The sequence below is a fragment of the Pseudomonas soli genome (genome assembly GCF_021283165.2).
GTDB lineage: Bacteria > Pseudomonadota > Gammaproteobacteria > Pseudomonadales > Pseudomonadaceae > Aquipseudomonas > Aquipseudomonas soli.
This window is the reverse complement of the sequence record NZ_CP128543.1, coordinates 4,810,674-5,039,024: the sequence shown is the minus strand read 5'-3', so window position 1 is coordinate 5,039,024 and position 228,351 is coordinate 4,810,674. Positions and strand designations below refer to the sequence as shown.

Below are 228,351 nucleotides of genomic sequence, written 5' to 3'. Positions count from 1 at the left end.
CGGCCCCGGCGCGCTGTCCGGCGCCAACACCTGGGACAACAACGCCGCCATCGGCTTGAGCTACGCCCTGGACCTGTGGGGCCGCGAGCGCAATGCCAGCGAGCAGGCCGTGGACCAGGCGCACATGAGCGCCGCCGAGGCGCGCCAGGCCCAGCTGGAGCTGGAGAACAACGTGGTGCGCGCCTACATCCAGCTCAGTCTGCATTACGCCCGGCGCGATATCGTGCGGGCGGAGCTTGCGCAGCAGGAGCAGATCGTCGCCCTGGCCAAGCGTCGCCTCGACGGTGGCATCGGTACCCATTTCGAAGTCAGCCAGGCCGAGGTGCCGCTGCCGGAAACCCACCGCCAGATCGATAGCCTCGACGAAGAGATCGCCCTGACTCGCAACCAGCTGGCGGCCCTGGCCGGCAAGGGGCCGGGGGAGGGCGCGAAACTGCAACGCCCGACCCTGACCCTCGCTGCGCCGCTGAAACTGCCCTCGAACCTGCCCGCCGAACTGGTCGGCCAGCGTCCCGACGTGGTCGCCAGCCGCTGGCAGGTGGCGGCCCAGGCCCGTGGCATCGACGTGGCCCATGCCGGGTTCTTCCCCAATGTCGACCTGGTCGGTGGCCTCGGCTTCATGGCCACCGGGGGCGGCCCGCTGGAGTTCCTCACCGGGCGCAAGTTCAACTACAACGTCGGGCCGGCCATCAGCCTGCCGATCTTCGATGGTGGCCGCCTGCGCTCGCAACTGGGCGTGGCCTCGGCGGGCTATGACGTGGCCGTGGCGCGCTACAACCAGACGGTGATCGGCGCGTTGCAGAACATCTCCGACCAACTGATCCGCCGCGAGTCGATGAAGGAGCAGGCGCACTTCGCCGCCGAATCCGTGGCCGCCGCGCAGAAGACCTACGATATCGCCACCGTCGCCTTCCAGCGCGGGCTCACCGATTACCTCAACGTGCTGAACGCCCAGACCCTGCTGTTCCGCCAGCAGCAGGTGCAGCAGCAAGTGCAGGCCGCGCGCCTGGTGGCCCATGCCGAACTGGTCACTGCCCTGGGCGGCGGCCTGGAGGCGGGCAAGGATGTGCCCGATCAACAGCGCCAGGCCGCACCGAAAACACCCGCCACCCTGGCCATCTTCGACACGCCGGACCACGCCGAATGAGCACATCGAGCTTGCCCTTGCGCTGGCTGCAGAGCCTGGAGTGGCGCCGGGGGTTCTTTGCCTGGGCGCGTACCGACGGCGTCACCTGGGTCTATATCTTCAAAGTCCTGGCCGCCGCCTTCATCACCCTGTGGCTGGCCATGCGCCTGGAGCTGCCGCAGCCGCGCACGGCGATGATCACCGTGTTCATCGTCATGCAGCCGCAGAGCGGCCATGTGTTCGCCAAGAGTTTCTACCGGGTGCTCGGCACCCTGGCCGGCTCGGCGATGATGGTCGCGCTGATCGCGATCTTCCCGCAGAACACCGAGCTGTTCCTGCCCAGCCTGGCCCTGTGGGTCGGCCTGTGCTCGGCGGGTGCCATGCGCTATCGGACCTTCCGTGCCTACGGTTTCGTGCTGGCCGGCTACACCGCGGCGATGATCGGCCTGCCGGTGCTGCAGCACCCCGACCAGGCGTTCATGGCGGCGGTGTGGCGGGTGCTGGAGATCGCCCTGGGGATTCTCGTTTCGACCTTCGTCAGCGCCGCGATCCTGCCGCAGTCGGCCAGTGCCGCCATGCGCAACGCCCTGTACCAGCGCTTTGGCGTGTTCGCCGGGGTGGTGGTCGAGGCCCTGCGCGGCGACAGCCAGCGCGACCGTTTCGAGACCAGCAATGTGCGCTTCGTTGCCGAGGCGGTGGGCCTGGAGAGCCTGCGCAACGTCACCGCCTTCGAAGACCCGCACATGCGCCGCCGCTCCGGCCGGCTGGTGCGGATGAACAGCGAATTCATGGCCATCACCACGCGTTTCAACGCCCTGCACCGGTTGCTCGAGCGCCTGCGCGCCCGTGGCCCGCTGCAGATCGTCGGCGCCATCGAGCCCGGGCTGGCCACCCTGGCCGAGCTGCTGCAGCCCTATGTCGGCCGGGCATTGACCGACGCCGACGCCTTGCGCCTGGCCCTGGAGCTGGGCACCTACAAGGAAGGCCTGCAGGCCCAGGTGCGTGGTCTGCGCGCCGAGTATCTGCAGACCAACCCCAGCGAGTCTGACCTGCTCGACTTCCATACCGCCTTCGAGCTGCTGTACCGCTTCGTCGACGAGATGTACAGCTACGCCGAGACCCACGCCTCGCTGGCCGTGCACAAGCACGAACGCGAACAGTGGGACGAACCTTATGTGGCCCAGACCAGCTGGCTGGTATCGCTCGCCGCTGGGGTGCGCGCCTCGGCGGTGCTGTTGCTGCTGGGCAGCTACTGGCTGCTCAGCGACTGGCCCAGCGGTGGCATGATGACCCTGATCGCCACGGTCACCGTGGGCCTTTCGGCGGCATCGCCGAACCCCAAGCGCATGGCGTTCCAGATGGCCTGCGGCACGGCGATCGGTGCCTTCGTCGGTTTCTTCGAGACGTTCTTCGTGTTCCCCTGGATCGACGGTTTCCCGTTGCTGTGCATGGTCCTGGCGCCGGTGTTCGTGCTCGGCGCATTCCTCGCCTCGCGCCCGGCCTATGCCGGTTACGGCCTGGGCTTGCTGGTGTTCTTTGCCATCGGCTCGGTGCCGAACAACCTGACGATCTACGACCCCTACACCTTCATCAACGACTACATCGGCATGGTCATTGGCATGTTCGTCTGCGCCGCAGCCGGGGCGATCATCCTGCCGCCCAACAGCCGCTGGCTGTGGAGCCGCCTGGAGCAGGAGCTGCGTGAGCAGGTGCTGTTCGCCATCGGCGGGCGCCTGCGCGGCCTGGGCTCGGCCTTCGAAAGCCGCACCCGCGACCTGCTGCACCAGGCCTACGGCCTGGCCGCCGGCAAGCCGCAGGTGCAGAGCCAGCTGATGGGCTGGATGTTCACGGTGCTGGAGATCGGCCACGCCATCATCGAGCTGCGCAAGGAGCAGGCCCGCGCCCCGGTGCACCCGGCCTACGCCGAGTCGCAGCCGTGGCGCCAGGCCATCCGCGTCATGGGCCGGGCCCTGGCGCGGTTGTTCCTGCAACCCAGCGCCAGCAACCACGAACGCGCCCTGGTGGCGGTGGACCATGCCATCAGCCGCGTGCAGGCCACCGACGAACCTTTCGCCCGGCACTTCGACACCTCGGTGTTACGTCGGGCGCAGAGCTACCTGCACTTCATCCGTTCCTCCCTGCTCGACCCACAGTCGCCGCTGGCTCCGGCGAAAGGATCGCACGATGCTCCGTGAAACCATGCCCCGCGAGATCGCCTTCCATGGCGTGTACATGCCCACCATGACCTTGATGTTCCTGTTCGCCCTGGGCCTGGCCTGGGGCCTGGACCGGTTCATCGCCAGCCATGATGGCTATCGCTTCTTCTGGCACCCGGCGCTGCTGCGCCTGAGCCTGTTCGTTTGCCTTTTCGGCGCCCTGGCGCTGTCGCTCTACTGGTGAGAATCCTGCAATGAAAAAGTTCTTCAGCCTGATCGCCACCCTCCTGGTGCTGACCGCTGCCGTGGTGATCGGTCGCCAGTTGTGGCTGCACTACATGACCACGCCGTGGACCCGCGACGGCCGGGTGCGCGCCGATATCATCAACGTTGCCGCCGATGTGCCAGGCTATGTGGTGGACGTACCGGTCAAGGACAACCAGCGGGTGAAGAAGGGCGACGTGCTGATCCGCATCGACCCCGAGCACTACCAGTTGGCGGTGGAGCAGGCCAAGGCGCTGGTGGCCTCGCGCAAGGCCACCTGGGAAATGCGCAAGGTCAACGCCAGGCGCCGCGCCGACATGGACAACCTGGTGATCTCGAAAGAGAACCGCGACGACGCCAGCAACATCGCCAGCTCCGCGCTGGCCGACTACCAGCACGCCCAGGCCCAGCTGGCCGCCGCCGAACTGAACCTCAAACGCACGCAGATCGTTGCCACCGTCGATGGCTATGTGACCAACCTGAACATCCACAAGGGCGATTACGCCCGCACCGGCGAGGCAGTGATGGCGGTGGTGGATGAGCAGTCGTTCTGGGTGTACGGCTTCTTCGAGGAAACCAAGCTGCCCCACGTCAAGGTCGGCGATGTCGCCGAGCTGCAGATGATGAGCGGCGAGCGTATCAAAGGGCATGTGGAGAGCATCGCCCGGGGGATCTACGACCGCGACAACCCGCAGAGCCGCGAGCTGATCGCCGATGTGAACCCGACCTTCAACTGGGTGCGCCTGGCGCAGCGGGTGCCGGTGCGGATCCATATCGATGAAGTGCCGGAAGGTTTCCTGCTGGCGGCGGGGACCACCTGTACCGTGGTGGTCAAGCCGAGCGAGGGCTGATCCGAGTACGTCATCGCGGGGCTAAGTCTATCGCGGGGCTTCAGCCAACTTCAGTCGGCACGCCTACCAGAACCGGTATCTGTATCCGATCGATCACCTTGGCGCTGATCGACGGATCGAGCAGCCTGCCTAGCCGTGACAGGTGGCGGTGGCCGATGATGACCAGTTCGCACTCCAGCTCCCGGGCCTTGGCGACGATCGCCTCCACCGGCTGGCCGGCGACCATGCAGCCCAGGCTGTCGAAGCCGGCGTCGCGCAGCATGCTCACGGCGGTGTTCACGGCGTGCTCGGCCTGTTGCTGTTCGTCGCAGGCGGCGGGGTATTCCTCCAACTCATCTTCGGTGTAGGCCGTGCGGTGGTCGTGCACGGCGAAGGTCGAGTCGATGGCCAGCAGCACATGCAGGGTGTGCTCGCCGGGGCGGCAGTAGCGCTGGGCGAGGGTGAGCAGGCTGGCGGCTGCCGGAGAGGCGTCGATGGCGATCAGAACCGGATGGGGCATGGGCAATCCTTTGGAGAATGGATGGCAGTGCTGCGCTCATCGCCAGCAAGTCGCAACGGCGAACCGCGGTGCCCGCAGGGAGATGCGCTGCCTGCAGGCACTGCGGTTCGCCGCCGCGGCTTGCCAACGATGAGGCCACACCATTGTCGGTTCATTGACCTCTACGGATAAATGGTCCCCCACGCACGGCGCCATTGCGTCAGACGCAATCGGCCAACCTGTTACCATCGCGTTTCCCACAGCTGTCACGGAAAACGGCCATGCAACTCCCGGACATGAACCTGCTCGTCGCCCTCGATGTGCTGCTCGACGAAGGCAGCGTGGTCGGTGCCGCCCAGCGCATGAACCTGAGCCCGGCGGCGATGAGCCGGACCCTCGGGCGAATCCGCGAGGCCATGGGCGATCCGATCCTGGTGCGTGCCGGCCGTGGCCTGGTGCCGACACCGCGAGCGTTGGCCCTGCGCGAACAGGTGCATGGCTTGGTGGAGCAGGCTGGCCTGGTGTTTCGCAGCCGCGATGCCGTGGACCTGGCCAACCTCGACCGCGCTTTCAACATCCGCACCAACGACCTGTTCATTGCCCTGTATGGCGCACAGTTGCTGCGCATGATGCTGGCCCAGGCGCCGCGCACGGTGCTGCGTTTCGTGCCCGAGGGCAGTGGCGATGACGATGCGGTGCTGCGCAACGGACAGATCGACCTGATCATCAGCTCGGCCATCGAACTGGGGCCGGAGATCAAGGTGCAGAGCCTGTTCAACACCTATTTCGTCGGCCTGGCCCGTGAGGATCACCCGATCTTCGATGCTCCGATCACCCCCGAGCGTTTTGCTGCCTACCCGCAGATCAGCGTGTCCCGGCGGGGGCGGGCCAACGGGCCGATCGACGTGTCGCTGGCCAACTGCAAGGTGGAGCGGCGAGTGGCGCTGATCACCACCAGCTTCCATTCGGCGATGTTCTCGCTGCCGGATTCGGACCTGATCCTGCCGATACCGGCCAACATCCTCAACAGTGTGCAGCGCTTGAAGCTGCCGTTGCGTTCGTTCGAGATCCCGGTGCCGCTGGAAAAGGTCAACGTGATGCAGGCCTGGCATCCGCGCTTCGACAATGACCCGGCGCACCGCTGGTTGCGGCAGACGCTGAAGGCTTGCGGCAGCATCGATCCTTGATGGGCAATGTTTTGCATTCGATAGCCGGCAAATCAATCTGGATTGCGTCTGACGCAACATAAAGCTGCCAACAAGTCAGTTTTCGTCAGTATTCGACCTTCTTAGACTTCACCCAGCCCTTAAAATGTTGCTGGAGATGTCTATCCATGAGTTCCCTGACCGCGCCTTCCGCCGCGCTGGCCGCCGCCCCTGCGCCGGCCGCCCCCGCGCAGACGGCGTTCGGCCTGCGGGTGGTGGTCGGGCTGTTCGGCGTGTTGCTGGCGGTGCTGTGCGCCGGGCTCAACGAGGCGGTGACCAAGATTTCCCTGAGCGACATCCGTGGCGCCATGGGCATCGGTGCCGACGAAGGCGCCTGGCTGCTGGCGGTTTACAGCGCCGCTTCGGTCTCGGCCATGGCCTTCGCGCCGTGGCTGGCCACCACCTTCTCGCTGCGCCGCTTCACCATGACCGCCGTTGGCGTCTTTGCCGTGCTCGGCCTGATCCAACCCTTCGCCCCCAACCTGCACAGCCTGATGTTGCTGCGTGTGCTGCAGGGCTTCGCCTCGGGCGCCTTGCCGCCGATGCTGATGAGCGTGGCGCTGCGCTTCCTGCCGCCGGGCATCAAGGTCTATGGCTTGGCCTGCTATGCCCTGACCGCCACCTTCGGGCCGAACCTCGGCACGCCGCTGGCTGGCCTGTGGACCGAGTACGTCGGCTGGCAGTGGGCGTTCTGGCAGATCATCCTGCCGTCGCTGCTGGCAATCGCCTGCGTCGGCTGGGGCCTGCCCCAGGATCCGCTGCGCCTGGAGCGCTTCAGGCAACTGGACTGGCGTGGGGTGTTGCTTGGCTTGCCGGCGATCAGTTGCATCGTCCTCGGCCTGTCGCTGGGCGACCGCTGGGGATGGTTTGATTCGCCGCTGATCTGCTGGCTGCTCGGTGGCGGTGTGCTGTTACTGGTGCTGTTCATGTACAACGAGTGGTCCGAGCCATTGCCGTTCTTCCAGTTGCGCATGCTCTCGCGGCGCAACCTGAGCTTCGCCCTGGTGACCCTGGCCGGTGTACTGGTGGTGTTGTCCGGTGTGGGCAGCATTCCTTCGGCGTACCTGGCGCAGATCCAGGGCTACCGCCCGGCGCAGACCAGCCCGCTGATGATGCTGGTGGCCATGCCGCAGCTGCTCGCCCTGCCGCTCACCGCAGCGCTGTGCAACATCCGCGCGGTGGACTGCCGTTGGGTGCTGGCGGCGGGCCTGGCGATGCTGGCGGCATCGTGCGTGGGTAGCAGCCTGCTGACCTCGCAGTGGATTCGCGGCGACTTCTATCCCTTCTACCTGCTGCAGGTGTTCGGCCAGCCGATGGCGGTGCTGCCCCTGCTGATGCTCTCCACCAATGGCATGACCCCGCAGGAAGGCCCGTTCGCCTCCGCCTGGTTCAACACGGTCAAAGGGCTGTCGGCGGTGATCGCCGGCGGCCTGCTCGACGCCCTTGGCACCCTGCGCCGGCATTTTCATTCCAACCACCTGGTCGACAGCCTGGGCAACGCGCCGCTGATCGACGACAACGCCGCTGGCCTGGCCAAGCGCATCCATGAACAGGCCCTGGTGCTGACCTCGGCCGACCTGTACCTGGTGATGGCGGGTATCGCCGTCGCCATGATCTGCCTGATCCCCTTCGTGCCTACCCGGATCTTCCCACCGCGTGCGGTGGCCTGAAGCCGGGGCTGAATTCGAGATAGAAAGATGACCAACAACCGCAAGACGCTCTTCATCGGCTCGGCACTCGCCGTGGCCGTGCTCGCCGCCCTGGTCGGCCCCTGGATGTTCGGCAGCGATCATCGCCAGCGCACCAACGACGCCTACGTGACTGCCGACTACACAGTGGTGGCGCCCAAGGTGGCGGGCTTCATCAAGGAGGTGCTGGTGGAGGACAACCAGCAGGTGAGTGCCGGCCAGTTGCTGGCGACCATCGATCCGCGCGACTACCAGGCCGCGCTCGACGCCGCCCAGGCGCAACTGTTGGTGGCCAGGGCGCAGAGCCTGGATGCCCGCGCCACGCTCGAGCGCCAGGCCTCGTTGATCGCCCAGGCCGAGGCGGCGGTGAGGGCGGCCCAGGCCGAGGCGGCCTTCGCCGACCACGAGGTGACCCGCTACAGCCGCCTGGCCGAGCAGGGCGCCGGCACCGTGCAGAATGCCCAGCAGGCGCGCAGCGGCGTCGACCAGGCCCGTGCGCGGTTGGCCAACAGCCAGGCGGCGCTGCTGGCCACGCGCAAGCAGGTGGACATCCTCAGCGCCCAGGTGGCCAGCGCCGATGGCCAGCTCAAGCGTGCCGAAGCCGGGCTGGAAAAAGCCCGCCTGGACCTGTCCTACACCCGTATCACCGCGCCGGTCGACGGCATGGTCGGCGAGCGCGCCCTGCGCATCGGCGCCTACGTCAATCCGGGGGCGCGGCTGCTGTCGGTGGTGCCGCTGGAGCGCGCCTATATCGTCGGCAACTTCCAGGAGACCCAACTGACCCATGTGCAACCGGGGCAACCGGTCAGTATCAGTGTCGATACCTTCTCCGGCGAACAACTCCACGGCCGTGTCGAGAGCATCGCCCCGGCCACTGGGGTGACCTTCGCCGCCGTGAAGCCGGACAATGCCACCGGCAACTTCACCAAGGTGGTGCAGCGTATTCCGGTGAAGATCGTCTTCGATGACGGCCAGCCGCTGTTGGCGCGCCTGCGCGTGGGCATGTCGGTGGAAGCGACCATCGATACCCACGGCGACACGCTCGCCGGCAAAGAGGTGACTGCGCGATGAGACGCCTGAGCCCTCTGTTGCTGGCCATGCTGCTGGCCGGCTGCACCCTCGGCCCGGACTTCCACCGTCCGGACAGCGAGGCGCCCAAGGACTGGGCCGAGCTGCAAGGCGCTGCCGCGTCCAGCCAGCCGGTGGCCGAACCGCTGGAACTGCGTTGGTGGGACAGCTTCCACGACCCGCGCCTGAGCGCGCTGATCCAGAAGGTCACAGAGCGCAACCTCGACCTGCGCATGGCCAGTGCCCGCCTGCTGCAAAGCCGCGCCCTGCGCAGCAGCGTGGCGGCGGACGAGCTGCCGGCGGTGGACGTGAACGCCGGGTACAGCCGTGCGCGCAACAGCGCCGAGGGGCTGAACGACCCGTCCGGCAAGTCTGGCAAGTCGGCGTACAACCTCTGGCAAGGCGACCTGGTGGCCGGCTGGGAACTGGACCTGTGGGGGCGTGTACGCCGCCAGGTCGAGGCCGCCGACGCGAGCGTCGAGGTGGCGGAGAACGATCGCCGGGGCGTGCTGCTGGCCTTGCTTGCGGAAACCGCCGGCAACTACATCCAGTTGCGTGCCGTGCAGCACACGCTGGACATTACCCAGGACAACCTCAAGGTTGCCCGCCACAGCCTGAAGTTGTCCGAAGGCCGCCAGGCGGAAGGGGTAGCCACCCGCCTCGACGTGGCCCAAGCCAGCGCCCAGGTGGCCTCGATCGAGGCGCGCCTGCCGACCTTGGAAGCCCGTCGCGACGACCTGATCAACGCCCTCGGCCTGCTCGCCGCCGAACCGCCACGCAGCCTGCAGCGTGAGCTGCTGCAAGGCGGCGAGCTGCCCGCGCCGCAGCAGCGTTTCGCCATCGGCGTGCCTTCGGAGCTGGCCGAGCGCCGGCCGGACATTCGCCAGGCCGAGGCCCGCCTGCATGCCGCCACCGCCAGCATCGGCGTGGCCAAGGCGGACTTCTACCCGAGCATCCGCTTGTCCGGGAGTGTCGGTTTCCAGGCCATGCAACTGTCCGATTTCGGTGGTTGGGATTCGCGCCGGTTCGCCTTCGGCCCGCAACTGTCGCTGCCGATCTTCGAGGGCGGGCGGCTCAAGGGCACCCTGGAGCTGCGCGAGGCGCAGCAGCAGGAGGCGGCGCTGAACTACCGCAAGGTGGTGCTCGGTGCCTGGCACGAGATCGACGACGTGCTGCGCCTGTACAACGCCAGCCAGCTGCGCCGTGATCACCTGGCCGAGGCGGTGCGGCAGAACCGCATCGCCCTGGAGACCGCGCAGCGCCAGTATGTGGAAGGGGCGGTGGACTTTCTCAACGTGCTGACGGTGCAGGGTGCGCTGCTGGCCAGCGAAGAGCAGTGGATCGACAGCTCGGCGGCGGTGTCGCAGGCGTTGGTCGGGCTATACAAGGCGCTGGGCGGCGGCTGGCAGGCGTTCGATCAGGTTTGAAAGGCATCGCGGGGCAAGCCAGCTCCCACGATGCCTTGTGTCGTCAGAGCGGTCGCAACAGACCGAAGCGTTTGCGCAGTACCCAATCCAGCAACCTCTGTGGCAGCACCCGGGCCATCAACGGCAGCGCCGTGCTGCCATTGCCGATACGCACCAGCGCCGGCACTGGCGACTTGCGCGTGGCGGCCAGCAGGCGTTGGGCAAACACCGCCGCCGAGGTCGGCCGGTCCTGCGACGCCCGCGCTCGGGCCTGTACCTGTTCGCGCAACGGCCACCATGGGGAATCGCTCGCCAATACCTGCTCGGCCTGTTGCTGGGCATTGCTGGCGAACTGCGAGGCGATCGCCCCCGGCTGCACTTCCATCACCCGGATACCGAACGGCGCCAATTCCAGGCGCAAGGCATCGGTGAGACCGTGCACGGCGGCCTTCGACGCGCAGTACGCGCCGGCGAACGGGGTGACCAGCACGCCCGAGACGCTGCCGATGTTCACCACCAGCCCACGGGAGCGGCGCAGCAGCGGGAACAGCGCGCGGGTTACGCCGACCAGGGCGAAGACGTTGGTTTCGAACTGTTGGCGCATGGCCTCGACACCGCCGTCGAGCAGCGGGCCCATGGCACCGTAGCCGGCGTTGTTGATGAGGATATCGAGGCCGCCGTGGCGGTCTTCCAGCTCGTCGGCAAGGCGGGTCAGTGCCTCGCCGTCATTCACATCCAGTTGCCGTGCGGCAAAGCCGGCGGCGAGCAGGGCGTCGACGTCGTCGGGCTTGCGGGCGGTGGCCCAGACTTCGTGGCCGGCATCGCGAAAGGCGTCGGCCAGGGCGCGGCCGATGCCGCTGGAACAACCGGTGATGAGGACGGTGGGCATGGGGTAGGCCTTAGGTCTGGGAGGGTCGTAATACCTGCCCGGCCCTATCGCTGGCAAGCCAGCTCCCACAGGGATCACCGAAGCCCCTGTGGGAGCTGGCTTGCCAGCGATAGGGCCGGTACAGGCAATGAATCAATTGGCGAATGTACCTTGCAGATGCTCGGCACGAAACTCCAGGGTCTGCGGCCGATACCCCGAGCGCAGCGGCGGCAAGGGCAGGCAGTCGCTCCACTCGACGCCCGGCTGCAATTCGCCGGGACCACGGTAGCGGGGTGCTGCATAGGTATTCTCGGCAAGGTTCACGGTATCGCCGGGGGCATAGGCGGCCACGCGCCAGCGCAGCTCGGTGAGCGGCACCTTGTTGCCGTTCTTCATCCGTACTTGCAGGGCGCGGTCGGCGGGGCACTGGTCGGGGGCATAGCTCAGGCGAATGTCCAGGCGGGCCAGCTGCGAGGCCTCGCGAGTGTCCTGCCAGACCACGCCTAGTGCCACCAGGCCCAGGCCGCACACGGCGGCCAGGGAAATCGGCAAGGCCTTGGCGGGATAGCGCAGCAGCAGGACCAGCCAGGTGAGGATGAGCAGGGCGCCGATGATCATGGGAGTGCAGGCCTTGGTGGCGGGGGTTCGACCATCCTAGCCGCAAATTGGGCAGGCCTCCAAAACGCAATCGCGGGGCAAGACCGCTCCCACGCCGGAAAACTGCGTGGAAGCGAGCTTGCCCCGCGAAGGTGCCCCAGGCTTACTGCGCGATGGTCTTCACCGAAACCCCACGCTCCACCGGCGTGGAAGTTCGCCCATACACATCCTCGAAGCGCTCGATGTCATCCTCGCCCAGGTAGCTGCCGGACTGCACCTCGATGATCTCCAGCGGGATCTTGCCCGGGTTGCGCAGGCGGTGCACCGAGGCGATGGGAATATAGGTGGACTGGTTCTCGGTCAGCAGGAATACGTTCTCGTCGCAGGTCACCTCGGCGGTGCCGGACACCACGATCCAGTGCTCGGCGCGGTGGTGGTGCATCTGCAGCGACAGGCTGGCGCCGGGCTTGACGGTGATGTGCTTGACCTGGAAGCGCCCGCCCATGTCCACCGAGTCGTACGAGCCCCACGGGCGGTAGACCTCGAGGTGATTCTGGGTCTCGGTCCGGCCCTGGGCGTCGAGGGTGTTGACCAGCTGCTTGACGCCTTGGACCTTGTCCTTGTGGGCGATCATCATGGCGTCCTTGGTCTCGACCACCACGATGTTCTCAAGGCCAATCACCGACACCAGCTTGCCATTGCCGTGGATCATGCAGTTGTGGCTGTCCTGCACCACCACGTCGCCCTTGGTGACGTTGCCGTTGTCGTCCTTCTCGTGCACGTCCCACAGCGACGACCAGCAGCCCACGTCGCTCCAGCCGGCCGACAGCGGCACCACGCAGGCGCGCTGGGTCTTCTCCATCACCGCGTAGTCGATGGAGTTGTCCGGGCAGCAGGCGAAGGTGGCTTCGTCGATGCTCAGCACATCGGCGTCTTCGTCGCTGCGCTCCAGGGCCAGCAGGCAGGTGTCGTAGATGTCCGGATCGTGCTTTTTCAGCTCTTCCAGGAAACGGCTGGCGCGGAACAGGAACATGCCGCTGTTCCAGAAGTAGCCGCCGGCGCGGACGAACTCGTTGGCGCGTTTCTCGTCGGGTTTCTCGACGAACTGGGCGACCCGCGCCACGCCCTCGGGCAGCAGCGAATCCTGGCTGGAACGGATGTAGCCGTAGCCAGTCTCGGGCTTGGTCGCCGGCACCCCGAACAGCACCATCTCGCCGCGCTCGGCGGCCACGGTGGCCAGTGCCAGGGCGCGCTGCAGGGCCTTCTGGTCCTCGATCACGTGGTCGGCCGGGAGCACCAGCATCAGCTCGTCACGGCCTTCGTTGACCAGTTTCATCGCGGTGATGGCCACCGCCGGCGCGGTGTTGCGGCCGAACGGCTCCATGAGGATGGCCTGGGTTTCCAGCTTCAGCGCGCCCAGCTGCTCCTGGACGATGAACTTGTGGTCCTTGTTGCAGACCACGATCGGGGTGTCCATGCCATCGAACACCAGGCGTTCGATGGTCTGCTGGAACAGGGTGTGTTCGCCGGTCAGGGCCAGGAACTGCTTGGGGAACTGCTTGCGCGACAGAGGCCACAGACGCGAACCGCTACCACCAGAAAGAATTACCGGGATCATCATGTTTCTCCAATAGTCGTTTAGAGGCAGGGGGATCAGTTGCTAGCCACGGGGCGAGTTACCCACACCGGCGACAGGCTGTTGCCGGAACCGGTGACATACAGCACGGCCGCTTCGCCGCGCTCCAGGGCGACGGGCTTGACGTCGCCGACTTTCTTGTCGCCTGCATACAGGGCAAGGTTGACCTTGACCGGGTTGATTTCACGTTCGCCACGGCCCTTGGCCGCCACTGGCTGGACCACCTCGGTCTTGCCGTCGGCGGTCTTCAGGCTCAGCGACTGGTCGCTGAGGTTCTGCACCCGCACCAGGGCCTTCTGCTTGTTCTTGAATGGTGGCTCCTCGATCAGCTGCGGGTTGCCGCCATTGTTGTTGACCAGGGTGTAGTACTTGTCGGCGGCCAGCTTGACCGGCACGCTCTTGCCACCGACCTGGGCGGTGTAGTCGCCGCCGGGCAGGAAGCTGAAGTCGCTGCTGGCCTGGGCGCCGACCTGCTTGATCTGGGTGTTGCCGACGCTGGCGGCGGTGGGGCTGCTGGCGGCGTTGTACAGGCGCACGAAGGTCGAGCCCTTCGGCGCGCTCGGGCCATAGAGGGCGGCATCGGCGCCAGCGAAGGCCTGCATCGAGGCCAGGGACAGGCCGGCGGCGAGGGTGAGGGCTTTGGCAATGGAAGTCTTGGTGGTCATGTGCGTGTTCCTCTCTATCTTCAGTGGTCCGTCCGGTTGGACGACAGGGCCAGGTTTTCTTCGGATTTGCGGGAGTTCTTCAGCTGTGCGATCCACTGCGGATCGAAGGCGCTGAGGTCGTTCTTCATTGGCAGATACCGTTCAGGGAATTCCCACACCACGACCTGTGGCGGGGCATTTTTGAAAGCGTCGCTTTGCAGGTACTTGAGCATCGGCAGCAACGGCCCGTGGCCGTCTTCGGCGTAGTTGGCGACGTCGCTGCGCAGGGCCTGCTGCAGGGCGCCGAGGAAGTTCCAGTGCGGGTTGGCGCTGTAGCTGGTGCCTACCAGCGCCACCGGGATGCGGCTGTCGTCGAACAGCGCGTCGCCACCCTCGGCGCCCTCGGCCTGCACCGGATGGGTCTTGCGTTGTTGCAGGGTGTCGGGGCTGGGCAGCAGGTTGCTGAACAGCGGATCCAGCGGCAGGAAGTTGGTCAGGTCGCCCTTGTACGGCGCGCTGGCGCCGGCCTCGGTGATGTACGCCTGTGGCTCGCCGGTGAGCAGGTGCTGGCGGTCGACGGCTTCGGCCAGCGATTGCGCGACCACTTCGGCGCCCATCGGCGTCCAATGGGTGTCGGTACGCAGGAACACCTGGCCGCGGGCCTTGGCCTGCTCCAGCGGCGCCAGCAGGTCAGGGGCGAACACATTGGCCTGGCGCGCCTGGGCGTGGAACTGGTTGAACAGGTCGTCGTGCAGGCTGGCCGGTGTCTCTTTGCCGATGTATTCGGAATATAGGCGGGCCTTGGCCGGGACGATCGCCAGCACCAGTTGCACGCCCTGGCGTTGCAGTGTGTCACGCACCCCGCGCACCAGCGCCAGGTTGTCCTGCATTTGTTGCTGCGCGCCGACGGTGGGGTTGAATTCCTCGTCGGTGAACAGCCACTGGTCGCGGCCCAGCACCACGCCAGGGCGGCCTTCGTTGAACAGCTTGAAGTCCAGCGCGGCCCACAGGTTGGTGCCGACTCGCTTGATCGGGAACTGCTCGTCGTAGTGGGTTTCGGCGGCCTTGGCCAGCTTGCCGTCGAGCAGGGTCATCTGCCCGGTGCGGTTGAAGCTTTCCAGCCCGCCGACCGACCATGCGCCCAGCCCGACGAGCAGGCCCATGAACGTCAATGAATAGGTGATGCGAAGTGTCCGGTTCATGATTCAGGCCTCAGAACTGGAAGTACAGGAACGGGGAGTAGCTCTGCGCCGAGAGCTTGAGTACCGAGGCGGCGAACAGCAGCAGGACCAGGGCGCGGGTCATGACCCGGGTCCAGTCCAGGCCCAGGGAACCATCGGCATTGACCTGCACCGGGGTGCGCGGAGCTTGTTTCGGCGCGGCATTGCGGTAGAAGTCGCGCAGGCCGAAGAACGCCAGGGTGAGGTAGGCGACGACCAGCGTCGCGACCTGCAGGCCTGTTAGCTGGGCGCTGTTGATTTCCGACAGCTGCCAGTCGCCGAAGCTGAACATGGCGCCGTACATGCGGGCGGCCACGTGCAGGTTCTCGGCGCGGAAGATTACCCAGCCGACCACCACCAGCAGGAAGGTGAAGGCCCATTTCACCGGGTTGAACCGCTGCGGGTTGGTGTCCAGCCCCAGCGCGCGCTCGATGGCCAGCCACAGGCCGTGCCAGGCGCCCCAGATGATGTAGGTGAAGTTGGCGCCGTGCCACAGCCCGCCCAGCAGCATGGTCAGGAACAAGTTGCGGTAGGTGTTGAAGGTGCCCTTGCGGTTGCCGCCCAGGGTGATGTACAGGTAGTCGCGCAGCCAGGTCGACAGGCTGATGTGCCAGCGCCGCCAGAACTCGGTGATCGACTGGCTGATGTAGGGCTGCTTGAAGTTTTCCATGAAGCGGAAGCCCATCATCAGGCCCAGGCCGATGGCCATGTCGCTATAGCCGGAGAAGTCGAAGTACAGCTGCGCGGTGTAGGCCAGGGCGCCGAGCCAGGCATCACCTGTGGTGGGGTTCTGCAGGGCGAAGCAGTGGTCGGCGACCACCGCCAGGGTGTCGGCGATGAACACCTTCTTGATGAAGCCCTGCATGAAGCGGGTGCAGCCTTCAGAGAACTTGTCCAGGGTATGGGTGCGGTTGTTGAACTGGTCGACCAGGTCCTTGAAGCGCAGCACGGGGCCGGCGATAAGGTGCGGGAAGATCGCCACGAAGGCCGCGAAGTCGATCAGGTTGCGCGTGGCCGGGGTGTCGCCGCGGTACACGTCGATGATGTAGCTGATCGACTCGAAGATGTAGAACGAGATGCCGATCGGCAGCAGCACATGGGTGAGGATGAATGGCTCCAGCCCCATCGAGGTCATGATCGCATTGAGGCTGTCGACGCCGAAGTTGGCGTACTTGAAGTAGCCGAGGATGCACAGGTCGACGCCCACGCCGAGCAACAGCCAGCGCTGCGCGGGCTTGGTGCGCACGCCGGCGGCGCCGACTTTCAGGCCGATCCAGTAGTTCCACAGGGTGACCCCGGCGAACAGGGCGAGGAAGTCCACCCGCCACCAGGCGTAGAAGATGTAGCTGGCAACCAGCAACAGCAGGTTGCGATAGCGATTCCCGCTCACGTAGTACAAGCCGAGGAAAACCGGCAGGAACAGGAACAGGAACACGTTGGACGAGAAGACCATCCCGGTTCTCCTAGTTATGCACAGCACCTGGGGCACAGCGCCCCCCAAACCCCCCACGAAAATGCAGGGGAAACCTATACCTCTGTGGGAGCGGCGGTTCGCCGATGCGACTTGCCCCGCGATGGCGTCAGCAGGGCCAACACCATTGCCCATTCGGGCCTCATCGCGGGGCAAGCCCGCTCCCAACGACTTACTGCTTCATTTCGGCTTTTGGGTCATAGACCCGCGTCACATCGCCACCCAGCCGGAAGCTGTTGAACGGCTGCATGTCATGCTTGCGCTCTAGGGTGTCGCCGACGCACTGGTACAGCGCGCACCACGGCTCGAGCCAGGCGTACTTGCTGTCGATCTTCAGGTCCTTGAGGTCCTGCTTCACGCCGGCGCGGGTGTTGAAATGAACAGGGTCGCGGGCGCCGGCCAGCACGCCTTCGCCAAGCCGTTGCAAGGCGAAGTTGTTTTCCTTGCGCAGGTCCACGCCGTTGGCCTGGGCGAAGCTGGCGATCATCGCCAGCGGCGGCAGGGCGTAGTTGTGGTAGGCCAGGGCGCGTTGCTTGCGCTTGACCTCGTTGGGCAGGAAGCCCTGCTCGTCGACCTGGTTGACGCCGACCTTGTATTCCTTCACCGCCCAGTCGAACAGCTCTTGCTGGTCGGTGGCCACGGCGGTGGCCATCACCGACCAGGCCGCCCAGTAGCTGTGGTTGTTGATCTTCTCCAGCGGCAGGTCGCTCCAGTCGCGCACGGTCTGGCGCGCCAGGCGCACGAACCATTTCTCGATCTGCTCGGCTTCGGCGCGGTGCGCCGCCAGTGGCTGCGAGTTGGAGAACTTCAGGCGCAGCCACGAGCCGCTCATGCTGCCCAGGGCCCATTTGCGCATGGATTTGCCGGTATGGTTGTAATCGGTGGACATCAATGCATCGGCGCGTGCCCAGGTGTCGAGCCAGGTCAGGGCGCAGTCCAGTTGCGCCGGGCGGCCATCGCGCATGTACTGGCCGACCATCTTGCTGACGCCTTTCTCGAGGGTGGTGATGTCCTCGGTGGATTTGCGGAAGGCTTTTTCCGAGGCGACATTGAGCGTCGCCCGGGCCTTGTCCGAACCTTCGTACTTGCTGCGGAACTGCAGCGCGCCGGTATAAGGCTTGGGCGCGGCTTCGCAGCGGAAATTGCCGTCGCCGGTCTTGAGCTTGTCGATGCCCTCGTAGTAACCCTGGGGCGGCACCAGCGCGGCCTGCGCCGCGCCGCCGAACAGGGCGAGGGCGAGCAGGGCGGGTGCGGTCTTGCTGCTTATGGTGGTCATGGTCGCCTCACTGGCCAGCTTGCGCGGTGTGCTGCGCGGGGCTGGCGAAGTTGTTGCGTTTGCAGAGTTTGGCTTCGACTTTCTGCGTACCGCTTTCTGGCCCTTGGACCTCCAGGGCGAGCAGGTTCTGGCCTGCCCAGTCTTCGTCCTCGCGCATCTGGAAGACGAAGCGCCCGTCGGTGTCGGAGGTCTCGGGCTTCTCGATCTTGATGTCCTCGTGGCGGCCGTTGAGGTACCACAGGGTGGCCTGCAGCACCTTCACCGAGGTGTCCTCGAACTTGATGTCGAGCTGGTGGTTGCGGTTGACCAGGTCCTTGATCACGCCGTTCTTGCCGTTGACCATCAGCTCGTTCTTGCCGGGCTTGAGGGTGGCGCTGGCGCTCATCTGTGCCGGGCGGTCGTCACAGCCGTCGTCGAGCAGGCCGAGGATCTGCCGCCAGATGGTTTCCTGGTCGAGGCGGTACAGCGGCGAGAACTCCCACACCAGGATCTTCGGCGGGTTGTTCTGGAACTCCTCGCTGCCCAGGTACTGGATCATCGAGCCTTCCAGGCCGCCGCCGGGGAAGGCGACATTGAGCACATCGGCGCCGATGTACTGCTCGAGGAAGCCCGAGAAGTTGTAGTTCTTGCCGCTGTGGCTGGTGCCCACCAGGGTGATCTGCGCGTTGCCCGAATCGCCGAACAGGTCGTCGCCGCCGGCGGCGCCCTTCGGTTCGGTGGCGAACTGGTCCATGTACTGCACCGCATAGCTCGTGCCGCACAGCTGGCCGGCGACGTTGTGCAGGGTGCCGGTCTTGCCCATGCGCCCGGATTTTTTGGTCTCGAATTCCTTGCGCGGGATGCCTTCGAAAGCCGGCATCTTGTGCACGGTGTCGGCCACGATCTTCGCCGCGCGCTCGGCGCCGTAGGGCGTCCAGTGCTGGTCGCCGCGGAAGTAGAAGTCCTTGCCCTGGTCGGCGGCGGCCAGTTGCTCGTTGGTCAGCGGCGACAGGTCGGGCACGTTGTAGCCCATTTTGCTGAAGCGCTGGAGCATGGCCTGGTAGTTGCGCAGGGCCTTCTGGTAGTCGAAGGCGGCCTTCTCTTCGGGGTTGAGCATGTTGCGGTTCACCAGGCCACGGGTCGGCTGGTACACCACCACCAGCTCGACGCCACGCTTCTTGAACGCGTCGTGCACCTGCTGCAGGCGCTTGTAGCCACCCGGGGTGGTGTCGAACTCGGTGCGCAGGTCCTCACGGGTACGGAACAGCCAGTCGCCCTGGGCTTGCACCAGGGTGGTGAAGTTCTGCTGGTAGCGCGTGGTGTAGCGGCTGGCGTCGTGGGCCTCCGGGCACAGCTGGCAGCACGGTTCGGCGCTGAAGGTCGGTGCCTGGACGTCTTCGGCGCGCACGCCCTGGCTGATGGCCAGGAGGGCGGCGGACAGGCCCAGCAGTTTCATCAGGTGTGGAGTCATGGTCTGGGCTTCCTTAGTCGATCATTTCGGTCTGGCGTTCGACCGGGTCGATCAGCACGGCCTTCTGCTGGCGCACCAGCAGGTCGAGGATTTCGTCCTGGCGTTCGCCGAGCACGCCGTTGAAGCTGATGCCGTTGGCCTTGCGCGGCATCAGCATCGACACCTTGTACAGCTCCACCGACAGCGGCGAATCGATCGACAGCGGACCTGAACCGTTGGCCGCCAGCTCGCCGCCGACCACGATCAGCGACACCTTGGTATCGAACGGGTCGAGGGCAATGTCGCGGTCGGTGTCGGACAGGTCCTTGATGTGGCCGTATACGCCCACCAGGCCGTTGGCCATGGCGACGTTCTCGTACAGGCGGATGTTCACGCTGTTGCGCACGCGGATGCCGTGGCGGCGATTGTTGATCAGCTTGTTGCCCCAGATCAGGTTGTCGCCGCTCTCGTACAGGGTGATGCCGTCGGTGTGGTTGCGGTAGATCTCGTTGTAGGCGATCAGGTTGTTGACGCTGTTACGGTCGATCACCACCCCCGAGAGCTTGTTGTCGTAGCTCTTGTTGTTGATGATCCAGCTGTCGTTGACCTCACGGGAGACGATGATCCCGTGCTTTTTCTTGGTGCCGTACACGGTGTTGCCGGCGATGATCAGGCGGTGCGAGCGGTCGTGGGGGTCGATGCCGTAGACGATGTTGTCGCGGTAGGTGCTGTCCTTGACCACGAAGTCGCTGGTCTCATAGCAGTAGAAGCCGTACCACATGTCGCTGAACTCGGAGCCGATGATCCAGCCGGTGGGTTCCGGGCGGCCCATCTGCTTGGCCATGTTCGGCGTGTACTGCGAGATGCTCACGCCATAGGACTTAGATTTGGCGTAGCCGAAGCTAGCCATCTTGCTGTTGACGATATAGGTCTCGGTGCCGCCCCAGCTGAGCAGGAACGGGCGGAATTCATCGGGCTTGCGGAAGGTCGCCGGGCCATTGGCCTGCTCGCGCCATCCGGTGACCTGGGTGTCGCTGACAAACAGCTTGCCGTCGTTGACGATGAACGAGCCGCCTTCCTCGGACAGGCGCAGCTCCTTGACCTTGCCGTCGATCTCCAGCACGCCCTTGCGCCCGACCACGATCGGCAGGCGCGCCAGGTACACGCCAGGTGCGGTTTCACGCAGGTACTGGCTGGGCACTTTCTTGCTCAGCTCCACCAGGTCGACGTGGCCGTCATCGACGAAGATCGCCTGGGGGATGCCGTGCTGGCGGCGGACCCACTCGGCGCCCTTGTTGTCGCCGCCGATGAACTCCTTGAGGGTGTCCTCCTGGAGCATGCGGCGGACGCTGACCTTGCCCTTGTGCTGGCGGTCGATCTTCTGCTGCACGGCCTGGGCGGTGTAGCCGGACAGGTCGGGCAGCTTGGGCGGGTCCATCTTCAGCGGCTCGATCGGCGCGCTGGAGACGGTATAGGTCTTGGCCTGTTGCAGCCCTTTGGCCATCTCGGGCTCGGCGGCCTGGGCAAGGCCGCCGGCCAGCAGCAGGGCGCTGGCGAGCAGGCTGTGGCGAAGGTTCGGGTGCAGGTTCATGGCTATCCTCTCCCGGCCTCAGTAGCGCCAGATCACGTCGACGAAGGCGCGGTGCATGTACGAGTCGGCCTCTTTGCCGTAGGCGTCTCCCGGCTTGAACACACCGGCGCGCAGGCGCACCAGGGCCGACGGTTCGTTGATCGACTGGCTGATCGAGGCCGGCAGCAGGCCCTGCTTGAAGTACTTGGTCACGACCACGTCCATTTCCTGGCCGAGGTCTTTCTCGCCCTGCACCAGCGGACGGTTGATACCGCCGTCGTCGACCACGGCGTTGATGCCGCTGGACCCGATGTTCTGCTTGCCGTCGACACGCCAGAACTTGTGGTAGATGAAGCTGGCGTCGTAGTCGTCGCGCAGCTGCCAGGAGGCGAACAGGGTGGCCGCCTGCAGGTTGCCCAGTTCGCCGCGGAAGGCTTCACCGAAGCGATGTACGCGCGAGCGGGTGCCAGTGAAGTTGGAGCGGTTGCTCTCAAGGCCGGTCTGCTCGAAGTTGTTCGAGCCGTTGCTGCCACCGCCGCCGCTGCCCCGGGCGTAGGCTGCACCGACCTGCCACTGCGGATCGAGGCGCAGGCGGATGCCAAGATCGGTTGCCCAGGCGTTGACGTCACCGCTTTGCTTGCCGGTGGCGATCTGGTCGTTGCCCACCACCTGGCTGCTGAGCGTATCGCGATCGCCGGTCAGCCAGGTGACGCTGCCCCAGTAGTTGACAGTGTGGTCGTTGCGCCAGTTGTAGGCGTCGCTGTTGGCTTCCAGGCCCAGCCAGGTGAGGTCGCCGGTGCGCGTCTTGTCGAGGGCATCGACGGTTTCGCCGGGGCTCTTCAGGCTGCCGCCGTCATGGCTGTGGTGGGCGCGCAGGCCAACCCAGTGGCCGGGTGTCCATTGCGTGGCGACGTTGCCGTAGACATGGGTGCGGTCCTTGTCTTCGGGGGCCAGTTCGGTGAGGTCGGTGCGGTACTCGCTGAAGCGCTGGGCAACGCCCAAGTCGGCCTTGAGCAGAGTGGTATCGAAGGTCCAGTTCAGCGCTTCGATGTTGGTGTCGCGCCACATGCCATCGTCGCTGCGCAGACGCTGGCGGCCGAAGCGCAGCTGCTCACCTGGGTAGGGGGTCAGGCCGCTGTAGCCGACCCAGAATTCGCGCATGGCCAGGTAGCTCTTGTCCGGCTTGCGGCTGTCGTCGCCGTTGTCGCTGGTGGTGCCGTCGTCGTTCTGGCGCAGGGTGTCGGTTTCGATGATGTCGGTGGCGGCAACTGCCTGGCCCATGGCGAAGGCACTCCAGTTGCCGCGTTCGCCGTACACCCAGGGGCGCAGGTCCAGGCCCAGGCCGTTGACGTCGCCGCCGGAGCGGGTGCCCAGGTCACGGTCGTCCTCGGACTGGCCGGTGATCTTCACGTCGAGGCCGAAGTTCTTCTGCGCGGTTTCCGCCGCCAGGGTCGGCATCGACCACAGCAGGGCGAAGCCCAGGCCGATGCCGGCTTTCACGAAGGGGTTGAGCGTCATAGCGAATCCTCGGCGTCTACGTCTTCTTTCTCGTCCTGCAGCGCTTCGATGGCCAGTGTGCTGTTGGCGCCTTGGGCCATGCTGCCGCGTGCCTGCTTCTCCTGCGCCAGCAGTTGCTGGGCCTGGTTGCGCTGGTCGGGCGTGAGCTGCTGGTCGAGCTGTTGCAGCAGTTCGCTCGACTGTGGAGTCGGGTTGACCTGGGAGAGCTGCGCGAACACCCAGGCATTGGTCGGCGCCGGGCGGATGCCGTGGCCCTCGCTGAACAGCTGGGCCAGGGCGTAGTCGGCGCTGTTCTGGCCACCACGGGCGGCGGCCAGCAGGTGGTCCACGGCCTTTTGCGGCTCGACCTGGCCCAGGTAGCCACGGCGGTACAACTGGCCGAGGTAGTAGTCGGCGCTGACTTCGCCGGCATCGGCGGCAGCCTGCAGGTGTTCCTGGGCCTTCTGCGCATCGGCGGGCACAGTCTTGCCTTCGTAGTAGAGCCGGCCCAGCAGCAATTCGGCGCGGGGCTGTTCTGTCTCGCGGCCTTTGTCGATATAGGTCATCAGCTGGTCGGTGTCGCCCAGTTCGGGGAAGTCATAGAGCAGCTGCGCCAGGCTCACCCAGGACGCCGGGTTGGCCGGTGCGACCTGCTCGAGCAGGTCCTTGGCGGTCTTCTCGTCGGTCTGGCCGAGGCTGCGGTCGGCCAGCACGCGGGCGACGCTGTCGACCCGGGTGGCGGGCACGGCGCCGCGGGCATGGGCGGCCTTGAGCTGCTCCACCAGGGCGGCCTGTTGGTCGGGCTGGGCACGTTTCTGATAGATGGTGGCCAGTTCCACATAGCAGATATCGGTCGTGGTCAGTGCGGCCTTGCAGATCTTTTCCACCTCGCCCAGGTGCTGGTCGTAGGTGCCTTGGGTGCGATACAGCAGCACCTGGGCCAGGCCGGCTTCAGGGTTGCCGGCGGCGCGCCACTGGTCGATCTGCTGCTGGGCGTTGACCTTGGGGAAGCTCTGCGGGTGTTGCAGGTAGAGCATCGCCAGCGGGATCAGGGTATTCGTCTCACCTCGTTGCGCCGCGAGCTTGAGCAGGGTTTCGGCCTCCTCGCGCTCGGCCTGGGTGCTGTCGGGCTTGGCCACCAGCAGGCGGCCGAGGCGCGCCTGGGCACGGGGCGAGGTGGCAGCGGCGGCGCGGTAGGTGGCCTCGGCTTGCTTGAGCTTGGCCGGGTCGCGGGTGCTGACCTGGATGTCCGCGAGGCCGACCTGGGCGTCGCTGTAGCCGAGGTCGGCGAGGGCCTTGTAATTGCGCTCGGCGGTGGCGGTGTCGCCGCGCTTGAGCGCTTCGTTGGCCAGGCGCTGGTCGGGCAGGCCTGCGCAGCCGGCCAGGGTGATGGCGGCGGCCAGGGCGCATGCCCCCAGGCGCAAGCTGTCCCTGTGGGAGCCGGGGTGTCTGCTGGTCATCGGCATGATCCTCTTACAGCCCGCGGGCCACGGCTTTGTCGATCAGCCAGTTCAGCGACGGGCCACGGTCGCTGTTGACCGAGGCCGGGCGGCCGGCGAGTTCGGCCGGCAGGCCGCCGTCGGGCTTGATCTGCACGCGGATGTCGGAGGCCAGGTTGTCGGTGTCCAGGCTCGAGCTGCCGGTGATCCGGCCACTGCGTACTTCATCCTCGCCGGCGATCTGGAAGTTGACCCGGGTGCCCGGCTTCACTTCATCGAACTGGCGGTAGCTGAAGCGCGCCTCGATGGTCGGGGTGCTGGTACGCGGGATCAGCGCGAACACCGGCTGGCCCTTGCTGGCGTACTGGCCGTCATCCACTAGCTGGCGCGAGACCACGCAGTCACACGGGCTGGTGAGGGTGCCGGAGAGTTGCTTGCCGAACAGCTCCTCGACCTTGGCCGGCTCCAGTTGCGAGTCGTCCAGGTGGCCTTTGAGCAGGTCGAGCATGCTGGTATTGAATGTCGCCAGTGGCGCGCCTTTGGCTACGCTGGCACCGTTTTCCACCAGGCTCTGCACGCTGCCATCGCGGGGCATGGTGACATTGGTGGTGGGTACCGCGACCACGCCGGCTTCGGCATGGCTGACGAAGTACAGGCCATACAGCGATTTGGCGACGAAGCCGAACGCCACCAGGCCGACCACGAACACCCCGGCGGTGACGGTGACCGCGCGCAGGCGGCCGAAGGCCGTCAGGCCGGAGCCACCGTCCTTCTGCTTGCGCGCCTTGGTAAAGTTGTCGCGCTGCAGAGTACTGAGTACGTCGCCGGCGCTGATCAACTCGCCGGACAGATGGCTGGTGATGATATGGCGCAGGGTGGCGATGTCGCGCGGCTCCAGGTTCTGGAACTCGGCGCCGGTACGGCCGGTGTCGCGGCTGTTGGTACGTACCAGCAGCTCCACGTCCATCGACAGGCCGAGGTTGTCGACCACGAACTGCAGGCGGCCGCGCAGCACTTCGCCTTCGGCCAGGGGCTTTGGCGCATGGAAGGACAGGCCCCCGGCGGACAGGTCGTCAACCTTCACCTCGTGTGGCTCGCGGTTGCCGTCCAGGTAGCGCAGTTTGGCGGGGATGCGCACCCGGGCATGCTGGCGCTGCGCTTCGGATTCATGCACGACGTTGACGTTCACGGCGGTATTCATGGCGATATTCGTTCCTGTTATCCGATCCGGGGGCTCACACGACCATGAACAGCACGGCGACGAAGACGCTCGCGGCCGAGAAGGTCATGGTCCGCGAGGACCAGGTGTTGAACCATTGTTGAAAACTTGCGAGGTCGCGCTTGAGGGCAGTGGGCTGGCGGGTCCAGGACTGCTTGTCGAGACGGAAGAACACGTAGATCTTCATCACCGCGCCGACGATCTGGTTGTAATAGAGGATCAGCGGGTAGGCGGGGCCGACGTTGTGGCCCGAGCACAGCAGCATGATGGTGAGGATCAGGCGGGTGATGCCGATCCACAGCAGGTACACCAGCAGGAACTGCAGGCCGAACTTGAAGCTGGCGATCACCGCCACGGTCAGGCCCAGCAGGCTGGTCCACATCGACACGCGCTGGTCGAGCAGGACAATGCTGGTGAACAGCCCCAGGCGCTTGAGGCCCAGGCCCAGAGCACGGGAGTTCTGCCGCAGGTTGTTGCCGTACCAGCGGTACATCAGTTTGCGGCTGGCCTTGACGAAGCTCTTTTCCGGCGGGTGCTCGACCGTGTTGATCGCCGCATCCGGCACGTAGAAGGTGTCGTAGCCCAGGCGCATCAGGCTGAACCAGCTGGACTTGTCGTCGCCGGTGAGGAACTTGAAGCGGCCGAGGCGCCAATGCATCAGCGAGTCGCTCTCGACGTCGGCAATGAACTCGGGGTTGGTCACTACGCTGGCGCGGAACATCGACATGCGCCCGGTCATGGTCAGCACGCGCTTGCTCAGGGCCATCGAGCACATGTTGATGTGGCGCTGGGCGAAGCGCAGCTTGTGCCACTCGCTCATGATGTAGCCGCCGCGCACTTCGCAGAACTCGTTGGTGGTCAGGCCACCGACGTTGGGGTAGAGCTTGAACCACGGCACGGTCTTGCGCACCACGCCTTCGGCCAGCACGGTGTCGCCGTCGATCACCGCGACCACGGCGTTTTCGTCCGGGAGCATCCGCGAGATGGCGCGGAAGCCATAGGCCAGGCCGTCGCGCTTGCCGGTGCCGGCGATGCGCACGATGTCCAGGGTGACGTGTCCGGGCGGGTTGTACTTGGCCCACAGGCTCTTGACCAGCAACTCGTCGGACTTCTCCACCAGCGAGCAGACCACCGTGGTGGGGAAGCCACAGTCGATCGCCTCGCGGATCACCGAGCTGTAGACCTGGGCGGTGGTCAGCGCATCGATGCGGAAGCTGGTGACCATCAGGTACACATGCGACGGGTCGGCGGCCTGGCCGAGCTTCTGCACCTTGCGGCGCAGGTACGGGTAGACCAGGTACAGGAAGATCATGCCGCGGATGAAATGGGTGGCGCCCATGGAGTAGCGCCAGATGCCGACTGCGCCGACCAGGAAGATGAAGTGCTTCGACTGCGAATCGAAGATATCGCTGGGCAGGGCCAGGGCGATCAGCATGAGCAGGCTCATGTAGAGCAGCCAGCCGGCGCACTGCAACAGCACTGTCTGGAACTTTTGCATGTTCGGCATCCGTCGAGAATTCGGGGTGGGAAGGGCGGCGCGCTGGGGAGGGACGCGCCGCCCGACCGGGTTTACCAGCAGATGCCTTCGGTGCGGCTGGTGGTGCAGGTCGGCTTGTTCATGAAACCGACCAGGTCGATCACTTGCTTGCCGGCCGGCGCCTGTTGGGCCAGGGCTCGGAATTTCTCGTCACGGTTGCCCAGCACGATGATGTCGGCGTCGTTCACCACCTGCTCGAAGTTGGCGTTGAGCAAGGAGGACACATGCGGAATCTTCGATTCGATGTATTCCTTGTTGGCGCCGTGCACCCGGGCGTATTCGACGTTCTGGTCGTAGATGTCCAGCTGGTAGCCCTTGCCGATCAGGCGCTCGGCCAACTCCACCAGCGGGCTTTCGCGAAGATCGTCGGTACCGGCCTTGAACGACAGACCCAGCAAGGCGACCTTGCGCTTGTCGTGGCTTTCGATAATGTCGAAGGCGTTCTGCACCTGGGATTCGTTGCTGCGCATCAGCGAGTCGAGCAGCGGCGCCTTCACGTCCAGGCTCGAGGCGCGATACGTGAGGGCACGTACGTCCTTGGGCAGGCACGAGCCACCGAAGGCGAAGCCGGGGCGCATGTAGTACTGCGACAGGTTGAGCACCTTGTCCTGGCAGACCACGTCCATCACGTCGCGCCCATCGACCCCGACCGCCTTGGCGATGTTGCCGATCTCGTTGGCGAAGGTGACCTTGGTCGCGTGCCAGACGTTGCAGGTGTACTTGATCATCTCGGCCACTTCGATCGGCTTGCGGATCACCGGGGCATCGAGTTCTTCGTACAGGGCTTGCAGGACGTCGCCGCTGGCGCTGTCCAGCTCGCCGATGACGGTCATCGGTGGGTGGTCGTAGTCCTTGATCGCGGTGCTTTCGCGCAGGAACTCGGGGTTGACCGCCACGCCGAAATCGACACCGGCCTTCTTGCCCGAGCAGTCTTCGAGGATCGGGATTACCACGTTCTTGACGGTACCCGGCAGCACGGTGCTGCGCACCACGATGGTGTGACGGCGGGTGGTGTCGCGCAGCACGTAGCCGATCTCGCGGCACACCGACTCGATGTATTCCAGGCCCAGGTCGCCGTTCTTCTTGCTCGGTGTGCCGACGCAGATCATCGACACGTCGCTGGCGCGGATGGCTTCGGCGAAGTCCGTGGTGCCGCGCAGACGGCCATTGGCGATGCCTTGCTGCAGCAACTCTTCCAGGCCCGGTTCAACGATGGGCGACTTGCCCTGGTTGATCAGGTCGATCTTGGTGCTGGACACGTCCACCCCAATCACGTCATGGCCTCGTGCCGACAGGCAACCGGCACAGACTGCACCCACATAACCCAAACCAAAGATGCTGATACGCATCGCATTCACCTCATGTGTTTATCACGCCAGCCCTTCAGCGAAGAGCCGACCGGGTTGATTGACCAGCAGTTTTCGGGCGCACGGTTCCATGGCGAATTGACACTTCACCGAACGCAGGCATGAATAAATCCGGAGCGCAAAAAGTTCTGCACTCAAAGTTGGCAGTCAAAGGCCAATATTTAAAAGGCGTGCCCTGAAATGCAGCCGTCTTTATTGCAAATCGCCGTTCGCGAATTGCTGTGCTTGTTTTTTCAAGTGGATAAATCCTTTGAAATCAACCACTAGGACGAATTTTAGGGGCGCTTGTCTCCTGCATGGATAATGGCTTCAGGCACTTCCTGTACCGCCGTTGAAGTTCTCGGGCCGGTTAGGGATGGCGGCCCTTTGTCATCTGTAAGTCATTTCTCACGTTCAGCGCTTGAAACTCGTTACGGGTGCTATGAGCCATTGGGCGTAGTAGAAGTTCCTGGGGTGGTTGCCCCACGGTGAAAGATTTCTAAATATTTTTTCAGAGGGAAATACTTTCAATCTGATAGCACGGCGCAGTTTCGTCCCCGTATATAAAGGGTGAAAACGAAGCGCGATGGTTATATGCCAGCATGCGAAAATTTTTTTCAAAATCCGTCAAAAAACTACGAACGGTCTTATGGCGTTTTGCGATAAGGATAATGGGGATGGTTTTTTGGCGTCTGTTATTTGGCGATTTTCAGGCGCAAGCGTGCCCTATTGCGGGGCAGGGGTGGGATGGGGGCGCAAAGCGCCCCCGGGGCCATCAGCCCTCAGCGTGATCGCGCAGGAACACCAGGTGATCTGGCTTCGACTGCTCGGCACTATAGTAGTAGCCCTGCGCATCGAAGCGCTTGAGCTGCTCGGGGTCGTTGACCCGCTCCTGGATCACGAAGCGGCTCATCATCCCGCGGGCTTTCTTGGCATAGAAACTGATGATCTTGTACTGGCCGTTCTTCAGGTCCTTGAAGTCGACGTCGATCACCCGCGCCTTCAGGGCGCTTTTCTTCACCGCGCTGAAGTACTCGTTGCTGGCCAGGTTCAGCAGCACGTCGTCGCCCTGGTCGGCCAGGGCCTGGTTCAGCCACTCGCTGATGCGCGTGCCCCAGAAGGCATACAGGTCCTTGCCGCGGCCGTTGGCCAGCTTTGTGCCCATTTCCAGGCGGTAGGGCTGCATCAGGTCCAGCGGACGCAGCAGGCCGTACAGGCCCGAGAGCATGCGCAGGTGATCCTGGGCATAGCTGAAATCGTCCTCGCCCAGACTTTCGGCATCGAGCCCGGTGTAGACGTCGCCCTTGAACGCCAGTAGCGCCTGCTTGGCGTTGGCCGGGGTGAAATCCGGGGTCCAACTGCCGAAACGCGCGGCATTGAGGCCGGCGAGCTTGTCGGAGAGGTGCATTAGCTCGGCGATTTGCGCCGGCGACAGCTCGCGCAGTTGCACGATCAGCTCCTGGGAATCGTCCAGGTACTGGGGCAAGGTATGGCGTTGGGTCACCGGCGGGGTGTCGTAGTCGAGGGTCTTGGCGGGGGAAATCACCGTCAGCATCGGGTCGGCTCCTGGAATCGTCGGGCGAATTCTACGGGGCTGCTGGCGCAACGCCAAACTATGGCGACGATAGTCATCGAACATCGCCACAGGCAACCGGCGGCTGTCGCGTTATAGTGCGCGCCAAGTCTTCTAGGAGAATGCACATCGTGCGTATCGCGTTTGCCCTGCTAGCCGGGCTCCTGAGCCTTGGCGCGCAGGCGGCCCCGGCCGACTTCGTCAGTTTCGACCGTGAGCGCTGGCCGGAGCAGTTGAACAGCCCGGCTCTGTTCGACGTGGCGTCGCGGGCGGAGATCCTGTCGTTCGCCCGCGTGCTGCACGAAAGCGAGATGCTTGACGAGCCGGCGCTGAAGGCCCGGCTGGGCCTGCGCCAGATCAACCTGACCGTGGTGCGGGCAGTGCGGGCGCGCCTGTGGCAGCGTCTGTGGACAAGCTATCAGCAGGCGCAGCGCAGTTGCGAGCAGGATGCCTCGTTCTGCTACCCGGTGGAATCCATGGCCGATTTGCGTACACAGGCCGCTGTGTTCGCCGAAGATGTCGGCTCGTTCTATACCGAGTGGGTCGAACCCAGCCACCAGTTCCATACCCGTTACCTGGATGAGCAGCTGCGCAAGGCTGCGCTGTTTCCGCAGACCACCAGTGAGGTGGCCAAGCTCTCCGATCGTGAACGCAACGGCGAGGAACTCAATGACCGGATGTTCCTGCTGACCTTCGTCAGCGGTCCCGCTCCCCAGGGCGGTAGCACCGATGCGCTGGCTGACTACCTGCGCCGGCAGAAGCTCGACGGGATTTTCTTCGTGCTTGGCAATCGCCTGCAGCAACGGCGCGACGCCGGCCCGCTGGGCGAGCTGTACGCCGGCCAGTGCGTGGGTATCCAGGGCTGGGAATACCGCTCCCATGCCCAGTGGCAGGATTGGCAGGACTCGCTGCGGCGCAGCCAGGCGCGGGTGCAGGCCGACTTGGCCGAGCAGTATGTACCGCTGTTCCGTCCGCCCTATGGGCAGCGCCGCGCCGATGGCGAAGCGTTCCTGGACAGCCAGCAACTGCGGGTTTCACTGTGGGACATCGACGCCCAGGATGACGGCCCGCTGAGCGCCGAGGCCTCGGCGCAGCGGGTGCTGACGCTGATGCTTTTGTGGCGCAAGGGGGTTATCCAGTTCCGTGACGGCTTGCCCAAGGCCCAGCCGGCGCTGGAGTGGTTGTTGCAGCACACGGCCCAGAGCGGGATCGGTTGGGAAGGCTGTCGGGAGTACGCACGGCTGGAGTAAGCAGGGGCCGAGGGCTCAAGGCACGCGGGCCGCACACTGCGCCTCACGCTGCATCGACTCCAGGTTGCGTTCGATGGTCTCGCAGATCGTGTCCATCGGGATCTGATGCTCGCTGATGCGGAACGGGCTCTGCAGGTCCGTGCCGATCCGCTCGATCGCCAGCAACATGAAGCCGACGACCGTCGAAGCCAGCGGCGTGAACCAGCCCAGCGATTCCACCAGTCCCACCGGCACTATCAGGCAGAACAGCGTGATGAACAGCCGTGGGAAGTACACATAAGGGTAGGGCAGCGGCGTATTGGCGATCCGCTCCATCCCGCCCTGGGCGTTGGACATGTCCACCAGCGTCGATTCCAGACGCGCCAGGCGGATGCTGTCCAGTCGCCCGGCCTGGTATTCCTGGGCCAGCAGCGCCGCCGAACCGCTGAGGATGTCGTTGGCGAAATTGTTGGAGCGATTGCGCCGTTCGAACTCCCCGGGCGGTATGAAGGCCATCAGCTCATCCGGGCATTTCTCGTTCTTGAGGTGGGCGGCCAGGCAGTTCACATAGGCGATATGCCGACGCAGCAAGGTCGCCTTCACCGGGTTCGGCCCCTCAGCCGGGTCGTCGACCAGCGTCAGCACCTGTCGGGCGAAACTGCGTGAACTGTTCACCAGCGCCCCCCACAAGGTGCGCGCCTCCCACCAGCGGTTGTAGGCACTGCTGTTGCGAAAGCTCACCAGCACCACCAGCGCCGAGCCCAGCAGGGTGAGCGGGATCAGCGGCAGGCTGAACTTGCTGTTGAAGAACAGCATGAAGTCGATGGTGACCAGCACGTCCCAGATCAGCAGCCAGAACAGCGACCAGCCGATGTAGCCGAAGGTCTTGACCACCAGGCGGTACTTGCGGGCGAGGAGGGCTTTCACGTTGGGGGAACCTCGAAGCGGGGGATGCAGGTTCCGACGTCGCGGGAGGGGTCAAGGTTCGCTGGGATTCGTCGCAGGGTGTAACGTGGTTTTTCTGATCGGCAGTAAAGAAGAGGCCTACAACAAGCGGTAAAGCTTCCCTCAGGACGATGGTTTAGGCTCGTGACACATTCATCTTGCGAGGTGGTGGAACATGGCCAGTGAACTGACGCCATTCAAGATTGCGGATCTGCTGGATTCCGAGGCAGCGAGTCAGGAGTACCTTTCACAGATACTGGCCGAAGGTGACGCTGATGAAATCATTCGAGCCCAGTCCCATGTCCAGGCCGCGCGTTTGCGCAATACAGAAGGCTAGTTTAGCGAGATCCCCTGTCACTCAGCGCTTAGTGCTGCGCTGTCGCGCAGAGAGCAGAGTCGCAAGCATCGCCAGCGTGGGAGCGGGCTTGCCCCGCGATGGGCTGCAAAACAGTCCCAATCAGGGCTGCACCGCACACTCGTAAACCACCTCAACCTCAGCTCAACACCTGCTTCATCTGTACCAGTGCTACCCGGCTTCCATCCGGTGCCTGTCGCTCCTCGATCCCGAACGGCACAAAGCCCAACTGTGGATAAAGCAGCAACCCTGCGGTGTTGTGATTGAAACACGACACCCAGACCTCCCGCGCAGCGAACTCTTCGCGAGCCAAGTCGATCATGCGCTCCACCAGGTAACGTGCCACGCCCTGACCCCGCGCAGTCGTCGCCACGACCACATTACCCAGCGCGCAGACACCGCCCTTTTCGGCTTTGTAGAAATTGGCGAAGCCAACGATCACGTCATCGGCCTCGATCACTGTCGAACCGCTGCGCTGCTCAATAGCTTCGCTTAGTTGTGTGGGGGTAAGCGGGTAAGTGGCTTTGGGGAACATATAGAAGAGTTCGTCCGCGCTTTGAGGGAAGCTACAGAGCGTGGCGATGTCGGCAGGTTGGACGGGGCGATGGATAAGTGGCACGGGGAATGTTCCGATGGGACCAGAAGCTATTTACCCTGTGCGGCCGGTAACGTGAAGTCAATGCTGTGGCTCTACAGTAAATTGCACTAACTGTGATTTTCTGTGCAGTCAGGAGTGTCGCAAAGGCTTGGCTAGAGGCGGTAATGCAGCTCGAAAGTCATTAACGCGTAGACGGGCGAGCCCACTCCCATAGGGCTTTATCGAGCGTGTGGGAGCGGGCGCAGCCGATTTAGACGGTAGACGTTGGGTCAGGGCTATTCAGTCGAGCCCCATTGGCGACCCAGCTCAACATCATCCATCACCGCCTTGGCCATATCGCTCATCAAGTGCGCACCCCAGCCAAGGTTGGCCTCACCATCAGTGGCTGCGAGCAAAGTCATGCGCTTCACGCAGGCCATGATCGCGGAGGCTTGTTCCATGGCTGACTTTCCGTCCTGCCCCGGTTCGACCCGGAACAGCGGTTGCTCGCCATCGCCATAGCCGAATCCGGTCACGCCGGCAGTCTTGTCGTTCATCGTGTTTTCTCCCTGTTCAGTGCTTGATCTGCAGCTTGCTCAGTGCCAGTTCCACCAGCCCGCGTGCGGCCTCGATTTCGTGCATCGTTGCCATGGACATACCGCGCGCTGTGCTGGTGACCTGGGTAAGGGCGTTCTGGTGGGTGACGGAGAGGGCGCAGAACAGACGTTCCGAGATCTGGATGAGCAGGTCTTCGAGCGAGTGGGCTGTTTCGGGAGAAAGCGGTGGGTCGGGGACAATCTTCAACATGGTGTGATCCTTACTGAAGGGCCGTCACCATTGCTGTCAAACAAGAGGGTGGCAGCGGTACGTGGGTTGACAGACCGGTCAGTAAGGAAACCCGGCGCACCCGAAGGTGCCCCACGTACAGCCGCCATAGATGGCAAAACTGTGCGAGTTAATTACTGGAGCGGCCTGTCAAAGCCGGTCGCTGATTTGGCAGCGACGGGTCGAGACTAGAGGCCGGTCCAGACCATCGCAATGGCTTGAAAGGGGTTAGGAGTATGTTTGGGAAATGGACTACAGGGAATGGGGAAAGTCTTAAAAGACTGGGCGTGAAACGAGCTCGAAGTCGCCAGGCGACGCCTACTCTCATTCAAAGTTCGGCAGAGGATCCACGGTCGCGGAAGCAGGGCGTTGATTTCTTGAGGTCATGACTCGCCAACTCGATGTATCTGATGATTCGCTGGTTGAAATGAGCGTGGTCACTTAGCAGTGCCTTGACGAGCAGGACGATAAGGATAAGCAACACGAGGACTAGGATAGAAATCTTGCCAGCGCCAGAGTTCCAGGATTCGCTTGCCTTGAGTACTTCGATCGAGAGCGGAGCGAGAAAGGTTACAAGTGCGATCAGTACCAGGCTTTGGGACAGGTTCAGGGACTTGGGCGGTGGCGTGCAGATTTTTGCGAACTCTGCCAGCCGAGCGGCTTGAGTGGCGGTCATGCCACTGTCCTGGAGGCGTTGCAGAAAGAGCGCATAGCGAAGAGTGAAGCTGCTTTTCAATGAGGATTGCGATGCGATGGCATGTAGGCGGTACAAGTCCTGATAGTAAGACAGACTGAAGATTTCCCGCGAGAGCCAGAGGGCAGTCATGCACAGTGCAACGCAAACCGCCAAGCCCAGTAGGAGGACGGGGCGGCCATGAAAGTCCGGCGCCTGTGTAAGCAGGACTGTCAGTAGGATGGCGCAAAGCCAGATGGGTAGCTTCTCGAGTCGGAGCGGCTGGGTGAAAAGTGCCTGGAAGTAGCGGGGCCTACTGGCTCGATACGCTTTGAGTACTTCATTCCATTCTTCGAACACTGTGGACTCCTGTCTGTTGATCCATCCTTTGCGTGCTGTCCACCCTCAAGGCGTCAGGCTGGGTGACCACTAAAATCCGGCCATAAAAAAAGCCGACCATTTGGTCGACTTCTTTCTGGATCTTGGTGCCCCGAGGGAGACTCGAACTCCCACTCCTTTCGAAAACGGATTTTGAATCCGCCGCGTCTACCAATTCCGCCATCAGGGCTTGTGGCGCCGCAGTATAGAGAGGTCGCCCAAGGTGGTCAATCGGCTTTCATGGTCAATTTTCACGCATTGGGCTAAACTTCCCGGCCCTGTCGAACCCGAACATCATCATGCGCGTCGCCGATTTTTCCTTCGAACTCCCCGATTCCCTGATCGCCCGCCATCCACTGGCCGAGCGTCATGGCAGCCGCCTGCTGGTGCTCGATGGCCCCAGCGGCGAGCTGGCCCACAAGCAGTTCACCGACCTGCTCGACTACCTGCGCCCCGGCGACCTGATGGTGTTCAACAACACCCGGGTGATCCCGGCGCGGCTGTTCGGCCAGAAAGCCTCCGGCGGCAAGCTGGAAGTGCTGGTCGAGCGCGTGCTCGACAGCCACCGCGTGCTGGCCCATGTGCGTGCCAGCAAGGCGCCTAAGGAAGGCGCGCAGATCCTCATCGACGGTGGCGGCGAGGCCGAGATGGTCGCCCGCCACGATACCTTGTTCGAGCTGCGTTTCAGCGAAGAGGTGCTGCCACTGCTCGAGCGCGTCGGCCATATGCCGCTGCCGCCGTATATCGACCGCCCCGACGAGGGCGCCGACCGCGAGCGCTACCAGACCGTCTACGCTCAGCGCGCCGGCGCCGTGGCCGCACCCACCGCCGGCCTGCACTTCGACGAGGCGCTGCTGGAAAAGATCGCCGCCAAGGGCGTCGAGCGCGCCTTCGTCACCCTGCACGTAGGGGCGGGTACCTTCCAGCCGGTGCGGGTCGACAAGATCGAAGACCACACCATGCATAAAGAGTGGCTCGAAGTGAGCCAGGATGTGGTCGATGCCGTGCAGGCCTGCCGCGCCCGTGGCGGGCGGGTGGTCGCCGTGGGCACCACCAGCGTGCGTTCGCTGGAAAGCGCGGCGCGCGATGGCGAGCTCAAGGCGTTCAGTGGCGACACCGACATCTTCATTTTCCCGGGCCGGCCGTTCCATGTGGTCGATTGCCTGGTCACCAACTTCCACCTGCCGGAGTCCACGCTGCTGATGCTGGTCTCGGCCTTCGCCGGTTACCCCGAGACCATGGCCGCCTATGCGGCGGCGGTCGCGAACGGTTACCGCTTCTTCAGTTACGGTGATGCCATGTTCATCACCCGCAATCCGGCGCCACGCGGCCCAGAGGATCAAGCATGAGTCGCACCTGTCGAATGTCGTTCGAACTGCTGGCCACCGACGGCAAGGCCCGTCGCGGCCGGCTGACCTTCCCCCGTGGCACGGTCGAGACCCCGGCCTTCATGCCGGTGGGCACCTATGGCACGGTCAAGGGCATGCTGCCGCGTGATATCGAGGCCATCGGCGCCGAGATCATCCTTGGCAACACCTTCCACCTGTGGCTGCGCCCGGGTACCGAAGTCATCAAGAAACACAACGGCCTGCACGATTTCATGCAATGGAAGGGCCCTATCCTCACTGATTCCGGTGGCTTCCAGGTGTTCAGCCTGGGCGCCATGCGCAAGATCAAGGAGGAAGGCGTGACCTTCGCATCGCCAGTGGACGGCTCCAAGGTGTTCATGGGGCCGGAAGAGTCCATGCAGGTCCAGCGCGACCTGGGCTCGGACATCGTGATGATCTTTGACGAGTGCACCCCGTACCCGGCCGAGCACGACGTGGCGCGCACCTCGATGGAGCTGTCGCTGCGCTGGGCCCAGCGCTCGAAGAACGCCCATGGCGACAACACCGCGGCGCTGTTCGGCATCGTCCAGGGCGGCATGTACCAGGACCTGCGCATGCGCTCGCTGGAAGCGCTGGTCAACATCGACTTCGATGGCCTGGCCATCGGTGGCCTGTCGGTGGGCGAACCCAAGCACGAGATGATCAAGGTGCTGGACTACCTGCCCGCGCAGATGCCGGCTGACAAACCTCGTTACCTTATGGGGGTAGGCAAGCCGGAAGATCTTGTAGAGGGTGTGCGCCGCGGCGTCGACATGTTCGACTGCGTGATGCCCACGCGCAACGCGCGCAACGGCCATCTGTTCGTCGATACCGGGGTGATCAAGATCCGCAACGCGTTCCATCGCCACGATGAATCGCCGCTGGATCCGACCTGCGATTGCTACACCTGCACCAACTTCTCCCGCGCCTACCTGCACCACCTGGACAAGTGCGGCGAAATGTTGAGCAGCATGCTGAATACCATCCACAACTTGCGCCATTACCAGCGCTTGATGGCCGGTTTACGCGAGGCTATTCAACAGGGTAAATTGGCCGCCTTTGTCGACGCCTTCTACGCCAAGCGCGGGCTTCCCGTTCCGCCTTTGGACTGACTGTTCGCAATCATTATTAGAAAATTCCATTAGGAGAGCCCAATGAGCTTCTTTATCCCCGCCGCCTACGCGGACGCAGCAGCACCCGCCGCCGGCCCAGCCGGTACCGGCTTCGAGTGGATCTTCCTGGTCGGCTTCCTGGTCATCTTCTACCTGATGATCTGGCGCCCGCAGGCCAAGCGTGCCAAAGAGCAGAAGAACCTGCTGAGCAACTTGCAAAAAGGTGACGAAGTTGTCACCAACGGCGGCATCGCCGGCAAGATCGTCAAGGTTGCCGATGACTTCGTGGTCTTGGAAGTGTCCGACAATGTCGAGCTGAAGTTCCAGAAGGGCGCCATTGCCGCGACCCTGCCAAAAGGTACGCTCAAGGCTATCTGAGTTACCGGTTTCATTTTTCCAGTCGGGGCGCGCAAAGCGCCCCGCGTCTTGAACGGGCGGCGTGATGCTGAACAAATACCCTCTGTGGAAATACCTGCTGATCGTGGCTGTACTGGCGGTCGGCTTCATTTATTCCGCACCCAACCTCTATCCGGATGATCCGGCGGTGCAGATCAGCGGCGCCAGTTCCGCCCTGCATGTCAGCCAGGCCGATCTCGATCGCGTCACCAAGGCGCTGACCGATGCCGGCATCACCGTCAAAGGCGGCAACCTGGGCGAGAAGGGCAGTGCGCTGGTGCGCCTGACCAACCAGGAAGACCAGCTGCCGGCCAAGGATGTGGCGCGCAAGGCCCTCGGTGACGACTATGTCGTGGCCCTGAACCTGGCCCAGACCACTCCGCAGTGGCTGCGCAACCTGGGTGCCAGCCCGATGAAGCTCGGCCTGGACCTGTCCGGTGGTGTGCACTTCCTGCTGGAAGTGGACATGGACAAGGCCATGACCGCGCGCATGAAAGTCTACGAAGGCGAGGTCAAGACCTTGCTGCGCAAAGAGCGCGTCCGCTACCGCAGCCTGCCGCAGCAGGACGGCGGGATCATGCTGGGCTTCGCCGACGATGCCACCCGCGAACAGGCGCGCAGCCTGATCCGCAAGAATTTCAGTGATTTCGACCTGACCACCACCGAGCGCAACGAGCTCGCCGTGCTCCGCCTGGCACTGACCCAGGCCAAGATCGCCGAGATCCGCGAATACTCCATCAAGCAGAACCTGACCACCGTTCGCAACCGTGTGAACGAGCTGGGCGTGGCCGAGCCGCTGGTGCAGCGCCAGGGCGCCAACCGCATCGTGGTCGAGCTGCCGGGCGTGCAGGACACTGCCGAAGCCAAGCGTATCCTCGGCAAGACCGCCAACCTGGAGTTCCGCTTCGGTGCCGAGCCAGGCGCGTCCAAGGCCACCACCGAGGTGTTCGAGTTCCGCGAAGGCGGCCGCTCCGCTCCGGTCGAGCGCGGCCTGATCATCACCGGTGACCAGGTCACCGACGCCCAGGCCAGCTTCGACGAGCACGGTCGCCCGCAGGTGAACATTCGCCTCGACGGCCATGGCGGCGAGCTGATGAGCCGCGCCACGCGCAGCAACGTCGGTCGCAGCATGGCGGTGATCTTCATCGAGCAGAAGCCGGTCACCCGCTACCAGAAGCAGGTGGTCGACGGCGTCGAGAAAGAAGTCGCGGTGCAGACCTTCCAGGAAGAGAAGAAAATCATCAGCCTGGCGACCATCCAGTCGCCGCTGGGCAGCCAGTTCCGCATCACCGGCCTGAACGGCCAGGGCGAGTCGTCCGAACTGGCCCTGCTGCTGCGTGCCGGTGGTCTGGCCGCGCCGATGTACTTCGCCGAAGAACGTACCATTGGCCCGAGCCTGGGCGCCGACAACATCACCAAGGGTATCGACGCCTCGCTGTGGGGCATGCTCTTCGTGTCGCTGTTCATCATCGCCATCTATCGTGCCTTCGGCGTGCTGGCGACCATTGCCCTCGCGGGCAACATGGTCCTGCTGCTGGCGTTGATGTCGCTGCTGGGCGCCACCCTGACCCTGCCGGGCATCGCGGGTATCGTGCTGACCATGGGTATGGCGGTGGACGCCAACGTGCTGATCTTCTCGCGTATCCGTGAAGAGATCGCCGCCGGCATGTCGGTGCAGCGCGCCATCCACGAAGGCTTCAACCGGGCCTACTCGGCGATCGTCGACGCCAACCTGACCACCTTGCTGGTCGGCGGCATCCTGTTCGCCATGGGTACCGGCCCGGTCAAGGGCTTCGCGGTCACCATGTCCCTCGGGATTTTCACCTCGATGTTCACCGCCGTCATGGTGACCCGCGCACTGGTCAACCTGACCTGCGGCGGGCGTGACATCAAGAAGCTGTGGGTTTGAGGGAGCTGCGATGAAAACCATCAACTTCATGGGCGTGCGCAATGTCGCGTTCGCCATTACCGTGCTCCTTACCGTGCTGGCGCTGTTCAGCTGGTGGCACAAGGGCCTGAACTTCGGCCTGGACTTCACTGGCGGCACGCTGATCGAGCTCACCTATGAGCGCCCGGCGGACCTGGAGAAGGTGCGTACCGAACTGGTCGGCTCTGGCTTCCACGATGCCGTGGTGCAGAGCTTCGGCGCCACCACCGACCTGCTGGTGCGCATGCCGGGCGATGACCCGCAACTGGGCAACCGCGTGGCCGAGGCGCTGCAGAAGATCGGCGGCGACAACCCGGCCACGGTCAAGCGCGTCGAGTTCGTCGGCCCGCAGGTGGGTGAAGAGCTGCGTGACCAGGGCGGCCTCGGCATGCTTCTGGCCCTGGGCGGCATCCTCATCTACCTGGCGTTCCGCTTCCAGTGGAAGTTCGCTGTGGGCGCGATCATTTCGCTGATCCACGACGTGGTGGTAACCCTGGGTATCCTGTCGTTCTTCCAGATCACCTTTGACCTGACGGTGCTGGCGGCGGTGCTGGCGATCATCGGCTACTCGCTCAACGACACCATCGTCGTGTTCGACCGGGTGCGCGAGAACTTCCGTGTGCTGCGCAAGGCCTCGCTGATCGAGAACATCAACATCTCGACCACCCAGACCCTGCTGCGGACCGTCGCCACCTCGGTGTCGACCTTGCTGGCCATCGCCGCGCTGCTGTTCTTCGGCGGCGACAACCTGTTCGGCTTCTCCCTGGCGCTGTTCATCGGCGTCATGGCGGGTACCTACTCGTCGATCTACATCGCCAACGTGGTGCTGATCTGGCTGAACCTGAGCAGTGAAGACCTGATTCCGCCAGTCAAGAACGAGGGTGTGGACGAACGCCCGTAAGGCTTGGCCCTGCGCCGCCTGGCGTAAAGAAAGGCGCGAGTGTTGAACTCGCGCCTTTTTTTTTGCTCCAAGGCAAGGAGAAGGCGGGCCATATCCCCGCAGGTACGATCAGGAGGTTCACGTGAACAAATCAATGCTGGTGGGTGCGGTTCTGGGTGCTGTCGGTGTGACTGCCGGAGGTGCTGTGGCGACCTACAGCTTGGTGAACAAGGGGCCTGAGTACGCCCAGGTCACCGACGTGCAGCCGATCAAGCAGCAGGTGAAGACGCCGCGTGAAGTCTGCAAGGATGTTACCGTGACGCGTCAGGCGCCGGTCAAGGATCAGCACCAGATCGCCGGCACGGTGGTCGGTGCGCTCGCCGGTGGCCTGCTGGGTAACCAGATCGGCGGCGGTACCGGCAAGAAGATTGCCACCGTGGCCGGCGCGGTTGGTGGTGGCTATGCCGGCAACAAGGTGCAGGAGGGCATGCAGGAGCGTGACACCTACACCACCACGCAAACCCGGTGCAACACGGTCAATGACATCAGTGACAAGGTCGTGGGCTACAACGTGACCTATTCCATTGGTGATCAGGTCGGCAAGGTGAAGATGGATCACGAGCCGGGCTCGACCATCCCGCTGGACAAGAACGGCAAGCTGATCCTGAGTCAGAATCAGCCGGGGCAGTGAAGCTGCGTCAGTGCCAAAACGAAAAAAGCACCTCGAGAGGTGCTTTTTTTGTGCTCGCTGTCGGCGCTTAGCGCTTCATGTGTTCCGGCAGGTGCGGCTGGATGGCAGTCAGCACGGCCTTGAAGCACTTGATGTTGCCCGCGACGATGTGGCCTTTTTCGAGGAATTCGTGGCCACCGTTGAAGTCGCTGACCAGGCCGCCCGCTTCCTGGATCAGCAGCACGCCTGCGGCCATGTCCCACTCGGACAGGCCCGACTCCCAGAAGGCGTCGAAGCGGCCGGCAGCCACGTAGGCCAGGTCCAGGCTGGCGGAGCCGGCGCGGCGGATGCCGGCGGTCTGGCCGGTCAGGGCGCGGAACATGCCCAGGTAGTTGTCCAGGTCGGCCATCTGGTTGTCACGGAACGGGAAGCCGGTACCCAGCAGGGCGCCTTCCAGGCTGGTGCGCGAGCTGACGCGCAGTCGACGGCCATTGATCTGGGCGCCACGGCCGCGGCTGGCGGTGAATTCTTCCTGGCGAACCGGGTCGACGATCACGGCGTGCTCGAGGCGGCCACGGTATTTGCAGGCGATGCTGACAGCGAAGTGCGGCACGCCACGCAGGAAGTTGGTGGTGCCGTCCAGCGGATCGATGATCCACAGGTAGTCCTTGCCTTCTTCGCCGGTGCCGGCGTGCAGGCCAGTTTCTTCGCCCTGGATGGAGTGGTTCGGGTAGGCCTTGCGCAGGGCCTCGACGATGACCTTCTCGGCGGCGCGATCAACCTCGGACACGTAGTCCTTGGCCTGCTTTTCGTCGACTTTGATGCTGTCCAGGCGTTCGATGGAGCGGAAAATCAGTTCACTGGCGCTGCGAGCGGCGCGCAGGGCGATATTCAGCATAGGCTGCATGGGAAGGTCACCTGGAGATGTTAAAGAGGAAAGCCGGCCATTCTAGCAGAAATCTTTGACGACAGAAGTGTCACATTTGCTTTCATGGCGTTACGCTGGTCGGTTCTGTAAGATCGAACGCTCCTTTTTCTGCATCCGAGAGCACGACACCTTGCTGCAAAATATTCGTGTTGTCCTGGTCAATACCAGCCACCCCGGCAACATCGGCGGCGCTGCGCGTGCCATGAAGAACATGGGCTTGTCGCGCCTGGTGCTGGTGCAACCGAAAGAATTCCCGGCCGCCGATGCCTCGGCGCGCGCCTCGGGTGCCGACGATGTGCTGGCCGGCGCCCAGGTGGTCGACAGCCTCGAGCAGGCACTGGTCGGCTGCAGCCTGGTCATGGGCACCAGCGCCCGCGAGCGCAGCATCCCCTGGCCGCTGATCGGCCCCCGTGAGTGCGGCACCAAGGCGGTGGAGCACGCCCTGGGCGGTGAGGAAATCGCCCTGGTGTTCGGTCGCGAGCACGCCGGCCTGACCAACGAAGAACTGCAGCGATGTCACTTCCACGTGCACATTCCCTCCAATCCCGACTTCAGCTCGCTGAATCTGGCCGCCGCAGTCCAGGTGCTCGCCTACGAGGTGCGCATGGCCTCGTTGGCGGTGCAGGACACGGCGCCAAAGGTCGAGAAGGCGGACGCCAATGAGTTGGCGACCATGGACGAAATGGAGCTGTTCTATGACCACCTGGAAAAGACCCTGGTGGACATCGGCTTCCTCGACCCTGCCAAGCCCAAGCACCTGATGCCGCGCATGCGCCGGCTGTATGGGCGCAGCTCGGTCGAGCGTACGGAAATGAGCATTTTGCGCGGCATCCTCACCGAGACCCAGAAAGTCGTCCGGGGCGAGCCGCATAAACGGAAGGACTGAACGATGTTCGAGCGTCTGCGTGAAGATATTCAAAGTGTTTTCCATCGTGACCCGGCGGCGCGCAATGCCTTCGAGGTGCTGACCTGCTACCCGGGCATGCACGCCATCTGGCTGCACCGCCTGGGCAATGCCCTGTGGAAGCGCGATTTCAAATGGCTGGCGCGCCTGGTGTCGAACTTCGGCCGCTGGCTGACCGGCATCGAGATCCACCCGGGTGCGACCATCGGCCGGCGCTTCTTCATCGACCACGGCATGGGCATCGTCATTGGCGAAACCGCCGAGATCGGCGACGACGTGACCCTCTACCAGGGTGTCACCCTTGGCGGCACCAGCTGGAACAAGGGCAAGCGCCACCCGACCCTGGAAAACGGCGTCGTGGTCGGTGCCGGGGCCAAGGTCCTGGGCCCGTTCACCGTTGGTGCCGGGGCCAAGATCGGCTCCAACGCCGTGGTCACCAAGGCGGTGCCCGCCGGCGCCACGGCGGTGGGCATCCCGGGACGGATCATTGTCAAGACCGAGGATGACGCCGTCGAGGCCAAGCGCAAGGCCATGGCCGAGAAGATCGGCTTCGACGCCTATGGCGTCAGTGGCGACATGCCGGACCCGGTGGCGCGCGCCATCGGCCAGATGCTCGACCATCTGCAGGCCGTCGACGAGCGCCTGGAGGGCATGTGTGGCGCGTTGACCCGGATGGGCAGTGACTACTGCGCCAAGGAGCTGCCGGCGCTGCCCGACGACGACTTCGCCGAAGCCTGCGTCGAGCTGAAGCAGGGCGACACTCGGTCGCATTGATTGCGCCGGCCCGATACAAGGGGCGTGTGCTTGCGCCCCTTGTCTGCTACACTCGCGGCCGCCTCCCGCATGCATACCCGACTAAAGCACTAGGTCTTATAGTTGACTTAAATGCTCGGGAATCGCATACTCGCACACATCCTGTAACTCCCGTGGTACCCATACGCCATGCGACTGACTACCAAAGGCCGATACGCCGTGACCGCCATGCTTGACCTGGCGTTGCACGCGCAGCAGGGGCCGGTGTCTTTGGCCGATATTTCCGAGCGCCAGGGCATTTCCCTCTCTTATCTGGAACAGCTGTTCGCCAAGCTGCGCCGCAGCAGCCTGGTATCCAGCGTTCGCGGCCCAGGCGGCGGCTACCAGCTGTCGCGAGGCATGGAAACCATCCAGGTGGCCCAGGTCATCGACGCGGTCAACGAATCGGTCGATGCCACCCGTTGCCAGGGCCTGGGGGATTGCCACGCCGGTGATACCTGCCTGACTCACCACCTGTGGTGTGACCTGAGCCAGCAGATCCATGAATTCCTCAGTGGCATCAGCCTGGCCGACCTCGTCATGCGCCGTGAGGTGCAGGAAGTCGCCCAGCGCCAGGACCTGCGCCGCGTCGCGGGCCGAACCGCCCAGCTGGACAAGATTGAGACGTCCGCCGTCGACTGAAAATTCAGCGACGAGCGACGCCACCGCCTGATAGGAGATACTCAATGAAGTTGCCGATCTACCTCGATTACTCCGCGACCACGCCGGTCGATCCCCGTGTCGCCCAGAAGATGGCCGAGTGCCTGCTGGTTGACGGGAACTTCGGTAACCCGGCCTCGCGCTCCCACGTGTTCGGCTGGAAGGCTGAGGAAGCAGTCGAGAACGGCCGCCGCCAGGTCGCCGAGCTGATCAACGCCGACCCGCGCGAGATCGTCTGGACCAGCGGTGCCACCGAGTCCGACAACCTCGCTCTCAAAGGCGTGGCGCACTTCTATCAGACCAAGGGCAAGCACATCATCACCTCCAAGATCGAGCACAAGGCGGTCCTGGATACCGCTCGCCAGCTCGAGCGCGAAGGTTTCGAGGTTACCTACCTCGAGCCAGGTGAAGACGGCATCGTCACCCCGGCGATGGTCGAAGCTGTCCTGCGCGACGACACCATCTTGGTCTCGCTGATGCACGTGAACAACGAAGTCGGCTCGATCAACGACATCGCCGCCATCGGTGAACTGACCCGTTCGCGCGGCGTGCTGTTCCACGTCGACGCTGCACAGTCGGCCGGCAAGGTCGAGATCGACGTGCAAAAGCTGAAAGTCGACCTGATGTCGTTCTCGGCGCACAAGGTCTACGGCCCGAAAGGCATCGGCGCGCTGTACGTCAGCCGCAAGCCGCGTGTGCGCCTGGAAGCCATCATCCACGGTGGTGGGCATGAGCGCGGCATGCGTTCGGGCACCCTGCCGACCCACCAGATCGTCGGCATGGGCGAAGCCTTCGCCATCGCCAAGCAGGAAATGGCCGCTGAAAACGTGCGCATCAAGGCCCTGAGCGACCGCTTCTTCAAGCAGGTCTCGGACCTCGAAGAGCTGTACGTGAACGGCAGCCAGACCCAGCGCGTGCCGCACAACCTGAACCTGAGCTTCAACTACGTCGAAGGCGAGTCGCTGCTGATGTCGCTCAAGGACATCGCTGTTTCGTCCGGTTCGGCCTGCACCTCCGCTTCGCTCGAGCCGTCCTACGTCCTGCGCGCCCTGGGCCGCAACGACGAGCTGGCGCACAGCTCGATCCGCTTCTCCTTCGGTCGCTTCACCACCGAGGAAGAAGTCGACTACGCCGCGCAGAAAGTCTGCGAAGCCGTCAACAAACTGCGTGAGCTGTCGCCCCTTTGGGATATGTACAAAGACGGCGTCGACATCTCCAAGATCGAGTGGGCCGCCCACTAAGCAGTCGCCGGCAAGAGCGGCTCCCTGATGAGGAAGGAATTGCACCATGGCATACAGTGAAAAGGTCATCGACCACTACGAAAACCCGCGCAACGTCGGCAAGATGAACGCCGACGATCCGGATGTCGGTACCGGCATGGTCGGCGCCCCGGCCTGCGGTGACGTGATGCGCCTGCAGATCAAGGTCAACGAGCAGGGCGTCATCGAAGACGCCAAGTTCAAGACCTACGGTTGCGGTTCGGCCATCGCCTCCAGCTCCCTCGCCACCGAGTGGATGAAGGGCAAGACCCTGGACGAGGCCGAGACCATCAAGAACACCCAGCTGGCTGAAGAGCTGGCATTGCCGCCGGTCAAGATCCACTGCTCCGTGCTCGCCGAAGATGCCATCAAGGCCGCTGTTCGCGACTACAAGCAGAAGAAAGGCTTGGTCTGAGTCGACTGCGAGGTAAGGAGTTCCGATGGCTATCAGCATGACAGAAGCCGCCGCCAACCACATTCGCCGCTCCCTCGACGGGCGCGGCAAGGGTGAGGGCATTCGCCTGGGCGTGCGCACCACCGGCTGCTCGGGCCTGGCCTACGTGCTGGAGTTCGTCGACGAGCTCGCCGCCGAAGACCAGGTGTTCGAGAACCACGGCGTGAAGGTCATCATCGACCCGAAAAGCCTGGTGTACCTCGACGGCACCGAGCTGGACTTCGTCAAGGAAGGGTTGAACGAAGGTTTCAAGTTCAACAACCCCAACGTGCGCGGTGAGTGTGGCTGCGGCGAAAGCTTCAACGTTTGAGGCTGGCCGTGGGTACTCTTTGCCATTTCGCCCTGTTCGACCTGCAACCGGCTTTCCGCCTGGACCTCGACAAACTGGCCGTTCGCTATCGCGAGTTGGCCCGTGAGGTCCACCCCGACCGCTTCGCCGACGCTTCCGAGCGTGAGCAGCGTGTCGCCCTGGAAAAGTCCGCGGCGCTGAACGACGCCTACCAGACCTTGCGCAGCGCGCCGCGTCGCGCCCGTTACCTGCTGGCCATCGGTGGCCACGAAGTGCCCCAGGAAGTCACGGTGCATGACCCGGACTTCCTGCTGCAGCAGATGCAGTGGCGCGAAGAGCTCGAAGAGTTGCGGGACGAAGCCGACCTTGACGGTGTCGGTGTGTTCAAGAAGCGCCTCAAGGGTGCCCAGGACGCACTGAACAATGACTTCGCCGACTGTTGGGACGATGCAGCCCAGCGCGACAAGGCCGAGCGCCTGATGCGCCGCATGCAGTTCCTCGACAAGCTCGCCCAAGAAGTGCGCCAACTCGAAGAGCGCCTCGACGATTAACCCCGGCGTCACCCGTGATGACGCCTAAGGTACTCAGATAAGCATGGCCCTACTGCAGATCGCCGAACCCGGTCAGAGCCCTCAACCGCACCAGCGCCGCCTGGCGGTGGGCATCGACCTGGGCACCACCAACTCTCTCGTCGCCGCCGTGCGCAGCGGGCGCAGCGAGCCGCTGCCCGATGACCAGGGCCAGGTGATCCTGCCCTCGGCCGTGCGTTATCTCGAAGGCCGCAGCGAAGTAGGCCAGGCTGCCCGTGATGCCGCCTCCAGCGACCCGCTGAACACCATCCTGTCGGTCAAGCGCCTGATGGGGCGCGGCCTGGCCGACGTCAAACAATTGGGCGAGCAACTGCCGTACCGCTTCGTCGGTGGCGAGTCGCACATGCCGTTCATCGACACCGTCCAGGGCCCGAAGAGCCCGGTGGAAGTGTCGGCCGATATTCTCAAGGTACTGCGCCATCGCGCCGAGCAAACCCTCGGCGGCGAACTGGTGGGTGCGGTGATCACCGTGCCGGCATACTTCGACGATGCCCAGCGCCAGGCAACCAAGGATGCCGCCAAACTGGCCGGCCTCAACGTCCTGCGCCTGCTCAACGAGCCTACCGCGGCGGCCGTGGCCTATGGCCTGGACCAGAATGCCGAAGGCCTGGTGGCGATCTACGACCTGGGCGGCGGTACCTTCGATATTTCCATCCTGCGCCTGACCGGCGGTGTCTTCGAGGTGCTGGCCACCGGTGGCGATACCGCCCTGGGCGGCGATGACTTCGACCACGCCATCGCTGGCTGGATCATCGAGCAGGCGGGGCTGTCCTCCGACCTCGACCCAGCCACTCAGCGCCAGCTGCTGCAGGCTGCCTGCGCAGCCAAGGAAGCCCTGACCGACGCCGACGTGGTCGGTGTCAGCCACGGCGCCTGGCAGGGCGAGCTGAGCCGGGCGGCTTTCGACGCCATGATCGAGCCATTGGTCGCCCGCAGCCTCAAGGCCTGCCGTCGTGCCGTGCGTGACAGCGGCGTCGAGCTCGAAGAAGTCGGCGCGGTGGTCATGGTCGGCGGTTCGACCCGAGTGCCACGCGTGCGCGAGGCGGTCGGCGCACTGTTTGGCCGTACCCCGCTGACCTCGATCGACCCCGACCAGGTGGTGGCCATCGGAGCCGCGATCCAGGCCGACACCCTGGCCGGCAATCGTCGCGAAGGTGGCGAGCTGTTGCTGCTGGACGTCATTCCGCTGTCGCTCGGCCTCGAGACCATGGGCGGGCTGATGGAGAAGGTGATCCCGCGCAACACCACCATCCCGGTGGCCCGCGCCCAGGAGTTCACCACTTACAAGGATGGCCAGTCGGCCATGATGATCCACGTCCTGCAGGGTGAGCGCGAGCTGATCAGCGATTGCCGCTCGCTGGCACGCTTCGAGCTGCGCGGCATCCCGGCGATGGTGGCCGGTGCGGCGAAGATCCGCGTGACCTTCCAGGTCGACGCCGACGGCCTGCTCAGCGTCGCGGCCCGCGAGCTGGGCTCGGGCGTGGAATCGAGCATCCAGGTCAAGCCATCCTATGGCCTGACCGACGGCGAGATCGCCCGCATGCTCAAGGATTCGTTCGAGCATGCCGGCTCCGACAAGCACGCGCGCCAGTTGCGCGAGCACCAGGTCGACGCCGAGCGCCTGCTCGAAGCGGTGCAGGGCGCCCTGGACGCCGATGGCGAACGCCTGCTCAGCAGTGACGAGCGCGAAGCGATCGAATTCCAGATGCAGGAACTACGTGATTTGCTGAGCGGCACCGATGGCGCCGCCATCGAGCAACAGACCAAGCGTCTGTCGCAGGTGACCGATGCATTTGCCGCCCGTCGCCTTGATTCGACGGTCAAAGCCGCACTGGCCGGGCGCAACCTGAATGAGATCGAGGAGTAATCGATGCCGCTGGTGACATTCCTGCCGCATGAGAAGTTCTGCCCCGAAGGGCTGACCGTGGAAGTGCCGTCCGGGACCAATATCCTGGAGCTGGCCCACGACCATCACATCGAGATGGAAAGCGCCTGCGGTGGCGTCAAGGCCTGCACCACCTGCCATTGCATCATCCGCAAGGGCTTCGACTCCCTTGAGGAGGCCGATGAGCTGGAGGAAGACATGCTGGACAAGGCCTGGGGCCTGGAGGCGCAGTCGCGCCTGGGTTGCCAGGTGGTCGTCGGCGAAGAGGACCTCACCATCGAGATCCCCAAATACTCGCTCAACCACGCCGCAGAAGCGCCGCACTGAGGTTTTGTACATGAGTCTGAAATGGGTTGATGTACTTGAGATCGCCATCCAGCTTGCGGAAAGCAAGCCTGAGGTCGATCCTCATTACGTGAATTTCGTCGATCTGCGCGCCTGGGTGATGGCGCTGCCTGAATTCGATGACGATCCGTCGCGTTGCGGTGAGAAGGTTCTCGAGGCCATCCAGGCGGCCTGGATCGACGAAGCCGACTGAACGCACGCTGCAGGTTAGGCAATCCCCTGGAACCCGCGTATAATTCGCGGGTTTAATTTTTCGCAACACTCAATATTCTGGAGTTTTCCATGGCTGTTCAACGTACTTTCTCCATCATCAAGCCTGACGCAGTTGCCAAGAACGTCATTGGCGAGATCACCACTCGCTTCGAGAAAGCCGGCCTGCGCGTCGTCGCTTCGAAAATGAAGCAGCTGTCCAAAGCCGAAGCCGAAGGCTTCTACGCTGAGCACAAAGAGCGCGGCTTCTTCGGTGACCTGGTTGCCTTCATGACTTCGGGCCCTGTTGTTGTGCAGGTTCTGGAAGGCGAAAACGCCATTCTGGCCAACCGTGAGCTGATGGGCGCCACCAACCCTAAAGAAGCTGCTGCCGGCACCATCCGTGCTGACTTCGCCGAGTCGATCGACGCCAACGCCGTTCACGGTTCGGACTCCGAAGCTGCCGCTGCTCGCGAAATCGCTTACTTCTTCGCTGCTACCGAGGTAACCACTCGCTAAGCGAAGGCTTACGAGTGAGGGTGAATCCATGACGACATCGACTGACAAGATCAACCTGCTGGGGCTGACCCTGGCGGAAATGGAACAGTTCTTCGACTCAATCGGGGAGAAGCGCTTCCGTGCCGGTCAGGTGATGAAATGGATTCACCATTATGGTGTCGATGATTTCGCCGCCATGACGAACGTCGGCAAGGTCTTGCGCGAAAAGCTCGAGGCCGTTGCCGAGATTCGGGGCCCGGAAGTGGTCAGCGAAGATATTTCCGCCGACGGTACCCGCAAGTGGGTGGTCCGCGTTGCCTCTGGCAGCTGCGTCGAGACCGTCTACATCCCCACCGACGATCGCGGCACCCTCTGCGTGTCGTCGCAAGCCGGCTGCGCCCTGGACTGCAGTTTCTGCTCCACCGGCAAGCAAGGCTTCAACAGCAACCTCACCGCCGCCGAAGTGATAGGCCAGGTGTGGCTTGCCAACAAATCCTTCGGGACCGTCCCGGCCAAGATCGACCGCGCGATTACCAACGTGGTCATGATGGGCATGGGCGAACCCCTGCTGAATTTCGACAATGTCATCGCCGCCATGAAGATCATGATGGAAGATCTGGGCTATGGCATTTCCAAGCGTCGCGTGACCCTGTCCACCTCGGGCGTGGTACCGATGATCGACGAGCTGGCCAAGCACATCGACGTGTCCCTGGCCCTGTCGCTGCACGCGCCGAACGACGAGCTGCGTAACAAGCTGGTGCCGATCAACAAGAAGTACCCGCTGAAGATGCTGCTGGATTCGTGCATGGGCTACATGTCCACCCTCGGCGGCAAGCGCGTGCTGACCATCGAGTACACCCTGCTCAAGGACGTCAACGACCAGCCCGAGCACGCCGCGCAGATGATCGAGCTGCTGCGTGATGTGCCGTGCAAGATCAACCTGATCCCGTTCAACCCGTTCCCGCACTCCGGCTACGAGCGGCCGAGCAACAATGCCATCCGCCGCTTCCAGGACCTGCTGCATCACGGCGGCTTCAACGTGACCACGCGCACCACCCGCGGTGATGACATCGACGCCGCGTGCGGTCAGCTGGTGGGCCAGGTCAACGACCGGACCCGGCGTAGCGAGCGCTACATCGCCGTACGTCAGCTGGCTGCCGACGAGCCGCAAGACAGCGCCGTGCGCCCCTGACGAGCCACTGCCCCATGAGCCTGCGCACCGCGCTGTCGATCCTGACGCTTTCGCTGCTGGCCGGCTGCGTGTCCGGCGGCGCGGGTGATCCCCTGGGCAACCGCCAGGGGCGCGAAGCGGCCCGGCAGGCCTATGTGCAGTTGGGCCTAGGGTATTTGCAACAAGGTTTGACCGAACGCGCCAAGGTTCCCTTGGCCAAGGCCCTGGCCCTCGATGCCCGTGACGCCGACGCCCATGCCGCGCTCGCCCTGGTATTCCAGGCCGAGGATGAGCCCGCCCTGGCCGGCGAGCATTTCGAAAAAGCCCTGGCCATCCGCCCGGATGACACGCGAATCCGCAACAACTACGGCGGTTTCCTATATGCTCAGGGCCATTTCGACGAAGCCCACGCGATGTTCCTCCAGGCTGCCGCCGATACCCTGTATCCTGAGCGTTCGCGCGTCTACGAGAACCTCGGGCTCACCGCCTTGAAGCGCGGGCAGGGCGCTCAGGCCCGCGAATATCTGGAAAAGGCCCTTCGGCTCAATCAGCGGCAACCGAAGGCTTTGCTCGAAATGGCTGAGTTGTCCTACGAAAACAGGCATTATGTGCCGGCCCGGAATTACTACGATCGATTCAGCCAGCTGAGCGACCAGAATGCCCGCAGCCTGCTGCTGGGCCATCGCCTGGCACTTGCCCTTGACGAGCAGGGCACCGCAGCCCGCTTGGGCCAGCAATTACAACGACTTTATCCCGGTACGCCGGAATATCAGCAATACCTGTCGGAGCAACGATGAAAGCCGCGCACACTGAAGTAGCAGCAGCGACTCGCCAGAACCCCGGTGACGTCTTGCGCCAGGCCCGCGAAAACCGCGATTGGAGCCAGGCTGAGGTCGCTCGCAAGCTCAACCTCACGGTATCTTCGCTGAACAACCTGGAAAACGGCGCCTTCGACAAGCTGCCCGGGCATACCTTCGCCCGTGGCTACATCCGCGCCTATGCCAAGCTGATGGACATGGACCAGGCGCCCCTGGTCGAGGCCTTCGACCAGATCACCGGGACCCACGCCAAAGGCAGTGAGGTGCATGCTCTCGGCCGCATCGAAGAGCCGGTGCGCCTGTCGCACAACATCCTGCGCGTGGTCAGCCTGTTGCTGCTGGTCGCCGTGGTCGGCGGTGGTTTCTTCTGGTGGCAGGACCAGAGCAGCCTGCGCGGCAAGGACCTGGCCAAGATCGCCCTGGAGCACGTCGAGGTCGAGAGCGCCGACGGCACCACGCAGATTCACCCGCTGGACGAACCGGAAGACCAGGCCGTGAGCGAGGGCCAGCAGGCCGAAGGCCAGGCCCTGCCGCTGGAACCGAGCAGTGCCGAGCAGGCGCCGGTCGCTGAGGCCCAGGCGCCAGTCGTCTCCGTTGCGCCTGCCACGCCAGCCACCAGCGCCGCGCCGACTGCCGCCGCGCCTGTGGCACCGGTTGTCGCGCCAGCCGCCCCTGCCGTGGCCACCCCCGCCGTGCCTGCCGCCACCGCGCCAGCCGCCGCCGCTGCGGTCGCACCGACTGCACCCGCTGAAGCCGCACCGGCCCCGGCCGGCAGCGCCAAGGTTCATATCCAATTCACCGCCGATTGCTGGACCCAGGTCACCGACGGCAACGGCAAGGTGCTGTTCAGCGCCATCAAGCGCAAGGGCGACAGCCTGGAACTGACCGGCAAGCCACCGTTCGCGGTGCGCCTGGGCTTCGCCCGCGGCGCCCAGGTGAGCTACAACGGCCAGGCGGTCGATGTCGCCCCGTTCACCAGTGGCGAAACCGCTCGCCTGAAGTTGGGACAGTAATTCATGCACGGCGAATCTCCGATCAAACGTCGCGAATCCCGCAAGATCTGGGTCGGCAATGTGCCGGTGGGTGGTGATGCGCCCATCGCGGTGCAGAGCATGACCAACACCGACACCAACGATGTCGCGGCCACCGTGGCGCAGATCCAGCGCCTGGTCGATGCCGGCGTGGACATCGTCCGTGTCTCGGTGCCGGACATGGACGCAGCCGAAGCCTTCGGCAAAATCAAGAAACTGGTCAGCGTGCCGCTGGTCGCCGACATTCACTTCGACTACAAGATCGCTCTGCGCGTGGCCGAGCTGGGTGTCGACTGCCTGCGCATCAACCCTGGCAACATTGGCCGTGAAGACCGTGTGCGCGCCGTGGTCGATGCCGCCCGCGACCGTGGTATCCCGATCCGCATCGGCGTCAACGCCGGCTCCCTGGAAAAGGACCTGCAGAAGAAGTACGGCGAGCCGACCCCGGCGGCGCTGGTCGAATCGGCCCTGCGTCACGTCGAGCACCTCGACCGCCTGGATTTCCAGGACTTCAAGGTCAGCGTCAAGGCCTCCGACGTGTTCATGGCCGTCGAAGCCTATCGCCTGTTGGCCAGGCAGATCATCCAGCCGCTGCACCTGGGCATCACCGAAGCCGGTGGCCTGCGCTCGGGGACGGTGAAATCCGCCGTCGGCCTAGGTATGCTGCTGGCCGAAGGCATCGGTGACACCATCCGCATTTCCCTGGCCGCCGATCCGGTCGAGGAAGTGAAGGTCGGCTACGACATCCTCAAGTCGCTGCACCTGCGTTCCCGTGGCATCAACTTCATCGCCTGCCCGAGCTGCTCGCGGCAGAACTTCGATGTGGTCAAGACCATGAACGAACTGGAAGGGCGCCTGGAGGACCTGCTGGTGCCGCTGGACGTGGCGGTGATCGGTTGCGTGGTCAACGGCCCGGGCGAAGCCAAGGAATCGCACGTGGGCTTGACCGGCGGCACGCCGAACCTGGTGTACATCGACGGCAAGCCATCGCAGAAGCTGAACAACGACAACCTGGTCGACGAGCTGGAAAAGCTCATTCGCCAGAAAGCGGCCGAGAAGGCCGAGGCCGACGCGGCGCTGATCGCCCGCGGCTGAGACACAGATTCGTAAGGACTATTCGTGAGCAAATCGCTGCAAGCCATCCGTGGCATGAACGACATCCTGCCCGACCAGTCGCCGCTGTGGCGCTACTTCGAGGGCACCGTGGCTGGCTTGCTGGACAGCTACGGCTACAGCCAGATCCGCACGCCGATTGTCGAGTTCACCGAGCTGTTCAAGCGCTCGATCGGTGAAGTCACCGATATCGTCGAGAAGGAGATGTACACCTTCCAGGATAACAAGGACTCGCTTACCTTGCGCCCGGAAGGCACCGCCGCTTGCGTGCGCGCAGTGCTCGAACACGGCATCATCGGTAATGGCCAGGTGCAGAAGCTCTGGTACGTGGGCCCGATGTTCCGCCACGAGCGCCCGCAACTGGGACGCTACCGGCAGTTCCACCAGATCGGTGTCGAGGTGTTCAACCTGGCCGGCCCGGATATCGACGCCGAACTGATCATGCTCACCTGGCGCCTCTGGGCGTTGCTGGGTATCCAGGACGCAGTGACCCTGGAGCTCAACAGCCTTGGCACCAGCGAAGCCCGCGGGCGTTATCGCGATGCACTGGTGGAGTTCCTGTCCCAGCGCATTGATCAGCTGGACGAAGACAGCCAGCGCCGCCTGAAGAGCAATCCGCTGCGTATCCTCGACAGCAAGAACGCAGGCACCCAGGCCGCCCTGGTGGGCGCGCCGAAGCTCGAAGAGTACCTGGACGAAGAGTCCCGCGTGCATTTCGAGGGTGTGAAGGCGCGTCTTGACGCTGCTGGCATCCCGTTCGTGATCAATACCAAGCTGGTACGCGGCCTGGACTACTACAGCAAGACCGTATTCGAGTGGGTTACCGACAAGCTCGGTGCCCAAGGCACGGTCTGCGCCGGCGGGCGTTACGACGGCTTGGTCGAGCAGATGGGCGGCAAGCCGACCGCTGGCGTTGGCTTTGCCATGGGTATCGAGCGCCTGCTGCTGCTGATCGAAACCCTCGGCCAGGTGCCTGAGTCGATCAGCCGTACCATCGACGTCTACCTGTGCGCCTTTGGGGAGCAGGCCGAGCTTGCCGGGCTGAAGATCAGCGAGCAGCTGCGTGATCGTCTGCCGAACCTGCGCCTGGCGGTCAACGCCGGTGGCGGCAACTTCAAGAACCAGTTCAAGAAGGCCGACAAGAGCGGCGCGCTGTTCGCCCTGATCCTCGGCGACGACGAGCTGGCCAAGCAAGAGATTGGCGTGAAGCCCCTGCGTGGCCAGGGCGAACAACAGAACATTGCCTGGGATGCGCTTGCTGCGCACCTGGAAACCGCGATCGCCCAGGCGTGATGCGGTCCGACAACGAATAGGCGAATAGGAGTATTGGGGTGTCGAGTACCGATGATGAAGGCCTGGCAGCGGCCAAGGACTGGTGGAACCGCAACGGCAAGCCACTGCTGACCGGCGCCCTGCTGGCCGGTGTGGTGGTGATGGGCTGGCAGACCTGGCACAAGTACCAGGCCAACCAGTCCCAAGGCGCTTCGGCGCTGTACCAGGCCCTGCTGGAAACCTCGCTGACGCCGGATGGCAAGCCTGACGCGAGCAAGGTGGCGGAGCTTTCCGGCAAGCTCAAGAGCGAGTTCGGCGGCACTGCCTACGCCCAGTACGGCAGCCTGTTCGTCGCCAAGGTGGCGGTCGAGAGCGGCAAGCTGGACGACGCGGCGAGCGAACTCAAGAGCGTGATGGACAAGCCGGCTGACGCCACCCTGAGCGAGATTTCGCGCCAGCGCCTGGCCCGTGTGCTCGCGGCCCAGGACAAGGCCGAGGACGCCCTCAAGCTGCTCGACGGCGACACCGACAAGGCCTTCCTGGCCAGCCGTGAAGAACTCAAGGGCGACCTGCTGGTGCAGCTGGGCCGCGCCGACGACGCGCACGGCGCCTACGAAAAAGCCAAGGCCGCGCTGTCCGACGACGCCGCGATCGGTGGCCTGCAACTGAAGCTGGATGACCTGGCCAAAGGGGACGCCTGAAGTGAAGGGTTGGAAACAAGCAGCAGTGCTCACCCTCGCCGTCCTGGCGGCGGGTTGCAGCAGCAACAGCAAGAAGGAACTGCCCCCGGCCGAGCTGACCAAGTTCACCGAGGAAGTGGTACTGAAGAAGCAGTGGAGCCGTTCGATCGGTGACGGCCAGGGTGAGACCTACAACACCCTGGTGCCGGCCATCGAGAACGACCGCATCTACGCTTCCGACGTCAACGGCGAAGTCTTCGCGCTGAACCGCATCACCGGTGACGTGGTGTGGAAGAAGGACCTCGAGCTGCCGGTTTCCGGCGCCGTGGGCGTGGGCTATGGCCTGGTCATGCTGGGTACCCTGAAGGGCGAGGTCATTGCCCTGGACTCCAGCACCGGCGAGGAGCGCTGGCGCTCGCGCGTCTCCAGCGAAGTGCTGGCACCGCCCGCCAACAATGGTGACGTGGTGGTGGTGCAGACCCAGGACGACCGCCTGGTCGGCTTCGACGCCGCCACGGGTGACCGTCGCTGGATCTACGAGAACAGCCCGGCCGTACTGACCCTGCGCGGTACCGGTGCGCCGGTGGTGACCAACCGCCTGGCCGTTGCCGGCCTGTCCACCGGCAAGGTGGTGGCGGTCGACATCAGCAACGGCGTGCCAGTGTGGGAAAGCCGCGTGGCTGTGCCGCAGGGCCGTTCCGAGCTGGACCGCGTGGTAGACATCGACGGCGGCCTGCTGCTGTCCGGTGGCACCCTGTACGTCAGCACCTACCAGGGCCGCGTCGCCGGCCTGGACCTGGAAAGCGGCCGAGTGCTGTGGCAGCGCGATGCCTCCAGCTACGTGGGTGTCGCCCAGGGCTTCGGCAACGTCTATGTCAGCGAAGCGTCGGGCACCGTGCAGAGCGTCGACGAGCGTTCTTCCAGCTCGCTGTGGAGCAACGACTCCATGGCCCGCCGTCAGCTGTCGGCGCCGGAAGTTTTCTCCAGCTATGTGGCCGTCGGTGACTTCGAGGGTTACCTGCACCTGCTCAGCCAGGTCGATGGCCGTTTCGTCGGCCGTGAGCGTATCGACAGCGATGGCCTGCGCGCCCGCCCACTGGTGGTCGGCGACACCATCTATGTCTTCGGCAACAGCGGCAAACTCGAGGCACTGACCATCCGCTGAAGCTATGCTTGGGCCCGTTCGCGGGCTCAGGTTGCGGCGTAGGAAACGCCGCCCGAACTCCGGCCGCTGCCTTGCAGCGGCCTTTGCATTTTCAAGAATTCAAGAGTGGAGAGCCGCATGGTTCCCGTAATCGCCCTGGTGGGCCGCCCCAACGTCGGCAAATCCACCATGTTCAACCGCCTGACCAAGACCCGCGATGCCATCGTCGGTGACCTGTCGGGCCTGACCCGTGACCGCCAGTATGGTGATGCCAGCTGGCAGGGTCGTTCCTACATCCTGATCGACACCGGCGGTATCACCGGTGACGAGGTGGGCATGGACGAGAAGATGGCCGAGCAGTCGCTGATGGCCATCGAGGAAGCCGACTACGTGCTGTTCCTGGTTGATGCCCGGGCCGGCATGACCGCCGCCGACCAGATGATCGCCGATCACCTGCGCAAGCGGAACAAGGAAGCGATCCTGGTCGCCAACAAGATCGACAACATCGATCCCGATATCGCCCGCGCCGAGTTCTCGCCGCTGGGCATGGGCAACGCCATCCCGGTGGCGGGCTCCCAGGGCCGCGGCATCAACGCCCTGATGGAGTCTCTGCTCGGCCATATTCCCCGTGATCCCGAGGAAGAAGCCCTCGACGAGGATGTCGCCGAAGGCGAAGAAGCCACGCGCATCCCCGGCCCGAGCGAGAAAGACGGTATCAAGATCGCCATCATCGGCCGCCCCAACGTTGGCAAGTCGACCCTGGTCAACCGCATGCTCGGCGAAGAGCGCGTAGTGGTGTACGACCAGCCGGGCACCACCCGCGACAGTATCTACATTCCGTTCGAGCGTGATGGCGAGAAGTACACCTTCATCGACACCGCCGGTGTGCGCAAGCGCGGCAAGATCCACGAGGAAGTCGAAAAGTTCTCGGTGGTGAAGACCCTGCAGGCGATCAAGGACGCCAACGTGGTGATCTTCGTCATGGACGCCCGCGAAGGCGTGGTCGACCACGACCTCAACCTGCTGGGCTTCGCCCTCGACGCCGGCCGCGCCGTGGTCATCGCCCTGAACAAGTGGGACGGCATGGAGCCGGGCGAGCGCGACTACGTGAAGACTGAGCTGGAGCGCCGGCTGTTCTTCGTCGACTTCGCCGACATCCACTTCATCTCGGCGCTGCACGGCACCGGCGTGGGCCATCTGTACAAGTCGGTGCAGGCCGCGTTCAAGTCGGCGGTCACCCGCTGGCCGACCAGCCGCCTCACGCAGATCCTCGAAGACGCCATCAGCGTGCACCAGCCGCCGTTGGTCAACGGCCGCCGCATCAAGCTGCGCTATGCCCACCTCGGTGGCGCCAACCCGCCGCTGATCGTGATCCACGGCAACCAGACCGACAAGATCCCCAACTCCTACTCGCGTTACCTGGAGAACACCTACCGCCGGGTGCTCAAGCTGGTCGGCACGCCGATCCGTATCGAGTACAAGGGTGGTGACAACCCGTTCGAGGGCAAGAAGAACACCCTCACCGATCGCCAGGTCAACAAGAAGCGCCGCCTGATGTCGCACCACAAGAAGGCCGAGAAGAAGCGCCGCGACAAGCGCTGATTCCGTGCTGGCTTCATCGCCGGCTAGCCGGCTCCCACAGCGTAAGCACAAGCCACAATACCTGTGGGAGCCGGCTTGCCGGCGATAGGGCTCTTTGATCCACCGCAATCCCCCTATTGTTTCAACCTTTTTCCTGACCGCTCGTTCCGCTATGCTCGGATCCACCCCCGTGCCGGACAAACCCCAGGAAAGAGGGCTCCATGATCCGCAGCAAACTGCCGAACGTCGGCACGACCATCTTCACCACCATGTCGCAACTGGCCATGCAGACCGGTGCGCTCAATCTGTCTCAGGGCTTCCCTGACTTCAACGGCCCCCAGGCCCTGCTCGATGCCGTTGGCCGCCACGTGGCCGCCGGGCATAACCAGTATTCGCCGATGACTGGCCTGCCAGCCCTGCGCCAGCAGGTTGCGGCCAAGATCGCCCGGCTGTATGGCGTGGCAGTGGATGCCGACCAGGAAGTGACCATCACCCCCGGCGCCACCGAGGCGATCTTCTGCGCGATCCAGGCGGTGATCCACCCCGGTGACGAGGTGATCGTCTTCGACCCCAGCTACGACAGCTACGAGCCGTCGGTGGAACTGGCCGGTGGCCGCTGCGTGCATGTGCCGCTGCGCGACGGCAGCTTCAGCATCGACTGGCAGAAGTTCAGCGATGCGTTGAGCCCGCGCACGCGCATGGTCATCCTCAATTCGCCGCACAACCCCAGCGGCGCGTTGATCAACCGCGACGACCTGGACCAGCTGGCCGCGTTGATCGGCAACCGCGATATCTACCTGGTCAGCGACGAAGTCTACGAGCACCTGATCTACGACGGTGTGCGCCACGCCAGCGTGCTGGCCCACGCGCAGTTGTACAGCAAAGCCTTCGTCATCAGCTCGTTCGGCAAGACCTACCACGTCACCGGCTGGAAAACCGGCTACGTGGTCGCGCCACCGGCCCTCAGCGCCGAATTGCGCAAGGTGCACCAGTACGTCAACTTCTGCGGCGTCACGCCCTTGCAGTGCGCGTTGGCCGACTTCATGGCCGAGCACCCTGAGCACATCGACGAACTGCCGGCCTTCTACCAGGCCAAGCGCGACCTGTTCTGCGATTTACTGCAGGCCTCGCGTTTCACCTTCACCCGCACCCCGGGCACCTATTTCCAACTGGTGGACTATTCGCAGATTCGCCCCGACCTGAACGATGTCGACATGGCGCTGTGGCTGACCCGTGAGCATGGCGTGGCCAGCATCCCGGTGTCGGTGTTCTACCAGCAACCCATCCCCGAGCAACGCCTGGTACGCCTGTGCTTTGCCAAACGCGAGGAGACGCTGCGCCAGGCAGCGGAAAGACTATGCGCGATTTGAGCCAACTGCCGAACCTGAAAATCGCCCTGGTGCAGACCACCCTGGCCTGGCACGACCGGGAGGCGAACTACGCGCACTTCGAGGAACTGATCACCCAGGCCGGTGAGGTGGACCTGGTGGTCCTGCCGGAAATGTTCACCACCGGGTTTTCGATGGAGTCCGAAAGCCTGGCCGAGCCGGAAAACGGCCCGACCTACAAATGGCTCAAGGCCCAGGCGAAGAAAGCCAGCGCGGTGATCACCGGCAGCGTGATCATCCAGGCCGCCGACGGCAGCCACCGCAACCGCCTCCTGTGGGCGCGGCCCGATGGCGAGATCCTGCACTACGACAAGCGCCACCTGTTCCGCATGGCCGGTGAGCACAAGCACTACACCCCGGGCGAGCGCCAGGTGCAGTTCGAGCTCAAGGGCTGGCGGATTCGCCCGCTGATCTGCTACGACCTGCGTTTCCCGGTGTGGAGCCGCGATGCCCAGGACACCGACCTGCTGCTGTACACCGCCAACTGGCCGGCGGCGCGGCGCCTGCACTGGAACCGGCTGCTGCCGGCACGGGGCATCGAGAACCTGTGCTTCGTGGCAGCGGTGAACCGGGTCGGCACCGATGGCAAGGGCTTCGCCTACTCCGGCGACAGCCAGGTGCTGGACTTCCAGGGTGAGAGCCTGCTCAGCGCGGGCGAGGCCGACGGGGTGTTCACCGTGGTGCTGCGGGCGGCGGAGCTGGCCGCGTATCGGGCGCGGTTCCCGGCCAACATGGATGCCGATACCTTCGAATTGCATTGACCCCATCGCAGGGCAAGTCGGGACGGCGCCCCGACTTGCCCTGATGCTTTATTCAGTCAGTACACATCCCGCCGATAGCGCCCATCCTCGATCAGCTGCTGCACCCGCACCTCACCAAGCATGCCCTGCAGCGCTGCATCAACGCCGGCAGCCATGCCGTGCAAACTGCCGCAGACATACACGCAAGCACCGTCATCGACCCAGCGCTTGAACTCGGCGGCCTGCTGCAACAGCACGTCCTGCACGTAGATCTTCTCTGCCTGGTCCCGTGAGAAAGCCAGGTCCAGCCGTTGCAGGTCGCCGCTTGCCACCCAGCCTTGCAGTTCCTCACCGCACAGCAGGTCGTGCGCCTGGTTTCGCTCACCGAACAGCAGCCAGTTGCGCTGCTCGCCCGCAGCGATGCGCGCCTTGAGCAGGCTGCGCAGGCCAGCCAGGCCGGTGCCGTTACCGATCAGCACCAGGGGGACCGATTCGCCGGGCAGGTGGAAGCCGCTGTTGCGACGCAGGCGTGCGCTGACGCTGCCATCGAGTGGCAGGTACTCGGTCAGCCAGCCGGAACCCAGGCCCAGGCTGCCATCGGTGTGACGCTCCTGGCGCACGATCAGCTCCAGCGCGCCGTCGCTGGCGATGGATGCAATCGAGTATTCGCGGGCGGCCAGCGGGATCAGGGCATCGACCAGCGCCTGGGCATGCAGGCCCACCAGGTGTTCGCGGCCGACCGGTAGCTGGCGGCTGGCCAGGGCCTGCGCCAGGCTTTCCTGCAGGCCGTCGAGTTGCACCGGGCAACGAGGGTCGAGGCCCAGGCCTGCCAGGAAGGCATCGACACGGGGCTGGCCATTGCGCGGCAGGATCTCGATCAGGTCGCCTGCTTCCCAGGTTGCGGGCATTTGCGCCTGCAGGCCCAGCAGGTAGACCGGCGCGCCCTGGCTGCCCGGGTTGAGCAGTTCACGGCGCAGCAGGCGCCAGTTGCCGAAGCTCGGTGGTTGCCAGGCAGCGACCGGAAGAGTGCCGGTCAGTTGCGTCAGTTCCTGTTGCCACAGCGCAAGCGCGGCAGGGTCGGCATTGTCCACTTCCACCGGGCTGAAGGCGCAGGTGGCGCCGCGCTCGCCGAGCCAGGCCTGGAGGCGGCGGGCGAAGCCGCAGAAGTGCGGGTACTGGCGGTCACCCAGGGCGAGCAGGGCGTAGTCCAGGTGCTCCAGCGCCCACGGCTGGCCGAGGACCTTGCGCTCGAAGCCGCGGGCACTGTCCGGGGCTTCACCGTCGCCGAAAGTGCTGACCACGAACAGTACGCGGTTGGCATTGCGTAATTGGGCTTCGCCCAGCTCGGCCAGCGGACGGACCTGCACCGGCAAGCCGGCAGCTTGTAGCTGGCCGGCGCTCTGCCAGGCCAGCTGTTCGGCGAAACCGCTCTGGCTGGCGAAACCGATCAGCCAGCTGTCGCCGGCGTTGCCCTGATCACCCACCGCGCCACGGGCGGCGCGTACCTGGCGTTTCTTGCGGCGGCGGTCGAGGTACAGCAACCAGCCGGTGACGAAGAACAGCGGCATGGTCAGGCTGGCGAGGGTGACGATGATGCGCCCGGGCAGGCCGAAGTACTCGCCGACGTGCAGGGCATAGACGCTTTGCAGCAGTTGCGCCTTGAACGACTTGTCGGCATAGCGTTCGTGACGCTTGACCTGACCGCTGGCCGGGTCGAGGGTCAGGGTGTTGAAGGCCCGCTCGTGCTCGGCGCCCCGCAGCAGGTAGAACAGCGTCGCGGGCTGGCCGCCGGCCGGCGGCAGGCGCAGGTTGTAGGTGGCCAGGTCCGGGCCTGCGGCTGCCTTGAGGTTGGCCCAGATGGCGTCATAGTCCACCACCCGAGGCGGGGCGTTCTTGTCCACTTTGGGCGGGCCATGACGACCGCCACGGCCTTCGCCGCGTTTCTGCTCGCCCGCCGCAGGCTGGTCGGCCAGCAGGCGGTTGAGGCCCGCGCGGTACCACTCGTAGGACCAGAACAGCCCGGTAAGGGCGAACAGCAGGTAGAACAGCAGGCACCAAGTGCCGAACACCGCGTGCAGGTCCCAGTTGAAGGCGCGGCCTTTCTTTGCCCAGTCGAGGGTCAGCCAGGTCCGCCAGTTCAGGGCCTTGCGCGGCCAGCGCAGGTACAGCCCGGAGAGGCAGAAGAAGATCAGCATCAGGGTGCAGGCGCCGGTGATCTGCCGGCCGGTGTCGCCCATGGCCAGGAACCGGTGCAGGTTGAGCATGAGGTTGAAAAAGCCAAGGCCTGCGACTTCACCCTTGAGCTCGCCGGTGTATGGGTCGGCGTAGCGCAGCGCGCCACGGCGCTCGCCGGGGGCCGGGGTGAAGAAGATCCGCGCCGCGTTGCCGTCGCGGGTATCGACCCAGAGCATGGAGACCTGGTCGCCTTGCGCGGCCTCGACCCGACGCACCAGCTCGGCCGGCGGCAGCACGCCTTCCTGGCGTACCTCGACCTTGAGCACCTCGGCGTTGAACGCGCGCAGCAGTTCTTCCTGGAATGACCAGATCGCGCCGGTGATGCCCATCAGCGCCAGAACCAGGCCGGCGGTGATGCCAAGCAACCAGTGCAATTGGAACAGCGTCTTCTTCACCACATCGATCACCTTGTCTTGCCGCCAGCAACTGCGCGGCGTGCATTATGCCTTGATACGCAAAAGCCCCGTTCAATCGATTGAACGGGGCCCGGGGTGCGGCTTTTAGAAGTGGACGCTGGTGGTCAGCAATGCCGTGCGTCCCGCTGCCTGGTTGGCGAAGTGGGTGGAGTAGGCCTTGTCGTAGTAGACCTCGTTGGTGAGGTTCTGCACGTTCAACTGCAGGTCGATGTTCTTGGTCAGCTTGTAGGCCGCCATGGCGTCGTAGCGCACGTAGCTGTCGACCATGGTGGTGTTGGCCACGCTGCCGTAGACGTCGTCGACATAGAAGGCGCCGCCACCGACTGTCAACCTGGGCGTCAGCTGGTAGGTGGTCCACAGGCTGGCGCTGTTGTTCGGCGTGTTGGGCAGCTGGTTGCCGTCGTTGGCCTTGCCCAGCGGGCCACCGTCGATCTGGCGGGCCTGCATGTAGGTGTAGCCGGCGAACACCTGCCACTTGTCGGTCAGCTTGCCGCTGGCCGACAGCTCGATGCCTTGCACGCGGGTTTCACCGACGTTCTCGTAGGTGTTGGTGTTGACCTGGACCCGGGCGTTTTCCTTCTCGGTGCGGAACAGCGCCGCTGCCAGGGACAGGCGCTGGTCGAGCAGGTCCCACTTGGTGCCGAGCTCGTAGTTGGTGGTTTCTTCCGGCTCCATGTCACTGCCCAGCAGGTTGCCGGAGCGGTCGGTGGTGTTGCCCAGCGGGTTGCCTTCGGTACCTTCGCCGAGCATGGCGCCAGGCGGCGTGGCCGAGGTGGCATAGGACACATAGATGCTGCCGTTGTCGGCTGGCTTCCACACCAGGCCCAGCTGGCCGGTGATGAACTCGCTGGTGTCCTGGCCCTTGGCGGGCACGCCCTTGGCGCTCACCGCGGTGCTGCCGTCGGCATTGTAGCCACGGTAGTCGGTGTCGAAGTGGTCATAGCGCAGGCCCATGTTGAGCAGCCACTGCGGGGTCAGCTCCAGGGTGTCGAACACGTAGAGTGCGCGGGTCTTGCTGCTGGTCTTGGTGCCGGCGTAGTTGCGCGCGACGGTGCCGACCCAGGCATCGTCCGGGTTCGGGTTGTCCAGCGAGGTGCAGCTGCCGCCGCTGCCCGGCCCGGTGCAGGTGAGCTTGCTGTTGGGAGTGACAGTGTAGCTCTGGCGGTCGGACTCTTCCTTGGTGAACTCGACGCCGGTGGAGAAGCTGTTCTTCAGGCCGCCCAGGTAGAACTCGCCGAACAGGTCGGTCTGGTTGGTGGTGGTGGCGGTGTTGCCCACACGGGTGTTGGCGCGACGCCAGACGCCGTTGTTGTTGACGTTGCCGGCGCTGTCGTCAGGCTGGGTCAGCACATAGTCCTGCATGCTGTTGCCGTGGCGCAGGGTGTTCTTGATGGTCAGCGTGTCGGACAGGTCGTGCTCGATGGCGAAGGTCGCGATATCGACACGGGTCTTGCGGAAGTCGCGGCCGGTCAAGCCGTAGAAGTTGTCGCTGTCGCCGCCGTCCACCGGTTTGTCCGGATGGGCAGAGGTGCGTGCGGTGCTGCCAGCCCGTGGCACGCTGTAGGGGATGCCCGAATCCGGCAGGTCGTCGCTTTCCAGGTGGTAGTAGTCGAGATTGACGCGGGTCGGCGTGCCCAGGCCGAACGCCAGCGACGGGGCGATGCCCCAGCGGTCGTAGTTGACCTTGTCGCGGCCGGCGACGTTGCTCTCGTGGGTCATCAGGTTCAGGCGCCCGGCGACGCTGTCGCTGAACTGGTAGTTGCCGTCGAAGGTGTAACGCTGGGTCTGGTCGCTGCCCCAGGTCCAGGCGCCGTCCAGCGAGTTGCCCAGGTGCGCGCGCTTGCTCACCAGGTTGATGGTGCCGCCGGCTGCACCGCGGCCACCAATGGCCGAGTTCGGCCCCTTGGCCACTTCGACAGACTCGATGGCGAAGATTTCGCGGGTCTGGGCGCCGGTGTCACGCACGCCGTCCAGGTAGGTGTCGCCCTGGGCGTCGAAGCCGCGGATGAAGGGGCGATCGCCCTGCGGGTTGCCGCCTTCGCCGGCGCCGAAAGTGATCCCGGGCACAGTGCGCAGGGCGTCCTGCAGGGACATGGCGTTGGTGTCCTTGATCACCTGCTGGGGAATTACCGTGATCGAGCGCGGCGTGTCCACCAATGGCGCGGTGTACTTCTGCGACGAGGCCTTGTCGACCCTGTACTCGGTGCTTGCCTGTTCGGCCTTGCCATTGACGCTGGTGGCGTCGAGGGTGATGGCGTTGCTGGCGGCCGGGTCGGCGGCATAGGCCGAGGTGGCGGTGATCGCCATGCCGATGGCGGAGGCGAGCAGACGTGGTGAACTCACAGCAGATGGCACGTGACGCATTGTTGTAGACCTTCCCCAAGGTATGAAGGCCGCGGATGTTAATGTAAGCGAATGTAAGGAACAATTGAGAAGCGTTACCATTCGCCGGGAATTTACATTCTTTACAATTTGGCCTTACGGTTTTAACGGTCTCGTGCGTCTTGCCCTGGTGAAAGGGGGGTGAAAGGGGCTTGTGGTGAGTAAAAGGTAATCAATATCATTGACGCCCCTAACGCTCTCGGTGCCGTCGCCATGCTGCTTCACATCCCAGGCCTGTTCGAGGCCGACGAAATCCTGCGCATTCGCGAGGCCCTGGAGCAGGCCGACTGGGCCGACGGCAAGATCACTGCCGGTTATCAGTCGGCCAAGGCCAAGCACAACCTGCAGTTGCCCGAGGGCCATGCGCTGGCCAAGGAGATCGGCAGTGCGTTGATCGAGCGGCTGTGGCGCAACCCGTTGTTCATGTCCGCGGCGCTGCCGCACAAGGTGTACCCGCCGCTGATCAACTGCTATCGCGAGGGCGGCAGCTTCGACTTCCATATCGACAATGCCCTGCGCCAGCCCAAGGGCAGCCCGGAGCGCGTGCGTACCGACCTGTCCTCGACGCTGTTTCTCAGCGACCCGGACAGCTACGACGGCGGCGAACTGGTGATCCAGGACACCTACGGCGTGCGCCAGGTCAAGCTGGCCGCCGGCGACCTGGTGCTGTACCCCGGCACCAGCCTGCACAAGGTCAACCCGGTCACCCGCGGGGCGCGCTATGCGGCATTCTTCTGGACCCAGAGCCTGGTGCGCGAGGACAGCCAGCGCACCTTGCTGTTCGAGATGGACAATGCCATCCGCCAGCTCGGCGCCGATGTGCCGGAGCACCCGTCGCTGCTGCAACTGACGGGCACCTACCACAACCTGCTGCGCCGCTGGGCCGAGGTCTGAGCCGTGTCTTATCAATTGCGCCGTGAGGAAGTGGTGGATGTCGCCGGGCTGAAGGCGATGCTCGAGCACAGCCCGGGGCAGGCCGCGCAGGCGATCCTCACGGCGGCGGGGCAGGGGGCGGTCGAGGCGCAGCTGTTGCTCGGGCAGATCCTGCTCGATGGGCGCGGTATCGAAGAGGATGCCACCGTGGCCCGCCGTTGGTTCGCCATTGCCGCCCAGGGCGGCAGCGCCATGGCCCACAACATGCTTGGCCGTTGCCTCGAGCACGGCTGGGGGGGCGAGGTGGATCTCGCCCAGGCAGCCATTCACTATGCCCGGGCGGCCGACGCCGGGCTGGACTGGGGGATGTACAACCTGGCCAACCTGTTGGCCACCGGTCGTGGGGTGGCCGCCAACCAGTCCCAGGCGTTGATGTGCTACGAGAAAGCCGCGCAGTTGGGGCATGCCAAGTCGATGAACCTGTATGGGCGGTATCTGGAGCAGGGCATTGCCACCGCCGCGAGCCCGGTGCGGGCCATGCGCTGGTACCGGCGTTCTGCCGAGGCGGGGGATTTCCGCGGGATGTTCAGCCTGGCGCTGGTGCTGGTCGAGCGGGGGCAGATAGCCGAGGCCGGGCCTTGGCTGGACCGGGCCAGGGTCGAGGGCAGCCTGAATTTCCTGCGCAGTGCGCTGGTGACGTTGCAGGGGGCGGGGCCGGTCTTGATGGCTTTTGCGGCGCGTTATGCCGAAGAGATCGAACAGCGTGGTACTTGAGTATGTCTGTTCCGGTCATATCGTGGGGCAAGCCCGCTTCCACGGGTATTCACGACGGGCGTGGGCTTGCCCCGCGATAGAATTGAAAACGGGGCCTTGCGGCCCCGTTGTGCATTACAGGTAGTAAGCCTTCAGCGGCGGGAAACCGTTGAACTCCACCGCGCTGTAGCTGGTGGTGTAGGCACCGGTGGACAGCCAGTACAGGCGGTCGCCGATGGCCAGGTTCAGCGGCAGGCCATACTTGTAGTTCTCGTACATGATGTCGGCGCTGTCGCAGGTCGGGCCGGCGATCACCACTTCCTCGGCCTCGCCTTTCTTCTCGGTCCAGATCGGGAACTTGATCGCCTCGTCCATGGTTTCGATCAGGCCGGAGAACTTGCCCACGTCGGTGTAGATCCAGCGCTCGACGGCAGTGCGCGACTTGCGTGCCACCAGCACCACTTCACTGACCAGGATGCCGGCGTTGGCGATCAGCGAACGGCCAGGCTCGAGGATGATTTCCGGCAGGTCGTCGCCGAAGTCTTCCTTGAGGAAGCGGATGATCTCTTCGGCGTAGGTCTCGAGGCTGTTGGTGCGGGTGATGTAGTTGGCCGGGAAGCCGCCGCCCATGTTGATCAGCTTCAGCTCGATGCCGTCTTCTTCCTTCAGGCGCTCGAAAATCACCTTGACCTTGGCGATGGCCGCGTCCCACACGCTGATATCGCGCTGTTGCGAGCCGACGTGGAAGGAGATGCCGTAAGGCACCAGGCCCAGGTCGCGGGCGAGGATCAGCAGGTCCATGGCCATGTCGGTCTGGCAGCCGAACTTGCGCGATAGTGGCCAGTCGGCGGTGGTGGAGCCTTCGGTGAGAATACGCACATAGACTTTAGAGCCCGGCGCGGCCTTGGCGATGTTGCGCAGGTCGGCCTCGGAGTCGGTGGCGTACAGGCGCACGCCTTTCTCGTAGAAGTAGCGGATGTCCTTGGACTTCTTGATGGTATTGCCGTAGCTGATACGGTCCGCGCTGACGCCGCGGCCGAGCACCTTGTCCAGTTCATAGATCGAGGCGATGTCGAAGCTCGAGCCCTTTTCCTTCAGCAGGTCGATGATCTCGACCGCAGGGTTGGCCTTGACCGCGTAGTAGACCTTGGCGAATTCGAACCCGGCGCGCAGGTCGTCATAGGCCTGGCTGATCATCTGGGTATCGATGAGAACGAACGGGGTTTCCTGCTTGTCGGCGAACGCCTTCATTTTCTGGAAGGTGTCACGCGCAAAGTAGTCTTCGACCTGGATCGACATGCTCAGGGGCTCCATGGGCAAACTGAAAAGATAAGTGGCAGCAACTGAACGTCCTCCGTATCCCCACTTTGGTTCGCCTACTTCCCAAGGCATGTCGCCGAAAGCAAAAAGGTCAGTCGTGCCGGAAAAGGCGGATGACCTTGCTGTCTCGTCGTCAGTACTTGAGCCGGATGGATCGTTTCCAGCATGGACGTTCGGCGCGCACTTTAGGACGTGAAAACGGCAATATCAACAGGCAATCCCGGGGTGCTCGTCGCCTGTCGCGGAGCTGCTGCTGTGATAACCGACTGATGTGCGCCCGGTAGGTTCCTGAAAAGGCCACCAGCGTAAAAAATTGTGGAATAGGTGGCGATCTGGCCGCGATCGGCTGACAGCTTCATTCTTTGCATGATGGCTCTGGTTTCGCTGCGAAAGGGCGGAGGAAACCCTGGGTGACCGTTTGTCGGGGTTTGAGGCAGAGCGGCGAATGGTTACGGAGTGTTCAAATTTATGGCCACATGCTCAGCCCGGTTTTTACCGCAAAATTAGCCATAAATTTTTTGTTACGCAGAGCCCGTCGTGGCCATTGGTCGTGCAAGGGACATGTCGATTGCCGTCCTTGATGAGAAACATTACTATTCGCGACCTCATCTGCCTCCCTGACGACCCCGACCGTGTCCGGACCCAAAGGCTTCCTCGACCATTACCAAGAGCTGATCGGCACCTGGACGCGCAAACTGCGCAGTCGACAGCAGGCCGAGGACCTCACCCACGATGCCTTTGTGCGGGTGCTGGAAAACCCGCGCGAGCAGGTCGAACAGCCACGCGCCTATCTGCACCAGACCGCCCGTAACATCGCCGTCGACGGCTTTCGCCGCGAGGACCGGCGCCAGGCCCTGGAGCTTGAGACCTTCGCAGGGGGCATGGCCGCAGGGGACGACCCGGAAGCGTATGTACATGCCCTGGAACTGGCCGACAGCGTCGAGCGTGCGCTGGCCGAGCTGCCGCTGAATTGCCGCAGGGTGTTCATCTGGCAGAAGCTCGAAGGCCTGACCCAGGCCGAAATTGCCGAGCGCATGGGTTTGACCAAGAACATGGTCGAAAAGTATATGATCCGCACGCTCCGACATCTGCGTGAGCACCTGGATGTGTCGGCCAGATGAGTCAGGAGACCCCTTCGATGAAACAGCACGCGCCCGATCCCGTGGGCGAGCAGGCGGCCAGCTGGTTCGCCCGCGCCCAGGACGCGCCGCACGACAATGCCGTGCAGGCGGCGTTGCAGGCGTGGCTGGCGCAGCACCCCTCAAATCGGCAAGAGTACGAGCGCGTGGCGCAACTGTGGCGCGCCGCCGACTTCATTCCGCGTCAACGCCTCGAAGCGCTGTGCCAGCCCGAGCCGGTACGTCAGTTGCCGCGCCGCCGCCTGCTGCGCCAGGCATTGGCGGCCGGCGTGGCGGTGGTCGCGCTGGGGCTGGGCTGGACAGGTTGGCAGTATCAACAGCTCAACCATAAGGACACGTTGACTACGGCCCTGGGCGAGCGGCGTCAGGTCGAACTGCCGGACGGTTCACGGCTGGAGCTCAACAGTGCCACCCAGGTGCAGGTGATGTTCTCTGCGGGGCAGCGCCATGTGCGCCTGGGCGCGGGCGAGGCGATGTTCATCGTCGCCCATGACAGCGATCGTCCCTTCGTGGTGAGCACTGCCCAGGGCGATGTCACCGTCACCGGCACCCGCTTCGATGTACGCCAGGATCCGAACAGCACCCGCGTGGCGGTGGAGCAAGGTTCGGTGAAGGTACAGGGCGCGGGCGAGTCGCTGGCGCTGCTCACTGCGGGCCAGGGTTCGCATATCGATGCGCAGGGCAAGGTCGCCGCGCCCTATGCCATCGATGCCAACGCGGTGACCGCCTGGCGCCAGGGCAAGCTGGTATTCGACAACGCGCCGCTGAGCGATGTCGTGGCGGAAGTCTCGCGCTACCGTGCCCGGCCACTGCATGTGGCGCCCGGCAAGGCCGCCGCGCTGCGCCTGTCGAGCACCTTCAGCACTGACGACCCGGACGCCCTGTTGCGGGCCTTGCCGAGCATCCTGCCGGTGCGGGTGAAGACCCTTGCGGACGGCTCCAGCGAAATTGTTCTGAAATAGACTCAGGTTTTTTTCCGTTCGTTCGTCTTCCCCGCCAGCTGCAACTGCCAAGCATTTCCATTTGCGTGCGGTTGGCGTTTATCCCGACTCTCAGGACCCATCGAAGACGTGAACAACAATAATTCCCTTCTCCAGCTGCGCCGCCTGGCGCTGGCCCTGGCGGTCAGCGCCGCCGCCGGCAACAGCTACGCCGACAACATCCAGATCCAGGCCCAGCCATTGGCGGGCGCGCTCAAGCAATTGGGCCAGCAGACCAACCTGCAACTGTTCTTCAGTCCCGAGCTGGTGGATGGCAAGCAGGCCCCGGCGGTGTCCGGCAACCTGGCGCCGGAGCAGGCCCTGCAGCAACTGCTGCAAGGCAGCGGGCTGACCTTTGAGCAGTCCGCCGACACCGTGGTGGTCAAGCCGGCCCAGGCCGCTGGCACCCTGACCACCGGTAGCCTGGAGCTGGCGCCCACCGATATCAAGGTGGTCGGGGACTGGCTGGGCGACGCCGAGCAGAGCGTGGTGCAGAATCACCCGGGCGCGCGCACCGTGGTACGCCGTGAAGCGATGGTGGAGAAGGGCACGATGAACGTGCGTGACGCCCTGCGCGGTATCCCGGGCGTGCAGGTGCAGGATTCCAACGGCACCGGTGGCAGCGACCTGTCGCTGAATGTCGGCGTGCGTGGCCTGACGTCGCGCCTGTCGCCGCGTTCGACGGTGTTGATCGATGGCATCCCGGCAGCCTTCGCCCCCTACGGTCAACCACAGTTGTCGATGGCGCCGATCTCCTCGGGCAACCTCGACAGCATCGATGTGGTTCGTGGTGCAGGCTCGGTGCGCTATGGCCCGCAGAACGTCGGTGGGGTGATCAACTTCGTCACCCGGGCGATCCCCGAGAAGGCCAGCGGCGAGCTGTCCACCACCCTCGAGACTTCGCGCGATGGCGGCTGGAAGCACACCGAGTCGGCCTTCGTCGGCGGCACCGCCGACAACGGCATGGGCGTGGCGTTGCTGTATACCGGCGTGAATGGCGATGGCTATCGCGAAAGCAACAACGACAACGATATCGACGATGTGATGCTCAAGACCCACTGGGCTCCGACCGATGTCGATGAGTTCTGGCTCAATTTCCACTACTACGACGGCCGTGCCGACATGCCGGGCGGCCTGACCCAGGCCCAGTACGATCACAACCCGTACCAGTCGGTGCGCGATTACGACTACTTCAGCGGCCGGCGCAAGGACGTGTCGTTCAAGTGGCAGCGGCAGATCGACGACGCCACACAGTTCGAGGTGCTGACCTACTACACCGACAGCTTCCGTGGCAGCGCCATCGCCGCCCGCGACCAGAAGACCCTGTCTTCGTACCCACGCAACTACCACACCTTCGCCATCGAGCCACGCCTGTCGCGGATCTTCTTCGTCGGCCCGACCACCCAGGAAGTCAGCGTCGGCTATCGCTACCTCAAGGAAGCGATGCGCGAACAGTCCACCCGCCTGGCGCTGGTCGACAACGTGCCGACCGTGACCCCGACCTCCGACGGCCATGTGTTCCAGGACCGCAGCGGTGGCACCGAGGCCAGCGCCTACTACATCGACGACAAGATCGACGTCGGCAACTGGACCATCACCCCGGGTATCCGCTTCGAGCACATCAACACCGACTGGCGCGACCGACCGGTGCTGGACGCCAACTACCGCCCGGTGCTGGAGAAGAACCGCAGCATCACCAGCAACGAACCGCTGCCGGCACTTAGCGTGATGTACCACATGTCCGATGCCTGGAAGCTGTTCGCCAACTACGAGACCTCGTTCGGCAGCCTGCAGTACTTCCAGCTGGGCCAGGGCGGCGCCGGCGACAGCACGGCAAATGGCCTGGAGCCGGAGAAGGCGAAGACCTACGAAATTGGCACGCGCTATGACAATGGCAACTGGGCCGGTGAGCTGACAGCCTTCTACATCGACTTCGACGATGAGCTGCAGTACATCAGCAACGATGTCGGCTGGACCAACCTCGGGGCGACCAAGCACCAGGGTATCGAGGCCTCGGCGCGCTACGACCTGTCCGGCCTGGACCCACGACTGCAGGGGCTGTCGCTGAATGCCGGGTACACCTACACCCGTGCCACCTACGAGGGTGAGATCCCCAGCTTCAAGGGCCGTGACCTGCCGTTCTACTCGCGCCAGGTGGCCACCGCCGGTGTGCGCTACGAGGTCAACCGCTGGACCTGGAACCTGGATGCCTACGCCCAGTCGAAGCAGCGCGCGCCGGGCACCGGGATGAACGCCAATGGCAGTTTCAACGGCAACTACATCACCGAGCCAAGCGCCGACGGGCAGTATGGCGATATTCCGGGCTACGTCACCTGGCATGCCCGGGGGGGCTATGCGTTCGGGCCGCAGCTGTCGAACCTGAAGCTGGCCGCCGGGGTGAAGAACCTGTTCGACAAGCAGTATTTCACCCGCTCCAGCGACAACAACGCGGGGATCTATGTGGGTGAGCCGCGCACGTTCTATGTGCAGGCCAGTGTAGGGTTCTGATCCAAGATTGCCGGGGCGCAAAGCGCCCCCCGGCTTTCTATCAGGAGGTCACTGCCTCGGCCGGCGACACGATCGAGGTCTTCGCTCCGCGCGAGCGCCCAGAACTCAGGTACGCCGCAATCGACTCCTGCGTCACCTCGCCCAGGAACACCTGCTCGGCATCCAGCACCGGCAACCACGCCCGGTTGAACTCGTACATGCGCGACAGCAGGATGCGCAGGTGCTCGTCGTGCGCCGCGGTGGCATTGAACGGACGCAGGAAGGCACCGCAGGTTCCTTGCTGGCGGTGCATGTCGCGGCGGCGCACATAGCCCAGCGCCTTGTTCGCGGCGTCTGTCACCACTGCATAACGGCGGTCGTGCTCATCCAGCAGCTCCAGCACCTCGCTCACCGGTGTTTCCGGGCTCAGCGACGGCGCGTTGTCCGCCGCATCCTCGGCGCGCACCAGCAGCAGGCGCTTCAGGGTGCTGTCCTGGCCGACGAAGTTGCTGACGAAATCGTCCACCGGGTGTGCCAGCAGGGTGTCCGGGTGATCCAGTTGCAACAGCTTGCCAGCGCGGAAGATGGCGATCTTGTCGCCCAGCTTGATGGCTTCGTCGATGTCATGGCTGACCATGATCACCGTCTTGTTCAGGGCCCGCTGCATCTCGAAGAACTCGTTCTGGATCATCTCGCGGTTGATCGGGTCGACCGCGCCGAACGGTTCGTCCATCAGCAGCACCGGGGCCTCGGCGGCCAGGGCGCGGATCACGCCGATGCGTTGTTGCTGGCCGCCGGACAGTTCACGCGGGTAGCGTTGCAGGTACTGCTTGGGCTCGAGCTTGATCATGTGCATCAGCTCGCGGGCGCGGTCATGGCATTTCTGCTTGTCCCAGCCGAGCAGGCGCGGCACCACGGTGATGTTCTCCTCGATGGTCATGTTGGGGAACAGGCCGATCTGCTGGATCACGTAGCCGATACGCCGGCGCAGCGTCACCTCGTCCAGGCCGGTGGTGTCCTCGCCATCGATGAACACTTGCCCGGAGGTCGGGGTGATCAGGCGGTTGATCATCTTCAGCGTGGTGCTCTTGCCGCAGCCGGAGGGGCCGAGGAACACGCAGATTTCGCCTTCGTTGACGGTGAGGCTTACCGAGTCGACGGCTTTGACGTCCTTGCCGTTGACGTTGAAGGTCTTGCTGAGGTTCTTCAGTTCGATCATGAGCGCAGTCCTTCTGGAGTCAGGGCACGTTGCAGGGCTTGCAGGAGCAGGTCGGCGATGATCGCCAGCAGGCTGACCAGCACCGCGCCGACCAGCAGCATCGACATGTCGCTGCGGCTGATGGAGGTGAGAATGAGCACGCCCAGGCCGCCGGCACCGATGGTCGCGGCGATGGTCATCACGCCGATGTTCATCACCACGGCGGTGCGCACACCGGCGAGGATCACCGGCACGGCGATGGGCAGCTCGACCATGCGCAGGCGCTGGCCGAAGGTCATGCCGATACCGCGGGCGGCTTCACGAATACCGGGCTCGACGTTGGTCAGGGCCAGGTAGGTGTTGCGCAGGATCGGCAGCAGTGAATAAAGGAACACCGCGGTGATCGCCGGCAGCGGCCCCAGGCCCTGGCCGAACTTCGAGTAGAACGGCAGCAGCAGGCCGAACAGGGCGATGGAGGGGATGGTCAGCAGCACCGTGGCGCTGGCCTGCAGGGGGCCGGCGAACACCGGGAAGCGGGTCATCAGGATGCCCAGCGGCACGCCGACAAGGATCGCCAGGCTTACCGCGATGCCGACCAGCATGATGTGCTGCCAGGTCAGTTGCAGGACCTGTGCCCAGTCGAGGTGGGCGAAGGTGTCGAGCAGGTTCATGGCTGTACCTCGCTGAGTGGGTGCTCACGCAGGAACGCGGCGGCCACCACCGTCGGGCTCTGGTGCTCGACATCGACCTTGGCGTTGAGCTGGCGCATGGTCTCGTCGTCCAGTTGCTCGGCCAGCGGCTTGAGCAGGGTGGCCAGGCGAGGGTGGGCGTCGAGCACGGCCTGGCGCAGTACCGGGGCGGCGGTGTAGTCGGGGAAGTAGTGCTTGTCGTCCTCCAGCAGCTTGAGGTCGAACGCGCTCAAGCGCCCGTCGGTGGTGTAGACCAGGCCGGCGAACACCTGGTTGTTGCGCATGGCGGTGTACACCAGGCCGCCGTCCATCTGGCGGATGTTGCGCCGGTCCAGCGGCAGCTCGTACAGCTCGCGCAGGCCGACCAGGCCATCCGGGCGGTTGGCGAACTCGGTGTCCAGCGCCACCAGGTGGTTGCGGTCGGGCTCGTCACGCAGCACCTGGTTGAGGTCGCTGATCGAGTTGATCTGCGGGTAGGCCTCGGCGACGGCCTTTGGCAGGCCCAGGGCGTAGGTGTTGCTGAACTTCGACGGAGTCAGCCAGACCAGGCCCTTTTTCGCGTCGAGTTCTTTCACTCGCGCATAGGTGGCTGCGGCGTCGGGCATGCGCTCGTCGATATGGTTGTACGAAACCAGCGATACGCCGGTGTATTCCCACATCAGGTCGAGCTGGCCGGTTTCCTGGGCCTGGCGGGCGATATTGCTGCCCAGGCCGGTGGTCACCCGCACATCGAAGCCGTTGGCGCGCAGATACTGGGCGGTGATCTCGGCGAGCACGGTCTGTTCGGTGAACACCCGGGCACCGATGCGCAGCTGTGGTTTTTCCGCTGCCTGGGCAACGCCTGCGCAAAGCAGGGCCGCGCCCAGGAACAAGGCGATGGATTTCTTCATGCTTTGCCTCTTGTTATTGGGCCAGTCCACGTTCCAGCCAGCGCTTGCTGGAGAAACTCACCAACGCATCGAGCGCCAGGGCCAGCAACGCCGTGCAGGCGGCGCCGAGCAGCAGCTGCGGTTGGTTGTTCAGGGCGATGCCGGGGAAGATCAGGCTGCCCAGGCTGTTGGCGCCGATCAGGAACGCCAGCGGCGCGGTGCCCACGTTCAAGGCCAGGGCCACGCGCACGCCGCCGACGATGATCGGCACGGCGTTGGGCAGCTCGACCTGCCACAACTGCTGGCGCGCGGTCATGCCGATGCCGGTGGCGGCTTCCTTGAGCGAGGCGGGGACGTTTTTCAGGCCCTCGTAGGTGTTGCGCACGATGGGCAGGAGGGAGGCGAGGAACAGTGCGAAGATCGCAGGACCTGCGCCGATGCCCAGGATACTCAGGGCAATGGCCAGGACGGCCAGGGGAGGAATGGTGTTGCCAACGTTGAACAGCTGCATGAAGCGCTCGGCCTTGTCGACCCGATGCGGTCGACTCAAGGCAATGCCGGCGGGGATGCCCACGGCCAGCGCCGCCGCCATCGAAGCCAGCACCAGGATCAGGTGCGCTTGCAGGTAGAACCCAAGATCGTCGCGGTAGCGGGCGATCGTGTCGATGCCGATCCAGTGGACCAGCAGGGCCAGGATGACGAGCACGGCGGCCCATCCCAACAGCCCTTTTCCGTAGCGTGCAGCCACAGGCGGACTCCTTTTTTATAGTCGGCGATCACACCCCCGTGCGGCCGGCCATTCCTGGCGGCGGGTGGTGTGCTCGCGAGTAGCAGCCGATGCGCGGCATCAGGCCATGAGCCGAACCCCGTCGGGCTCGTGAAGCAGGTGAAACCAGCCCTGAAGCGAAGCGGCTTGCAGGGGAGTGGACGTCTCCGTGGGCGTAAAGGTTCCCATCTGGGGCGGCATTTGGCCAGTGTTAATCACTGGGCTGTAGGAATTTTCACGCGAAAAAAAAGCGCGGATATTAAGTGGAGGCGTTGAAGTACCTGCTATCGAGGCGTTTGCCGACGCGACGTTGGATGGCCCTGGGCTAGGCGATGTATGCGTGGCTGTCGTGATTCCTCGAATGCCATGTTCGGGCCGCCTTTCGTATCTTCGGTTTTGGCCCGCGCCCCGACTTCAGGTATGATATCGCCCCTTTTTGAATCCCCAGTCAGGCGATTTCCCATGACCAACCAGGCCGCCGAAGTCGCGAAGCGCCGCACTTTCGCAATCATTTCCCACCCCGACGCCGGTAAGACCACCATCACCGAGAAGCTCCTGCTGATGGGCAAGGCCATTGCCGTCGCCGGTACCGTGAAGTCGCGCAAGTCCGACCGCCACGCCACCTCCGACTGGATGGAAATGGAGAAACAGCGCGGCATCTCCATCACCACCTCGGTGATGCAGTTCCCCTACCGCGAGCACATGATCAACCTGCTCGACACACCCGGCCACGAAGACTTCTCGGAAGACACCTACCGCACCCTGACCGCGGTGGACTCGGCGCTGATGGTGCTCGACGGCGGTAAAGGCGTCGAGCCGCGCACTATTGCCCTGATGGATGTGTGCCGCCTGCGCGACACGCCGATCGTCAGCTTCATCAACAAACTCGACCGTGACATCCGCGACCCGATCGAACTGCTCGACGAAATCGAGGCGGTGCTGAAGATCAAGGCCGCGCCGATCACCTGGCCGATCGGTTGCTACCGCGACTTCAAGGGTGTGTATCACCTGGCCGGCGACTACATCATCGTCTACACCCCGGGGCATGGCCACGAGCGCACCGAGGCGAAGATCATCGAGAAGCTCGACTCCGATGAAGCCCGCGCTCACCTGGGTGACGAGTACGACCGCTTCCTCGAACAACTCGAGCTTGTGCAGGGCGCCTGCCACGAGTTCGACCAGGACGCGTTCATCAACGGCCAGCTGACCCCGGTGTTCTTCGGGACCGCATTGGGCAACTTCGGTGTCGACCATGTGCTCGACGCGGTTGTCGACTGGGCGCCGCGCCCACTGGCCCGTGTCGCCCACGAGCGCACCGTGGAACCGGTGGAAGAGAAATTCACCGGCTTCGTGTTCAAGATCCAGGCGAACATGGACCCGAAACACCGTGACCGTATCGCCTTCATGCGCATCTGCTCGGGCAAGTACGAGAAGGGCATGAAGATGCGCCACGTGCGTACTGGCAAGGACGTGCGCATCGGCGATGCCCTGACCTTCTTCTCCTCCGAGCGCGAGCAGCTGGAAGAGGCCTATGCCGGCGACATCATCGGCCTGCACAACCACGGCACCATCCAGATCGGCGACACCTTCACCGAAGGCGAGGCGCTGGGCTTCACCGGCATCCCGCACTTCGCCCCGGAGCTGTTCCGCCGCGTGCGCCTGAAGGACCCGCTGAAATCCAAGCAGCTGCGCCAGGGCCTGCAGCAGCTGGCCGAAGAGGGCGCGACACAGGTGTTCTTCCCCGAGCGCAGCAACGACATCATCCTCGGCGCGGTCGGTGTGCTGCAGTTCGACGTGGTCGCCAGCCGCCTGAAGGAAGAGTACAAGGTCGAGTGCGCCTATGAGCCGATCACCGTCTGGTCGGCGCGCTGGATCAGCTGCGACGACAAGAAGAAGCTCGAGGAATTCCAGAACAAGGCGGTGGAGAACCTGGCCATCGACGGCGGTGGTCACCTGACCTACCTGGCCCCGACCCGGGTCAACCTGGCGCTGATGGAAGAGCGCTGGCCGGATGTGAAGTTCCGCGCGACTCGCGAGCACCACTAAGAGCAGCTACAAGCGTCAAGCTGCGAGTGTCAAGAAGAGGCGGGCCCGGAAAGGCCCGCCTTTTTCTTGTCGCTTGCAGCTTCAAGCTTGTAACTGACGTATGTCAGTTGCCGGCTTTTATGCTGGTCCAGATCCGCGTCCTGATGCGGTCGATCTTCGCCGGCATCGCTTCCAGCGCATACAACTTGCCCATCACGTCGTCACTCGGGTAGATCATCGTGTTGCCCTTCAGCGCCGGGTCCACCAGCGCATCCGCCTGCTGGTTGCCATTGGCGTACTGCACGAAGTTGCTGATGTTGGCCATCACTTCCGGCTGCAACAGGTAGTTCATGTACGTATACCCGGCCTTCTCGTCAGGTGCATCGGCCGGCATGGCCACCATGTCGAACCACATCGGCGCGCCTTCCTTCGGGATCGAGTAGCCCACCTTCACCCCGTTCTTGGCCTCCTCGGCTCGGTTCTTCGCCTGCAGCACGTCGCCTGAGAAACCCACCACCAGGCACACGTCGCCATTGGCCAGGTCGCCGGTGTACTTCGAGGAATGGAAGTAGCTGATATACGGGCGCACCTGCATCAGCAACGCCTTGGCCTTGTCGTAGTCCGCCGGGTTCTGGCTGTGGTGGGGCAGGCCCAGGTAGTGCAGGGCGATCGGCAGCAGCTCGGGGCCGTTGTCCAGCACCGCCACGCCGCAGCTCTTTAGCTTGGCGAGGTATTCGGGCTTGAAGAACAGGTCCCACGAATCGATGGGCGCATTGTCGCCGAGCACCGCTTTGACCTTGTCGATGTTGTAGCCAATGCCGGTGCTGCCCCACAGGTACGGGAAGCCGTACTGGTTGCCCGGGTCGTTGACCTCCAGGGCCTTGAGCAGCACCGGGTTGAGGTTCTTCCAGTTGGGCAGTTGCGACTTGTCCAGCTGCTTCAGGGCCTTGCCCTGGATCTGCCGGGCCATGAAGTGGTTGGAGGGGAATACCACGTCGTAGCCGGAGTTGCCGGTCATCAGCTTGCCGTCGAGGGTCTCGTTGCTGTCGAACACGTCGTAGGTGGGATTGATGCCGGTGGTTTGCTGGAAGTGCTTCAGGGTGTCCGGGGCGATATAGCTCGACCAGTTATAGATCTTCACCGAGTCGGCGGCACTGGCCACGCTGGCGGCCAGCATCAGGGGAGCGAGAAGGAGAGTGCGCATGTCGGGGTTACCTTGCTTTGTCTGTTGTTATCGAAGGCAGGCGATCAGCGGATCAGAAAATGAGGACGTAGGTCTTGCGCACGGTCTCCTGGATATCCCAGGTGCCGAGGCTGTTGGCCGGTAGCATCAGTGCGTCTCCGGCTTCTATGACCAGGGGCTCGCCACCGTCGGGGGTGAAGGTGCAGCGGCCCTTGATGAAATGGCAGAACTCCTGCTGCATGATCTGCCGCCGCCAGCGCCCCGGGGTGCATTCCCAGATACCGGTCTCGACGCCGTCGTTGCGTTCGACGCAGGTGACCGAAGTCACTGCGACCGGCTCGCCGAGGGGCATGGCGACCGGGGTGCTGCTGTCCAGGATGGCGCTGTCGGTGTGCTTGAACTGGGTGATGCTCATGACCAGTGGATCCTGTGTGGTGGTGAGGGGAAGTCAGTGCATGAAGCCTTCCATGAAGTCGGCCAGCCCACTGGCCAGGCGTCGCCGCCAGGGCGCGCTGGCGGGGTTGGCGAGGGTCCGGTCCTCGTGGACGAAACTCTGGATGATCGCGTTGTAGCCCAGCCAGCGGCACGGCTCGGGTGGCCAGCTGGCCAGGCTCGACAGCGGGCGGTTGTCGTGCACCCAGGGCTGCGCGGTCAGTTCGTTGTGCTGACCGAGGATCAGCGCGGCCAGGGTGCGTCCACCGAGGTTGGTGGCGCCGACACCCTCGCCGCCATAACCGCCGGCCAGGGCGATGCCGCGCTGGCGGTCGCAGAGCATGTGGGGGCGGAAACGCCGGGCCATGCCGAGGTTGCCGCCCCAGGAGTGGGTGATGCGTACGTGCTTGAGCTGTGGGAACAGTTCGCCGAACAGGTAGCGGCGCAGCTCCACCTCGTCGGTGGTCAGGGTGAAATCCTCGCGCAGACGGCCTCCGAAGCGATAGCCGCCGCGGGCACCGAACACCAGGCGGTTGTCGGCGCTGCGCTGGCCATAGGTGACCTGGCGGCTGTTTTCGCTGAAGGCCTGGCCCTGGCCCAGGCCGATCTGCTCCCAGGTCGACTCCGGCAGCGGCTCGGTGGCCACCAGCAGGCTCTGTACCGGCAGCTGGTGCCGCCCGAGCGGTGGCAGGCTGGCGGCGTAGCCTTCCACGGCCGGCACCACCCAGTGGCTGCGGATGCGTGCCAACGGGGTGCGCACTTCGCCGGTCTGCCAGTCTATGGCTGGGGTGTTCTCGTAGATCGGCACGCCCATGGCCTCGACCGTCCGTGCCAGGCCACGCACCAGCCTGGCCGGTTGAATGGTGGCGACGTGCGGGCTGTAGAGGGCGCCGTAGGGGTTGCTTACCTTCAGCTGGGCATCCAGCTGTTCCGGACGCAGCCAGCGGTAGTCGTCTTCATTCATGCCCTGGCGGTAGAGGTCGTCGAGCCAGGCGCGCAGGTTGCGTTCCTGTTCCGGGTAGCGGGCGGCGCAGTAGAGCACGCCGCCTTTGCGGTAGTCGCAGGCGATGCCTTCGCGCAGCAGCACGTCGTGGACTTCGTCGGGGATGCCTTGCAGCAGGTCGATGCTTTCACGCCGTTGCTGCGGCGAGAGCGTGGCCAGCAGGCGGTCCTCGCCCAGCAGGTTGCCCATCAACCAGCCGCCATTGCGTCCGGAGGCGCCGAAGCCGGCGATGTTGGCCTCGATCACCGCGATGTTCAACTGCGGCGCCTGGCGCTTGAGGTAGTAGGCCGTCCACAGGCCGGTGTAGCCGGCGCCGATGATGCACACGTCGAGATCCAGGTCCTGGCGCAGGGCCGGGCGCGCGCACAACGGCTCGTCGAGCTGGTCCATCCACAGGCTGATCGTGCGCAGGGGTTGCATCGGGTCGGCCTCCACATCCGTTCAAGGTATGTGGACGATCCTAGTGAAGCGCGGGGAGGGCTGTCTTACGTGCGTGCACGCAGGGAAATTTGCTTGAGGTAGGCTTTGGGCGACAGGCCGGTGTGCTCGCGAAAGCACTTGTAGAACGCCGACAGCGAATTGAAACCGGCGTTGAACGCCAGGTCATCGACGGGCGCCGTAGCGCAGCTATTGTCCAACCGGCTCAGCAGGTGCTGCAGGCGGGCCTGGTTGACGTAGCGGTAGAAGCTCTGGCCAAGCACCTGGTTGAGGAGGTAGGAAATCTGGTTGCGGCTGTAGCCGCTTTCGTCGGCGACCTGCTGCAGGTCCAGTTCAGGGTCAAGGTAGGGGCGTTGGGCCTGGAAGTAGTGCTCCAGGTCCTGGGCCATGGTCGACAGCTGGCGTGGCGACAGGCCAAGCCGGCTGGTGGCAGGGCGCGGACCACCGGCGGGCCTGCCCTTGGCATCGCCGCGCACCAGCGTGGCGTATTCGTTGACCTGCCAGATCAGCCCGTCCCTGACCGTGATCGCCTCGCTGGACTGGAACGCCACCAGGCCGTCGCCGCCTTGTACGGTGACCTGGTACTGGATGAACGCGGTGCAGCCATCGACGCGGATGCGGTCGCTGTGGACGATGTCCTCCCCGGCCTCGTGGGGCAGGCTGGCGCGCACGTAGTCGCGCAGCTGGCTGAAACCGAGCACGCGGTTCTGGAAGAAGTCGTGGTACTGGATATCCGGGTGGTACAGGGCCATCACCCCGTCCAGGTCGCGATGCTTCCAGCACAGGTGGTAGCGCATGACGGTGGCGGCGGTGAGCGGGGTCTGCCCAGGGCCGTCGGGGACGGTGGTGATAGACATGCCGTGGATGGTGCCTCGCCGCGTCCCGGTCTGACAAGAACCAGCCCGTATGCACAGGTCGCAGCCAGGGTTGCAGAAGGCCCTGCCGTTTCCGACCCGATCTGGCATTTTGCATGATGTTCAGATGTTGCCTACACGCCAACCGCCTGATTTATAAAGAAGTCATGTTTTGACACAAAGTGGCACAGCCCCTGCACTGCCTTACCCGAGAAAGGACCTCCCCCTCAGATAAAGGCGTCGAATCATGATCACACCTGCCGACTACCCCACCAACGACCCCAATCGCTCCGGTGTTTCCTGGGCCGCGATATTCGCTGGCGCAGCAGCGGCGGCGGCCTTGTCCCTGATCCTGGTGGTACTGGGAACAGGGTTGGGCCTGGCCGCTACCTCGCCTTGGGCCGACGAAGGCGCCAGCGCCAAGGCGCTTGGGATTTCCACCATCATCTGGCTACTGATCACACAGATACTGGCCTCGGGCCTAGGTGGTTACATCGCCGGTCGCCTGCGGATGAAATGGGCCAACCTGCACGGTGATGAAGTGTATTTCCGGGACACTGCACATGGCTTCCTGGCGTGGGCGGTTGCCACGCTCGTGGCGGCCATGCTGGTGCTCGGTACTGCTGGCAACTTGCTGGGCGCCGGCGCCACCGCTGTGTCCGGAGCGGCTACAACTGCCGCTGCGGGCGTGGCTGGCAGCGACAGCCAGGGCAAGGACCCGATGGGCTACTTCGTCGATAGCCTGTTCCGTGCTCAAGGCCCGGTGGCGGTCAGTGACGACGCTGCAAATGGTGTGGCAGCGCGTATTCTGACCCGCTCGCTGGCTCAGGGCGGCACGCTTGCGCCGGAGGACCGGACCTACCTGGCCCAGGTGGTGGCCCAGCGCACTCGCCTGACCCAGCCCGAGGCCGAAGCACGCGTTGATCAGGTCTATGCGCAACTGCAGCAAGCCAAGGTCGAAGCCAAGCAAGCTGCGGATGCTGCGACAAAGGCTGCGGCCTGGACCGCGTTGTGGACCTTCGTCGCCCTGCTTTGCGGCGCCTTCTTCGCCAGCCTGGCGGCACTCTTCGGTGGCCGGCAGCGTGATCGGGTTCAGTGGCTCGAAGCCAGTCAAGCAGACTACAACTTGCGCCACGCCTCCGCACCGATTCGATAACCCGCACAGGAACAAGGAGAAACATCATGCGCTCATTATTGCTGTGGATGCTCGGGGTACCTATTCCGGTGATCATCCTGATTGCACTGTTCATGCACTGAGAAATGAAAACGCCGCCCCCGAAGGGCGGCGTTTTCATTGGCGCATAACGCTACAGGAACTGCTCGGCGTAGTGGCAGGCCACCTGCCGCGTGCTCACTTTGCGCAACGCTGGGACTTCCTTGGCGCATCGTTCGGTGGCATACGGGCAACGTTTGTGGAAGGCACAGCCATCCGGCGGGTTCAACGGATTGGGCAGCTCACCGGCAATGCGGATCTTCGGTTTCAGCGGATCTGGATGGATCGCCGGGGTCGCAGACAACAGCGCCTGTGTATATGGGTGCAGCGGCTTGTCGTAGATGTCCTGCTTGGGCCCCATCTCCGCTGGCCGACCGAGGTACATGACCAGCACCTGGTCCGCCACATGGCGCACCACCGCCAGGTTGTGGGAGATGAATACGTAGGCGGTGTTGAACTCCTTTTGCAGGTCCATGAACAGGTTCAACACCTGGGCCTGGATTGACACGTCCAGCGCCGAGGTCGGCTCGTCGGCCACCAGTACCTTGGGTTGCAGCATCATCGCCCGGGCCAGGGCGATGCGCTGGCGTTGACCGCCAGAGAACATGTGCGGATAACGCTGGTAGTGCTCGGGGCGCAGGCCCACCTGCTCCATCATCTTCTGCACTTTCTCGCGGCGTTCCGCCTTGCTCAGCGAGGTATTGATCAGCAGCGGTTCGGCCAGCTGGTCGCCGATCTTCTGCCGTGGGTTGAGCGAGGCATACGGGCTCTGGAACACCATCTGCACGTCACGGCGCAGCTGTTTGCGCTGGTCCTTGCTGGCGCCCTTTACCTCCTGGCCGGCGATCTGCAGCGAACCGGAGGAAGGCTCCTCGATCAGGGTCAGGGCCCGCGCCAAGGTCGACTTGCCGCAACCGGATTCACCGACCACGGCCAGGGTCTTGCCGGCCTCCAGTTCGAACGACACGCCATTGAGCGCTCGCACCAGCGCTTGGCCCTTGAACAGGCCGCGGGATACTTCGTAGTGGCGGGTCAGCTCACGAGCGGAAAGTACGACGGCCATCACGCCACCTCCTGGTTCAGCGGATAGAAGCAACGCACCAGGCTGTGGGCCTGGGGATCGAGGGGCGGGCGCTGCCGGCGGCAGTTTTCCTGCACATAGGGGCAGCGCGGCGACAGCAGGCAGCCTTGTGGGCGGTCATAGCGGCCGGGGACGATGCCAGGCAGGGTGGCCAGGCGTTCGGCGCCGATGCTGTGCTCGGGAATGGCCGCCAGCAGCGCTTCGCTGTAAGGGTGGGCGGGTACGTCGAACAGCTCGGGCACCTGGCCTACTTCGACTGCTTGCCCTGCGTACATCACACACACGCGCTTGGCGGTTTCGGCGACCACGGCCAGGTCGTGGGTGATCAGAATGAGCGCCATGTTGCGCTCTTTCTGCAGGTTGACCAGCAGCTCCATGATCTGCGCCTGGATGGTTACATCCAGCGCGGTCGTGGGTTCATCGGCGATCAGCAGTTTCGGCTCGCCGGCGATGGCCATGGCGATGGCCACGCGCTGGCTCATGCCGCCGGACAGTTGGTGCGGGTAGGCGTCGAGGCGGCTTTCGGCAGCCGGGATCTCGACCTTCTTCAGCAGTTCCAGGGCGCGCTGGCGCGCAGCCTTGCCCTTGAGGCCGAGGTGCTGGCGCAGCACTTCCTCGATCTGGTAGCCCACGGTGTAGCTGGGGTTGAGCGCGGTCATCGGGTCCTGGAAGACCATCGCGATGTCCTTGCCCACCACCTTGCGGCGCTGGCGGCCGCTGAGCTTGAGCATATTGGTGCCGGCGAAGTCGAGCACGTCCGCGGTGATGCGCCCGGGGGCTTCGATCAGCCCCATCAGCGCCATCATGGTCACCGACTTGCCCGAGCCAGATTCGCCGACGATGGCGAGGATCTCGCCGGCATCCACGCTCAGGTCGAGGCCGTCCACCACAGGCACGGCATTGGCGTCGCCGAAGCGCACGTTCAGGTTGTTGATCTGCAACAGTGACATGGCGATCTCCTCAGGCGGCGTTCTTGAGTTTCGGGTCCAGCGCGTCGCGCAGGCCGTCGCCCATCAGGTTGATTGCCAGCACACTGAGCAAAATGGTCAGGCCGGGCAGGCTAACCACCCACCAGGCGCGTTCGATGTAGTCGCGAGCTGAGGCCAGCATGGTGCCCCACTCGGGGGTTGGCGGCTGCACACCGAGGCCGAGGAAGCCCAGGGCTGCGGCGTCGAGGATCGCCGAGGAGAAGCTCAGGGTAGCCTGCACGATCAGCGGCGCCATGCAGTTGGGCAGCACGGTGACGAACATCAGTCGCGGCAGGCCGGCACCGGCCAGGCGCGCGGCGGTGACGTAGTCACGGTTCAGTTCGCCCATCACCGCGGCGCGGGTCAGGCGCACGTAGGACGGCAGCGAGACGATGGCGATGGCGATCACGGTGTTGATCAGGCCTGGGCCGAGGATGGCGACGATGGCCACGGCCAGCAGCAGCGAGGGCAGGGCCAGCATCACGTCCATCAGACGCATGATCGAGGGGCCGAGGATCTGCGGGAAGAAGCCGGCAAACAGGCCCAGCAGGATACCCGGGATCAGCGACATCACCACCGACGACAGGCCGATCAGCAGCGACAGTCGAGCGCCCTGGATTAGCCGCGAGAGCAGATCGCGGCCCAGCTCATCAGTGCCGAGGATGAATTGCCAGGTACCGCCTTCGAGCCACACTGGCGGCGTGAGCAGGAAGTCGCGGTATTGCTCGCTGGGGTTGTGCGGCGCCACCCAGGGGGCGAACAGGGCGCAGAACACCACCAGGCACATGAACGCCAGGCCGGCCACCGCGCCTTTGTTGCGCGAGAAGGCCTGCCAGAATTCTTTATATGGCGAGGGATAGAGCAAGCTTTGGTCGACCACGCTGGGCGGGGTGACGGATTTTGGAATCGGGCTGGTCATGGCGTAGTCCTCAGCGCTGATGACGGATGCGTGGGTTGGCCAGGCCGTAGAGGATGTCCACGACGAAGTTGACCAGGATCACCAGGCAGGCGATCAACAGGATGCCGTTCTGGACCACGGGGTAGTCACGGGCACCGATGGCTTCGATCAGCCATTTACCGATGCCCGGCCAGGAGAAGATGGTTTCGGTGAGCACGGCGCCGGCCAGCAGCGTGCCGACCTGCAGGCCGAACACAGTGAGTACCGGGATCAGCGCGTTGCGCAGGCCGTGGATGAATACCACGCGCGACGGCGACAGGCCCTTGGCGCGGGCGGTACGGATGTAGTCCTCGCGCAGCACTTCGAGCATCGACGAACGGGTCATGCGGGCGATCACCGCCAGCGGGATGGTGCCCAGCACGATGGCGGGCAGGATCAGGTGCATCAGCGCATCCTTGAACGCGCCTTCCTCGTCGCTGAGCAGGGTGTCGATTAACATGAAGCCGGTTTTCGGCTCGATGTCGTAGAGCAGGTCGATGCGCCCGGAGACCGGCGTCCAGCCCAGGCTCACCGAGAAGAACATGATCAGGATCAGGCCCCACCAGAAGATCGGCATCGAGTAGCCGGCCAGGGAGATGCCCATCACCCCGTGGTCGAACAGCGAGCCGCGCTTGAGCGCGGCGATCACCCCGGCCAGCAGGCCGATGACCCCGGCGAACAGCAGGGCGGCCATGGCCAGCTCCAGGGTTGCCGGGAACAAGGTGAGGAATTCGTTCCATACGCTTTCACGGGTGCGCAGGGATTCGCCCAGGTCGCCCTGGGCGAGCTTGCCGACATAGTCCAGGTACTGGGCCGGCAGTGGCTTGTTCAGGCCCAGGCGCTCCATGGCCTGGGCATGCATTTCGGGGTCCACCCGGCGTTCGCCCATCATCACTTCGACGGGGTCGCCGGGGATCAGGCGTATGAGCGCGAAGGTCAGCAGGGTGATACCGAAGAAGGTCGGAATCAGCAGACCCAGGCGTCGGGCAATAAAACTCAACATTGTCAGGGGTACCTCATCAGCCGGAAACGGCGTGCCGCCGGGGCCTCTTGCACAAGGTCCGGCGGCTGTTGTTGTTCTACTTCACCTGGGTGGTGGCGAAGTTGTTGTTGGTCAGTGGGTTGATCACATAGCCTTCGACGTTCTCGCGCATGGCGGTGAACATCTTCGGGTGGGCCATGCTGATCCACGGTTGGTCTTCATCGTACACCGCCAAGGCCTCGTTATAGAGCCTGGCGCGTTCGTCGTTGTCGATCACTTCGCGGGCGCGGGTGATCAGGTCCTGGAATTTCTGGTTGCACCAGCGTGCATAGTTCTCGCCGCTTTTCACCGCGTCACAGCTGAGCATCGGCGTGAGGAAGTTGTCCGGGTCGCCGTTGTCGCCGGCCCAGCCCGCCGACACCAGGTCGGCCTCGCCCTTCTTGGCGCGACGCAGCATCTCGGCCCATTCCATCACGCGGATGTCGAGCTTGATGCCGATCTTGGCCAGATCCGACTGCAGCATTTCGGCGGACAGGCGCGGGTTGGGGTTGGTCGGGCCACCGCCGTTGCGGGTGAACAAGGTGATCACCGTGCCCTCCGGCACGCCGGCTTCCTTGAGCAGGGCGCGGGCCTTGTCGAGGTCATGGGGTGGGTTCTTGTTGTCGGTGTTGTAGCCGATCATGGTCGGTGGATACGGGTTGACCCCAACCAGGGCGTTGCCCTTGCCGAACAGCTGGTCGACGTGGGTCTGGCGGTCGAAGGCCATGTCGATTGCCTTGCGCACGCGCACATCGCTCAGGTATTTGTGCTGGGTGTTCATCGAGATGTAGCCGGTAACCAATGCTTCGATCTCGGCGACCTTGAGTTTCGGGTCGGTCTTGATACCCGGCACGTCGTCAGGCTTGGGATAGAGGGCAATCTGGCATTCGTTGGCGCGCAGTTTCTGCAGGCGCACGTTGCTGTCGGTGGCGATGGCGAAGATCAGCGCATCGGCAGGTGGCTTGCCACGGAAGTAGTCCGGGTTGGCCTTGTAGCGGACGTTGGCGTCCTTGTTGTAGCGCTGGAACACGAACGGGCCGGTGCCGACCGGCTTGCTGTTGAGGTCGCCGGTCTTGCCGGCCTTGAGCAACTGGTCGCCGTACTCGGCGGAGTAGATCGAGGTGAAGGCCATGGCCAGGTCGCGCAGGAAAGGCGCTTCCGGGCGGGTCAGGGTGATCACCACGGTGTGATCGTTGGTCTTTTCGACCGACTTGAGCAGGTCCTTGAAGGCCATGCTCTCGAAGTAGGGATAGCCGACGCTGGTCTTGTCGTGCCACGGATGGTCTTTCTTCAACTGACGGTTCAAGCTCCACAGCACGTCATCGGCGTTGAAGTCGCGGGTGGGCTTGAAGTAGTCGGTGGTGTGGAACTTGACGCCTTCGCGCAGGTGGAAGGTGTAGACCAGGCCGTCGGGGCTGACGTCCCAGCTGGTGGCCAGGGCCGGTTGGATCTCGGTGGTGCCGGGCTTGAAGTCGACCAGGCGGTTGAAGATGGCCTCGGCCGTGGCATCGGCGGTGACGGCGGTGGTGTACTGGACGATGTCGAAGCCTTCCGGGCTGGCTTCGGTGCACACCACCAGCGGCTTGGCCGCCAGATTCGATGCGGCGCCCAGGATGACGGCTGCCAGGGCAGCACGTAGCGGTAGCAATTTCATGGAACCTCCCTGCAGTGCTAGTTCCAGCGTAGCCGCCACGGCCCGTGGGGAGGCGGGCCGTGGCGCCAACGGTCAGAGGATGTTGAACGGAATGGTGGTGACGACGCGGAACTCGTCGAGACTGCCGTCGCTCTGCGCCTTGCTGGCACGGTGGGCGGTATAGGTGGCGCGGATGGTGGTGTCCTTCAGCATGCCGCTCTGCACCGCGTAGCTGGTGCCGATGCCCCACTCGTAGTGGTTCTCGCCGTCCTGGCCGCGCACGTCATAGGCGGTGCCCTTGTAGTGGGTACCGTCGATATCCCAGCCGCGGGCGTTGTAGACGTTGAACTTCAGGCCCGGCACGCCATACGGCGCCATGTTCAGCACATAGCTGATCTGCAGGGATTTCTCGTTCGGGCCGTTGAAGTCCGACAGCAGGGAGTTGGCCAGGTAGATGCCGTTGGTCTCGTGCAGGTAGTCGAAGTACTCGTTACCGTTGACCTGCTGCCAGGAGGCGGTGAGGGTGTGGGCCTGGTGGGTCAGGCCGAACGACAGGCTGTAGGTGTCGTTGTCGATCTCGCCCATCTTCTTGCTGCCTTCGTCCACGGTCTTGTAGTAGTTAAGACCGGTGGTCAGGCTCAGCACCGCGCTGTCGCCCAGCACGTGGTTGGCGCCGAAGTAGTACTGGTTCCAGAAGTCCTCGACCTTGGTCGCGTAGAGGCTGGTGGTCAGGCTCTTGAGCGGCTGGTAGTTGATGCCGACGGTGCTGGCGCGGTCGGTTTCCCTGCCGTTGCCGTATTCGCTGCGGAACTTGCTCAGGCTCTGCTCGGTACGCGGCGAAACGCGGTCGAAGGTACCCACGTCGAACGACAGGTTCTCGAACTCGGCGCTGTGCAGGAACGCGCCCTGGAAGCTCGATGGCAAGGCACGGTTACCGATGTAGGCGATCATCGGCGTGTCGACCGATTGACGACCGACGGTCAGCGTGGTGTTGGAGATGCGCGCCTTGACATTGCCCAGGCCCATCTTGCTCCACTGGCCGATCGGGTCGCCGTCGCTGTGGGTCAGGGTGCGGTTGTTCGGGCCGGCCACGGCGGCGCGGCCCTGCTCGAGGGCGATGGCATTGTAGGCCGCGGCCTCGACGGCGAAGCCCACGGTACCTTCGGTGAAGCCCGAGCTGTAGTTGAGGATGGTGCCCTGCACCCAGTTGTCGCGGCTGTGGGTGTCGTGGCGGGTGCCGTCGCCCTTGGTGTATTTCCACAGCGGCGCGCGGGTGGCGCGTTCGCGGGCATACCAGTTGCGGGTGCTGCCGGTCAGACTCTGGCCATCGATGAAGCCTTTGGCCTCGGCCTGTTCACTGCTGGACTTGAGCGCGAACGGCACGAAGTCCTGGCTTGCGGGTTCGGCCTGGGCGAGGGCGCAGAAGGCGCCGACGGACAAGGCCAGTGCGGTGGTGGTGGTACGAATCAACATGAAAGCTCCCTGATATTTTTCTAGTTATCACCCGACCTTGTGGGCCGGGCTTGTCACGGTGACGCGGTACTGCAGTGTCTGCCTGGGGGTTGCCAGGCAAATCCGGGCTGCACGCCGTCGCGGGAGTGGGTCGCACTCCCGGCCGGGCGTTGCAGGGTCAATCGATGCTGACGCCGGAGAAAACGTTGCGTCCGAAGGGGCTGACCTTGAAGTCTTTCACGCTGATGCTCAGCGGCTGGTTGACCGTGGAGTGCGCAACCGGGGTAATCGGCACCTGTTGCTTGAGACGTTGCTGGGCTTGTTCGTAGAGGCTGGTGCGCTGGTCGCGGTCGGTGACCTGCTTGGCTTTTTTCACCAGTGCGTCGTATTGCGAATCGCACCACAAGGAGTAGTTATTGCTGCCGATGGCGTCGCAGCTGAACAGGGTGCCGAGCCAGTTGTCCGGATCACCGTTGTCGCCGGTCCAGCCGATCAGGGCGATGTCATGCTCGCCGTTCTTCATGCGCTTGAGGTATTCACCCCATTCGTAGCTGACGATGCGCACCTTGAAGCCGAGCTTGCTCCAGTCGGACTGGAGCATTTCGGCCATGAGCTTGGCGTTGGGGTTGTAGGGGCGTTGTACCGGCATGGCCCACAGGGTGATCTCGGTACCTTCCTTGACCCCGGCCTGCTTCAGCAGTTGCTTGGCCTTTTCCGGGTCGAACGGGGCGTCCTTGATCGATTTGTCGTAGGACCATTGGGTCGGCGGCATGGCGTTGACGGCGGTCTGGCCGGCATCCTGGTAGACCGCCTGGATGATTGCCTGCTTGTTCACTGCCATGTCCATGGCCTGGCGCACCTCAAGCCGGTCGAAGGGTGGGTGCTGGGTGTTGTAGGCGATGTAGCCAAGGTTGAAACCGGGTTGTGTCATCACCTGCAGCTTGCCGTCTGCCTTGAGCGCGGGCAGGTCGGCCGGGCGCGGGTGCAGGGTGATCTGGCATTCGTTGCGGCGCAGCTTCTGGATGCGCACCGAGGGGTCGACGTTGATCGAGAACACCAGGTTGTCGATCTTCACCCGGTCCGGCGCCCAGTATTCCTTGTTGCCCTTGAAGCGGATCTGCGAATCCTTCTGGTAGCGCTGGAACACGAACGGACCGGTGCCGATCGGCTTCTGGTTGATATCGCTGGCCTTGCCGCTGGCCAGCAGGTGGTCGGCGTACTCGGCGGAGAGGATCGAGGCGAAGGCCATGGCGATGTTCTGCAGGAACGCGGCGTCGACCTGGTTGAGGGTGAAGACCACGGTCAGCGGGTCGGTCTTCTCGACCTTGGCGATGTTCTTGTCCAGCCCCATGCTGATGAAGTACGGGAACTCGGTGGGATAGGCCTTGCGGAAGGGGTGATCCTTGTCGAGCATGCGGTTGAAGGTGAACAGCACGTCGTCGGCGTTGAAGTCGCGGCTGGGCTTGAAGTCCTTGTTGCCATGGAACTTCACAGCGGGTCGCAGGTGGAAGGTGTACTTCAGGCCGTCCTCGGACACCTGCCAGTCGGTGGCCAGGCCCGGCTGCACGGCAGTGCCGCCGCGCTCGAACTCGACCAGGCGGTTATAGATCGGTTCGGCGGCGTCGTTGTCGGTGGCCGCGGTGTACTGGGCGGTGTCGAAACCTGCCGGGCTGCCTTCGGAGCAGAACACCAGGTTGTTGGCGAGGCTCGCGGGAGCCTGGCTCAGCAAGCCGAGGGCAAGCAGGGTGGAACTCAGTGTGGTAAGGCGCATGGCAGATCCTTTGTCCGTGTTTTCAGGCCGCGACAGGCAAAACGCGGCTGCTGCATCCCGGTCCTGACGATAGGCGCGCCAGAATGCGGGAACCAGGGTTCGCTACTGATTTGAGGGCGGGAGCGTTCTGGCGAATGCGAGGGAATAACCCTGCGTATCGCCCGATCATGTCACCGCCCCGCCGGCAAACGCCGGCGGGGCGGTCACGACCGTTACTTGTCCACGCTGACCCCGTAGAAGGAGTTCAGGCCGAAGGGGCTGATCTTGAAGTCCTTCACTTTCGCGCTCATGGGCTGATACACGGTGGAGTGGGCGATCGGGGTGATCGGCACCTGCTCCTTGAGGATGTGTTGCGCCTGCTTGTACAGCTCGGTGCGTTTGGCCTGGTCGGGGGTGGCCTTGGCTTGCTTGATCAGGTCGTCGTAGGGCTTGTAGCACCACTTGGAGAAGTTGTTGCCATCCATGGCATCGCAGCCATAGAGCGTGCCCAGCCAGTTGTCCGGGTCACCATTGTCGCCGCTCCAGCCAATCAGCATGGCGCCCTGCTCGCCGCCCTTGGAGCGCTTGATGTACTCGCCCCACTCGTAGCTGACGATCTTGGCCTTGATGCCGACCTTCGCCCAGTCGGACTGGAGCATCTCGGCCATCAGCTTGGCGTTGGGGTTGTACGGACGCTGCACCGGCATGGCCCACAGGGTGATCTCGGTGCCTTCCTTGATGCCGGCTTCCTTGAGCAGCTGCTTCGCCTTTTCAGGGTCGTACTTGGCGTCCTTGATCGTGGTGTCGTAGGACCATTGCGTCGGCGGCATGGCGTTGACCGCCAGCTGGCCGGCGCCTTGATAGACTGACTCGATGATCTGCGGCTTGTTCACCGCCATGTCCAGCGCTTCGCGCACCTTGAGCTGCGACAGTGGGTTGGGTTCGTTGCTGCCCTTGACCTTGTCCATCACGTTGTAGGCGATGTAGCCGAGGTTGAAGCCAGCCTGGTCAGGCATCTTCAGCTTCGGATCCTGTTTGAGCGGTGCGATGTCGGCCGGACGCGGGAACAGGGTGACCTGGCATTCGTTCTTCTTGAGTTTCTGCATGCGCACCGAGGCGTCGGTGCTGATTGCGAAGATCAGGTTGTCGATCTTCACGTCCTCGGGCTTCCAGTAGTCCTTGTTGCCCTTGTAACGGATCTGCGCGTCCTTCTGGTACTTGCTGAACACGAACGGGCCGGTGCCGATGGGCTTCTGGTTGATATCGGCAGCCTTGCCCTGCTTGAGCAACTGGTCGGCGTATTCGGCGGACTGGATCGAGGCGAAGCTCATGGCCAGGTTCTGGATGAACGCGGCGTCGACGTCGTTGAGCGTGAACTTCACAGTGTGCTCGTCGACCTTCTCGACCTTGGCGATGTTCTTGTCCATGCCCATGTCGGTGAAGTAAGGGAACTCGGTGGGGTAGGCCTTGCGGAAGGGGTGGTTCTTGTCGAGCATGCGGTTGAAGGTGAAGAGCACGTCGTCGGCGTTGAATGCACGGGTCGGCTTGAAGTACTCGGTGGTATGGAACTTCACGCCGTCACGCAGATGGAAGGTGTACGTCTTGCCGTCGTCGGAGACTTCCCACTTGGTGGCCAGGCCCGGGATCACTGCGGTGCCGCCACGCTCGAATTGAGTCAGGCGGTTGAACATGGTTTCGGCGGAGGCGTCAAAGTCGGTCCCGGTGGTGTACTGGCCAGGGTCGAAACCGGCCGGGCTGCCTTCGGAGCAGAACACCAGGTTGGTCGCGGCGAGGGCGGATGGAGCGCCGGCTAGCAAGCCTGCACTGACCAGGAACGGGATGACTGCGTGTTTGAGCATGGTGGCCTCATTGTTGTCATTTTTCGAATTGAGGCGGCCTCGTGAGCCGACCTGCGGATACTTATGCAGGGGGTATTCCCAATGCAACACTCAGCAGGATGGTTGACGCCAAAAACGTGGTACTGACGTACATGGATGTCGCATCCATATAACTTTGGCGAATGTTGAACGTTTGCGAGGGGGAAAAGGGCGAAAATTTCAGGATATTTCGCACTTTATATGACAAGCAGACGCACCCGTTTGGTGCGTAGGAAAGGTCTGAAACGGCTGTCCGAGACGGTTTTGACCATCTCGGACATCCAGTCGAGTGGGTCAGGGCACCTGGACTTCGATCAGGCCGTCGGCACTCATGCTAACTTCGCTGGTTCCGGCTTCGATATCCGGTGCCGGCGCGGATTCATCGGCGGCGCCCTTGGCCATCATCGCCATCGGTGCGTTGCGCAGGTAGGGGCGTGGGTAACCGCTGCTGTTGAGGTTCAGGCTGACCACCTTGTAGCCTTTGCCGCCCAGGGCATCGGTGGCCAACTGGGCGCGGGCCTTGAACGCGGCAACGGCATCCTTGAGCAGCTCGTCTTCATTGGACTTGCGTGTGGCCGGGGCAATGGAGAAGTCCATGCCGCCCATCTTCAGGTCTTGCAGCAGGTCACCGGTGAGCTTGGACAGGGCCGGGAAGTCGGCACTTTCCAGGCGCAGTTCGGCGCGCTCGCGCCAGCCGGTGATCTTCTGGCCCTTGGTGTCGTAGATCGGGTAGCTGTTGCGGCTGCCCTGGCTGATCTTCACGTCCTTGACCTGGCGGGCTTGCTGCATGGCCTTGTTCATGGTCTCGGTGATCTCTTTGGCCAGCTTGCCCGGGTCGGTGTTCTGCGCTTCGCTGTACAGCGTCACGACCATCAGGTCGCGTGCCACTTCCTTGCTGACTTCGGCACGCAGCGACACCTGGTTGTAGCGTGGCTCGTCGGCCGCCAGGGCCGGCAGGCTGGCGAGCATGCCGCAGGACAGGGCAACGGCGGCGGCGCCGCGACGGGTAATGTGCATGTGGAGCTCCTTGGCAGGGTAAGGCGTGGATGAGCAGATCCGTTCCACGCATGGCCGATCAGACCGGTGACAGTGTAGAGGGTTCAAAAGTGCCATCATGAATCTATGACAAAGTGTGGCGCTTTGCCGCATCGCTGCAGTGGAGCGCCCGGCTTCGGTATACTCCAGCCGATTTTCCTGGAGCACTCATTGGGAGAGCTCATGCTCGCCGTCGCACATCCGTTGTCTGCCACACGCCAGAACCTGTGGCGCCTGACCTTCATCCGCATCCTCGTCCTGGCGGCCCAGGCGGGCTCGGTAGGCGTGGCCTACTGGACCGAGCTGCTGCCGCTGCCGTGGTTCTCGCTGGCAGTCACGCTGGCCCTGTCGTCGCTGCTGTGCGCGTTCACCGCCCTGCGCCTGCGCCTGTCGCTGCCGGTCACCGAGCTCGAGTACGCCCTGCAGCTGGCCTGCGACCTGCTGATCCACAGTGCCCTGCTTTATTACTCGGGCGGCTCGACCAACCCCTTCGTCTCCTATTACCTGGTGCCATTGGCCATCGCCGCGGTGACCTTGCCGTGGCTCTACTCGCTGGTGCTTTCAGGTATCGCCCTGGTGGCCTACAGCCTGTTGCTGGTGCAGTACTACCCGCTGGAAACGCTGCCGCTGGCGCGTGACACCATGCAGGTCTACGGCATGTGGCTGAGCATCGCCCTGGCCGCAGGGGTGATCACCTTCTTCGCCGCGCGCATGGCCGAGGAGTTGCGCCGTCAGGAGAACCTGCGTGCCGAGCGCCGCGAGGAAAGCCTGCGCGACGAGCAGTTGCTGGCCGTGGCCACCCAGGCCGCTGGCGCCGCCCACGAACTGGGCACGCCGCTGGCGACCATGAGCGTGCTGCTCAACGAAATGCGCCAGGACCACGCCGACCCGCTGTTGCAGGAAGACCTGCAGATCCTTCAGGACCAGGTCAAGCTGTGCAAGGAGACCCTGCAGCAGCTGGTGCGCGCCGCCGAGGCCAACCGGCGCCTGGCGATCGTCGAGCAGGATGTCACCGCCTGGCTCGACGAGGCGCTCAACCGCTGGCACCTGATGCGCCCGGAAGCCAGCTACCGCTTCCAGCGCCTGCGCGATGGCGTGGTGCCGCGGCTGACGCCGCCACCAGACCTGACCCAGGCCCTGCTGAACCTGTTGAACAATGCCGCCGATGCCTGCCCGGACGACCTGGAGGTGCGCCTGGACTGGGACGCCCAGGATATCGTCATCAGCATCCGCGACCATGGCCCCGGCGTACCGCCGGCCATCGCCGAGGCTATCGGCAAACCTTTCATTACCACCAAGGGCAAAGGCTTCGGCCTTGGCCTGTTCTTGAGCAAGGCCAGCGTGACGCGTGCGGGCGGTTCGGTGAAACTCTATAGTCATGAGCAGGGTGGCACCCTGACCGAATTGCGCCTGCCCCATGGCAAGCGAGGAGATGCATGATGAGCGAAGAAAACCAGGTCGAAGGCGAAGAGCTGCCGCACCTGCTGCTGGTGGATGACGACGCCACCTTCACCCGGGTGATGGCCCGGGCGATGTCGCGTCGTGGCTTCCGTGTGAGCACTGCGGGTTCCGCTGAGGAAGGCTTGAAGCTTGCCGAGCAGGACCTGCCCGACTACGCCACGCTGGACCTGAAGATGGAGGGCGACTCGGGGCTGGTCTTGCTACCCAAGCTGCTGGAGCTGGATCCGGAGATGCGCGTGGTGATCCTGACCGGTTACTCGAGCATCGCCACGGCAGTCGAGGCGGTCAAGCGCGGAGCCTGCAACTATTTGTGCAAACCGGCCGACGCCGATGACGTGCTGGCGGCACTGCTATCGGAGCATACCGACCTGGACACGTTGGTGCCAGAGAACCCGATGTCGGTGGATCGCTTGCAGTGGGAGCATATCCAGCGCGTGCTAGCCGAGCACGAGGGCAATATCTCTGCCACGGCGCGGGCGCTGGGCATGCATCGGCGTACCTTGCAGCGCAAGCTGCAAAAGCGTCCAGTCCGACGCTGAAGTCCACTGGGGGCGCTGCGCGCCCCATCGTCGCGGTTCGTCGCCACGACAAGCCGCGACGAAAGGGCCACGTAGTGGCCCCCTGCGTTTTGTCAGGCTTTCCCTCCCGAGCGGTCAACCCGCACCGCAAGCTGTCCTGCTCCCGATGGCGCCTCGAACGCGACCTGCCCACCTGCCGGCACTTTCGCCCGGCCAATCACCTTGCCATCGCGCAGCAACTCCAGCGGCATGCCTTCCATCGACTGGCCCGAAGCCAGTTCCAGTTTGACCTTGATATTCATCGGTGACCTCCTTGTCACGCGTTGCGATCGATATAGAGCGTTGTCTTTGCGTCCAGGCTGGCGATCAGTTCCGGCGAACCGCCGCGGAACTGGCGGAACAGGTTGCGCCCGCGTTGCTTACCGTCCGCAGGCACCTGCACGCTCGGGTGGAACTGGTCGGTGAGCTCGGCATAGCCGCTCCATGGGCCAATGTACGACTCGTTGAGCTGGTCGGTGATGCTGAAGGCATAGCGCACCGCGTTGCCCCGTTGCCAGTTCAGGCCATCGGGCTCACGGCGCTCCCAACCGGTGATCACCGGCGCGGTGGCGGGGGCATCGATGAAGCCGGTGGGCTTGTTCGGCTTGTAGTCCTTGAGCAGCAGGTAGGTGCTCCAGCCCCACCAGTCGCCGATGCGGTTACGGTCGTTGAGGTCGTTGACGTCCTTGCGCCGCAGCACCGCCTTGCCGTCCTGGAGGTACAGCGCGGCGAAGTTGCCGGGTACCAGGTCCTGTTCGGCGGCGCGCAGGTCGGGCGCCAGGCGCAGGGCCGAAAAGTCCTTGGCCTGGGGCGCGCGGCCCTCGGCGAAGGCCTGGAACACTTCATCGACCGAGCGCTGCACGGCGCGCGTCACTTGACGACGGTTGGCCACATCGACGCTGTCGAAGTAGCGCTTGTCGCCGTAGGCGCGCCATTGCTCGCCCTCGGCATTGCGCACGGCCAGGCCGTACTTGCTGTCCTCGTCGTGCATGAAGCGCGAGATCAGCGAGCCGACGTCGCTCGGCGTGACGGTGTCGGCCAGGGCCTTGCGCGGCACCCGCAGGTGGCCGGCGGAGAACAGGTCGGTGAGGAAGTGGTCGGCGAAGGCGTTCATCGCATAGGCCAGTTGCAGGTCGCGCTCGGCGCCGCTGGAGCGGGCTTTCAGCGCCTGCTGCAGGGCGGCGGCGTGGCCGGCCTGGTAGGCCAGCAGCGCCCAGGGGCCGAAGTGGTCCCAGTTGCTGGCGGCCAGTTTCAGGTAGCGGCCCAGGGGGAACAGGTCGGAGGCGAAGCTGCCGCCGCCGGTGATGCGGTTCCAGCGTGCCGACAGGCTGTCGCCCAGTGCATCATAGGCTTCATGGGGCTGCCGGCCGTCCTTGATGGCCTGGTTGGCGGCGCGGATTTCTTCCTGCATGACCGCGAGGATCTGTTCGGCTTCCGCCTTGGCCGCCTGCAGGCGCGCCAGGGAGTCGAAGGCCTGGATGAAGCGCTCGATCCGTTCGGCGTCGGTGCCGCCATCGGCGATCGGGCGCTCGGGCAAGCCATAGAAATCGCCGCCCAGGGCGATCACCTGGCCATAGGTCAGGTTCAGGCCGTTGGGCAGTGGCAGCGGCGACTGATGGGCGGGGATGCCCGGTTGGCCCACCTCGTAGCGCAGCAGGGCGTTGTCGCCGATGGCGGTGTGTTCGGCGCCTTCGAACAAGAGCTCCGGGCCGCGCTGAGCAGCTTTGCCGCCAGCCGACGGTGGCGCAGGGCGGTGATACTTGAGGGTGTGGTGACCGTGCATGACCAGTACCAGATGACTGTCGGGGCCGGGCAGGGCGATACCGTGCTCATCGAACAGCTGGTCGAGGTCAGCGACCACCAGCGTGGCATGGGCCTTCGCGGCCAGAGGTGCAGCGTGCATTCCTGACATGATTTGCTCCTTGCAATGTCTGGACAATCCATTTTTTACTGTATGTATATACAGTAGTGCATATCATATGCAGGAAATTTCCTAGGTCAAGAGCCCTTTGTGCTGGCATCTGGCAGCTGTGGCGGGCGCAAGCCCCCAGCTCTCACGTATGATTGCGCTCCCTAACGGCATTTCCCGGGACCACGTTGCATGCTCGCCCTACTCATCCAGACACTGAACATCACGGCCCCTGTGTTCGCCATGCTGTTCATGGGCGTGCTGCTCAAGCGCATCCGCTTGATCGACGACAACTTCAACCGGGTCGCCTCCAAGCTGGTGTTCAACGTGTGCATGCCGGCGCTGCTGTTCCTCGGCATCTACCACGCCGACCTGGCGTCGGCGGTGAAACCAGGGGTGATGCTCTACTTTGTCGGCGCGACGCTGGCGTGCTTCGGTCTGGCCTGGGGCCTGGCGATCTGGCGCTGCCCGCGGGCTGACCGCGGCATCTACACGCAAGGCGCGTTTCGCGGCAACAACGGCGTGATCGGCCTGGCACTGGCGGCCAGCCTGTATGGCGACTACGGTATATCCCTCGGCGCGGTGCTGGCCGGGTTGGTGATCCTCATGTACAACTCGCTGTCGGCGGTGGTACTGGCGGTGTACAGCCCGGACCTGAAGTCCGACCCGTGGAGCATCTGCAAGAGCATCCTCAGCAACCCGTTGATCCTCAGCGTGCTGGTGGCAACACCCATGGCCTACGGCCAGGTGCCGCTGCCCAACTGGCTGCTGACCTCCGGCGACTACCTGGCGCAGATGACCCTGCCGCTGGCGCTGATCTGCATCGGTGGCACCCTGTCGCTGGCGGCCTTGCGCGACAGTGGCAGGCTGGCCGTCGATGTCAGCCTGGCGAAGATGGTCTGGCTGCCGCTGCTGGGCACCCTGGGTGCCTGGCTGTGCGGGTTCCGTGGTGCCGAGCTGGGCATCCTGTTCCTCTACATCGCCAGCCCCACTGCGGCGGCCAGCTATGTGATGGCGCGGGAGGCCAACGGCAACCATGAACTGGCGGCGTCGATCATCGTGATCACTACACTGATGGCCGCCGTCACCACGAACGTCGGGATTTTCTTCTTGCAATGGGGTGGATGGATCTAGTCCAGTTGCAAGCAAAACCAATAACACTGCCTCACCTAAAGGACACTTCATGCAAGACCAGAGCACGCCCGAGCGCTTGCAGCGCGGGCTGAAGAATCGCCATATCCAGCTGATCGCGCTGGGCGGGGCCATTGGCACCGGGCTGTTCCTGGGCATCGCCCAGACCATCCAGCTGGCCGGCCCGTCGGTGCTGTTGGGCTATGCCATCGCCGGCCTGATGGCCTTCCTGATCATGCGCCAGTTGGGCGAAATGGTGGTCGAGGAGCCGGTCGCCGGCAGTTTCAGCCACTTCGCGCACCAGTACTGGAGCGAGTTCGCCGGTTTCGTCTCGGGCTGGAACTACTGGGTGGTGTACGTGCTGGTCGGCATGGCCGAGCTCACGGCCGTGGGGATCTATGTGCAGTACTGGTGGCCGGACTTCCCGACCTGGGCCACTGCGGCGATTTTCTTCGTGGTGATCAACGCCATCAACCTGACCCAGGTGAAAGTGTATGGCGAAATGGAGTTCTGGTTCGCCCTGGTGAAGGTGGTGGCCATCGTCAGCATGATCGGCTTCGGCGCCTGGCTGCTGGGCAGCGGCCACGGCGGGCCGGATGCCAGCGTCGCCAACCTGTGGCAGTACGGCGGCTTCTTCCCCAATGGCGTCACCGGGCTGATCATGGCCCTGGCGGTTATCATGTTCTCCTTTGGCGGCCTGGAGCTGGTGGGCATCACCGCCGCCGAAGCGGCCAACCCGCGTGAGAGCATCCCGAAGGCGACCAACCAGGTGGTCTATCGCATCCTGATCTTCTACATCGGCGCGCTGGCCGTGCTGTTGTCGTTGTATCCCTGGCAGAAGGTGGTGCAGGGCGGCAGCCCGTTCGTGATGATCTTCCACGAACTGGACAGCGACCTGGTGGCGACCATCCTCAACATCGTGGTGCTGACCGCCGCGCTGTCGGTCTACAACAGCTGCGTGTACGCCAACAGCCGCATGCTGTTCGGCCTGGCCACGCAAGGTGACGCGCCGCGCCAGCTGCTCAAGGTCAGCCGCCGTGGCGTGCCGCTCACCGCGCTGGGCGTGTCGGCCTTTGCCACCGGCCTGTGCGTGCTGATCAACTACCTGATGCCGGGCGAGGCCTTCGGCCTGCTGATGGCCCTGGCGGTATCGGCGCTGGTGATCAACTGGGCGAGCATCAGCATCACCCACCTGAAGTTCCGCAAGGCCAAGCTGGCGGCCGGCATCACGCCGTTCTACAAGAGCCTGTGGCACCCGCTGAGCAACTACCTGTGCCTGGCGTTCATCGTGCTGATCCTGGTGGTGATGTACCTAACCCCGCCAATCCGTATCTCGGTGATGCTGATCCCGGCGTGGATCGCCGTGCTGTGGGTGGCGTTCCGGATGAAGAAGGCACGTCAGGCCTGATCTGCTCCATGTCGGTTTCAGGATCGCAGTGGCGATAACATCGCCACTGCCAACCACGAAACTCGAATTTCTTGCTCTTGCTCTTGCTCTTGCTTCTAAGCGCACGGTAGCCCAGGCGCCGCCGATTGCGACTTCAGGAGGCCGAGTGCAGGGCTTGCGTAGGGAGGCGACGGGCATGGATGCCCGTCGAGCGCCGATCAGGCCATGGATGGCCCGTCGGCGCGTACTCCCGGAGCAAGCCCGGAGCGAGGGAACCCCGGAGCGCAGCGCAGGGGCCGTATGAACGGAGCCGAACGGTTTTGCTTACTTTTCCCAAGAGAAAAGTAAGCCGCCGTAAAGGCGGAAAGGTGACTAAAAGTCGACATCTTCCGGGAATGTGCATGTAAAACTCAAAACAGCCACTTAAAGAACAACACCTCCCGTCCCTTGCACCACCCCCACCAACCCGCTATCGTCAAGCAATTCATCCGATGACTGGACGTAATCCCCCCGTGACCCCGCTCATCAAACGCAGCCTGGTAGAACAAGCCGTAGACCAACTCCGCGAGCGCATCGCCCAGGGCACCTGGTCAGTAGGCCAGCGCTTGCCCACCGAACCGGAGCTGGCCAGCGACCTGGGCATCAGCCGCAACACCGTGCGCGAGGCCATGCGCGTCCTCGCCTTCAGCGGCCTGGTGGAAGTCCGCCAGGGCGACGGCAGCTACCTGCGCACCGCCGTGGACCCACTGCATGCCGTACAGGTGATGTCGCGCTGCGCCGTCGAACACGCCCGCGAAACCCGCCATATCCTGGAAACACAAGCCATCGGCCTGGCCGCGTTGCGCCGCACCGAAGCCGACCTGCAGGCACTGCGCGACGCCCTGCAACACAGCGCGCAGCACTACCACGGCGATGTGGATGCCTATGTCGAATGCGACCTGGTCTTCCACCAGCGCCTGGTGGACGCCGCCCACAACCCCGCCTTGAGCGAGCTGTACCGCTACTTTTCCGGTGTGGTCGGCGCGGCCCTGCAGCACAACATGACGACCGTCCCCCGTTGCCAGGCCGTGTTCGACCTGCACGGGCAGATCCTCGACGCCCTCGAACAACGTGATCCGGAGCGGGCCAAGCACCTGAGCCGGACCCTCATCGAATCCTGACCACGAGAAGGCCATGGCCGAACAACTGACCCGCAACACCGCGCCCCGCGAGGCGGACCTCGAAGAACTGCTGATCGACGCCGAGGCCGACGATGAGCAAGTCCAGCAACAGCCCGTGGTGCTGCGCCGGCCCTGGCTGTTGTTGCTGGGCCTGGTACTGGTGGCGCTGAACCTGCGTCCGGCGCTGTCGAGCATGTCGCCCGTACTCGGGCAGGTGTCCGAAGGGCTGGGGCTCAGCGCATCGCAGGCGGGCCTGCTGACCACCTTGCCGGTGCTGTGCCTGGGGCTGTTCGCGCCGCTGGCGCCGATCCTGGCACGACGCTTCGGCAGCGAACGGGTCATCCTCGGCATCTTGCTGACCCTCGCGCTGGGCATCCTGGTGCGCAGTGCCCTGGGCGCCACCGGCGTGTTCATCGGCAGCCTGATGGCCGGTGCGAGCATCGGCATCATCGGCGTGCTGCTGCCCGGCATCGTCAAACGCGATTTCCCTCAACATGCAGGCACCCTGACCGGCGTCTACACCATGGCGCTGTGCCTGGGCGCGGCAATGGCCGCCGGTGCCACGGTGCCCTTGACCCGCCACTTCGATGACAGCTGGGCGCTGGGGCTGGGCTTCTGGGTGCTACCGGCGCTGCTGGCGATGCTGGTGTGGCTGCCGCAGTCGCGCCAGGGCCATGGCGTGCACAAGGTGGCCTACCGGGTGCAGGGCCTGTGGCGTGATCCGCTGGCATGGCAGGTGACCCTGTACATGGGCCTGCAGTCGTCGCTGGCGTATATCGTGTTCGGCTGGTTGCCGTCGATCCTGATCGGCCGTGGGCTGAGCCCGACCGAGGCGGGGCTGGTGCTGTCCGGCTCGGTGATCGTGCAACTGGTCAGTTCGCTGAGTGCGCCATGGCTGGCGACGCGCGGCAAGGATCAGCGCCTGGCCATCGTGGTGGTGATGCTGGTGACCCTGGGCGGGCTGTTCGGCTGCCTGTACGCGCCACTGGAAGGGCTGTGGGGCTGGGCGATCCTGTTGGGGCTGGGCCAGGGCGGCACCTTTGCCCTGGCGTTGACCTTGATCGTGCTGCGCTCCAAGGACGCCCATGTGGCGGCCAACCTGTCGAGCATGGCCCAGGGCGTGGGCTACACGCTGGCCTCCATGGGGCCGTTCGCGGTGGGGCTGGTGCATGACCTGACCGGGGGCTGGGGCGCGGTTGGCTGGATCTTCGCGGTACTGGGGATCGGCGCCATTGTGTTCGGGTTGGGTGCCGGGCGTGCGTTGCATGTGGGTGTGGTCAGCGAGCGGGTCTGAGAGCTGTCGGCACATGCCTGGGGCTTCGGCACCATTCATGGCGCAAATGGCTGTGGCGCCAAAGCCGGGCGGGGACTATCTTGCGCTTCTCGAGCCCCAGTACGGATAACCGCCAATGAGCGATGCCAACAGCGCCCTGATCACCCGTTTCTACCAGGCCTTCCAGCGCCTGGACGCCGAGGCCATGGTGGCCTGCTACAGCGACGACATCGTTTTCAGCGATCCGGTCTTCGGCACCTTGCGCGGGCAGGATGCCGGGGACATGTGGCGCATGCTCACCCGCCGTGCCAAGGACTTCACCCTGACCTTCGACAGCGTGCGCAGCGACGAGCGCGGTGGCGGCGCGCACTGGGTGGCGACCTATCTGTTCAGCCAGACCGGGCGGGTGGTGGTCAACGATATCCAGGCGCGCTTCGTGATCCGTGACGGCCTGATCTGCCAGCACGACGATACCTTCGACCTGTGGCGCTGGTCGCGGCAGGCCCTGGGCATGCCGGGCGTGCTGCTGGGCTGGTCGCCGATGCTGCAGAACAAGGTGCGCCAACAGGCGTTCAAGGGGCTTCGCGCATTCCAGCAGGCGTGCTGAGGCGTTAAGCTGGCGGCCTTCTTCCGTTGCACCGAACCGAGCCGTGAGCGAAACAGCGCCTTCCCCCGACTGCAAACCCTGGTACGTCTATCTGGTGCGTGCCGCCAATGGCTCGCTGTACTGCGGTATCAGCGACGATCCGCAGCGGCGCTTCATCAAGCACCAGAAAGGGCAGGGCGCGCGGTATTTCAAGACCAGCCCGGCGCAGGCGCTGGTGTATGTGGAGCAGTGGCCGGACAAAGGCGAGGCGCTGCGCCAGGAGCGTTTGGTGAAGAAGCTGCGCAAGGCGGCGAAGGAGGCGTTGGTGGCCTCCTATATTGGTCTCGCCACGGACCCATGACACGTTGCGGCGCCTTGGCCATGCTGTGCGGGCGCCATCGCGGGGCAAGCCCGCTCCCACGTAGCTAGGTACTGCGAAGTCCTGGCGTGGGAGCGGGCTTGCCCCGCGATCTGGCTTAATGCAACGTCGGTGCCTGTGCCGGCACCTGTACCTGGATCAACGCCGCTTCGAGCAGCACACGCAGCGACTCCATCTCATGCATCGACGCCATCATCAGCACGGCGGCCGGCGACTTGGGTTTGAGCTGCACGGCATGATGGGCCACGGTCAAGGCGCACAGGGCGTACTCGGTGGCCTGGATGAGGGTGTCTTCGAGGGAATGAGGGTTGTGGGGTGGATCGGGGACAATCTTCAGCATTGGCTTGGCTCTCTCAGAAGGGCCACCACCAACTGCTGTCAAACAAGTGGGTGGCAGCTATGCGTGGGTTGACAGACCGGTGAGAGAACCTGACCCGGCGCACACGAGGTGCCCCACGCACAACCGCCATAGAGCAAGCCATGCAAAAGGTTCTCAGCGGCCTGTCAAAGCCGATCGCTGAATATGCAGCGACCGCCCGAGACTAGAGGCCAACCCAGACCACCGCAATGGCTTGAAAGGGCTTGGGAGTATGTTTGGGAAATGGACTACAGGGAATGGGGAAAGTCTTATAAATCGAAGATCTTTCCGAGGTTGCCGGGGCTGCGCCGCAGCCCCAGACGATCTCAATCCTTGCGTCGCTTCAACTGGTCGATCAGTTGGGTCGGCAGGCCTTTGATGACCAGCGTCCCGGCTTCTTCGTCATACTCGACCTTCGAGCCGAGCAGGTGCGCCTCGAAGCTGATCGACAGCCCTTCGGCACGCCCGGTGAAGCGGCGGAACTGGTTGAGGGTGCGTTTGTCGGCCGGGATCTCCGGCGACAGCCCATAGTCGCTGTTGCGGATATGGTCGAAGAACGCCTCGGGGCGGTCTTCGTCGATCAGGCTGGAGAGTTCTTCCAGCGTTACCGGCTCGCCCAGCTTGGTCTGGGTGGTGGCGTAGTCGACCAGGGTCTGGGTCTTCTCGCGGGCGGATTCTTCCGGCAGGTCCTCTTTCTCGACGAAGTCGCTGAAGGCCTTGAGCAGGGTGCGGGTCTCGCCCGGGCCGTCCACGCCTTCCTGGCAACCGATGAAATCGCGGAAGTAATCCGAGACTTTCTTGCCGTTCTTGCCCTTGATGAACGAGATGTACTGCTTGGAGTTCTGGTTGTTTTTCCACTCGGACAAGTTGACCCGCGCCGCCAGGTGCAGCTGGCCCAGGTCCAGGTGACGCGAGGGGGTCACGTCGAGCTCGGCGTTAACTGCCACGCCTTCACTGTGATGCAGCAGGGCGATGGCCAGGTATTCGGTCATGCCTTGCTGGTAGTGGGCGAACAGCACGTGGCCGCCGGTGGACAGGTTGGATTCTTCCATCAGCTTCTGCAGGTGCTCGACGGCCACGCGGCTGAAGCTGGCGAAGTCTTTCTCCCCGTCCTGATATTGCTTGAGCCAGCCACTGAACGGGTAGGCGCCGGACTCGCCGTGGAAGAAACCCCAGGCTTTGCCTTGCTTGGCGTTGTAGCTGTCGTTGAGGTCGGCCAGCAGATTTTCGATGGCGTCGGAGGCCGCCAGTTCGCTGTCGCGAGCATGGAGCACGGCGGGGCTGCCATCGGGCTTCTTGTCGATCAGGTGAACGATGCAATGACGGATTGGCATGTAATTCTCGGTGATAGGAGCGGTGAAAAGCCGCGCTGCAAAAGGCGCTCAGTTTAACCCAGGGCGAGGGTGATGCAGTGGCCAGATGTTGGCGTATATGTCGGTTGTTCGTTTTTTGTTCAAATATTTGCGATTTTTCTGAAAGCCCCGAAAAACCTGAACAAAAACGCAGTCGGCAGCGGATATTTATCGATTCCTGTGGTAGCTTTGCGCGGTCTTGCGCCCCTTGGGTGGCGCATTGCTGGCAGATCGCTTGCGCAGTGTCGAACCAAACGCCGATTTGCGTATCTACATACGCGATCGACGCGGCCTCTGGATTGTCCCGGGCTGGCCCGACCACCGACCAAGCACGCTGCACAACTACTGAATTTGATAGGGAAGGAACACCACCATGGCACTGACCAAAGACCAACTGATTGCCGATATCGCTGAAGCCATCGACGCGCCGAAAACCACCGCGCGTAACGCTCTGGAGCAACTGGGCCAGATCGTCGCCGACCAACTGGAAAACGGCGCCGAAATCACTCTGCCAGGCATCGGCAAACTGAAAGTCTCCGAGCGCCCTGCCCGTACTGGCCGCAACCCTTCGACTGGCGCCGCCATCGAAATCGCTGCCAAGAAAGTCGTCAAGTTCGTTCCTGCCAAAGCCCTGAGCGACTCGATCAACAAGTAATTGTTGATTTGACGAAACCGCGCCCGGCTTGCCCGGGCGCGGTTTTTTCATGCCCGGGATTTGCGCAGGGTGCGCCATTGCTGGCGTGCACTCTCGTCGTGGAAACTCCAGGCAACCATGCGGCTCTGCTTCTGCCCCTGGCCCATTTCGACGATGCGCAGGTCCTTCACCCCGGCCTTTTTCAAGGCTGCCTCGATACCCGGCAGGTTGCTGGCCTTGGACACCAGGCTGGTGAACCACAGCACCTGGGCGGCGTACTGCGCGCTTTCGGCGACCAACTGGGCGACGAAGCGGATCTCGCCACCTTCGCACCACAGTTCATTGTTCTGCCCCCCGAAGTTCAGCACCGGCAGCTTGCGCTTGGGGTCCTGCTTGCCGAGGTTCTTCCATTTGCGTTGGCTGCCGCGGGTGGCCTCCTCGCGCGAGGCGTGGAAGGGCGGGTTGCACAGGGTCAGGTCAAAGCGCTCGTCGGCCTGCAGCAGGCCGCTGAGGATGCGCTTGCGATCCGCTTGCAGGCGCAGGCCGATGGCCTTGTCGAGCTTGTTGGCCTGGACGATGGCCTTGGCCGAGGCCAGGGCCACGCTGTCGATGTCGGAGCCTGTGAAGCGCCAGCGGTAGTCGCTGTGCCCGAGCAGGGGGTAGATGCAGTTGGCGCCGACGCCGATATCCAGGGCGTGCACCTGGGCGCCACGGGGGATTTCACCGCCGTTGTCTTCGCCCAGCAGGTCGGCCAGCACATGGATGTAGTCGGCGCGGCCGGGGATCGGCGGGCACAGGTAGTCGGCAGGAATGTCCCAGTGCTGGATGCCGTATTGGGCCTTGAGCAGGGCGCGGTTGAATACCCGAACGGCTTCAGGGTTGGCGAAGTCGATGCTGGGTTTGCCGTAGGGGTTGGTGATGGTGAAGCGGGCCAGGTCCGGATGTGCCTTGATCAGGGCGGGGAAGTCGTAGCGGCCCTGGTGGCGGTTGCGCGGATGCAGGGTGGGTTTCTGGGTCATGGTGGGGTCCTGAAAAAGCATCGCCGGCAAGCCGGCTCCCACAGGATAGTGCAGTACCTGTGGGAGCCGGCTTGCCGGCGATGGGCTGCGAAGCAGCCCCCTATGGCTTCACGTTTGAATTACAGCGCAGCAATCCGCGCATGCTGTTCGGTGAAGTTGGCCAGGGCCTGCTCCGATTCGGCCAGCTTGGCGCGTTCCTTCTCGATCACCGCAGGTGGGGCCTTGTCGACGAAGGCGGCGTTGGACAGCTTGCCGCCGACGCGCTGCACTTCACCCTGCAGGCGCTGGATCTCCTTGCTCAGGCGCGCAAGCTCGGCGTCCTTGTCGATCAGGCCGGCCATCGGCACCAGTACTTGCAGGTCACCCACCAGGGCGGTGGCCGACAGTGGTGCTTCGTCCTGTTCGCCGAGCACGGTGAACGACTCGACCTTGGCCAGCTTCTTGAGCAGCGCTTCGTTTTCCTGCAGGCGACGCTGGTCGTCGGCATTGGCGTTCTTCAGGAACAGCGGCAGCGGCTTGCCCGGGCCGATGTTCATCTCGGCGCGGATGTTGCGCAGGCCGACCATCAGCTCCTTGAGCCACTCGATGTCGCCTTCGGCGGCGGCGTCGATGCGGCTTTCGTTCGCTTCAGGCCATGGCTGCAACATGATGGTCTTGCCGTTGATGCCGGCCAGTGGCGCGATGCGCTGCCAGATCTCTTCGGTGATGAACGGCATGAACGGGTGGGCCAGGCGCAGGGCCACTTCCAGCACGCGTACCAGGGTGCGGCGGGTGCCGCGGGCGCGCTCGACCGGGGCATTCTCGTCCCACAGCACCGGCTTGGACAGCTCCAGGTACCAGTCGCAGTACTGGTTCCAGATGAACTCGTACAGCGCCTGGCTGGCCAGGTCGAAGCGGAACTGCTCGAGCTGGCGGGTCACCTCGGCTTCGGTACGCTGCAGCTGCGAGATGATCCAGCGGTCGGCCAGCGACAGCTCGTAGGCCTCGCCGTTCTGGCCGCAGTCCTCGCCCTTGTCCAGCACGTAGCGGGCGGCGTTCCAGATCTTGTTGCAGAAGTTGCGGTAGCCTTCGACGCGGCCCATGTCGAACTTGATGTCACGACCGGTGGAAGCCAGCGAGCAGAAGGTGAAGCGCAGGGCGTCGGTGCCGTAGCTGGCGATGCCTTCGGGGAACTCGGCCTTGGTCTGCTTGGCGATCTTCTCGGCGAGCTTGGGCTGCATCATGCCGCTGGTGCGTTTTTCCAGCAGGGCGTCGAGGGTGATGCCGTCGACGATGTCCAGCGGGTCGAGGACGTTGCCCTTGGACTTGGACATCTTCTGCCCCTGGCCATCACGCACCAGGCCGTGCACGTAGACGGTCTTGAACGGTACCTGCGGGGTGCCGTCCTCGTTCTTGATCAGGTGCATGGTCAGCATGATCATCCGGGCGACCCAGAAGAAAATGATGTCAAAGCCGGTGACCAGCACGTCGGTGGAGTGGAACTTCTTCAGGAACTCGGTCTGTTCCGGCCAGCCCAGGGTGGAGAAGGTCCACAGGCCCGAGCTGAACCAGGTGTCGAGCACGTCGTCATCCTGGCGCAGTTTCACATCGTTGCCCAGGTTGTGCTTGGCGCGCACTTCGGCCTCGTCGCGGCCGACATAGACCTGGCCGGCCTCGTCGTACCAGGCCGGGATGCGGTGGCCCCACCACAGCTGGCGGCTGATGCACCAGTCCTGGATGTCGCGCATCCACGAGAAGTACATGTTCTCGTATTGCTTGGGCACGAACTGGATGCGGCCGTCTTCGACGGCGGCGATGGCAGGCTCGGCCAGCGGCTTGGTGGAGACGTACCACTGGTCGGTCAGCCATGGCTCGATGACGGTGCCGGAGCGGTCGCCTTTCGGCACCTTCAGGGCGTGGTCGTCGATGCTGACCAGCAGGCCTTGGGCGTCCAGGTCGGCGACCATCTGCTTGCGCGCGACGAAGCGGTCGAGGCCGGCGTACTGGGCCGGCAGCGAGGTGTCGAGCTGCTCGTTGACGCTGCCGTCGAGGTTGAATGCCTGCACCGCGGCCAGCACGGTGGCGTTCTTGTCGAAGATGTTCAGCAGCGGCAGGTTGTGGCGCTTGCCGACTTCGTAGTCGTTGAAATCGTGGGCCGGGGTAATCTTCACGCAGCCGGTGCCGAATTCGGGGTCGCAATAGTCATCGGCGACGATCGGGATCAGACGACCGACCAGCGGCAGTTTGACGAACTTGCCGATCAGGGCCTGGTAGCGCTCGTCATTCGGGTTGACGGCAACGGCGACGTCACCGAGCAGGGTTTCCGGACGGGTGGTGGCGACCACCAGGTGGTCCTTGCCGTCGGCGGTCTTGGCGCCGTCGGCCAGCGGATAGCGCAGGTTCCACAGGTGGCCCTTCTCGTCGTGGTTTTCCACTTCGAGGTCGGAGATTGCCGTGTGCAGCTTGGTGTCCCAGTTGACCAGGCGCTTGCCGCGGTAGATCAGACCGTCTTCATGCAGGCGCACGAAGGCTTCCTTGACCGCCTCGGAGAGACCGTCGTCCATGGTGAAGCGCTCGCGGCTCCAGTCCACCGACGAGCCCAGGCGGCGGATCTGGCGGCTGATGTTGCCGCCCGACTGGTCCTTCCACTCCCAGACCTTCTCCAGGAACTGCTCACGGCCCAGGTCGTGGCGGTTCTGGCCCTTGGCCTCGAGCTGGCGCTCGACCAGCATCTGGGTAGCGATACCGGCGTGGTCGGTGCCCGGCTGCCACAGGGTGTCGCGCCCTTGCATGCGGCGGAAACGGATCAGGGCGTCCATGATCGCGTTGTTGAAACCGTGGCCCATGTGCAGGCTGCCGGTCACGTTCGGCGGCGGGATCATGATGGTGTAGGACTCGCCTGCACCTTGTGGGGCGAAATAGTTCTCGGACTCCCAGGTGTTGTACCAGGAAGTTTCGATGGCGTGCGGCTGGTAGGTCTTATCCATGCGCGGCGGGACCCTTAGGCATTAATTCGGGAAAGCCGGGAAGTATAACCAAGCTGCGCGTTTCAAGACAGGTGTAGCGGGCAAGCCCGCTTGAGGGAGCGGGCTTGCCCCGCGATGCGGACGAAGGGTTACTCGGAACGCTTGAGCAACCGTTCCAGCCGCGCATCGAGGCGGCGCTTGATCTCGGTCTCGATGTGCGGGGTGAAGTCGTTGATCACGTCCTGCATGATCGACTGCGCCGCGGCGCGCAGTTCGGCGTCCAGATGCAGCAGGGTGTCCTGGCGGCGGGTCTGGGCATCCTCTTCGGGTGCCGGAGTCGGTGCCGGCGCTGCGGCGGCGGGCGCTTCGGCGCTCGGCTCGTCGAGCAGCAGGGGGATCTGCTCCACGGTTTCGGTCAGCAGGGGCGGTTGCAGGTCGGCGTCACCCAGCAGCTCGCGGATCGACTCGAGGTCGTCGAGCAGGTGGGCGGAATGGGTCAGGGAGTTCAGCTGCTTGTCCATCGTCGTCAAAGTCGCTGTAAGCGGTGGTCTTGCAGAGCATAGCCCTGTTCGCGGTAGAAACGGAATCGCTCGCGAGCGGCCAGGCGGATGGCCGGCTCCTCGACGACGATTTCGGCGACCCGTTCGAACTGGCCGACAAAGGCCGGAACCTCGCCACCCAGGTTGATCAGCAGGTCACGGTGTTGGCCAGCATCGGCGCCGACACCCAGCGCGACAACGGCGTCGGGGTGCTGTTCGGCATGGTCGTGGGGCAAGAAGGCCTCGCCCTTGAACTGCCACAGGCGCAGGTCAAGTTCGCTGCGCTGCGCCTCGTCCTGGCAGTGCAGGTAGACCCGGTGGCCGAGGCGCCAGGCCTTTTCGCACAGCTTGCAGGCGAAATCCAGGCGCACCGACAGCGAGTCGCTGGGCAGGATGTAGAAATCGACTTTGCTCATGATCGTTAAGTGCCGGCCGGTGGCGCGGGGGCGCCACCGGCTGCGCGCCATCAGGCGCCGGCGCGGTCCAGCAGGTACTGGGTGAGCAGCGGTACCGGGCGGCCCGAGGCGCCCTTGTCCTTGCCGCCGCTGATCCAGGCAGTGCCGGCGATGTCCAGGTGCGCCCAGTGGTAGGCCTTGGCGAAGCGCGACAGGAAGCAGCCGGCGGTGATGGTGCCGGCCTTCGGGCCACCGATGTTGGCGATGTCGGCGAACGGGCTGTCCAGCTGCTCCTGGTACTCATCGAACAGCGGCAGCTGCCAGGCGCGGTCGTCGGCGCGCTTGCCGGCGTCGAGCAGTTGGCCGACCAGGGCGTCGTCATTGCCCATCAGGCCGGAGGTGTGGCTGCCCAGGGCGACGATGCAGGCGCCGGTCAGGGTGGCGATGTCGATCACCGCCTGTGGCTTGAAGCGTTCGGCGTAGGTGAGGGTGTCGCACAGCACCAGGCGGCCTTCGGCGTCGGTGTTGAGGATCTCGACGGTCTGCCCGCTCATGGTGGTGACGATGTCGCCCGGACGGGTGGCGCCGCCGCTCGGCATGTTTTCGGCGCAGGCCAGCAGGCACACCAGGTTGATCGGCAGTTGCAGCTCGAGCACGGCGCGCAGGGTGCCGAACACACTGGCGGCGCCGCACATGTCGTACTTCATCTCGTCCATGCCGGCGCCGGGCTTGAGGCTGATGCCGCCGGTGTCGAAGGTGATGCCCTTGCCGACCAGCACGAACGGTTTTTCGCTCTTCTTGCCGCCCTGGTAGTTGAGCACGATCAGCCGTGGTGGCTGGTCGCTGCCCTGGCCCACGGCGTAGAACGCGCCCATGCCCAGGTCCTTGATCTTCTTCTCGTCCAGCACCTCGACCTTGAGGCCCTTGTGCGCCTTGCCCAGGTCCTTGGCCTGTTCGGCGAGGAAGCTCGGGTGGCAGACGTTCGGCGGCAGGTTGCCCAGGTCGCGGGTGAAGGCCATGCCGGTGGCGATGGCGCTGGCATGCTTGACGGCGCGCTCGGCCTCGGCCTGACCAGCCTTGGCGGTGAGCAGGGTGACTTTCTTCAGGGCGCGCGGTTCGGCCTTCTGGCTCTTGTAGCGGTCGAACACGTAGTTGCCGTCGAGCAGGGTCTCGGCCAGCAGGCGGTACTTGCCGTAGTGGCCATCGCGGCCGGTGACGGCGATGTCGTCCAGGGCCAGCACGGCGTCGCCGCCACCCAGGCCCTTGAGCACGCCGGCGACGCTGGCCACCAGCTTGCGCCAGGCGCGGTCGCCGAGGGCTTCGTCCTTGCCGCTGCCGACCAGCAGCACGCGCTCGGCCTTCAGGCCCGGCAGGCTGTGCAGCAGCAGAGTCTGGCCCGGCTTGCCGGCCAGGTCGCCGCGCTTGAGCAGCGCGCTGATGGCGCCTTCGGTGGCCTGGTCGACGGCCTTGGTGGTGGCGCCGAGCTTGCGGCCTTCACCCACCGGCACGACCAGGGTGGCGGTCTTGACGGATACAGCGGCTACGCTTTTTACAACCAGTTCCATGTCTGGGGTCCCCGAATGATCTGTCAGTTGGCGCTGTCTTGGGCAAGCGCTCGTCAAACCGCCCCGGCAACCTTTGCCGGCCAGCGGAAAAGCTGCCAGTTTGAGCTTGCCGCGACCTTGCTGACAACCCCGTCATGCGCCAAGGTGCGCGGCCAAGTGACAGGCGCCGTCAATCACAGGATAATGCGCGCACTTTTACATGGAGGTTCGCCTTGGCGAACCGGCATTGGTCTTGGCTGTCCGAATCGTTCGTCTGGCTTTGAACCCCTGACAACCCAGGAGTGTCTGGTTTGATCGTCTTTCGTTATCTGTCCCGCGAGGTCCTGGTGACCTTGAGCGCCGTCAGCGCCGTGCTGCTGGTGATCATCATGAGCGGGCGCTTCATCAAGTACCTGGCCCAGGCGGCCCAGGGCATGCTCGACCCGGGCGTGCTGTTCATGATCATGGGGTTCCGCCTGCCGGGCTTCCTGCAACTGATCCTGCCGCTGGGGCTGTTCCTCGGTATCCTGCTTGCCTATGGCCGGTTGTATCTCGAAAGCGAGATGACCGTGCTGTCGGCCACTGGCATGAGCCAGCAGCGCCTGCTTGCCGTGACCATGGTGCCGGCGGCACTGGTCGCCCTGCTGGTGGCCTGGCTGAGCCTGAGCCTGGCCCCCCTGGGGGTTGCCCAGGTGCAGAAGATCATCGCCCAGCAGGATACCCTGACCGAGTTCGACACCCTGGTGCCGGGCCGTTTCCAGACCCTGCGCGATGGCTCGCGGGTGACCTACACCGAGCAGCTGTCCGATGACCGCATCAACCTGGCGGGCGTGTTCATCTCCGAGAAGCGCTTCAACCAGGACAAGACCAAGGACCGCGCGCCTTCGGTGCTGGTCGCCGAGAAAGGCCACCAGGAAGTGCAGGCCGACGGCAACCGCTACCTGGTGTTGCAGAACGGATACCGCTACGACGGCAATCCCGGCCAGGCCGACTACCGTGCGATCAAGTACGACACCTATGGCGTGCTGCTGCCAAAGCCTGAGGTCGCCGAGGAGGTGACCGAGCGCGAGGCCATCCCGACTTCTGACCTGTTCGGGCATCAGGGGCTGCGTGAGCGCGCCGAGCTACAATGGCGCCTGTCGCTGCCGCTGCTGGTGTTCGTGGTCACCCTGCTGGCGGTGCCGCTGTCGCGCGTCAACCCGCGCCAGGGCCGCTTCCTCAAGCTGCTGCCGGCGATTCTCCTGTACATGGCCTATCTGACAATGCTGATTTCCGTGCGTGGCGCCCTGGAGAAGGGCAAGTTGCCTATCTCGCTGGGTATCTGGTGGGTCCATGGCCTGTTCCTGCTGATCGGCCTGGCGCTGATGTACTGGGAGCCGCTGCGTCTGAAGCGTGCCGCTCGCCGTGCGGAGGTGGCCCGTGGTTAAACTGGACCGCTACATCGGCCAGAGCGTGCTGCTGGCCATTCTCGCCGTGCTGGGCATCATCCTCGGCCTGGCCTCGTTGTTCGCCTTCATCGATGAGATGGGCGACCTGAGCGACACTTACACGGTCATGGATGCCAGCAGCTTCGTGCTGCTCACCGCGCCGCGCCGGCTCTACGACATGCTGCCGATGGCGGCGCTGATCGGCTGCCTGATCGGCCTGGGCAGCCTGGCCAGCAGCAGCGAGCTGACCATCATGCGCGCTGCCGGTGTGTCCATCGGGCGCATCGTCTGGGCGGTGATGAAGCCGATGCTGGTGCTGATGCTGGTCGGCCTGCTGATCGGCGAATACGTGGCCCCGGTGACCGAGAACAAGGCCCAGGCCGACCGTTCGCTGGCCCAGGGCGGTGGCGAGGCGCAGAGTTCCAAGCGCGGCATGTGGCACCGCCAGGGCGAGGAGTTCGTGCACATCAACTCGGTGCAGCCCAATGGCCTGCTGCTGGGTGTGACCCGCTACCGCTTCGACAGCGAGCGCAAGATCCAGACCTCCAGCTTCGCCCGCCGGGCGCAGTACGTCGATGGCAAATGGATGCTCAACGATGTGGCCACCACCTACTTCCGCGGTGACCACACCGAAGTGGTCAAGAGCCCAGAAGAGGTGTGGGACGTGTCGGTGACCCCGGAGTTGCTCAACACCGTGGTGCTGGCACCGGAGTCGCTGTCGATCACCGGGCTGTGGGACTACATCCACTACCTTTCCGACCAGGGGCTGAACAACGCCCGCTACTGGCTGGCGTTCTGGACCAAGGTCCTGCAGCCGGTGGTCACCGCGGCGCTGGTGCTGATGGCGATTTCGTTCATCTTCGGCCCGTTGCGTTCGGTCACCCTTGGCCAGCGCGTGTTCACCGGTGTGCTGGTGGGCTTCGTGTTCCGCATCGCCGGGGAACTGCTGGGCCCATCGAGCCAGGTGTTCGGCTTCCCGCCGCTGCTGGCGGTGGTGATTCCGGCCGGCATCTGTGCGCTGGCGGGCTTGTGGTTGATGCGCCGGGCGGGTTGATGGCGCGAGCTGCATAAAGAAGCCGACCCTTGGGTCGGCTTTTTTGCGGGTGCTTTTCGCAGGCCTGATGCCCGCGCAGCTCACTTCTTGCGCTTGGGCAGGCGTACCAGCTGGGTCTCGGAATAGATGTCGTGCCAGCTGCGTTTACGTTTGTCGAACAACGACCAGATGAAACCCAGCCCCAGGCACAGCCACGACGCGATCGACACCACGAAACGCAGCAATGCCTGCCAGAGGCTGATGGCGCTGCCATCGGCGTTCTGCACGCGCATGCCCCATACCTGCATGCCCAGGGTCTGGCCACCGTGGGTCCAGAACTTGGCGAAGAAGCCAAACAGGGCGAACAGCAGGATCGTCGACAGCAGCGGGTCGCCGTCCAAGGCACCGGCCTCGGTCAGCTCGCGCATGCGCGCCTCGCCGATGATCGCCATCTGGATCATCTTGTAGGCGCCGGCAGTCACGATCAGCAGGGCCGTGCACAGCAGGAAGTCGTAGAACATCGCGGCCAGGCGACGGCCCAGGCCGACCGGCGGGAAATCACCCTGGGGGTTGAGCAATGGCTTGGACATGCATGACAGCTCCAGATGGCAAAGGCCCATTCTATGGAATTGCGCGCACAAAAAAGCCCCTGTGCGTCAACACAGGGGCTTTTTATCGGAAGATCAGCCTTCGGCCTGGACTTCGTCAGCCTGCATGCCTTTCTGGCCCTGGACGGCCACGAAGGTCACTTTCTGGCCTTCTTTCAGGCTCTTGAAGCCGTTGCCTTGGATGGCGCGGAAGTGCACGAACAGATCCGGACCGCTTTCTGGGGTGATGAAGCCGTAACCTTTTTCGTCATTGAACCACTTGACGGTACCGTTCTGACGCTCAGCCATTGTCTTATTTCCTATGAAGCTTAAATATTGATGACAGTTTCTTTCACACTTTTTGTAAGTGAAAGACTACTGGGCTGGGTTGCAGGAAAGTAAGAGACGTCGAACGGGTTGTAGCAGATTGCGGCTACTGGCCCAGGTCACGAACTGTTGCGACCCATGCAAACACAGTGCAGTGACTCTACGCCAACTGCCGAGCGAAAAACAAGCCCTTGCGACGGGTGAAAATCAGGCTTTTCCCGATCACCGAACGATTTGTCGGAAACGCCGTGGCGCCTGGCCTGGCGCTATGTTCAGAAGTTATTGGACAGGTTCGAAAACGAATATGTCGAACCCGTCCAATCCACTCATTCAGCCACGGTAGTAACGTTGCGCCACGAAAGGCATTTTGCTGACTTTCATGGCAACTTGCTTGCCGCGCACCATTGCAAACAGTGCAGTGTCCAGGGTGGTGTGTTCGTTATCGACATAGCCCATTGTGACCGGCGCGCCGAGCGTCGGGCCGAAGCCGCCGCTGCACACCTCGCCGACCACCTTGCCTGTCGCGTCGACGATCTGCGCGCCTTCACGCACCGGGGTGCGCTCCTGGGGCAGCAGGCCTACGCGTTTGCGCGCCACGCCGGACTGTTGCTGGGCAAACACGGTGTCGGCACCCGGGAAACCACCGGCCCGTGCGCCGTCGGCACGGCGCACCTTGGAGATGGCCCACAGCAGGCTGGCCTCGATCGGCGTGGTGGTGGTGTCCATGTCGTGGCCGTACAGGCACAGGCCGGCCTCCAGGCGCAGTGAGTCGCGTGCGCCCAGGCCGATTGGCTGTACCTCTGGCTCGGCCAGCAGCCGGCGCGCCAGCGCTTCGGCCTTGTCGGCCGGCACGGAAATCTCGAAACCGTCCTCACCGGTGTAGCCCGAGCGGCTGACATAGCAGTCGGCGCCGAGCAGTTGAACAGGCTGGAACTGCATGAACGTCATCTTCGCCACCGCAGGTGCCAGGCGCTCCAGCACCTTGACCGCCGCCGGGCCTTGCAGCGCCAGCAGGGCGCGTTCCTCGAACAGTGGCTGGATCTCGCAGCGGCTGCCGATGTGCTGGCGCAGGTGGGCCAGGTCCTGCTCCTTGCAGGCGGCGTTGACCACCAGGAACAGGGTGTCGTCACCGAGGTTGGCGACCATCAGGTCGTCGAGGATGCCACCCTCGGCATTGGTGAACATGGCATAGCGCTGCATGCCCACCGGCAGGTCGATGATGTCCACCGGCACCAGGGTTTCCAGGGCCTTGGCGGCGTCGTTGCCGCGCAGGATGATCTGGCCCATGTGCGAAACGTCGAACAGGCCGGCTTGCTCGCGGGTGTGCAGGTGCTCCTTGAGCACGCCCAAGCGGTATTGTACGGGCATGTCGTAGCCGGCGAACGGCACCATGCGCGCGCCCAGTTCCAGGTGCAGGGCGTGCAGCGGGGTCTTGTGCAGTGTTTCGGACATCGGTGACTCCTTGGTTTTTATTCGGGTCAACATTCGATGATGTTGACGGCCAGACCGCCGCGGGCGGTCTCCTTGTATTTGATTTTCATGTCGGCGCCGGTCTGGCGCATGGTGCGGATGACCTTGTCGAGGGAAACGTAGTGCTGCCCGTCGCCGCGCAGGGCCATGCGCACCGCGTTGATCGCCTTCACCGAGCCCATGGCGTTGCGCTCGATGCAGGGCACCTGGACCAGCCCGCCAATGGGGTCGCAGGTCAGGCCCAGGTTGTGTTCCATGCCGATCTCGGCGGCGTTCTCCACCTGTTGCGGAGTACCGCCCATCACTTCGCACAGGGCGCCTGCGGCCATGGAGCAGGCCACGCCGACCTCGCCCTGGCAGCCCACCTCGGCCCCGGAGATCGATGCGTTCTCCTTGTACAGAATGCCGATTGCCGCGGCAGTGAGCAGGAAGCGCACCACCCCGTCCTCGTTGGCGCCGGGCACGAAGCGCATGTAGTAGTGCAGCACCGCGGGGACAATGCCGGCCGCGCCATTGGTCGGTGCCGTGACCACGCGTCCGCCGTAGGCGTTTTCCTCGTTCACCGCCAGGGCGTAGAGGTTGACCCAGTCGAGCACCGACAGCGCATCACGCAGGCTGGCTTCCGGATGCCGGCTGAGCTGGCGGTACAACGCCGGAGCCCGGCGCTTGACCTTCAGCCCGCCAGGCAGGATGCCTTCGTGCCGGCAACCGGCCTCGACGCAGTCCTGCATCACCTGCCAGATGCGCAGCAGGCCGGCACGGGTCTCAGCTTCCGGGCGCCAGGCGGCCTCGTTGGCCAGCATCACCTGGCTGAACGACAGGTGCTGCGCGGTGCAGTGGCCGAGCAGTTCCTTGCCGGTCTTGAAAGGGTAGGGCAGCACGGTGCTGTCCTCGACGATGCGGTCATGGCCGGCCGCATCCTCGTCAACCACGAAACCGCCTCCCACCGAGTAGTACTCGCGGCTACGGATCTGCAGGCCGGCGGCATCGAAGGCGCGGAAGATCATGCCGTTGGGGTGGTAGGCCAGCGGTTTGCGGATCATCGCCAGGTGCTGTTTTTCGACGAAGTCGATGTCGTGTTCGCCGAGCAGGCTGAGCCGACCGCTTTCACGAATGGCTTGCAGACGGGCGGGGATGGCTTCGGTATCGACGCTGTCCGGATGCTCGCCTTCCAGGCCTAGCAACACGGCCTTGTCGCTGCCGTGGCCCTTGCCGGTGGCGCCGAGGGAGCCGTACAGCTCGGCCTTGACCGTGGCCGTGCCGGCCAGCAGGCCATCACGGCGCAAGCCTTCGGCGAAGCGCGCGGCGGCGCGCATCGGCCCGACCGTGTGCGAACTGGAGGGGCCGATGCCGATCTTGAACAGGTCGAAGACGCTCAAAGACATGCTGCTTCCTCCTGATGATGGCCAGTAAGCCCATTGGGGGCTGCTACGCAGCCCATCGCCGGCAAGCCGGCTCCCACAGCTTAGCGCTGAACCTGTGGGAGCCGGCTTGCCGGCGATGGGGCGCGCAGCGGCCCCACCCGATCAGACGTCCTGGTAGCTCTCGATCGACGGGCAGGCGCAGACCAGGTTGCGGTCGCCGAACACGTTGTCGACCCGGCCGACCGGTGGCCAGTACTTGCCTTCCACCAGGCTCGGCAGCGGATACACCGCCTGCTCGCGGCTGTAGCCGTGGGCCCATTCGCCGGCCAGCTCCGCCGCGGTGTGCGGGGCGTTCTTCAGCGGGTTGTCGTCCTTGTCCAGGCTGCCGTTCTCGACCGCGCGAATCTCTTCGCGGATCTGGATCATGGCGTCGCAGAATCGATCCAGTTCCTCTTTCGACTCGCTTTCGGTCGGTTCGATCATCAGCGTGCCGGCCACCGGGAAGGACATGGTCGGGGCGTGGAAGCCGAAGTCGATCAGGCGCTTGGCGACATCGTCGACGCTGATGCCGCTGGTGTCCTTGAGCGGACGCAGGTCGAGGATGCACTCGTGCGCCACCAGGCCGTTGCCGCCGGTGTACAGCACAGGATAGTGCTCTTCCAGGCGACGGGCGATGTAGTTGGCGTTGAGGATCGCCATCTGCGAGGCGCGCTTGAGGCCCGCGCCACCCATCATGCGAATGTACATCCAGGTGATCGGCAGGATGCTGGCGCTGCCGAACGGTGCGGCGCATACCGCGCCCTGGGTGTTTTCCAGCTGGGCATGGCCCGGCAGGAATGGCGCCAGGTGCGCCTTGACGCCGATCGGGCCGACGCCCGGGCCGCCGCCGCCGTGGGGGATGCAGAAGGTCTTGTGCAGGTTCAGGTGCGAGACGTCGCCGCCGAACTTGCCCGGGGCGCACAGGCCGACCATGGCGTTCATGTTGGCGCCGTCGATGTACACCTGGCCGCCGTTGTCGTGGATGATCGCGCAGATCTCGCCGATGGCTTCCTCGAATACGCCGTGGGTGGACGGGTAGGTGATCATGATCGCCGCCAGGCGCTCGCGGTGCTCGATGGCCTTGGCACGCAGGTCGTCGATGTCGACGTTGCCGCGCGCGTCGCAGGCGGTCACTACCACGCGCATGCCGGCCATGTGCGCGGTGGCGGGGTTGGTGCCGTGGGCCGAGGACGGGATCAGGCAGATGTCACGGTGGCTGTCGCCACGGCTGCGGTGGTAGGCGCGGATCGCCAGCAGGCCGGCGTATTCGCCTTGGGAGCCGGCGTTGGGCTGCAGTGACACGGCGTCATAGCCGGTGGCGGCGCAGAGCATGGCTTCCAGCTCGCTGGTCATCTGCAGGTAGCCCTGGCTTTGCGCGGCCGGGGCAAACGGGTGCAGGTTGCCGAACTCGGCCCAGGTCACCGGGATCATTTCGCTGGCGGCGTTGAGCTTCATGGTGCACGAGCCCAGCGGGATCATGGTGCGGTCCAGGGCCAGGTCCTTGTCGGCCAGGCGGCGCAGGTAGCGCATCAGCTCGGTTTCGCTGTGGTAGCGGTTGAACACCGGGTGCTCGAGGATGGCCGACTGGCGCAACAGGCCGGCCGGCAGGCGCACGGCGACGGTGTTGGCCAGGGCGGTGAAGTCAGGGCTGGCCTGGCCGTCGGCGAACAGCTGCCACAGGGCCTCGACATCGGCCTGGGTGCTGGTTTCGTCCAGCGACAGGCCCAGCTGGGCGGCGTCGACCTGGCGCAGGTTGATGCCCTGGACGCGGGCCTTGTCGTGCAGCGCGCTGGTGCTGGCACCGGTGGCCAGGGTGAGGGTGTCGAAGAAATCGCCGGTGACCACCTTGATGCCCAGCTTGGTCAGGCCGGTAGCGAGGATCGCGGTCAGCGCATGGGTGCGCTCGGCAATGCGCTTGAGGCCGGCAGGGCCGTGGTACACGGCGTACATGCTGGCGATATTGGCCAGCAGCACCTGGGCGGTGCAGATGTTGCTGGTAGCCTTCTCGCGGCGGATGTGCTGCTCGCGGGTCTGCATGGCCAGGCGCAGGGCCGGCTTGCCGAAGCGGTCGATCGATACCCCGACCAGACGGCCCGGCATGTCGCGCTTGAAGGCGTCGCGGGTGGCGAAGTAGGCCGCGTGCGGGCCACCGAAGCCCAGCGGCACGCCGAAGCGCTGGGCGCTGCCGATGGCCACGTCGGCGTCGAACTCGCCCGGCGGGGTGAGCAGGGTCAGGGCCAGCAGGTCGGCGGCCACGGCCACCAGGGCACCTGCGCCGTGGAAGCGCTGCACCACCTCGCGGTAGTCGAACACGTCACCGTTGCTGGCCGGGTACTGCAGCAGGGCGCCAAAGAAGGCGCTGACGTCGCCCAGTTCGCGCTCGTCGCCCACCACCACCTCAATGCCCAGCGGTTCGGCGCGGGTGCGCAGCACGTCGAGGGTCTGCGGGTGGCAGTGCACGGAGGCGAAGAAGGCATGGCTGGCCTTGTTCTTCGACAGGCGCTTGCAGAAGGTCATGGCTTCTGCGGCGGCGGTGGCCTCGTCGAGCAGGGAAGCGTTGGCTATCGGCAGGCCGGTGAGGTCGCTGATCAGGGTCTGGAAGTTCAGCAGCGCTTCCAGACGGCCCTGGGAAATCTCCGGCTGGTACGGGGTGTAGGCGGTGTACCAGGCCGGGTTCTCCAGCAGGTTGCGCAGGATCGGCGCCGGGGTGTGGGTGTTGTAGTAGCCCTGGCCTATGTAGCTCTTGAACAGCTGGTTCTTGGCGGCGATGGCTTTCAATGCGGCGAGGGCATCGGCCTCGCTCTGCCCGTCGTGGCTGCCGAGCACGCTGGTGCCCTTGATGCTGTCGGGGATGACGGCGGCGGTCATCGCGTCCAGCGAGTCGAAGCCCAGGGTCGTGAGCATGGCCTGCTCGTCAGCGGCGCGTGGGCCGATGTGGCGGGCAATGAATTCGTTGGCGGTGCCGAGGTTGATGGTCATGGTGATTCCTCAGGCGTCGTCGTTGGCTTTGAGCAGGCGGTCGTAGGCATCCTGGTCGAGCAGGGCATGCACTTCGCTCATGTCGGCGGGCTTGAAGCGGAAGAACCAGCCTTCGCCCAGCGGGTCTTCGTTGACCAGCTCGGGGTTGTCGTTGAGGCCTTCGTTGACCGCGACCACTTCACCGGCCAGTGGCATGTACACGCCGCTGGCGGCCTTGACCGACTCCACGGTGGAGGCTTCGGCGCCCTTGTCGTACTGCTGCAGCTCCGGCAGTTGCACATAGACCACATCACCCAAGGCGTTCTGGGCGTAGGCGGTGATGCCCACGGTGACGCTGCCATCGGCTTCGACGCGCAGCCATTCGTGATCTTCGGTGAAACGCAACTCGCTCATGGGAATTCCTCGGGAAGCAGGGGCGTTGGGCGCGGTAGGCTCCGCGCTCTTAAGGTTGGAATTCCCTTAGCAATAATGCGGCCAGTCTTAAAAATCCTTATAAATCAATTGGTTAGTTTGTTAATGCAATCGATTTGTCATTTTTGTGGAATGAAATCGATACAGGAGAAGGGTGATTCAAAAGCACAGTGGGATCAAACCCTTGTACCCAGGCACCCAGATGGGTGTGTAGCGAATTCTGTACAGTGGAATGATTTTAATACGGCCTGCTTCCGGAGCGGGATTGGGCCGGCGAAGCAGCATCAGGCCTTGTTTGGAATACCGTACTTGCGCAAGCGCTGGGCTATCGCGGTATGCGAGGTTTGCAAGCGCCCCGCCAACTGCCGCGTCGAGGGATAGCTGGCATACAGGCGTTGCAGCAACTCCCGCTCGAAATCCCCCACGGCCTGTTCCAGGCTGGCCACCTCGCCATCCTGCCCGCGGGCCACCGAGGTGCCGGCGATGTCCAGGTCGCCGATGTCCACCACGTTGCTTTCGCAGATAGCCGCGGCGCGGAAGATCACGTTCTGCAACTGCCGCACGTTGCCCGGCCAGGGGTTGCCCAGCAGCGCCGGATGGGTGGCGGGCGCCAGGCGGCAGGGCGGGCGCTGGATCTGGGTGCAGGCCTGCTGCATGAAGTACTGCGCCAAGGACAGGATGTCCTGGCCGCGATCACGCAGGGGCGGAACTTGCAGGTTGAGCACGTTGAGGCGGTAGAACAGGTCTTCGCGGAAGGTGCCCTCGGCGACCATGCGTTCCAGGTCGCGGTGGGTGGCGCTGATGATGCGCACGTCCACCTTCACTTCGCGGTCGCCACCCACGCGGCGGAAGCTGCCGTCGCTGAGAAAACGCAGCAGCTTGGCTTGCAGGTAGGGCGACATCTCGCCGATCTCGTCGAGGAACACCGTGCCCTGGTTGGCCAGCTCCATCAGCCCGGGCTTGCCGCCACGTTGCGCGCCGGTGAAGGCGCCGGGGGCATAGCCGAACAGCTCGCTCTCGGCCAGGCTCTCGGGCAGCGCCGCGCAGTTGAGCGCCAGGAACGGCGCGGCGTGGCGGCTGCTGATGGCGTGGCAGGCGCGGGCCACCAGCTCCTTGCCGGTGCCGGTCTCGCCGTGCACCAGCAGCGGCGCATCGAGGGTGGCCACGCGCAAGGCGCGGGCCTTGAGGGTGCGAATCGCCGGGGAGTCGCCGAGCATGGCGTCGAAGCCTTCGGCGTGGTCGTGGTGCAGGGCCGACAGCCGCTCGCCCATGCGGTTCGGCGGGTACAGCGTCAGCAGGCCGCCGGCGTGGGTGATCGGCGTGGCGTCGAGCAGCAAGCTCTGGCCGTTCAACTGCATTTCGCGCATGGGCAGGTGGAAATTGTTGTCCAGCAGGGCCTGCAGCAGCTCGGGGTCGCCGAACAGTTCGCCCACCGAACGCCCGGCGGACTCACGCCCGCACAGGGCGATCAGCGCAGGGTTGGCCAGCAGCACCTTGCCCGCGCTGTCCACCGCCAGCACCGGGTCGCTCATGGCGGCGAGCAGGGCGTCGAGTTGCAGGTGCCGGCGTTGGCCGGGGAGGATGTCGACCACTTCCACCGATTGCACGCCGCGTACCTCGAACAGCGCGTCGTGCAGCTCTTCGAGCACGGCGGGGCTCAGGGTCGGGGCGTCGATGTAGACGTTCGGCGGGACCATCTCCACGGCATCGAGGTTGAGGTTGCGGGCGCCGAGCAGGGCCAGGACTTCCTGGGTGATGCCGACGCGGTCGATGAAGCTGACGTGGATGCGCATGGGGAGATCGGGGCAGTGGCCAAGCGAGTGCGCCAGTATGCCTTGGGAAGGGCTCTAAACCCAATCGCGGGGCAAGCCCGCTGCCACGAAGCCCCGCGATTGCACTCAGCCCAGATGCTCAGGCTTGATCGAATCACCCGATTTGACATCGAGCTTCTGGCGAATGTCTTCGAACATGTAGTCGTAGAGCTTGTGCGGCGAACCGAGGCTCTCGAATTTCTTCGGCGCTGGCAGGTACGACTGGGCCTTGCGGCTCAACTGCATCAGAAAGCTGGGTAGCACCTGGTCCTTGGCCAGGAAGAACTTCTCATCGACGGCCTTGCCCTCGATGTGGCCATGCATGCGGAACTGGATACCGCGGCCTTCGCTGGGATCCGATACGGCCTCGTAGTCGATGCACAGGTCGTAGCTGTGGTCGTTGGTGTTCAGCGCAGTGCGCTCGATATGCACGTGACCGGGTTGATACTGGGCCATGGCGAGGTCCTCCGGAAGGTTGAAAACGGCCGGTGCCAGGCACCGGCCAACTGCGTTCAACGGTAGCTGATTCCCGGCTTGGCGGTGGAAACGCGGGTACCGGCGGTGCCTTTGACGATGTCCTCGATGTTCTCCAGCGAGCTGATTACCGCGACCTTGCCGGTATTCCGGGCGAAATCGCAGGCAGCCTGCACCTTGGGCCCCATGGAGCCGGCGGCAAAGCCCAGCTTCTCGAGCTCGTCGGGGTGCGCCTGGGCGATGGCTTTTTGTGTCGGCTTGCCGAAATCGATGTACGCAGCGTCGACGTCGGTGGCGATGATCAGCAGGTCGGCATCCAGCTGTTCGGCCAGCAGCGCCGAGCACAGGTCCTTGTCGATCACCGCCTCGATGCCCTTGAGCTTGCGGTTTTCGTCGTACATGGTGGGGATACCGCCGCCGCCGGCGCAGATCACGATGCTGCTTTTTTCCAGCAGCCACTTGATCGGGCGGATCTCGAAGATGCGCTTGGGTTTCGGGCTGGCCACCACCCGGCGGTACTTGTCGCCGTCGGGCTTGACCACCCAGCCCTTGTCCTTGGCCAGGCGTTCGGCTTCGTCCTTGGCGTACACGGGGCCGATGAACTTGGTCGGGTCCTTGAACGCCGGGTCGTTGGCGTCCACTTCAACCTGGGTGAGCAGCGTGGCGAATGGCACCTCGAAGTCCAGCAGGTTGCCCAGTTCCTGCTCGATCATGTAGCCGATCATGCCTTCGGTCTCAGCGCCAAGCACGTCCAGCGGATAGGCTTCATCCGGCTTGTACGACAGCCCCTGCAGCGACAGCAGGCCGACTTGCGGCCCGTTGCCGTGGGCGATGACCAGTTCGTTGCCGGGATGGATCTTGGCGATCTGTTCGGTGGCGGTGCGGATATTGGCACGCTGGTTGTCGGCGGTCATCGGCTCGCCGCGGCGCAACAGGGCGTTGCCGCCCAATGCAACAACGATACGCATGGGGAATGTCCTTTGCGGATTTAGGGTAAGCGCCTCGTTCCTTTGTGGGAGCCGGCTTGCCGGCGATCACTGGCGAAGCCGGTGCCATGCACCGTGTTGCCCGTATCGCCGGCAAGCCGGCTCCCGCAGAGTCAAGGCCGCTGTCAGAGATCAGCCAGGGTCGACACGAGGATCGCCTTGATCGTGTGCATGCGGTTTTCCGCCTGCTCGAAGGCGATGCACGCCGGCGACTCGAACACGTCATCGGTCACTTCGATGCCGTTGGCCAGGTGCGGGTACTGTTCGGCGATCTGCTTGCCGACCTTGGTCTCGGAGTTGTGGAACGCCGGCAGGCAGTGCATGAACTTGGTGCGCGGGTTGCCGGTGGACTTCATCAGCTCCTTGTTCACCTGGTACGGCAGCAGTTGCTGGATACGCTCGCCCCAGGCCTCGACCGGTTCGCCCATTGATACCCATACATCGGTGTGGACAAAGTCGACGCCCTTGACCGCGGCTTTCGGGTCTTCGGTCAGGGTGATGCGCGCGCCGCTTTCTTCTGCGTACTTTTTGCACCGTTCGACCAGGTCGTCATGCGGCCACAGGGCCTTGGGCGCGGCGATGCGCACGTCCATGCCGAGCTTGGCGCCGATCAGCAGCAGCGAGTTGCCCATGTTGTTGCGGGCATCGCCCAGGTAGGCATAGCTGATGTCGTGCAGCGGCTTGTCGCTGTGCTCGCGCATGGTCAGCACGTCGGCGATCATCTGGGTCGGGTGGTATTCGTCGGTGAGGCCGTTGAACACCGGCACGCCAGCGAACTTGGCCAGTTCCTCGACGATCTCCTGCTTGAAGCCGCGATACTCGATGGCGTCGTACATGCGCCCGAGCACGCGGGCGGTGTCCTTCATGCTTTCCTTGTGGCCGATCTGCGAGGAGTTGGGATCGATATAGGTGACGTTAGCGCCCTGGTCGTAGGCGGCGACTTCGAAGGCGCAGCGGGTGCGGGTCGAGGTCTTCTCGAAGATCAGGGCGATGTTGTTACCTTTCAGGTGCTGCTGCTCGGTGCCGGTGTACTTGGCGCGCTTGAGGTCGCGGGACAGGTCAAGCAGGTAACGCAGCTCGCGGGTGGTGTGATGTTCGAGGCTGAGCAGGTTACGGTTGTGGATGTTGAACGCCATGATGATTCTCCTTGAGTTCGGTAATCCCCCGGCCGCCGCTGGGTGAGCACGGCCGGGGTAATGGACGTTTAGTAGTCGATAGGGTCGCGCACGATCGGGCAGGTCATGCAGTGACCGCCGCCGCGGCCCCGGCCCAGTTCGCCGGCGCTGATGGTGATGACCTCGATCCCGGCCTTGCGCAGCAGGGTATTGGTGTAGGTGTTGCGGTCATAGCCGATGACCACGCCGGGCTCCACGGCCACCACGTTGTTGCCGTCATCCCACTGTTCGCGCTCGGCGGCGAAGCTGTTGCCACCGGTCTCGACCACGCGCAGCTTGACCCCTAGGTGCTCGCCGACCACCTCGATGAATGACTTGTTCTCGCGGCGCACGTCCATGCCGTAAGGCTTGCTTTCGTCCGGGCGAATGATGAACGGCACGATCTCTCTCACCACCTCCGGGAAGACCGTGACCAGGTCGCGGTCGCAGAAGCTGAACACGGTGTCCAGGTGCATCGCGGCGCGGGATTTGGGCAGGCCGGCGACGATGACTTTCTCCACCGCGCCTTTGGCGAACAGGCTCTGTGCCAGCTGGCCGATGGCCTGACGCGAGGTGCGCTCGCCCATACCGATGAGCACCACGCCCTTGCCGATCGGCATCACGTCGCCGCCTTCGAGGGTGGCGTTGCCGTGGTCCTTGTCCGGGTCGCCGTACCAGACCTGGAAGTCGGCGTTGGTGAACTCCTTGTGGAACTTGTAGATGGCGGTGGTCAGCAGGGTTTCCTGGCGTCGCGCAGGCCAGTACATCGGGTTGAGCGTCACGCCGCCGTAGATCCAGCAGGTGGTGTCGCGGGTGAACTGGGTGTTTGGCAGCGGCGGCAGGATGAAGCTGGAGTGGCCCAGGTAGTCGTTGTACATCTTGACCACGCTGGCGCCTTCGCTTTCCGGCAGGTCCTGGCCTGCCACGCCGCCGATCAGGAATTCGGCCAGGTGGCGTGGGTCGAGGCCCTCGAGCCAGCTACGCACTTCGTTGGTGAGGCCGACGCCGACGGTGTCGGAGGTGATCTTGCGGTCGAGAATCCACTTCAGCGCTTCAGGTTGCTGGACGATGTCGGTCAGCAGGTTGTGCATCTCCAGGACATCGACGCCGCGCTCACGCATCTTGGTGACGAAGTCGAAGTGGTCGCGCTTGGCCTGGTCGACCCAGATCACATCGTCGAACAGCAGTTCGTCGCAGTTGCTCGGGGTCAGGCGCTTGTGCGCCAGGCCCGGGCTGCAGACCATCACTTTGCGCAGCTTGCCGGCTTCGGAATGAACGCCGTATTTCTGTTTCTCAGTGGACATGGTGAATCCTCCTGTAATGCGAAGACATGGGTTCAGAGCGTCAGGAAGCCGTCATACAGGCCGTAGGCAGCCAACAGGGCGCCCGCGACCACGGCGGCGAAGATCAGTTTTTCCACGCTGGTGAAGATCGGTTGGCCGACCTCGCGCTTGGCCTTGGCGAACAGGATCGCGCCAGGGGCATAGAGCAGAGCCGAGAGCAGCAGGTACTTGACGCCACCGGCGTACAGCAGCCAGATCGCGTAGAGCAGGGCGATGCCGCCGATGATCAGGTCTTTCTTGCGTTCAGCCAGGGCCTGCTCATAGGTTTCATTGCGCCAGGCGAGCAGGAAGGCATAGGCCGCCGACCACAGGTAGGGCACCAGGATCATCGAGGTGGCGAGGTAGATCAGCGACAGGTAGGTGCTGTTGGAGAACAGGGTGATGACCAGGAAGATCTGCACCATGGCGTTGGTCAGCCACAGGGCGTTGGCCGGCACATGGTTGGCGTTCTCGCGGCGCAGGAACTCCGGCATGGTGTGGTCCTTGGCGGCGGCGAACATGATCTCGGCGCACAGCAGCACCCACGACAGCAGCGCCCCCAGCAGCGAGATGATCAGGCCGACGCTGATCAGCACCGCGCCCCAGTGGCCCACCACATGTTCGAGCACGGCGGCCATCGACGGGTTCTGCAGCTTGGCCAGCTCGGGTTGGGTCATCACGCCCAGCGACAGCACGTTGACCAGCACCAGGAACAGCAGCACGGTGATAAAGCCGATGACCGTGGCCTTGCCGACGTCAGAGCGCTTTTCCGCACGAGAAGAGAAGATGCTCGCGCCCTCGATGCCGATGAACACCCACACGGTGACCAGCATCATGTTGCGCACCTGGTTCATCACGCTGCCCAACTCCGGTGTGCCCACGGCCCAGATATCCGCGGTGAACACATCGAGCTTGAACGCGAACAGGCAGATCAGGGCGAACAGGGCCAGCGGCACGACCTTGGCCACGGTGGTGACCAGGTTGATGAACGCGGCTTCCTTGATGCCGCGCAATACCAGGAAATGCACGGCCCACAGCAGGACCGAGGCGCCGATCACCGCCGCCGGGGTATTGCCCTCACCGAAAACCGGGAAGAAGTACCCCAGGGTGCTGAACAGCAGCACGAAATAGCCGACGTTGCCCAGCCAGGCGCTGATCCAGTAGCCCCAGGCTGAGGAAAAGCCCATGTAATCGCCAAAACCAGCCTTGGCGTAGGCGTACACGCCGCCGTCCAGGTCGGGTTTGCGGTTGGCCAGGGTCTGGAATACGAAGGCGAGGGTGAGCATGCCCACCGCGGTGATGGCCCAGCCGATCAGCACCGCGCCGACACCGGCACTGGCGGCCATGTTTTGCGGCAATGAGAAGATCCCGCCGCCGATCATCGAACCCACTACAAGTGCAACAAGCGCACCCAGTTTTAGTTTTCCGGGAGAATCAGACATTTATCGACTCCGTACCAGGAGAAAGTTGACCTCAGAATAAATCTGACGCCTGGATCATTCGCTGACTTAGATCAGTTCATGCCAGCATGAAGGTAAGAAAAAACCTTCATGCGTCTCCTGGAGGATGCCGACAGCTTCGTTGCAGGCCTTGTACGCTGGCACCTCCATGTCCTTCTGGAGCAAACGCTCCGTTTTGCCTGCGAACCATGAAGTTAGTCTCTTTTAGGCTTTTCGCAAATTTTTCACAGTAAATAGCGACGTATTTAGGTGGGGAGTGAGATACTTTGCAATTGTCACTTTTCACCGCCCCGCGCTATAGACAGTCCGGTTATGAGTGCTATAGCTTTAATGGCTCGATTCAATAAGAAACTTGTAACATTCATGTTGCCAAATACGTTTACGCGCACCCGCGCACGAGGAGCCCCATGAGCGAACCGGGACAGAAGCTACGCCTGGGCGCGCTGATCGCGTTGGTGGTCGGTTCGATGATCGGCGGTGGGATCTTCTCGTTGCCGCAAAACATGGCGGCGCGCGCCGATGTCGGCGCAGTGCTGATCGGTTGGGGCATCACCGCGGTGGGCATGCTGGCATTGGCCTTTGTGTTCCAGACCCTGGCCAACCACAAACCTGAGTTGGACTCAGGGGTGTACGCCTATGCCAAGGCCGGTTTTGGCGACTACATGGGCTTTTCTTCGGCCTGGGGCTACTGGATCAGTGCCTGGTTGGGCAACGTTGGCTATTTCGTGCTGCTGTTCAGCACCCTCGGTTTCTACTTCCCGGTGTTCGGCCAAGGTAATACGCCGATGGCCATCGGCTGTGCTTCATTGCTGCTGTGGGCGGTGCACTTCCTGGTGCTGCGTGGCATCAAGGAGGCGGCCTTCATCAACCAGGTGACCACTGTGGCCAAGGTCGTGCCGTTGCTGATATTCATCGTCATCGCGGCTGTCGCCTTTCGCGCCGATATTTTCACCCGCGACATCTGGGGGATGAGCAATCCGCAGTTCGGCAGCGTCCTCGAGCAGGTCCGCAACATGATGCTGGTGACGGTGTTCGTGTTCATCGGCATCGAAGGTGCGAGTGTCTATTCGGGGCGAGCGCTGCGTCGCACCGATGTGGGCAAGGCCACGGTGATCGGCTTTCTCGGCGTGCTGGCGCTGCTGGTGCTGGTCAACGTGTTGTCGCTGGGGGTCATGACCCAGCCGGAACTTGCCGGGTTGCAGAATCCATCGTTGGCGTCGGTGCTGGAGCACATCGTCGGGCCCTGGGGCGCATTACTGATCAGCCTCGGCCTGGCGGTGTCGTTGCTCGGGGCGCTGCTGTCGTGGGCGCTGTTGTGTGCCGAGATCCTCTTCGCCACTGCCCGTGACAAGACCATGCCGCGGTTCCTGGCGCGAGAAAACGCCAACCATGTGCCGGCCAACGCCTTGTGGCTGACCAACGTGATGATTCAGGGCTTTTTGTTGATCACACTGTTCTCCGCCGGTACCTACACCAGCCTGATCTACCTGGCGTCGTCGATGATCCTGGTTCCTTACTTCTGGTCGGCGGCCTATGCGGTGTTGCTGACCGTGCGAGGCGAGAGCTACCAGGGGCAGGCGGGGTTGCGGCGCAAGGACATGCTGGTTGCCGTGATCGCGCTGTCATATGCGGTGTGGTTGCTGTATGCCGGTGGGCTCAAGTACATCCTGCTGTCGGCGTTGCTCTATGCCCCGGGGGTGATCCTGTTCGCCCGGGCCAAGCGCGAGCAGGGGCAGGTGCTGTTCACCGCATGGGAGAAGCTGATTTTCGCGGCGGTGCTGGTGGGCGCCGGGTTGGCGGCGTATGCGCTGTATTCGGGCTTGCTTAGCCTCTGACTGCTCATGTCAGGCGCGATTGAATCAATTTTGCAGTTCGACGCTGCCTTGCGAAACAGGCCGTTCCGGGCGTGACCAGATCCATAGGTTGCCGAGCGCCATGCCGCCGATGGCAAGGAATACGGGCCAGTGGTGCTCGAGGACGATCAGCATGAGGCTTGCGCATAGCAACATGCTGATAGTGGCGCTGATCTTGGCGCGCCGCTGGATCACCTTGCCGTTGCGCCAATTGAAGAGGATCGGGCCGAACAGTCGGTGGTTCTCAAGCCACGCGGACAGCCGCGGCGAGCTGCGGGTAGCGGCCCAGGCGGCGAGGAGGATGAACTCGGTGGTGGGCAGCCCGGGAATGACGATGGCGACCAGGCCAATGCCCAGGCTCACATAGGCCAGGATCGCATACAGCAGGCGGGATACTTTGGAGCGGGCGATTCGGGTCATGGTCTCACTGCAACGGTGCGGCCGCCCGCAGACGGCCGGGTAAAGCGTGTCAGGCCAGCGCCGCGTCGGCGGCATAGGCATGCTTGAGCAGCTCGGTGAAGCGCTCGAAGGCGGCGACCGCGCCACGTTCGGCGGCGGCGTCTTCCTCGGGCGACAGGTCCAGGCTGTCGAGGATGCGGGTGAACTGTTTCCAGCCTTCGGCGCGACCGCCGGCCGGTTCGCCCAGGTGACGGGCACCGAAGGTTTCGGACAGTTCCAGGGCCACGGCGCGCTTGATCAGGAATGCGGCGCCCAGTTTGGAGCCTTCGGAGACGAAGATCCAGCCCAGGGCTTCGCCCAGGCTTGGCTTGCCCAGGGCGCCGGCGAAGGGCGCGGGCACTTCGGTGTCGAGGTCGGCCAGGTCGAGGCGGGCCTGCTCGGCGCGGCAGCGCTCGGCCAGGTCGGGGACGATGGCGATCAGTTGCGGGTCGGTGTACAGCGCCTGCAACTCGGACTGGAACAGGTACTGGGCGACCACGAAGCGGGCGAAGCTCTCGCGGCTGTCGAACGGCTTGTGCGACTTGACCAGGGCGTCCAGCTCGGTGTGCGGGGCATGGGTGACCTGGTTCAGGCGCTGGGAGCGCAGGTTGGCGCGTTCGGTGGAAGGGGCGGTCATGGGGGCATCCTTGGAAAATGGGGCGTCTAGTGACAAGACGAAACAGAAGACGCGGAACAGTAAAAAAACCTCACCTGCGAAGTGAAATCATTCGCACAGGGCTCGATGCAGCGCCGGGCAAGCCCGCTCCCACGCGGGAACTGGGGGAACGAGCTTGTCCGGCGATGGCGATCTCAACCCGTCAGATGTCCCACACCAGGTTGATGGCAAAGTTGCGGCCCGGCATGGTCAGGCGATCGAGATTGGCCGGCTGGGTCACTCCCGCTTCGCCAAGCGCGTCGTAGCCACGTACGTCATCCCACTGCCAGTACTTCTTGTCGGTCAGGTTGTAGAGGCCTGCGTTGACGGTGATGTCGTCGGTCACTTTGTAGTAGCCGGTCAGGTCCAGCACGCCGTAGCCAGGCGTGCGGAACTGCTTGCTGGCGCCATCGGGGGCGAAGAAGGTGGAGTCGTCGACGCGGTCCTTGCGCTTGACCAGGGTCCAGCTCAGCAGCCCCCCATAGTTCTGTTGCTCGTAGCCCAGGCCGAGGACCGCGGTCAGCGGGTTGACGCTGTTCAGTGGCTGACCGTTGTCATCGTTGCGGCCGCGGGCATAGGCCAGCGAGCCTTGGGTGTACAGGCCCTGGGCAGCGCCGAAGTGGTCGAGGTTGAGGCGGCCCTTGAACTCCGCGCCCTTGATGGTGGCGTGCTTGATGTTGTTGGCCTGGAAGGTCGAACCCAGGTTGGCCGACTGCACGGCGTCTTCGTTGATGAAGTCGCGGTACTTGTTATAGAACACCGCGATATCGAAGTTGCCGGCCTCGAAGTTACCGCGCAGGCCGGTTTCGTAGCTCTTGCTCTTCTCTGGCTCGAGGTCCGGGTTGGGTTGGACGCTGTAGCCCAGGGTCGGGTTGTCGAAGCGGCCGAACATGGCCTTGGCGGTCGGGGTACGGAAGCCCTCGGCGTATTGGCCGTACCAGGTGTAGTTGTCGTTGAAGGCATAGGTCACGCCGAATTTTGGCGAAACGCGGTGCCATTTCTTGTCTGCGTCGTCGATGGCCCCAGGCGCTGCACCGTTACCCTGGACCCCGCGCAGGAACTCGCTGGTCATCTGCGGTTCCATGCGGGTGTAGTCGTACCGAGCGCCGGGCAGGAAGGTCCAGTTGTTCCAGCGGATTTCGTCCTGGGCGAACAGGCTGTAGGTGTTGACCGTCGGGTCGGGGAAGTCGCTGACCCGTACCTGGCCGTCGCCGGGGCTATTCTGGCCGATCGCCGTACAGCTGCCGCCGACGTTGAGGCAGGTGCCGGTACCGCTGCGTGAACCGGTGATCTTTTCATGCTTGAGGGTCGTGCCGTAGGTCAGCAGGTGGTCGGTGGCACCCAGGCTGAAAGCCTTGTCCAGCTGGGCGTCGAATACCCACTGGCGGTCCTTGTAGGTGGTCTGGCGATCGCGGAACACCTGGCGGCCACTGGCGAAATACAGCTCGTCGGTGCGTTGGTCGGTCTTGGCGATCTGGTAGTTCAGGCTCCATTTCACGTGGTCGGCGACCAGGCTTTCAAGGCCGAACTCATGGTTGATGCCAAAGCGCTCGCGGGTAACGGTGTCGTCGCCCTGGCGCATCCGATACATGTTCGAGGCGCCGCGGCCCGGAATGAAGGGGCCTCCGACGGCGCTGAGGATGTTCTGGTCGCGGTCGTCCTTGTAGTGCTCGTAGGTGAAGCCGAAGCGGGCATCGTCGGCGTAGTTCCAGCCAAGCTTGGCCAGGACGTTGGTGGTGCGCACGTCCTCCGGGTTGGCCTTGCTGCGGTTCAGGCCGGTGCCGCCGTGTTCGCCATACGATTCGGTTTCATGGCCGTTACGTTGGCTCAGGTGCAGCAGGCCATCGAAATCGCCCTGGCGACCGGCGACGGTAGCCGAGGTCAGCCAGCTTTCGTCGGCCGAGCTGTAGCCGGTCTTCAGACGGGCGCCGACATCCTTGCCCGGCTTGATGATGTCCTCGGGATCGAGGGTGTAGTAACTCACCGCGCCGCCGATGGCGTTGCTGCCGTACAGCACCGAGGCCGGGCCGCGGAGGATCTCGACGCGCTTGACGATTTCCGGGTCGACATAGTTGCGCTGGGTCTGGGCGTAGGGGCCATAGAAGAAACTGTCGGGGATCGACACGCCGTCGACCTGGGTCAGGATACGTTCACCGTCGATGCCGCGAATGTTGTAGCCATTCAGGCCGCTGCGCTGGCCGACGCCACCGACGGAAACACCCGGCTCATAGCGCACCAGTTCCTTGATGTCGTTGACGTTCTGCCGGTCCAGTTGCTCGCGGGTCTTCACGCTGACGGTGCTCGGCACCTGGCTGACGTCCTGGGCGCTGCGGGTGGCGCTGACGGTCACCTGCTGCAGGGCGATGGCGTTGCCGGCGGCCTGGCGTTCCAGCACCACGTTGCCATTGCTGATCTTGCGGTAGCCCAGGCCGGTGCCGCGCAGCAGGCGCTGCAGCGCTGCTTCCGGGGCCAGCGAGCCCTGTACGCCCGGCGAGGCCACGCCGTCGGCCAGCTCGGCACTGAAGCCGACCTGCCAGCCGGTGACCTGGCTGAAGGCATTGATGGCTTCGACCAGCGGTTGCTGGGCGATGGCGAAGCGGTAATCGCCCATGCGCGGGCTACTCGCCTGGGCCGGTTCCACGGCCAGCGCGGGCAGGCTGCAGGCGCCGCTGGCGAGCAAAGCCAAGGTCAACAGGGACAATTGCCCGCGGCGGCGGGAAGAAGAGGACGGGCGGGTTTGACCTGTGGGCATCGAAAGCGCTCCCTGTCGCGCGTGAGTCATAGACAGTGTTTGTTCTCGTTTTCGAACGAGAATCAATCGTATTGGCTATAACGAGACGGGCGAGGTGTGGCGATCGCGTAAAAAAACTTGCAAGGTCAGTTAAGAATTACCACGGCTGGGTATTCATGCAGTTGCGCCGAGGTAATGTGGGCCAGGGCACGCAGCGTTTCCAGCGGCTGGTCGAGGCGATAGTTGCCGGTGACCGCGACCTGCTCCAGGTGCGCGTTGCGGTTGATGATCCAGCCCGGGTAGTAGCGGCGGACCTCCGCGAGCACCTGGCTCAGCGGGCAGTTCTCGAACACCAGGCGGCCTTCGATCCAGGCCAGGTCCTTGCTCATGTCGGGGCGCTGGCGCTGGCCGAAGCCCTTGGGGCCGACGCTGATGCTGTCGCCGGCGCTCAGGCGGATGCGTTGGTCGCTCGCGGCCTGCAGGTCGACATCGCCGCGTTGTACCCGCACCTGGGCCTCGCCATCGAGGTAGCGTACGGCGAAATCGGTGTCGCGCACGCTGGCGCGCAGTGGGCCGGCCTGGACTTCCAGCGGCGGCTGGCTGGTGTTGGACACCTGGAAATACGCCTCGCCCTGCAACAGCCGGGCGACCTTGCGGCCTTCGCGCTCGTCGCTGGCAAAGGCCGAATTGGTGTTGAGCAGCACCTTGGCGCCGTGGTCCAGCTCCAGGCGCTGGCGCTCGCCGACCACGGTCAGATGGTCGGCCTGCAGGCGCACTGGCAGGTTGCCGAACGTGAACAGCCCGACCAGCAGCACCGCGGCGGTGGCCAAAGGTTTCCAGTGGCTGCGCAGGCGCCCGGCAAGCGAGCGCTTGCGCCTTTGCTGCAGTTGCCCGGCCACCTGGCGCAGCGATGCGCCGTTCCACATCGCCTCGGCTTCGACATAGGCCTCGGCGTTTTCCGGCTCGGCGCCCAGCCAGTGCTCGAAAGCGCGGGTGTCGTCTTCGCTGGCGCATTGCAGGCGGATCAACCAGTCCAGCGCCTCTTCGCGGGCACGGGCGCGGGCACGGGCGCGGGCATCAGGCTCGGCGGGTGACGGGCGAGGGGTGGGGTGGTCGGTCACGACGGATCCTTGCATTGGGCATTTTTTGCGCATGATCAGTGCAGACCTTGCCCATGGCAAGGGCTTTGCGCTGACCAGCGGCGAGCGGTCGCGTCACTGGTGACGATCGGCCACGCCCATGCAGATGGCCATGATCAGTTTCAGCTCCTTCTGCACGGTGCTGGCCGAGACGCTCAACTGCTCGGCGATTTCCAGGTAGCTGGCGCCGTGCAGGCGGCTGAGGATGAAGATGCGCTGCTGGCGTTCGCTCAACTGGCCGAGGCTGACGCTCAGGTGCTTGAGCAGTTGCTCGGCGTGGGCGGCATCCTCGCTGCTCGCGGCAGGGGCTGCGACGTTATGCAGGACCTGTTCGGGCACGTCGTCCACCAAGGTGCGCGCTTGCACCCGGCGCGTGCGCAGGTGGTCCAGGGCAAGGTTGCGGGCGGTCTGGAACACGAAGGGTTCCAGGTGCTCGATCGGGCGCTCGCCCAGGGCGCGGGTGACCCGCAGATAGGTTTCCTGCAGCAGGTCCTCGGCAGTGCTGGGGTTGCCCACCATGCGCTGCAGCGTGCGCAGCAGGGTGAGACGCTGGGTGAGGAACACTGAGTTGAACCGGGACTGACTCACGGGGGAACCTGGGCGTTTTTGGATTAATGATAATGCTTATCATCACCGACCAAGGTCAAGCATGGAAATGTCACGAATGAGTAAAGCTTGTGGCAGCAGCCCACTCCCACAAGACTTTACTCTGAAGACCTGACCCTGCCTTAACGCGCGTTGAACAATGCCAGGCAATTGTCCAGCATGCGGTTGGAGAAGCCCCACTCGTTGTCGTACCAGGCCAGCACCTTGAGCATCCGCCCGTTGGCGCGGGTGTGGTTGGCGTCGAAGATCGACGACAGCGGGTTGTGGTTGAAGTCGCACGACACCAGTGGCAGGGCGTTGTAGCCCAATACCCGGGAATGACGGCTGGCCTCGAGGAACAGCTGGTTGACTTCTTCGGCGCTGGTTTCGCGCTGCAGGTTGACGGTGAGGTCGACCAGCGACACGTTGATCACCGGCACCCGTACGGCCATTCCGGTGAGCTTGCCGGCCAGTTCCGGCAGCACCAGGCCCACGGCTTCGGCAGCGCCGGTCTTGCTCGGGATCATCGATTGGGTGGCCGAGCGGGCGCGATACGGATCGCTGTGGTAGACGTCGGTGAGGACCTGATCGTTGGTATAGGCGTGAATGGTGGTCATCAGGCCTTGCTCGATGCCGAACTCGCGGTGCAGCACCTGGGCAATCGGCGCCAGGCAGTTGGTGGTGCACGAGGCGTTGGAGATGATCTGGTGCGAGGCGCGCAGCACATCGTGGTTGACCCCGTAGACCACGGTGGCGTCGACACCCTTGGCCGGGGCGCTGACGATCACCTTGCCGGCCCCGGCGCTCAAGTGCGCCGCGGCCTTGGCGCGTTCGGTGAACAGCCCGGTGCATTCGAATACCACATCGATGGCCAAGGTTTTCCAGGGCAGCTCGGCAGGGTTGCGGATGGCGCTGACGGCGATACGGTCGCCATTGACGGTGAGGCTTTCGTGGTCGGCCTCGACAGTGGCGTCGAAGGTGCCGTGGACGCTGTCGTACTTGAGCAGGTGGGCATTCATCGCGCTGTCGCCCAGGTCGTTGATGGCGACGACCTGCAGGTCCTGGCGGTAGCCCTGCGTGTACAGTGCGCGCAGGACGTTGCGTCCGATGCGGCCGAATCCGTTGATGGCGATGCGTAGGGTCATGGTATTACCTCTGGCAGTCGGGTGAAGCCTGTGGCACAAAGGACAGCTTCACTGAAACGGTTTTGTTGTTGGAATTACAAGATTATTCACCGAGAGATAGAAAACAAGCCTTTTTGCTGGCAGTATTTTGTTTAAACATACAACGAGTGGTTGGGTTGTCCCCTTGTCGAGCGGTGCTGGCGCCTTTTCCTAGAGACTAGGTCGCAATCGTTTGGAGGGAAAATGCCCCAGTAAAGCCGCCCCACAGTTAGCCTGGAGTCCAGTACATGCATCCGCGCATCCTTGAGGTCACCGAACGGCTGATCGCCCGCAGCCGCCGTACCCGTGAACGCTACCTTGAGCTGATCCGTGGGGCGGCCAGTGACGGACCCATGCGCGCCCAGTTGCAGTGCGCCAACTTCGCCCATGGCGTGGCCGGCTGCGGTGGGGACGACAAGCAGACCCTGCGCCTGATGAACGCGGCCAACGTGGCCATCGTCTCGGCCTACAACGACATGCTCTCGGCGCACCAGCCGTACCAGCACTTCCCCGAACAGATCAAACAGGCGCTGCGTGAAGTCGGTTCGGTCGGCCAGTTCGCCGGCGGCGTGCCGGCCATGTGCGACGGCGTCACCCAGGGCGAGCCGGGCATGGAGCTGGCCATCGCCAGCCGCGAGGTGATCGCCATGTCCACCGCCATCGCCCTCTCGCACAACATGTTCGATGGCGCGCTGATGCTGGGCATCTGCGACAAGATCGTCCCCGGGCTGATGATGGGCGCCTTGCGTTTCGGCCACCTGCCGACGATCTTCGTGCCGGGCGGGCCGATGGTCTCGGGCATTTCCAACAAGGAAAAGGCCGATGTGCGCCAGCGCTACGCCGAGGGCAAGGCCACCCGCGAGCAACTGCTCGAATCGGAAATGAAGAGCTACCACGGCCCCGGTACCTGCACTTTCTACGGCACCGCCAACACCAACCAACTGGTGATGGAGGTCATGGGCCTGCACCTGCCGGGCGCCTCGTTCGTCAACCCCTACACGCCGCTGCGCGATGCCCTTACCGCCGAGGCCGCGCGCCAGGTCACGCGCATGACCAAGGCCAGTGGCAGCTTCATGCCCATTGGCGAGATCGTCGACGAAAAGGCCCTGGTCAACTCGATCGTCGCCCTGCACGCCACCGGCGGCTCGACCAACCACACCCTGCATATCCCGGCCATCGCCCAGGCCGCCGGCATCCAGCTGACCTGGCAGGACATGGCCGACCTGTCCGATGTGGTGCCGACGCTGTCCCACGTCTATCCCAACGGCAAGGCCGACATCAACCACTTCCAGGCCTCCGGCGGCATGGCCTTCCTCATTCGCGAGCTGCTCGACGCGGGCCTGCTGCACGAGGACGTCAACACCGTGGCCGGGCACGGCCTGCGCCGCTACACCCAGGAGCCGTTCCTCGAGGATGGCCGCCTGGTCTGGCGCGAGGGGCCGCGGCACAGCCTCGACGAAAGCATCCTGCGCCCGGTGGCGCGGCCGTTCTCCGCCGAGGGCGGGTTGCGGGTGATGGAAGGCAACCTTGGCCGTGGCGTGATGAAGGTTTCCGCCGTGGCGCCCGAGCACCGGGTGGTCGAGGCGCCTGCCCGGGTGTTCCATGACCAGCAGTCGCTGGCCGATGCGTTCAAGGCCGGCGAGCTGGAGCGGGACTTCGTCGCCGTGGTGCGTTTCCAGGGGCCGCGCTGCAACGGCATGCCCGAGCTGCACAAGCTGACGCCTTTCCTCGGCGTGCTGCAGGATCGCGGCTTCAAGGTGGCGCTGGTTACCGACGGGCGCATGTCCGGTGCTTCGGGCAAGATCCCGGCGGCCATCCACGTCTGCCCGGAGGCTTTTGATGGTGGCCCGCTGGCGCGGGTGCGCGATGGTGATATCGTGCGCGTCGATGGTGCCGAAGGCACGCTGCGGATCATGGTCTCGGCCGAGGAACTGGCCGGCCGTGAACTGCCAGCGCCACCCAAGGGTAACGACCTGGGCTGCGGGCGTGAGCTGTTCGGCTTCATGCGTGTGGCGTTCAGTTCCGCCGAGCAAGGCGCGAGCGCCTTCACCTCGGCTCTGGAGAACCTCGAATGAAGGCCTTGCTGGTCGGCGACATCGGTGGCACCAACGCGCGTTTCGCCGTGTGGCGCGACAATGAACTGCAGGCGGTCCAGGTGCTGGCCACCGCCGACTACACCAGCCCCGAACAGGCCATCGAGGCCTACCTGGCCGACCAGGGTATCGCCCGTGGCGGCCTGGCGGCGGTGTGCCTGGCGGTGGCAGGCCCCGTGGACGGCGACGAGTTCCGCTTTACCAACAACCACTGGCGCCTGAGCCGCAGTGCGTTCTGCCAGACGCTGCAGGTCGATCGCCTGTTATTGATCAACGACTTTTCCGCGATGGCGCTGGGCATGACCCGCCTGCGCGCAGGCGAATTTCGTGAAGTCTGCGCAGGTCTCGCCGATCCATCGCGCCCGGCGCTGGTGATCGGCCCCGGCACCGGCCTGGGCGTGGGCAGCCTGCTGCGCCACGGTGAGCATTGGCTGGCACTGCCGGGGGAGGGCGGGCATGTCGACCTGCCGGTGGGCAATGCCCGTGAGGCGGCGATCCACCAGGAAATCCATCGGCAGATCGGCCATGTCAGTGCCGAGACCGTGCTCAGTGGCGGTGGGCTGGTGCGCCTGTACCAGGCCATTTGTGCGCTCGATGGTGCTGCGCCGACGCACAAGACCCCGGCGCAGATCACCGACGCGGCGCTGGCCAACGAGCCACGGGCGCTGGCGGTGGTCGAGCAGTTCTGCCGGTTCCTCGGCCGGGTGGCGGGCAACAATGTGCTCACCCTCGGGGCGCGGGGTGGCGTCTACATTGTCGGTGGCGTGATTCCCCGTTTCGCCGAATTGTTCCTGCGCAGCGGCTTTGCCGCGAGCTTCGCCGACAAGGGCTGCATGAGCGGGTATTTCACCGGGGTGCCGGTGTGGCTGGTGACGGCGGAGTTTTCCGGGTTGCTGGGGGCCGGAGTGGCTTTGCAGCAAGCGCTGGACCTCTAACCGACGGAGCCGCACTGCGGCCCCCCACAGCAGGCATCAAGATCTGCGTTTACAAAAGGACTGACCATTGTGACCACTGCCGGCAAATCGATCCTGATGGTCGACGACGACCAGGACATCCGCGAACTGCTGCAGACCTACCTCGCCCGCTGCGGCCTGCAGGTGCACGCCGAACCTGACGGCCAGGGCTTTCGCCGCGCCCTGGACGCCAACTCCTACGACCTGGTGATCCTCGACGTGATGCTGCCCGACGAAGACGGCTTCAGCCTGTGTCGCTGGGTTCGCCAGCACCCGCGCCAGGCGCGGGTGCCGATCATCATGCTTACCGCCAGTTCCGATGAAGCCGACCGGGTCATCGGCCTGGAGCTGGGCGCCGATGACTACCTCGGCAAACCCTTCAGCCCGCGTGAGTTGCAGGCGCGGATCAAGGCCTTGTTGCGTCGTGCCGATTTCGGCCAGGCGGCGCCGGCCAGTGCGGTGCTGGCCTTCGATGACTGGCGCCTCGACACGATCAGCCACCGTCTGTTCCACCGCGACGGCGAAGAGGTGATCCTCTCCGGCGCCGACTTCGCCCTGCTCAAGCTGTTTCTCGATCACCCGCAGCAGATCCTCGACCGCGACACCATCGGCAACGCCACCCGTGGTCGCGAGCCGATGCCGCTGGACCGTATCGTCGACATGGCGGTCAGCCGCCTGCGCCAGCGCCTGCGCGACACGGAAAAACCACCCCGGCTGATCCGTACCGTGCGCGGCAGCGGCTACCTGCTGGCGGCCAATGTCTGCCCGGCCTGACGAGCGTCGCTGGCGCCTGCTGCCGCGCTCGCTGCTGGGGCGCATGCTGCTGCTTACCTTGCTGGTAGTGTTGCTGGCCCAGGGCCTGTCCAGCGTGATCTGGGTCGCGCAATTGCGCGCCAGCCAGCTGCAGGGCTTGCGCGCCAGCGCCAGCAGCCTCGCGCATTCGATGAGTGCCAGTGTCAGCTACTTCCGTTCGCTGCCGGTGGCCTACCGGCCCATGGTGCTGGACCAGTTGCGCAGCATGGGTGGCACGCGCTTCTTCGTCTCGCTCAACGTCAAGCCGCTGGAAATGCCGGTGTTGCCGATCACCCCGCGCAAGCAGGCGGTGATCGACGTTTTTCAAGAGGTGCTGCACGAGCGCCTTGGCCAGCAGATGGAGATCTCCGTTGAGTTCGTCAGCCCTGACGATCTGCGCATCTTCAACAGCGGCCTGAAACTCGATGAGCTGCCCCGCTCCTGGGCGCACTATTCGCTCACCCTCGAGCCGCTCAACCCGCCGGTACTGGTGACCCAGCTCCGCCTCGGCGAGGGCGAGTGGCTGTACATCGCCTCGCTGTTGCCTGAGCCCTACACCAGCCTCGAGGCCGAACGCCTGCCGCGTCAGCAGATCGGTTTCATTGCCCTGACTACCGTGCTGTTGTTGCTGTTCATCGGCCTGCTGGTGCACTGGCAGAGCCGGCCGCTCAAACGCCTGGCACGGGCGGCGCGGGAAATGTCGCTGGGTGCCGACGTGGCCCCAGTGGCCGAGGGCGGCGGTAGCGAGGTGGTCGAGGTGGGGCGGGCGTTCAACAACATGCGCGAGCGGATCAGCCGCTACCTGACCGAGCGTTCCCAGCTGTTCAGCGCCATTTCCCACGACCTGCGCACACCGATCACGCGCCTGCGCCTGCGGGTGGAGCTGCTTGAGGACGAGAAGCTGCAGGCCAAGTTCAGCCGCGACCTCGATGAGCTGGAGCTGCTGGTCAAGGGCGCCCTGCAATGCGTGAAGGACACCGATATCCACGAGAACATCGAGCCGATCGATCTCAACCAGGTACTGGAGATGCTGGCCGAGCCTTATCTCGGCGATGGGCGCATCACCGTGGAGGGGCAGGCATTGGCACCGTACCCCGGAAAATCGCTGGCCTTGCGCCGCTGCATCGGCAACCTGATTGACAACGCCATCAAGTACGGCGAGCGCGCGCAGCTGCGCATCATCGATACCGCCGAGAGCTTCGTGCTGCAGGTGGACGACCAGGGGCCGGGGGTGCCCGAACAGCGCCTGGAGCAAGTGTTCGAGCCGCACTTCCGCCTCGCCGGGCAGCAGCAGGGGTATGGGCTGGGGCTGGGCATCGCGCGCAACATCGCCCATAGCCATGGCGGCGAGGTGAGCCTGTTGAACCTGCGCGAAGGTGGGTTGCGGGTGACCTTGTACCTGCCGCGTTCAGCCGAATGAGCCCTTGCTACGCGATAAGCGCTTCGATGTAACGATGTGGTGACAATCGAGCCGGGCTTCGTGACATGCCAGCCAGGACCGCTGGCTAGAATCGGCTGACAACAACAAGGAAGGTGCACCCATGGCCATCAGCTGGCTTGACTCCCCGACACACCATGCCTGGCTCGACGCCGAGGCCCTGCGCCTGCTCGCCTTCGCCAGGACTTCGCGCCTGCCCCAGGGGTTCGGCAACCTCGATGACGAAGGCCGCCTGCCCCGTTGCGCCCTGGCCGAGACCATGAACACCGCGCGCATGACCCACAGCTTTGCCCTGGCGCATATCCAGGGCGTTCCGGGTTGCCGCGAACTGGTCGGGCATGGTGTCGAGGCCCTGCAAGGCCCGTTGCGCGACAAGGAGCATGACGGTTGGTACGCGCAGCCTGAAGGTCATGGCGACACCGGCAAGGCCGCCTACCTGCACGCCTTCGTCGCCCTCGCCGCCAGCTCGGCGGTGGTGGCGGGCATCAGCCAGGCGTCGGCGTTGCTGGAGGCGGTGACCCAGGTCATCGAGCAGCGCTTCTGGTGCGAAGAGGAGGGCGCCCTGCGCGAGTCGTTCTCCCGCGACTGGCTGCACGCGGAGGCCTACCGGGGCGCCAACAGCAACATGCACGGCGTCGAAGCCTTCCTCTCCCTGGCCGACGTGACCGGCGACACGCAGTGGTTGCTGCGCGCCCAACGGATCGTCGAGCGCTTGATCCTGACCCGCGCCGCTGCCGACGGCATGCGCGTCACGGAACATTTCGATGCGCAGTGGCAGGCGCTCCCCGACTACAACCGCGAAAACCCCGTCGATGGCTTCCGTCCTTACGGGACCACGCCCGGCCACGCCTTCGAATGGGCGCGCCTGGTACTGCACCTGGAGGCGGCCCTGCAAAGGGCGCAACTGCCTGCGCCCGAGTCCTTGCTGCCCGCCGCCCGGGGCCTGTTCGACAGCGCCTGTCGCCACGCCTGGCAGGCAGATGGCGCGCCGGGGCTGGTCTACACCCTGGACTGGCACAACCGCCCGGTGGTGCGCGAGCGCCTGCACTGGGTGCATGCCGAGGCCTGTGCCACTGCCGCGGCGCTGTTGCGACGTACCGGTGAAGCCCAGTACGAACACTGGTACCGCTGCTTCTGGGACTTCATCGCCAGTCACTTCATCGACTGCGCCCACGGCAGCTGGCACCACGAACTCGACCCGGCGCTGCTGCCCAGTGCGCGCATCTGGGGCGGCAAGCCCGACCTCTACCACGCCTACCAGGCCTTGCTGCTGCCACGCCTGCCGCTGGCGCCGAGCCTGGCCACGGCGCTGGCTTTGTAACCAGACGATGACATTCGCGCATCCGTTCGTTACCTGGCGCCGGGCGCGACCTCCCTACACTCCATGCCATGCAAGCGACAGTCTTGCCTCGCATAACAACAAGAAAGGTAATCCCATGCATCCGACGCTTCGTCTCGCCGCCGCGATCTCCTTCGCCTCCCTGTTCTCCCTCAGTGCCCAGGCCGCCGACTCCAAAGGCAGCGTGGAAGTCGTCCATTGGTGGACCTCCGGCGGCGAGAAGGCCGCAGTCGACGTGCTCAAGGCGCAGGTCGAGAAGGACGGCTTCACCTGGAAGGACGGCGCCGTGGCTGGCGGCGGTGGCGCCACCGCCATGACCGTGCTCAAGAGCCGCGCCGTGGCTGGCAACCCGCCCGGGGTCGCGCAGATCAAGGGCCCGGATATTCAGGATTGGGCCGCCACCGGGTTGCTTGATCCCGACGTGCTCAAGGACGTGGCCAAGGACGAGAAGTGGGACGGCCTGCTCGACAAGAAAGTCGCCGACACCGTCAAGTACGACGGCGACTACGTGGCCGTGCCGGTGAACATCCACCGCATCAACTGGCTGTGGATCAATCCGGAAGTGTTCAAGAAGGCCGGTATCGACAAGGCCCCGACCACCCTTGAGGAGTTCTACGCCGCCGGTGACAAACTCAAGGCCGCCGGCTTCATCCCGCTGGCTCATGGTGGCCAACCCTGGCAGGACAGCACCGTATTCGAGAGCGTGGTGCTCTCGGTGATGGGCGTCGAGGGCTACAAGAAGGCCCTGGTCGAGCTGGATGAAAAGGCCCTGACCGGCCCCGAGATGGTCAAGGCGCTCACCGAGCTCAAGAAGGTCGCCACCTACATGGACCCGGACGGCAAGGGCCAGGACTGGAACCTTGAAGCGGCCAAGGTCATCAACGGCAAGGCCGGCATGCAGATCATGGGCGACTGGGCCAAGAGCGAATGGACCCTGGCGAAGAAGACCGCCGGCAAGGACTACCAGTGCGTGGCCTTCCCGGGCACCGACAAGGCCTTCCTCTACAACATCGACTCGCTGGTGGTATTCAAGCAGAAGGACAAGGGTACCGCTGCAGGCCAGCAGGACATCGCCCGCAAGGTCCTGGGCGAGGACTTCCAGAAGGTCTTCAGCATCAACAAGGGCTCGATCCCGGTGCGTAACGACATGCTCGCCGACATGGGCAAGTACGGCTTCGACAGCTGTGCCCAGACGGCGGCCAAGGACTTCCTGGCCGACGCCAAGTCCGGCGGCCTGCAACCGAGCATGGCGCACAACATGGCCACCACCCTGGCGGTACAAGGGGCATTCTTCGATGTGGTGACCAACTACATCAACGATCCCAAGGCCGATCCGGCCGACGCGGCGAAGAAGCTGGCCGCAGCCGTCAACGCCGCCAAGTAAGGATCTGACGGCCCTATCGCCGGCAAGCCGCGGCGGCGAACCGCGGCTCCCACAGGTACAGCGGAGCACACCTGTACCTGTGGGAGCTGGCTTGCCAGCGATGAGGCCCGCGCAGGCAATCTCGCATCGGGAACCCAGATCATGACTACAGCAACCGCCCGCCTGCGGGCCTCACCCCTGGACGCGCTGCAGCGTTGGCTGCCGAAACTGGTGCTGGCGCCAAGCATGTTCATCGTCCTGGTGGGCTTCTACGGCTACATCCTGTGGACCTTCGTCCTCTCGTTCACCACCTCGACCTTCCTGCCCACCTACAAGTGGGCAGGCCTGGCGCAGTACGCCCGGCTGTTCGACAACGACCGCTGGTGGGTGGCGAGCAAGAACCTGCTGCTGTTCGGCGGGTTGTTCATCGGCATCACCCTGGCCATCGGCGTGTTCCTTGCCGTGCTGCTCGACCAGCGCATCCGCCGCGAAGGCTTCATCCGCACCATCTACCTGTACCCCATGGCGCTGTCGATGATCGTCACCGGTACCGCCTGGAAGTGGCTGCTCAACCCCGGCATGGGCCTGGACAAGCTGCTGCGTGACTGGGGCTGGGAAGGCTTTCGCCTGGACTGGCTGATCGACCCCGACCGGGTGGTCTATTGCCTGGTGATCGCTGCCGTGTGGCAAGCCTCGGGCTTCATCATGGCGATGTTCCTCGCTGGCCTGCGCGGCGTCGACCAGTCGATCATCCGCGCCGCGCAGCTCGATGGCGCCAGCCTGCCGCGCATCTACTGGACCGTGGTTCTGCCCAGCCTGCGCCCGGTGTTCTTCAGTTCGCTGATGATCCTCGCGCACATCGCGATCAAGAGCTTCGACCTGGTGGCGGCGATGACTGCGGGCGGGCCGGGCTACTCCTCGGACCTGCCAGCGATGTTCATGTACTCGTTCACCTTCAGCCGTGGGCAGATGGGCATGGGCTCGGCCAGCGCCATCCTCATGCTGGGCGCGATCCTGGCGATCATCGTCCCCTACCTGTACTCCGAACTACGGGGCAAACGCCATGACTAGTCCTGTCGACAAACCCGCGCTGAACCTCAGCCGCATCGCCATCCATGCGGTGCTGCTGCTGGCGGTGCTGCTGTACCTGGTGCCGCTGGTGGTCATGCTGCTGACCAGCTTCAAGACCCCCGAGGACATCGGCAGCGGCAACCTGCTGAGCTGGCCGGCGGCGTTCACCGGCATCGGCTGGGCCAAGGCCTGGGCCACGGTCAACGGCTACTTCCTCAACTCGATCCTGATCACCGTGCCGGCGGTGCTGATCTCCACGGCGATCGGCGCGCTCAACGGCTATGTGCTGTCGATGTGGCGCTTCCGTGGCTCGCAGCTGTTCTTCGGCCTGCTGCTGTTCGGCTGCTTCCTGCCGTTCCAGACCGTGCTGCTGCCGGCCTCGTTCACCCTCGGCAAGCTGGGCCTGGCCAGCACCACCAGCGGCCTAGTGCTGGTGCATGTGGTGTACGGCCTGGCCTTCACCACATTGTTCTTCCGCAACTACTACGTGAGCATCCCCGAGGCGCTGGTCAAGGCCGCACGCCTGGACGGCGCCGGGTTCTTCACCATCTTCGGGCGGATCATCCTGCCGATGTCGACGCCGATCATCATGGTCTGCCTGATCTGGCAGTTTACCCAGATCTGGAACGACTTCCTGTTCGGCGTGGTGTTCTCCAGCGGCGACTCGCAACCGATCACCGTGGCCCTGAACAACCTGGTCAATACCAGCACCGGGGCCAAGGAATACAACGTCGACATGGCCGCGGCGATGATCGCCGGGCTGCCGACGCTGCTGGTCTACGTGATTGCGGGCAAGTATTTCGTGCGCGGGCTGACCGCCGGCGCGGTCAAGGGGTAAGTCATGGCAACACTCGAACTTCGCAATGTGCACAAGACCTATGGCGCTGGCCTGCCGGACACGCTCAAGGATATCCAGCTGGCGATCAAGGACGGCGAGTTCCTGATCCTGGTCGGGCCCTCGGGCTGCGGCAAGTCGACGCTGATGAACTGCATCGCCGGCCTGGAAAGCATCAGCGGCGGGGCGATCCTCATCGACGACGAGGATGTCAGCGGCATGAGCCCCAAGGATCGCGACATCGCCATGGTGTTCCAGTCCTACGCGCTGTACCCGACCATGAACGTGCGCGACAACATCGCCTTTGGCCTGAAGATCCGCAAGATGTCCCAGGCCGCCATCGACGAGGAGGTGGCGCGGGTCGCCAAGCTGCTGCAGATCGAGCACCTGCTGGGGCGCAAGCCCGGGCAGTTGTCCGGCGGCCAGCAGCAGCGCGTGGCCATGGGCCGGGCGCTGGCGCGGCGGCCGAAGATCTACCTGTTCGACGAACCGCTGTCGAATCTCGACGCCAAGCTGCGGGTAGAGATGCGCACCGAGATCAAGCTGATGCACCAGCGCCTGAAGACCACCACGGTGTATGTCACCCATGACCAGATCGAGGCCATGACCCTGGGCGACAAGGTGGCGGTGATGAAGGACGGCATCATCCAGCAGTTCGGCACCCCGCAGCAGATCTACAACGACCCGGCCAACCTGTTCGTCGCCAGCTTCATCGGCTCGCCGCCGATGAACTTCATCCCTGTGCGCCTGATGAAGCAGGACGGCCGGGTGCTGGCACTGCTCGACAGCGGCCAGGCGCGCTGCGAGCTGCCGCTGGGCGTGGCGGCGGACGAGCTGGAGGGGCGCGAGATCATTCTCGGCGTGCGCCCTGAACAAATCTCGCTGGGCGCCGCGGAGGGCAACGGCATGCCCGCGATCCGCGCCGAAGTACAGGTCACCGAGCCCACTGGCCCGGATCTGCTGGTGTTCGTCACCCTCAACCAGACCAAGGTCTGCTGCCGCCTGGCGCCGGATGTGACGTGCCGGGTGGGCGACAGCCTCAACCTGCAGTTCGACCCGGCGCGGGTGTTGCTGTTCGACGCCGGCAGCGGCGAGCGCCTCGACCTCGCCGCCAGTGGCACTGCCATCAAGGACAACGTGACTCGCTTCAAAGGCCGTTGAATCGTCTAGAACAATGCATAACAAGAAAAGAGGACGCAAAGGGATGGAACATCGCAATCGCATCAAGACCTTGGGATCGCTCGCCTTGCTGGCGGTGGTCGGCAGCAGCGGGGCCCAGGCCGCCGAGGCTTTCTCGTCGGAATCGAAATGGATGACCGGCGACTGGGGCGGCACCCGCACCGAGCTGCTGGAGAAGGGCTACGACTTCACCCTCGACTACGTTGGCGAAGTGGCCGGCAACCTGCACGGTGGCTACAACGACGACAAGACCGCGCGCTACAGCGACCAGTTCGCCCTGGGCGCGCACCTGGACCTGGAGAAGATCTTCGGCTGGAAGGACACCGAGTTCAAGCTGGCGATCACCGAGCGCAGCGGCCGCAACCTGTCCAACGACCGCATCAGCGACCCGCGTGCCGGGCAGTTCAGCTCGGTGCAGGAGGTCTGGGGGCGCGGCCAGACCTGGCGCCTGACGCAGATGTGGGTCAAGCAGAAATACTTCGACGGCGCGCTGGACGTGAAATTCGGCCGCTTCGGCGAGGGCGAGGACTTCAACAGCTTCCCCTGCGACTTCCAGAACCTGGCTTTCTGCGGCTCGCAGGTGGGCAACTGGGTCGGCGGCATCTGGTACAACTGGCCGGTCAGCCAGTGGGCGCTGCGGGTCAAGTACAACTTCACCCCGGAATTCTTCGTCCAGGTCGGTGCCTACGAGCAGAACCCGTCGAACCTGGAGACCGGCAACGGCTTCAAGCTCAGCGGCAGTGGCACCAAGGGCGCGATCCTGCCGGTGGAGGCGGTGTGGTCGCCGAAGGTCAACGGCCTGCCGGGCGAGTACCGCCTGGGCTACTACTACAGCACTGCCAAGGCCGACGACGTGTACGACGACATCAACGGCAACCCGCAGGCGCTGACCGGCGCGGCGTTCAAGTCGCACTCCAGCAAGCACGGCTGGTGGGTGGTGGCGCAGCAGCAGGTCACCGCCCATGCTGGCGACGTCAACCGCGGCCTGAGCCTGTTCGCCAACTTCACCGTGCATGACAAGGCCACCAACGTGGTCGACAACTACCAGCAGGTCGGCATGGTCTATAAAGGCGCCTTTGACGCCCGGCCCAAGGACGATATCGGCTTTGGCATCGCCCGTATCCACGTCAACGACGATGTGAAAAAGCGCGCCGAGCTGCTCAATGCCCAGTCCGGCATCAATGACTACGACAACCCAGGCTTTGCACCGCTGCAGCGCACCGAATACAACGCCGAGCTCTACTATGGCTTCCACGTCACCAACTGGCTGACCGTGCGCCCGAACCTGCAGTACATCAAGAGCCCGGGCGGTGTGGATGAAGTGGACAACGCGCTGGTCGCGGGATTGAAGATTCAGTCGTCATTCTGAGAAAAATTGTTGTAAATTTACGCCATCCATTTCGGCCTCCCGCTAACCACTGGTCTGCAGTGGTTAACGGGCACAGGCTGAGACAGCGCTATCTCGAACAACAAAAGAGCTTGGAAACCATGCCTGAACATCCGCTACATCGCTTCTTCACCTCGCAACGGCCGAGGCCGACCTTCGAGTGGGAGCGTTACCAGCAGCGCGATGTGCTGATCATCGACCACCCTCGCTGCCAGGCGGTGTTCAGCCGCCAGGGCGGGCAGCTCCTGCACTTTCAACCCGCCGGTGAGAAACCCTGGTTGTGGTGCGCCGAGCAGTGGCCGCAGGTGGGGGCCATCCGTGGTGGCGTGCCGGTGTGCTGGCCCTGGTATGGCCGCCATCCCAGCGAGGACCTGTGGCCGGCCCATGGCTGGGCGCGCCTGCTGGACTGGAAGCTGGTGGACAGCCGCGAGGACGAGGAAGGGGTGACCCTGAAATGGCGCCTGGACCTGTGCGACTGGCAGGTCGACCTGCATGCCCGGCTCGGGGCGAGCATGGAGCTGAGCCTGAGCACCGAGCACCAGGACAGCGAACCGTGCCAGCTGAGCCATGCGCTGCTGGCCTACTGGCGGATCAGCGACGTGTCGAAGATAGCGCTATCCGGGCTGGAGGACATCGACGGCTACGACCGCCTCAATCGCCAGGCCTGCCGCGAAGATGGCGCGCTGACCCTCAAGGGCGGTTGCCAGCGGGTCTATCCCGGCACGCCGCGGGTGCAGCTGCAGGACCCGGCTTGGCAGCGCGAACTGTGCATCGATACCGGCGACAGTGACGACACCGTGGTCTGGCACCCTGGCAATCGGCCCTTGATGGGCGTGAGCGGGCGGGAGTGCCAAGGCTTCGTCTGCGTGGAGGCGGCCAGCGGCAGTGACGAGGGCCTGAGCCTGGCGCCGGGCGAGCGGGCGCACCTGCGTTTGCAGGCGCACCGGCTCAGTTGAGGTCGTCGTCCTCGATCGGGTAGCGGCTGGCATTGAGGCTTTCCTTGATCTTGCGCAGGTGTGGCTGGAAGTCCACGCCGCGGCGCAAGGTCATGCCGGTGGCGAGCACGTCGAGCACGGTGAGCTGGATGATCCGCGAGGTCATCGGCATGTAGATGTCGGTGTCTTCCGGCAGCGGGATATGCAGGCTCAGGCTGCAAGCCTGGGCAAGGGGCGAGCCGGCGGCGGTGAGGCCGAGCACCGAGGCGCCGTTTTCCCGCGCCAGGCGCGCCACTTCGACCAGTTCGCGGGTGCGCCCGGTGTAGGAAATGATCACGAACAGGTCGCCGGTGTGGGCCACCGAAGCCAGCATGCGCTGCATCAGCACATCGGCGTGGGCCGACACGGCGAGGTTGAAACGGAAGAACTTGTGCTGCGCATCGAGGGCCACCGGGGCCGAGGCGCCGAGGCCGAAGAAGTGGATCTGCCGGGCCTGAATCATCATGTCCACGGCGCGGCTGACCTGCTGCGGTTCGAGCGCCTGGCAGGCGCTGTCGAGCGAGGCAATGGCACTGCCGAAGATCTTCTGGGTGTAGGCGGCCGGATCGTCGTCGGCCTCCACCGCACGGCTGACATAGGCGGCGCCGCTGGCCAGGCTCTGCGCCAGTTGCAGCTTGAGTTCGGGGTAGCCGCTGACGCCGAACGAGCGGCAGAAGCGGTTGACCGTCGGTTCGCTGACACTGGCTGCCTGGGCCAGGGCGGCGATGCTGAAGCGGGTGGCTTGTTGCGGGTTGAGCAGGATGACTTCGGCGACCTTGCGTTCGGCCTTGTTCAACTCGTCGAGGCGGCCCTGGATCTGTTCCAGGAGGTTTCGCACGCGGTCCATGGTGTGTCCTTGGGTCGGGAAGTAGGCTTTTTGCGCTGGTGTGTATCCTACTGTCGGTAAGATTGTCACACCACTTGTCTGTAATGGCTGTATTGGATGTTGTGGTTTTTACTACATTAACCCTTGAAAAGCAGGGTTGAAACCGGTATTCCTAGTCCAACATTTATAAAAGAACCAACATCATGGCCGCGATCAGTGTCGAACCCTGCACCTTCGCCCTCTTTGGCGCCCTAGGCGACCTGGCATTGCGCAAGCTGTTCCCCGCGCTCTACCAGCTCGACCGCGCCGATCTCCTGCACCCCGACACCCGCCTGCTGGCCCTGGCCCGCGAGCCGGGCAGTGTGCAGGAACACATGAACAACATCGAAGCCCATCTGCGCCGCCACGTGCCGGAGGCCGAGATCGATGCCGCTTCCCTGGGGCGCTTCCTCGCGCGCCTGAATTACCTGCACCTGGACTTCGTCGAGCCCGAGGGCTACCAGACCTTGGCCGAACAGGCACCGAGCGGGCAGCCGCTTATCGCCTACTTCGCCACGGCGGCGGCGGTCTACGGCGCGATCTGCGAGAACCTCGACAAGGCCGGCCTGGCATCGCGTACCCGGGTGGTGCTGGAAAAGCCCATCGGCCACGACCTGGAGTCGTCGCGCCGGGTCAACGACGCCGTGGCGCGGTTCTTCCCCGAGAGCCGGGTCTACCGTATCGACCACTACCTGGGCAAGGAGACGGTGCAGAACCTGATCGCCCTGCGCTTCGCCAACAGCCTGTTCGAAACCCAGTGGAACCAGAATTCCATCTCCCATGTGGAGATCACCGTCGCCGAGAAAGTCGGCATCGAGGGCCGCTGGGGCTACTTCGACAAGGCCGGCCAGCTGCGCGACATGATCCAGAACCACCTGTTGCAGCTGCTCTGCCTGATCGCCATGGACCCGCCCAGCGATCTCTCGGCCGACAGCATCCGCGACGAGAAGGTCAAGGTGCTCAAGGCCCTGGCACCGATCACCGGAGAAGGGCTGAGCACCCATGTGGTGCGTGGCCAGTACATCGCCGGTTTCAGTGACGGCAAGCCGGTGCCGGGTTACCTCGAAGAGGACAACGCCAACGCCCAGAGCGACACCGAGACCTTCGTCGCCCTGCGCGCCGATATCCGCAACTGGCGCTGGTCGGGCGTGCCGTTCTACCTGCGCACCGGCAAGCGCATGCCGCAGAAGCTGTCGCAGATCGTCATCCACTTCAAGGAAACCCCGCACTACATCTTCGCCCCGGAACAGCGTTTGCAAATCGGCAACAAGCTGATCATTCGCCTGCAGCCGGACGAGGGTATTTCGCTGCGGGTGATGACCAAGGAACAGGGCCTGGACAAGGGCATGCAACTGCGCAGCGGCCCGCTGCAGCTGAATTTCTCCGACACCTGGCGCAGCGCGCGGATCCCGGACGCCTACGAGCGGTTGCTGCTGGAAGTGATGCGCGGCAACCAGAACCTGTTCGTGCGCAAGGACGAGATCGAATACGCCTGGAAATGGTGCGACCAGCTGATCGCTGGCTGGAAGCACACCGGCGACGCGCCCAAGCCCTATGCGGCCGGTTCCTGGGGGCCGATGAGCTCGATTGCATTGATTACACGTGATGGGAGGGCCTGGTATGGCGATATCTGAACTGCAACTGCCGGCGACCGTGAAGGTTCATCAGCTGGCCGATCCGAAAACCCTGGCGGCGACCCAGGCCCATGATGTGGCTGAACGCCTGCGCCAGGCGATCACCAGCAAGGGGCAGGCCTGCCTGGTGCTGTCTGGCGGCCGTAGCCCGGTGCCGTTTCTCGAGAAGCTGGCCGGCGAGGCGCTGGACTGGACCCGGGTCACCGTGAGCCTGGCCGACGAGCGCTGGGTGCCGGTGGCGCACGACGACAGCAACGCCGGCCTGCTGGCTCGCCACCTGTTAAAGGGACCGGCGGCCAAGGCTCGTTTTATCGGGCTCTACCAGCCCGCAGCGACCCTCGAAGCCGCTGCCGAGCAGGCCGACCAGGTGCTGGCCGACCTGCCGCCGATCGATGTGCTGGTGCTGGGTATGGGCGACGATGGTCATACGGCCTCGCTGTTCCCGGCCAGCCCCAACCTGCGCCAGGGCCTGGCCAAGGTCGGTGAGCGCCGCTGCCTGCCGATGCTGGCACCCAGCGTGCCACACCAGCGCCTGAGCATGACCCGCGCACTGCTGGCCACTGCCGGCCTGACCCTGTTGTCGGTGCAGGGCGCGGGCAAGCTAGCCACCCTGCGCACCGCGCTGGCGGCCGAAGACCCAACCGAAATGCCGATTCGCGCCTTTCTTCACGACCCCCTGGACATCTACTGGTGCCCATGAGCCAAGGATCCATTGTCATGACCACCCTCGAACGCCCACAGCCTTTGCTCTCGATGGCCGACAAAGCCGCGCGGATCGACGCGATCTGTAACAAGGCGCGCATCCTGCCGGTAATCACCATCGCCCGTGAGGAAGACATCCTGCCCCTGGCCGATGCCCTGGCCGCCGGCGGCATCCGCACCCTGGAAGTGACCCTGCGCTCGCAACACGGCCTGAAGGCCATCCAGGTGCTGCGCGAGCAGCGCCCGGAGCTGTGCGTCGGCGCTGGCACCGTGCTCGACCGCGGCATGTTCGCGGCGGTCGAGGCGGCGGGGGCGCAGTTCGTCGTCACCCCGGGCATCACCCAGGATATTCTCGAGGCGGGTGTGGACAGCGACATTCCGCTGTTGCCGGGCATCAGCACGCCGTCGGAAATCATGATGGGCTACGCCCTGGGCTATCGCCGCTTCAAGCTGTTCCCCGCCGAGATCAGTGGCGGCGTGGCGGCCATCAAGGCGTTCGGCGGCCCGTTCGGCGACATTCGCTTCTGCCCCACTGGCGGGGTCAACCCGGCCAACGTGCGCAACTACATGGCCCTGCCCAATGTGATGTGTGTGGGCGGCACCTGGATGCTCGACAGCAGCTGGATCAAGAACGGCGACTGGGCGCGGATCGAGGCGTGCAGCGCCGAGGCGATGGCGTTGCTGGACTGACAGATTTCGTTGTGTGCTACACGGCTTGTGGGGCGCTTGGTCGGCGCCCCTTTTTTTCGCCTGCGATTTGGGTGCTGCCGGTTCCGGCTCTATCGCGGGGCAAGCCCGCTCCCACGAGCCCGCGATGGGCTCGGGAAAACCAACAAAAAAGCCCGCATCGAGGATGCGGGCTTTGGTTATCAGCGTTGGCTTACGCCGCTTTGGCCTGCTGCTGGCTCAGCGAGCGGTTCAGTGCGCTGAACAGTGCCTTGAAGCTGGCGGTGGTGATGTTCTCGTCGATGCCCACGCCGTGCACCGGACGCCCGCCGGCCACGCGCAGCTCGATATAGGCCGCGGCCTTGGCATTGGTGCCGGCGCCGATGGCGTGTTCGTTGTAATCCATGATCTCCACGGCGATCGGCAGGCCGGCCACCAGTGCTTCGAGGGCGCCGTTGCCCTTGCCGTGCCAGTGCAGGGTGGTTTCGCCTTCACCGGAGACTTCCACTTGCACGTGGCTGCTGCCGTTCTCTTCCTGCAGGCGGTGGCTGACCAGGGCATATGGCGCGTTGGCCTGGAGGTATTCCTTCTGCAGCAGTTTGTAGATCTGCTCGGCGGTCATTTCCAGGCCGAGACGGTCGGTTTCGCCCTGTACCACCTGGCTGAACTCGATCTGCATGCGGCGCGGCAGGCTGATGCCATATTCCTGCTCGAGCAGGTAGGTGATGCCGCCCTTGCCCGACTGGCTGTTGACGCGGATTACCGCCTCGTAGCTGCGGCCGATGTCGGCCGGGTCGATCGGCAGGTATGGCACTTCCCACAGCTCGCCGTCCTGCTGCTTGGCGAAGCCCTTGCGAATGGCGTCCTGGTGCGAGCCGGAGAACGCGGTGTGCACCAGGTCGCCGACGTACGGGTGACGTGGGTGCACCGGCAGCTGGTTGCACTCCTCGACGACCTTGCGCACGCCGTCGATATCGGAGAAGTCCAGCTGCGGGTCGATGCCCTGGGTGTAGAGGTTCAGTGCCAGGGTCACCAGGTCGACGTTGCCGGTACGCTCGCCGTTGCCGAACAGGCAGCCTTCGGCGCGGTCGGCGCCAGCCATCAGGCCCAGCTCGGTGGCGGCGATACCGGTGCCCCGGTCGTTGTGGGTATGCAGGCTGATGATCACGCTGTCGCGGCGGTTGACGTTACGGCAGAACCACTCGATCTGGTCGGCGTAGACGTTCGGCGTGGCGACTTCGACGGTGGCCGGCAGATTGAGGATGATCTTGTGCTCAGGGGTCGGGTTCCACACCTCGATCACCGCGTCGCACACCTCTTTGGCGAACTCCAGTTCGGTGGCGCTGAAGGTTTCGGGCGAGTACTGGAAGGTCCACTGGGTTTCAGGCTGCTGCGCCGCGTACTTGACGAACAGCTTGGCGGCGTTGACCGCGATGTCCTTGACGCCCTGCTTGTCCTGGTTGAAGACGATGCGGCGGAACGACGGGCAGGTGGCGTTGTACAGGTGAACGATGGCCTTCTTGGCGCCGCGCAGGGATTCGAAGGTACGCGCGATCAGGTCTTCACGGGCCTGGGTGAGCACCTGGATAGTGGTGTCGTCCGGGATGTGGCCGTCTTCGATCAGGGTGCGCACGAAGTCGAAGTCGGTCTGCGATGCGGACGGGAACGAGGCTTCGATTTCCTTTACGCCTACTTGTACCAAGGTCTTCCAGAAACGCAGCTTCTTCTCGGCATCCATCGGCTCGATCAGCGACTGGTTACCATCACGCAGGTCGGAACTGCACCAGATCGGCGCCTGGGTGATGGTCTTCGACGGCCAGGTACGGTCAGGCAGGTCGATGGTCGGGAAAGCGCGGTACTTCTTCGATGGATCTTTGAGCATGGTCATGGAAGCAATCCTTTTATGTGCGGCCGTGATCGGGCCTGCCGAACGTGTACGAGATGAAAAGGCGAGGCGACGCGATTCACCCTGGTAGTCGGGCGCTGACCAGGCAGAGGCTGCGGTGTTGTTGGAGGAGGGTGCTGAAGATGTTCATATGCTCAACCCTAACCAGTGGGTTTGGGTATGGCAAGCATTGCGAGAAAATTGAGAGGAATGCTTAAAAAAACGAATTTACTGAGTTTTTATGGCTTTTAAATTTGACCTGATGAGATTTTATTGCGTTAAGTTTTTTCATTGCGCAAGTCGCGGGGCAAGCGTGGGCTACGTGGGGGCGGGCTCGCCCCGCGATTGCGATTTCAGGGCTGGAACGCGCCGATGAAGATCGCCGGATCCACCCGCGCATCGTTGAGGCTGACGTTCCAGTGCATGTGCGGGCCGGTGGCCCGGCCAGTGGAGCCCACGCGGCCCACCACCTCGCCACGGCGCAGCGCCTGGCCCGGCTTCACGTCGATCTTCGACATGTGGCAGAACATGCTGATGAAGCCTTGCCCATGGTCGACGAACACCGTGCGGCCATTGAAGAAGTAGTCGCCCACCAGGATCACCTTGCCATTGGCCGGGGTCTTGATCGGCGTGCCGGCGGGCACGGCGAAGTCCAGGCCGGCATGGGGGTTGCGTTCCTCGCCATTGAAGAAGCGGCGCACGCCGAACTTGCTCGACAGCGGGCCGTTGACCGGCTTGTCGAGGATCAGGTTGCTCGGAAGCGCAGGGCTGAAACTGCGGTAGGCCTTTATCTGCTCGGCCAGTTCGCGGTCGATGCGCTTGAGGTCCTGCGGTTCAGGGTTGACCTGGCGCTTGTTCTTCAAGGTGATGTGCTGCTCGGGGTACTTCTTGCTGCCGACACTGAAAGGAATGTTGCGCCCACCCTGGGTCAGCACGGCACTGCCGGGCTTTTGCGTCAGTGGAATACCGACGATGGCCAGCCAGTTGTCCTGCTCCCTGACCACCAATACCGGTTTGCCATCGAAGCGCGCGGTCGGGGCGCTGGCGGCCGGGCCCAGGTCGACCACCGCCACGCCGCCGGGCACGGGCTTGTTGAGGGCGCGGGTGATGTAGCTGGCGTGGGCGGCCGTGACCGGCAGCAGCAGGGCAAGGGCAAGCAGGGGCGCGAACAGGCGTGGCATGTGTCAGTCCAGTAGCGAGAGGGTGACCGGGGTCTGGTGGTTGTCCTCGACCCGCACCTTGAGCTCGCCTTCGTTGAGGCGGGCGGTCAGGCGTTGGCCGTTGTGGGTTTGCGCGGCGCTGCGGATGGCCTGGCCGCGCTCATCCAGGAGGATGCTGTAGCCGCGGGCGAGGGTGGCCAGCGGGCTGACCACCTGCAGGGTCTGCAACTGTGCCTGGAAGCGCTGGCGGCGGTCCTTGAGCACGTCGCGCATGGCCCGCGGCAGGCGTTCGGCGAGGCTGTCCAGGCGCTGCTTGAGCAGTTTCAGGCTGCGCCCCGGATGTTGCGCGGCCAGGCGCGTGTCGAGGCGGCCGAGGCGTTGCTGGCGCTGGTTCATGTCGAGCATGAAGGCGCGGCGCAGGCGCATGTCCAGGTCGTCCAGGCGCTGGGCCTGCTGGCGCAGGCGCTCGCCGGGGTGGCGCAGGCGTCGGGCCAGCCCGTCGAGGCGCAGGCGGTCGTGGGCCAGGCGGTTCTGCATGCGCAGCAGCAGGCGCCGTTGCAGGCCGTCGAGGCGCTGCTGCAGGCCGCTGCTGTCGGGGGCGAGCAGCTCGGCGGCGGCGGACGGTGTGGGTGCGCGCACATCGGCGACGAAATCGCTGATCGACACGTCGGTCTCATGGCCCACGGCGCTGACGATGGGCGTGACGCAGGCGGCCACGGCGCGGGCCACGGCCTCTTCGTTGAAGCACCAGAGGTCTTCCAGCGAGCCACCGCCACGGGCCAGGATCAGCGCGTCGAAGCCTTGCCGATCGGCCATCTGCAGGGCGCGGACGATCTGGCTGATCGCCTCGCGGCCCTGCACCGCGGTGGGGATCAGGTTCAACTCGACCTGCGGCGCACGGCGGCCAAACACACTGATGATGTCGCGAATCACCGCGCCGGTGGGCGAGGTGATGATGCCGATGCGTTGCGGGTGCGCCGGTAGCGGCTTCTTGCGTTCGGTGCTGAACAGCCCCTCCGCGCCGAGCTTTTCCTTCAGCGCCTCGAACGCCAGGCGCAGGGCACCGTCGCCGGCCGGTTCGACCGTATCGAGGATCAGCTGGTAGTCGCCACGCCCTTCGAACAGCGAGACCTTGCCGCGCACCCGTACCGCCAGGCCGTCACGCAGGGCCTGGCGCACCCGGGCGGCGTTCTGCCGGAACAGCGCGCAGCGGATCTGTGCGCCGCTGTCCTTGAGGGTGAAATACATATGGCCGGAGGCCGGGCGGGCGAGGTTGGAAATCTCGCCTTCCACCCAGACGCTGCGGAACACGTCCTCGAGCAGCACGCGGGCGCGGCCGTTGAGCTGGCTGACGGTGAGGACCTCGCGGTCCAGGCCGAGTCGTTCGAAAGGGTCTCTGATCATGGTGGGCATCATAAATGAGCGAAGGCCTGGTTGTCTGTGCCGGCCTCTATCGCGGGCTTGCCCCGCGATGAGGCCTTCAGCCTTGCATGATCGCCACGAACTGGCCCACCAGTTCCCCGGCATCCCGCCGGCAAGCCAGCGCCACGGTACTTTGGCACGCCTCGTCCAGCGGCACGAAATGCACCGCCGGCGGGGCAATCTCGCGCATGCTCGCCGGCAACAACGCCACCCCGAACCCGGCCTGGATCAGTTGCAGTTGCGTGGTCTTGCGCGATACCACCTGTGCTGCCTGCGGAAAGAACCCCGCATTCATGCACAGCGACGCCGACAGGTAGCTCAGGCCGCCACGCTGGCGATGGGGGATGGAAATGAAACGTTCCTCGCGCAGTTGGTCCAGTCGAACACTGCTTGCCGTGGCCAGTGGGTGGCCCGCCGCCACTGCCAGCAGCAGGGGTTCGTCGAACAGCGCATGCAGCTCCACGCCTTCATGCTGGCGCAGCACCGGCAGGCGCAACAGGCCGATCTCCAGGCGGCCTTCGGCGATGTCCTCCAGTTGCGCCTCCGACGATTGCTGAGCGATCTCCAGGGAAACGCCGGGATTATTCTCGAGGTAGCCGCCGAGGCGCTGCAGCAAATGGCCGGTCAGCGGCACGGTGCTGGAGTGGTTCAGTCGCAGGCTGCCGCGCAGGCCCTGGCCGATTTCCCGGGCCAGGCGCTCGGCCTTGTCCAGGTCGGCCAGCAAATGGCGGGCGCGCTCGAGAAAGGCCAGCCCGGCGACGGTCAGCCGTGGCTGGCGGGCAGTGCGTTCGAACAGGACGGTACCCAGGTGAAGCTCAAGCTCCTTGATCTGCCGGCTGAGGGCCGACTGGGCAATGTACAGCCGCTCGGCGGCGGCGCTGAAACTGCCGGCCTCGGCGATTTCGACGAAGTAGCGCAGCTGGCGGATCGAAGTCATGTCATGCCTTTTCGAGATGGCTAATGGCAAAAATGCATATTAGTCGGCATGGCTCGTCACTGGCTAACCTTCAGTTGTCTTCAAGGGAACTGCCGCGATGCTCGCTCAACTGTCGTTTTCCACGTTCGACTGGCTGCCCATCCTGCTGGGAGTGGGGGTGGCCTATATCGTCTTCGGTATTGCCGGTTTCGGCACTGCGCTGGTCGCCGGCCCCGTGCTGATCCATTTCATGCCGTTGTCACGGATCATTCCGTTGCTGGTGCTGCTGGATTTCGTCGCAGCCTTCGGCAACCTGCTGCCGTCGCGGCGCGATGTGGTGCGCGGCGAGTTGCTGCGCCTGCTGCCGTTCATGGCGGTGGGTTGCACCCTGGGCGTGGTGTTCCTGCTGCGGCTCAAGTCCGATGTGTTGCTGTTGCTGATGGGTATCTTCGTGACCGCCTATGCGGTCTATGGCCTGGCGGTCAAGGTACGCCCGGCTAGCCTGTCGGGCGCCTGGGCGGTGCCCATGGGCACGGTGGGCGGGTTGTTCGGCGCCTTGTTCGGCAGTGGTGGATTCCTCTACGCGATCTACCTAAGTGCCCGCCTGGAGGCCAAGGAACAGGTGCGCGCGACCCAGGTCGCGCTGATCAGCTGCAGCACGGTGGTGCGCCTGTCGCTGTTCCTGGTCGCCGGGGTGTATGCCGATACCAGCCTGTTGCTGCTCGCCGCCTGCCTGCTGCCGGTGATGTTCGCGGGCACCTGGTTGGGGAGGCGACTGACCTTGAACCTGTCTCGCGAGGCCTTCATCCGCCTGGTCACCTGGTTGGTCCTGGCCAGCGGCCTGGCCTTGATCGGTCGCTATCTGAGCGCCTGAGCAGGCGCTAGAATTGCGCCATTACCGCAGTCCGCAGGCCCGCCTCACCCATGAATACCCAGAGCATCATCGTCCCCAAACTGTCCACCGTGCCCGTCCATGAGGCCCGCGCCCGCGCCATCCTGCGCTGGTTGGTGCGCGAAAAAATCGTCGAGGAACAGTTGAGCACCTGTGGGCGCACCGGCAACCGCATGGGCCATGCCCTGGCGGAGGGGGCGCGCAAGGTGGCCCTGCATCCCGAGAAGTTGCCGTTCGGCGAGCAGGTCAACGGCCTGGAGGTAATGCTCAAGCGTTGCATCTACACCCCCACCGACGGTTTTCTCGAAGAAGCCGGTTGCCCGGAGTGCCGGCGCGAGGTCGGCGAGCCGCTGTTCGAGAGCCTGGAGGAGTGGATGCCGGGGGTGAGTGACAACTTCACCTGCCCGCTGTGCGGCTTCGAAGACGACATCAATGGCTTTCTCTATTTGCAGCCGTGTGCCTTTTCCAACCTGGGGTTCATCTTCAATAACTGGGGCGAGGCCGGGTTTACCCAGGCCTTCCTCGACAGCTTTGCCGACTGGCTGGACCAGCCAGTGGCGGTGGTGCAGGTAAAACTGCCGCAAGGCTGACCGAAGGCCCTTATTTTGCATTGAGCGGCGCGCCATGGATGGGTATAATGGCGCGCTTCCATTTTTCCCTCCCGGGAGCCCCCGCGATGCTGCGTATCAGCCAAGAAGCCCTGACCTTCGACGATATCCTCCTTGTACCTGGCTACTCCGAGGTACTGCCCAATGAAGTCAGTCTCAAGACCCGTTTGACTCGTGGCATCGAGCTGAACATTCCCCTGGTCTCCGCCGCCATGGATACCGTGACCGAAGCGCGCCTGGCCATCGCCATGGCCCAGGAAGGCGGCATCGGCATCATCCACAAGAACATGACCATCGAGCAGCAGGCCGGCGAAGTACGCAAGGTCAAGAAGTTCGAGGCTGGCGTGGTCAAGGACCCGATCACCATCGACGCCGACGCCACCGTGCGCGACCTGTTCGACCTGACCCGGCTGAACAACATCTCCGGTGTTCCGGTGCTGGAAAACGGTGACCTGGTCGGCATCGTCACTTCCCGCGACGTGCGCTTCGAAACCCGCCTGGACGCCAAGGTCCGCGACGTGATGACCCCCAAAGAGCGTCTGGTCACCGTCCGCGAAGGCGCCGACAAGAACGAAGTCCGCGAGCTGCTGCACAAGCACCGCCTGGAAAAAGTCCTGATCGTCGACGACAAGTTCGCCCTCAAGGGCATGATGACCGTCAAGGACATCGAGAAAGCCAAGGCCTACCCGCTGGCCAGCAAGGACGACCAGGGTCGTCTGCGCGTGGGCGCCGCGGTCGGCACCGGCAAGGACACCGGCGAGCGTGTTGCCGCCCTGGTAGCCGCCGGCGTTGACGTGGTTGTCGTCGACACCGCCCACGGTCACTCCAAAGGCGTGATCGACCGCGTTCGCTGGGTCAAAGAGACCTACCCGCAAGTGCAGGTGATCGGCGGCAACATCGCCACTGGCGCTGCCGCCAAGGCCCTGGCCGAAGCCGGTGCCGACGCGGTCAAGGTCGGTATCGGCCCAGGCTCGATCTGCACCACCCGTATCGTCGCCGGTGTCGGCGTGCCGCAGATCAGCGCCATCGCCAATGTCGCCGCCGCACTGGAAGGCACTGGCGTGCCACTGATCGCCGACGGCGGCATCCGTTTCTCGGGTGACCTGTCCAAGGCCATCGTCGCCGGTGCTTCCTGCGTGATGATGGGTTCGATGTTCGCCGGTACCGAAGAAGCACCGGGTGAAGTCGAACTGTTCCAGGGTCGTTCCTACAAGGCCTACCGTGGCATGGGCTCGCTGGGTGCCATGGCGCAGGCGCAAGGCTCGTCCGACCGTTACTTCCAGGACTCCTCGGCCGGCGCCGAGAAGCTGGTGCCGGAAGGTATCGAAGGTCGCGTGCCGTACAAAGGCGCCCTGGCCGCGATCATCCACCAGCTGATGGGCGGCCTGCGTTCGTCCATGGGCTACACCGGCAGCGCGACCATCGAAGAGATGCGTACCAAGCCGGAGTTCGTGCGCATCACCGGTGCCGGCATGGCCGAGTCCCACGTGCATGACGTGCAGATCACCAAGGAAGCCCCTAACTACCGCGTAGGCTGAGGCTTCCAGCAATTACCGAACGGGGCTGTCATACACAGCCCCGCGTCGTTTCCGATTTCCACTGACGAGATTGAGTCATGGCCCTCGACATTCACGCTCACCGTATCCTGATCCTCGATTTCGGTTCCCAGTACACCCAGCTGATCGCCCGCCGCGTGCGCGAGATCGGTGTGTATTGCGAGCTGCACCCGTTCGACATGGACGATGAAGCGATCCGCGAATTCAACCCGCGCGGCATCATCCTGGCCGGTGGCCCCGAGTCGGTCCACGAGGCCAACAGCCCGCGCGCGCCGCAGGCCGTGTTCGACCTGAAGGTCCCGGTGCTGGGCATCTGCTACGGCATGCAGACCATGGCCGAGCAGATGGGCGGCAAGGTCGAAGGTTCCGACCTGCGCGAGTTCGGCTACGCCCGCGTCGACGTGGTCGGCAAGAGCCGCCTGCTCGACGGCATCGAAGACCATGTCGACGATGACGGCGTGCTGGGCCTGGACGTGTGGATGAGCCACGGCGACAAGGTCACCCAGATGCCAGGCAACTTCAGCGTGCTGGCCAGCACCCCGAGCTGCCCGATCGCCGGCATGTACGACGATGCCCTGGGCTACTACGGCGTGCAGTTCCACCCGGAAGTGACCCACACCAAGCAAGGCGGCCGTATCCTGTCGCGCTTCGTCCAGGACATCTGCGGCTGTGAAGCCCTGTGGACCGCTTCGAACATCGTCGAGGACGCCATTGCCCAGGTACGTGCACAGGTTGGTTCGGCCAACGTTCTGCTGGGCCTGTCCGGCGGCGTCGACAGCTCGGTTGTTGCCGCGCTGCTGCACCGCGCCATCGGCGACCAGCTGACCTGCGTGTTCGTCGACAACGGCCTGCTGCGCCTGCACGAAGGCGACCAGGTGATGGCCATGTTCAAGGAGAACATGGGCGTCAAGGTGATCCGCGCCGATGCCGAGAAGCAGTTCCTCGACAACCTGCAAGGCGAAGCCGACCCTGAGAAGAAGCGCAAGATCATCGGCCGCACCTTCATCGACGTGTTCGATGCCGAGGCCAGCAAGCTGGAGAACATCCAGTTCCTCGCCCAGGGCACCATCTACCCCGACGTGATCGAGTCGGCCGGCGCCAAGAGCGGCAAGGCTCACGTGATCAAGTCGCACCACAACGTCGGTGGCCTGCCGGAGGAAATGAACCTCAAGCTGGTCGAGCCACTGCGTGAGCTGTTCAAGGACGAAGTGCGCAAGATCGGCCTGGAACTGGGCCTGCCGTACGACATGGTCTACCGCCACCCGTTCCCGGGCCCAGGCCTGGGCGTGCGTATCCTCGGTGAAGTGAAGAAGGAATACGCCGACATCCTGCGTCGCGCCGACCACATCTTCATCGAAGAACTGCGCAAGGCCGACTGGTACCACAAGACCAGCCAGGCGTTCGTGGTGTTCCAGCCGGTCAAGTCGGTCGGCGTCGTCGGCGACGGCCGTCGCTACGCCTGGGTCGTGGCCCTGCGTGCCGTCGAGACCGTGGACTTCATGACCGCGCGCTGGGCGCACCTGCCGTACGAGCTGCTGGAAACCGTCAGCGGCCGTATCATCAACGAAATCGACGGTATCTCCCGCGTCACCTATGACGTGTCGAGCAAGCCGCCAGCGACCATCGAGTGGGAATGATCCCGAGTCGCGGTTGAATGAAACGGGCCTGCATTGCAGGCCCGTTTTTTTGGGGGGGCTGAACCCTACTCAGCCCCGGGAGAATGCCCAAAATACGCCTTGTAGGCATGGCAGAAATTGGCCGGGTTGGCGTAGCCGACATGATAGGCAACCTGCGATACCTGCCAGCGACGCTCCAGCAGCAGGGCGCGGGCCAGCTCCATTCTCTGTTGCCGAACATACTGCAAGAGCGACCGACCGTATTCGTGGCTGAAAGCGCGGCGCAAGGTGGTCTCGCTCACCCCCAGCTGGCGAGCGAGTGCGGCAGCAGTGGGCGGTGCGTTCAGGTTTTCATCGAGCTGGCGGCGCGTTTCAATGGCCAGGTCGCGGCGCCCCCGGTCTTGACTCTTCTCGGCGGATCTGTGCCCGATCAGGTGGCTGGCCAGTTCCAGCAAGATGGCCAAGCTCAGGCTCTCGCAATGCAGGCGCCTGAGTCCGCCGGTATAGGGTGACAGATACAGCTGCCGGAACAGGCGGCTCACCGCTGGACACTGCGGTAGCTGGTCGAAGCGCATGCCGTCGGCGACAAGTGCCAACAGGGGCTTGAGCTGCGCGTCCTCCCGGGCCAGCTCTTGCAGGTAATCGCCGGCAATACGTACTCCGGCCATGCGGGCATGACTGTTGGCGGGCAGTTGGTCCTGCGCCTCCAGGCTTTCACCCAGGCTCAGCATGTGCAACTGGCCAGGGGCATAACTGTTGAGCCTTCCGTCCACCGTGTGCTGCCACGCCCCGTCGAACACCTGCACGATGCACAGGCTTTGCGGCAGCACCTTGTCGATCCTCAGCGGCTCTGGAAACTGCAGGTTGCAATCGAAGTATTGCAACCCGCTGTGTACCGTCTGCGCCCGATAGTGGCCGGTCGCGCTACCCATCACTCGCGCGCTGCTCGCATCCAGTACACCAGCATCAGCGAGTGACCCGGGGCTATCGAATGAAAAGTCGGTGTCGAGGTAGGGGCTGATCGATCGCATGTGCGCTTGGCATCCTTGGCTGAGGGCGGCATGGCCGCGAATGGTAACGCGTGCACATTTTCAGCGACAGCCGTTGTGCGCAGGGTGCTGTCTGTTGTGCAAGCCGGTCAGCGGGGTTGGCTAGTCGGGCCAGGCTTATTTCAATGGGCGTTTGTTTCGATTCAGGATGGAGAAGACATGCTCGCTTATCGCAAATGGACAGCCCTGGTGGTGGCTGCGTTCGCCCTGTGGCTGGGCCAGGTTCACGCTGAACAACGGCCGGAAGTGGCCGACCAGGTAGTTGCCTACATGGGGGCGCAAGGGACCAAGGTGTGGACGCTGCGTATCGGTGAACGTGCCGCCAACGAAGCGCTGGTACAAATCGAAGGCATCGATCACGACTGGAACATGCGCATCCAGAAAATGCAGGTGGAGAAGACCAGCAAGGACACCCGCTACTCCACCACCGTGGACGGCAAGAAGTACGTGGTGCTGATCATCCAGGGCAACTGGGGCGGCGAGTTGAACCTGCCGGGTGAGGCGCAGACACAGCAGGTCGGCTATTCGGAAGGGCTGTCGCGTGAGGGCAATGCCCAGGCGTTCCTTACCGATTATCTGGCAGCACAGAACACGGAGGCGCAATGATCATGAGCGAGTTCAACGACCCGCTCTCCGAACTGTCTGGCTCGCTGGGCCAGGACTACGAGCAAAGCCGTGCCGCCCAGCGCGACCGAGTGATCGCTGAGCTCAAGCAGGTAATCGAGCGCGTGCCCGAGCAGAGCGAGTTCACCAACTCCCGGCGTTACCGGATCTGGGGGCCAGTATTGTTGCTGGGTGCACTGATTATCACGGCCGTGACCTTCAATCCGGAACGCTTGGGGGCGGTTGCAGCAGGTGTCTTCATCACCTTGATCGCAGCAGCGGTGACCTGGCAACACCGTAATGCCGGTACCCAGGTCTTCATGCGCTTGACCCGCCGGCAGTTGTTCGTCGATACGCTGGATGCACCGGTAGACCTGGCGGAAGTGGAGGACGTTTCGGTCAAGGATGAAGGGCTGGTCATGGTACAGACGCTGGAAATGAGCAGCGAAGCCGTCCTGCCAAAGCATCATGTGGTGAAACTGCAGTTCTTCGGTAACCAGGCCATGGTGTTGAAGAAACCGCGGCCGCAGATCCGCATCATGTCCGCAGGCCTGGCCAGCAACGGACGCAAGCTGGGGAACGAGGAAGTGCTCGCGCTGCTGGCAGCCTACCGCGATGCGGCACATGCGCAACGGCAACTGGATCTGTTGCAGAACGATGGATAACGGCGAACGCGAAGCCCACCTCGCGTACCTGCAGGCTCAGGCTGATGGCCCCACCGACAGCTTCGTACTGCTGGAGCATTCGCTCGGCAAGGCGCTGGCATGTGCCGTGATTGGCCTGTTGTTCGGCGCGCTGGGCATATGGCTGACCACTCTGGCGGTGCGGTTCAGTCCCGGTGCCAGCAGCGGTGTCATCTGGCTGATGTCTGGTTTCGGCCTCGGCCTGGCCGGCGTCGGGGTGGCGGGGCTGGCCTGTGCCGTCGTGCTATACCGACGGCACGGCAAGCGGGTGCTGAGCGTGACACCAGATACCCTGTGCTTCGCCAACGCGCAGGCGCCGATCCCACTGGACTCCTTCGACGGCTTCGAGGTCGAGCAGGGTTACTTCACTACCCGGCTGATCTTTACCGTGTCGGCGTTCAGCCATGCACCAGTGCTGGCACCGGCCTGTTTCAGGGCGCTGGCCTCACCTGACGCGGTGGTCGTCGCGGGCGGCTTGCGCGTCAGGCTGTGGTTGTGCACGCCCGTCGTAGCCGGGCGCCGCCTTGGCCTGCAGGAACTGGTGGATCTGCTTTATGCCTATGTGCAAGCGGCCCAGGCCAGGCGTACGTTGGCGCAGCTGTTTCCGGGTGTGGCGCGTCTGGGTGAAGCGGCCAGATGAGCCTGAACGTGACCGTTGGCGCTCTGGGGCAATGAAGCGCTTCGGTTGGGGCCTGATCCTGCTGCTGTTGCCTCTGGTGCTGTTTGGCTGGGGTAAAGTGCAGTACTGGCGGGCTGACACGGCGCAGGATCAGGCCCTGACCATACGGCAATGGCTGGCTGCCCCCAATGAGACGTTGCTACGCCAATTGCCGTGGGAAGCCCGCAAGGAGCTTGCCAGGCATGTCGATCCGCGGCAGGCCCTGCAGCGTCAACTGGACCTGCTCGATGCGGATCGTCTTTGGGTAAGCGTACGCAAGGTGATGGCCAGTGTGAGCTGCTGGCTGGCAGTGGCCGCTCTGCTGGCAGGCCTCTGGGCCTGGCTCAAGCTGAAGTTGGCTGCCTGGCGGGCGCTGCGCTCTGCGGCCTACCTGTATGAACGCATGATGGCCAACTGGCAGGCCTTGGGCTGTTGCTTGAGTCTCTACATGGTCATGCTTGCCGGTTCGCTGTGCCTGTTGCTGCTCTATGAGGCCAGTTCCGGAGCAAGCCGCGCAGCGCAGGGCGGCATGACGGTGCTGGTCGTGGTGCTGCCGCTGGCCTCAGTCCTGGTTGTGTGTGTTCGCCAGGTCTGGCGAATGCGTCGGCACTGGCCGCTGATGCAGTCTCCGACCGCCAGATTTCTCGCCCGCCCGCTAGGCAGGCAGGCGACGCCAGCGGTGTGGCAGTGGATCGAGACCTTGGCAACACAACTGCACGCGCCTGTCCCGGACCATATCGTGGTCGGCCTTGACCAGGGTTTTTTCGTCACCAGCGTTCCGATCCTGCTGCAGCCCGGTGGGCAGGTCCTCAGGGGGCGTACGTTGTATCTGCCTCTACCTTGCCTGGCCGCCTTGAGCCAGGCAGAGGCGGCCTCGGTCATCGGTCACGAACTGGGCCACTTCAGGCGCCGTGATACGGAGCGGGGCAGCGAAACCAGTGCGCGTTTCAGCCTGATGTGCGCGCATTATTCGGCCATGGTCGGCGACGAGGATGCTCCGCGCTGGGTGGTTCGGCCCACCTTGTGGCTGGCCGGGCAGTTCTTGCACCATTTTCAGCTTGCGGTTCATCACTGGGGGCGTGCACAGGAATTGCTGGCTGATCGGGCAGGTGCCGAGGTCGCTGGCCCGAAGCTGTTCGTACAGGCGCTGTTACGGGTGATTGCCCTGGGGCGGGTGATCGACGGCTTGTTGGTCGCCCACGGTGGCAGCAACCTTTTGCGGGCGCTGGCGGCGCACCTGCAAGGCACGCCGTTGCAACTGGGCGAGGAAGTGCTGGGGCTGGCCACTACCCATCCATTCGATACGCACCCCGACCTCGCCACGCGCCTGAACAACCTGGATATCCTGCTCGACCCACAATTGCTGCAGGCCGCCTTGCGCGTGCCGTCCGCTGATGACCAGCAGTGGTTCAATGACCTTTGTCTGGCTTCAGGCAGCACTTGTGATAGCAAGGCTGCGGGCAGCATCCAAAGAGACTTCACTTAATATTTCCCAATTGCAGGTGTATCGTATTCGCCCTTCATCGCCAGCCATGCTGGCAGCTTGATTGCGCAGAACACGAGGTACCCGCACCAATGTCCTTCACCCGTCGACAAATGCTCAAGGGCCTGACCGGCCTTGTAGTGGTAGGCCTGGGCGCCGGTGGCGCGGCGCGTTACTGGCTGGGCAAGGTCGAGGACGACAACGCCGGGCACGACTACGAGCTGATCGCCGCGCCCCTGGACGTCGAGCTGGTGCCGGGCTTCAAGACCGAGGCCTGGGCCTTCGGCCCGTCGGCGCCGGGCACTGAGTTGCGGGTGCGCCAGGGTACCTGGTTGCGGGTGCGCTTCATCAACCATCTACCCGTCGAGACCACCATCCATTGGCACGGTATCCGCCTGCCGCTGGAAATGGACGGCGTGCCGTACGTGTCGCAATTGCCGGTCAAGCCCGGCGAATATTTCGACTACAAGTTCCGTGTGCCGGATGCCGGCAGCTACTGGTACCACCCCCACGTGAGCAGCTCCGAGGAACTGGGGCGCGGGCTGGTCGGCCCGCTGATCGTCGAAGAGCGCGAACCGACCGGTTTCAAGCACGAGCGCACGCTGAGCCTGAAGAACTGGCACGTGGACGAGCAGGGCGCCTGGCTGCCGTTCAGCATCCCCCGCGAGGCGGCGCGCAACGGCACTGCCGGGCGGCTGATCACCATCAATGGCCAGGCCGAGTCGGTCACCGAGCTGCCGGCCGGGCAGGTGGTACGGGTGCGCCTGCTGAACCTGGACAATACCTGGACCTACCGCCTGAACCTCAAGGGCAACTGCGAGGCGATGATCTACGCCCTCGATGGCAACCCGATCACCCCGCGCCCGCTGGACGAGGAGTACTGGCTTGGCCCCGGCATGCGCATCTGCCTGGCGATCCGCATACCCGAGGCGAGCGAGGAGGTCTCGTTGCGTGATGGCTTCGTGCGCCTGGGCACCTTGCGCTCGGTGGCCAGCAGCGAGGCGCCGGGCGACTGGCCCAAGGCGCTGCCGCCGAACCCGGTCGCCGAGCCGGACCTGGAGAATGCCGAGAAGCTCAACTTCAATTTCGAATGGGTCGGCAAGGTTTCGGTGAATACCGAGAACGGCAAGCCGCCGAGTCTGTGGCAGATCAACGGCCAGGCCTGGGACATCACCGACAAGACTTGCGCCGACCGGCCCATCGCCACGCTGCAGAAGGGCAAGAGCTATATCCTCGAGCTGAAGAACATGACCCAGTACCAGCACCCGATCCACCTGCACGGCATGAGTTTCAAGGTGATCGCCTCCAATCGGCGCAAGATCGTCGAGCCGTGGTTCACCGACACTTACCTGCTGGGCAAGAACGAGCGGGCGCAGGTGGCGCTGGTGGCGGATAACCCAGGCACCTGGATGTTCCACTGCCATGTCATCGACCACATGGAAACCGGCCTGATGGCCGCGATCGCGGTGGTCTGATGCGTCCGCAGATCATCGATCGCAGCCGCGATCAGGAATTCATGCGCCTGGCCCTGGAACTGGCGGCCCAGGGCGCGGCCCTGGGCGAGGTGCCGGTGGGCGCGGTGCTGGTGCAGCACGGCCAGGTGCTCGGCCAGGGCTTCAACCGGCCGATCCTCGACAGCGACCCCAGCGCCCATGCCGAGATGGTGGCGATCCGCGCTGCGGCCAAGTCCGCCAGCAACTACCGCCTGCCGGGCAGCACCCTGTACGTGACGCTGGAGCCGTGCAGCATGTGCGCGGGGCTGATCGTCCATTCGCGGGTGGCGCGGGTGGTCTACGGCGCGCTGGAGCCCAAGGCAGGGATCGTGCAGAGCCAGGGGCAGTTCTTCACCCAGAGCTTTCTCAATCATCGGGTGATGTACGAGGGCGGGGTGCTGGCCGAGGAATGCGGCGCGATACTCAGCGAGTTTTTCAAGGCTCGGCGGGCCAAGGGCTAACCTGCGCCGGCCTCATCGCTGGCAAGCCAGCTCCCACAGGATGGCGCTCGGCTTTAGAAGGGCGATCAAGGGAGCTGGCTTGCCGGTGAAGTGGTCTTGAAGACTCACATCGGCGCCGCTTGCTCCGCTGGCTTGTCCTTGTTCACCGCAGGCACATGCAGGTTGCCCTCGGCCACCTGGCCTTCGAGCTGCGGTTGCGTGACCCAGGTGAGGATGTCGTAGTAGCGGCGGATGTTGGCGACGAAATGCACCGGCTCACCGCCCCGGGCATAACCGTACTTGGTCTTGCTGTACCACTGCTTCTGCGACAGGCGCGGCAGCATCTTCTTCACGTCCAGCCACTTGTTCGGGTTCAGGCCTTCGCGCTTGGCCAGGGTGCGGGCGTCTTCCAGGTGGCCGCTGCCGACGTTGTAGGCCGCCAGGGCGAACCAGGTGCGGTCCGGCTCCTTGATGCTGTCGTCGAGCTGGTCCTTGACCAGCATGAAGTACTTGGCGCCGCCCTGGATGCTCTGCCGGGGGTCCAGGCGGTTGGACACGCCCATGGCCTGGGCGGTGCGCTGGGTCAGCATCATCAGGCCGCGCACACCGGTCTTGGAGGTGACCTCCGGCTGCCACATCGATTCCTGGTAGCCGATCGCGGCCAGCAGCCGCCAGTCCACCTGTTCGACCTTGGAGCTGGTCTTGAAGTGTTTCTCGTACTTGGGCAGGCGTTGCTGCAGGTGCTGGGCGAAGGTGTAGGCGCCGACGTAGCCCAGCACATCGACATGGCCGTAGTAACGGTCCTTCAGGCGTTGAAGCGTGCCGTTCTTCTGCGACTTGTCGAGAAACTCGTTGATCTCGTTGAGCAGGCTGTTGTCTTCGCCGGCGGCCACCGCCCAGCGCTGGTCACGGGTGTCGCCCAGGTCGAAGGCCACGCGCACGTTGGGGAAGTAGACCTGGTTCATGGCCAGTTCGTTGGAGTCGACCAGGGTCAGGTCGATCTGGCCTTCGTCGACCATGCGCAGCAGGTCGACCACTTCGACGGCGTCGGATTCTTCATATTCCAGCCCCGGATACTGCTTTTTCAGCTCGGCCAGCTGGTCGGCGTGGCTGCTGCCCTTGAGCACCATGATCTTCTTGCCCACCAGGCCCTTGGCATTGGTCGGGCGCGAGCGGCCGTTGCGGTAGATGACCTGCGGGGTCACCTCGAGATAAGGGTGGGAGAACTTCGCCTGGCTGGCGCGTCGCTCGCTGCTGACCAGGCCGGCGGCGGCCAGCACCGGGCCGGAGGGTTTGCCCAACTGGTCGAACAATTGGTCGAGGTTGTCGGCGGTCTCGATCTCGAGTTTTACCCCCAGGTCATCGGCGAAGCGCTTGACCAGTTCGTACTCGAAACCGGTTTCGCCGTTGCGGTCCTGGAAGTAGGTGGCCGGGCTGTTGCGGGTAATCACGCGCAATACGCCATCCTCCTTGACGCGCTCGAGGGTGCTGGGTTTTTCAACGCAGGCACCGAGCATCAGGAAGAGTCCGGTTGCGAAGAGCCATTTGGCGCAACGCTGGCGCAAAGCAGTGTGGGCGAACATAGGGTGCAGTATACGCAAAGGACTGCCGGCGCCATATCTCGACAATAGGTGGCTTGTCTGGTAGCAGGCGCTGTGACGGGAGTGGCGCAAGGGGTGATTTTTTGACCCCTGGGTCCGGTTCCACCGCCCGGCAGCATTGGCTTAGAGCGGGTGCCGAAAGCCTGCGAATTAGGCTAGAATGCACGGCCTCTAAGCACACCCCTTCCTGAGGCTGTCCCGACGATGTTGATCCTGCGCGGCGCTCCTGCCCTTTCTGCCTTTCGCCACGGTAAATTACTCGAGCAACTGAGCCAGAAAGTCCCCGCTGTTACTGGTTTGTATGCCGAATTCGCCCACTTCGCCGACGTCGACGGCGAGCTGACCGCCGACCAGCAGCAGGTGCTGGGCCGTCTGCTCAAGTACGGCCCGAGCGTGCCGGTACAGGAGCCGAGTGGCCGCCTGTTCCTGGTCGTGCCGCGCCTGGGCACCATCTCGCCCTGGGCATCCAAGGCCAGCGACATCGCCCACAACTGCGGCCTGCAGTCGATCCAGCGCCTGGAGCGCGGCATCGCCTACTACGTAGCCGGCAATATCAATGACGCCGACGCCCAGGCCATCGCCGCCGAGCTGCACGACCGCATGACCCAGCGCGTGCTGGGCAAGCTGGAAGACGCCGCCGACCTGTTCAGCCACGCCCAGCCCAAGCCGATGACCTCGGTCGACATCCTGGCCGGTGGCCGCGCCGCCCTGGCCCAGGCCAACATCGACCTGGGCCTGGCCCTGGCCGAAGACGAGATCGACTACCTGGTCGCCGCCTTCCAGGGCCTTGCGCGCAACCCGAACGACATCGAACTGATGATGTTCGCCCAGGCCAACTCCGAGCACTGCCGCCACAAGATCTTCAACGCCAGCTGGGACATCGACGGCCAGGCGCAGGAGAAGAGCCTGTTCGGCATGATCAAGAACACCTACCAGATGCACAGCGAAGGCGTGCTGTCGGCCTACAAGGACAACGCCTCGGTGATCGTCGGTTCGGTGGCCGGGCGCTTCTTCCCGAACCCTGAGACCCGCCAGTACGGCGCGGTGCAGGAGCCGGTACACATCCTGATGAAGGTCGAGACGCACAACCACCCGACCGCCATCGCCCCGTTCTCCGGCGCCTCCACCGGCTCCGGCGGCGAAATCCGCGACGAAGGCGCCACCGGCCGTGGTGCCAAGCCCAAGGCCGGGCTGACCGGTTTCACCGTTTCCAACCTGCGCATCCCCGGTTTCGAGCAGCCTTGGGAAAAGCCGTACGGCAAGCCCGAGCGCATCGTCGACGCCCTCGACATCATGATCGAAGGCCCGCTGGGCGGCGCCGCGTTCAACAACGAATTCGGTCGCCCGGCCCTGACCGGCTACTTCCGTACCTTCGAGCAGGGCATCAACACCCCGCACGGCGAGGAAGTCCGTGGCTACCACAAGCCGATCATGCTCGCCGGCGGCATGGGCAACATCCGTGAAGACCATGTGCAGAAGGGCGAGATCACCGTCGGCGCCAAGCTGATCGTGCTTGGCGGCCCGGCCATGCTGATCGGCCTGGGTGGCGGCGCCGCTTCGTCGGTTGCCACTGGCGCCAGCTCCGCCGACCTGGACTTCGCCTCGGTGCAGCGCGAGAACCCGGAAATGGAACGCCGTTGCCAGGAGGTCATCGACCGCTGCTGGCAGCTGGGTGACAAGAACCCCATCGCCTTCATCCACGACGTCGGCGCTGGCGGCATTTCCAACGCCTTCCCCGAGCTGGTCAACGACGGTGGCCGCGGTGGCCGCTTCGAACTGCGCAACGTGCCCAACGACGAGCCGGGCATGGCCCCGCACGAGATCTGGTCCAACGAATCGCAGGAGCGCTACGTGCTGGCGGTCAGCGCCGAGGACTTCGAGCGCTTCCAGGCCATCTGCGAGCGCGAGCGTTGCCCGTTCGCGGTGGTCGGCGAGGCCACCGAAGAGAAACACCTGACCGTTACCGACAGCCACTTCGACAACACCCCGGTGGACATGCCGCTGGACGTGCTGCTGGGCAAGCCGCCGCGCATGCACCGCTCGGTCACCCGCGAAGCGGAGCTGGGCGATGAGTTCGACCCGAGCACCCTGGAACTCAAGGACTCGGTCGAGCGCGTGCTGCGTCACCCGGCCGTGGCCAGCAAGAGCTTCCTGATCACCATTGGCGACCGCACCATTACCGGCCTCGTGGCCCGCGACCAGATGGTCGGCCCGTGGCAGGTTCCGGTGGCCGACTGCGCCGTCACCGCCACCAGCTTCGACGTCTACACCGGTGAAGCCATGGCCATGGGCGAGCGTACCCCGCTGGCCCTGCTCGACGCCCCGGCGTCCGGGCGCATGGCGATCGGCGAGACCCTGACCAACCTGGCCGCCTCGCGCATCGAGAAGCTGTCCGACATCAAGCTGTCGGCCAACTGGATGTCCGCCGCCGGCCACCCGGGCGAAGACGCCCGCCTGTACGACACCGTCAAGGCCGTCGGCATGGAGCTGTGCCCGGAGCTGGGCATCACCATTCCGGTGGGTAAAGACTCGATGTCGATGAAGACGCAGTGGAGCGAAGCCGGCGAGCAGAAGAGCGTCACCTCGCCGATGTCGCTGATCATCACCGGCTTCGCCCCGGTCACCGACATCCGGAAGACCCTGACCCCGCAGCTGCGCATGGACAAGGGCGAGACCGACCTGATCCTGATCGACCTGGGCCGTGGCAAGAACCGAATGGGCGCCTCGATCCTGGCGCAGACCCACGGCAAGCTGGCCGCCCAGGCGCCGGACGTCGACGACGCCGAAGACCTCAAGGCGTTCTTTGCCGTTATCCAGGGCCTGAACGAAGACGGCCACCTGCTGGCCTACCACGACCGTTCCGACGGTGGCCTGCTGACCACCGTGCTGGAAATGGCCTTCGCCGGCCACTGTGGCCTGGAGCTGGAACTGGGCAACCTGACCAGCAAGCGCGAGAAAGTCGCCGCCATCCTCTTCAACGAAGAGCTGGGCGCGGTGATCCAGGTCCGTCAGGACGCCACGCCGGATGTGCTGGCGCAGTTCAGCGCCGCAGGCCTGGGCGAAGATTGCGTCGCGGTGATCGGCCAGCCGATCAACAACGGTGAAGTGCTGATCAAGTTCGAAGGCGAAGAGCTGTTCAAGGGCGACCGTCGCCTGCTGCAGCGCCAGTGGGCCGAGACCAGCTACCAGGTCCAGCGCCTGCGCGACAACGCCGACTGCGCCGACCAGGAGTTCGACGCGCTGCTCGAGGAAGACAACCCAGGCCTGTCGGTCAAGCTCGGCTACGACGTCAACGAAGACATCGCCGCGCCGTACATCAAGAAGGGCGTGCGCCCGCAAGTGGCGATCCTGCGCGAACAGGGCGTCAACGGCCAGGTCGAGATGGCCGCGGCCTTCGACCGCGCCGGCTTCGCCGCCGTCGACGTGCATATGAGCGACATCCTGTCTGGTCGTGTCGATTTCGAAGCGTTCAAGGGCCTGGTGGCCTGCGGCGGCTTCTCCTACGGCGACGTGCTCGGTGCCGGTGAGGGCTGGGCCAAGTCGGCGCTCTTCAACGCCCGTGCCCGCGATGCCTTCCAGGCCTTCTTCGAGCGTACCGACAGCTTCGCCCTGGGCGTGTGCAACGGTTGCCAGATGATGTCCAACCTGCACGAGCTGATCCCGGGCACCGAGTACTGGCCGCACTTCGTGCGCAACCGCTCGGAGCAGTTCGAAGCCCGTGTGGCCATGGTCGAGGTGCAGAAGTCCAACTCGATCTTCCTGCAGGGCATGGCCGGTTCGCGCATGCCGATCGCCATCGCCCACGGTGAAGGCCATGCCGAATTCGCCAGCGAAGAGGCACTGCTGGAAGCCGACCTGTCCGGTTGCGTGGCCCTGCGCTACGTCGACAACCACGGCAAGGTCACCGAAGCCTACCCGGCCAACCCGAACGGTTCGCCGCGCGGGATCACCGGCCTGACCAGCCGCGACGGTCGCGTGACCATCATGATGCCGCACCCGGAGCGTATGTTCCGCGCCGTGCAGAACTCCTGGCGCCCGGATGAGTGGCAGGAAGACGCGGCCCTGATGCGCATGTTCCGTAACGCGCGGGTGTGGGTGAACTAAGGCGTGTACAAGCTCGCCTTCTTCGTCCCCGACAGCCATGTCGAAGTGGTCAAGGCCGCTGTGTTCGCCGCCGGTGGCGGGCGCATTGGCGACTATGACCACTGCGCCTGGCAGACCCTCGGCCAGGGCCAGTTCCGCCCGTTGCACGGCAGCCAGCCGTACCTCGGGCAGACCGGTCAGGTCGAGGTGGTCGAGGAATGGAAGGTGGAGCTGGTGGTGGCTGATGCGCTTATCGCCCAGGTGGTCGCTGCGCTCAAGCAGAGCCACCCGTATGAAACGCCTGCCTATGATGTCTGGCCGCTGGCCGATTTCTAGGAAAGCGTTGAATGACATCGCGGGGCAAGCGCGCTCTCACGAAGCAAATTCGTGGGAGCGCGCTTGCCCCGCGATGCTTTTCAGCCTTGCAAGGCGGCGCCCAGCGCAGGCGCCTTGCCACCCACCAGCAGATGCCAAACGCCACCCGCCTGCAGACTCACTCCCAGGCATCCCAAGGCGGCCAGGTGATCCTGTTCCACCTTGCTCTCATCCCTGACTTGCACCCGCACCCGGCTCGAGGCCACGCACTGCGCTTCCAGCAGATTGTCGCGCCCGCCCAGGGCCTGCAGCCATTCATCCACGACGACCGTCTCGGTGACCACGGCGGCCTTCTCGGCCACCGCTGCCGTCACCCGCGCATGGGGTAGTTCACCACGGATCTCATCGGCCAGCGCATCGGCCATCGGCCCCACCACCACTTGGAGGCTGCCGCCGCTGCCAGGCCGTACCACCGCCATGGCGCCGAGGGCTTTCAAGGCCTGGTCTTGGGCCAGGCCGCGATCGGCAAGTACCAGGCGCAGGCGCGTGGTGCAGGCGTCCACCCCTTGCAGGTTGGCCGCGCCGCCCAGTGCGTCGATATAGCGCCGGGCCCTGGGCACCTCCGCCCCGGCCGCCGCTTCGTTGCCGGGTTGCTCCTCGCGTCCCGGCGTCTTGAGGTCGAAGCGGCGGATACAGAAGTCGAACACGAAGTAGTAGACCACCGCATACAGCAGGCCTACAGGGAACACCAGCCAACCATTGCTGGAGCGCCCCCAGCCCAGGGCCATGTCGATGGCGCCGCCGGAGAAGGTGAAGCCCAGGCGGATGCCCAGCAGGTCGCAGACCGCCATGGACACTCCGGTGAGCAGCGCGTGGATCAGGTACAGCAGCGGCGCGAGGAACATGAAGGCGAACTCGATCGGCTCGGTCACCCCGGTCAGCGCCGAGGTCAGCGCCATCGACAGCAGCACGCCACCGATCAGCTTGCGCCGGGCCGGCAGGGCGTGGCGATACATGGCCAGGCACGCGGCGGGCAGGCCGAAGATCATCACCGGGAACATGCCGGCCATGAACTGCCCGGCGTTCGGGTCGCCGGCGAAGAAGCGCGCCAGGTCGCCGGTGACCACCTGGCCGCTGGCCGCCTGGAAGCTGCCGAAGACGAACCACACCAGGTTGTTGAGGATGTGGTGCAGGCCGGTGATGATCAGCAGGCGGTTGAGCACACCGAAGAAGAACGCGCCGATGCTGCCGCTCTCCAGCATCAGTTGGCCGAGGCTGTTGATGCCGTCCTGGATCGGCGGCCAGACCAGGCCGAACAGCAGCCCGAGGAACACCGCCGACACCCCGGTGGCAATCGGCACGAAGCGCCGGCCGCCGAAGAACGCCAGGTAGTCCGGCAGCTGGATGTCCTTGAAGCGGTTGTACAGGCCACCGCCGAGCAGACCACAGATGATCCCGGCGAGCATGCCCATGTCGATCTTCGGGTCGATCACCTTCAGCGTCGCCACCAGCACCAGGTAGCCGATGGCTCCGGCCAGGCCGGCGGTGCCGTTGTTGTCGCGGGCGAAGCCCACGGCGATGCCGACGGCGAAGATCAGCGCCAGGTTGGCGAAAATCGCTTGCCCTGCGTCATGCACCAGGGCGATGTCGAGCAGGTCGGTGTCGCCCAGGCGTAGCAGCAGGCCGGCGATGGGCAGGATGGCGATGGGCAGCATCAAGGCGCGGCCGAGCCGTTGCAGGCCCTGGATGAAGTGCTGGTACATGGTGCGCTCCGATTATTGTTGTAGGGCCGCGGCGGCGGCCGGTTGGGCGTGGGACTGGGCGGTGAAGTCGCGGCAGGCCTGGCGCACTGCGGCGGCGCTGGACAAGCCCAGCAGGCCTTGGCTGAAGCGGCGGCAGGCGGCGGCATCGAGCTGGCGCACCTGCGCCTTGATCTCACCGATCTGCGGCGCGCTGACCGACAGCTCGGCCACCCCCAGCCCTATCAGCACCGGCGTGGCCAGCGGGTCGGAGGCCAGCGCACCGCACACGCCAACCCAGCGCCCGTGCTTCGCCGCGCCCTGGCAGGTCAGCTCGATCAGGCGCAGCAGGGCGGGGTGCAAGGCATCCACCCGCGCAGCCAGCCCGGCGTGGTCGCGGTCCATGGCCAGGGTGTACTGGGACAAGTCGTTGGTGCCGATGGAGAAGAAATCGGCATGTTCGGCCAGGCGCTCGGCGAGCAGCGCCGCGGCGGGCACCTCGATCATCACCCCCAGCTCGGCGCGTTGCCCGATGCCCAGCTCGCCGGCCAGCCGGTCCAGGCGCTGGCGGATGGCGATCAGCTCGTCGACTTCGGTCACCATCGGCAGCATGATCCGGCAACGCTGTTGCGGGCTGACTTGCAGCAACGCGCGCAACTGCTGGTCGAGCAGTTCCGGGCGCACCTGGCCCAGGCGGATGCCGCGCAGGCCCAGCACCGGGTTGGCCTCGGCCGGCAGGGGCAGGTAGTCGAGCTGCTTGTCGCCGCCCACATCGATGGTACGGATGATCACCGGGCGTTCGGCCATGGCATCGAGCACGGCCTGGTAGGCGCTGCGCTGCTCGGCCTCGTCCGGCGCGGTGGGGCGGTCGATGAACAGGAACTCGCTGCGCAGCAGGCCGATGCCGTCGGCACCTTGGGCCAAGGCCTCGGCGGCTTCCTCGGCACTGGCGACGTTGGCGGCAACCTCGATCACTTGGCCATCGCGGGTGCGGGCGCTTTGCTGGGCGGCGGCCCGCTGGCGTTGGCGGGTTTCGTGGCGCTGTTGCACATGACGCTGCACCTCGGCCAGGCGCTGCGCATCAGCCTCGGTTTCCAGGCGGCCCTGGTCGGCGTCCAGCACCAGCGGCGTGCCGGCGGGCAGCTCCAGCAGCGCTTCGCCCACGGCCACCAGGCACGGCAGGCCGCGGGCGCGGGCAAGGATGGCGACGTGCGAGGTGGCGCCGCCGGCGGCCATGCACAGCCCGGCGACCTCGTGGCGGGCCAGTAGCAGCAGGTCGGAGGGCGTCAGTTCATGGGCGACGACAATGGCCGAGGGCGGCAGGCGCAGTTGCCGGGTTTCACCAAGCAAAGCGCGCAGCACGCGCTGTTGCAGGTCGTACAGGTCGTTGGCGCGCTCGGCCAGCAACGGGTTGCCCAGGCTGCGCAGGATCTGGCACTGGGCATCGATGGCACGGCTCCAGGCATGGCTGGCGGCGACGCCGTTGGCGATATGCTGGCGGGCGTCGCCGAGCAGGGCCGGATCGTCGAGCAAGGCCAGGTGGGCCTCGAGGATCGCGGCCGCGTCCTCCTGGCCGCGCGGCAGGTGGCGCCAATCACGGTCAATGGCGTGGCGCACTTCGGCCAAGGCCGAGTTCAACGCCTGGTGCTGTGCGGCGGGATCGTTGTCGCCGTTATCGGGCGGCAGGCTGACCCCGTCCAGCCGGGCCAGTGGCCCTTGGGCCAGCCCGGGGGCGGCGCAGACACCGGTAAGCATGCCGGGCCCGGCAGCGGGCTTGGGCATGGCGGTGCTGGTCGGCGCGTGCGCGGCATGGCGCTCACCGACCGAGGCTGTCTGCACGGCGGCGGTCAACGCCAGCAGCGCGGCCTGGCTGTCTGGCCCGGTGCAGATCAGTTCGACTTCGGCACCTTCGCCAACGCCCAGGCCCATGACCGCCACCAGGCTGTCGAGGTCGGCCTCGCGCTCGGCGAAGCGCAGCACGGCATGGCTCTGGAAACCTTGCGCAGTCTGGCGCAGCAAGGCAGCGGGGCGGGCGTGCAGGCCGCCGTGATGAGCGACCCGGGCGTGACCGCGCGCGCTTTCATCGCTGACCGGCCGGGCCTGCGCTTCGTGACCTGTGGCCTCGACCTCCAGTAGCGCCGCGCCGAGCTGCGCAGTGCCTGCCTCCAGTCGCCTCAGGCCAAAGCCAGGGCCATTGCTGATCAGCATCACGGTGACCAGGCTGACACAGTGCTGCGCCACCAGGTCCATGTCGAAGCGCACCAGCGGCTGGCCTTGGCGGACTTGGTCGCCCAGCGCCACCAATGGCGAGAAGCCACGGCCCTGCAGTTGCACGGTGTCGACACCGATATGCAGGAGGATTTCCGCACCGTTGGCCGCGCGCAGGGTCAGCGCGTGACCGGTGCGGGCCAGTTGCACCACCTCGCCGGCACACGGGGCGTGCAGCACGTCGTTGAGTGGGTCGATGGCGACGCCGTCACCGAGGGTGGCGCTGCTGAACACCGGGTCCGGCACCTGCTCCAGCGGCACCAGCGGCCCGGCGAGCGGGGCATGGAGGATGATCTTGTTATTGTCGGGCATGCGCTGTTCCTCGCGGCTTCACTGCGTGCAGGTCACTTTGCTCAGGTGGCGCGGCTGGTCGGGGTCGAGGCCACGGGCCTCGGCCAGGGCCGCGGCCATGACGTAGAAGCTCTGGATCGCCAGCAGCGGGTCCAGGGCCGGGTGTTCGGCGCAGCTCAGGGTGAGGTCGCGCCCGGCGATATTGGCGGGCGCGGCCAGCAGCACATGGGCGCCGCGCTGGCGCATGTCGGCGGCCAGTTGCAGCAGGCCGGCCTGCTCGACGCCGCGCGGGGCGAACACCAGCAGCGGGTACTGGGCGTCGATCAGCGCCATGGGGCCGTGGCGCACCTCGGCGCTGCTGAAAGCCTCGGCCTGGATCACCGAGGTTTCCTTGAGCTTGAGGGCCGCTTCCTGGGCGATGGCAAAGCCGGCGCCACGACCGATCACCATCAGCCGTTCGGCATCGCGCAAGGTATCGAGGGCCGGGCTCCAATCCTGGGCGGCGGCCTCGCGCAATTGCGCGGGCAGGGCAAGGCCGGCTGCCAGCAGGGCGCGGTCCTGGCCCCAATGGGCGACCAGGCGGGCGCTGGCGCTCAGGGTGGCGACGAAGCTCTTGGTTGCCGCCACCGACAGCTCTGGCCCGGCGCCCAGCGGCAGGTGATGCTGGCAGGCCTGCTCCAGCGGCGAGCCCTCGGCATTGACCAGCGACACCGTGGTCGCGCCGCACTGGTTCAGGCGACGCAGGCTGTCGACCAGGTCCGGGCTCTGGCCCGACTGCGAGAAGCCCAGCGCCACCTGGCCGCGTACCCGCAGCGGCGCCTGCTGCAAGGTCACCACCGACATCGGCAGCGAGGCCACTGGCAGGCCGAGCTGCTGCATGGCGACATAGGCGAAGTAACTGGCGGCGTGGTCCGAACTGCCCCGGGCCACGGTCAGCGCCACTTGCGGGTCGAGCCGGCGCAGTTGTTCGCTCAGGGTTTCCAGGCGCGGGTCCAGTACCTGGTTCTGTCGTTCGACGACATCGGCGCAGCTACGAGCTTCTTCGAGCATCCTTGAGCTCATGCGGTTTCTCCTTCGACCATCACGGCGGTCAGGTTCAGTTGGCGATCGAGCAGCACCGTGTCGGCCCAGGCGCCCGGTTGCAGGCGGCCACGGTCGGCGATGCCGAGGTAATCGGCGGGGTAGCGGGACAGGCGCGCGGAGGCCTCGGCCAGGGGCAGGCCGATCTTCACCAGGTTGCGCAGGGCCTGGTCCATGGTCAGGGTGCTGCCGGCCAGGGTGCCGTCGGGCAGGCGCACGCCGCCCAGGCACTTGGTCACGGTGTGGCTGCCCAGGCGGTATTCGCCGTCGGGCATGCCGGCGGCGGCGGTGGAGTCGGTGACGCAGTACAGGCACGGGATCGCGCGCAGGGCCACCTTGATCGCCCCAGGGTGCACGTGCAGCAGGTCGGGTATCAGCTCGGCGTAGCGGGCGTGGGCCAGGGCCGCGCCAACGATGCCCGGCTCGCGGTGGTGCAGCGGGCTCATGGCGTTGTACAGGTGGGTGAAGCTGCTGGCGCCGGCCTCCAGGGCCGCCACGCCTTCCTCGTAGCTGCCCAGGGTGTGGCCGATCTGCAGGCGGATGCCGCGCTGGCTCAAGGCCTGGATCAGCGGCAGGTGCCCGGCGATTTCCGGGGCGATGGTGATGACCTTGATCGGCGCCAGGGCCAGGTACTCCTCGACTTCGTCGAGCAGCGCCTGGTGGGCGAAGTTCGGCTGGGCGCCGAGCTTGCCGGGGTTGATATATGGGCCTTCCAGATGAACGCCGAGAATGCGCGCGCCCTGGCGCGGCTGCTTGAGGTGCTCGCCCAGTTCGGCGAGCACGCGGGTCAGCTCCTCGCGGGGCGCGGTCATGGTGGTGGCCAGCAGCGAAGTGGTGCCGAAGCGCCGATGGGTGCGGGCGATGGTGGCGAAGGCGTCGCCGCCCTGCATGATGTCGCTGCCCCCACCACCGTGCACGTGCAGGTCGATGAACCCGGGCAGCAGATACGTCAGGTCGTTGGTCTGCGGGTCGCACGGCGTACCCTCGATGGCCCGGATGCGGCCGTTTTCGAGGTGCAGTTGTCCGCGCACCCAGCCGTCGGGGGTGAGGATGTTGGCGATGTCCATGGGGGCTCCGGTCAGCGTCGCAGTTCGGCGACGAAGTCGTAGTAGTCGTTGCGGCAGTAGGTGTCGGTCAGTTCGATGGCGGTGTTGTCGTCGAGGTAGCCGATCCGGGTCATCAGCAGCATGGCGGTGCCGGGTGCGATGCCCACCTGGGCGGCCAGTTCGTCGCTGGCGTTGATCGCGCGGATATGCTGCAGGGCGCGCACCACCGGGCGGCCGAGCTGGTCGAGGTGCTGGTACAGCGAATCGCCGATGGCCTGCGGGTCGCCGAGCAGGCGGGCGGGCAGGGTGCTGACCTCCACCGCCATGACGATGTCGTCGGCCTTGCGCAGGCGCTTGAGGTGGGCCACCTGGTCGGTGGGCGACAGGCCGAGGCGGATCAGTTCGTCGCTGCTCGGCGTGCCGATGCTGCGCTCCAGCCACTGCGAGCTGGGCACGAAGCCTTTCATGCGCAGCATTTCGCTGAAGCTCGACAGGCGCGACAGGGGTTGTTCGAGGCGTGGCGTGATGAAGGTGCCGGAGCCCTGGATGCGCTGGATCAGGCCTTGTTCGAGCAGGACTTCCAGGGCCTTGCGCGCGGTGACCCGGGAGATGTCCAGGGTTTCGCTGAGGGTGCGCTCCGAGGGCAGGGCCTGGTCGGCGGTCCACTGGCCGGCATGGATGGCCTGCTCAAGGTTGCGCGCCAGCTGCAGGTAGAGCGGGGTGGCACTGGTGTCGTCGGGGCGCAAAGCGGTTAGAGGACGCATGGGCGGTGTCCGGTATTGTTGTGGGATGAAAACTAATACCACTTTAATACCAGGTCAATACCACTGGTCTGTATTAGTGTGTCGATGGGGATGAATATCGATAGAGATTTGGCGCCTATCGATGAACGCCCCGTCCCCCAAATCTCCTGTCGGACATTTCCGAACTTGAAACCAAATGCTTCAACCGGAAAAGCTTGGGAACTATCCTACGTGCTTGCCGGAAGCTGGCGCGTTGTCGGGGAAAGACCCCAGGGATAACTTCACCGGGTCGCCACATTGTGGTGACAGGGTGTGAGAACCCGCATCACGAAGAACGCCGCTCTGCTATGGCAGCCGTGCGCGGGCAGGTTCTGCCTGACCGGTTTTCTTCGTGACCGGGTTCTCACTCCGTGTACGGCTGCCACCCAATCATGTGAGAACGATCAAGTGGCGGTTCCTGTTAATCACGAAGGAACTTCCCAATGAAAAAACGCGTACCTGACCCACCCCGTCTCGCACCCTTTATCAGTATCCGTCCCACGCTCGCCCGCGAGGAGGCGATGGCCGCCGCCGTCGAGGTAGCCACTGCCATTTCCGATGTGCTCGATATCTACTTCCAGACCGAACCCGGTGAAGTTCAGGACCGTCTGTTCACCGCCAGCGACTACCTCGGCCAACTGGCCTGCGCCCTGCTCGAACACAAACCGGAGCTGCGACCATGACTCGCGGACATACTGCAGGTCGCACGGTCTGCCTGGACCTGTTCAAGGTCGAACCGGGTGTTTCCTTCGAGGACGCTTTCAGCGAGTTGTCGGTGCTGCTCGGCTGCATCCGCCACCTGACTTGCGAGGCGGAAATGGAGGGTGACCTGCTGGCCGGCAGCTCGGCGCGGATCCTCAGCGCCATGGCCAAGGCGCTGATCGATGACATGGAGGTGGGGTTGAACCGTTCTGGTTGAGCTGATGGCCCTATCGCGGGGCAAGCCCGCTCCCCCGCAGAGTGTGCAAATGTGCGATTGGCGTGGGAGCGGGCTTGCCCCGCGATAAGGCCGGTACAGCTTTACTCCGCCCGGCGCATCAACCCACACGCCAGCAACCCCACCTCGAACAGTACCCACATCGGCACCGCCAGCATGGTCTGGGAAAACACATCCGGCGGCGTCAGGATCATCCCCACCACGAAGCAGCCGACGATCACATAAGGCCGGCTGCGCCGCAGCGTGGCGACGTCGGTCAGCCCTGCCCAGACCACGATGAAGGTCGCCACCGGGATCTCGAAGGCCAGGCCGAACGCCAAAAACAGCGCCAGGATGAAGTCCAGGTACAGGCCGATGTCGGTCATCATCGCCACCCCGTCCGGGGTCACACTGGCGAAGAAACCGAACATCATCGGGAACACCAGGAAGAACGCGAACGCCATGCCGCCATAGAACAGCACGATGCTCGACACCAGCAGGGGCAGGGCGATACGCCGTTCGCGGCGGTACAGCCCCGGGGCGATGAAGCCCCAGGCCTGGTGCAGCAGCAGCGGCATGGCGACGAACAGCGCGCACATCGCCGTCAGCTTGAATGGCGCAAGAAACGGCGAGGTGACGCTGGTGGCGATCATGCTGGCGCCTTCGGGCAGGTAGCGGCGCAGCGGTTCGGAGATGTGCGTGTACAGCGTCTGGGCAAAGGGGAACAAGCCGCAGAACACCAGCGCGATCATTAGCAGGCAGCGCACCAGGCGCTTGCGCAGGTCGCGCAGATGATCGGTCAGCGGCATGCGCGCCGCCTGGTCGAGAGCGAGGGACATCAAGCGCTCTCCTTGGCATGGGCGACGGGTGTCGGGTCATTGGCCGGCGTCGCGTCGAGCTGGATGCCCTGGCGCAGATCCTGCTCCAGGCGCTGCAACGGCGCGGCATCCAGGGCGGGCATGTCGATCTCCCGTTCCACCTGCGCCTTCAACGCATTCAGTGCCCGACGGGCCTGGCCCAGCCCACGGCCCAGGGTCCGCGCCGCCACCGGCAGGCGCTCGGGGCCGAGCACCAGCAGGGCGACGATGCCCACCAACAGCAGTTCGGTGAAGCCGATCTCGAACATCAGGCCTGACGATCCGTTTGTGTCTGCTGCACCGGCTGATTGTTCAGCACTTGCGGGGGCTGCTCGACAGTGTTGTCAGCAGTACCGCCCATGGACTTGCGAAAGCCCTGGATCGCCTCGCCCACATCACCGCCCAGCCCCTTGAGACGCTTGGTGCCGAACAGCAGGAAGACGATCAACAGCACGATCACCAATTGCCAGATTCCGATGCCACCCATGTAAGACCACTCCTGTCAGGTCAAAGAAAAAGAAGGCCAATCCTGCCCTGCGCAGATGACGGGCAGATGACTGCCATCTGCCTGCAACAACCGGCGTGTTGACTGACGCTTTTCAGCAGCCACGGGAAGACAGGGATGGGGCGCAGGCGACAACGGGGCGCGGCACTGCTGATGGTGCTGGTAGTGCTGGCGATGCTGGCAGCGGGGCTGGCCTGGCTGGTGGAGGATGGCCGGCGCCAGGTGGACGCAGTGCGCCTGTTGCACCAGCGGGTGCAGGTACGGGCTATGGAGCAGGCGGGGCTGGCCTACGCCTCCCAGGCCCTGCGTGATCCGGCCTGGCGCGCCAGCCCGCTGTTCTGGCAGGCCCTTCGCGGGCAGCCGCTGGCCTACGACTTTGGCGCCGGCAAGGCGCAGTTGCGGGTGATCGACCAGCACAGCTGCTTCAACGTCAACGCCCTGCTGGGGGAGGATGGCCCACGGGCCGAGCGCCAGTTGCGCCAGCTGTTGGGCGATGACATGGCCGCCGAACGGCTGGTCGATACCCTGGCCGACTGGCTGGACGCCGATAGCGATGCCCGCCTGCAGGGCGCCGAGAGCGCCCAGTACCTGCGCCAGCAACCACCGCGGCTGGCGGCCAACCAGCCCATGCTCGACACCAGTGAACTCAACCTGCTGCTGGAGCCGGACAGTGCTCGGCAAGGCCGCTATCGAATGCTCTGCGCGCTGCCGTCGACCAGCGGCTGGCGGCTCAATGCCAATGCCCTGGGGTTGGAGCACCTGCCGTTGCTGGAGGCGATGTATGAAGGGCGGTTCTCCCGTTCGATGCTCAGCCGCGTGATCAGTGGCCGCCCGGCGGCCGGGTATGTCGATGCCGCGGCGTTGCGCCAGGCGCTGGGGGCGGTGGATGACGAGACCTTCGCCCGGCTAAGCGAAGGGTTGCTGCTCAACAGCGGCCATTTCGTCCTGCAACTGTCGTTCGAGGAAGAGGGGCGCACGCTACGCAGCCAGTTCCAGATCGAGGCGCTGGGCGTGGTGCAATGGCATGCGCGGGTGCCGGCGCAGCAGGTGCGGGTCAGGGGCAGGGAGGCGGTGGCCTGGTAGAACAAAATCGCGGGACAAGTCGCATCGGTGCGCCGATGCGACTTGTCCCGCGATTGAGGTGAAAGCTGATCGATCAGACGGTGCCGATCTCCCCGCCATCGTTACGCTGGATCACCACCGTCGAAGCCCGTGGCCGCACCGGGGTACCGGCCGGCGTGACGTCGGTGGCCTTGTCGGTGCTCGGCCAGTTGTCCGGGTGCTGGATGTTGACGAACATGGTCTTGTTGTCCGGGGTGAAGGCAATCCCCGTCACCTCGCAGCCATTCGGCCCGACGAAGAAGCGGCGCAGGTCCATCTGGTTGGTGGCGTTGACCGGGACCTGCTTGCCGTTGGCGTCCACCAGGTCGGTGGGGATCACTGCCAGCACCTGGTCGTTGGTGTAGCTGGTCAGGGTGGCTTCGCCGTTGTCGGTCTCGAACCACAGCACGCCGCGGCTATCGAAGCTCATGCCGTCGGGGCTGGCGAACTGGTTCAGTTCGGTCAGGCCCGAGCGGTTGATGTCCGGCGCACCGGCGGCGTTGGCGCCGAACACGAAGATGTCCCAGGTGAAGGTCTTGTGGTCGTCGCTGTCATGCCAGCGGATGATGTGGCCGTGGCGGTTCGGCCCGCGTGGGTTGGCCGCGTCGACCTTGGCCGCGGTGCGCGCGCTGTTGTTGGTGAGGGTCAGGTAGACGTCGCCGTTGAGCGGGTTGACGGCGGTCCACTCAGGGCGGTCCATGGGCGTGGCGCCCACGGCGTCGGCAGCGCCACGGGTGTTGAGGATGATGCCCGGCAGGTCGCCGAACTGCGCGCCCAGGGTGCTGCCGGCGGTGGTCGGGGTGGCCACGTCGAGCAGCAGCCACGCGCCGGTGCCGTTGGCATCAAAGCGGGCGACATACAGCTTGCCCTTGTCCATGTACTTGGCGCCGGTGGCCAAACGGTCGGCTGGGTTGGCGTCGGCCGGGTCCCACAGGGCGTCGGAGACGAACTTGTACAGGTACTCGTTGTTGGAGTCGTCGCCGGTGTACCAGACCAGCGGCTTGCCGGCCACCGGCAGGCCTGGGCAGCAGCCTTCATGGCGGAAGCGGCCCAGGGCGGTGCGTTTCACCGCCAGGGTGTTGTTGGTGTACGGGTCGATCTCGACGATGTAGCCGTAGGTGCTGGCTTCGTTGCGGAAGTCATCGGTGGCGCTGGCGCCGCTGGGGGTGATGTTGAAGCGGGCGAATTCGCCGGCCACTTCGCTGGCATCACCAGCCGCTGTTTCCCACTTGTACTGGCCACTGCTCGAAGAGACGCCGATCCGCACCTGGTCGGCCGGGCGCACACCCTTGTTGACGAAGATGCCGGGCCAGTTCTCCTCGCAGGTCAGGTAGGTGCCCCACGGGGTGTAGCCGTTGCCGCAGTTGTTGTTGGTGCCGCGGCACTGGGTGCCGGTGGGTGAAAACTTGGTCTTGACGTGGTCGGTGCCACGCATGGGGCCTGCGATATCCATCAGCGAGACGGTGGTGAAGCGGCGATTGAGCGGGTCGTTGTCGACCACCTGCCAGCGCCCGGCGACCTTGCTGATGCGCACCACGCCGGCGCCATGGGCGTTGATCTCCTTGCGCACCTCCTCGACCGGACGTTTGCCGGCGACGGTGGTGGGGCCGGCCGGGTGCAGGGCGGCGGTGTCGATGTATTCGAAGTTGATCGCCAGCAGGCCATCACTGGAGCTGCCGTTGATGGGGAAGAAGTGCATGCCGTCATGGTGCATGCCCATGGCGTTGGCCTGGTCGGTGGAGGTGTTGCTGCCGTCGGCCTTCCATGGGTTGGCGGTGGCGTTCAACGGCGTGCCCCAAGGGGCCAGCACGTAGGCGCTGTAGCCGGCGGCGACCACGCAGGCGTCGGTGCGCGAGCCGGCGATGGAGTTGAAGCCCAGCTTGAGTTTGGGTTTCTCCGGCTGCGGCGCTGGATCGTCGTGATCCGAGCCGCCACCGCTGTCGAAGCAACCGGTCAGGCCGGCACCGGCGATCATGGCGATGGCCGCGCCGAGGCTGCCTCGCACCACGGAGCGACGGCTCAGGTAGGTGTCCATGACACTGGCCATCGGCAGGTTGCCGCTCTGGTTGCGGTCCAGGTTATCGCCGGTATCTCGACTCATCAGGGTGTCCTTTTTTGGCTGAGTTGAAGGAAACCGCGAATGTAGAGGGCAAGTATGATGATTGTTTGTCAGATTTGTTAAACAGCCTTTAAAACTCACCGCTATTACTAAAGCGTTAACCTGCGCTGTTTTGGAATTAAAGTCGGTTTTCTGCCATCAAACTGTCACGCAAGCGCCGCAATATCCGGAGCCCTACGTGAACAGGGATGGCGGAGTCGATGGCGAGCAGGCGCGAAGTGATCAGCTGGATGGGTGTCGGTGCCCTGGCACCGTTGCTCGGCGCCTGTTCGGCCCTGCCCATGCCCGGTGGCGCTGGCGACCGCGCGCTGGACCTGCTGTATGTCGCCGATACCCTCGATGCCCGCCAGCCGGGCCAGGCCGTGGTACCGGCCACGCGCCTCGGCCCGGTCAGCCACCTGGGGCGTGCCCCGTGGATGAGCGGGCCGAATGCGAGTGCCGGGCAGCTTGAGCTGGCGCCGTTGCTCGATGCCGGCCTTGCCGGCCAGGCCCAGACTGGAGGCTATGCAGTATTGGCCGCGCTGCTCGAACAGCTGCGGCGCGAGGCCGGCAGCGAACAATGCCTGACCCTGGAGAACGGCCAATGCTGGAACGGCAGTGGCCTGGCCTACCTCACCCAGGGCGAAAGCGGTGTCCAGGGCAGCCAACTGCTGGGCAGCGAGGTGCGGGTCAGCAGCGATGAACGCGTGCTGTGGCCACAGCGCAGTGCCGGACTCTATCGCCAGTCCTCCTCTATTACCCTGGGTGCCGGCCTGGCCGATGCCCAGGCCAAGGCCCTGGGCGTCAAGGGGCTGCAGGTGTTCCAGCGTGGTGGTGTGCGCATTGCAGTGGTCGGCGTCACCGATCCTTATGCACAGGATCAGAAAGCCTCCCTTAAACAGTGGTACCAAGCCTTGCAACCGAGCTTCCAGCAAGCCCGGCGCGAGGCGGACTTGGTGGTGGCGCTGGCAGATGTCGGCACCGGCCCGGGCTTGTGGTTGGCCGAGCGCATACCCGAGGTGGATGTGCTGTTGTGCGCCCGTGGCCAGGACCTGTGGCCGGCGCCGGTGCAGGCCACCCAGGCCAGCGGCCGTCGGGTACCGGTGCTGTTCGCCGGTTGCCGGGCCAGTGGCGCGTTTCGCCTGCGCTGCCGCCAGGCAGGCGGCCAATGGCAGTTCGAGGCGCGGTTCTTCCCGGCCTTCGAGCACAGCCTCGCCCCCCAGGCCCTGGCCCGCGCCAACCAGTTGCGCGGCGAGTTGCAACGCCAGCGTAGCGGCCATGCCGCCTGGCTCGACCAGCCGCTGGCCCGTGCCCCAGAAACATTGTGGCGCCGCGATACCCGTGGCGGCAGTTGGGACCGCCTGCTGCACCAGGCCTTGGCCGACGATTCGAGCATGCCGGTGCTGCTGCCCGGTCTGCGTTATGACTACCCTCTGCAAGCCGGTGAAGCGATCAGCCGCGAGCATCTGATCAGCCTGACTGGCGGCTATCCCGCTCCGGTGGTGGAGGCCCCGGCGCGCCAGGTCGAGCAGGTGCTGGAAAACGCCGCCGAGCAACTGTTCGGCGACCCGTTGCTGCTGGACAACAGCCAGGACCTGCCGCGCTGGCAAAGCCAGGACTGGCAGGTCAGCTACAGCCCCAACGGCAAGCGCATCATCGGCCTGCAACCCGTCGAGGGCCTGTGCCGCACCTTTGGCCTGCACTTCGATGCCCAGGCCGGCGCCCCCTTGTGGCAGACCCTCGAAGCCTGGCTGACCCGCCAGGCGCCGGGCTGGGCCCTGGCACCCTTGCAACTGCCGGCCGTGCGCTACGTGCAGGGCCACCCTGGCTGGCACCCGCACCAGGTGGCCGCGTGATCTCGCGTGTTTTCAGCTTCGCGTTGCTGACTCTCGCCGGTTGGCTGGCGGCGCAGTGCGTACTGCTGCTCAGCCGCCAGCCGCAACCTGCCAGTGCGCCGGTGTCGGCGCTGGCGCCGTTGCCGGGCTTGCTGGCCGAGCATTGGCAAGCGCCGGTGGACGACGGCCGTATTCCGCTGACCCGCCTGCCCCTGGCCTACCTGGGCGGGCTCAAGGCCCAGCCGCTGTCGGCCAGCGTGGTGGTACTGCGCCATGGCCAACAGGTGCGCACCCTCGGCCGTGGCCAGCGCCTGGCACCGGGCATCGTGCTGCAGGACATCGACGCCGATGGCCTGATCTTCGACAACAACGGGCGGCGCGAGCGCCTGCCCTGGCCACCACGCCCCGCCGTGACCGGCTTCAAGCGCCAAGGATGAATGATGATCGCAAGGTACTGTCTGGCCGGGCTGCTGATGCTCGGCATGTCCCTGGCCCGGGCCGAAGAGGCGGAAGTCTTCGCCGACGACGGCACGCCGCTGTACGAGGTGAACTTCGTCGATACCGAGCTCGGCGAGTTCATCGACAGCGTGTCGCGTATCACCGGCACCACCTTCATCGTCGACCCCCGGGTGCAGGGCAAGGTCACTGTGCGCACGGTCGATCGCCACGACGCCGACGCCATCTACGACATCTTCCTTGCCCAGCTGCGCGCCCAGGGCTTCGCCGCCGTGGACCTGCCCAACGGCAGCGTGAAGATCGTGCCCGACCAGGCCGCGCGCCTGGAGCCAGTGCCGGTGGAAACCGCGGGCAAGAAGGCCGAAGGCAGCGACGGCGTGGCCACCCGCGTGTTCAATGTGCGCAACGCCGCCAGCGAGCAGATGCTCGGCATTCTCAAGCCGCTGATCGACCCACGGGTCGGGGTGATCACCCCGTATCCGGCGGCCAACCTGCTGGTGGTCACCGACTGGCGCAGTAACCTGGAGCGCATCGACAGCCTGCTGCGCCAGCTCGACCAGGTCAGCGACGAGCCGTTGCAGGTGATGCCGCTCAAGCATGCCAGCGCCGCCGACACCGCTGGCCTGGTGACCCGCCTGCTGGCCCGCGAGCAGGGCGCCGACAGCGCCCAGGTGGTTGCCGACCCGCGCAGCAATGCGCTGCTGGTGCGCGGCAGCGCCGACAGCCGGGAGCGGGTGCGGGCGCTGCTGGTGCAGCTCGACCGGCCCAGCGACAGCCTGCGCAGCAGCAACACCCAGGTCATCTATCTGCGCCACGCCAATGCCGCCGAGGTGGTCAAGGTGCTGCGCGGCCTGAGCCAGGCTGGCACGGTGCCGGCGGCGGAAGGCGAGGGCAAGGATGTGCCCGTGCCGGCGGCCAGCGACTCGGGCATTCGCCTGGAGTACGAGGAAGGCACCAACGCCGTGGTGATGGTTGGCCCCGACAGCGAGCTGGCCGCCTACCGCAGCATCGTCGAGCAGTTGGACATTCGCCGGGCGCAGGTGGTGGTCGAGGCGATCATCGCCGAGGTTTCCGACAGCAGCGCCCAGGAACTGGGCGTGCAGTGGCTGTTCGCAGATGAGAAGTTCGGCGCCGGCATCGTCAACTTTGGCAGCAACGGGGTGAACATCGCCAGCATCGCCGGGGCCGCCAGCAGTGGCGACAACGAGAAACTCGGCAAGCTGCTGTCGGCTACCACTGGCGCCACCGCCGGCATCGGCCATATCGGTGGTGGCTTCAACTTCGCCATGCTGGTCAACGCGCTGAAGGGCAAGAGCGGTTTCAACCTGCTGTCCACACCGACCTTGCTGACCCTGGACAACGCCGAGGCGTCGATCCTGGTGGGCCAGGAGGTGCCGTTCGTCACCGGCTCCGTCACCCAGAACAACGCCAACCCCTACCAGACCATCGAGCGCAAGGAAGTCGGGGTGAAGCTGCGCATCAAGCCGCAGATCAGCATCGACGACAGCGTGCGCCTGGACATCGTCCAGGAGGTGTCGTCGATCGCCGACTCCAGCGCCGCCAGTGACGTGATCACCAACAAGCGCGAGATCAAGACCAAGGTCATGGTCGAAGACAACGGCCTGGTGATCCTCGGCGGGCTGATCAGCGACGAAATGGCCACCAGCAACCAGCGCGTGCCGCTGCTCGGCGATATTCCCTACCTGGGCCGGCTGTTCCGTTCCGACGCCAGCAAGAACACCAAGCAGAACCTGATGGTGTTCATCCGCCCGCGCATCCTGCGTGACGGCGAGAGTCTGGCCGGGATCAGCCAGCAAAAGTACCGGAGCCTGCAGCAGAACACTGCGCTCAAGCTGCCTGCCCTGGCTGAAGGCCTGCCGTTGCTGCAGGTGTTCCCCTCCAGCCGGGCACGCCTTGAAGGCGGTGACTGGTGATGCTGCCCTATCGCCTGGCACGGCAGAGCGGGGTGGCCATGGCACCGGGTGAAAACGGCTGGCAGCTGTGGCTGCGCGGCGACGCCGAGAGTGACCAGTTGCAGGAACTGCTGCGCGTGCATGGCCAGCCGGTGGGCGTCGAGCAGCTCGACAGCGCTAGCTTCGACGAGCGCCTCGGCCAGCTCTACCAGGCCGGCGAGGCGGCGAACCAGGCCTTGATCGAAGGCATCGGCGAGCAGGTCGACCTGGACAGCCTGATGAGCGAGATGCCGCGCATCGAGGACCTGCTGGAGAGCGACGACGAAGCCCCGGTGATTCGCCTGATCAATGGCCTGTTCGGCCAGGCCCTGCGCCTGCGCGCCTCTGACATCCATATCGAGACCTTCGAGCAGAGCCTGGTGGTGCGCCTGCGCATCGACGGCCACCTGCGCGAGGTACTGCGCCCGCCACGGGCGTTGTCGGCGATGCTGGTGTCGCGGATCAAGGTCATGGCGCGGCTCGATATCGCCGAGAAGCGCCAGCCCCAGGATGGCCGTATCACCCTGCGCGCCGCCGGGCGCGAGGTGGACGTGCGGGTCTCGACCTTGCCCGGCATCCATGGCGAGCGGGTGGTGATGCGCGTGCTCGACAAGCAGGCCAGCCTGCTGGCGCTGGACAACCTGGGCATGCCTGCCGCAGTGCTGCGTGGCTTGCGTGGTTGCCTGGCGCGGCCCAACGGCATCGTGCTGTCCACCGGCCCCACCGGCTCGGGCAAGACCACCACGCTGTACGCCAGCCTCAACAGCCTGAATGACGGCAGCCGCAATATCCTCACCGTCGAGGACCCGGTGGAATACGCCATTGCCGGCATCGGCCAGACCGCCATCAACCCTCGTGCCGGGCTGACCTTCGCCAGTGGCTTGCGCGCCATCCTGCGCCAGGACCCGGACGTGATCATGCTGGGCGAGATCCGCGACCAGGAGACCGCCCAGATCGCCGTGCAGGCCAGCCTCACCGGGCACCTGGTGCTGTCGACCCTGCACACCAACAGCGCCGTGGGCGCGGTGACCCGCCTGCGCGACATGGGCATCGAACCGTTCCTGATCGCCTCGTGCCTGCGCGGCGTATTGGCCCAGCGCCTGGTGCGGCGCCTGTGCGCCTGCGCGGTGGCGCAGCCGCTGCAAAGCGCCGAGCGCGAACTGTGGCCGGAGCTGGGCAGCCTGCGTGAAAGCTTTCACCCGGTTGGCTGCGAGCACTGCCAGGGCAGCGGCTATGTCGGCCGGCTGGGGCTGTACGAGTTCATCGAGCTGGATGCCGGGCTGGTTGCCTTGCTCTACGACGGCGAGAGCGAACTGACCATGCAGGCCTACCTGGATGGCCGCCGGCAGAGCCTGGTGGCTGAGGCCCGCGATTGCCTGGCCCGTGGCGAGACCAGCCTGGCCGAAGTGTTGCGCGTGGTGCAGGGCTGAGCATGCCGACCTATCGCTACCAGGCCGTGGATCTTGCCGGCAAGGCACACAAGGCCAGCGTGCAGGCCGACAACGAGCGCCATGCGCGGCAATTGCTGCGCGAGCAGGGGCTGTTCACCCGACACTTGCAACGCCACGACAGCGCCCAGCCCCGTCGTCAGCGCCTGACCCGCGCCCAACTGTGCGAGCTGACCCGCCAATTGGCGACCTTGGTTGGCGCTGGCATCCCCCTGGTCGATGCCCTGGCCACACTGGAGCGGCAACTGCGCCAGCCGGCCTTGCACGCGGTGCTGGTGGCCTTGCGCGGTTCCCTCGCCGAGGGCCTGGGGCTGGCGCGTAGCCTGGCGCGACAGGGCGCGCCGTTCACTGGTTTGTACTGCGCGCTGGTCGAGGCCGGGGAGCGCTCCGGGCGCCTTGGCCAGGTGCTGAGCCGTCTGGCCGACCATCTCGAACAGGTTCAGCGCCAGCGTCACAAGGCGCGCACCGCGCTGATCTACCCGGCGGTGCTGATGGGCGTGTCGCTGGCCGTGGTGGTCGGCCTGATGACCTTCGTGGTGCCCAAGCTCACCGAGCAGTTCGCCCACTCCGGGCAGAGTCTGCCTTTGATCACGTCGCTACTGATCGGCTTGAGCCAGGGGCTGGTGCAGGCCGGCCCCTATCTGCTGGCACTGGCGATCCTGGCCGCGCTGTTGGGCGGCTGGCTGCTGCGCAAGCCGCACTGGTGCCTGCGCCGCGACGACCTGCTGCTGCGCCTGCCGCGTATCGGCGTGCTGCTGCAAGTGCTCGAGAGCGCGCGGCTGGCGCGCAGCCTGGCGATCCTCTGCGGCAGCGGCGTGGCCCTGCTCGAAGCCTTGCAGGTGGCCACCGAGACGGTTGGCAACCGGCGCATCCGCGCAGCCATGGAGCAGGTGCGCCAGCAGGTGCAGGGCGGCACCAGCCTGCACCGGGCGCTGGACAACGCCGGGGAATTTCCGCCGCTGCTGGTGAACATGGTCGGCAGCGGCGAGGCCAGCGGCACCCTGGCCGACATGCTCGAACGGGTGGCCGATGACCAGGAGCGCGGCTTCGCCCGCCAGGTGGACACCGCCATGGCGCTGTTCGAACCGCTGATGATCCTGGTGATGGGCGCCGTGGTGCTGTTCATCGTGCTGGCGGTGCTGCTGCCGATCATGCAGCTCAACCAGGGATTGCAACTGTGACAAGGAGAACTTCGATGCAACGACGACGCAACCGCCAGCGGGGCTTCACGCTGATGGAAATCATGGTGGTGATCTTCATCATCGACCTGCTGATCGCCGTGGTCGCGCCCAGCGTTCTGGGCAACCAGGACAAGGCCATGAAGCAGAAAGTCATGGCCGACCTCGCGACCCTGGAACAGGCGCTGGACATGTACCGCCTGGACAACCTGCGCTTCCCCAGCACCGAACAGGGCCTGGCGGCGCTGGCGAAGAAGCCGGCCCAGGAACCGCTGCCGCGCAGCTGGCGCAGTGACGGCTATATCCGCCGCCTGCCGGAAGACCCATGGGGCACCCCGTACCAGTACCGCATGCCCGGCGAGCACGGTCGGGTCGATGTGTATTCGCTGGGCGCCGATGGCGTGCCGGGCGGCGAAGGGCTCGATGCCGACCTGGGCAACTGGGCGCTTTAAGTTGATCAAGCCTATGGCCCACTCCCTCCAGCGCGGCTTCAGCCTGCTCGAACTGCTGGTGGTGCTGGCCATCGCCGCCTTGATGACCAGCATGGCCGTGGCCTGGCTTGACAGCGGCAGAAGCAGCATCGACCAGGCGCTCGATCGCCTGGCCGCCACCACCGTGGCCCAGGCCGATCTGGCGCGCCATGCCGGGCAGTTGCGCGGGCTGCGCTGGAACGGTCAACGCCCCGAGTTCGTCCGTCGGCAAGGCGAGCACTGGCAGGTGGAAAGCGTGGCACTGGGTGATTGGCCCAAGGACTTGCGGCCGGACTGGCCAGCGAGCCAGGCGCCAGCGCTGCTGTTCACCCCCGATGGCTGGTCACGTCCGGGCACTGTGCGCTGGCGCTGGGCCGAGGGCGGTCAGCGCTGGGACTGGGACCGCGGCGGGCAGTTGCGCGTGAGCGCGATGCCATGAAGCGCCGGCAACGCGGCTTCACCCTGTTGGAGGTGAGCGTGGCCCTGGGCATCGCCGCCGTCCTCGCGGTGATCACCAGCCAGGTCCTGCGCCAGCGCCTGGCGGTGCAGGAAACCGTGCAGCAGCATCGTCTGGGCCTGCTGTGCGCCCGTGAGCTGCAGGCACGTTTCGTGGTCGAGCAGTATTGGCCGGCGACCAACCAGGACAACGGCGTGCTGGTGCAGGGCGGGCAGGCCTGTCATTGGCAGTTGCAGTTGCGCCGCACCGGTGTGCGCGACCTGCGCCGTGGCGAACTGCTGTTGCATGCCGATCGTGACCAGCGCCTGCCGCTGGGGCAGTTCACGGTGTTTCTGGAGCGGCCATGAAACGGCGCCAGGCGGGCATGACCCTGATCGAACTGCTGGTGGCCCTGGCCCTCACGGCCTTGCTTGGGGTGATGCTGTCGGCGCTGGTCAACGGCTGGCTGAAGGTGCGCGAGCGGCTCGATGAACAGGTGAGCGAAACCGGCGTAGTGGATTTTTGCCTGGCCTTGGAGCGGCGCTTCGACAGCCCGGTGCTGCGCCGCCTGTACGAGCAGCGTTTGCCGTTGGCGACGCGCTGGCTCGACTGGCAGCCCGACCGCCAGCAACTGCTGTGGGTGGCCGCCGCCGCCTGGCCGCAGGCCGAAGGGGGATCGCGCCTGCAGCGCCAGCGCTTGCGCTTCGAGCCGCGTGAACAACGGCTGCTGCTGGAAACCTCGGCCGACCTGTATGCCGTCGCGGCACCGGTTTGGGTGCTACGTGAACGGCTGGAGCGGGTCAGCGCGATGAATGTTCTCTACCACCAGGCCGGCCATTGGCTCGCCTGGCCTTCCGATCAAACGGCGCACCCCGGTAGGGGCGTGCGCGTGGAGCTAGTGCGTGATGGAGCACCTTATACCTGTACCTTCGTTCTGCCCTGGGGGCGCGCATGAAGCTTGAATGGCGCCGGCGGGCGCCGGCACAACCCTGGCTGCTGCTGCGCCCCGGGGAGGTCTGGGAGTGGCTGTTGGTCAGCCAAGGCCGTCCATTGCGCCAGGGGCAGGGCGAACCTCCGGCGGGGCTCGGGGCGCGGGTTGCCCTGATCGTCCCCGGTGAACATTGCAGTCATTTCCAGCTGTCCGCGCCGCCTGGGCTGAAACGCGAGGAATGGCCCTTGCTGCTCGAGGATCGCTTGCTGCAAGGCGACGATGACGTGCTGTGTGCCCGTATCGGGCGCCACGCAGGGCAGTTGCGCCTGCTGGTGGTGGCGCGGGACAGGTTGAGCGAGTGGCGTGGGCAGTGCGCCGCCTGGGGCTTGGCCGTGGAACGTTGCTGGGCTGAGTTCCAGTTGCTGCCCGACTGTGCAGCAGAAGCGGCTTGGCATTGGCGCCGAGGAGCGATGAGCCTGTACAAGGGCCAGGCCCACTGGCTGGCCTGGCCGCAGGGCCTTGGCCCGCCTCCCGCGCTCGCCTGGCTGCCTGGCGAGGTCGAGGGCATCGACGGCGACTGGCCCGATGTGCTGGCCCCGCTCGATGGCTTGCCTAGCTTGTTCGAAGCCCGCCGCCCCCGCCAAGGCCTGCGCCTGGCAAAAGGGCAGGCGCGCCTGGCAATTGCCTGCCTGGCGTTGATGTTGGCGTGGGGCGGGCTGTGGAGCGCGCAACAGTGGCGCCAGGCCCAGCTCTATCGCGCCCAGGTGCAGGCCGTGACCGGCCTTCAACCGACGCCTCGCCAGGCGGCGCGGGTGTTGACGCAACTGCAGGACGAGGCGCGTGAAAGCCAGGTGCGCCTGCGCCAGCTCGAGGCGTTGCAGGCGCAAGTCCATGGATGGTTGAACGATCATCCCGGCTGGCGCCTGCAAGTGGTGCGCTTCGATGGCCAGCGTTGGCACCTTGAGCTGGTCGGAGAGGGTGTAGCCACGCCCTGGCAGGAGATGGCCAAGGCGGCTGGCGTGCAGGTCCAGGTGGAAGACGAGGCGCGCCGCGTGGTGTTTGACCTGGGGAGCGCCGCATGAGCCATGAATGGATGCGACAGCATCGGCTATCGCTGGCCTGGAGCGTCGTCGCGCTGTTGCTGGTATTGCTGGCGCTGCGCGAGGGCATGGCCTTGTGGCAGGAACAGCGGCAATGGCAGGCACTGGCCGAATCGCTGGCGGCACAGCCGCGCCCGCCTGCGCTGACCCTCGAAGCGTTGCACCAATCGGCCCAGGCCCGGCATATCGAATTGGCCGAGGTGCAGTCCGAGGACGAGGGCTGGCTGCTGCGCGGCAAGGTGATCGATGCGCAAACCCTGCAGGGCTGGTTGCAGAGCCTGCGCGATGACGGCGCGCAGCCGTTGCAATGGGGGCTGGAGCGAAATACCGAGGGGCTGCGTTTTACTGTGCGGCTTCGACCATGAACAGGCGGGCGTACCTTTGGATGGGGCTGGTGTTCTGGCTGACCCTGGTGGCAGAACTTCCGGCGCGTTGGCTGGTGGCGGGGTTCGGGTTGCCGGCGGAGGGGGTGAACGGCAGCCTGTGGCAAGGGCAGTTTGCCCGGCTCGGACCGGTGGGACCCGTGCAATGGACATGGCGTCCATGGCAGCGCGACCTGCAGGTGCGCCTGGGCTTCCAGGGGCAGGGCTGGCAAGGCCGGCTGAGCGGTTGGCCGTGGCGTTGGCAGGCCGACCTTAAGGCACTGGGCGCACAGCCAAGCGTCGGCGGCGACTATCGCCTGGCCGGGCAATGGCAGGGCAGCATCAAGCTGCAAGGCTCGGGGCAACATTGTCGAGCCGCCGCAGGCAGCATCACCGTCGCCGACCTGGCTTTGAACGCGCCCTGGTCGCTGGAGCTGGGGCAGGGCTCGCTGGCGATGGCCTGCCGTCAGGGCTGGCGGTTGAGCGCTGGCCTGGTTCGCCAAGGCCAGCACCAGATGAGCCTGGACGCCGACCTCGCGGCCCGGCAGGCGCAGGTCGATTTCGTGTTGCAGGCCGATGCCGGTTTGACGCCGGTGCTGCGCGGCGTGCAATGGCTGGGGCCCGAAGACACGGTCGGGCAGCGCCGCCTCAGGTGGTAGCTCGCTTGCCGGTTAGAGGGCGAGGGACCATTGCGCGACCCAAAAGCCTTGCTCCAGTGATTTGCGCGGGCGATCGCTGGCATGCAGTGCGCGTTGGTAGTCCAGGCGCACCGTACTGTGCGGCAGGTTCAACTCGACGCCAGCCGAGGCGCCGACCAGGCGCTGCGACGGGCTGGTGCGCGCATAACGGGCCCAGCCAAGGTCAACGCCGAAGGATGGGCGTACCTGCAGCGGCAGGGGCAGTGGCTGGCTGAAGGTGTTGCGCCATGCCCCGGCGCTGGCCCCCGCGACGTTGTGCTTGCGGAATCCGCGCACCGCCGAATGATCGCTCAGTTGCATCTGTTCGACGGCGGGCAGCACATGGGCGCTGTATTGCAGGGCCAGTTCGCTCTGCCAGCGCCAGGGCCATTGAGCCGGGCCTTGGCGCAGGTGCAGCAGGTTGGCGCGGTACTTGGTGAAGTCCGGGCGGGGCGCCTGCTTGTGGGCGAACGGGCGATCGGCGCCGAACCAGCGTACCCCTTGGCTTACGCCCAGGTAAGCGTTCCACAATCCACCTTCGAGCCACAGCAGGTTCAGCCCGGCTTCGACAGTCGCCAGGGTCGGGCTCTGCAGTGCCAGTACGGCGGGGCCGAAGCGGTTGAGCAATTGCTTGCGGTCCAGGCGGGCGCTGGCGCTGAGCATGCCTTGCTGGTTGCGCCACAGCACGCGCTCGGCGCTGACACCGTAGAATTCGCTGCGGCCACTGCTGGCGTAGCGGGTGTTCGGAATCGGTGCTCGGTAGCGCATCTGGCTGGCATTGAGCCTGAAGGTCCAGCGGCCATGGGGAATGCTGTAGTAAAGGCTGGCGCCTTCGCTTTGGCCAGGCGCGTCGAACACCACCGAGCTCAGCGACAGGCGCAGGTCGTCGTTCAGGCCCAGCGGGCTGTCCAGGCCAAGGCCCAGGTTGAGGCGGTGGCGACCGGTCAGTTCACCGCCTCGGTTGTCGAGCAAGGCATCCAGGTGAGCGCGGGAAGCGACGCGCCGAGGTTCGAGCACGACGCGGGTGCCGCCCTGCATCTCGCCCGGCAGCAAGGCCATTTGCAGGTCATAGGCACGCAGTCGGTTGAGTTGGTCCAGGCCTTGCTCGAGGTCTGGCAGGTGCAGGGGAAGGCCGAGCATGCCCGGAAATGCGCCTTGCCGCGACAGGGGCAGGTCGGTGCCAGCCAGTTCGATCGATTCGATGAAGCCTTCGACGATGACGATGTCCAGCGGGGCGCCGTGCTCGGGGGGGCGGGCCACATAGGGGCGACTGGTGGGATATCCGGCTTGCACGTAGTGCCGGGTCAGTTGTTTGAGTAGCCGGTCAATTTCGGCGACACCCATGCAGGAGGACGACAGCGCACGCACGATCGGCTGCAGTTGCCGGGTATCGAGCATGCGGTTGCCGGCCAGGCGTACTCCGCTGATCGCCCAGCAGTGCTGGTCGGGGTCGAGCGTTGCAGTGTCGCGGTCTTCAGTGGCGTTGGCAGGTTGATTGCGCTGCCAGCGTTCGAGCCGCTGCTGCTGCTCCAGTTGTCGCACTGCCTGCTGCTGATCCCGTAACTGCTGGCTGGCCGGGTCGAACGTGGCTATGGCGTTGGCCGATAGCGTCATGATGAGGCAAGCCAGAACGACAGTGGCGACGCGGCGCATACCTGCACTTGATGGGCGGAAAATATGGGAAGAGAAGAACGGTACGTTCATGGGATTCGGTCCGATGCCGCTGTGGGAACGGGTGTGCCCGCTCCCGCAGAGTCCGTGTGGGAGGCTCAGCGACCCACAGGCCGCTGCCTGGCACGCGTCAGCGCTGGCGGCTCTCCTTTATCTGCGAGACATACTCGGTAGTGCGGTCGTGACCGGTGTTGCTGTACGCCTTGTGGTCGTCAGCCTTGTCGGTGTTGCCGGTGAACAGATTCGAGAGGTACGAATAGGCGGTACCTGCAAGACCGGTCGTCGACAAATCGACATTGACCTTCACATCCTTGGCGTAGTCCCGACCGCTCAGGTTGTCGCGGGCGACCGCGCCGCCGCCGAGTCCGACCTGGCCATCGGCCGCCTGCAGCGTGGCGCCGACCAGGCGAGTGTCGCCACCTACCTGCAGATCAATGCCTTGCGTGCCGGACAGGAGCGTCTGCTGGCTGACGGTGTCGTTGCTGCGCTTGGCGTAGTCGATCTTGACCGATGGGGTAAATTTCGCGGTGACTTTGTTCCACAGCGCCCCGGCGATTTCCGTGATGTTGCCGCCCTCGAAAACGCTCGCCAGCGAGGCCGGAGCGTCAGTGTCGGCAGTTGCCTGTTGCTTCTGGGCGAGACTGGCATCGATCTCTAGCTTCACGCTGTCGACCTGGTCCTGACGGCTGGCCACCCGCAGGTTGCCGTCGATCTTGCCTTCGATTGCCTGCGCCTCAAGTTGAGCGCCTTCGATGCGGGTATCGCCCTGGCTGCGCAAGTCGATCAGGTCGGCGCGCAGTTTGCTGTCATGCCAGGTGGTGTTGTCGCGTTTGTCCCGGCCGACCTTGACCTGGGCGTTGATGCCTCCAATGTCCATGGCATTGACCTTCAGGCCGCCACCAAGGGTAACGTCGAGGTTGTCGTGGCGCTCGGTGTTACTGGCCGCCTCGACCAGCAGACCACCATTGCCAGCGTCCAGACCTATCCGCTTGGCGTTGGCTTGCAGCCCTTGCACGTGTAGCGCGACGTCGTCGTGGGCAAGACTGGTGAGTTGCAGTGTGCCCTTGCTGTCGAACCGCGCACCAATGGCTGTACTGCCCCGCTCGTTGACCCAACCGAAGGTGCCCTGGCCACCCAGTCCGCCACCGGTGCTGCTGCCTTCGACATCCAGCTTGCCGCCCCTGGTCTGGCCCTGGCTCTGGCGTGTATCGCTGGCGGCTGTCACGCTCAGTGTGCCTTGGCTGTGCAGGGTAATATCGCCGTTGCCGCCGTCGACACGGACTCCCTCGTAGTGACCACTACGTTCGAGTTCTACCTGAACCCCCTGGCTGCCCTGCAAACTGCCTACTCGAGCTGTGGTTGTCTGCTTCAGCTGGTTCAGGGTGTTGCCATGACCTTCAAGTCTTGCTTTGAGATCAGTTCCCGTGATGGTGCTAACACGCAGGCTGCCGCCACCCGTGGTGTCGCGGACTTCGCTGCTGCTCTGATCCCGGGCGGCCAGCATCTGGTGCTCCCCAGCCTCGATGCGCAGGCTCCCGGTCCTGGCCTTGTAGGCGCTCCCTTCATCCATGAGCTGATTGGCTCGAATGGTGATGTCGCCACCGTCGAAGGTCGTGACCTGCGCGGTGCTGTCGGTGTCCTTGTGCACACGCGACGTGCGCTGCAGCGACAGGTCGGCGCCGGCGTTTGGGGAGGCCGCCTGGTCTGCGGCTTTCTCACCACCGAACAGCCACTTGACACGATCGCTGAGGTATTTGTAATCGATACCGACGCTCAGGCCGCCCTGCCATTCAGCGACGCTGGTTTCGCGGACCTTGGTGTCGGCTGCTGCACGGTTGTCAATGTGCTCGGCGTCCACTTTCAAGGTACGTCCCGCTTTTAGCTGTGCAGCGGCCGTAGTCAGTTGCGTGGCGTCTATGTGCAGGTCGCGAGCTGACTCCAGATTGCTTCGTCGCGCGGTCGTTTCGTGCTCGAGTACCGCGGCCGGGCCATGCTGGCCATCGATGCCAAGGCCTACACGGTCGCTGCCGCCGGTGACGTTCAACGCGGCGCCGGTGCGGGTATCGAGGGTATGCCTGGCGTGGCTGTCGTAGGCCGCCGCCAGTTCGATTTCGCTGGCGGCCAGCTTGAGGTCTCCTGTGTCTGCCTGCACGTCCGAACCGCTGACCTTCAGTTTGCGATCGCTGCGCAGGGTGACGGAGCCCGCGTTGATGCTGCTGGCGACCTGGCGGGTCGCGGTGGTCTGCTCGTCGCTCTGCAGTTTTTCGTAGCCGACCTTGGCCGAGTACTGCTCCGAGTCCGGCGCGGCCTTGCCGGCGCTGGCCACGAACTCGCGCTTGCCAGTGGTGCGTTGGGCATGGTCGTTTTCCACGGCGCTTTCGATCCGCAGGGCGCCCTTGGCGTCGAGTTCGACCTGCTTGCGCGCCTCGAGGCGGGCGCCGGAGATCTGCATGTCGGCCCCGGCGCTGGCGATGAGAGTGCCGCCCTTGAGGGTGCTGGCCTTGACCCGCTCGGTGTGTGCCTGGCTGTCGATATCGGTGCGGTCTAGATAGCACCTGTGGGTGGACTGCTCGGCGATATCGAGAGTGTCCACGCCAGCGTCGATCGTCATCTTTCCACCGCTGCGCAGTTGCAGGGCGTTGTCCGCCTCCAGTTGCGTGGCCGTCAGGTGCAGGTCGGTACCGGCCTTCAGGCTGAGGCTGTCTTCGGCCACCAGACGGCTACCCAGTTGCTGGCGACTGGTTTGCGTGGCATTACCCTCATGGCTTTCGGTGGGGATGAACAGCCATTGCTTCGCCCAGTTGACCGGGGCGTCCGTCACCTGTTCGCGGGTGGCGGTGTCCAGGGACAGCTTTTTGCCAGAGTGAACCTCGATCTGCCTGGCCTTGCCATGGGCATGGGTGAGCTGCAGGTCGCCGTCGGCCTTCAAGTCCAGCTTGCCGGTGTTGCTGACCAGCCTGGCCTGGCGCTTGTCATTGCCCTGTACTTTCAGGTCACCCGCGGAGTGGATGATCAAGTCGCGGTCCGCGCGCAGCTCCTTGTCACCCACTTGTACGCCGGCGCCTTCGGCGGTACTGACGATGCGGATGCGTCCGGCCTGCATGGCGCCGAGCAGGTTGGCATCGATGGCGGTGGCGACGGGCAGGTGTTCGAGCACCTCGCGGCTGCCGGTGTCGACAAGGTTGCGGCCGATGGTCAGGTTCAGCTGCCCCTTGGCCAGCAAGTGCCCTGTGCTGTCGATGCGCGGCGCGATCAGGTCCAGGGCGCCTGCCGCATTGCTCTGGCCACGGCCCAGCACTTTCAGCGTGCCGTTGGCGTCGCGGCTGTCGAGCTGCTTGATCTGTCCATCGTGAATGTCCGCCTTGCCGACCAGGAAGCCGGCCCGGGTGGTATTGATGAAGCTGCCGCCGTTGAGGGTGATGCCGTTGGGGTTGGCGAGCAGGTAATCGGCTTTCTGGCCGAAGATTTCCTGAGCCCCCTCGATTCGCGAGGCGTTCTGGCCGACCACCTCGTTGAGGATGGTCGAGGCGGCGTGGCCCCGGAACTGCGGGTTGGCGCCCAACTGGCCGGCCAGCTGCGACTGTCCGGCCTGCAGGGCATTGTTCAGCACCAGCCCAGGCTTGCCGACGTTGTAGTCGAGGAACTGGTTGTGTGACAGGCCGCTGGCATTGGGTGCGACGATGTCGATGACCGGTACGCCATGGCCATTGTCGATGATCGGGGTGCCGCCAGGTCCTGATGTCGGTGTCAGGGCGCCTTGCGCCTGAACCTGGGTGCTGCCGAGCAGGGCAAGGAAGACAGCCCAGCGCAGGGTATCTGGTCTGATCTTGGATACAGGATTGTGCATGAAAACCTCGCAAGTGATGTACGAAATCGTGAAATCAGCTGCGGGAATTCTAAGAATGTCAGTGATGGCATTTATGTGGCCCAACGCCACTATATTGCGGGGAATGAGACGATTCTATCTGTAGGAAAAGTGGGCGATGGGGTGGCGAAAGAGGGCGCTAGAAAGAGAAGGCCCGTTCAGCGTGAGCAGGACAGGCCTTTGGTGCCAACGGTGAGCGCTCAGGGGCGGATTTCGATCAGCGTGCCATCCTTCACCATGCTCCACACCTCGCGCATGTCGTCGTTGCGCATGGCGATGCAGCCCTCGGTCCAGTCCAAGGTGTGGAAGTACCACTCAGGGTACTCCTCGTTGATCGGCGTGCCGTGGATCATGATCATGCTGCCAGCGGCGACCCCGTCGCGCCGTGCCTTGGCGGCGTCGGTGATATTGGGGTAGGAGATGTGCATAGCCAGGTTGTAGCGGTCGCTGACCTTGCGCCAGTCCAGCCAGTACAGGCCTTCCGGGGTCTTCTTGTCGCCTTCGCGTTCCTTGGCTCCCTTGGGCTGCTTGCCCAGGGAGATACGGTAGGTCTTGAGCGGTTCGCCACGGCTGATCAATTGCAGCCGGCGTTCGGACTTGATCACCAGCACCTTGTCGATCAGGCGTTGCTGCTGAACCCCGCTGGTGGCGGGCTGGACCGGCGACGGCGCGGCCGACGGCGTCTTGCGGATAATGGTCTCGGTGAAGGCGGCTTGCGACACCGAGGCGACACTGAGGCAGAAGAGGGCAAGCAGCCAGCGCATGAAACCGTATCCCTGAAAACTTAGGTGGTTGACGACGTGACGTTCATCGGCGGCAGATACTCATGGCCAATCGGATAGTGCTGCCTGACGCGGTCGCGATAATAGCATTCTAGTGTGCGTGTGACGGTGCGGAAAGCCAGCTCGCGCCATGGGATCTCGTGCTCTTCGAACAAGCGTACCTCGAGGCTCTCGATACCCACGGCGAAGTCCAGATCGACCAGTTCGGCGCGGAAGAACACGTGCACCTGATTGATGTGCGGCAGGTCGAACAGCTGATACAGGCTGGTTTCGCCGACCTGTGCGCATGCCTCCTCGACGGTTTCGCGACGGGCGGCGGCATCGAGGGTCTCGCCGTTTTCCATGAAACCGGCGGGCAGTGTCCAGAACCCTCGGCGCGGTTCTATTGCCCGGCGGCACAGTAATACCTGGGAGCCCCAGGTAGGCAATACCCCTGCGACGATATTGGGGTTCTGGTAGTGGATCGTCTGGCAATGGTCGCAGACATACCGCGCACGGCTGTCGCCTTCGGGGATCCGCTGGGTGACCGGTTGGCCGCACGCGCTGCAGAATTTCATGCTTTCATTCATTCCAGTGGGGTCGGGCTATCTTGGCGCGCCCGGCTCGCTTACCGCAAGCGGCCTGCGGGCGGGGCTTGGGTGCCTCGCGGCTTTGGTGCATCATGCAGGGCAGGCCTTGGACACGAGAGTGCGTAATGCTGGACGAGCTTCTTCGCCGAATGAGCAACCATACCCCCGCGTCACCGGAGACGGACCGCCGTTTCCCCGAAGCGGCGGTGCTGCTGCCCATTACCCGCAGCGAGGAGCCGGAGCTGGTGTTGACCCTGCGCGCCAAGGGCCTGTCCACCCACGGTGGTGAAGTCGCCTTTCCGGGCGGGCGGCGCGACCCGGAGGACCCAGACCTGGTGTTCACGGCCCTGCGTGAAGCCGAGGAGGAAATCGGCCTGCCGCCCGGGCTGGTCGAGGTAATCGGCCCGCTCAGCCCGCTGATCTCGCTGCATGGCCTGAAGGTCACGCCGTTCGTCGGTTTGATCCCGAACTATGTCGAGTACCGCGCCAACGACGCGGAAATCGCTGCCGTGTTCAGTGTACCGCTGGCGTTCTTCCGCCAGGACCCCCGCGAGCACACCCACCGCATCGACTATCAGGGCCGCAGTTGGTACGTGCCCAGCTACCGCTACGGCGACTACAAGATCTGGGGGCTATCGGCGATCATGATCGTCGAACTGGTCAACCTGCTGTTCGACGCTGGTATCAGCCTGCACCAGCCCCCCGAGCGTTTCATCGAAAATTGAGCGGGGCACACCCCGCCACTGGCGTTCAACCGTGAGGAGCGACACATGAAATACCGCCTGGGCGACCTGCGGGTCGAAGCCCATCCCGAAAGCTGGGCCGCGCCCACTGCCACGCTGATCGGCAAGGTGCGTCTGCAGGCCCGGGCCAGCGTATGGTTCGGCGCGGTACTGCGCGGCGACAACGAGTTGATCGACATCGGCGAGGACAGCAATGTCCAGGACGGCACGGTGATGCACACCGACATGGGCTCGCCGCTGACCCTTGGTCGCGGGGTGACCATCGGCCACAACGCCATGTTGCATGGCTGCACGGTGGGCGACTACAGCCTGGTCGGCATCAACGCGGTGATCCTCAACGGGGCGCGTATCGGCAAGCACTGCATCATCGGCGCCAACGCCCTGGTCCCCGAGGGCAAGGAGATACCCGATGGCTCGCTGGTGATGGGCTCACCGGGCAAGGTGGTGCGTGAGTTGACCGAGCAGCAGAAACGCATGCTCGAGGCCAGCGCCGCCCATTATGTGCACAATGCCCAGCGCTATGCCCGTGACCTGGTGAGCGACGATGACTGACGAGCGGCCCGTGGCCTCGCCCTGCGTCAATGTCTGCGCGCTGGACGAGCAGGATATCTGCACCGGGTGCCAGCGCACGGTGAGCGAGATCACGCGCTGGGGGCGTATGGACAATGCCGAGCGGCGCGTGGTGTTGCAGCGCTGTCATGAGCGGGCGGTGGCGGCCGGGCTGATCATCGGTCTGTAGAGCCGACGCCCGTGGCGCGGGCTTGTCCCGCGATGGTGCCGGCGCTAATCTGTGCGGCTGGCCCTCCGAAAACGCAGACCATGTTCTATCTCATCGCCTACATCAGCAGCGTGGTGCTGATCAACTTCGCCTTTTCCAGTGCGCCGCACCTGGATGTGATCTGGTCCGCCTGGGGCGGGCTGGTGTTCATCCTGCGCGACATGGTGCAGACCCGCTACGGCCATGGCGCGTTGTTGGCCATGCTGGTGGCGCTGGTGCTGTCCTATATCACCTCCGAGCCTGCCATCGCCCTGGCCAGCGCGACCGCGTTCTTCGTCTCCGAACTGATCGACTGGCTGGTGTTCAGCGTTACCCGGCGGCCCCTGCGCGACCGCCTGTGGCTGAGCTCGGCGCTGAGCATCCCGGTGGACACCTTCATCTTCTTCGGCATGATCGGTGCCCTGACGCCTGCGGTAATCGGCACGGCGATGGCATCGAAGTTCGCCGGGGTCACGGCGGTGTGGTTGATCATGGCCTGGCGGGCACGGCGCGCGGTGGCCACATCCTGATGTAGAATACCGGTCCATTTTTCAGCGGGCGGCAGCCAGCGTGGCGCGGCCCCGGACGCCTTCGAGGACCTGAAATGACCCGTATCGGAACCCCACTGTCGCCCACCGCGACCCGTGTACTGCTGTGCGGCTGCGGCGAGCTGGGCAAGGAAGTGGTGATCGAACTGCAGCGCCTGGGCGTCGAAGTGATCGCCGTGGACCGCTACGCCAATGCGCCGGCGATGCAGGTCGCGCACCGCAGCCATGTAATCAACATGCTCGACGGCGTGGCCCTGCGCGCAGTGATCGAGGCGGAAAAACCGCACTACATCGTTCCCGAGATCGAGGCCATTGCCACCGCCACGCTGGTCGAGCTGGAAAGCGAAGGTTTCAATGTCGTCCCCACCGCCCGCGCCACCCAGCTGACCATGAACCGCGAAGGCATTCGTCGCCTGGCTGCCGAAGAGCTGGACCTGCCGACCTCGCCGTACCATTTTGCCGACACCTTCGAGGATTACAGCAAGGCGGTGGCCGACCTGGGTTACCCGTGCGTGGTCAAGCCGGTGATGAGCTCGTCCGGCAAGGGCCAGAGCCTGCTGCGCGGCGCCGATGACCTGCAGAAAGCCTGGGACTACGCCCAGGAAGGCGGCCGTGCCGGCAAGGGGCGGGTGATCATCGAAGGCTTCATCGACTTCGAATACGAGATCACCCTGCTCACCGTACGCCATGTTGGTGGCACGACCTTCCTCGCGCCGGTCGGCCATCGACAGGAGAAAGGTGACTACCAGGAGTCGTGGCAGCCCCAGGCCATGAGCCCGAAGGCATTGGCCGAGTCGCAGCGTGTGGCCCAGGCGGTCACCGACGCGCTGGGCGGCCGTGGGCTGTTCGGTGTGGAACTGTTCGTCAAGGGTGACCAGGTTTGGTTCAGCGAAGTGTCGCCACGGCCGCACGACACGGGCCTTGTGACCCTGATTTCCCAGGATCTGTCGCAGTTCGCCCTGCACGCGCGGGCCATCCTCGGCCTACCGATCCCGGTGGTGCGCCAGTTCGGTCCGTCGGCGTCGGCGGTGATCCTGCCTGAAGGCCAGTCGCAGCAGACCAGTTTCGCCAACCTGGGCGCGGCGCTGAGCGAGCCGGATACTGCCATCCGCCTGTTCGGCAAGCCGGAGATCAATGGTACCCGGCGCATGGGCGTGTGCCTGGCGCGTGATGAATCGGTCGAGGCGGCACGAGCCAAGGCGACCCGGGCTTCGCAGGCGGTCAAGGTCGAGTTCTGACCTCAAGCGATTGCGGGGCAAGCCCGTTCCCACGCCAGATCAGTCTGGCATGGGCTTGCCCCGCGATTGATTCAAAGCTCGGTATTACGCGTTTCTTTCAGGCACAGCACGGCAATCAGGCTGATCAGCGCCGCCGCCGACACATAGCCTCCCACCCAGCTCAAGCCCCCCATGCTCACCAGCTTCTGGGCAAAGAACGGTGCCGCCGAGGCGCCGACGATGCCACCCAGGTTGTAGGCCGCCGAGGCGCCGGTGTAGCGCACATGGGTCGGGAACAGCTCCGGCAGCAGCGCGCCCATCGGGGCGAAGGTCACCCCCATCAGGAACAGCTCGATGCTCAGGAACAACGCCACCCCGGTAGTCGAGCCCGAGGTCAGCAGTGGTTCCATGGCAAAGCCCGAGGCGATGGCCAGCAGCGCGCCGGCGATCAATACTGGCTTGCGCCCGTAACGGTCGCTCAACCAGGCCGACAGGGGCGTGGCCAGGGCCATGAACACCACGGCGAAGCACAGCAGGCCGAGGAAGGTTTCGCGGCTGTAGCCCAGCGTGGACACGCCATAGCTCAACGAGAACACCGTGGAGATGTAGAACAGCGCGTAGCACACCACCATCGCCGCAGCCCCCAGCAGGGTCGGCAGCCAGTATTGGGAAAACAGCTCGATCACCGGCATCCTGACCCGCTCCTGGCGGGCCACGGCCTTGGCGAACACCGGGCTTTCCTCGAGTTTCAGGCGCACATAGAGCCCGACCAGCACCAGTGCTGCGCTGAGCAGGAACGGAATGCGCCAGCCCCACTCGCGGAACTGCTCGTCGCTGAGCACCAGGGCCAGGGTGAGGAACAGGCCGTTGGCGGCGAGGAAGCCGATCGACGGGCCCAACTGCGGGAACATGCCGAACCAGGCGCGCTTGCCCTCAGGGGCATTTTCCGTGGCCAGCAGTGCCGCGCCGCCCCATTCGCCGCCCAGCCCCAGGCCCTGGCCGAAGCGCAGCACGCAGAGAATGATCGGTGCCCATACGCCGATGCTGTCATACCCGGGCAGCACGCCGATCAGGGTGGTCGAGACGCCCATCAGCAACAGCGAGGCGACCAGCGTGGACTTGCGCCCGATGCGGTCGCCGAAGTGGCCGAACAGCGCCGATCCCAGTGGCCGGGCGAGGAAGGCGATACCGAAGGTAAGGAAGGCCGCCAGCATTTGCGCGGTGCCGGAACCGGACGGGAAGAACACTGGCCCGATCACCAGCGCGGCGGCAGTGGCGTAGACATAGAAATCGTAGAACTCGATGGCGGTGCCGATGAAGCTGGCGGTGGCCACCCGGGCAGGCGAGTTGACCGGGGCAGCCGAGGCAGGTTCGGCGTAGGTGCTGCTGGTAGTCATGCGAAGGTCCCTGACAGTCATGCTCCATGGGGCACGGCCCATGTGGCGGCCACACGGGAGCCGGAGCGTATTGTTGTTGGTCGCCGCCTGACGATAGCCCAAGGGATAGGCGCTGAAGCGGTGGCTGCTCGGGGTGCTGAGCAGGGCCGCGGGGCGTGTCAGTGGGGCGGACTGGCCGTCGGACGCCGGGTGCGGGTAGCGGGCGGGACGGCAGGGCTGGGTAAGCGTGACCCGAGTATAACTATCGAGCCAGTGTCCAGACCAGTACCTTGCTTGCGCAATTATCCTCCGTTTCGAGGATTTCCAGCCGATATCTGCCAATTTTTAGGCATACGGCGCTTTCTGGAATGCTTTCAAGTGCTTCGGTGACCAGGCCGTTGAGGGTTTTCGGCCCGCCATCGCAGGGCAGGTGCCAGCCCAGGGTGCGGTTGATCTCGCGCAGCGAAGCCGTCCCTTCGATGACGAAGCGGCCATCGGGCTGGGGGTGGACATGGGGGTTGTCCAGGCTCTGCTCGTCCTCGAACTCGCCGACGATCTCTTCGAGAATGTCTTCCAGGGTAACGATACCCAGGACTTCGCCATACTCATCCACTACCACGCCCATGCGTCGCTGCTGCTTGTGAAAGTTCAGCAGCTGCATCTGCAGCGGTGTGCTTTCGGGCACGAAGTAGGGCTCGTAGCAGGCCGCCTGGAGCTTCTCCGGGGTGAGCTCTGCCCGTGGCAGCAGGTGGCTGATCAACTTGGTGTTAAGGACGGCCTCGACCTGGTTGATGTCGTCGTGATAGACCGGCAGGCGCGTGTGACGGCTGATGATCAGTTGCTCGATGATCTGCTCGATGGGATCGTCGAGGTTGATGCCGTCTACTTCGTTGCGTGGTACCAGGATGTCGTTGACGGTGATCTTGTCCAGCGCCTGCAGACCCTCCAGCAGGCCGTGCTGGCTGGTCTCGGTAGGTTCGTCTTCGTCGAATGTGGCGCCCTGCTGCGGGTGCAGTGCCACCGCGGTGGGTTGCAAGCGGAAAGGGCGCAGGATCACTTTGGCGCAGCCGTCTAGCAAGCAGCCCAGCGGCTGCAGCAGCGCCAGCGGCAATTTCAGCAGGTTGCCGCCCAGGTCCAGGAAGGCTTGCGGGTTACGGCGTGCCAGGCGGCGCGGCAGGTAGTCGGCGAGTACCAGCAGGGTGACGCTGGCGCCAAGGCCGGCCAGCCAGAAACCGTGTTCGCCGCTGTAGCGCTGACCAATAAGGCAGGCCAGGCCCAGTACCAGCAACTTGCCGAGGCTGGCGCCCAATACCAGGCCTTGGGCCGGCAGGGTCGGGGCACCGTGGCCATTAAGCTGCTGGCGGGCGCAATCTACCGCGGTGAACAACGCCGACCACAGCAGGGCCAGTGCGATGATGCCGAGCAGCGGGGCGTACGGCAGAGTGTCCATGGGCGGCCGTCAGATGTGCAGGATGAATTCGCGGACCAGCTTGCTGCCGAAGTAGGCCAGCATCAGCAGGCAGAAACCGGCCAGGGTCCAGCGGATCGCCTTGTGACCGCGCCAGCCCAGGCGAGTGCGACCCCACAGCAGCACACTGAAGACGATCCAGGCAACGCAGGCCAGCAGCGTCTTGTGCACCAGGTGCTGGGCGAACAGGTTGTCGAGGAACAGCCAGCCGGAGATAAGCGACAGCGACAGCAGCCCCCAGCCCGCCCAGAGGAAGCCGAACAGCAGGCTTTCCATGGTTTGCAGCGGCGGGAAGTTGCGGATCAGCCCGGACGGGTGCTTGTGCTTGAGCTGGTGGTCCTGCAGCAACAGCAGCAGGGCCTGGAACACGGCGATGGTGAACAGGCCGTAGGCCAGTATCGACAGCAGGATATGGGCTAGGATGCCTGGCTCTTCGTTGATCAGCGGCACCGTACCGGGTGGGGCGAACTGGGCCAGCAGCGCGGTCACCGCGCCGAGCGGGAACAGCAGCACCAGCAGGTTTTCCACGGGGATGCTCAAGCAGGCGAGCAGGGTCAGGCCGATCACCGCCACGGCGATCAGGCTGGCGGCGCTGAAGAAGTCGAGGCTCAGGCCCAGGGGCGTGATCAGCTGGAAGAACAGGGCACCGCCCTGGGCGATGACCGCCAGGGTGCCGAGCAGGGCAAGCAGCCGTTTGTCGGCACGGGCGCCACGGGCCAGGCCAGTGGCCTGGAAGATGGTCGCGGCCAGATAAAGGAAGGCGGCGAGCAGGTTGGGGATGAGGCTGGGTGAAGAGAACATAAGTCCTGGCGTGCAAGCCCTAAAGGGACGGAGTTTGGCATAGAACGCGGTGGGCAAGGAAGACTGCGCATCAATCGCGGGGCAAGCCCGCTCCCGCGATGTGCGTGAGGCAGCCAGGCCTGAGCTGCGTGATTGGCCGGTGGTCCAGCGCGAGGTGTGCGTCTATCCCAGTCTCCGCTATAATCGCCGCCTTGTTGTGCCCAGCGTGTGTGCATTTCCACCTGGGCGCCTGAAAAACCTCGGCTTCAATGGGCCTGAAAGGATCACCATGTTCGAAAACCTGACCGACCGCCTGTCACAGACGCTGCGCCATGTCACCGGCAAGGCCAAGCTGACCGAAGACAACATCAAGGACACGCTGCGCGAAGTGCGCATGGCCCTGCTCGAGGCCGACGTCGCCCTGCCGGTGGTCAAGGATTTCGTCAACAGCATCAAGGAGCGTGCGGTCGGCACCGAAGTGTCGCGCAGCCTGACCCCAGGCCAGGCGTTCGTGAAGATCGTCCAGGCCGAGCTGGAAAGCCTGATGGGCGCGGCCAACGAAGAGCTGACCCTCAACGCCGCCCCGCCGGCCGTGGTGCTGATGGCCGGTCTGCAAGGTGCTGGTAAGACCACCACCGCCGGCAAGCTGGCGCGCCACCTGAAGGAACGCAAGAAGAAGAGCGTGATGGTGGTGTCGGCCGACGTCTACCGTCCGGCGGCGATCAAGCAGCTCGAGACCCTGGCCAATGATATCGGCGTGACCTTCTTCCCGTCCGACATCAGCCAGAAGCCGGTGGCCATCGCCGAAGCGGCGATCCGCGAAGCCAAGCTCAAGTTCATCGACGTGGTGATCGTCGATACCGCAGGTCGTCTGCACGTCGACGCCGACATGATGGACGAGATCAAGGCCCTGCACGCCGCGGTCAAGCCGATCGAAACCCTGTTCGTGGTCGACGCCATGACCGGCCAGGACGCCGCCAACACGGCCAAGGCCTTTGGCGATGCGCTGCCGCTGACCGGCGTGGTGCTGACCAAGGTCGACGGTGACGCCCGTGGCGGTGCCGCCCTGTCGGTGCGCGCCATTACCGGCAAGCCGATCAAGTTCATCGGGATGGGCGAGAAGACCGAAGCCCTCGAGCCGTTTCACCCCGACCGGATCGCTTCGCGCATCCTTGGCATGGGTGACGTGCTCAGCCTGATCGAGCAGGCCGAGCAGAACATCGACAAGGAAAAGGCCGACAAGCTGGCCAAGAAGTTGAAGAAGGGCAAGGGCTTCGATCTCGAAGACTTCCGCGATCAACTGCAACAGATGAAGAACATGGGCGGCCTTGGTGGCCTCATGGACAAACTGCCGAGCATCGGTGGCGTCAACCTGTCGCAGATGGGCAATGCCCAGGGCGCGGCCGAGAAGCAGTTCAAGCAGATGGAAGCGATCATCAATTCCATGACCCCTGCCGAACGTCGCGACCCTGACCTGATCAGTGGTTCGCGCAAGCGCCGCATCGCCCTCGGGTCCGGCACCCAGGTGCAGGACATCGGCCGGCTGATCAAGCAGCACAAGCAGATGCAGAAGATGATGAAGAAATTCTCCGCCAAGGGCGGCATGGCCAAGATGATGCGCGGCCTCGGCGGGATGCTGCCGGGTGGCGGCATGCCCAAGATGTAAGTGAATTCGGGCGACTGTCTTTTTATGAAGACAGTCGCCCAGCCCCCGCTTCGGCGGGAACAGTGCCGCCAAACGGCGGCTTAACCGGCAGATCTGAACGGTGGGTCAAGCGCTCGCCGAAAAAGGCATTTGCAAATGTCCGTGTATTCCCCGAGAATATGCGGCCTTTTGGGCACCCGTGTGCCCATTGGGCATTCAGTTTTGCAGCACCGACTATAGGAACGATGTTCACATGGTAACCATTCGTCTGGCCCGTGGCGGCTCGAAAAAGCGCCCATTCTACCACCTGACCGTGACCAACTCGCGTAACGCCCGTGACGGCCGTTTCGTTGAGCGCGTTGGCTTCTTCAACCCGATCGCATCGGGCGCCGAAGTCAAGCTGTCGGTCAACCAAGAGCGCGTCACCTACTGGCTGAGCCAGGGCGCACAGCCGTCTGAGCGTGTTGCTCAGCTGCTGAAGGAAGCTGCCAAGGCTGCAGCCTGAGCAGTATGAACGCGACGCCAGAAAAGGCTGATGACCTCATCGTCGTTGGCAAGATTTTTTCGGTTCACGGCGTTCGCGGCGAGGTGAAGGTGTATTCCTTTACCGATCCGATTGAAAACCTGTTGGATTATCCGCGCTGGACGCTTAGGCACGAAGGCAAGGTAAAGCAGGTCGAGCTGGTCAGCGGTCGTGGCTCCCAAAAGGGCCTGGTCGTGAAATTGAAAGGTCTCGAGGATCGTGATGAAGCCCGTCTTCTGAGCGGTTACGAAATCTGCATTGCGCGGAGCCTTTTGCCCAACCTGGCAGCCGACGAGTACTACTGGTACCAGTTGGAAGGCCTGAAGGTCATCAATCAGGACGAACAGCTGTTCGGCACGATCGATCACCTGTTGGAGACCGGTGCGAACGATGTAATGGTGGTCAAGCCTTGCACAGGCAGCCTGGATGATCGCGAGCGTCTGTTGCCCTATACGGAGCAATGCGTGCTGGCAATCGACCTGCAGGCCGGTGTGATGCGAGTCGAATGGGACGCGGATTTCTAGACGATGGGTAGCCTTCGCGTAGAAGTCATCACGTTGTTCCCCGAGATGTTCTCGGCCATCACGGAGTACGGCATTACCAGCCGAGCGGTGAAACAGGGGTTGCTGCAAGTGACCTGCTGGAACCCGCGGGACTACACCACAGATCGCCACCACACCGTGGATGATCGGCCGTTTGGCGGTGGTCCGGGCATGGTGATGAAGATCAAGCCTCTGGAAGACGCCCTGGTTAGCGCCAGGCAGGCGACCGGAGCTGCGGCAAAGGTGATCTACCTTTCGCCACAAGGCCGCAAGCTGACCCAGCAGGCGGTCAAAGGCTTGGCCGAGCAGGAATCGTTGATCCTGATCGCCGGCCGTTATGAAGGCATCGACGAGCGCTTTATCGAGGCTCATGTCGATGAGGAGTGGTCGATTGGCGACTATGTACTTTCCGGTGGCGAGCTGCCGGCCATGGTACTGATCGATGCGGTTACGCGGCTGCTGCCCGGAGCTTTAGGGCATGTGGACTCGGCGGAGGAAGATTCTTTCACCGACGGTCTGCTGGATTGCCCGCACTACACCCGACCCGAGGTGTATGCGGATCAGCGTGTACCCGACGTGTTGCTTAGTGGCAACCATGCACATATCCGGCGATGGCGGATGAAGCAGTCCCTTGGTAGGACCTTCGAACGACGCGCCGATCTTCTGGAAAGTCGCTCGCTTTCTGGAGAAGAGAAGAAGCTGCTCGAGGAATACCTCCGCGAGCGGGACGATAGTTAAACGTATCGATGGTGGATCGCGTTATCCATCTTAGGAGCACAGCATGACCAACAAGATCATCCAGCAGCTCGAAGCCGAGCAGATGAGCAAAGAGATCCCGACCTTCGCACCAGGCGACACCATTGTCGTCCAGGTCAAAGTGAAGGAAGGCGACCGCTCGCGTCTGCAGGCGTTCGAAGGCGTCGTTATCGCCAAGCGTAACCGCGGTCTGAACAGCGCCTTCACCGTGCGCAAGATCTCCAGCGGCGTTGGCGTAGAGCGTACCTTCCAGACCTACAGCCCGCAGATCGACAGCCTGGCCGTGAAACGTCGTGGTGACGTGCGTAAAGCCAAGCTGTACTACCTGCGTGACCTGTCCGGTAAAGCAGCTCGCATCAAGGAAAAACTGTCCTGAGTACAGTTTGTCCGGTGGCCTAGGCCCCCGTGCGAGAAAAAGCAGCCTTCGGGCTGCTTTTTTGCGTCTTGAATCTTGCCTTTGCGATGTGACTCCGAGATGACAACCCGAGACCAGGAAATCCAGCGCCGCACCGAACTGTCGGTGACCCGCGTGACCAAGGCGGTGTTCCCCAACACCACCAACCACCACAACACCCTGTTCGGCGGCACGGCGCTGGCGTGGATGGACGAAGTTTCGTTCATTGCCGCCACCCGTTTCTGCCGGCTGCCGCTGGTGACCGTGTCCACCGACCGCATCGATTTCAAGCACCCGATTCCGGCAGGATCGATCGTCGAGCTGGTGGGGACGGTGATCAAGGTCGGCAACACCAGCCTGCAGGTGCAGGTGGATGTGTTCGTCGAGAACATGTACCTCGATGGCCGCGAGCGGGCGATACATGGCGTGTTCAGCTTCGTCGCCATCGACGAGGACAAGCGCCCGGTGCCGGTGCTGCCGTTGGCCTGATTGCCATCGCCTTGATTTGACGCGTCCCTGTAGGAGCGGCTTCAGCCGCGATCACCCGCAAAGCGGGTGCCAGGCACCGCGACGCATTCATCGCGGCTAATGCCACTCCTACAGGTCAATGTGCCACAGGCTGTTCGGTCAGTTCCGGCTCCACCAGCGCCACCAGTGTCCACCCCGGCTGTGGCTTGAGTGGGTTGTCCGGGCTGGCCACATGTACCCAGCCTTGCCCGTCGCGGGCGAACAGCAGCGTCGCCCGTGGGCCATGCAACTGCTGGTAGTCGCCCCAGCCGAAGGCCTCGGTCAGCGTGGTGCTGTACAGCTCGGCACCCTGATGCAGCAGTTTGGCCAGCTGCCCATAGGTCATCGCGCTCGACCCGAGCAATTGCCCGCGATGCTCCTCGCTGGCCCGATGCTTGTCGCTGCGCTGTTTCTCCAGGCCGCTGGCCAGCACGAAAAGCCGGGCGTGGCCGAAGTCATGACGAAAGCGCGCGCAGGCCAGGGCATTGAGTTCGCCCGCCGGCGACAGCCCCAGCAGGTGGCCAAGCCCGACCAGGTCGAGGTGGGCGTCAGCGTGCTGCGACGCGGGGTTGCCGAAGTAGGTCGGCAGGTTGTCCATGCGCGCAGCGCGGATGTTCTCCCAGCTCGAGTCGGTCAACAGTACCCGGCAGCCCAGTTGTTGCAGGGCCTTGGCGATGGCGCGCGCAGGTGGGTTGGCACCGACCAGGAGAAACCCGCTCGGTGCCGGTTCCGCCACCTTCAGCAGGCGCGCCAAGGGGCGTGCGGTGGCGCTTTGCAGGACCACGGTGCCGATGATCACGGCAAAGGTCAGTGGCACCAGTAGCAGTGCGCCCTCATGCCCGGCCTGGTCCAGGCGAATGGCGAAGATAGCCGAAACCGCCGCGGCGACGATGCCCCGCGGCGCGATCCAGGCCAGCAGCGCGCGTTCCCGCCAGTTCAGCGGCGATCCCAGGGTCGACAGCAACACGTTCAGCGGCCTGGCCAGCAACTGGATCACCAGCAGCAGTGCCAGCACCGCTGGGCCCAAGGCGAGCAGGGCCTGCAGGTCGAGGCGCGCCGCCAGCAGGATGAACAGGCCGGAGATCAGCAGCACGCTGAGATTCTCCTTGAAGTGCAGGATCTGCCGCACATCCACGCCGGGCATGTTGGCCAGCCACATGCCCATGACCGTCACCGCCAGCAGGCCCGACTCGTGGACGATCTGGTTGGCGGCGATGAAGATGCCCAGCACCGCGGCCAACGACGCCAGGTTGTGCAGATACTCCGGCAGCCATTGCTCACGCATGATCTGCCCGAGCAGCCAGCCTCCGGCGACGCCAAGCGCGCTGCCGCAGAAAATCACCCCGGCGAAGGTCGCCAGGCTGTGGCTCAGGCCTTCGCCAGCGGCGCTGGCGATGATGAAGCTGTAGACCACCACCGCCAGCAGCGCGCCGATCGGGTCGATGACGATGCCTTCCCAGCGCAGGATATTGGCGATCGTCGCCTTCGGCCGCACCACCCGCAGCATGGGGACGATCACCGTGGGGCCGGTAACCAGGGTCAAGGTGCCGAACAGGATCGCCAGGGGCCAGTCGAAACCCAGCAGCCAGTGGGTGGCCAGGGCGATCACCAGCCAGGTGCTCAGCGCGCCGACGGTAACCAGGCGATGCACCACGCTGCCGATCTCGCGCCATTGCGACAGGTGCAGGGTGAGGCTGCCTTCGAACAGGATCAGCGCCACCGCCAGCGATACCAGTGGCATCAGCAACGGGCCGAACAATGCCTGTGGTTGCAGCCAGCCCAGCACCGGCCCGGCGAGGATGCCGCACAGCAGCAGGAACAGGATCGCCGGCAGTTTCAGGCGCCAGGCCAGCCATTGGCAGAGCAGGGCGGCCGCGCCGATGCCACCGACGCTCAAAAGAATCTGCTGTTCGTTCATGCGGGCTCCCTCTGCATGCCATGTTGTGAAAGACTAAGCGTCATTTCGTCGTTTGCCACCGAGTTTTCATGCCTGCACTGGACCACCCGCTGATCGACCAGTTCCTCGATGCCTTGTGGCTGGAAAAGGGGCTTTCCGACAACACCCGCGCTTCCTACCGCAGTGACCTGGCCTTGTTCAACGGCTGGTTGCAGGAAAAGCACGTGCTGTTGCCCGATGCCGGGCGCGAACTGATCCTCGATCACCTGGCCTGGCGCTTCGACCAAGGCTACAAGCCTCGTTCCACCGCGCGCTTCCTGTCCGGGTTACGTGGCTTTTTCCGTTACTTGTTGCGTGAGCGTTTGATCGCCGTCGATCCGACCTTGCAGGTGGACATGCCGCAACTGGGCCGGCCACTGCCCAAGTCGCTGTCGGAGGCCGATGTCGAAGCCTTGCTGCAGGCGCCGGATCGCGGTGAGGCGATTGGCCAGCGCGACCGCGCCATGCTCGAAGTGCTGTATGCCTGCGGTTTGCGGGTGACCGAGCTGGTCAGCCTGACCCTGGACCAGGTCAACCTGCGCCAGGGCGTGCTGCGGGTGATGGGCAAGGGCAGCAAGGAGCGCCTGGTGCCGATGGGCGAGGAGGCGGTGGTGTGGATCGAGCGCTACCTGCGCGATGGTCGCGCCGAGCTGCTGGGGGGGCGCCCCAGCGACGTGCTGTTCCCCAGCCAGCGCGGCGAGCAGATGACCCGCCAGACCTTCTGGCACCGCATCAAGCATTACGCGCGGGTGGCCGGCATCGACAAGCCGCTGTCCCCGCACACGCTGCGCCACGCCTTTGCCACGCACTTGCTCAACCACGGTGCCGACCTGCGCGTGGTGCAGATGCTGCTGGGCCACAGCGACCTGTCCACCACGCAGATCTACACCCATGTGGCCAAGGCCCGGCTGCAGGAACTACACGCTTTGCATCACCCTCGGGGTTGACGCTCGGGCGATCATCCAGCAGATTTCGACACCTCAAACGCTCGATATGGAAATCAAGCATGACCAGGTTCAAGTGCCCTGCAGCCATGCCGTTGCCGGTCAGTAATGTCTGACGCCCTGTGGGCCGCCCGCGAGGGCGATGCGCTGATGCACACCTCGATGATGGCCGACATCGTCAGTGGCGTGCTGGAAGTGGCCGCCAACGTCGCCATCGGCATGCTGGCCACCGCGGCGGTAACCGCGGCGCTGGGCCTGACCGTGGTCACCGGCGGCCTCGGCTGCTTCGTGCTCGGCGCGGTGGTGGGCATCGTGGTCGGCGTGGTCATGAGCAAGACCGGGGCCGACAAGGGCTTGAGCAGTTTATGCGAGGGCATCGGCAACTTCCTGTTCCCGCCCTCGGTGCAAGCCAACATCCTCACCGGCTCGAAGAATACCCACACCAATGGCAAACCGGCCGCACGCGCTGCCGGCGTCATCGTTGCCGCCGCTGCGCCCGCCGGCAGCGACGCGGCTCAGTCGCCGGCCGAGGAGGAGGAAGAAAGCTTCCTCGACATGGCCAAGGGATTTTTCTCGCAGATGTGGCGGCCTACGGTCGCCAGCCCGGCGCCGAACACCGAGCCTGCCGACGACGACAAGATCCTCTGCAGCAAGCATCCGCCGATGCCGCCGCAGTACCTGGCCGAAGGCTCGAGCAAGGTCACCATCAACGGTCACCCGGCCTGTCGCAGCGGCGATCGCAGCACCTGCGAGGCGGTGATCGTCGACGCCGGGCTGGTCTCCGATAATGTGCGTATCGGCGGCGACTCGATCGTGGTCCGGGAGATTCGCAGCGGCAAGACCCCAGGCATCGGCCTGGCGATTACCGCCTTGATGATGCTGCGCGGGCGCGGCGGCAAGTTCTACAGCAAGTTCGGCTGCATGTTGATTGGCGGCATCGGCAGCGCCGTCACCAGCCAGGTTACCGGCGCGATCACCAGCGCCATCGCCGGCTCACCCAACCCGGTCCACAGCTCCACTGGCGCCAAACTGTTGAGCGGCGAAGCCGAGCTTGATTTCAGCCTTCCGGGCTTGATCCCGTTGGACTGGCAGCGCTACTACAACAGCCGGGATGAACGCCGCGACGGCCTGTTCGGTGCTGGCTGGAGCGTCGATTACGAAGTCTCCGTCGCTATCGAAGCGCATCCTGAAGGCGGCGAGCACCTGCTGTTCACCGATGAGCAGGCACGGGTCGTCGACATGGGCCATATCCCTCGTGGTGATGCCGTGTTCAGCGCCGGCGAAGGCCTCAGCGTGCGTCGCGCGCACAATGGCGAACTGCTGATCGAAAGCGTCGACGGTCTCTATCGTCTGTTCCAGCCCACCCCGAACAATCCGCAGCGCCTGCGCCTGGCGCAACTGGGTGACCGCAACGACAACCGCATCTACCTGGACTACGACAGCAACGGCCGCTTGCTCAGGCTGCGCGATACCTTTGATGTGGTCCAGGTGCAGTTGGTTTACAGCAGCCAATGGCCAGCCCGGGTCAGCCATATCGAGCGATGGTACAGCGACGAGTCGAACGAGCTGCTGGTCAGCTATGCCTATGACAGCAACGGCGACTTGGCCGAAGTCCGCGACGCCAGCGGCCAGGTGCAGCGGCGCTTTGCCTATGACCAGGGCCGGCGCATGGTCGAACACCAGCTGCCCAGCGGCCTGCGTTGCTTCTATGAATGGACTCGTGCCGTAGACGACTGGCGCGTGGCCCGGCACTGGACCGACGACGGTGACGAGTACCGTTTCGACTACGACATCGAAGCTGGCATCACCCGGGTCACCGACGGTTTGCAGCGGGTCAGCACACGCTACTGGAACCCGCAGTACCAGATCACCCAGTACACCGACGCCCTCGGCCACACCTGGCGTTTCGAGTGGAACGACGAACGCCAGTTGCTGGGCGCCACCGACCCGCAGGGTGGGCAATGGCAATATCTGTACGATGAGTCCGGCAACCTCTGCGAAAGCATCGATCCACTGGGCCGCAGCGAGGCGACCCAGTGGCTGGAGCACTGGTCACTGCCCCGGGTACAGACCGACAAGGCCGGTAAGCGCTGGCGCTATCGCTACGACCAGCGCGGCAACTGCAGCAGCGAAACCGATCCGCTGGGCCGCACCACCCGCTACCGCCATGACGAACGCGGCCAGGTGGTGGAGATCATCGATGCGGCGGGCAAGCACAAGCACCTGCGCTGGAACGAATTGGGCCTGCTGATCGAGCAGGTCGATTGTTCGGGGTACCCGACCCGCTTCAGCTATGACCGGCGCGGGCATCTGCAGGCGGTCACCGATGCCCTCGGCGAACGTACCGAGTACCAGTACGATGCCCAGGGCCGATTGCTCGGCTCGCAATTGCCCGATGGGCGCAGTGAGCACTATCAGCTTGATCGCAACGGCCAGCTCAACAGCTATACCGACCCTGCCGGGCACTCCACCCAATACCGCTATAACCGGCGTGGCCAGGTGCAGCAGCGTATCGATCCGCATGGTCGGCGGGTGCAGTTCAGTTACGACGCCTACGGGCGGCTGCTGGCGCTGACCAATGAAAATAGCGAAAGCTACAGGTTCAGCTGGGACCTGGCTGATCGCCTGACTGAACAGCAGGATCTTGACGGCAGCGCCAGCCGCTATCACTACGACCGGCTGGATAACCTCAGTTGCGTTGAGTACCTCCCCGCCCCCCAAGGCGATGCTGAAGCGATCATTCATCAATTGCACCGGGATGCCGTCGGGCGCTTGATCAAAAAGCGCACCGACGATGGTGAAACCCGGTACAGCTACGATCCCCTTGATCAACTGACGGCAATCAGCTTCACCGACAAGGCAGGCAACAGCGAGCAACTGGCCTTCACTTACGATGCCCTTGGCCAATTGCTGGAAGAGCACAGCGCCAGTGGTGTGCTGCAACATCACTACGACGAACTCGGCAACCTGATCCAGACCCAGCTGCCCGACGGCCGCTGGCTCAACCGCCTGTACTACGGCAGCGGCCATCTGCACCAGCTCAACCTCGACGGCAAGGTGATCAGCGATTTCGAACGCGACCGCCTGCACCGTGAAGTGCTGCGCACCCAGGGCCGGGTCAGCACCCGCAGCGAGTACGACCGCAGCGGTCGTTTGCGCTCACGCCTGCGCCGCCCCAACCACCAGCCGCCGCAACTGCCGGCTACGGTACAGCAACGCTTCGATTTCGACTCGGCAGACAACCTGATCGGCCGTTTCAACCAGCAGCCCGGCAGCCAGCACCAGCAATTGCTGCACTACGATGCCAGCGGCCGGATCATGGCCAGCCAGGACGCTGGCCAGGGCCAGAGCGAAACCTTCGCCTACGACGCCGCCGCCAACCTGCTCGATGGGCCGCAAGCCGGCATCGGCCTGGTGCGCCATAACCGCTTGCTCACCTACCAGGACAAACGCTACCGCTACGACGGCTTCGGCCGCCTGATCGAGAAACGCAGCAGCCGGCGTGGCATTCAACATTTCAGCTACGACGCCGAGCACCGCCTGATCCAGGTGCGCAGCCAGCACGGTGGGCGCGAACGGATACTGAACATGCGCTACGACCCGCTCGGGCGGCGTGTCGAGAAAAGCGAATATGACGATCAGGGCAATCTGCTCGACCAGACCCGCTTCGCCTGGGATGGCCTGCGCTTGCTGCAGGAGCATCGCCACAGCCAGACCAGCCTGTATCTGTATGTGGAAGACAGTCACGAACCTTTGGCTCGGGTTGACGGTACAGGGCAGTACCAGCAGGTGCGCTACTACCATACCGATCTCAATGGCCTGCCCGAACAGTTGACGGCTGACAGTGGCGAAGCGCTCTGGCAGGCACGCTATCAGGTCTGGGGCAATACCCTGCAGGAAGTGCGTGAGGCGCATTTCATCGAAGAGCAGAACCTGAGGTTTCAGGGCCAGTACCTGGATCGTGAGACTGGTCTGCACTACAACACGTTTCGGTTTTATGATCCGGATATCGGACGCTTTATCCAGACAGACCCGATCAGTCTGGCCGGTGGTATAAACCTCTATCAGTACAGTGCGAATCCGTTTGATTGGATCGATCCACTGGGGCTCTCCTGTGGGCCTAGAAGGACCCGGCACGTTCCGAATCGCCACGTCCGGCGGCACAATGATGTAGGCAAAAGTAAATTCACGCCTGCGGAACATAGAAAGCTACAGGCAAAAAGCAAATACAGAAAGCCGAGTCAGTACAAGAAGCTAGAGGACAGAACCATGAAACAACCCACCAGAGTTATTCGTCAGAATGATGGTCGAATTCGTTATGAGCGTGATTATGGTAGGGTGATCGGTACACGGGGTGAGAAAGGTCATGTC

203 protein-coding genes and 1 tRNA gene (2 of these 204 running past the window's edge) are annotated in these 228,351 nt (G+C 64.6%); 110 read left to right on the top strand and 94 right to left on the bottom strand.

The annotated features are described in order from the left end of the window. The 4 genes in view from LU688_RS23215 to LU688_RS23200 are tightly spaced (at most 10 nt apart) and all read left to right on the top strand, a layout consistent with a single transcriptional unit that may run on beyond the window. Positions 1–1,147, top strand: partial view of an efflux transporter outer membrane subunit gene (locus tag LU688_RS23215; protein WP_160290929.1) — the 3' portion only. The gene continues 380 nt to the left of window position 1, outside the view; the window shows 1,147 of its 1,527 coding nt (coding positions 381–1,527); its start codon lies beyond the left edge, outside the window; the stop codon is at positions 1,145–1,147. Continuing rightward, positions 1,144–3,321: an FUSC family protein gene (locus LU688_RS23210; RefSeq protein WP_160290930.1), complete on the top strand. Its 2,178-nt coding sequence runs from the start codon at positions 1,144–1,146 to the stop codon at positions 3,319–3,321. The genes LU688_RS23215 and LU688_RS23210 overlap by 4 nt, the downstream gene beginning before the upstream one ends. A gap of 4 nt (positions 3,322–3,325) precedes the next feature. Beyond that, the gene (locus tag LU688_RS23205; RefSeq protein ID WP_008097766.1) at positions 3,326–3,526 is read left to right on the top strand and encodes a DUF1656 domain-containing protein; all 201 of its coding nucleotides are present in this window, start codon (positions 3,326–3,328) and stop codon (positions 3,524–3,526) included. 10 nt (positions 3,527–3,536) lie between these two features. Beyond that, positions 3,537–4,397, top strand: a complete 861-nt coding sequence (locus LU688_RS23200) for an efflux RND transporter periplasmic adaptor subunit (protein ID WP_023632220.1) — start codon at positions 3,537–3,539, stop codon at positions 4,395–4,397. Positions 4,398–4,437: 40 nt separating this feature from the next. Here LU688_RS23200 and LU688_RS23195 read toward each other — a convergent pair whose 3' ends face one another. Then, positions 4,438–4,896 carry a universal stress protein gene (locus tag LU688_RS23195; protein WP_094011739.1) on the bottom strand — a complete coding sequence of 153 codons (459 nt, stop codon included), beginning with the start codon at positions 4,894–4,896 and terminating at the stop codon, positions 4,438–4,440. Between the two features lie 260 nt (positions 4,897–5,156). Between LU688_RS23195 and LU688_RS23190 the strand changes: the two genes are divergently transcribed. The 4 genes from LU688_RS23190 (at position 5,157) to LU688_RS23175 (ending at position 10,263) form a co-directional block, all read left to right on the top strand. Next, the gene (locus LU688_RS23190) at positions 5,157–6,062 is read left to right on the top strand and encodes a LysR family transcriptional regulator (protein WP_038706789.1); all 906 of its coding nucleotides are present in this window, start codon (positions 5,157–5,159) and stop codon (positions 6,060–6,062) included. Positions 6,063–6,208: 146 nt separating this feature from the next. After that, complete coding sequence (locus LU688_RS23185; RefSeq protein WP_038706788.1) at positions 6,209–7,750, top strand: MFS transporter; 1,542 nt, start codon at positions 6,209–6,211, stop codon at positions 7,748–7,750. A 27-nt stretch (positions 7,751–7,777) separates the two neighbouring features. Continuing rightward, positions 7,778–8,839: an HlyD family secretion protein gene (locus LU688_RS23180; protein ID WP_232887994.1), complete on the top strand. Its 1,062-nt coding sequence runs from the start codon at positions 7,778–7,780 to the stop codon at positions 8,837–8,839. After that, positions 8,836–10,263 carry an efflux transporter outer membrane subunit gene (locus LU688_RS23175; RefSeq protein WP_038706786.1) on the top strand — a complete coding sequence of 476 codons (1,428 nt, stop codon included), beginning with the start codon at positions 8,836–8,838 and terminating at the stop codon, positions 10,261–10,263. The genes LU688_RS23180 and LU688_RS23175 overlap by 4 nt, the downstream gene beginning before the upstream one ends. A 43-nt stretch (positions 10,264–10,306) precedes the next feature. Here the strand turns inward: LU688_RS23175 and LU688_RS23170 are convergent, their stop codons facing one another. The 15 genes from LU688_RS23170 to yaaA all read right to left on the bottom strand — a co-directional run bounded on the left by LU688_RS23170 (position 10,307) and on the right by yaaA (position 29,546). Further along, positions 10,307–11,131: an SDR family oxidoreductase gene (locus tag LU688_RS23170; protein WP_094011735.1), complete on the bottom strand. Its 825-nt coding sequence runs from the start codon at positions 11,129–11,131 to the stop codon at positions 10,307–10,309. A 132-nt stretch (positions 11,132–11,263) separates the two neighbouring features. Beyond that, a complete protein-coding gene (locus LU688_RS23165; protein WP_023632535.1) occupies positions 11,264–11,728 on the bottom strand; it encodes a hypothetical protein in 465 nt (154 codons plus the stop codon). 142 nt (positions 11,729–11,870) lie between these two features. After that, the gene (locus tag LU688_RS23160) at positions 11,871–13,325 is read right to left on the bottom strand and encodes a mannose-1-phosphate guanylyltransferase/mannose-6-phosphate isomerase (protein ID WP_160290955.1); all 1,455 of its coding nucleotides are present in this window, start codon (positions 13,323–13,325) and stop codon (positions 11,871–11,873) included. Positions 13,326–13,360: 35 nt separating this feature from the next. Further along, positions 13,361–14,008, bottom strand: a complete 648-nt coding sequence (locus LU688_RS23155) for an alginate O-acetyltransferase AlgF (protein WP_038706783.1) — start codon at positions 14,006–14,008, stop codon at positions 13,361–13,363. Between the two features lie 20 nt (positions 14,009–14,028). Continuing rightward, the gene (locus tag LU688_RS23150) at positions 14,029–15,189 is read right to left on the bottom strand and encodes an alginate O-acetyltransferase (protein WP_038706782.1); all 1,161 of its coding nucleotides are present in this window, start codon (positions 15,187–15,189) and stop codon (positions 14,029–14,031) included. Positions 15,190–15,199: 10 nt separating this feature from the next. Then, positions 15,200–16,660 carry an MBOAT family O-acyltransferase gene (locus LU688_RS23145; RefSeq protein ID WP_038706781.1) on the bottom strand — a complete coding sequence of 487 codons (1,461 nt, stop codon included), beginning with the start codon at positions 16,658–16,660 and terminating at the stop codon, positions 15,200–15,202. 190 nt (positions 16,661–16,850) lie between these two features. After that, a complete protein-coding gene (locus LU688_RS23140) occupies positions 16,851–17,954 on the bottom strand; it encodes a mannuronate-specific alginate lyase (protein WP_038706780.1) in 1,104 nt (367 codons plus the stop codon). A gap of 7 nt (positions 17,955–17,961) precedes the next feature. Continuing rightward, entirely contained in the window at positions 17,962–19,404 is a 1,443-nt protein-coding gene (locus LU688_RS23135) for an alginate O-acetyltransferase (protein ID WP_023630479.1), read from the bottom strand. Positions 19,405–19,417: 13 nt separating this feature from the next. Continuing rightward, entirely contained in the window at positions 19,418–20,974 is a 1,557-nt protein-coding gene (gene algG, locus LU688_RS23130) for a mannuronan 5-epimerase AlgG (RefSeq protein ID WP_046854234.1), read from the bottom strand. Between the two features lie 18 nt (positions 20,975–20,992). Next, positions 20,993–22,471: an alginate export family protein gene (locus LU688_RS23125; RefSeq protein ID WP_104444929.1), complete on the bottom strand. Its 1,479-nt coding sequence runs from the start codon at positions 22,469–22,471 to the stop codon at positions 20,993–20,995. Then, positions 22,468–23,910: an alginate biosynthesis TPR repeat lipoprotein AlgK gene (algK, locus tag LU688_RS23120; protein ID WP_038706778.1), complete on the bottom strand. Its 1,443-nt coding sequence runs from the start codon at positions 23,908–23,910 to the stop codon at positions 22,468–22,470. Before algK ends, LU688_RS23125 begins: the two co-directional genes overlap by 4 nt. 13 nt (positions 23,911–23,923) lie before the next feature. Further along, positions 23,924–25,090, bottom strand: coding sequence for an alginate biosynthesis protein Alg44 (locus tag LU688_RS23115; protein ID WP_038706777.1), 1,167 nt, complete (start codon positions 25,088–25,090; stop codon positions 23,924–23,926). Between the two features lie 34 nt (positions 25,091–25,124). Continuing rightward, a complete protein-coding gene (locus LU688_RS23110) occupies positions 25,125–26,606 on the bottom strand; it encodes a glycosyltransferase family 2 protein (protein ID WP_104444931.1) in 1,482 nt (493 codons plus the stop codon). A 71-nt stretch (positions 26,607–26,677) separates the two neighbouring features. Further along, positions 26,678–27,994, bottom strand: a complete 1,317-nt coding sequence (locus LU688_RS23105) for a nucleotide sugar dehydrogenase (protein WP_023629296.1) — start codon at positions 27,992–27,994, stop codon at positions 26,678–26,680. A gap of 772 nt (positions 27,995–28,766) precedes the next feature. Beyond that, a complete protein-coding gene (gene yaaA, locus LU688_RS23100; protein WP_094011730.1) occupies positions 28,767–29,546 on the bottom strand; it encodes a peroxide stress protein YaaA in 780 nt (259 codons plus the stop codon). Between the two features lie 149 nt (positions 29,547–29,695). Between yaaA and LU688_RS23095 the strand changes: the two genes are divergently transcribed. Continuing rightward, the gene (locus LU688_RS23095) at positions 29,696–30,814 is read left to right on the top strand and encodes a polysaccharide deacetylase family protein (RefSeq protein ID WP_031314616.1); all 1,119 of its coding nucleotides are present in this window, start codon (positions 29,696–29,698) and stop codon (positions 30,812–30,814) included. A 15-nt stretch (positions 30,815–30,829) separates the two neighbouring features. Here LU688_RS23095 and LU688_RS23090 read toward each other — a convergent pair whose 3' ends face one another. Further along, complete coding sequence (locus tag LU688_RS23090; RefSeq protein WP_023629295.1) at positions 30,830–31,720, bottom strand: bestrophin family protein; 891 nt, start codon at positions 31,718–31,720, stop codon at positions 30,830–30,832. Between the two features lie 193 nt (positions 31,721–31,913). Here LU688_RS23090 and LU688_RS23085 point away from each other — a divergent pair, with 193 nt between their 5' ends. After that, positions 31,914–32,075 carry a helix-turn-helix domain-containing protein gene (locus LU688_RS23085; protein ID WP_158659586.1) on the top strand — a complete coding sequence of 54 codons (162 nt, stop codon included), beginning with the start codon at positions 31,914–31,916 and terminating at the stop codon, positions 32,073–32,075. Positions 32,076–32,232: 157 nt separating this feature from the next. Here LU688_RS23085 and LU688_RS23080 read toward each other — a convergent pair whose 3' ends face one another. The 5 genes from LU688_RS23080 to LU688_RS23060 form a co-directional block, all read right to left on the bottom strand. Then, positions 32,233–32,712, bottom strand: coding sequence for a GNAT family N-acetyltransferase (locus LU688_RS23080; protein WP_023629293.1), 480 nt, complete (start codon positions 32,710–32,712; stop codon positions 32,233–32,235). A 254-nt stretch (positions 32,713–32,966) separates the two neighbouring features. Then, the gene (locus LU688_RS23075) at positions 32,967–33,227 is read right to left on the bottom strand and encodes a DUF3077 domain-containing protein (RefSeq protein ID WP_023629292.1); all 261 of its coding nucleotides are present in this window, start codon (positions 33,225–33,227) and stop codon (positions 32,967–32,969) included. Between the two features lie 16 nt (positions 33,228–33,243). Further along, positions 33,244–33,477 (bottom strand): hypothetical protein, encoded by a 234-nt coding sequence (locus LU688_RS23070; RefSeq protein ID WP_023629291.1) that lies wholly within the window; start codon positions 33,475–33,477, stop codon positions 33,244–33,246. 346 nt (positions 33,478–33,823) lie between these two features. Further along, positions 33,824–34,528, bottom strand: coding sequence for a hypothetical protein (locus LU688_RS23065; RefSeq protein WP_104444932.1), 705 nt, complete (start codon positions 34,526–34,528; stop codon positions 33,824–33,826). Positions 34,529–34,651: 123 nt separating this feature from the next. Further along, positions 34,652–34,736, bottom strand: a tRNA-Leu gene (locus tag LU688_RS23060). A gap of 109 nt (positions 34,737–34,845) precedes the next feature. On the opposite strand from LU688_RS23060, the gene queA reads away from it, so the two are divergent. The 6 genes from queA to LU688_RS23030 all read left to right on the top strand — a co-directional run bounded on the left by queA (position 34,846) and on the right by LU688_RS23030 (position 40,919). Continuing rightward, positions 34,846–35,895: a tRNA preQ1(34) S-adenosylmethionine ribosyltransferase-isomerase QueA gene (gene queA, locus LU688_RS23055; protein WP_046854244.1), complete on the top strand. Its 1,050-nt coding sequence runs from the start codon at positions 34,846–34,848 to the stop codon at positions 35,893–35,895. 14 nt (positions 35,896–35,909) lie between these two features. After that, on the top strand, positions 35,910–37,025 hold the full coding sequence (gene tgt / locus LU688_RS23050) for a tRNA guanosine(34) transglycosylase Tgt (RefSeq protein ID WP_023629281.1): 1,116 nt from the start codon (positions 35,910–35,912) through the stop codon (positions 37,023–37,025). Positions 37,026–37,067: 42 nt separating this feature from the next. Beyond that, positions 37,068–37,403 carry a preprotein translocase subunit YajC gene (yajC, locus tag LU688_RS23045; protein ID WP_023629280.1) on the top strand — a complete coding sequence of 112 codons (336 nt, stop codon included), beginning with the start codon at positions 37,068–37,070 and terminating at the stop codon, positions 37,401–37,403. A 64-nt stretch (positions 37,404–37,467) separates the two neighbouring features. After that, positions 37,468–39,330, top strand: a complete 1,863-nt coding sequence (secD, locus tag LU688_RS23040) for a protein translocase subunit SecD (RefSeq protein WP_038706774.1) — start codon at positions 37,468–37,470, stop codon at positions 39,328–39,330. A 10-nt stretch (positions 39,331–39,340) separates the two neighbouring features. Beyond that, the gene (gene secF, locus LU688_RS23035; RefSeq protein WP_023629278.1) at positions 39,341–40,249 is read left to right on the top strand and encodes a protein translocase subunit SecF; all 909 of its coding nucleotides are present in this window, start codon (positions 39,341–39,343) and stop codon (positions 40,247–40,249) included. A 121-nt stretch (positions 40,250–40,370) separates the two neighbouring features. After that, positions 40,371–40,919, top strand: a complete 549-nt coding sequence (locus LU688_RS23030) for a glycine zipper 2TM domain-containing protein (RefSeq protein WP_023629277.1) — start codon at positions 40,371–40,373, stop codon at positions 40,917–40,919. A 67-nt stretch (positions 40,920–40,986) separates the two neighbouring features. Here LU688_RS23030 and suhB read toward each other — a convergent pair whose 3' ends face one another. Next, entirely contained in the window at positions 40,987–41,805 is an 819-nt protein-coding gene (suhB, locus tag LU688_RS23025) for a type III secretion system regulator SuhB (protein WP_038706773.1), read from the bottom strand. 151 nt (positions 41,806–41,956) lie between these two features. Between suhB and trmJ the strand changes: the two genes are divergently transcribed. The 21 genes from trmJ (at position 41,957) to LU688_RS22920 (ending at position 60,650) form a co-directional block, all read left to right on the top strand. Further along, a complete protein-coding gene (gene trmJ, locus LU688_RS23020; protein WP_038706772.1) occupies positions 41,957–42,712 on the top strand; it encodes a tRNA (cytosine(32)/uridine(32)-2'-O)-methyltransferase TrmJ in 756 nt (251 codons plus the stop codon). Positions 42,713–42,715: 3 nt separating this feature from the next. Beyond that, the gene (gene cysE, locus LU688_RS23015) at positions 42,716–43,504 is read left to right on the top strand and encodes a serine O-acetyltransferase (RefSeq protein ID WP_023630640.1); all 789 of its coding nucleotides are present in this window, start codon (positions 42,716–42,718) and stop codon (positions 43,502–43,504) included. A gap of 168 nt (positions 43,505–43,672) precedes the next feature. After that, positions 43,673–44,164, top strand: a complete 492-nt coding sequence (gene iscR, locus LU688_RS23010) for a Fe-S cluster assembly transcriptional regulator IscR (protein ID WP_023630639.1) — start codon at positions 43,673–43,675, stop codon at positions 44,162–44,164. A 44-nt stretch (positions 44,165–44,208) separates the two neighbouring features. Then, positions 44,209–45,423 carry an IscS subfamily cysteine desulfurase gene (locus tag LU688_RS23005; RefSeq protein WP_023630638.1) on the top strand — a complete coding sequence of 405 codons (1,215 nt, stop codon included), beginning with the start codon at positions 44,209–44,211 and terminating at the stop codon, positions 45,421–45,423. 46 nt (positions 45,424–45,469) lie between these two features. After that, positions 45,470–45,856: a Fe-S cluster assembly scaffold IscU gene (gene iscU, locus LU688_RS23000; RefSeq protein WP_023630637.1), complete on the top strand. Its 387-nt coding sequence runs from the start codon at positions 45,470–45,472 to the stop codon at positions 45,854–45,856. A gap of 25 nt (positions 45,857–45,881) precedes the next feature. Continuing rightward, positions 45,882–46,205, top strand: coding sequence for an iron-sulfur cluster assembly protein IscA (iscA, locus tag LU688_RS22995; protein WP_023630636.1), 324 nt, complete (start codon positions 45,882–45,884; stop codon positions 46,203–46,205). An 8-nt stretch (positions 46,206–46,213) separates the two neighbouring features. Beyond that, a complete protein-coding gene (gene hscB / locus LU688_RS22990) occupies positions 46,214–46,735 on the top strand; it encodes a co-chaperone HscB (RefSeq protein WP_104444933.1) in 522 nt (173 codons plus the stop codon). 43 nt (positions 46,736–46,778) lie between these two features. Further along, the gene (hscA, locus tag LU688_RS22985; protein WP_038706771.1) at positions 46,779–48,641 is read left to right on the top strand and encodes a Fe-S protein assembly chaperone HscA; all 1,863 of its coding nucleotides are present in this window, start codon (positions 46,779–46,781) and stop codon (positions 48,639–48,641) included. A gap of 3 nt (positions 48,642–48,644) precedes the next feature. Beyond that, positions 48,645–48,986: an ISC system 2Fe-2S type ferredoxin gene (gene fdx / locus LU688_RS22980; RefSeq protein ID WP_094011725.1), complete on the top strand. Its 342-nt coding sequence runs from the start codon at positions 48,645–48,647 to the stop codon at positions 48,984–48,986. A 10-nt stretch (positions 48,987–48,996) separates the two neighbouring features. Then, on the top strand, positions 48,997–49,197 hold the full coding sequence (iscX, locus tag LU688_RS22975) for a Fe-S cluster assembly protein IscX (RefSeq protein ID WP_023630071.1): 201 nt from the start codon (positions 48,997–48,999) through the stop codon (positions 49,195–49,197). A gap of 89 nt (positions 49,198–49,286) precedes the next feature. Further along, a complete protein-coding gene (gene ndk / locus LU688_RS22970; RefSeq protein WP_023630072.1) occupies positions 49,287–49,712 on the top strand; it encodes a nucleoside-diphosphate kinase in 426 nt (141 codons plus the stop codon). A 28-nt stretch (positions 49,713–49,740) separates the two neighbouring features. Then, a complete protein-coding gene (gene rlmN, locus LU688_RS22965; protein WP_023630073.1) occupies positions 49,741–50,883 on the top strand; it encodes a dual-specificity RNA methyltransferase RlmN in 1,143 nt (380 codons plus the stop codon). Positions 50,884–50,897: 14 nt separating this feature from the next. After that, complete coding sequence (pilW, locus tag LU688_RS22960) at positions 50,898–51,659, top strand: type IV pilus biogenesis/stability protein PilW (protein ID WP_104444934.1); 762 nt, start codon at positions 50,898–50,900, stop codon at positions 51,657–51,659. Beyond that, positions 51,656–52,693, top strand: a complete 1,038-nt coding sequence (locus tag LU688_RS22955) for a RodZ domain-containing protein (protein ID WP_110604811.1) — start codon at positions 51,656–51,658, stop codon at positions 52,691–52,693. Before pilW ends, LU688_RS22955 begins: the two co-directional genes overlap by 4 nt. A gap of 3 nt (positions 52,694–52,696) precedes the next feature. After that, positions 52,697–53,806 carry a flavodoxin-dependent (E)-4-hydroxy-3-methylbut-2-enyl-diphosphate synthase gene (gene ispG, locus LU688_RS22950; RefSeq protein ID WP_023630055.1) on the top strand — a complete coding sequence of 370 codons (1,110 nt, stop codon included), beginning with the start codon at positions 52,697–52,699 and terminating at the stop codon, positions 53,804–53,806. 24 nt (positions 53,807–53,830) lie between these two features. After that, on the top strand, positions 53,831–55,117 hold the full coding sequence (gene hisS / locus LU688_RS22945) for a histidine--tRNA ligase (RefSeq protein WP_038706768.1): 1,287 nt from the start codon (positions 53,831–53,833) through the stop codon (positions 55,115–55,117). Positions 55,118–55,155: 38 nt separating this feature from the next. Continuing rightward, positions 55,156–55,797, top strand: coding sequence for a tetratricopeptide repeat protein (locus LU688_RS22940; protein WP_038706767.1), 642 nt, complete (start codon positions 55,156–55,158; stop codon positions 55,795–55,797). Next, entirely contained in the window at positions 55,772–56,941 is a 1,170-nt protein-coding gene (gene bamB / locus LU688_RS22935) for an outer membrane protein assembly factor BamB (RefSeq protein WP_094011722.1), read from the top strand. Before LU688_RS22940 ends, bamB begins: the two co-directional genes overlap by 26 nt. A gap of 117 nt (positions 56,942–57,058) precedes the next feature. After that, positions 57,059–58,522, top strand: a complete 1,464-nt coding sequence (gene der, locus LU688_RS22930; protein ID WP_023630727.1) for a ribosome biogenesis GTPase Der — start codon at positions 57,059–57,061, stop codon at positions 58,520–58,522. A 200-nt stretch (positions 58,523–58,722) separates the two neighbouring features. Next, the gene (locus tag LU688_RS22925) at positions 58,723–59,871 is read left to right on the top strand and encodes a pyridoxal phosphate-dependent aminotransferase (RefSeq protein WP_023630728.1); all 1,149 of its coding nucleotides are present in this window, start codon (positions 58,723–58,725) and stop codon (positions 59,869–59,871) included. Next, the gene (locus LU688_RS22920) at positions 59,859–60,650 is read left to right on the top strand and encodes an amidohydrolase (protein ID WP_094011721.1); all 792 of its coding nucleotides are present in this window, start codon (positions 59,859–59,861) and stop codon (positions 60,648–60,650) included. The genes LU688_RS22925 and LU688_RS22920 overlap by 13 nt, the downstream gene beginning before the upstream one ends. Positions 60,651–60,706: 56 nt before the next feature. On the opposite strand, the gene LU688_RS22915 is transcribed toward LU688_RS22920, so the two are convergent. Further along, positions 60,707–63,262: a sulfite reductase flavoprotein subunit alpha gene (locus LU688_RS22915; protein WP_160290931.1), complete on the bottom strand. Its 2,556-nt coding sequence runs from the start codon at positions 63,260–63,262 to the stop codon at positions 60,707–60,709. Positions 63,263–63,364: 102 nt separating this feature from the next. Next, entirely contained in the window at positions 63,365–65,644 is a 2,280-nt protein-coding gene (locus LU688_RS22910) for a TonB-dependent receptor (RefSeq protein WP_160290932.1), read from the bottom strand. Between the two features lie 231 nt (positions 65,645–65,875). Between LU688_RS22910 and LU688_RS22905 the strand changes: the two genes are divergently transcribed. Then, positions 65,876–66,556, top strand: a complete 681-nt coding sequence (locus LU688_RS22905) for a Fe2+-dependent dioxygenase (RefSeq protein ID WP_160290933.1) — start codon at positions 65,876–65,878, stop codon at positions 66,554–66,556. 3 nt (positions 66,557–66,559) lie between these two features. After that, entirely contained in the window at positions 66,560–67,309 is a 750-nt protein-coding gene (locus LU688_RS22900) for a tetratricopeptide repeat protein (protein ID WP_160290934.1), read from the top strand. 114 nt (positions 67,310–67,423) lie between these two features. Here the strand turns inward: LU688_RS22900 and LU688_RS22895 are convergent, their stop codons facing one another. Next, on the bottom strand, positions 67,424–68,587 hold the full coding sequence (locus LU688_RS22895; protein WP_025337787.1) for a type III PLP-dependent enzyme: 1,164 nt from the start codon (positions 68,585–68,587) through the stop codon (positions 67,424–67,426). 653 nt (positions 68,588–69,240) lie between these two features. Here LU688_RS22895 and LU688_RS22890 point away from each other — a divergent pair. The 3 genes from LU688_RS22890 to LU688_RS22880 all read left to right on the top strand — a co-directional run bounded on the left by LU688_RS22890 (position 69,241) and on the right by LU688_RS22880 (position 73,235). Continuing rightward, on the top strand, positions 69,241–69,729 hold the full coding sequence (locus tag LU688_RS22890; RefSeq protein ID WP_038706762.1) for an RNA polymerase sigma factor: 489 nt from the start codon (positions 69,241–69,243) through the stop codon (positions 69,727–69,729). A gap of 17 nt (positions 69,730–69,746) precedes the next feature. Beyond that, positions 69,747–70,709, top strand: a complete 963-nt coding sequence (locus tag LU688_RS22885) for a FecR family protein (RefSeq protein ID WP_038706761.1) — start codon at positions 69,747–69,749, stop codon at positions 70,707–70,709. Positions 70,710–70,817: 108 nt separating this feature from the next. Continuing rightward, on the top strand, positions 70,818–73,235 hold the full coding sequence (locus LU688_RS22880; protein ID WP_160290935.1) for a TonB-dependent siderophore receptor: 2,418 nt from the start codon (positions 70,818–70,820) through the stop codon (positions 73,233–73,235). A 40-nt stretch (positions 73,236–73,275) separates the two neighbouring features. Here LU688_RS22880 and LU688_RS22875 read toward each other — a convergent pair whose 3' ends face one another. From LU688_RS22875 to LU688_RS22860, 4 genes are read right to left on the bottom strand one after another with little or no spacing between them, the layout of a single operon-like run. Then, positions 73,276–74,433, bottom strand: coding sequence for an osmoprotectant ABC transporter ATP-binding protein OsmV (locus tag LU688_RS22875; RefSeq protein ID WP_232887995.1), 1,158 nt, complete (start codon positions 74,431–74,433; stop codon positions 73,276–73,278). Further along, the gene (locus tag LU688_RS22870) at positions 74,430–75,083 is read right to left on the bottom strand and encodes an ABC transporter permease (protein ID WP_023630617.1); all 654 of its coding nucleotides are present in this window, start codon (positions 75,081–75,083) and stop codon (positions 74,430–74,432) included. Before LU688_RS22870 ends, LU688_RS22875 begins: the two co-directional genes overlap by 4 nt. After that, positions 75,080–75,991 (bottom strand): glycine betaine ABC transporter substrate-binding protein, encoded by a 912-nt coding sequence (locus tag LU688_RS22865; RefSeq protein ID WP_160290936.1) that lies wholly within the window; start codon positions 75,989–75,991, stop codon positions 75,080–75,082. The genes LU688_RS22870 and LU688_RS22865 overlap by 4 nt, the downstream gene beginning before the upstream one ends. A gap of 13 nt (positions 75,992–76,004) precedes the next feature. Next, a complete protein-coding gene (locus LU688_RS22860; RefSeq protein WP_038706760.1) occupies positions 76,005–76,718 on the bottom strand; it encodes an ABC transporter permease in 714 nt (237 codons plus the stop codon). A 480-nt stretch (positions 76,719–77,198) separates the two neighbouring features. Between LU688_RS22860 and LU688_RS22855 the strand changes: the two genes are divergently transcribed. Further along, the gene (locus tag LU688_RS22855) at positions 77,199–78,782 is read left to right on the top strand and encodes a peptide chain release factor 3 (RefSeq protein ID WP_023629783.1); all 1,584 of its coding nucleotides are present in this window, start codon (positions 77,199–77,201) and stop codon (positions 78,780–78,782) included. Between the two features lie 103 nt (positions 78,783–78,885). On the opposite strand, the gene LU688_RS22850 is transcribed toward LU688_RS22855, so the two are convergent. From LU688_RS22850 to LU688_RS22835, 4 genes are all read right to left on the bottom strand, one after another. Next, entirely contained in the window at positions 78,886–79,965 is a 1,080-nt protein-coding gene (locus tag LU688_RS22850; RefSeq protein WP_160290937.1) for a polyamine ABC transporter substrate-binding protein, read from the bottom strand. 52 nt (positions 79,966–80,017) lie between these two features. After that, positions 80,018–80,359: a cupin domain-containing protein gene (locus tag LU688_RS22845; protein ID WP_104444939.1), complete on the bottom strand. Its 342-nt coding sequence runs from the start codon at positions 80,357–80,359 to the stop codon at positions 80,018–80,020. Positions 80,360–80,392: 33 nt separating this feature from the next. Beyond that, the gene (locus LU688_RS22840; RefSeq protein WP_160290938.1) at positions 80,393–81,799 is read right to left on the bottom strand and encodes an NAD(P)/FAD-dependent oxidoreductase; all 1,407 of its coding nucleotides are present in this window, start codon (positions 81,797–81,799) and stop codon (positions 80,393–80,395) included. Positions 81,800–81,864: 65 nt separating this feature from the next. Continuing rightward, the gene (locus LU688_RS22835) at positions 81,865–82,674 is read right to left on the bottom strand and encodes a helix-turn-helix domain-containing protein (RefSeq protein WP_104444941.1); all 810 of its coding nucleotides are present in this window, start codon (positions 82,672–82,674) and stop codon (positions 81,865–81,867) included. Positions 82,675–82,918: 244 nt separating this feature from the next. On the opposite strand from LU688_RS22835, the gene LU688_RS22830 reads away from it, so the two are divergent. After that, on the top strand, positions 82,919–83,827 hold the full coding sequence (locus LU688_RS22830; protein WP_038706757.1) for a hypothetical protein: 909 nt from the start codon (positions 82,919–82,921) through the stop codon (positions 83,825–83,827). 151 nt (positions 83,828–83,978) lie between these two features. Here LU688_RS22830 and LU688_RS22825 read toward each other — a convergent pair whose 3' ends face one another. The 9 genes from LU688_RS22825 to LU688_RS22785 form a co-directional block, all read right to left on the bottom strand. After that, the gene (locus LU688_RS22825) at positions 83,979–84,947 is read right to left on the bottom strand and encodes a peptide ABC transporter ATP-binding protein (RefSeq protein WP_104444942.1); all 969 of its coding nucleotides are present in this window, start codon (positions 84,945–84,947) and stop codon (positions 83,979–83,981) included. Continuing rightward, positions 84,947–85,915 carry an ABC transporter ATP-binding protein gene (locus LU688_RS22820; RefSeq protein ID WP_023632049.1) on the bottom strand — a complete coding sequence of 323 codons (969 nt, stop codon included), beginning with the start codon at positions 85,913–85,915 and terminating at the stop codon, positions 84,947–84,949. Before LU688_RS22820 ends, LU688_RS22825 begins: the two co-directional genes overlap by 1 nt. A 10-nt stretch (positions 85,916–85,925) precedes the next feature. After that, entirely contained in the window at positions 85,926–86,852 is a 927-nt protein-coding gene (locus tag LU688_RS22815; RefSeq protein WP_038706756.1) for an ABC transporter permease subunit, read from the bottom strand. Between the two features lie 10 nt (positions 86,853–86,862). Then, a complete protein-coding gene (locus tag LU688_RS22810; RefSeq protein WP_023630501.1) occupies positions 86,863–87,873 on the bottom strand; it encodes an ABC transporter permease subunit in 1,011 nt (336 codons plus the stop codon). Between the two features lie 76 nt (positions 87,874–87,949). Then, a complete protein-coding gene (locus LU688_RS22805; RefSeq protein ID WP_104444943.1) occupies positions 87,950–89,545 on the bottom strand; it encodes an ABC transporter substrate-binding protein in 1,596 nt (531 codons plus the stop codon). Between the two features lie 72 nt (positions 89,546–89,617). Further along, on the bottom strand, positions 89,618–90,997 hold the full coding sequence (locus LU688_RS22800) for an OprD family porin (protein ID WP_371041586.1): 1,380 nt from the start codon (positions 90,995–90,997) through the stop codon (positions 89,618–89,620). 157 nt (positions 90,998–91,154) lie between these two features. Then, the gene (locus tag LU688_RS22795) at positions 91,155–92,747 is read right to left on the bottom strand and encodes an ABC transporter substrate-binding protein (protein WP_023630504.1); all 1,593 of its coding nucleotides are present in this window, start codon (positions 92,745–92,747) and stop codon (positions 91,155–91,157) included. Between the two features lie 212 nt (positions 92,748–92,959). Continuing rightward, on the bottom strand, positions 92,960–94,585 hold the full coding sequence (locus LU688_RS22790) for an ABC transporter substrate-binding protein (protein WP_023630505.1): 1,626 nt from the start codon (positions 94,583–94,585) through the stop codon (positions 92,960–92,962). Positions 94,586–94,897: 312 nt separating this feature from the next. Then, complete coding sequence (locus LU688_RS22785) at positions 94,898–95,620, bottom strand: SIMPL domain-containing protein (protein ID WP_104444944.1); 723 nt, start codon at positions 95,618–95,620, stop codon at positions 94,898–94,900. Positions 95,621–95,821: 201 nt separating this feature from the next. On the opposite strand from LU688_RS22785, the gene LU688_RS22780 reads away from it, so the two are divergent. Together LU688_RS22780 and LU688_RS22775 are read left to right on the top strand one after the other, a co-directional pair. After that, entirely contained in the window at positions 95,822–97,078 is a 1,257-nt protein-coding gene (locus LU688_RS22780) for an ATP-binding protein (RefSeq protein WP_038706754.1), read from the top strand. Further along, positions 97,078–97,638: a response regulator transcription factor gene (locus LU688_RS22775; RefSeq protein ID WP_094011708.1), complete on the top strand. Its 561-nt coding sequence runs from the start codon at positions 97,078–97,080 to the stop codon at positions 97,636–97,638. The genes LU688_RS22780 and LU688_RS22775 overlap by 1 nt, the downstream gene beginning before the upstream one ends. Positions 97,639–97,730: 92 nt before the next feature. On the opposite strand, the gene LU688_RS22770 is transcribed toward LU688_RS22775, so the two are convergent. Then, a complete protein-coding gene (locus tag LU688_RS22770) occupies positions 97,731–97,919 on the bottom strand; it encodes a hypothetical protein (protein WP_046854282.1) in 189 nt (62 codons plus the stop codon). Between the two features lie 14 nt (positions 97,920–97,933). Beyond that, positions 97,934–99,568 (bottom strand): phospholipase, encoded by a 1,635-nt coding sequence (locus tag LU688_RS22765; protein WP_160290939.1) that lies wholly within the window; start codon positions 99,566–99,568, stop codon positions 97,934–97,936. 189 nt (positions 99,569–99,757) lie between these two features. On the opposite strand from LU688_RS22765, the gene LU688_RS22760 reads away from it, so the two are divergent. From LU688_RS22760 to LU688_RS22735, 6 genes are all read left to right on the top strand, one after another. Then, on the top strand, positions 99,758–100,699 hold the full coding sequence (locus LU688_RS22760; RefSeq protein WP_023631898.1) for an AEC family transporter: 942 nt from the start codon (positions 99,758–99,760) through the stop codon (positions 100,697–100,699). 49 nt (positions 100,700–100,748) lie between these two features. Then, positions 100,749–102,104 carry an amino acid permease gene (locus LU688_RS22755; RefSeq protein ID WP_023631899.1) on the top strand — a complete coding sequence of 452 codons (1,356 nt, stop codon included), beginning with the start codon at positions 100,749–100,751 and terminating at the stop codon, positions 102,102–102,104. 491 nt (positions 102,105–102,595) lie between these two features. Then, a complete protein-coding gene (locus LU688_RS22750; protein ID WP_244891331.1) occupies positions 102,596–103,243 on the top strand; it encodes a FadR/GntR family transcriptional regulator in 648 nt (215 codons plus the stop codon). A gap of 13 nt (positions 103,244–103,256) precedes the next feature. Further along, complete coding sequence (locus LU688_RS22745; protein WP_104444947.1) at positions 103,257–104,537, top strand: CynX/NimT family MFS transporter; 1,281 nt, start codon at positions 103,257–103,259, stop codon at positions 104,535–104,537. Positions 104,538–104,652: 115 nt separating this feature from the next. Beyond that, complete coding sequence (locus LU688_RS22740; RefSeq protein WP_023629130.1) at positions 104,653–105,123, top strand: nuclear transport factor 2 family protein; 471 nt, start codon at positions 104,653–104,655, stop codon at positions 105,121–105,123. 43 nt (positions 105,124–105,166) lie between these two features. Next, complete coding sequence (locus LU688_RS22735) at positions 105,167–105,463, top strand: GIY-YIG nuclease family protein (RefSeq protein WP_094011703.1); 297 nt, start codon at positions 105,167–105,169, stop codon at positions 105,461–105,463. 115 nt (positions 105,464–105,578) lie between these two features. Here the strand turns inward: LU688_RS22735 and LU688_RS22730 are convergent, their stop codons facing one another. Next, a complete protein-coding gene (locus LU688_RS22730; protein ID WP_094011702.1) occupies positions 105,579–105,821 on the bottom strand; it encodes a hypothetical protein in 243 nt (80 codons plus the stop codon). Positions 105,822–106,165: 344 nt separating this feature from the next. Beyond that, positions 106,166–107,173, bottom strand: a complete 1,008-nt coding sequence (gene yejK / locus LU688_RS22725; protein ID WP_094011701.1) for a nucleoid-associated protein YejK — start codon at positions 107,171–107,173, stop codon at positions 106,166–106,168. Between the two features lie 391 nt (positions 107,174–107,564). On the opposite strand from yejK, the gene LU688_RS22720 reads away from it, so the two are divergent. Further along, positions 107,565–107,846 (top strand): HU family DNA-binding protein, encoded by a 282-nt coding sequence (locus tag LU688_RS22720; protein WP_008098055.1) that lies wholly within the window; start codon positions 107,565–107,567, stop codon positions 107,844–107,846. A 47-nt stretch (positions 107,847–107,893) separates the two neighbouring features. On the opposite strand, the gene rlmF is transcribed toward LU688_RS22720, so the two are convergent. The 5 genes from rlmF to LU688_RS22695 form a co-directional block, all read right to left on the bottom strand. After that, entirely contained in the window at positions 107,894–108,844 is a 951-nt protein-coding gene (gene rlmF / locus LU688_RS22715) for a 23S rRNA (adenine(1618)-N(6))-methyltransferase RlmF (RefSeq protein WP_104444948.1), read from the bottom strand. 119 nt (positions 108,845–108,963) lie between these two features. After that, the gene (locus LU688_RS22710) at positions 108,964–111,810 is read right to left on the bottom strand and encodes a valine--tRNA ligase (protein ID WP_023629114.1); all 2,847 of its coding nucleotides are present in this window, start codon (positions 111,808–111,810) and stop codon (positions 108,964–108,966) included. A 128-nt stretch (positions 111,811–111,938) separates the two neighbouring features. Further along, the gene (locus LU688_RS22705) at positions 111,939–112,310 is read right to left on the bottom strand and encodes a hypothetical protein (RefSeq protein WP_046854295.1); all 372 of its coding nucleotides are present in this window, start codon (positions 112,308–112,310) and stop codon (positions 111,939–111,941) included. Between the two features lie 5 nt (positions 112,311–112,315). Continuing rightward, positions 112,316–112,744, bottom strand: coding sequence for a DNA polymerase III subunit chi (locus LU688_RS22700; protein WP_023629112.1), 429 nt, complete (start codon positions 112,742–112,744; stop codon positions 112,316–112,318). 50 nt (positions 112,745–112,794) lie between these two features. After that, positions 112,795–114,288 carry a leucyl aminopeptidase gene (locus LU688_RS22695; protein WP_038706751.1) on the bottom strand — a complete coding sequence of 498 codons (1,494 nt, stop codon included), beginning with the start codon at positions 114,286–114,288 and terminating at the stop codon, positions 112,795–112,797. Between the two features lie 290 nt (positions 114,289–114,578). Here LU688_RS22695 and lptF point away from each other — a divergent pair, with 290 nt between their 5' ends. Next, positions 114,579–115,694: an LPS export ABC transporter permease LptF gene (gene lptF, locus LU688_RS22690; RefSeq protein WP_023632478.1), complete on the top strand. Its 1,116-nt coding sequence runs from the start codon at positions 114,579–114,581 to the stop codon at positions 115,692–115,694. Further along, positions 115,687–116,748 carry an LPS export ABC transporter permease LptG gene (gene lptG / locus LU688_RS22685; RefSeq protein WP_023632477.1) on the top strand — a complete coding sequence of 354 codons (1,062 nt, stop codon included), beginning with the start codon at positions 115,687–115,689 and terminating at the stop codon, positions 116,746–116,748. Before lptF ends, lptG begins: the two co-directional genes overlap by 8 nt. A gap of 80 nt (positions 116,749–116,828) precedes the next feature. Here the strand turns inward: lptG and LU688_RS22680 are convergent, their stop codons facing one another. From LU688_RS22680 to arcD (LU688_RS22625), 12 genes are all read right to left on the bottom strand, one after another. After that, positions 116,829–117,317, bottom strand: coding sequence for an RDD family protein (locus LU688_RS22680; RefSeq protein ID WP_046854298.1), 489 nt, complete (start codon positions 117,315–117,317; stop codon positions 116,829–116,831). Between the two features lie 93 nt (positions 117,318–117,410). Further along, positions 117,411–117,623 carry a cold-shock protein gene (locus tag LU688_RS22675; protein ID WP_046854299.1) on the bottom strand — a complete coding sequence of 71 codons (213 nt, stop codon included), beginning with the start codon at positions 117,621–117,623 and terminating at the stop codon, positions 117,411–117,413. Between the two features lie 348 nt (positions 117,624–117,971). Then, positions 117,972–119,093: a glycine cleavage system aminomethyltransferase GcvT gene (gene gcvT / locus LU688_RS22670; protein WP_160290941.1), complete on the bottom strand. Its 1,122-nt coding sequence runs from the start codon at positions 119,091–119,093 to the stop codon at positions 117,972–117,974. A gap of 26 nt (positions 119,094–119,119) precedes the next feature. Beyond that, entirely contained in the window at positions 119,120–120,496 is a 1,377-nt protein-coding gene (locus LU688_RS22665; protein WP_232887996.1) for an L-serine ammonia-lyase, read from the bottom strand. Positions 120,497–120,637: 141 nt separating this feature from the next. Further along, positions 120,638–123,493 carry an aminomethyl-transferring glycine dehydrogenase gene (gene gcvP / locus LU688_RS22660; RefSeq protein ID WP_094011697.1) on the bottom strand — a complete coding sequence of 952 codons (2,856 nt, stop codon included), beginning with the start codon at positions 123,491–123,493 and terminating at the stop codon, positions 120,638–120,640. 9 nt (positions 123,494–123,502) lie between these two features. Beyond that, positions 123,503–123,886 (bottom strand): glycine cleavage system protein GcvH, encoded by a 384-nt coding sequence (gcvH, locus tag LU688_RS22655; protein ID WP_094011696.1) that lies wholly within the window; start codon positions 123,884–123,886, stop codon positions 123,503–123,505. A 302-nt stretch (positions 123,887–124,188) separates the two neighbouring features. Beyond that, positions 124,189–125,697, bottom strand: coding sequence for a transcriptional regulator GcsR (gene gcsR, locus LU688_RS22650; protein ID WP_160290942.1), 1,509 nt, complete (start codon positions 125,695–125,697; stop codon positions 124,189–124,191). Between the two features lie 105 nt (positions 125,698–125,802). Further along, on the bottom strand, positions 125,803–126,171 hold the full coding sequence (locus tag LU688_RS22645) for a DUF5064 family protein (RefSeq protein WP_031315061.1): 369 nt from the start codon (positions 126,169–126,171) through the stop codon (positions 125,803–125,805). A 56-nt stretch (positions 126,172–126,227) separates the two neighbouring features. Further along, positions 126,228–127,157 (bottom strand): carbamate kinase, encoded by a 930-nt coding sequence (gene arcC / locus LU688_RS22640; RefSeq protein WP_160290943.1) that lies wholly within the window; start codon positions 127,155–127,157, stop codon positions 126,228–126,230. 143 nt (positions 127,158–127,300) lie between these two features. Then, positions 127,301–128,311 (bottom strand): ornithine carbamoyltransferase, encoded by a 1,011-nt coding sequence (locus LU688_RS22635; RefSeq protein WP_094011694.1) that lies wholly within the window; start codon positions 128,309–128,311, stop codon positions 127,301–127,303. Between the two features lie 68 nt (positions 128,312–128,379). Continuing rightward, positions 128,380–129,633, bottom strand: coding sequence for an arginine deiminase (gene arcA, locus LU688_RS22630; RefSeq protein WP_038706746.1), 1,254 nt, complete (start codon positions 129,631–129,633; stop codon positions 128,380–128,382). Positions 129,634–129,665: 32 nt separating this feature from the next. Next, on the bottom strand, positions 129,666–131,093 hold the full coding sequence (gene arcD, locus LU688_RS22625) for an arginine-ornithine antiporter (RefSeq protein WP_023630518.1): 1,428 nt from the start codon (positions 131,091–131,093) through the stop codon (positions 129,666–129,668). Between the two features lie 425 nt (positions 131,094–131,518). On the opposite strand from arcD (LU688_RS22625), the gene arcD (LU688_RS22620) reads away from it, so the two are divergent. Further along, positions 131,519–132,946, top strand: coding sequence for an arginine-ornithine antiporter (gene arcD / locus LU688_RS22620; protein ID WP_023630516.1), 1,428 nt, complete (start codon positions 131,519–131,521; stop codon positions 132,944–132,946). A gap of 24 nt (positions 132,947–132,970) precedes the next feature. Here arcD (LU688_RS22620) and LU688_RS22615 read toward each other — a convergent pair whose 3' ends face one another. From LU688_RS22615 to gap, 6 genes are all read right to left on the bottom strand, one after another. Continuing rightward, positions 132,971–133,384 (bottom strand): YbaN family protein, encoded by a 414-nt coding sequence (locus tag LU688_RS22615; protein ID WP_160290944.1) that lies wholly within the window; start codon positions 133,382–133,384, stop codon positions 132,971–132,973. Positions 133,385–133,433: 49 nt separating this feature from the next. Then, positions 133,434–134,039: a biliverdin-producing heme oxygenase gene (locus LU688_RS22610; RefSeq protein WP_038706745.1), complete on the bottom strand. Its 606-nt coding sequence runs from the start codon at positions 134,037–134,039 to the stop codon at positions 133,434–133,436. A gap of 181 nt (positions 134,040–134,220) precedes the next feature. After that, the gene (locus tag LU688_RS22605; RefSeq protein WP_160290945.1) at positions 134,221–136,809 is read right to left on the bottom strand and encodes a TonB-dependent receptor; all 2,589 of its coding nucleotides are present in this window, start codon (positions 136,807–136,809) and stop codon (positions 134,221–134,223) included. Between the two features lie 125 nt (positions 136,810–136,934). After that, positions 136,935–137,909, bottom strand: a complete 975-nt coding sequence (locus LU688_RS22600; protein ID WP_160290946.1) for a FecR family protein — start codon at positions 137,907–137,909, stop codon at positions 136,935–136,937. A 93-nt stretch (positions 137,910–138,002) separates the two neighbouring features. Then, positions 138,003–138,515 carry an RNA polymerase sigma factor gene (locus tag LU688_RS22595; protein WP_023632569.1) on the bottom strand — a complete coding sequence of 171 codons (513 nt, stop codon included), beginning with the start codon at positions 138,513–138,515 and terminating at the stop codon, positions 138,003–138,005. Positions 138,516–138,655: 140 nt separating this feature from the next. Further along, the gene (gene gap / locus LU688_RS22590; RefSeq protein WP_038706743.1) at positions 138,656–139,657 is read right to left on the bottom strand and encodes a type I glyceraldehyde-3-phosphate dehydrogenase; all 1,002 of its coding nucleotides are present in this window, start codon (positions 139,655–139,657) and stop codon (positions 138,656–138,658) included. Positions 139,658–139,923: 266 nt separating this feature from the next. Here gap and edd point away from each other — a divergent pair, with 266 nt between their 5' ends. From edd to LU688_RS22535, 11 genes are all read left to right on the top strand, one after another. Next, a complete protein-coding gene (gene edd, locus LU688_RS22585) occupies positions 139,924–141,750 on the top strand; it encodes a phosphogluconate dehydratase (RefSeq protein ID WP_094011692.1) in 1,827 nt (608 codons plus the stop codon). After that, positions 141,747–142,703, top strand: coding sequence for a glucokinase (locus LU688_RS22580; protein WP_232887997.1), 957 nt, complete (start codon positions 141,747–141,749; stop codon positions 142,701–142,703). The genes edd and LU688_RS22580 overlap by 4 nt, the downstream gene beginning before the upstream one ends. 96 nt (positions 142,704–142,799) lie before the next feature. After that, positions 142,800–143,495: a response regulator gene (locus LU688_RS22575; RefSeq protein ID WP_201754994.1), complete on the top strand. Its 696-nt coding sequence runs from the start codon at positions 142,800–142,802 to the stop codon at positions 143,493–143,495. Next, positions 143,479–144,933: an ATP-binding protein gene (locus LU688_RS22570; protein WP_094011690.1), complete on the top strand. Its 1,455-nt coding sequence runs from the start codon at positions 143,479–143,481 to the stop codon at positions 144,931–144,933. Before LU688_RS22575 ends, LU688_RS22570 begins: the two co-directional genes overlap by 17 nt. 121 nt (positions 144,934–145,054) lie before the next feature. Continuing rightward, entirely contained in the window at positions 145,055–146,272 is a 1,218-nt protein-coding gene (locus LU688_RS22565; RefSeq protein WP_094011689.1) for a D-mannose isomerase, read from the top strand. Positions 146,273–146,387: 115 nt separating this feature from the next. After that, positions 146,388–147,674, top strand: coding sequence for an ABC transporter substrate-binding protein (locus LU688_RS22560; RefSeq protein WP_094011688.1), 1,287 nt, complete (start codon positions 146,388–146,390; stop codon positions 147,672–147,674). A 141-nt stretch (positions 147,675–147,815) separates the two neighbouring features. After that, complete coding sequence (locus LU688_RS22555) at positions 147,816–148,724, top strand: carbohydrate ABC transporter permease (RefSeq protein ID WP_023630395.1); 909 nt, start codon at positions 147,816–147,818, stop codon at positions 148,722–148,724. Beyond that, positions 148,717–149,562 (top strand): carbohydrate ABC transporter permease, encoded by an 846-nt coding sequence (locus LU688_RS22550; protein ID WP_023630394.1) that lies wholly within the window; start codon positions 148,717–148,719, stop codon positions 149,560–149,562. Before LU688_RS22555 ends, LU688_RS22550 begins: the two co-directional genes overlap by 8 nt. 3 nt (positions 149,563–149,565) lie before the next feature. After that, the gene (locus tag LU688_RS22545) at positions 149,566–150,720 is read left to right on the top strand and encodes an ABC transporter ATP-binding protein (protein ID WP_160290948.1); all 1,155 of its coding nucleotides are present in this window, start codon (positions 149,566–149,568) and stop codon (positions 150,718–150,720) included. 13 nt (positions 150,721–150,733) lie between these two features. Then, positions 150,734–152,107, top strand: a complete 1,374-nt coding sequence (locus LU688_RS22540) for a carbohydrate porin (RefSeq protein WP_414057766.1) — start codon at positions 150,734–150,736, stop codon at positions 152,105–152,107. 119 nt (positions 152,108–152,226) lie between these two features. Beyond that, positions 152,227–153,081 carry a D-hexose-6-phosphate mutarotase gene (locus tag LU688_RS22535; protein ID WP_038706736.1) on the top strand — a complete coding sequence of 285 codons (855 nt, stop codon included), beginning with the start codon at positions 152,227–152,229 and terminating at the stop codon, positions 153,079–153,081. Here LU688_RS22535 and hexR read toward each other — a convergent pair. Further along, entirely contained in the window at positions 153,074–153,937 is an 864-nt protein-coding gene (hexR, locus tag LU688_RS22530; RefSeq protein WP_232888004.1) for a DNA-binding transcriptional regulator HexR, read from the bottom strand. The genes LU688_RS22535 and hexR overlap by 8 nt on opposite strands. A gap of 191 nt (positions 153,938–154,128) precedes the next feature. On the opposite strand from hexR, the gene zwf reads away from it, so the two are divergent. The 3 genes from zwf to LU688_RS22515 are packed head-to-tail and all read left to right on the top strand — an operon-like array spanning position 154,129 to position 156,990. Beyond that, positions 154,129–155,598 (top strand): glucose-6-phosphate dehydrogenase, encoded by a 1,470-nt coding sequence (zwf, locus tag LU688_RS22525; RefSeq protein ID WP_160290950.1) that lies wholly within the window; start codon positions 154,129–154,131, stop codon positions 155,596–155,598. Continuing rightward, positions 155,585–156,298, top strand: coding sequence for a 6-phosphogluconolactonase (gene pgl, locus LU688_RS22520; RefSeq protein ID WP_160290951.1), 714 nt, complete (start codon positions 155,585–155,587; stop codon positions 156,296–156,298). Before zwf ends, pgl begins: the two co-directional genes overlap by 14 nt. A gap of 17 nt (positions 156,299–156,315) precedes the next feature. Continuing rightward, on the top strand, positions 156,316–156,990 hold the full coding sequence (locus LU688_RS22515) for a bifunctional 4-hydroxy-2-oxoglutarate aldolase/2-dehydro-3-deoxy-phosphogluconate aldolase (RefSeq protein WP_046854326.1): 675 nt from the start codon (positions 156,316–156,318) through the stop codon (positions 156,988–156,990). Between the two features lie 190 nt (positions 156,991–157,180). Here LU688_RS22515 and leuA read toward each other — a convergent pair whose 3' ends face one another. The 4 genes from leuA to LU688_RS22495 form a co-directional block, all read right to left on the bottom strand. Then, entirely contained in the window at positions 157,181–158,854 is a 1,674-nt protein-coding gene (gene leuA / locus LU688_RS22510; RefSeq protein WP_023632519.1) for a 2-isopropylmalate synthase, read from the bottom strand. Between the two features lie 350 nt (positions 158,855–159,204). Beyond that, positions 159,205–160,032 carry a M23 family metallopeptidase gene (locus LU688_RS22505; RefSeq protein WP_094011684.1) on the bottom strand — a complete coding sequence of 276 codons (828 nt, stop codon included), beginning with the start codon at positions 160,030–160,032 and terminating at the stop codon, positions 159,205–159,207. 3 nt (positions 160,033–160,035) lie between these two features. After that, complete coding sequence (gene xseA, locus LU688_RS22500) at positions 160,036–161,415, bottom strand: exodeoxyribonuclease VII large subunit (protein WP_038707595.1); 1,380 nt, start codon at positions 161,413–161,415, stop codon at positions 160,036–160,038. 76 nt (positions 161,416–161,491) lie between these two features. Next, complete coding sequence (locus LU688_RS22495; protein WP_094011683.1) at positions 161,492–162,370, bottom strand: LysR family transcriptional regulator; 879 nt, start codon at positions 162,368–162,370, stop codon at positions 161,492–161,494. 97 nt (positions 162,371–162,467) lie between these two features. On the opposite strand from LU688_RS22495, the gene LU688_RS22490 reads away from it, so the two are divergent. From LU688_RS22490 to guaA, 4 genes are all read left to right on the top strand, one after another. After that, a complete protein-coding gene (locus LU688_RS22490) occupies positions 162,468–163,223 on the top strand; it encodes a sulfite exporter TauE/SafE family protein (protein WP_094011682.1) in 756 nt (251 codons plus the stop codon). 50 nt (positions 163,224–163,273) lie between these two features. Further along, positions 163,274–163,831, top strand: coding sequence for a hypothetical protein (locus tag LU688_RS22485; RefSeq protein WP_023628476.1), 558 nt, complete (start codon positions 163,274–163,276; stop codon positions 163,829–163,831). An 86-nt stretch (positions 163,832–163,917) separates the two neighbouring features. Further along, entirely contained in the window at positions 163,918–165,387 is a 1,470-nt protein-coding gene (gene guaB, locus LU688_RS22480) for an IMP dehydrogenase (protein ID WP_023628475.1), read from the top strand. Between the two features lie 77 nt (positions 165,388–165,464). Next, complete coding sequence (gene guaA, locus LU688_RS22475) at positions 165,465–167,042, top strand: glutamine-hydrolyzing GMP synthase (protein ID WP_038706730.1); 1,578 nt, start codon at positions 165,465–165,467, stop codon at positions 167,040–167,042. 65 nt (positions 167,043–167,107) lie between these two features. On the opposite strand, the gene LU688_RS22470 is transcribed toward guaA, so the two are convergent. Further along, a complete protein-coding gene (locus LU688_RS22470; protein ID WP_050704159.1) occupies positions 167,108–168,052 on the bottom strand; it encodes a helix-turn-helix transcriptional regulator in 945 nt (314 codons plus the stop codon). A gap of 177 nt (positions 168,053–168,229) precedes the next feature. On the opposite strand from LU688_RS22470, the gene LU688_RS22465 reads away from it, so the two are divergent. The 6 genes from LU688_RS22465 to tadA all read left to right on the top strand — a co-directional run bounded on the left by LU688_RS22465 (position 168,230) and on the right by tadA (position 173,451). Beyond that, complete coding sequence (locus LU688_RS22465; protein WP_094011681.1) at positions 168,230–168,676, top strand: hypothetical protein; 447 nt, start codon at positions 168,230–168,232, stop codon at positions 168,674–168,676. A gap of 2 nt (positions 168,677–168,678) precedes the next feature. Further along, the gene (locus tag LU688_RS22460; RefSeq protein WP_082337649.1) at positions 168,679–169,338 is read left to right on the top strand and encodes a hypothetical protein; all 660 of its coding nucleotides are present in this window, start codon (positions 168,679–168,681) and stop codon (positions 169,336–169,338) included. Beyond that, a complete protein-coding gene (locus LU688_RS22455) occupies positions 169,298–169,996 on the top strand; it encodes a hypothetical protein (protein WP_232887998.1) in 699 nt (232 codons plus the stop codon). Before LU688_RS22460 ends, LU688_RS22455 begins: the two co-directional genes overlap by 41 nt. 31 nt (positions 169,997–170,027) lie before the next feature. Further along, positions 170,028–171,500: a M48 family metallopeptidase gene (locus tag LU688_RS22450; RefSeq protein WP_160290952.1), complete on the top strand. Its 1,473-nt coding sequence runs from the start codon at positions 170,028–170,030 to the stop codon at positions 171,498–171,500. An 89-nt stretch (positions 171,501–171,589) separates the two neighbouring features. Further along, the gene (locus LU688_RS22445; RefSeq protein ID WP_094011678.1) at positions 171,590–172,972 is read left to right on the top strand and encodes a multicopper oxidase family protein; all 1,383 of its coding nucleotides are present in this window, start codon (positions 171,590–171,592) and stop codon (positions 172,970–172,972) included. Beyond that, on the top strand, positions 172,972–173,451 hold the full coding sequence (gene tadA / locus LU688_RS22440; protein WP_038706726.1) for a tRNA adenosine(34) deaminase TadA: 480 nt from the start codon (positions 172,972–172,974) through the stop codon (positions 173,449–173,451). Before LU688_RS22445 ends, tadA begins: the two co-directional genes overlap by 1 nt. 104 nt (positions 173,452–173,555) lie before the next feature. Here tadA and mltF read toward each other — a convergent pair whose 3' ends face one another. Next, positions 173,556–175,013, bottom strand: coding sequence for a membrane-bound lytic murein transglycosylase MltF (gene mltF / locus LU688_RS22435; protein WP_023631723.1), 1,458 nt, complete (start codon positions 175,011–175,013; stop codon positions 173,556–173,558). Positions 175,014–175,235: 222 nt separating this feature from the next. On the opposite strand from mltF, the gene purL reads away from it, so the two are divergent. Further along, positions 175,236–179,135 (top strand): phosphoribosylformylglycinamidine synthase, encoded by a 3,900-nt coding sequence (purL, locus tag LU688_RS22430; RefSeq protein WP_038706725.1) that lies wholly within the window; start codon positions 175,236–175,238, stop codon positions 179,133–179,135. Between the two features lie 3 nt (positions 179,136–179,138). Then, complete coding sequence (locus LU688_RS22425; protein ID WP_104444959.1) at positions 179,139–179,450, top strand: YqfO family protein; 312 nt, start codon at positions 179,139–179,141, stop codon at positions 179,448–179,450. An 80-nt stretch (positions 179,451–179,530) separates the two neighbouring features. Here LU688_RS22425 and nagE read toward each other — a convergent pair whose 3' ends face one another. The 5 genes from nagE to LU688_RS22400 are packed head-to-tail and all read right to left on the bottom strand — an operon-like array spanning position 179,531 to position 186,617. Continuing rightward, positions 179,531–181,192: an N-acetylglucosamine-specific PTS transporter subunit IIBC gene (gene nagE, locus LU688_RS22420; RefSeq protein WP_094011676.1), complete on the bottom strand. Its 1,662-nt coding sequence runs from the start codon at positions 181,190–181,192 to the stop codon at positions 179,531–179,533. Positions 181,193–181,204: 12 nt separating this feature from the next. Next, positions 181,205–183,748, bottom strand: coding sequence for a phosphoenolpyruvate--protein phosphotransferase (gene ptsP / locus LU688_RS22415; protein ID WP_094011675.1), 2,544 nt, complete (start codon positions 183,746–183,748; stop codon positions 181,205–181,207). An 18-nt stretch (positions 183,749–183,766) separates the two neighbouring features. After that, the gene (locus tag LU688_RS22410) at positions 183,767–184,789 is read right to left on the bottom strand and encodes an SIS domain-containing protein (RefSeq protein WP_094011674.1); all 1,023 of its coding nucleotides are present in this window, start codon (positions 184,787–184,789) and stop codon (positions 183,767–183,769) included. Continuing rightward, on the bottom strand, positions 184,786–185,874 hold the full coding sequence (nagA, locus tag LU688_RS22405) for an N-acetylglucosamine-6-phosphate deacetylase (protein WP_094011673.1): 1,089 nt from the start codon (positions 185,872–185,874) through the stop codon (positions 184,786–184,788). The genes LU688_RS22410 and nagA overlap by 4 nt, the downstream gene beginning before the upstream one ends. An 11-nt stretch (positions 185,875–185,885) precedes the next feature. Next, positions 185,886–186,617 carry a GntR family transcriptional regulator gene (locus tag LU688_RS22400; RefSeq protein ID WP_038706720.1) on the bottom strand — a complete coding sequence of 244 codons (732 nt, stop codon included), beginning with the start codon at positions 186,615–186,617 and terminating at the stop codon, positions 185,886–185,888. Positions 186,618–187,078: 461 nt separating this feature from the next. Between LU688_RS22400 and LU688_RS22395 the strand changes: the two genes are divergently transcribed. Together LU688_RS22395 and LU688_RS22390 are read left to right on the top strand one after the other, a co-directional pair. After that, positions 187,079–187,318 (top strand): hypothetical protein, encoded by a 240-nt coding sequence (locus LU688_RS22395; RefSeq protein ID WP_094011672.1) that lies wholly within the window; start codon positions 187,079–187,081, stop codon positions 187,316–187,318. Next, entirely contained in the window at positions 187,315–187,554 is a 240-nt protein-coding gene (locus LU688_RS22390; protein ID WP_050704173.1) for a DUF3077 domain-containing protein, read from the top strand. Before LU688_RS22395 ends, LU688_RS22390 begins: the two co-directional genes overlap by 4 nt. A gap of 101 nt (positions 187,555–187,655) precedes the next feature. Here LU688_RS22390 and tatC read toward each other — a convergent pair whose 3' ends face one another. From tatC to tatA, 3 genes are read right to left on the bottom strand one after another with little or no spacing between them, the layout of a single operon-like run. Beyond that, the gene (tatC, locus tag LU688_RS22385) at positions 187,656–188,390 is read right to left on the bottom strand and encodes a twin-arginine translocase subunit TatC (RefSeq protein ID WP_094011671.1); all 735 of its coding nucleotides are present in this window, start codon (positions 188,388–188,390) and stop codon (positions 187,656–187,658) included. Then, positions 188,390–188,677, bottom strand: a complete 288-nt coding sequence (gene tatB / locus LU688_RS22380; protein WP_094011670.1) for a Sec-independent protein translocase protein TatB — start codon at positions 188,675–188,677, stop codon at positions 188,390–188,392. Before tatB ends, tatC begins: the two co-directional genes overlap by 1 nt. After that, on the bottom strand, positions 188,677–188,895 hold the full coding sequence (tatA, locus tag LU688_RS22375) for a twin-arginine translocase TatA/TatE family subunit (RefSeq protein ID WP_201754980.1): 219 nt from the start codon (positions 188,893–188,895) through the stop codon (positions 188,677–188,679). Before tatA ends, tatB begins: the two co-directional genes overlap by 1 nt. 135 nt (positions 188,896–189,030) lie before the next feature. Between tatA and gspK the strand changes: the two genes are divergently transcribed. Then, positions 189,031–189,996 (top strand): type II secretion system minor pseudopilin GspK, encoded by a 966-nt coding sequence (gene gspK, locus LU688_RS22370; protein ID WP_094011669.1) that lies wholly within the window; start codon positions 189,031–189,033, stop codon positions 189,994–189,996. Between the two features lie 73 nt (positions 189,997–190,069). On the opposite strand, the gene LU688_RS22365 is transcribed toward gspK, so the two are convergent. Next, positions 190,070–192,115, bottom strand: a complete 2,046-nt coding sequence (locus LU688_RS22365) for a PhoX family protein (RefSeq protein WP_160290954.1) — start codon at positions 192,113–192,115, stop codon at positions 190,070–190,072. Between the two features lie 206 nt (positions 192,116–192,321). Between LU688_RS22365 and LU688_RS22360 the strand changes: the two genes are divergently transcribed. The 12 genes from LU688_RS22360 to LU688_RS22305 are packed head-to-tail and all read left to right on the top strand — an operon-like array spanning position 192,322 to position 202,939. After that, positions 192,322–193,968: a bifunctional UDP-sugar hydrolase/5'-nucleotidase gene (locus LU688_RS22360; protein WP_094011667.1), complete on the top strand. Its 1,647-nt coding sequence runs from the start codon at positions 192,322–192,324 to the stop codon at positions 193,966–193,968. Further along, positions 193,965–194,384: a pilus assembly protein PilZ gene (locus LU688_RS22355; RefSeq protein WP_038706716.1), complete on the top strand. Its 420-nt coding sequence runs from the start codon at positions 193,965–193,967 to the stop codon at positions 194,382–194,384. Before LU688_RS22360 ends, LU688_RS22355 begins: the two co-directional genes overlap by 4 nt. Before the next feature lie 3 nt (positions 194,385–194,387). After that, positions 194,388–196,337 (top strand): type II secretion system secretin GspD, encoded by a 1,950-nt coding sequence (gspD, locus tag LU688_RS22350; RefSeq protein ID WP_094011666.1) that lies wholly within the window; start codon positions 194,388–194,390, stop codon positions 196,335–196,337. Next, positions 196,337–197,785: a GspE/PulE family protein gene (locus LU688_RS22345; RefSeq protein WP_094011665.1), complete on the top strand. Its 1,449-nt coding sequence runs from the start codon at positions 196,337–196,339 to the stop codon at positions 197,783–197,785. Before gspD ends, LU688_RS22345 begins: the two co-directional genes overlap by 1 nt. Before the next feature lie 2 nt (positions 197,786–197,787). Next, positions 197,788–198,984: a type II secretion system inner membrane protein GspF gene (gene gspF / locus LU688_RS22340; RefSeq protein WP_038706714.1), complete on the top strand. Its 1,197-nt coding sequence runs from the start codon at positions 197,788–197,790 to the stop codon at positions 198,982–198,984. A gap of 14 nt (positions 198,985–198,998) precedes the next feature. Next, on the top strand, positions 198,999–199,433 hold the full coding sequence (gene gspG / locus LU688_RS22335) for a type II secretion system major pseudopilin GspG (protein WP_232887999.1): 435 nt from the start codon (positions 198,999–199,001) through the stop codon (positions 199,431–199,433). Between the two features lie 13 nt (positions 199,434–199,446). Then, positions 199,447–199,890 carry a type II secretion system minor pseudopilin GspH gene (gene gspH / locus LU688_RS22330; protein ID WP_094011663.1) on the top strand — a complete coding sequence of 148 codons (444 nt, stop codon included), beginning with the start codon at positions 199,447–199,449 and terminating at the stop codon, positions 199,888–199,890. Then, positions 199,887–200,255 carry a type II secretion system protein gene (locus LU688_RS22325; RefSeq protein ID WP_094011662.1) on the top strand — a complete coding sequence of 123 codons (369 nt, stop codon included), beginning with the start codon at positions 199,887–199,889 and terminating at the stop codon, positions 200,253–200,255. The genes gspH and LU688_RS22325 overlap by 4 nt, the downstream gene beginning before the upstream one ends. Then, positions 200,252–200,842, top strand: a complete 591-nt coding sequence (locus LU688_RS22320) for a prepilin-type N-terminal cleavage/methylation domain-containing protein (RefSeq protein WP_094011661.1) — start codon at positions 200,252–200,254, stop codon at positions 200,840–200,842. Before LU688_RS22325 ends, LU688_RS22320 begins: the two co-directional genes overlap by 4 nt. Further along, positions 200,839–201,900 carry a GspL/Epsl periplasmic domain-containing protein gene (locus tag LU688_RS22315; protein ID WP_094011660.1) on the top strand — a complete coding sequence of 354 codons (1,062 nt, stop codon included), beginning with the start codon at positions 200,839–200,841 and terminating at the stop codon, positions 201,898–201,900. Before LU688_RS22320 ends, LU688_RS22315 begins: the two co-directional genes overlap by 4 nt. Beyond that, entirely contained in the window at positions 201,897–202,283 is a 387-nt protein-coding gene (gene gspM, locus LU688_RS22310; RefSeq protein WP_094011659.1) for a type II secretion system protein GspM, read from the top strand. The genes LU688_RS22315 and gspM overlap by 4 nt, the downstream gene beginning before the upstream one ends. Then, entirely contained in the window at positions 202,280–202,939 is a 660-nt protein-coding gene (locus LU688_RS22305) for a type II secretion system protein N (RefSeq protein ID WP_160291101.1), read from the top strand. Before gspM ends, LU688_RS22305 begins: the two co-directional genes overlap by 4 nt. Before the next feature lie 12 nt (positions 202,940–202,951). Here the strand turns inward: LU688_RS22305 and LU688_RS22300 are convergent, their stop codons facing one another. The 4 genes from LU688_RS22300 to LU688_RS22285 form a co-directional block, all read right to left on the bottom strand. Next, a complete protein-coding gene (locus LU688_RS22300; RefSeq protein WP_160291102.1) occupies positions 202,952–204,610 on the bottom strand; it encodes a ShlB/FhaC/HecB family hemolysin secretion/activation protein in 1,659 nt (552 codons plus the stop codon). A 148-nt stretch (positions 204,611–204,758) separates the two neighbouring features. Next, positions 204,759–208,475 carry a hemagglutinin repeat-containing protein gene (locus LU688_RS22295; protein ID WP_094011656.1) on the bottom strand — a complete coding sequence of 1,239 codons (3,717 nt, stop codon included), beginning with the start codon at positions 208,473–208,475 and terminating at the stop codon, positions 204,759–204,761. A 218-nt stretch (positions 208,476–208,693) separates the two neighbouring features. After that, positions 208,694–209,257, bottom strand: a complete 564-nt coding sequence (locus LU688_RS22290; RefSeq protein WP_094011655.1) for a L,D-transpeptidase family protein — start codon at positions 209,255–209,257, stop codon at positions 208,694–208,696. A 20-nt stretch (positions 209,258–209,277) separates the two neighbouring features. After that, positions 209,278–209,832 carry an NUDIX hydrolase gene (locus LU688_RS22285; protein WP_094011654.1) on the bottom strand — a complete coding sequence of 185 codons (555 nt, stop codon included), beginning with the start codon at positions 209,830–209,832 and terminating at the stop codon, positions 209,278–209,280. A 137-nt stretch (positions 209,833–209,969) separates the two neighbouring features. Between LU688_RS22285 and LU688_RS22280 the strand changes: the two genes are divergently transcribed. From LU688_RS22280 to purT, 5 genes are all read left to right on the top strand, one after another. Then, positions 209,970–210,569, top strand: a complete 600-nt coding sequence (locus LU688_RS22280; RefSeq protein ID WP_023629804.1) for a CoA pyrophosphatase — start codon at positions 209,970–209,972, stop codon at positions 210,567–210,569. A 45-nt stretch (positions 210,570–210,614) separates the two neighbouring features. Further along, positions 210,615–211,139: a gamma carbonic anhydrase family protein gene (locus tag LU688_RS22275; protein WP_023629805.1), complete on the top strand. Its 525-nt coding sequence runs from the start codon at positions 210,615–210,617 to the stop codon at positions 211,137–211,139. Further along, on the top strand, positions 211,132–211,326 hold the full coding sequence (locus LU688_RS22270; protein WP_023629806.1) for a DUF1289 domain-containing protein: 195 nt from the start codon (positions 211,132–211,134) through the stop codon (positions 211,324–211,326). The genes LU688_RS22275 and LU688_RS22270 overlap by 8 nt, the downstream gene beginning before the upstream one ends. A gap of 80 nt (positions 211,327–211,406) precedes the next feature. Further along, complete coding sequence (locus tag LU688_RS22265) at positions 211,407–211,874, top strand: 7-cyano-7-deazaguanine/7-aminomethyl-7-deazaguanine transporter (RefSeq protein WP_023629807.1); 468 nt, start codon at positions 211,407–211,409, stop codon at positions 211,872–211,874. A gap of 74 nt (positions 211,875–211,948) precedes the next feature. Continuing rightward, positions 211,949–213,130: a formate-dependent phosphoribosylglycinamide formyltransferase gene (gene purT, locus LU688_RS22260; protein ID WP_023629808.1), complete on the top strand. Its 1,182-nt coding sequence runs from the start codon at positions 211,949–211,951 to the stop codon at positions 213,128–213,130. Positions 213,131–213,201: 71 nt separating this feature from the next. Here purT and LU688_RS22255 read toward each other — a convergent pair whose 3' ends face one another. The 3 genes from LU688_RS22255 to LU688_RS22245 all read right to left on the bottom strand — a co-directional run bounded on the left by LU688_RS22255 (position 213,202) and on the right by LU688_RS22245 (position 216,754). Continuing rightward, positions 213,202–214,506, bottom strand: a complete 1,305-nt coding sequence (locus LU688_RS22255) for an MFS transporter (protein WP_046854366.1) — start codon at positions 214,504–214,506, stop codon at positions 213,202–213,204. Between the two features lie 241 nt (positions 214,507–214,747). Next, a complete protein-coding gene (locus LU688_RS22250) occupies positions 214,748–215,935 on the bottom strand; it encodes a transporter associated domain-containing protein (protein ID WP_038706706.1) in 1,188 nt (395 codons plus the stop codon). A gap of 9 nt (positions 215,936–215,944) precedes the next feature. After that, positions 215,945–216,754, bottom strand: a complete 810-nt coding sequence (locus LU688_RS22245) for a cytochrome C assembly family protein (protein ID WP_038706705.1) — start codon at positions 216,752–216,754, stop codon at positions 215,945–215,947. 268 nt (positions 216,755–217,022) lie between these two features. On the opposite strand from LU688_RS22245, the gene ffh reads away from it, so the two are divergent. The 6 genes from ffh (at position 217,023) to LU688_RS22215 (ending at position 221,082) form a co-directional block, all read left to right on the top strand. Next, entirely contained in the window at positions 217,023–218,399 is a 1,377-nt protein-coding gene (gene ffh, locus LU688_RS22240; RefSeq protein ID WP_023629809.1) for a signal recognition particle protein, read from the top strand. Positions 218,400–218,631: 232 nt separating this feature from the next. Continuing rightward, the gene (rpsP, locus tag LU688_RS22235; protein WP_011535318.1) at positions 218,632–218,883 is read left to right on the top strand and encodes a 30S ribosomal protein S16; all 252 of its coding nucleotides are present in this window, start codon (positions 218,632–218,634) and stop codon (positions 218,881–218,883) included. Positions 218,884–218,888: 5 nt separating this feature from the next. Next, positions 218,889–219,425: a ribosome maturation factor RimM gene (gene rimM / locus LU688_RS22230; RefSeq protein ID WP_023629810.1), complete on the top strand. Its 537-nt coding sequence runs from the start codon at positions 218,889–218,891 to the stop codon at positions 219,423–219,425. Between the two features lie 3 nt (positions 219,426–219,428). Next, a complete protein-coding gene (trmD, locus tag LU688_RS22225) occupies positions 219,429–220,181 on the top strand; it encodes a tRNA (guanosine(37)-N1)-methyltransferase TrmD (protein WP_023629811.1) in 753 nt (250 codons plus the stop codon). Between the two features lie 43 nt (positions 220,182–220,224). Then, positions 220,225–220,575, top strand: coding sequence for a 50S ribosomal protein L19 (gene rplS / locus LU688_RS22220; RefSeq protein ID WP_023629812.1), 351 nt, complete (start codon positions 220,225–220,227; stop codon positions 220,573–220,575). A gap of 99 nt (positions 220,576–220,674) precedes the next feature. Next, positions 220,675–221,082 carry an acyl-CoA thioesterase gene (locus LU688_RS22215; protein ID WP_023629813.1) on the top strand — a complete coding sequence of 136 codons (408 nt, stop codon included), beginning with the start codon at positions 220,675–220,677 and terminating at the stop codon, positions 221,080–221,082. A gap of 115 nt (positions 221,083–221,197) precedes the next feature. Here LU688_RS22215 and LU688_RS22210 read toward each other — a convergent pair whose 3' ends face one another. Continuing rightward, on the bottom strand, positions 221,198–223,018 hold the full coding sequence (locus tag LU688_RS22210; RefSeq protein WP_094011652.1) for a cation:proton antiporter: 1,821 nt from the start codon (positions 223,016–223,018) through the stop codon (positions 221,198–221,200). A 68-nt stretch (positions 223,019–223,086) separates the two neighbouring features. On the opposite strand from LU688_RS22210, the gene xerD reads away from it, so the two are divergent. Further along, complete coding sequence (xerD, locus tag LU688_RS22205) at positions 223,087–223,983, top strand: site-specific tyrosine recombinase XerD (protein ID WP_038706703.1); 897 nt, start codon at positions 223,087–223,089, stop codon at positions 223,981–223,983. A gap of 105 nt (positions 223,984–224,088) precedes the next feature. Beyond that, a protein-coding gene (locus LU688_RS22200; protein ID WP_094011651.1) for an RHS repeat-associated core domain-containing protein crosses the window boundary here: on the top strand, positions 224,089–228,351 show its 5' portion. It continues 57 nt past the right edge of the window; 4,263 of the gene's 4,320 nt are visible here — the first part of the coding sequence; it begins with the start codon at positions 224,089–224,091; its stop codon lies off the right edge, out of view.

Bases quoted from the DNA above. Each gene is read 5' to 3' on its own strand.
- LU688_RS23210 (WP_160290930.1), top strand. From the start codon at position 1,144: ATGAGCACATCGAGCTTGCCCTTGCGCTGGCTGCAGAGCCTGGAGTGG.
- LU688_RS23205 (WP_008097766.1), top strand. From the start codon at position 3,326: ATGCCCCGCGAGATCGCCTTCCATGGCGTGTACATGCCCACCATGACC.
- LU688_RS23200 (WP_023632220.1), top strand. From the start codon at position 3,537: ATGAAAAAGTTCTTCAGCCTGATCGCCACCCTCCTGGTGCTGACCGCT.
- LU688_RS23195 (WP_094011739.1), bottom strand. From the start codon at position 4,896: ATGCCCCATCCGGTTCTGATCGCCATCGACGCCTCTCCGGCAGCCGCC.
- LU688_RS23190 (WP_038706789.1), top strand. From the start codon at position 5,157: ATGCAACTCCCGGACATGAACCTGCTCGTCGCCCTCGATGTGCTGCTC.
- LU688_RS23185 (WP_038706788.1), top strand. From the start codon at position 6,209: ATGAGTTCCCTGACCGCGCCTTCCGCCGCGCTGGCCGCCGCCCCTGCG.
- LU688_RS23180 (WP_232887994.1), top strand. From the start codon at position 7,778: ATGACCAACAACCGCAAGACGCTCTTCATCGGCTCGGCACTCGCCGTG.
- LU688_RS23175 (WP_038706786.1), top strand. From the start codon at position 8,836: ATGAGACGCCTGAGCCCTCTGTTGCTGGCCATGCTGCTGGCCGGCTGC.
- LU688_RS23170 (WP_094011735.1), bottom strand. From the start codon at position 11,131: ATGCCCACCGTCCTCATCACCGGTTGTTCCAGCGGCATCGGCCGCGCC.
- LU688_RS23165 (WP_023632535.1), bottom strand. From the start codon at position 11,728: ATGATCATCGGCGCCCTGCTCATCCTCACCTGGCTGGTCCTGCTGCTG.
- LU688_RS23160 (WP_160290955.1), bottom strand. From the start codon at position 13,325: ATGATCCCGGTAATTCTTTCTGGTGGTAGCGGTTCGCGTCTGTGGCCT.
- LU688_RS23155 (WP_038706783.1), bottom strand. From the start codon at position 14,008: ATGACCACCAAGACTTCCATTGCCAAAGCCCTCACCCTCGCCGCCGGC.
- LU688_RS23150 (WP_038706782.1), bottom strand. From the start codon at position 15,189: ATGAACCGGACACTTCGCATCACCTATTCATTGACGTTCATGGGCCTG.
- LU688_RS23145 (WP_038706781.1), bottom strand. From the start codon at position 16,660: ATGGTCTTCTCGTCCAACGTGTTCCTGTTCCTGTTCCTGCCGGTTTTC.
- LU688_RS23140 (WP_038706780.1), bottom strand. From the start codon at position 17,954: ATGACCACCATAAGCAGCAAGACCGCACCCGCCCTGCTCGCCCTCGCC.
- LU688_RS23135 (WP_023630479.1), bottom strand. From the start codon at position 19,404: ATGACTCCACACCTGATGAAACTGCTGGGCCTGTCCGCCGCCCTCCTG.
- algG (WP_046854234.1), bottom strand. From the start codon at position 20,974: ATGAACCTGCACCCGAACCTTCGCCACAGCCTGCTCGCCAGCGCCCTG.
- LU688_RS23125 (WP_104444929.1), bottom strand. From the start codon at position 22,471: ATGACGCTCAACCCCTTCGTGAAAGCCGGCATCGGCCTGGGCTTCGCC.
- algK (WP_038706778.1), bottom strand. From the start codon at position 23,910: ATGACCAGCAGACACCCCGGCTCCCACAGGGACAGCTTGCGCCTGGGG.
- LU688_RS23115 (WP_038706777.1), bottom strand. From the start codon at position 25,090: ATGAATACCGCCGTGAACGTCAACGTCGTGCATGAATCCGAAGCGCAG.
- LU688_RS23110 (WP_104444931.1), bottom strand. From the start codon at position 26,606: ATGCAAAAGTTCCAGACAGTGCTGTTGCAGTGCGCCGGCTGGCTGCTC.
- LU688_RS23105 (WP_023629296.1), bottom strand. From the start codon at position 27,994: ATGCGTATCAGCATCTTTGGTTTGGGTTATGTGGGTGCAGTCTGTGCC.
- yaaA (WP_094011730.1), bottom strand. From the start codon at position 29,546: ATGCTGACGGTGATTTCCCCCGCCAAGACCCTCGACTACGACACCCCG.
- LU688_RS23085 (WP_158659586.1), top strand. From the start codon at position 31,914: ATGGCCAGTGAACTGACGCCATTCAAGATTGCGGATCTGCTGGATTCC.
- LU688_RS23075 (WP_023629292.1), bottom strand. From the start codon at position 33,227: ATGAACGACAAGACTGCCGGCGTGACCGGATTCGGCTATGGCGATGGC.
- LU688_RS23070 (WP_023629291.1), bottom strand. From the start codon at position 33,477: ATGTTGAAGATTGTCCCCGACCCACCGCTTTCTCCCGAAACAGCCCAC.
- queA (WP_046854244.1), top strand. From the start codon at position 34,846: ATGCGCGTCGCCGATTTTTCCTTCGAACTCCCCGATTCCCTGATCGCC.
- tgt (WP_023629281.1), top strand. From the start codon at position 35,910: ATGTCGTTCGAACTGCTGGCCACCGACGGCAAGGCCCGTCGCGGCCGG.
- yajC (WP_023629280.1), top strand. From the start codon at position 37,068: ATGAGCTTCTTTATCCCCGCCGCCTACGCGGACGCAGCAGCACCCGCC.
- secD (WP_038706774.1), top strand. From the start codon at position 37,468: ATGCTGAACAAATACCCTCTGTGGAAATACCTGCTGATCGTGGCTGTA.
- secF (WP_023629278.1), top strand. From the start codon at position 39,341: ATGAAAACCATCAACTTCATGGGCGTGCGCAATGTCGCGTTCGCCATT.
- suhB (WP_038706773.1), bottom strand. From the start codon at position 41,805: ATGCAGCCTATGCTGAATATCGCCCTGCGCGCCGCTCGCAGCGCCAGT.
- cysE (WP_023630640.1), top strand. From the start codon at position 42,716: ATGTTCGAGCGTCTGCGTGAAGATATTCAAAGTGTTTTCCATCGTGAC.
- iscR (WP_023630639.1), top strand. From the start codon at position 43,673: ATGCGACTGACTACCAAAGGCCGATACGCCGTGACCGCCATGCTTGAC.
- LU688_RS23005 (WP_023630638.1), top strand. From the start codon at position 44,209: ATGAAGTTGCCGATCTACCTCGATTACTCCGCGACCACGCCGGTCGAT.
- iscU (WP_023630637.1), top strand. From the start codon at position 45,470: ATGGCATACAGTGAAAAGGTCATCGACCACTACGAAAACCCGCGCAAC.
- iscA (WP_023630636.1), top strand. From the start codon at position 45,882: ATGGCTATCAGCATGACAGAAGCCGCCGCCAACCACATTCGCCGCTCC.
- hscA (WP_038706771.1), top strand. From the start codon at position 46,779: ATGGCCCTACTGCAGATCGCCGAACCCGGTCAGAGCCCTCAACCGCAC.
- fdx (WP_094011725.1), top strand. From the start codon at position 48,645: ATGCCGCTGGTGACATTCCTGCCGCATGAGAAGTTCTGCCCCGAAGGG.
- iscX (WP_023630071.1), top strand. From the start codon at position 48,997: ATGAGTCTGAAATGGGTTGATGTACTTGAGATCGCCATCCAGCTTGCG.
- ndk (WP_023630072.1), top strand. From the start codon at position 49,287: ATGGCTGTTCAACGTACTTTCTCCATCATCAAGCCTGACGCAGTTGCC.
- rlmN (WP_023630073.1), top strand. From the start codon at position 49,741: ATGACGACATCGACTGACAAGATCAACCTGCTGGGGCTGACCCTGGCG.
- pilW (WP_104444934.1), top strand. From the start codon at position 50,898: ATGAGCCTGCGCACCGCGCTGTCGATCCTGACGCTTTCGCTGCTGGCC.
- LU688_RS22955 (WP_110604811.1), top strand. From the start codon at position 51,656: ATGAAAGCCGCGCACACTGAAGTAGCAGCAGCGACTCGCCAGAACCCC.
- ispG (WP_023630055.1), top strand. From the start codon at position 52,697: ATGCACGGCGAATCTCCGATCAAACGTCGCGAATCCCGCAAGATCTGG.
- bamB (WP_094011722.1), top strand. From the start codon at position 55,772: ATGACCTGGCCAAAGGGGACGCCTGAAGTGAAGGGTTGGAAACAAGCA.
- der (WP_023630727.1), top strand. From the start codon at position 57,059: ATGGTTCCCGTAATCGCCCTGGTGGGCCGCCCCAACGTCGGCAAATCC.
- LU688_RS22925 (WP_023630728.1), top strand. From the start codon at position 58,723: ATGATCCGCAGCAAACTGCCGAACGTCGGCACGACCATCTTCACCACC.
- LU688_RS22920 (WP_094011721.1), top strand. From the start codon at position 59,859: ATGCGCGATTTGAGCCAACTGCCGAACCTGAAAATCGCCCTGGTGCAG.
- LU688_RS22910 (WP_160290932.1), bottom strand. From the start codon at position 65,644: ATGCGTCACGTGCCATCTGCTGTGAGTTCACCACGTCTGCTCGCCTCC.
- LU688_RS22905 (WP_160290933.1), top strand. From the start codon at position 65,876: ATGCTGCTTCACATCCCAGGCCTGTTCGAGGCCGACGAAATCCTGCGC.
- LU688_RS22895 (WP_025337787.1), bottom strand. From the start codon at position 68,587: ATGTCGATCCAGGTCGAAGACTACTTTGCGCGTGACACCTTCCAGAAA.
- LU688_RS22885 (WP_038706761.1), top strand. From the start codon at position 69,747: ATGAAACAGCACGCGCCCGATCCCGTGGGCGAGCAGGCGGCCAGCTGG.
- LU688_RS22875 (WP_232887995.1), bottom strand. From the start codon at position 74,433: ATGATCGAACTGAAGAACCTCAGCAAGACCTTCAACGTCAACGGCAAG.
- LU688_RS22870 (WP_023630617.1), bottom strand. From the start codon at position 75,083: ATGAACCTGCTCGACACCTTCGCCCACCTCGACTGGGCACAGGTCCTG.
- LU688_RS22865 (WP_160290936.1), bottom strand. From the start codon at position 75,991: ATGAAGAAATCCATCGCCTTGTTCCTGGGCGCGGCCCTGCTTTGCGCA.
- LU688_RS22855 (WP_023629783.1), top strand. From the start codon at position 77,199: ATGACCAACCAGGCCGCCGAAGTCGCGAAGCGCCGCACTTTCGCAATC.
- LU688_RS22850 (WP_160290937.1), bottom strand. From the start codon at position 79,965: ATGCGCACTCTCCTTCTCGCTCCCCTGATGCTGGCCGCCAGCGTGGCC.
- LU688_RS22845 (WP_104444939.1), bottom strand. From the start codon at position 80,359: ATGAGCATCACCCAGTTCAAGCACACCGACAGCGCCATCCTGGACAGC.
- LU688_RS22840 (WP_160290938.1), bottom strand. From the start codon at position 81,799: ATGCAACCCCTGCGCACGATCAGCCTGTGGATGGACCAGCTCGACGAG.
- LU688_RS22835 (WP_104444941.1), bottom strand. From the start codon at position 82,674: ATGTCTATCACCACCGTCCCCGACGGCCCTGGGCAGACCCCGCTCACC.
- LU688_RS22830 (WP_038706757.1), top strand. From the start codon at position 82,919: ATGATCACACCTGCCGACTACCCCACCAACGACCCCAATCGCTCCGGT.
- LU688_RS22825 (WP_104444942.1), bottom strand. From the start codon at position 84,947: ATGGCCGTCGTACTTTCCGCTCGTGAGCTGACCCGCCACTACGAAGTA.
- LU688_RS22820 (WP_023632049.1), bottom strand. From the start codon at position 85,915: ATGTCACTGTTGCAGATCAACAACCTGAACGTGCGCTTCGGCGACGCC.
- LU688_RS22815 (WP_038706756.1), bottom strand. From the start codon at position 86,852: ATGACCAGCCCGATTCCAAAATCCGTCACCCCGCCCAGCGTGGTCGAC.
- LU688_RS22810 (WP_023630501.1), bottom strand. From the start codon at position 87,873: ATGTTGAGTTTTATTGCCCGACGCCTGGGTCTGCTGATTCCGACCTTC.
- LU688_RS22805 (WP_104444943.1), bottom strand. From the start codon at position 89,545: ATGAAATTGCTACCGCTACGTGCTGCCCTGGCAGCCGTCATCCTGGGC.
- LU688_RS22800 (WP_371041586.1), bottom strand. From the start codon at position 90,997: ATGTTGATTCGTACCACCACCACCGCACTGGCCTTGTCCGTCGGCGCC.
- LU688_RS22795 (WP_023630504.1), bottom strand. From the start codon at position 92,747: ATGCGCCTTACCACACTGAGTTCCACCCTGCTTGCCCTCGGCTTGCTG.
- LU688_RS22790 (WP_023630505.1), bottom strand. From the start codon at position 94,585: ATGCTCAAACACGCAGTCATCCCGTTCCTGGTCAGTGCAGGCTTGCTA.
- LU688_RS22785 (WP_104444944.1), bottom strand. From the start codon at position 95,620: ATGCACATTACCCGTCGCGGCGCCGCCGCCGTTGCCCTGTCCTGCGGC.
- LU688_RS22780 (WP_038706754.1), top strand. From the start codon at position 95,822: ATGCTCGCCGTCGCACATCCGTTGTCTGCCACACGCCAGAACCTGTGG.
- LU688_RS22775 (WP_094011708.1), top strand. From the start codon at position 97,078: ATGAGCGAAGAAAACCAGGTCGAAGGCGAAGAGCTGCCGCACCTGCTG.
- LU688_RS22770 (WP_046854282.1), bottom strand. From the start codon at position 97,919: ATGAATATCAAGGTCAAACTGGAACTGGCTTCGGGCCAGTCGATGGAA.
- LU688_RS22765 (WP_160290939.1), bottom strand. From the start codon at position 99,568: ATGTCAGGAATGCACGCTGCACCTCTGGCCGCGAAGGCCCATGCCACG.
- LU688_RS22760 (WP_023631898.1), top strand. From the start codon at position 99,758: ATGCTCGCCCTACTCATCCAGACACTGAACATCACGGCCCCTGTGTTC.
- LU688_RS22755 (WP_023631899.1), top strand. From the start codon at position 100,749: ATGCAAGACCAGAGCACGCCCGAGCGCTTGCAGCGCGGGCTGAAGAAT.
- LU688_RS22745 (WP_104444947.1), top strand. From the start codon at position 103,257: ATGGCCGAACAACTGACCCGCAACACCGCGCCCCGCGAGGCGGACCTC.
- LU688_RS22740 (WP_023629130.1), top strand. From the start codon at position 104,653: ATGAGCGATGCCAACAGCGCCCTGATCACCCGTTTCTACCAGGCCTTC.
- LU688_RS22730 (WP_094011702.1), bottom strand. From the start codon at position 105,821: ATGCTGAAGATTGTCCCCGATCCACCCCACAACCCTCATTCCCTCGAA.
- yejK (WP_094011701.1), bottom strand. From the start codon at position 107,173: ATGCCAATCCGTCATTGCATCGTTCACCTGATCGACAAGAAGCCCGAT.
- LU688_RS22720 (WP_008098055.1), top strand. From the start codon at position 107,565: ATGGCACTGACCAAAGACCAACTGATTGCCGATATCGCTGAAGCCATC.
- rlmF (WP_104444948.1), bottom strand. From the start codon at position 108,844: ATGACCCAGAAACCCACCCTGCATCCGCGCAACCGCCACCAGGGCCGC.
- LU688_RS22710 (WP_023629114.1), bottom strand. From the start codon at position 111,810: ATGGATAAGACCTACCAGCCGCACGCCATCGAAACTTCCTGGTACAAC.
- LU688_RS22705 (WP_046854295.1), bottom strand. From the start codon at position 112,310: ATGGACAAGCAGCTGAACTCCCTGACCCATTCCGCCCACCTGCTCGAC.
- LU688_RS22700 (WP_023629112.1), bottom strand. From the start codon at position 112,744: ATGAGCAAAGTCGATTTCTACATCCTGCCCAGCGACTCGCTGTCGGTG.
- LU688_RS22695 (WP_038706751.1), bottom strand. From the start codon at position 114,288: ATGGAACTGGTTGTAAAAAGCGTAGCCGCTGTATCCGTCAAGACCGCC.
- LU688_RS22680 (WP_046854298.1), bottom strand. From the start codon at position 117,317: ATGTCCAAGCCATTGCTCAACCCCCAGGGTGATTTCCCGCCGGTCGGC.
- LU688_RS22675 (WP_046854299.1), bottom strand. From the start codon at position 117,623: ATGGCTGAGCGTCAGAACGGTACCGTCAAGTGGTTCAATGACGAAAAA.
- gcvT (WP_160290941.1), bottom strand. From the start codon at position 119,093: ATGTCCGAAACACTGCACAAGACCCCGCTGCACGCCCTGCACCTGGAA.
- LU688_RS22665 (WP_232887996.1), bottom strand. From the start codon at position 120,496: ATGTCTTTGAGCGTCTTCGACCTGTTCAAGATCGGCATCGGCCCCTCC.
- gcvP (WP_094011697.1), bottom strand. From the start codon at position 123,493: ATGACCATCAACCTCGGCACCGCCAACGAATTCATTGCCCGCCACATC.
- gcvH (WP_094011696.1), bottom strand. From the start codon at position 123,886: ATGAGCGAGTTGCGTTTCACCGAAGATCACGAATGGCTGCGCGTCGAA.
- gcsR (WP_160290942.1), bottom strand. From the start codon at position 125,697: ATGCGCATCCACGTCAGCTTCATCGACCGCGTCGGCATCACCCAGGAA.
- LU688_RS22645 (WP_031315061.1), bottom strand. From the start codon at position 126,171: ATGGCCCAGTATCAACCCGGTCACGTGCATATCGAGCGCACTGCGCTG.
- arcC (WP_160290943.1), bottom strand. From the start codon at position 127,157: ATGCGTATCGTTGTTGCATTGGGCGGCAACGCCCTGTTGCGCCGCGGC.
- LU688_RS22635 (WP_094011694.1), bottom strand. From the start codon at position 128,311: ATGGCGTTCAACATCCACAACCGTAACCTGCTCAGCCTCGAACATCAC.
- arcA (WP_038706746.1), bottom strand. From the start codon at position 129,633: ATGTCCACTGAGAAACAGAAATACGGCGTTCATTCCGAAGCCGGCAAG.
- arcD (WP_023630518.1), bottom strand. From the start codon at position 131,093: ATGTCTGATTCTCCCGGAAAACTAAAACTGGGTGCGCTTGTTGCACTT.
- arcD (WP_023630516.1), top strand. From the start codon at position 131,519: ATGAGCGAACCGGGACAGAAGCTACGCCTGGGCGCGCTGATCGCGTTG.
- LU688_RS22615 (WP_160290944.1), bottom strand. From the start codon at position 133,384: ATGACCCGAATCGCCCGCTCCAAAGTATCCCGCCTGCTGTATGCGATC.
- LU688_RS22610 (WP_038706745.1), bottom strand. From the start codon at position 134,039: ATGACCGCCCCTTCCACCGAACGCGCCAACCTGCGCTCCCAGCGCCTG.
- LU688_RS22605 (WP_160290945.1), bottom strand. From the start codon at position 136,809: ATGCCCACAGGTCAAACCCGCCCGTCCTCTTCTTCCCGCCGCCGCGGG.
- gap (WP_038706743.1), bottom strand. From the start codon at position 139,657: ATGACCCTACGCATCGCCATCAACGGATTCGGCCGCATCGGACGCAAC.
- edd (WP_094011692.1), top strand. From the start codon at position 139,924: ATGCATCCGCGCATCCTTGAGGTCACCGAACGGCTGATCGCCCGCAGC.
- LU688_RS22580 (WP_232887997.1), top strand. From the start codon at position 141,747: ATGAAGGCCTTGCTGGTCGGCGACATCGGTGGCACCAACGCGCGTTTC.
- LU688_RS22575 (WP_201754994.1), top strand. From the start codon at position 142,800: ATGGTCGACGACGACCAGGACATCCGCGAACTGCTGCAGACCTACCTC.
- LU688_RS22570 (WP_094011690.1), top strand. From the start codon at position 143,479: ATGTCTGCCCGGCCTGACGAGCGTCGCTGGCGCCTGCTGCCGCGCTCG.
- LU688_RS22565 (WP_094011689.1), top strand. From the start codon at position 145,055: ATGGCCATCAGCTGGCTTGACTCCCCGACACACCATGCCTGGCTCGAC.
- LU688_RS22560 (WP_094011688.1), top strand. From the start codon at position 146,388: ATGCATCCGACGCTTCGTCTCGCCGCCGCGATCTCCTTCGCCTCCCTG.
- LU688_RS22555 (WP_023630395.1), top strand. From the start codon at position 147,816: ATGACTACAGCAACCGCCCGCCTGCGGGCCTCACCCCTGGACGCGCTG.
- LU688_RS22550 (WP_023630394.1), top strand. From the start codon at position 148,717: ATGACTAGTCCTGTCGACAAACCCGCGCTGAACCTCAGCCGCATCGCC.
- LU688_RS22545 (WP_160290948.1), top strand. From the start codon at position 149,566: ATGGCAACACTCGAACTTCGCAATGTGCACAAGACCTATGGCGCTGGC.
- LU688_RS22540 (WP_414057766.1), top strand. From the start codon at position 150,734: ATGCATAACAAGAAAAGAGGACGCAAAGGGATGGAACATCGCAATCGC.
- LU688_RS22535 (WP_038706736.1), top strand. From the start codon at position 152,227: ATGCCTGAACATCCGCTACATCGCTTCTTCACCTCGCAACGGCCGAGG.
- zwf (WP_160290950.1), top strand. From the start codon at position 154,129: ATGGCCGCGATCAGTGTCGAACCCTGCACCTTCGCCCTCTTTGGCGCC.
- pgl (WP_160290951.1), top strand. From the start codon at position 155,585: ATGGCGATATCTGAACTGCAACTGCCGGCGACCGTGAAGGTTCATCAG.
- LU688_RS22515 (WP_046854326.1), top strand. From the start codon at position 156,316: ATGACCACCCTCGAACGCCCACAGCCTTTGCTCTCGATGGCCGACAAA.
- leuA (WP_023632519.1), bottom strand. From the start codon at position 158,854: ATGACCATGCTCAAAGATCCATCGAAGAAGTACCGCGCTTTCCCGACC.
- LU688_RS22505 (WP_094011684.1), bottom strand. From the start codon at position 160,032: ATGCCACGCCTGTTCGCGCCCCTGCTTGCCCTTGCCCTGCTGCTGCCG.
- xseA (WP_038707595.1), bottom strand. From the start codon at position 161,415: ATGATCAGAGACCCTTTCGAACGACTCGGCCTGGACCGCGAGGTCCTC.
- LU688_RS22495 (WP_094011683.1), bottom strand. From the start codon at position 162,370: ATGACTTCGATCCGCCAGCTGCGCTACTTCGTCGAAATCGCCGAGGCC.
- LU688_RS22490 (WP_094011682.1), top strand. From the start codon at position 162,468: ATGCTCGCTCAACTGTCGTTTTCCACGTTCGACTGGCTGCCCATCCTG.
- LU688_RS22485 (WP_023628476.1), top strand. From the start codon at position 163,274: ATGAATACCCAGAGCATCATCGTCCCCAAACTGTCCACCGTGCCCGTC.
- guaB (WP_023628475.1), top strand. From the start codon at position 163,918: ATGCTGCGTATCAGCCAAGAAGCCCTGACCTTCGACGATATCCTCCTT.
- guaA (WP_038706730.1), top strand. From the start codon at position 165,465: ATGGCCCTCGACATTCACGCTCACCGTATCCTGATCCTCGATTTCGGT.
- LU688_RS22470 (WP_050704159.1), bottom strand. From the start codon at position 168,052: ATGCGATCGATCAGCCCCTACCTCGACACCGACTTTTCATTCGATAGC.
- LU688_RS22465 (WP_094011681.1), top strand. From the start codon at position 168,230: ATGCTCGCTTATCGCAAATGGACAGCCCTGGTGGTGGCTGCGTTCGCC.
- LU688_RS22460 (WP_082337649.1), top strand. From the start codon at position 168,679: ATGAGCGAGTTCAACGACCCGCTCTCCGAACTGTCTGGCTCGCTGGGC.
- LU688_RS22455 (WP_232887998.1), top strand. From the start codon at position 169,298: ATGCGCAACGGCAACTGGATCTGTTGCAGAACGATGGATAACGGCGAA.
- LU688_RS22450 (WP_160290952.1), top strand. From the start codon at position 170,028: ATGAAGCGCTTCGGTTGGGGCCTGATCCTGCTGCTGTTGCCTCTGGTG.
- LU688_RS22445 (WP_094011678.1), top strand. From the start codon at position 171,590: ATGTCCTTCACCCGTCGACAAATGCTCAAGGGCCTGACCGGCCTTGTA.
- tadA (WP_038706726.1), top strand. From the start codon at position 172,972: ATGCGTCCGCAGATCATCGATCGCAGCCGCGATCAGGAATTCATGCGC.
- mltF (WP_023631723.1), bottom strand. From the start codon at position 175,013: ATGTTCGCCCACACTGCTTTGCGCCAGCGTTGCGCCAAATGGCTCTTC.
- purL (WP_038706725.1), top strand. From the start codon at position 175,236: ATGTTGATCCTGCGCGGCGCTCCTGCCCTTTCTGCCTTTCGCCACGGT.
- nagE (WP_094011676.1), bottom strand. From the start codon at position 181,192: ATGTACCAGCACTTCATCCAGGGCCTGCAACGGCTCGGCCGCGCCTTG.
- ptsP (WP_094011675.1), bottom strand. From the start codon at position 183,748: ATGCCCGACAATAACAAGATCATCCTCCATGCCCCGCTCGCCGGGCCG.
- LU688_RS22410 (WP_094011674.1), bottom strand. From the start codon at position 184,789: ATGAGCTCAAGGATGCTCGAAGAAGCTCGTAGCTGCGCCGATGTCGTC.
- nagA (WP_094011673.1), bottom strand. From the start codon at position 185,874: ATGGACATCGCCAACATCCTCACCCCCGACGGCTGGGTGCGCGGACAA.
- LU688_RS22400 (WP_038706720.1), bottom strand. From the start codon at position 186,617: ATGCGTCCTCTAACCGCTTTGCGCCCCGACGACACCAGTGCCACCCCG.
- LU688_RS22395 (WP_094011672.1), top strand. From the start codon at position 187,079: ATGAAAAAACGCGTACCTGACCCACCCCGTCTCGCACCCTTTATCAGT.
- LU688_RS22390 (WP_050704173.1), top strand. From the start codon at position 187,315: ATGACTCGCGGACATACTGCAGGTCGCACGGTCTGCCTGGACCTGTTC.
- tatC (WP_094011671.1), bottom strand. From the start codon at position 188,390: ATGTCCCTCGCTCTCGACCAGGCGGCGCGCATGCCGCTGACCGATCAT.
- tatB (WP_094011670.1), bottom strand. From the start codon at position 188,677: ATGTTCGAGATCGGCTTCACCGAACTGCTGTTGGTGGGCATCGTCGCC.
- tatA (WP_201754980.1), bottom strand. From the start codon at position 188,895: ATGGGTGGCATCGGAATCTGGCAATTGGTGATCGTGCTGTTGATCGTC.
- gspK (WP_094011669.1), top strand. From the start codon at position 189,031: ATGGGGCGCAGGCGACAACGGGGCGCGGCACTGCTGATGGTGCTGGTA.
- LU688_RS22365 (WP_160290954.1), bottom strand. From the start codon at position 192,115: ATGAGTCGAGATACCGGCGATAACCTGGACCGCAACCAGAGCGGCAAC.
- LU688_RS22360 (WP_094011667.1), top strand. From the start codon at position 192,322: ATGGCGGAGTCGATGGCGAGCAGGCGCGAAGTGATCAGCTGGATGGGT.
- gspD (WP_094011666.1), top strand. From the start codon at position 194,388: ATGATCGCAAGGTACTGTCTGGCCGGGCTGCTGATGCTCGGCATGTCC.
- LU688_RS22345 (WP_094011665.1), top strand. From the start codon at position 196,337: ATGCTGCCCTATCGCCTGGCACGGCAGAGCGGGGTGGCCATGGCACCG.
- gspF (WP_038706714.1), top strand. From the start codon at position 197,788: ATGCCGACCTATCGCTACCAGGCCGTGGATCTTGCCGGCAAGGCACAC.
- gspG (WP_232887999.1), top strand. From the start codon at position 198,999: ATGCAACGACGACGCAACCGCCAGCGGGGCTTCACGCTGATGGAAATC.
- gspH (WP_094011663.1), top strand. From the start codon at position 199,447: ATGGCCCACTCCCTCCAGCGCGGCTTCAGCCTGCTCGAACTGCTGGTG.
- LU688_RS22325 (WP_094011662.1), top strand. From the start codon at position 199,887: ATGAAGCGCCGGCAACGCGGCTTCACCCTGTTGGAGGTGAGCGTGGCC.
- LU688_RS22320 (WP_094011661.1), top strand. From the start codon at position 200,252: ATGAAACGGCGCCAGGCGGGCATGACCCTGATCGAACTGCTGGTGGCC.
- LU688_RS22315 (WP_094011660.1), top strand. From the start codon at position 200,839: ATGAAGCTTGAATGGCGCCGGCGGGCGCCGGCACAACCCTGGCTGCTG.
- gspM (WP_094011659.1), top strand. From the start codon at position 201,897: ATGAGCCATGAATGGATGCGACAGCATCGGCTATCGCTGGCCTGGAGC.
- LU688_RS22305 (WP_160291101.1), top strand. From the start codon at position 202,280: ATGAACAGGCGGGCGTACCTTTGGATGGGGCTGGTGTTCTGGCTGACC.
- LU688_RS22300 (WP_160291102.1), bottom strand. From the start codon at position 204,610: ATGCGCCGCGTCGCCACTGTCGTTCTGGCTTGCCTCATCATGACGCTA.
- LU688_RS22295 (WP_094011656.1), bottom strand. From the start codon at position 208,475: ATGCACAATCCTGTATCCAAGATCAGACCAGATACCCTGCGCTGGGCT.
- LU688_RS22290 (WP_094011655.1), bottom strand. From the start codon at position 209,257: ATGCGCTGGCTGCTTGCCCTCTTCTGCCTCAGTGTCGCCTCGGTGTCG.
- LU688_RS22285 (WP_094011654.1), bottom strand. From the start codon at position 209,832: ATGAAATTCTGCAGCGCGTGCGGCCAACCGGTCACCCAGCGGATCCCC.
- LU688_RS22280 (WP_023629804.1), top strand. From the start codon at position 209,970: ATGCTGGACGAGCTTCTTCGCCGAATGAGCAACCATACCCCCGCGTCA.
- LU688_RS22275 (WP_023629805.1), top strand. From the start codon at position 210,615: ATGAAATACCGCCTGGGCGACCTGCGGGTCGAAGCCCATCCCGAAAGC.
- LU688_RS22270 (WP_023629806.1), top strand. From the start codon at position 211,132: ATGACTGACGAGCGGCCCGTGGCCTCGCCCTGCGTCAATGTCTGCGCG.
- LU688_RS22265 (WP_023629807.1), top strand. From the start codon at position 211,407: ATGTTCTATCTCATCGCCTACATCAGCAGCGTGGTGCTGATCAACTTC.
- purT (WP_023629808.1), top strand. From the start codon at position 211,949: ATGACCCGTATCGGAACCCCACTGTCGCCCACCGCGACCCGTGTACTG.
- LU688_RS22255 (WP_046854366.1), bottom strand. From the start codon at position 214,506: ATGACTACCAGCAGCACCTACGCCGAACCTGCCTCGGCTGCCCCGGTC.
- LU688_RS22250 (WP_038706706.1), bottom strand. From the start codon at position 215,935: ATGGACACTCTGCCGTACGCCCCGCTGCTCGGCATCATCGCACTGGCC.
- LU688_RS22245 (WP_038706705.1), bottom strand. From the start codon at position 216,754: ATGTTCTCTTCACCCAGCCTCATCCCCAACCTGCTCGCCGCCTTCCTT.
- ffh (WP_023629809.1), top strand. From the start codon at position 217,023: ATGTTCGAAAACCTGACCGACCGCCTGTCACAGACGCTGCGCCATGTC.
- rpsP (WP_011535318.1), top strand. From the start codon at position 218,632: ATGGTAACCATTCGTCTGGCCCGTGGCGGCTCGAAAAAGCGCCCATTC.
- rimM (WP_023629810.1), top strand. From the start codon at position 218,889: ATGAACGCGACGCCAGAAAAGGCTGATGACCTCATCGTCGTTGGCAAG.
- trmD (WP_023629811.1), top strand. From the start codon at position 219,429: ATGGGTAGCCTTCGCGTAGAAGTCATCACGTTGTTCCCCGAGATGTTC.
- rplS (WP_023629812.1), top strand. From the start codon at position 220,225: ATGACCAACAAGATCATCCAGCAGCTCGAAGCCGAGCAGATGAGCAAA.
- LU688_RS22215 (WP_023629813.1), top strand. From the start codon at position 220,675: ATGACAACCCGAGACCAGGAAATCCAGCGCCGCACCGAACTGTCGGTG.
- LU688_RS22210 (WP_094011652.1), bottom strand. From the start codon at position 223,018: ATGAACGAACAGCAGATTCTTTTGAGCGTCGGTGGCATCGGCGCGGCC.
- xerD (WP_038706703.1), top strand. From the start codon at position 223,087: ATGCCTGCACTGGACCACCCGCTGATCGACCAGTTCCTCGATGCCTTG.